The sequence below is a fragment of the Gordonia sp. CPCC 206044 genome, from assembly GCF_048537895.1.
Lineage (GTDB): Bacteria > Actinomycetota > Actinomycetes > Mycobacteriales > Mycobacteriaceae > Gordonia.
In genome coordinates, this window is the sequence record NZ_JBCLVL010000006.1 from 1 (window position 1) to 230,686 (window position 230,686).

Genomic DNA, 230,686 nt, shown 5'->3' on the forward strand with positions numbered 1-230,686 from the left:
CCATCACCCGAGGTCAGCCCCCGGAAATCCGGGGTTCCATACACACATTTTGGCCTTTAACCCCGTGTTCAGCAGGGAGACCGTGGCGGCGCAGGCAGTTCCTCCGAGGAACGCCGGGTAGAAGCCAGCCGCGATGTCGGCGCTCGACGCTACCGTCTCGGCATGGGGTGGAAGCGCACCTACACCGATGAACAACTCGTCAACGCAATCGCCCAGTCAACCTCTTGGCGTGGAGTGTTGCGTGAGTTGGGCTTGGCGGCGACGTCTGGCGGCGCTGTGAAATCGGTTCGCGTGCATGCCAACCGCCTGGGCATCGACTTCGGCCACTTCACGGGCCAGCGTCGATGGACCGATGCAAGCCTTGCTGCGGCGGTGACTGCCGCCGATTCATGGACAGATGTTGCCGTGCGGCTCAATCTCCATGATGTGAGCGCCGCTGATGTCATGAAGGGGCATGCGGCACGGCTCGGCCTGAACGTTGCCCATCTCGCGGAGCCCAAACCCGACGCGAAGGGCCGCGAATTGCAACCTTCCATCGACCGTCTCAATCGTGCCGGCTCACTGATGGCGGCCGCGTGGTTCACGTTGTGTGGATGTGAGATCTCGTGGCCACTCGAACCAAGCCGCTACGACCTGCTTGCCGCCTTCGACGGGATGATCCGCAGAGTACAGGTGAAGACGACCACGGTGCGGGTCGGCGATTCGTGGAAGGTCTATCTTTCGACTTCGCGTCGGAACAGAAGGACTTACGACCCCGACGAGGTCGATGATTTCTTCATCATCGACGGGGACCTCCAGTATTACCTGATCCCTCTCGCCGTGGTCGGTGGGCTTCATGCCATCCACCTCGGTGGGTACGGGGAGTACCGAGTGAGCCCGAACCCATTGATACACAAGAATTATGACTAGATGGACCGGTCGTGGTGGCAGGAGCGAGGTCGTCACGACGAAGGCACGTTGGGAGGATTTCCTGAAGACTCCATTTCCTTGCCGCGTTCCCATGCCTGACCAATTGGCGGGGAATAGCGATCGTGGCGTCGTCGTTGGCGAGGGCATGAGTGAGAACGCAGAACTGAGTCCCGAAGGCTGGGTACGGGCACAGACCGAGAAGATCTTGGAGCAGGGCACCACCGACGGCGTCCAGGTGGCCGACCGGCCGGTCGTGTTGTTCACCACCACCGGTGCGAAAACAGGCAAGCGGCGTTATGTGCCGCTGATGCGTGTCGAGGAGAACGGCCGCTACGCGATGGTCGCCTCGAAGGGCGGGGCGCCGGAGCATCCCGCCTGGTATCACAACGTCAAGGCAGTACCGCAGATCACCGTTCAGGACGGGGACGTCGTCAAGGAACTGACGGCCCGTGAGGTGAGTGGGGCAGAGCGCGACCATTGGTGGGACCTTGCCGTCGCGGCCTTTCCTCCGTACGCGGAGTACCAGGTCAACACCGACCGACAGATTCCGGTGTTCGTACTGGAGTGAGTCCGGACATTCGACCGCGCCTGGAGCCCTGTTCGCGAAGGGGTCCAGGCGCGGCCGATATCCGGCCCGGCCATCTAAACGACCAGCACGGGTCCATTTCTGTGGGCACGCAGCGAGAGGTCCAGGCGCGTCCAGTCATCCAGGTCGCGGAGGATCTGACGATCGTGGCTGGAGAGCACCACCGCTGCGTCGGTCGTGCACAGTGCGTCGGTCAGTTCGTCGACCAACGCGACGGACAGATGGTTCGTCGGCTCGTCCAGCAGAAGAACGTCGGGCCGTGCGGCCAACTTCATCGCCAGATCGAGCCGCCGCTGTTGACCCATCGACAACTCGCCGATCCGTTTGCCGGTCTCTCGTGGCCGCAACAGCCCGAGCGAGGACAAGCCGACGGCCTGACCCGCTGACAGTCGGCCTGCCGCGACGAGCTGATCGACGTGCGCTGCGTAGACACTGCTCGCACGACGATCCTGCGGTAGATCCGATTCCTGGCGGAGGAGCACGATTCGGGCGTTGGCGGCTCGGCGCACGAACCCGTCGGTGGGTCGCAACTCGCCGGCGAGAACGGCGAGGAGCGTTGATTTCCCCGAGCCGTTCGGACCGGTGACCAGCAGCCGCGACCTCCCGCTGACGGTCAGCGAGGCAGGTGAGTCCAGCCGGCCGTCGACAGTCACGTCCTCGGCCCTCACGAGACTTGCGCCCGCACGGGTCGAGAGCTCCGGAAAGCGTAGTGACTGCGGCGGTTCCGGCATCGTGACGGCGTGCGCGTCGAGCGCGGCCTGCCTGCGATGCACGCTCTGCACGAGCCCACCCGCACGGGTGGCGCGCTGGTGTTTGCCGGTGCCCTTGTCGGGACGCCAACCGGTGGTCAGGCGGTTTTGTGCCGCGCTGAGATCGTCCTGTAGTCGGGCACGTTCGGTTTGCTGACGAGCGAACTCGTGTTCCCAACGGTCGCGTTCGGCCCGTCGGCCGTCTCGGTATCCCGCGAAGCCTCCGCCGTACACGCGAGGCCGACCGTCGGGCGTCGGGTCCAGGTCGACAGTGGTGATCGCGATGTCCGACAGCAGCGCACGATCGTGGCTGACGACGACCACCGCGCCCGTCCGGGAACGGAGTTGTGCCGTCAAGAAATCGAGCCCGGCCCGATCGAGGTGGTTGGTCGGCTCGTCCAGCAGGAGGATGTCGTCGTCGCCACCGATGAGGCACGCCAAGCGCACCCGATAGCGCTGGCCGACCGACAACTCCGACAGACGCAACGACCAGTCGGACACCGCGTCGAGGGCTTCGAGGGCAACACGCACCCTCCGTTCCGCATCCCAGGCGTCGAGGGCTTCGGCACGTTCGAGCGCAGCATCGAATCGGTCGTCGGCGTTCTCGTCGCCCTCGGCGAGCGCGACGCTCGCGGCATCGAGTTCACGAAGTGCGGCGAGCGAATCGGCGACGGCATCTGCGACGACTTCGCCGACGGTTCGCCCATCGGCAGTGGTCATCTCCTGCTCGGCGATCCCGATCGTGCCGATTCGCGATACGTCGCCGTCGTCCGGAGACAGTGTTCCGGCGAGAACATGCAGGAGCGTCGATTTCCCACGGCCGTTCTCACCGACGATCGCGATTCGTGAGTTCGGCGTGACGGTGAGGTCGACGCCCTCGAGGACGGGAGTGGCGCCGAGCGTGATGGATACGTTCGACAGGACGATTTGCGCGCGCGAGCGCGCGGGTACACGTGTGGTGAGCACAGGGCTTCCTCATACAAGGCGTGCCAGGGGCCTCGGTGATGGACCGACGAGGCACGCGACGGTGACCCCCAAGGGGTCATGACGACATGACCCACGCGACTTCGGAGCGAACTCGACGAGCGCGACGGGCCCAGGCCACCGTCAGAGGAAATACAAATGCATACCGCCAGGCTACCAACCGGGTTGCCGAATGACCGGGAGTGTCTCGAACGTCACGTATCCCGGAGCATGCCGCCCGTCAGTTCGGCCGGGGAAGGAACTCGGGGTATTCGGCGATCCTCGAATCGATCTGTTCGCTGGTGAAGTCGCCGGACAACACGCCCACCAAGAACGCGGCGACGCCGTGTCGGTCGTACAGCCAGACATCCACGAGGTCGGTGACGAGGACCGGCCATCGCTGTGGATCGTCGCCGATCTGATGCCAGCATCCGAACCCACCGTCGCCGAGTGCGCCCCACCGACTGAAGTTCAGCGGATCGGGGCCGAGCACCTCAGTGCTTCCCCAGACACCGGATCCATCCGGACCGGACAGTTCGTTTGTGCCATCTGACCTGTATCGATGCTGTCCGGTGGCCGTTGCGTCCGGCGATTGGCGTGCCAACGTTGTGGTGCGCCGGAAAACACGGCGCACTCCACTGGAGTTCCACGTAGTAAAGGAATCGACATGCTCGACGGATTCACTCAGCTGTTCAACAACCTCTACCTCTTCGGCGGCGATCTGATTCACCTCGGACTCGCATTCGGCTGAGTCTCCCTCGTCCCGAGGCCCGCATGATCATCTCGATCATGTGGGCCTTTGGGCTTGACGGGATCGTGCGCCGTTCACGTCACGCGCCGGGGGACACGAGTGGTCAGTCGGCGCAGGCATGCGACAGTTCGTCGTCCCATCGTTGCCATTCCGGCGTCAGACCGGTGCCGCTGGTGGTGCTGCAGACGCGGCGGGCCGCGACGTGGACGTCGGTGGTCAGCCAGCGCAGGGCTGCGTCCTCGCCGGCGGCCGCGAGCATGCCCGAGGAATTGAACGCGACCCGCCACTGGACGGTGCCGGGCGGCACGAGCGAGGTGCCGATCGAGCGAGGTGATCGGAGATCGTCGACCGTCCACAGGCGGACGGTCTGGTCGTCGGAACCGCTGGCGAGGACCGCCGACGTCGGGTCGAACGCGACAGAGCGCACCGGACCCGAATGCCCCCGGATCTCTCCCACCTCGGTGGCCGTGTCACCGTCGCGCCGCAGCAGGCGGATCACTTGATCGTCGCCGCCGATCGCAATCGACGTCCCGTCGCGGCTCACGTCCACGGCGTTCAGGGCGCCGGGGTGCGAGGCCAGCACGGTGGATGTGGTGGGCCCGCCGCGTACGTTCCACTCGTGCAGCCTCCCCGCACTCGACACAGCGAACAGGTGCGACCCGTCGGGTGCGAACCGCAGGCCATTGATCCAGCCGCTGGGGCCGGTGAAGATGTCCGGGCGTCGGGTCGGGTGGTGCGGATCGTGAAGGTCCCACAACTGGACCGAGACGTCGTCGAACGCGGTCGCGAGCTGCATCGAGTCCGGCGTGAACGCGAGCGACGTCGAGTAGTTGGCATCCGGGATCGGCAACGTCGCCGACAACACGGGATCGTCCGGTGAGCTGACGTCGAACAGCAGCACGTCCTTGGTGCCCGACCGGGTGACCGCCACGGTACGGCCATCGCGAGCCAGGGCGACGTTCTCGATCCGGGGTCCGCTGCCATCGAGGGGCAGCAGGGTGGAGACCACGTGGGGCACCGCTCCGGAGGTGTCCCACAACAGCACCCGACCGTCCCACGATCCGGTCACCATGAGCTTCCCGTCGGCGTCGAACGCCGGCGCGACGATCAGGTCGGTGTGACCGGCGAGGACCCCGGGCGGCAGCGTCCACAGCTGGATCGTGCCCGATTGCCCGCCGGTCAGCACTCGACCGTCGTCGAGGAACAGGACGGCGCCCAGACCGCCGCTGCCGGAGTTCATCGGCATGCCCACCGGAACCGGGTGCCGTGGGTCGGCAAGGCTCCACAACGATGCGGCTCCGTCGCGGCCAGAGGTGACGAGGGTGCGGTTGTCGGGGGCGAAGGCCAGCGACCACACCGCGGCGGCGCGCGCCTGCACCGGCGGACCCGACGCCACGACGTGGTCGCGGTCGCGGATCGACCAGAGGCGGAAGGTCTGGTCGTCGCTGCCGGTCGCGAGCATCGTTCCGTCCGGGCTGACGGCGAGGGAGTGGATGCCGAGGGTCTGGCCCGTCAGCGGCGCACCGATCTCGTGCGCGGCAGCCGGCTCGGTGACGTCCCAGATGCGTGCCGTGCCGTCATCCCCGCCGCTGACCGCGGTGGTGCCGTCGGGTGTGAAGGTGACCGCACGGACCGGACCGGCATGTCCGGTCAGCGTCACGGTGTGTCCGGACATCAGGTCCTGCAACCGCACGGTGCCGTCGTCGCCTGCGGTCGCGACGATACGACCGTCACCCCGGACGGCGACGGAGTACACCGCTCCGCGGTGGCCGAGGTCGATGTCGTCGCCGCGGACCGCGTGCGCCGGGTCGGCGACGTTCCACCGTTGCACCACACCGGTTCCGGTGCCGGCGAACAACGTCTGGCCGTCGGGGGAGAACGCCACCGACGACACCCACGACGAGGTGGACAGCACGGACCCCACCGGGACGAGTCCACGCTCGGTGTCGGCACGCCACAGCTGCACGGCGTTGTCGTAGCCGCCGGTGGCGATCAGGCCGTTGCGGGAGCGGGCGGCACCGTAGATGGCGCCGACCTGGGCGCGGAAGGTGGCGGCCAGCGGCGCCGACTGCGATGCCAGCAGCAGGCCCTGCGCCTGCCGGTCGTCGGGTCGTTCGTCGTTCGCCACCAAGGCCAACTGTGCGGATTCGGTGGAGTCGGAGGACTGGTCGTGGCGGGCCGCGGCGATCAGCGCGGCGAATTGCGCGTCGGCGCTCTCCCGGTCGGCCCGTTCGCTCTGGCGCATGGAGACCACCGCGAGCAGAGAGGTCACCAGGGCGCCGACGACGAGGAAGGCGATCAGGCCGCGTTTCGCGTATGTGGTTCGCCGTAGCAATCGGGTTGCCGCATCGAGGAATTCGCCCGCTTGGCGGGTCACCGAACCGGCAATGGTCGAGCGCAGATCGTTCGCGACCGTCAGACGGGTGCCACGGTAGAGCAGTGAGCGGTCGCGGCCCGACGACACCCAGTCGTCGGCGTCGACCTGCAGCCTATGCCGGATGAGTGCGTTCTCGCGATCGTCGTCGACCCAGTGCGCCAGGCGTGGCCACACGGTGATGACGGTGTCGTGTGCCAGCGAGGTGCCATAGGCGTCCTGGGTGATGATGCGGGCATCGACGAGTGCGCCGAGCACACTCTCGGCCGAGGCCTGATCGGGACAACTGCCGATGAGGGTGTCGCGGTCCACGTGGCGGCCCACCGCCGATCCCTCACGCGTGGGGACGACCAACTGCAGCAGGATGATCCGGGCGATGTCCTGCTCCGACGACGAGAAACTCGCCCAGCACCGTTCGGCGCTGGCCGCAACGGCGCCGCGGACCCCGCCGGCCCGTTCGTAGGCGCGCACGCTCATGCCGTCGTCGTCGCGATACCGCCATGCACTGTGCAGGGCGTGCGCGAGCAGCGGAAAGGTCCCCGGCGGAATGGTGGCGTCGGCTCCCGAGCCGCGGACGTCGAGGTCGGTGAGGATCAACTCCACCAGGCCCTCGCCCACGCGCAGTCCCGCTCTGGCGGCGGGCTCGACGATCGCCGCGGTCAGCTCCTCGGCGCTCGGTGGGCCGAGGAGCATCTGGTTGGTCTCGAGCAGAGCCGCGAGCGCGGGATGCCTCGCGGCCTCGGTGTAGAAGTCGGCCCGCAACACCGCGACCACCCCGGTGCATCGACCCGGTCCGCCCCCGGACGCGGCCAGTTCACCGAGTACGTCGAGGTATCTGTCGACGGCAGCGGCGTCCGACGACGGTAGGAACAGTTCTTCGAGCTGTTCGACGGCGAGGATGAACGGCTTGTCCGGTGACGCGCGTTCGGTGGCCCACCGCACGAGTTCGTCGGCGGCCACGAGCCCCGGGGTCACCAGCAGGACGTCGAACTCGTCGCGCACCTGGGCTGCGAAGCCGGCTTGCAGCAGCGACGATTTCCCGACCCCCGAATCGCCGACCAGGATGAGTGGCTCGTGGGTGCCGCCGTCGCCGGTCAGTCTGACGCGCATCAGGTCGACGTGCTTGTCGCGTCCGGCGAAGAACTCGGCGTCGTCGATCGTCAGCGCGGCCAGCCCCGGATACGGGCAGACGTCCGGGGTGGCGGGCTGGTCCGACGGTTTCTTCTGTCCGGCGGCGGTCCACAACCGGTGCCAGCCGGGCATCGAGTACAGCGACGGGTCGGTGGGAGTCGCATCACGTTTGCGCGCGGCGGCGATGAGGACTCCGAGTACCGCCGACAGTCCGTCGAACTTGGCGGGCACGTTGCGCCCGAGTCGCCAGTCGGAGATGCGCTGGGCGCTGATCTCACGCCCGCGCGGATTGCGGGCGCGCAGTTCCCGGGTGGCGCGCGAGCCGACCGCCTTCAGCGGCGGTGCACCGGCCGCGGAGTACAGGGCGTCGAGGCGTTGTGCGAATTGTTCTCGGGCACTGCTCGTCACGACGTCGTTCTCCTGGTACCTCCCGCCCGGGAGGCGGTGTCACCAGCAATTTTATCGACGGATTCGCGGTAGCGGCCGCCCGCGAGGCGAACCCGACTACGTGAGCCGAGGGTGAGGCGCGTCTCGCTTGTGGTGACGGGTGTACTCAGCCGTCGTCGCGTGTACTCACCAACTCTTCCGGCGTCTCCTGCCGCAGACGTCGCGCGATCTCGTCGAGCATCTGATCGACGTCGGCCTCGTCACTGCCCGGATAGTCGGCGACGAACTCGCGCAGACGTTCGCGTTGGGCGTCGAGGAGCCGATCTGCCTCGGCTGCGCCCTCCGGTGTGATGGTGACCTGATCGTGGTCGATGACCACCATGCGTCGCTCGGCCAACGACCTGGCCGTCGATTCGACGACGTCCATCGGGGTCTCCGATGCGACCGACATCGCATGCATGTCCCTGGTGCCCTCCTCGGCCACCCGACTCACCATCCAGGCCTCGCCGCGGGAGAGTGAACTCTCCGCGGTGCTCACAACCATCTCCCAGATCCGCAACCGGTCCTCGCGGGCGAGCGTGCGCCAGACGGCCAGTCGCAGCTCCTCCAACGAGGTCCGGGCGGTGGGCATCCCGAACGACTCGCCCGGATCCGGTGTCTTGGTGACGGTGCGCAACTCCACCTCCGGCAGCAGCCACGCGAGTCCGAACGCGATGGCGCCGATCGGGATCGCGACGATGAACACGAGTTGGAACGCGTCGGTGAACCCGTCGAGGAACCAGTTCTGCACCGCAGGCGGGCACGACGGCAGCGTCAGCGTGGACGTCTCGAGTACCTCGGCCGAACATGGCCCCGCCGCGCCCGGCGGCGGACCACTCGACAGGTGGGAGTCGAGATTGCTATTGAACACCGCGCCGAACACGGCGACACCGACCGATGCGCCGATGGTCCGGAAGAACGTGGCCCCGCTGGTGCCCGCGCCGAGGTCGCGGTACTCGACGGCGTTCTGCACGGCCAGCACCAGTACCTGCATCACCATGCCGAGGCCGACACCGAGGACGAACAGGTAGATGCTGGTCAACGTGTCCGATGTGGTCCGGTCCATCGTCGACAACAGATAGAGCGCGACCGTGAAGATCGCACAGCCCACGATGGGATACATCTTGTAGCGACCGTTGCGGCTGATGAGTTGTCCGCTGACGATCGACGTGATCAACAGGCCGACCATCATCGGGATCATCCGCAGTCCCGAAGACGTGGCCGTGGCGCCCTGAACCGATTGCAGGAACAGCGGGATGAAGGTGATGGCACCGAACATCGCGAAGCCGACGACGAAGCCGATCGTCGACGCGGTGGCGAAGACTCGGTTGGTCAACAGCCGGACCGGCATCACCGGTTCGGGCGCCTTCGTCTCGGCCACCACGAAGGCGACGGCCGCGACCACGGCGAGTACCGCGAGGGCGATGATGCGGATCGAACCCCACCCCCACAGCGACCCGAAGCTGGTGACCAGCACGACGCAGGTCGCCGCCCCGGCCAGCAGGAAGATACCCAGATAGTCGATGGACGCCTTGGTTCTCGCCGCGGTCGACGGCAGCACGATGATGACCGCGATCAGGGCGACGACCCCGATGGGCAGGTTGATGTAGAACACCCACCGCCAGCTCAGGTTGTCGACGAAGAAACCACCCAGCAACGGTCCGGCCACGCTGGCGAGCCCGAAGACCGCACCGAACACGCCCTGGTAGCGGCCGCGTTCACGCGGTGGTACGACATCCCCGATGATGGCCTGGGCCAAGACCATCAGCCCGCCGGCCCCGACACCTTGCAGAGCCCGATAGCCGATCAGCTGGGCCATCGTGGTAGCCGTGCCGCACAGGGCCGAACCGACGAGGAAGATGACGACGCAGGCGATGAACAGGTGTCGGCGGCCGTAGAGATCGCCGAGTTTGCCCCACAGGGGTGTCGTCGCGGTGGTCGCCAACATGTACGCGGTGACCACCCAGGTGAGGTGTTCGGCGCCGCCGAGGTCGTTGACGATGGTCGGAAGGGCGGTGGAGACGATCGTCTGATCGAGGGCTGCGAGCAGCATCGCGAGCATCAGACCGCCGAAGATCGACCAGATCCTGCGCTTGTCGAGGGCTTCGCCCGGCGGGTCGGATGCTGTCGTGGAACCCTGTCCGCCCGTCATACGCTGCTCCTTCCGTACCGACCCGTGTCCTCAGTGTGGCAAGGGTGACGACGAAAGGGGGCGGTTTCGCAGTGCCGTCTCCGAGTGGACCCCCACGTCGGATTGCGCGCACGCCGGGTCGAATCTCCGAACATCCGACGGAATGTGCGGTGACCGATCGCATGTCGGGCACACTGGGGAACAGTCGGCCGCCGATCGGTACGAGGAGTCTGCATGCCACGCGAGGGCGAGTCCCTGCACAAACTCGGATTCCTGACGATCGGGCGCTTCGACGAGGCAGTGCCGCGAGCCGGTCACCTGGAGACACTGGCCGTCATCGAGCGTGCCGAGGAGCTGGGCTTCGACAGCGTGTGGTTGCGCGATCGTCATCTCCAGTACGGGATTTCGTCACCCGTGGCCGTGCTGGCGGCCGCCGCGGTCTCGACGACGCGGATCGAACTCGGTACCGCGGTCATCCCGCTCGGGCTCGAGAACCCGTTTCGTCTCGCGGAGGATCTCGCGACGGTCGACGTGCTCTCCGACGGCAGGCTCAATCCCGGTGTCTCGGTGGGCACCCCGATGCGGTACGACGATTACAAGCACGCCTTGTACCCACAGACCCACGACCTCGAGGACTTCTCCAAGGACCGCGTGCTCCGCCTGCTCGACCACCTCCGGGGACGTCCGGTCAGCTCATTCGGGGGAACGGTCGGCATCGAAAGCTATTCGACTCGCGTGCAACCGCATTCGCCTGGCCTGGCCGATCGGGTGTGGTACGGCGGCGGATTGTCGTCGGCGATCTGGACGGGACAGCAGGGGCTCAATTACCTCACGTCGTCGGTGGTGAGCATCGAGGGCACCGAATCACGCGACTTCGCGTCGATCCAGGCCGAACACATCGACGCCTATCGCGCGCATCATCCGGATCCGTCGCGGGCGCGGGTCTCCCAAGGGCTCGTGGTGATACCGACCGACACGGCCACGCCCGAACAGATTCGCAAATACGAGGCCTACCGCGATGCGCGGTTGCCGCGCACGACACAGCCCCAGGGGCCGCGCGGAATGCTGTTCTCGCCGGATTATGTCGGACCGTCCGAGCGTCTCGCCGAGGATCTGTTCGCGCACGCCGGTTTCCGGCGTGCGTCCGAGGTGACGTTCGCCCTGCCGTTCTCTTTCGACGCCCCTGACTACGAGCAGATCATCACCGACATGGCGACTCGGCTGGGGCCTGCGCTCGGCTGGCCACCGTCGTGAACCGATTTGCGATCGGACGGACCGACGGGTTCACTGCCGGAATGACCAAGAGCAGACTTCGGGGAGTCGTGGTGGGTGCCCTGGCCGGGTTGACCGGTGTCGCCCTCACGTGCGCCCCCGCCGCCGCGGAACCCGCGAAACCCTTGACCGCCAACGGAACCGAGCCCAGTGGAAAACACTGTGTGATCGAGCGCGACGACGCGCAGGCCACGGTCGACGCCCTGCAGCACCGGTGCACCAGCCAGCAGATCCTGGATCTCTTCCTCGCCGCGCCGGTGGGTTCGGCGCCGACCGGAACCAAGAAGATCGCGTTGCTGCCCGCATTCCAGGTCAGTGGGCGACTGCTGCCGTACGGGCAGGCCCGAGCGTTCACTTCCACGCAGAACGAATTCGGTGACTCCCTGACGTTCACCCGGCGCGGCGACACCGCGTGGGCGTACAAGAACTACGTCTGGGGTCGCGATGCAGGCGGGCCGTTGATCTCCGACTCGTCGCGGATCGACCACAAGCCGGTCCACGCCGCCGACTTCTCCCGGGACTTCGCCGGTGCGCCGATCAGTCTGCACGAGTACCGGCGCCTCACTCCGGGGGTGTGGATCGGCCGTGACATCGGTGGTAGCTCGAAGCCCTCGGACACGTCGGAGACGGAATCGAAGCCGACCGGCGGAGCCTTCGCCCTGAGCTGACACGGCCAACGGCACCGCCTCACCGGCGCTGTCGGGGGACTTCGGTAGGGTCCTGCGGGTGAATCCGAGCGTAGCTGTGAAGTCCGTGAACGCACGTATCGCCGAGGAGCTGTCCGTCGGTGAGGGACAGGTCGCGGCCGCCGTGAAACTCCTCGACGAGGGATCGACGGTGCCGTTCATCGCCAGGTATCGCAAGGAGGTCACCGGCAGTCTCGACGACGCCCAGCTGCGGACCCTCGACGAACGGCTGCGCTACCTGCGTGAGCTCGACGAACGTCGCGAGGCGGTGCTGGCCTCCATCGAGGAGCAGGGCAAGCTGACCGACGAGCTGCGATCGGCGTTGTTGACCGCGGAGACCAAGGCGCGGGTGGAAGACATCTACCTGCCCTACAAACCGAAGCGGCGCACCAAGGCGCAGATCGCCCGCGAGGCAGGCCTCGAGCCGCTCGCCCTGCGACTGCTCGGGGATCCGTCGTTGACCCCCGACGAGGTCGCGGGCGAGTTCCTGTCCGATGCGGTGGCCGACACGACCGCCGCGCTCGACGGTGCACGCCAGATCCTGATCGAGCGTGCCGCCGAGGACGCCGAGCTCGTCGGCAGCATCCGTGAGCGGTTCTGGGCCGACGGTGCGTTGCGCAGCGCGCCACGCACCGAGGCGGCCGCCTCGTCGGCGGCCGCGCAGAAGTTCCGCGACTACTTCGACTTCAGTGAGCCGCTGGACAAGATGCCCTCGCACCGCGTGCTCGCCGTGCTGCGCGGCGAGAAGGAGGAGGCGTTGAGCCTCACCCTCGACGGCGGTGACGACGAGGGGTACGAGGCGATGGTCTCGGCAACGCTGGGCATCGACGCGTCCGACCCCGGCCCGGCCACCCCGTGGCTGGTCACCACCGCGCGCTGGGCGTGGCGGACCAAACTGATGGTGTCGGCGTCGATCGAGGCCCGGGTGAAGCTGCGGCAGCGGGCCGAGGCCGATGCGGTTGCCGTCTTCGCGACCAACCTGAAGGATCTGTTGCTCGCGGCGCCGGCGGGGACCCGGGCCACCCTGGGCCTCGACCCGGGGTTCCGGACCGGTGTCAAGGTCGCGGTGGTCGACGCGACCGGCAAGGTTCTCGACACGTGCGCGATCTACCCCCACCAGCCGCAGAAGCAGTGGGATCAGGCCAAGGCGACACTCGGAGCGCTCGTCGCGCGACACGATGTCGAGCTGATCGCGATCGGTAACGGCACCGCGTCTCGCGAAACCGACGCTCTGGCAACGGAACTGATCTCCGACATCCGCGGGGCAGGCGGCACGGTGCCGGCCAAGGCGGTCGTCAGCGAGGCCGGTGCCTCGGTCTACTCGGCATCGGAGTACGCGTCGTCGGAGCTGCCGCAACTCGATGTGTCGTTGCGCGGTGCGGTGTCCATCGCACGGCGCCTACAGGATCCGCTGGCCGAACTCGTCAAGATCGATCCGAAGTCGATCGGCGTCGGCCAGTATCAGCATGATGTCACGCCGGGCACACTCGCGCGCAGTCTCGACGCCGTCGTCGAGGATGCCGTCAACGCGGTCGGCGTGGACCTGAACACCGCATCGGCGCCGCTGCTGTCGAGGGTCTCCGGCGTGACGCCGGGGCTCGCCGCAGCGATCGTCGCGCACCGCGACAACGTGGGACCGTTCCGGAACCGCGCAGGTCTGCTCGATGTCCCGCGCCTGGGCCCCAAGGCTTTCGAACAGTGTGCAGGCTTCTTGCGTATCCGCGGCGGCGACGACCCGTTGGACGCGTCGGGGGTGCACCCCGAGTCGTACCCGGTAGTGCGCCGGATCCTGGACCGTTCCGGGGTGGAGCTCGCCGAGATCATCGGTGACGAACGCACCCTGCGCGGTCTACGGCCCGCCGATTTCGCCGACGACCGGTTCGGCGTACCCACCGTCACCGACATCATCGCCGAGTTGGAGAAACCGGGCCGCGACCCCCGGCCGAAATTCGAGACGGCCACCTTCGCCGCAGGCGTGGAGAAGGTCGCCGATCTGACCCCCGGCATGGTGCTCGAGGGAGTCGTCACGAATGTGGCGGCCTTCGGCGCCTTCGTCGATGTGGGCGTGCACCAGGACGGTTTGGTGCACGTGTCGGCGATGTCGGATCGCTTCGTCTCGGACCCGCATGAGGTGGTGCGGTCGGGGCAGGTCGTGCGGGTCAAGGTGCTCGACGTGGACGTCGATCGCCAGCGCATCGGATTGTCGCTGCGGCTTGACGACGAGGTGGCCGGTGGTGGCCGTGGAACGACGAAACAGCCTGGCGGGCAGCGTCAGTCGAATCGCGGTGGGGGACGCGGAGGACCGAACGATCGCACCCAGAAGGGGTCGGCCCAGAAGGGGTCGGCCCAGAAGGGATCGGCACAGAAGGGGCGTTCTCAGAACCCGCGTCGCGACTCGGGCCGCAACAACCGGAGCCAGCCGAACGGCTCGATGGCGCAGGCGTTGCGCGACGCCGGTTTCGGCAAGTGAGTAGGGTCTGCGGCTGAGTCGGATCAGCGGCGTACCTTGCTGAGATCGGTGTGCAACAGCATGACGTTGTAGTCGCTCCAGCGGGATGCGTTGATGTAGAGGTCCTTGCCGGTGCCCGTGAGCGCGGGTGACTGGGGCAGCATCATCGGTCCGTAGAGCACCACCGCGCCCGGCCGCACCAGGGTGCGAGGCGCACTCCACGGACCCTGCGGATGATCGGCGGTGCGGAGCACGATCTCGTTGTCGCCGTCGACCATCACATATTTGCTCAGATAGGGGCTCCACGCGACCGACAGTTCGGTGACGGGTGCGGGCACCACTGCGGCCTCGAGGTCGCCCATGTTCGCGATGTCGTCGACCCAGGTCTTGCCGTTCCAGTATTCGTAGTCGGCGAGGTTCAGGACGTCGGCGGGCTTGAACCGGCAGAGGAACGCGGCGCCGAATCTGCCGTTGGGCGTGCCGAATTGGTAAACGTATTGCGCTTCGTCGGAGCCCGGCTTGCCGCGGACGTAGGCGTTCTGCTGGAACTTGCCGTTGTTGGCGGTGGCGGGCGGCAACCCGAACGGGAGTCCCACGGTGATCGGGGTGTTGGCGTTGACGAGGATCGTGTTCTGGTCGGTGGTCCAGGTCTGACCGTTGTTGTCGGAGTAGGCGATCGCGGAGAAGTTGGTCACCCAGTGGCCGGGCGCGCCCCATGAACGGACCGACATGTAGTTGATGAACTGACGGTGGCCTGCGCCCCACGGCAGCGACATGGCGGCAGTGGGGATGGTGGTGACCTCGACTTGTGAGATCCCCAGCGACGGGATCAGTTCCTGGGCGTAGTTCGGTTGTCCGCTCGCGATCACCGTTCCGGATGTGACATCGCCGGCAACGCCGTTCGGCACCCGTACACCGTTGCGGAGGTCGGTGTCGTCGGTGCGCAGCAGGACGTTGTGACGCCATTGTTGGCCGACCACATTGCAGTTCCCGAAGGTGTCGCCGAAGGCCATCAGCGTTTGACCCGACCCGTTGTCCCAGCTGATCCCGAGGTCGGTGCCGCTGATGCCGAATCGGCTGAAGGTTCGGTTGGGGCTACGCGGCCCGGTGACCCAGGAGACCGTGCGCGTGTTGGCGCCCAGGTAGATCGGCAGCGGACCCTGCGGGCCGAGGCCGGGGCGGTCCGAACTGCCCCAGCCCGACGACCCCGATGATCCGGCCGAGCCGCTGCCCAACGAGCCGGTGCTCAGCGATCCGGAATCGAGGAGGCTGGAGCCGGTTCCACCGTTGCTACACGGGGCCGCATCGGCCAACCCGGCACCGTGGGTCATGGCCAGCGCGGAGGCGCCGACGGCGAGCACACCGGCCAGAGCCAACCGCACTACGCGAGAACGTCGCCGCACCACCGACCTCCAGACACCATCGAGTTACTGATGTGATTAATGAGGTTAGTGTGGCGCATGTGGCTCACTAATCGGAGTCGGCGCGGTCACGATCAGGTGACGCGATGACGGCGCGCCCCACACCGAAACGTGCGCGGGCGGAGTGCGGGCCGGTCAGCTCGGGGCGATCACGGCGTCGTGCAGCGCCTGCAGATCGCGCTCGACAGCCGCGCAGTCGGCGTCGAACTGGTCATCGGTCAGGTCGCGCTGACGCACCGTGAACACGACCTCGGCGCCGTCCGGATGATCGATCACCCGCAGCGGGTTGGCGACCACCTCACCGTCGGGAAGCGTCACGTCGTGGTCGAGGATGCCGTAGGGATTGTCCGGGGCAAATCGGACCACGACCTCACCCATCGGGGAATCGGTGACCAGCACGTCGCCGTCGCGGCGGACACCAGCGGCCAGACCCGCCGCCCAGCGCGGCAGATTGTCCGGGTCTGCCGCATAGTCGTATACCTGCCGGGCAGAGGCGGGGATGACGATCGACACGTGTCGGCTGCGCATGGGCGTCATGATCGGCACGCTACTCGTGTCCTCCGACGGAAGACGGTGACCCGCTACGTTGGGGACATGCCCATCCTGAACAAGGACATGACCGTGTGCATCTCGCTGGCCGCGCGGCCGTCGAACATCGGCACCAGGTTTCACAACTTCCTCTACGACGAGCTGGGGCTGAACTTCGTCTACAAGGCGTTCACCACCGACGACATCGAAGGCGCCGTGCGGGGTGTGCGTGCTCTCGGTATTCGCGGGTGCTCGGTGTCGATGCCGTTCAAGGAGGCGGTGATCGCGCTCGTGGACACGATGGAGGAGTCGGCGTCGGCCATCGAATCGGTCAACACGATCGTCAACGACGACGGACATCTGTCGGCATCCAACACCGACTACGAGGCGGTCGCGCACCTGATCACCGCGCACGGGCTCGATCTGGCGTCGTCGGTGGCGGTCCGCGGATCGGGCGGTATGGCGAAGGCCGTGGTGGCGGCGTTTCGGGGTGCCGGATTCGACGATCTCACCGTCGTCGCCCGCAATGCGGACACCGGGGGAGCGCTGGCACAGAAGTACGGCTATCGGTTCACCTCCGATGACCCGGAGCCGGGCACGGCGATCCTGGTGAACGTGACCCCGATCGGAATGGCAGGCGCCGACGAGGATCGATTGTCGTTCGGCGAGCAGCAGATCGAGGCAGCCGACGTCGTCTTCGACGTGGTGGCGTTCCCGGCGGACACGCCATTGATCCGGGCCGGACGGTCGGCGGGGAGGCGGGTCATCACGGGTGCGGAGGTGATCGCATTGCAGGCGGCCCGGCAGTTCGAGCGCTACACAGGGGTCACGCTGAACGTCGATCAGGTCGCCCGCGCGTCGGAGTTCTCCCGAGCGACCTGAATCCCTGGCTGTGGCAAGCAGTCACACCGCTCGTCGCGCGCGGCCCCTGGTGCTCAGCTGTCGAGCACCTCGGCGACGCGGGCTTCGAGCCCGTCGATGCCGTCGATGTCGATACCGAATCGCTCGGTCAGAAGGGTGAGGACATCGCGAGCGGTGTCGAGGCGTCGCTTGTCGCCGCTGCCGTCGGCGCGATGAACGGCGAGGTTGCGGCCGCGCAGATTCCAGCGCGCGTCGTCGGCGATGATGCTGGCGGTCAAGCCGGTCTGGAAGTGGTGGCCGGGATGGGTAGAGACGAACCAGCTGCCCACCACACTGTCGATGTCGGGACGCGGGGTCGATCCGAACAGGTAGGTCGGCCGCCACCGGTCGCCGACCAACGACTCCATGCGCCAGAACCGAGCGTCGTCACCCGCGGTGATCCGGAACGGCTCCAGGTCGGTGGGTTGCTCCTCGTCGACCACGAAACGTAGTGCGGCACTGGGGGTCTGACCACCGAAACCGACATCGACGAGGTACTCCTGCGGATCGCCGGGGATGCGCACCGCGAGGAGTTGATGGGTTTCCGCCGGAAGCGCTCCGCCCGGCTCGTGCATCCAGACCACTCGGCCGGCGAGCAGGTCCACCTCGAAACCGACCGCCGTGAGCACATGGCGGAACAGGCCGTTCTGCTCGTAGCAGTACCCGCCGCGGCGTCGCTCCACGAGTTTGCGCTGCAGGCCGGCCGCGTCGAGATCGGTGACCGGAACGCCCATCAGCGGATCGATGTTCTCGAACGGGATGTGCCGCAGGTGCGCGGCGATCAGATCGTTGAGGGTGCTCAGAGTGGGGGTCGGATCGGCCCGGTGACCGATCCGGTCGAGGTAGGCGGACAGGTCGACGCCGGTCTCGGTGCTCATGGCGCCATTGTTGCACCGGGATCGGACGGCTCAATCGAACAGGCGGCGGAACAGATTGGTCTCGGCCAGATCCACCAGTTCGTCTCCGCGTCCGGACATCACCGTGCGCAGCGCGTAGAGGGTGAACCCCTTGGCCTGGGCGGCGGTGATGGCCGGCGGGATGGACAGCTCCTGGCGTGCGGTCACGACGTCGAGCAGGGCGGGCCCGGGATGGTCGAGGAACTCGTTCACGGCCGCGGGCAGATCATCCGGGGCGGTCACCCGGCGACCGTGGATCCCGACCGAACGGGCGAGCTCGGCGAAGTCCGGGTTGTCCAGTTGCGTCCCGTAGTTCACGAAGCCTGCGGCCTTCATCTCGACCTCGACGAAATTGAGCGAGGAGTTGTCGAACACGACGATCTTCACCGGCAGCTCGTTCTGGGTGATCGTGAGCAGCTCACCGAGGAGCATCGCGAGTCCGCCGTCGCCGGCCATCGCGATCACCTGCCGGTCGGGGAATGCCGACTGTGCACCCACGGCCTGCGACACCGCGTTGGCCATCGAACCGTGCGAGAACGACCCGATGAGTCGCCGTCGCCCGTTCATGCGCAGATACCGGGCCGCCCAGACCACCGGCGAGCCGACGTCGGGGATGAAGACCGCGTCGTCGGAGGCCGCATCGCTGAGGAGGCGGGCCAGATACTGCGGGTGGATCGGCTCCCGGTTGCGATCGTTGTCGGCCAGTTCGTCGAGGGAACGGCGGGCCTTCATGTAGTGCTCGCGCGCCGAACGCAGATGAGTCGAGTCCCGGTTGCGGTCGATCAGCGGGAGCAACGCCGGGATGGTGTCGGCGACACTGCCCACCAGCGGTAGGTCCACCGGGGTGCGGCGGCCGAGCTGTTCACCGCGGATGTCGAGTTGGATGATCGTCGCCTTGGACGGAAAGAACTGTTGATACGGGAAGTCGGTACCCAACATCAGCAGGGTGTCGCATCTCTCCATGGCCCGGTAGCCCGACGAGAACCCGAGCAGACCGGTCATGCCGACGTCGTAGGGGTTGTCGTATTCGACATGTTCCTTGCCGCGCAGGGCATGAACCACCGGAGCCTGCAGTGCTCCGGCCAGTTCCACCAGTTCGTCATGGGCGCCGGCCACGCCTGCACCGGCCAGGATGGTCACCGCCTCCGATCGGTTGAGGAGTTCCGCAGCCGCCGCCAGCTCACCGTCGGTCGGTCGTACGACCCGGTCGACCCGCCGGATCGGTGCACCAGCCCGGCGTCCGGTGGCCTTGGCCAGGAACGTCTCCCCGGGGATCACCAGCACCGCGACATCCGACGTCTCGACGGCGGTGCGGATCGCGATGTCCAGCAGGCGGGGGAGTTGCTCGGGGGTGCTGACCATCTCGCAGAACGCGCTGCACTCGACGAAGAGTCGCTCGGGATGGGTTTCCTGGAAGTAGCCGCTGCCGATCTCGGGCGCCGGGATGTGCGCGGCGATCGCGAGCACCGGAACCCGACTGCGATGCGCATCGAAGAGCCCGTTGATCAGGTGCAGGTTGCCCGGCCCGCAGCTGCCCGCGCAGACCGCGAGCTCGCCGGTCAACTCGGCATCGGCGGCGGCGGCGAACGCCGCGCCCTCCTCGTGACGCACGTGTTGCCAGGTGATCGAGCCGTCGCGGCGCAGGGCGTCGGTGAAGCCGTTCAACGAATCGCCGGGAATTCCGTAAACACGTTGCACACCAGAGTTTTTCAGATTCTCGATGATGTTGTCTGCCACCGTTGACGACACGGTAGGAGTCCTCTCTGCTGGCGGGCGATGGACGAGACGTGATGGGCAGGCGGCGTCAGGTCAGCGGAAAACGGAGACCACCGACCGCCGTGTCGTTCCAGATCAGGGCGGTGATCTCATCCGGCCGCACGGCGATCGCCTCGCCGCCGCGGTCGAGGACGGTGACCGCGAGGCGCGACAACAGGTCGTATCCATCGTCGGTGTAGGTGATCTCACCGGTCTCGTTGTCGAGGGTGCCCATGATGTCGAGGGTGAAGTTGTAGACGAGGGTGGAGATCGCCCCCGAGGTGGCCGCGCGCGCGATGTCCTCGAGTTCTGCCGCGACGAGGCCGCGCGCGGTCCCGTCGGCGATGTGGTCGACGCGTGCACTGTTGTGTTTGGCGTTGATGGCGGTCAGTTCGCGCCGGATGGCCGCGTCGATCTCGTCGGCGCGCAGATCGTCCGGACCCCCGGGCACCGGAACGATCGATCGGCCGTGATCGTGGGCGCGGTAGAGATCGAGCAGCGGATCGGTGGCGAACAGGAACAGCGGCCGTTCGGCGTTGGGGTCGGCGGGCCCCAACTCGCTCTTGACCGCTTCGGCCACCCGCTTGGCGTACGTCTCGAGTAGCACTTTCTTGCCCTCGTCACCGACGAGGCGGCGCACGTGGGCGCGGTCGCGGATGGTGGCCCTGTTGGTGGCGTCGGCCGCGTCGGATCCGTGGTCGCCGGACAAGTCCATCTCGGTGGCCAGCGTCGTCGGGGTGGCCTCCCACAGGTTCCAGCCGTTGGTCGACAGCGTCAGCGCGAACGCCGACTGTGGCGTCGTCACCGGCCGGACCAGCTGACCGACGTCGAAATAGGTGCCGACCTGCAGTTGGTTCTCGAGGTGATTGGGCAGGACGAACACCTCGGTCAGGTCGTCGGCGACGAAGATCGCCAGCGAACGGGACAGATGCTGCCAGATCTCGTCGTTGACGACGGTTTCCCATCGCTCCCGCAATGCTTGCTCGGTGCCGTGCCGGATGCCGGTGTCGCGCAGGTGGCGGATGGCACGGTCGAACGCACTCTTGGCGTTGAGGTGACTGGCTTCTCGCTCATCCGGTGCGGGTGAGGTCTGCGCGTAGATGGTGATGGCGTTCTCGTGCGGAGTTCCCAACGCGCGCAGGTCATCCAGGGTGGGGAGTGCGAAGCGAGCCATCGCCGTCCTCTTCTCGTCGGCCCCCGTCGGTCAACTCGTGTGCCCCTTGCCGATGCTACCGAGACAGCACCGGGTGGCAAGGGCCTTTCGCCGCCGACGGTTCTCAGACGTCTCCGGTGGCGGTGAACGACTCGAGGGCCGACGGGCCGATCACCTCCGCGCCGAGTGCCCCCACGCGTTGGCGCAGCTCGCGATCGGCGGTGACGACGACCCGACGTCGACCGGGGTGCTCGGCAACCGTCTCGACGATCCGGTCGTCGCCCGAGCCTGCGGCGGGCACGGTGGTGACCGTCGGTGAACTCGTCACACCGCGAGCCCTGCCCTCGACGATCATGACCACCTCGACGGGGCCGTTGAGGTCGGGGAGGCCTTGATCGGCGAGGGCTGCCAAGCGATCGCGGAGGCGCTCGGTGGCGCCGTGACGGTCGCGCCACCAGCCGTCGGGCCTCGAGCCCACCACGTTGGCCGCGTCGACGACGATCAGTGGCCGTGTCATGGTGACCAGGCTAGCGACGGCCCCGCGCCGCTCCTATCCCAACGCGACGCCGTGGCAGAACCGGTTGTCGGGATCGAGCGCGGCCTTGATCTCGCCGAGCCGCCGACGATTTGCGTCGCCGAATGCGCTGGCCGATCGCTGCGCCTTCTCGTCGCCCTCGACGAAGTTCAGATACGTGGCACCGGTGACATAGGGGGCCAATGCCTTTCGCGTCAGCCGCTGGTGTGACTCGATTGCCAGTCCGGTGTGCGGATCGGGCACCATCGAACCCATCTCGAGGAGATAGGTACCGGTACGACCGAGGTCGTTCGGCGAGGTGGCGGCGCCGCGCCCGATCGCGCCGTCGGCATGACGCAATTCGGCGAACAGGATGAGTGGTTGGGTGCCGGGGCTGGGCAACACACGCGAGGTCACGATGTCGATCACCTCGTCGGGCAGCTCGTTCAGCCATTCGGTGGTCACCATGGCCGGCATCGGGTCGGTCGGATCCATGCTGATGGCATCGGCCGCGCCGAAGGGGATCTCGGCCCACATGTCGAGTTCGGGGGTCTTCCACCTGCGCCATTCGTCGATCACCGATGCGCCTCGGCCGACATCGCCGGCCCAGCATCCGCGTACCAACGTGAAACTCTTGCCGCGCAACGGCTCCGGAACGATGTCGAGCGGCGGAAAGTTCATCAGGACCACCGACGAGGTGAGATCCTCGGACTGCTGTGGGGCCCAGGCGGCGAATCGCCGCATGATCTCCGGTGCATCCGATGCGGGATAGAAGAGGTTGCCGGCATACACGGTGGTCACCGGGAAGAGATCGATGACGATGTCGGTCACCACTCCGATGCTTCCGGCCCCACCACCCCGCAGCGCCCAGAAGATCTCGGGATACCGGTGTTCGCTGACCCGCAACGCCTCACCGGACGGCGTCACCAGGCCGAACGAACGGACGGCGTCCGAACACAGACCGTATCGGCGTCCGAGCCACCCGAATCCACCGCCGAGGGTGTATCCGACGACCCCAACGTCGGTGGTGGACCCGAGCAGCGGCGCCAGGCCGTGTTGTTGGGCCTGCTCGAGCACCGGAGCCCATTTTGCTCCCGCGCTGACCGTCGCGGTGCGTTCCACCGGATCGACGCTCACCTGTGTCATCGCCGACGTGTTGATGAGCAGCGCGCCGTCGGCCGCGGTTCCGGGTCCGTGCCCGGTCGCCTGGATCGCGACGCGCAGATCCTCGTCCGCGGCGAAGCGGACGCACTCGACGACGTCGAAGCGGTCGGCCGGGACCGCGATGACCGCAGGCCGGTGATCGGTCAGGAGGTTGAAACCGGCGCGTGCGGCGTCGTAGCCGGCATCGTCGGGGCCGAACACGTCGCCGACGAGGCGGTCGGCGAGTTCGGCGATCACGCTGGTGCGGAGTTCGGGGTGATGGACGGCAGAAGGGGAGTGGACGGTCATCGGGGCAGGTTCCTCACGTAGGGGCCGGGTGCTCGGCCTGATCTGTCGGTCCGGTGAACCGGATCTGGAGAAACCTTGGCCGGACGGCCTTGGGGCGGGCTTGGGATCGACTTGGACGCCTGCCCGATGCGTCGCGTGATGCGTCGGATCAGTGTGAGCGGGAGTACCCGTGATCGGCCGCGAAGTCGTCGATGCGCGTGACCAGCGTGGTCGACTCCTGCGCCATCGCGATGCGACCGGCTTCCCGCAGCGTATCCACCACCGCCGTGGCCGGATGACCTGCGGCGTGCTGGAACTCCGCGCAGACGAGTAGGCGGTGCGGATCGGGATATCGCTGGCCGGTCTGTTCGGCGACCGACTGCGCCTGCTCGAGCAGGGCCGGGACCCCGTCGAGTCGGTCGGCGACGATCAGCGCCTCGGCGTGCAGGGCGAGCCACAGGCCCAGTCCGGTTCGTTGCCGTGGGGCGACGGACTGCAGTCGTGTCAGATGTGCGAGCGCGTCCTCGGTGGCATCGTCGAGGGCGCGCGCCCACCAGTAGATGCGTTCACCGCCCTGTCGGAGGTACTCCAGCGGCAGGTGCTCGGAGACGCCCATCAACCGCTCCGCCGACTCGCGTGCCCAGTCGACGTCGCCGGCCAGGGCCGCGGCGGTGGCGGCGAAGACGGCGGCCCCGACATAGGCCATGGGCTCCTCCGGGCCGCGGTCGATCTGCTCGAACAGTCGTCGTCCGGCGTGCACGCCGAGATGCATCGTCGCGGCCAGCCCTCGGAACCCCTGTGCGATCAGGAGCTGGTCGCTCTGCAGTCCGTCGACGGGGGTGAGTGGGGCGTAGGTCTGCAGGATGCGGGCCGCTTCGCCGATGCGGCCGCGATCGAACGAGTCGATACCGGCCGCCTGCATGCCGAGATGGACGACCACCGCGTCGTCGGAGTCCTGGGCGCGCCGGTACAGATCGTCGGCGTAGCGGTGTGAGACACGCATATCGGCAAGCTGTGCGTGGGCGGCGAACCGTGCGTAGTCGAGATGGGCGAGCAGCGCCGCATCGCGGGTCGCCTCACCCAGCTCGCGCGCCCGGTCGAGGAGTTCTCGGTCGGCGGCGAAATAGCCGTTGCGAGCCACCTCGGCGGTCAGGCGCGTGCGGATGACCTCGAGTTCGAGGTGCGGGTCGCCTGCCGAGCGGGCGAGGGTCGCGGCGTCGGCGAGCTGTCGGTCGGCCGTGTCGAAACCGTACGTGCGTAGCGCGATCCGGCCGGCCGTGAGCAGTGCGCGGGCAGTACGGGACCGGTCCGCGAGCGGACCCGCCGCCCACAGATGTCCGGCGAGGCGGGCAGCGGCACCCGTCGACGAATCGGGATCGAGTCGGTCGGCGACCGCGAGATGGATATGGCAGGCGCGGGTCCGCGGAATCCGGTCGACGATGCTCTCGCGGACGAGGTCGTGGTCGAAGGTGATGGTGAACGGGTCGGCGGGATCGATGTCCACGACGGCCGCGGTGAACGCCGGATCGAGGGACTCCAAAACTTCGGACACAGACTGCGATGCCGCGTCGGCGAGCAGGGCGATGTCCACGCGGCTGCCGATCACCGCCGCCACCTCGAGGAGTTCGATCGTGCGTGGGGGTAGGGGCCGGATGCGACCGGCGACGACGCCGCGCACCCCGTCGGTCACCGCGTGGCCGTCGATGGAGCCGTGGTCGGCGAGGATGCGCGCCAGTTCGCGGACGAAGAAGGCATTGCCACCGGTCCGGCGATGGATCGTCTCGACGAGGTCCGGCGCGGGCTGTTCGTGGATCTCCCGTCGGAGGAGCTCGGTGACGTCCTCGGACGACAGTGCGCCGATCGAGAGGCGACGATGCTCGGGCAGTCGGGCCAGCGCGTCGAGGACGTCGGTGACCGCAGGGCGCAGCGGCGTGGCGCGCAGCGAAGCGAAGAACGCCACCCCGGGGGTGCGTCGCGCGGCCATGTGCGCCAACAGTTCCAGTGACGCGCCGTCGGCCCACTGCAGATCGTCGAGCACGATGACGAGCAAGCGGGTTTCGGCCACCCGGTCGAGCAGGTCGGCGGCCTGATCGTACAAACGGAATCGTGCTGCGGCGTCGGGCATCTCGCGGGGTGGCGGGATCACGGTGGCGCCCTGGGTGACCATCCGGCCCAGTTCGGTGTCGAGCATCCGGGAGCGGCCGGTGTCGTCGATCGTCGGTAGCACCCCGCCCAGCACCTGGACCCACGGCCACATCGACGGAGCGGCCATGTCCTCGGCGCATCGCCCCCACAGGACGGTGAGGTCGGCGGCGGATGCGGCCCGCCTCGTGGCCTCGTCGAGCAGGGCGGACTTGCCGGCACCCGGTTCGCCGTCCACCACGACGACGCCGCCGGGGCCGGACAGGGAGCCGAGAACGGCACGGTGCAGGACGGCCAGTTCGTCGGTCCGGCCGACGAGCGTGGCCGGCGGGCGCGGGCTCGAGGGCGATTCCGGCTGGGCTGCCGACGATCCGACGGTGACCGTGGACCCGCTCGGATCGAGCGACGGCGCGTGGTCGAGGATATCGCTCTCGAGTGCCCGCAGTCGGGGCCCGGGATCGACGCCGACCTCGTCGGCCAGGGTGCGGCGGGCTTCGGCGATCGCCGCGAGGGCGTCGGATTGCCGACCGAGGCGATACCGGGCGATGGCGAGCAGGACCCACAGACCCTCGTCGAGTGGCGAACGCCGCACCGCCTGTTCCAGTTCTGGCACCAGCGCACGGTGTTCACCGAGTTCCAGACGCACCTCGTAGGAGAACTCCTGTGCCTCGGCGACCGTCCGTTCGAGATGTGCTGCGGCGTCGTCGCGAAACGCCAGGCCCTCGAACTCCGGTAGCAGCGGCCGATAATCGGCCAGCGCGGTCTGCAACAGGGCGGCCGCAGCGGCTGGGTCCCCGCAGCGATGGCGGTCGTGTGCCGTGGTGATCCGGGCGAGGAGATGGCGGGCGTCGACCTGGTCGTCGTCGGTGCGAAGCGCATATCCGGCGCCGGCGGTGACCAGTACGGTCGCCGGTGACCGGGGTCGACGATCGGGTTCCAGTGCCTTGCGCAACCCGGAGATGTACGCCTGCACAGAGACACCGGCGCGGTCGGGTGCGCGTTCGCCCCAGATGTCGTCGATCAACCGATCGACGCTGACCGGGGCACCCGCGGCGAGGATCAGTTGGGCGAGGACCGCACGTTGCTTGCGCGTGCCGAGTTCGACGGTCTCGGAATCGATCTGTGCGCCGAGCCCGCCCAGGATCGAGAACACGAGCCGAGCCATCAGCGCGAGTGTAATCCCGGCCGCGGCATCGCACAGGGACTCCGGTATGCCGTTTGCCCGACCACTTACCCTGGCCGCGTGGGATTCACCCGAGAAGAGCTCCTGTCGTTCCGGGACACCGAGGTGCCCGATCTGATCGGCGACGACTGCCGGTTGTTGATCGTCGGCATCAATCCCGGTCTCTGGACCGCCGCTGTCGGTGCACATTTTGCCCGTCCGGGTAACCGCTTCTATCCGGCGCTGTACCGCGCCGGGATCGTGGACCGGCAGATCGATGCCTCGGCGGGGATGTCGGCCGCCGATCGGGACCTGTTGTGTGGGAGGAGAGTCGGCATCACCAATGTGGTGTCGCGGGCGACCGCGACGGCTGCCGAATTGTCCGCCGACGAGCTGCGCGCCGGTGGCCGACGGCTGCGTGAGACGGTACGGCTGGTGGCTCCACGGGTCGTGGCGGTCGCCGGGATCACCGCGTACCGCTCTGCGTTCGACGAGCGCCGTGCCGTGGCGGGGCCGCAAACCGAGACGTGGAACGGCGCCCAGGTGTGGGTGGTACCCAACCCCAGCGGACTCAACGCGCACGAGACCGTCGACACGCTCGCGGCGGCCTACGGCGCCGCGGCGCGGGCAGCGGGAATCCTGCCCGAGTCAGACGTCTGACGCGCTGATGATCCGCGTGCGCACCGAGAGCAGTTCCACCTCGGGACGGCCGGCGGCGAAGCGTTCCACGGCGTCGAGCACGTCCACGACATGTCCACGGTCGGCGGCGACGACCCCCACGCCGATCACCGCACGTCGGTGGGCGTCGAGGTGGGCGACCTCGGCCACCGAGACGCTGAAACGTTTACGGGTCTCGGCGATGATGGGCCGGATGACCGACCGCTTGTGCTTGAGCGAATGCACGTCGCCGAGGAGATAGTCGAACTCCGCGAAACCGATCCACATATCGAGTCGTCAGTACCGATTGTCGGGGTAGAGGCGTTGCGCCAGTGCTCTTTTCGCCGCAACGGCGTGATCGCGGTCTGCGGGGGAGAAGCCGCCTGCGGTGGGGCGTTCCGGGATGGCGTCCGGGTCGTCGACGACGGTCCAGCGTGATCCGCTGGCCACCAGCGACTGGTGTTTGGTGGCGTAGTAGTCGGGGCGTCCGATGACCGCGACACCGGAGTCACCGGCCGCGGCGGCGACCAGGTGCGGATGGAATCGGGTGCTGATCCACGCGTCGCCACGCCCGACCGGCAGGCCGCGACGCCAGACGTCGAAGAACGGGATCGTGGTCGATCCGTCGAGTCGGGCGCCGAGCCGCGTGGGGATCTCCAGGTCGATGCCGGGGATGCCTTCGACCACCGTGATCGCCTCCCCGGGCACCTCCCAGGCGTCCAGGGTCTTGCTGACGAACGCGGTGAGTGCTTCGCGTCCGGTCATGCCGAACGCCGCGAAGTCGTCGGTGAGGTCGGACTGGACACACAGCGTCACCCCGCCGGGGTGTCCCGGTTCGGGGGCGGTCGGGCGGTGCTCGTCGACGGCGAGCCATGCATCGTCGCCGGTGTGCCGCCGCGCGGCCACTCCGGCCAGCGCATCGGCCGAGGCGGAGTCACGGACATCGAACACGGTGAACTCCGCCGCGGACTCGGTGAAGGCCTTCCAGGACGGACCCTCCACCGTCGGGATCAGCCCCTGACCGGTGGCGTATGCCTGCGCGCCGGTGGTGCGGGCGAGTGCTGCGGCCGCGGCGACCAGCGAGATGTGGTGTGGCCACACCTGATTCAGATAGCCGCCACCGAGCAGATGGACCGACGATGCCTGCCGGAACAGGTCGACGCCCTCCGCGAGGCGGGGTGCGGGCCCGAACTCGGTGGCCGCTTCGGCCGCCCAGACCCACGGGATCGACGCGTCGGGGCCACTGGTTCGCGCGGTGTCGGCCGCGTACAGCGTCAGCTGCCACAAGGTGTCGGTGAACAGTACGTTCGGGTGGGCACCGCGCAACAGCAATGCGGCCTGGCCCGGTGTGTGGCAGTCGAGTACCACCGTCGCATGCGGGCGCGCCCGCGCGAGGTGACGCAGCCACGCCCGCGCGATCAGCTCGTCGCCGTAATTGGGGTACCCGGTCGGTGCGACGAGGTAGATGATCTCCGACCTGAGGCGGCGTCGGCGTTCGCGGACGCGGTCGAGTCCCGGCACATGCACCACCTGATGTTACCGGTGTGCCGCCGACATCACATCCGCCCGCTCACCCCGCATCGCCGAGCAGGTTCGCCACGTGATCGGGCACGTATTTCGACAGCGATCGCGGCGGTCGTCGGTAGTTGCCGGAGTCGATGGGCTTCTTCGGCAACCGCACGGTGGGCCGAGGTACGTCCTCGTAGTCGATGGTGGACAGCAGATGCGAGATCATGTTGAGCCGCGCGTGCCGTTTGATGTCCGATTCGACGACGTACCAGGGGCTGTTGGCGGTGTCGGTGTGCACCATCATCTCGTCCTTGGCTCGCGAGTAATCTTCCCAGCGGTACACCGCCTCCAGATCCATCGGACTCAGTTTCCATTGCCGCACAGGATCATCGAGTCGAGACCTGAAGCGCTTGAGCTGCTCGTCGTCGGAGACGGAGAACCAGTACTTGCGGAGCAGGATGCCGTCGTCGATGAGCATCTGCTCGAAGATCGGTGTCTGCCGCAGGAAGCGTGTGTGCTCCTCGGGAGTGCAGAACCCCATCACCTTCTCCACACCCGCCCGGTTGTACCAGGAGCGATCGAACAGCACGATCTCGCCGGGAGCAGGCAGCTGGGCCACATAGCGCTGGTAGTACCACTGGCCGCGTTCGCGGTCGGTCGGCGCGGGCAGTGCCGCGATCCGGCTGACCCGGGGGCTCAGGTACTCCGAGATCCGCTTGATCGTGCCGCCCTTACCCGCGGCATCGCGACCCTCGAAGATCACCACCACGCGGGCGCCGGTGGCGCGGACCCACTCCTGGAGCTTGACCAGCTCGGTCTGCAGGCGGAAGAGCTCGGCCTCGTACACCTTTTTCGGGATCTTTGCCGGTTGTGTCGCGCTCTTCGTCTTCTTGGCCATGGACAGAGCTTAGGGCATTGCACACGATTCGCATTGTGGGACTTGAGGGCTCATCGGTGGCCGCTCGTCTGTCCTGTCACGCCGGGAGGAGATCGCCGACCGCGGCGATCTCGTCGGCGAGCTCGGCCACCGAGGCGTCGATCCGCTGCCGGGAGAAATCATTGATCGCCAACCCCTCGACGATCTCCCACCTGCCGCCCACCGCCTGGACCGGGAAAGAGCACACCAGCCCTTCGGGCACACCGTAGGCGCCGGGGGAGGGCAGCGCGACAGAGGTCCAGTCGCCGTCCGGAGTGCCCAGCGCCCAGTCATGCATGTGGTCGATGGCAGCGCTGGCCGCCGACGCCGCCGACGACGACCCGCGGGCTTCGATGATCGCGGTGCCACGGGTGGCGACGGTCGGGATGAAATCGTCGACCAGCCAGTCCCGGTCCTCGGCGATCTCGGCGCCGCTGCGCCCACCGACCCGGGCGTGGAATATGTCCGGGTACTGGGTGGCGGAGTGATTGCCCCAGACCGTGACCCGGCTGATGTCGCGAGCCAGGGTGCCGGTGCGGTGACCGAGTTGTGCGATGGCGCGGTTGTGGTCGAGCCGGGTGAGCGCGGTGAAGCGGTCCGCAGGGATGTCCGGTGCGTGGGCGGATGCGATGGCGGCATTGGTGTTCGCCGGGTTGCCGACCACGAGGACCCGGATGTCTTCGGCGGCAACCTCGTTGAGGACCGCACCCTGCTCGGCGAAGATCGCGGCGTTGGCCTGCAGCAGGTCGGCGCGCTCCATGCCCTTGGTACGCGGGCGGGAGCCGATGAGCAGTGCGTGGTCGGCGCCGTCGAACGCTGCGCGGGCATCGTCGAAGATGTCCACCGACGCCAACTGCTCGAATGCGCCGTCGTCGAGTTCCATCGCGGTCCCCACGGCGGCCGACACCGACTGGGGCAGTTCGAGCAGCCGAAGCCGGACGGGTCGGTCGTGGCCGAGCATCGCTCCCGCGGCGATCCGGAAGAGCGCGGCGTAACCGATGTTGCCCGCGGCGCCGGTGACGGTCACCACGGCGGGGGTGAGCGAGGACATGGGAGCCTTTCGCGAGGAGGAGATCAGCGGGTGCGCGACTGTTGTTCGACGAGGATCACGGTGTGTCGTGGGCTCGACAGGCTCAACACCGGTCCCACCAGCCGCCAGTCGAGAGGCACCGAGGTGAAGGTGGTGAGCCATCGGTCGGCACCCGCGCGGGGCCCGGGGCAGGCCATCCTCGTCGCGGCCAGACGACCGACGATCAGCTGCCGGGGTGCCATCCGCGCGGTGCCGACGTGCTGGTTGCATCCTGCGTTCAGACCGACGCTGTGGCGCGGCCCGAAACTCACCCGCACGGGACCGCCGCCCGGCACCATGCCCCCGACGACGGCCACCGACGAATACGTCTTGCCGACCAGGAGGGCGAAGGGTTCGGAGGGGACCACCGGAGGGGCGGGCGCGGGTCGCATCGGAGCGGCGTCGGCCGAACCCGCGCCCGAGATCGCAGCGACCGTCATGATCATGCCGGCCAGCATCATCGTCAGACGTGCCCGGAAGCGCCGCAGGCCGGATCTCCCGACGCGATCGTGCCGGGGACCCGACATGGGATGATCGTTGCGGTCCGGCGCGAGTGGCTGCATGGACCCAAGTTAACCGAACCGAGGCGAGCCGGCGGTGGATGATGACTGAAGTACCCGTGTCGCCCGCGGCGGCAGCGCGAACCCGACGACGATCAGCGGCACGCCGACCGACAGCGCCACCCACCATGAGTTGAAGGCGTCGAAATCAAATCCCGCGCCGATCGCCAGACCTGCGACCAGCGCCAGGATGACCCGTCCCGCAGACCGATTCATCATCCTGAGCCGTCCTGGTGGCCGCCGGTGGCACCCGATCACGGTGGGTCGATCACAAGGGTGCGTGCCGACCTGCTCTCCGGGCACGCACCGACGCGTACCGTGGACGGCGTCCCAGAGCCGCGCGTCGGTTGCCTCCGATCTCCCGGGGGCGGCACCGGCTCTGCGAGAATGAGGCCCGCGACCAGTACGCATGCCGGCACGGCACGAGTCAGGAGAAGTGTTTTCGGTGGGAAAGCTGACCAACAGCATGTGGCGCCTTCTGGGCTCCCAGTCATCGCGCAACCAGTCGAAGTCGGTCGCGTTGATCGACGACGCGGACAAGCACACCGAGTGGGCGGCCGAGGTCGCCGACGACGGATTCGTTGCCGAGGCGGAGAAGCTCGACCTCGGGGCCGACCGCGCCGAGGTGACCAAGTTCCTGGCACTCGCCCGAGAGGCTGCCGATCGCACGCTCGGCCTGCGCGCCTTCGACGTGCAGCTGCAGGGCGCACTGCGCCTGCTCGAGGGTGACATCGTCGAGATGGCCACCGGTGAGGGCAAGACGCTCTCGGGTGCCATCGCGGCGATCGGTCACGTCCTCCAGGGCCACCGCGTGCACGTGATCTCTGTCAACGACTACCTCGCCGCCCGCGACGCGGAGTGGATGGCGCCGCTGTTCGAGGCGTTCGGCATGGTGGTCAAGTCGGTGACCGAGAACTCCGATCGTGCCGAGCGCAAGGAGGCATACGCCGCCGACGTCACGTATGCCTCGGTCAACGAGATCGGCTTCGACGTGCTGCGCGACCAGCTCGTGGTGTCGGCAGACGAGCTCGTCTCACCGAAGCCCGACATCGCGATCATCGACGAGGCCGACTCGGTCCTCGTCGACGAGGCGCTGGTGCCGCTGGTGCTGGCCGGCGCCGCCGAGGGTGAGGTACCCGACCAGGCGATCCACGATGTGGTCGCACGGATGAAGAACAAGCACTACGAGATCGACGCCGAAGGACGCAACGTGTCGCTCACCGACGAGGGCGCAGCCTTCGTCGAGGAGGAACTCGGCGGGATCAACCTCTACGACGAGGAACACGTCGGCACGACGCTGGTGCATGTGAACGTCGCGATGCACGCGCAGTATCTTCTCGAGCGCGACATCGACTACATCGTCCGCGACGGCGGCGTGCACCTGATCAACGCTTCTCGTGGCCGAGTCGCCCAGCTGCAGCGCTGGCCGGACGGCGTGCAGGCCGCTGTCGAGATCAAAGAAGGTCTGGCCCAATCGGATTCGGGCGAGGTCATCGACACCCTCACGGTGCAGGCACTGATCGGTCGGTACCCGACCGTGTGCGGTATGACCGGCACGGCGCTGGCCGCGGGTGAACAGTTCCGGCAGTTCTACGACCTGTTCGTCTCGCAGATCCCGCCGAACACGCCCAACATCCGCATCGACGAGGGCGACCGGGTCTACGACACGAAGGCCAACAAGGTCGAGGCGATCGTGGCCTACGTCAAGGAGGTCCACGAGACCGGACAGCCGATCCTGATCGGCACCCACGACGTCGCAGAGTCCGAGGAGCTCGCCTACTTCCTCGACAAGGCAGGCGTCACCTGTGTGGTGCTCAACGCCAAGAACGATGCCGAAGAGGCGAAGATCATCGCCGAAGCGGGCACCCGCGACGCCGTCACGGTGTCCACCCAGATGGCCGGTCGCGGTACCGACATCAAGCTCGGTGGCTCGTCGGGCGACGACGCCGCCCGCGACGAGATCGTCGAACTCGGCGGGCTGTGCGTGGTCGGCACCGGCCGCTACGACACCGAACGTCTCGACAGTCAGCTGCGTGGCCGCGCAGGACGCCAGGGTGATCCCGGACGGTCGGTGTTCTTCTCCAGCCTCGAGGACCCGGTCGTCACCAAGAACCTTGCCTTCAAACGTGACCCGGTGTCGCAGTCCGAGGACGGTTCGATGGGTGCCAAGGGCGTCGACCTGATCCAGCAGGCCCAACGTATCGCCGAGGGTGTCATGCTCGAGCTGCACTCCAACACGTGGCGGTACAACAAGCTGGTCAACCAGCAGCGCGACATCATCGTGAAGCGGCGTATGGAGGTCGTCACCACCGAGGTCGCGCTCGACGAACTGGCGGACAAGGAACCCGAACGCTACGCGGCCCTCACCGGCGCCTCGACCGAGAGCACCGAGAACACCGAGGGTGCGGCGCCGGCCGACCACGAGGGCGCGAAGACCGCGACCGACACCGCAGACAGTGGTGACACCGCAGACACCGATACCGCAGAGTCCGCGCCGACGACACCGACGGAGCCGGTGGACCGCGACGTCCTCGTGCAGGCCGCGCGGGAGATCGTGCTGTTCCATCTGGACCGGGCATGGGCCGATCATCTGGCGTTCGTCTCCGACGTCCGCTCCAGCATCCATCTGCGTGCGCTGGGGCGCGAGAGCCCGCTCGACGAGTTCCACAAACTGATCCTGGAAGCGTTCACCACGCTGCCGACCGAGGCGCTCGACAACGCCCGCACGACATTTCGGGAGGCCCGGATCACCAACGACGGCGTCGACCTGGGCGCCAGTGACCTACACCGGTCGACGACGACGTGGACGTACATGGTGCACGACAACCTCTTCTCGTCGGGCGGGGCGAAGACGCTCCAGGGCATCATCGGCATCTTCGGGTGACCCCCGAGCGCATGACCGACTCGTCGGAGGGCCAGGGACAGCGCGCCGACCCGGAACCGTCGGACCGGCTCCTGACACTGCCGAATGCGTTGAGCGTTCTGCGCCTGGCGTTGATCCCGGTCTTCGTGTGGGTGCTGCTGGTGGAGAAAACCGACGGGTGGGCCTTCGCGATCCTGATGTTCTCGGGCTTTTCCGATTGGGCAGACGGCAAACTCGCGCGATGGCTCAACCAGTCGTCGCGGATAGGCGCACTGCTCGATCCGGCGGCCGATCGCCTCTACATCGTGATCATCCCGATCGCGTTCGGGATCCGGGAGTTCTTGCCGTGGTGGTTGATCGGGGTGGTGATCGCTCGTGACGTGCTGTTGTTCGCGACCGCGCCGGTGCTGCGCGCGCGTGGGATCGTCGCGCTGCCGGTGCTCTACATCGGCAAGGCCGCGACGTTCGCGCTGATGAGCGCCTTCCCATGGCTCCTTGCCGGACAGCTGGATTCGATCATCGGTACGATCTGCTACCCGATCGGTTGGGCGTTCATGATCTGGGGCGTCGGACTGTATCTGTGGTCGTTCCTGCTGTACGCGTATCAGACGGTGCTGGTGATGCAGCGCATGCCGCGCGTCGGTGCTGCGACGTGAGTGCGGAGCGGGTCACCGCGGTGTTCGTGCACCGGTGTGGCGGGAGTGCCCGAACGACGCCCGCCCGCCGCATACCCTAGAGTCGCCTCGACAAGAAAGGTCCGACAGTGACAGAGACCAAAGTGCCGCCCGCGCTGCGCTATACGGCCGAACACGAATGGGTGGAGAAGACCGGGCCCGCCACGGTGCGGGTCGGTATCACCGATTTCGCGCAGGATGCGCTCGGCGACGTGGTGTTCGTACAGCTGCCGTCGGTCGATGACGCGGTGGACAAGGGCGAGTCGTTCGCCGAGGTCGAATCCACCAAGAGCGTGTCCGACATCTACGGCCCCCTCGACGGCACCGTGTCAGCGGTGAACGGTGACCTCGAATCCTCGCCGGAGCTGGTGAACTCGGACCCCTACGGCGCCGGCTGGTTGGTGGAGATCACCGTCGCCGACGCCGCGGCGCTCGACGCAGCGCTGGCCGAGACGCTCGACGCCGACGGGTACCGATCGGTCACCGAGTCCTGATCGACAGGGGCCGGCGCCCGGTGACTGGCGGAGTGTGATGCATCGGCCGATCGGCCTGCGGCGACTATGATCGTCGTTGGTCCGATCGACTCGAACGCCCGCGCCGGAGGCGGAACACGGTACGGTTTACTCAACAAGCAGGACCGGTCCGAACCGAGCCATTCGGTGGGCCGGATGTCCGACAATGATGCACCGACATCGGGGCCCGATCACACTGTGATGTGAACGTGCGGGTGGCGATCGGTGGGGGCGCCGGGGTTCGGCGGCCACCGAGACAGACGAAGGAGAAATGGTGAGCGATAACGACAAGGATCTCGAGGCTCCGGTGGAGACCACCTCGGTTTTCCGGGAGGAGTTCATCAACGAGCTCGATGCCGGTGCCACCACCTCGGGTGAACCCGCCGACACCGGGGTGGAGCGGCTCTCGCCCGGTACGGCGTTGCTTGTCGTCAAGCGTGGCCCCAACGCGGGTTCGCGATTCCTCCTCGACCAGCCGACCACCTCGGCCGGCAGGCACCCCGACAGCGACATCTTCCTCGACGACGTGACGGTGAGCCGTCGGCACGCGGAGTTCCGTCTCGGCGACGGCGAGTTCCAGGTCGTCGACGTCGGCAGCCTCAACGGTACGTATGTCAATCGTGAGCCGGTGGACACCGCGGCGTTGAGCAACGGCGACGAGGTCCAGATCGGCAAGTTCCGGCTGGTCTTCCTCAGCGGACCTCGCGACGGTCAAGCGGGCGCCTGACCTCGTGACTGCATCGTCGGCGGGTCAGCGCGCTGAGGGATCGATGTCGATCGGATCGGTCCTGGCGCTGCTGCGCGAGGATTTCCCGGATGTCACGATCTCCAAGATCCGGTTCCTGGAGTCCGAGGGGCTGATCACGCCCGAGCGGGCGCCCTCGGGGTACCGCCGGTTCAGCAGCGCCGACTGCGATCGACTGCGTTTCGTCCTGACCGCCCAGCGAGATCGATATCTCCCGCTGAAGGTCATCAAGGAGCAGCTCGACGCGATCGACGGCGGTGACGCGGGCTCGGGGCCCGGTGGAACGCGACTGCTGACCTCTGCGCGGGGTGCAGTGGCTCCGGCGACCGATTTCGGTTCGCGGGCGGGCCGGGTCTCGCGTGAGGCATTGATCGAGCGGACCGGGGTCGACTCGGCGTTCGTCACCGAGTTGCAGCGCAACGGACTCCTCACGCCGGGCCCGGCGGGCTTCTTCGACGAGGACGCGGTGCGCCTCGTGGAGGCGGCCGCCGCCCTGGCGAACTACGGGCTCGAAACCCGACATCTGCGGGCGTTCAAGGTGTCCGCCGATCGCGAGGCAGGGCTGGTCGCCCAGATCGCCAATCCGATCGCCAAGGGCAAGGGGACCGGGGCGCGTGATCGCGCCGAGGAATTGGTCCGTGAGATCGCCGCGTTGTCGGTCACACTGCACACCCAATTGGTGAAGGCCGCGGTCCGCGGCGCCCTGGACTGATCTGCACCTCGCGTGTCCGCCGCGACGGCGCGTCGCGGTGTAGCGTCGTGAACAACGGCAGGAGCCGGGAGCCGACGAGAAGTCCTGACCACGAGCGGGTGTCGGACATCCGGGCGAACTGAGGGAAAGCGGGTGCTAAATGGGCGAGATGCGAGTCGTGGGCATTCGGGTGGAACCGCCTCAGAGTCAGCCGGTGCTGTTGCTGCGTGAAGTGGAGGGGGAGCGGTACCTGCCGATCTGGATCGGGCAGAGTGAAGCCGCATCGATTGCCTTGCAACAGAAGGGAATCGAACCCCCGAGGCCGCTGACACACGATCTGATCGTGATCTTGATCGCGGAGTTCGGGCAGACCCTCCAGGAAGTCCGGATCGTGGACATGCAGGAGGGCACCTTCTACGCGGAACTGGTGTTCGCCGGCGACCTGCGAGTGTCGGCGCGGCCGTCGGACTCGATCGCGGTGGCGATGCGTATCGGGGTGCCGATCATCGCCGACGAAGAGGTTCTCGTCGAGGCCGGTCTGTTGATCCCGGACGAAGAGGGGGCCGACGGCGAGTCGTCGGAGACCAAGGAGGACGAGGTCGAGAAGTTCAAGGAGTTTCTCGACAACGTGTCGCCGGACGACTTCAAGGCCAGCGGCGGAGCGTGATGCGACGCGACCGCGACGCGGTGGCCGACCGTACCTCAGGTCACGGAACGGCTACCGTGAGGTCACCGTTTGTCTCTATCTCAACTTGAGGTTGAGGTGCATGGCGCGTCGCGTTGATTTGCCCAGTCGCGGCGACCTACCGTGCAACACGTCGCCTGCATTCTTCAGGTGACGGAGGATGATCGGCCTCAGGCGCGTACTGTTGAACCAGGCTTCTCGGATGGAGAACCCGGGGTGTCCGTCTGCCGAGCCGATCCAGGCGTTGCGAGGGAGTCTGCAGTGGGCGATCAGCCGTTCGACGACGATGTGACGTCACCGACGGAACCGGCACCGAACAGTGCCGCTGACGAGGTGACCGTGGCGCGTCCGGCCGCCAGGCAGGGCAGCCTCGACGACGTCGCCCCCGGTCTGTTCCCCAACGACACCGTGCCCGACGAACTGGTCGGCTACCGGGTGCCGAGCGCGTGTCAGATCGCCGGGATCACCTATCGCCAGCTCGACTACTGGGCCCGCACCTCGCTGGTCGTCCCGTCGATCCGCGGTGCCGCCGGGTCGGGCAGCCAGCGTCTCTATTCGTTCAAGGACATCCTGGTCCTCAAGATCGTCAAGCGTCTGCTCGACACCGGCATCTCGCTGCAGAACATCCGCGTGGCAGTCGACCATCTGCGTCAGCGTGGCGTGGAGGATCTGGCCCGGATCACGCTGTTCTCCGACGGCACCACGGTCTACGAGTGCACCTCGGCCGAGGAGGTCGTCGACCTCCTGCAGGGAGGACAGGGCGTGTTCGGTATCGCGGTCAGCGGAGCGATGCGCGAATTGACCGGCACCATTGCCGATTTCCCGGGAGAGCGCGCCGACGGCGGTATCACCGAGACCGCACCCGAGGACGAACTCGCGGCACGACGAAAGAACCGCACTCGTCGGACCGGATAGCGACACGGTTCGCCCACGGCCGGGTGGAGTCATCGAGACTTCCACCACAACCCCACCCATCGGTGGTCCACTACTGGCTGTCGGTGGACGTATACTGGGCGCGCGTCGCTGCGTCACGGGAGAGAGCCACCGATCGGGTTCGGATGGCCGCCGAAGGAGCAACACCTCCTCGTCAAACTCTCAGGCACCCGGACCGTGGTGTTGACGGCGTCTCTGGAAAGTGACCGGGGTGACCCGGTCCGCCCACGGTGAAAGGTCGCGCCCACCGCACGACCGAATCTCTCAGGCGTCCTCGGTCCGGTCTCCGGACTCTCGACATGACAGAGGGGGAGGGCCATCGATCGCCGAGAGGTTGACCTGATCATGCCCACCGTTCCCGAGTACGTCCCGGCCACCTTCGTCGACCGTCACGTCGGCCCGGACGCCGACGAGACCGAGCGCATCCTCGCGGCGATCGGCGTGTCGTCGCTCGACGATCTGGCCCGCCAGGTGGTGCCCGCGGTGATCGCCGACGAACCGGACGCGAACGGGTTGCAGTCGTTGCCCGATGCCGTCGACGAGCACGAGGTGCTGCGGCGGCTCTCGGCGCTGGCCGAGCGGAATGTGGTCGCACGGTCGATGATCGGGCTCGGGTACTACGACACCCACACCCCGCCGGTGATCCTGCGCAATGTGCTGGAGAACCCGGCCTGGTACACCGCCTACACGCCCTATCAGCCCGAGATCAGCCAGGGGCGCCTCGAAGCGCTGCTGAACTTCCAGACCATGGTCGCCGACCTGACCGCCATGGAGGTCGCCGGGGCATCCATGCTCGACGAGGCGACCGCTGCGGCCGAGGCGATGACACTGATGCGCCGGGCGGGTAGATCGAAGTCGAACCGACTGGTGGTCGACGCCGATCTGTTCGACCAGACGCGCGCCGTGATCGAGACGCGCGCCGAGCCGCTCGGCATCGAGGTGGTGGAGGCGTCCCTGCACCCGGACCTGCCGAACCGCGGTCTGCCCGAGGGTGATTTCTTCGGTGTGATCGTCCAGGTGCCGGGCGCGTCCGGTCGGATCGTGGACGCCGCGCCGATCATCGCGACGGCGCACGAGCGCGGCGCCCTAGGCGCGGTGGGCGCCGACCTGTTGGCCCTGACCCTGATCACGCCGCCCGGCGAGCAGGGCGCCGACGTGTGCTTCGGCACCACCCAGCGCTTCGGCGTCCCGATGGGCTTCGGCGGCCCACACGCCGGTTACCTCTCCGTCCACTCCGCGCACGCGCGCCAGCTGCCCGGCCGTCTGGTCGGGGTGTCCAAGGACGCCGACGGCAACCTCGCTTACCGGCTCGCCCTGCAGACCCGCGAACAACACATCCGCCGCGAGAAGGCCACGAGCAACATCTGCACGGCCCAGGTCCTGCTCGCGGTGATGGCCGCCATGTACGCGTCGTATCACGGCGCCGACGGGCTGCGTGCCATCGCGCGTCGCGTCCACGAGCACGCTGCGGAACTCGCCGATCGACTGACCGTGGCCGGCTACTCCGTCGCCCACGCGTCGTTCTTCGACACCATCGTGGTGCGTACGCCCGGCCAAGCCGACGCGGTGATCGCGAATGCCAAGCGCGACAACGTCAACCTGCGGCGGATCAGCGCCGACGCCGTCGGTATCTCCTGCGACGAGACGACCACCGCGGCCGACCTGGACGTGGTGTTGGGCGCGTTGAGCGCTGACGGTGTGCGCCGACAGTCGTTCGCGCAGCCGATCGAGAACCGCTCCAGCGAGTTCCTCACCCACCCTGCGTTTCGTCGGTACCGCACGGAGACCGCGATGCTGCGCTACCTGCGGTCGTTGTCGGACAAGGACATCGCGCTCGACCGCAGCATGATCCCGCTCGGTTCCTGCACCATGAAGCTCAACGCGGCAGCCGAGATGGAGGCGGTCACATGGCCCGGGTTCGCCCACCTGCATCCGTTCGCGCCCGTCGCCGACACCGAAGGCATCCGGGAACTGATCTCGACGCTCGAGGAATGGTTGGTCGCGATCACCGGGTACGACCGGGTCAGCCTGCAGCCCAACGCCGGCTCGCAAGGGGAGTTCGCGGGGTTGCTGGCGATCCGCGACTATCACCACGGTCGAGGCGACACCGACCGTGACATCTGTCTGATCCCGTCGAGCGCGCACGGCACCAACGCCGCCTCCGCGGTGATGGCGGGTATGCGGGTCGTGGTGGTGGGATGCCGCGACAACGGTGACGTCGACGTCGACGACCTGCGGGCCAAGATCGACGCGCACCGTGATGCGCTGGCGGCGATCATGATCACCTATCCGTCCACCCACGGGGTGTTCGAACACGACATCGAGGAGATCTGCGCAGCGGTCCACGACGCGGGCGGCCAGGTCTACGTCGACGGGGCGAATCTCAATGCACTGGTCGGCGTGGCGCGGCCGGGTCGCTTCGGCGGCGACGTCAGTCATCTGAACCTGCACAAGACGTTCTGCATCCCGCACGGGGGTGGCGGTCCGGGTGTCGGTCCGGTCGCCGTGCGCGAACATCTGGCCCCGTATCTGCCGGGCCATCCGCTCGCCGACGAGTTGCGCGATGCCGGCACGGTGGCGGCGGCACCGTACGGTTCGGCGTCGATCCTGCCGATCACCTTCGCCTACATCGCGATGATGGGCGCCGACGGTCTGCGTCGGGCCACGCTGACGGCGATCGCGTCGGCCAACTACGTCGCCCGACGTCTCGCCGACCACTTCCCGGTGCTCTACACCGGCGAACCGGGCACCACCGCGGCGTCGGCGGCAGGCTTCGTCGCACACGAATGCATCCTGGATCTGCGGCCGCTGACCAAGGCGACCGGCGTGACTGTGGACGACGTGGCAAAACGGCTGGCCGACTATGGTTTCCACGCGCCGACGATGAGTTTCCCGGTCGCCGGGACGCTGATGGTCGAGCCCACCGAAAGCGAGAATCTCGACGAGCTCGACGCCTTCTGTGAGGCGATGATCGCAATACGGGCCGAGATCGATCGCGTGGGGGCAGGCGAATGGCCTGCCGACGACAACCCGTTGCGCGGTGCACCGCATACGGCCGAGGCGCTCGTCGGGGAGTGGGAGCACGCGTACTCCCGCGAGCAGGCGGTCTATCCGCAGGGCCTGCCGTCGGCGGGGGCCAGGGCGAAGGTGTGGCCCGCGGTGCGTCGCATCGACGGAACCTTCGGCGATCGGAACCTCGTGTGCAGCTGCCCGCCGATCGAGGCGTTCGCCGACTGACCGTTCCCGAGATCAGGCCGCTGTGACGCCGACCCGCAAGATGTATGCGATTCGCATACAATGGCGTGGTGGATTCGACTCTCGAAGAGGCCATCAACGAATGGCATGCGGCAGTGAACTCCGGAGACCTGCGTCGTTGCGCGGCCGCGGTCGGTGATCCCCTCGTCGTTCTCGGGCCCAAAGGCGCGGGCCCCATCACGCCGGACGGTTTCGCCGACTGGGTGCAGCGTTCGGGGATTGGGCTGGTGGCGCGCTCGTGGCATCCGGTCAGCGAGCGGCTGATGGTGGTCGAGCAAGACGCCACGTGGCCCGAGAGTCGCAAGCCTATTCGTGTGGCGACGGTGTTCCGCGTCGCCGGCGCGACGGTCACGGCTGCGCTGAGGCTGCCGGACCTGAGGTCGGCGCTGGAGCTGGCATACATCTGTCGGGAACTGGCGGCGACCGAATGACCGCGGCGGGGCCGGGGCAGCTGCTGTTCGGTTTCGTGCGGCATTGGTCGCGTCGGGCCACCTCCGACGATGCCGGTGTCGCAGAGCAGGGGCGGCTGATCCTTGTCACCGAGGCAGTCGCGGCACTGATCGAGCGCGCCGAGCCCGCGACCGTGAACGCTGTCGCAGAGGAGGTCGGTGTCGATCAGAGCGGTGGGTCGCGTCTGATCAAGAGTGCGGTGCAGGCCGGCTATCTGACGATGATCACGGGCACCGCGGACGGCCGCCGGCGCGAGGCCGCCGTCACGGAGTCGGGACGCGTCGCCCTGCGGCACGCCCACGCATGGCAGGAGCGGATGTTCGACGAGATGACGGTCGGGTGGAGTCAGACCCGACGGGACGATTTCCGGGCCGCGATGGTCGATCTCATCGCGCGTTCTCACGAGATCGGGGCCTCGCGGACGGGCCGGTGAACTCGCGAATACGCGAGTCCCTGCTGAGTCGCTGTGGCGGTGACACCGGCGGACAGCCCAATCCGAGGGTTAGCCGCCCGACGAGTCGTCGGTGGTCGCGGCCGAGGGCCCGTCGGTGGTCGACGGCCCGCTGTTGGGTCCGAAGACCAGTCGGTTGATGGTGACCGTGGCGGCCGTCTCCGGGTTGGGCATCGGGTTCTGCGTGACCGGGAAATCGACGGTGGGTGTCGCAGGTGGCATCGGAGCAGCACCGCGGAAGCCGAGCGCGGTCAGCTTGCCGAGTTGTTCGGTCTTGCTGGCGAACTCGAAGAACTCCGCGATCGCGTCGGTCTGCTCCGTGCTGATCTGGGAACCGGCGAGATGCACGATCGGATAGTCGGCGATGGGGGTGGGTCCGCCGGGCACCACCTCGGCCAGGCGCGCCGACGAATCGTCGCGGGTCAGTTGATAGAGCTGTTGCTCGGTGATGGCAACCGCGTGGATCGACGCCGATGCCGCGTTCGGGGCCTCGGCGATCGCGCGGGCGGCGCCGACCGGGGTGCCGTCCGGTGAGTTCGGCGCCCCCTCTTGCATCGCGTCGATGCTGGAGGCCACGCGCGGTGAGTTCGCGTCGTCGGCGGTGAGCGTGCCGGTGGTGCGGGTGACCTGCATGGCCACCGCCTGCGACGCCAACGCGGTGGAGTCGGACTGTGCGCCCGTCGGCATCGCCAGGCGGATCGATCCCCAGCTGCCCAACCCATAGGCGGCGAGAGACGAGTTGCGGCGCTGCAGTGTCGGTAGTTGCTGCCATTCGACGGAGTCGGAGATCGCCTCGGCGAGCCGCGGCGCGGTGGCCAGTACGACGGGCGAGCTGATCAAGGAGCCGGGCGTGCCGTCCACGGCATCGGGTCGGGCGGCGGCCAGTTCGGCCGCCCACACCGACGACTGGGGAACCCACGCGGCGGGTCGCGCCCCGAGCGATTCGGTGTCCCACGTGCCGGCGAGTCCGTCGAGCGTCACCTTGGCATCGCCCGGTCGGACCTCGATGGTCACACAATGATCGCGGATGACCGGACGCGTCTTCGCGTAGTCCTGGGCGATGGCCCCGAGCGCACCGGCGATTCCGGGATCGGCGACGATCGGCACCGACGTCTTGCCCTCCACGCAGGTCGCGGCGGCCTGATCGCCCTGGCGGTCGATGTGGTCGCCGAGTTGAACCCAGAGCAGGACGAGTGCGCAGACGAGGACCAGGCCCAGCAGAGAGCCCACCAGACCGCGGCTGATGCCGCGATCGAGAAGGCCCGTGCGGTCGCCGGAACTTCGATGGTGTGCCAACCCCCCGCCTTTCTCCTCCGCGAGCCGTACTCACCCCCGTCGCGTGTGAACGCGAGTCACAACGGACGACGATAGCGGAGAACGGACGGTCTGCACCATCGCAGCCGTCGAGAGGGGTTGTTTCGGACGCCATCGTGGCGCGGGCCGGGGCCCGCGCCACGATCGTCGTCAGGCGTTCGCGGCCTTGTACTCGCGGCGCTTACGATGCAGGATCGGCTCGGTGTAGCCGCTCGGCTGCTTCGTGCCCTCGAGGATGAGTGCCTTGGCCGCTGCGAACGCGATGCTCGAGCCGAAGTCGGGCGCCATCGGGCGATACGTCGGGTCGCCCTCGTTCTGACGGTCCACGACCGGGGCCATCCGCTCCAGGGCGGCGACCACGTCGTCGGCGGTCACGATGCCGTGGTGAATCCAGTTCGCCAGCAACTGACTCGAGATGCGCAGGGTCGCGCGGTCTTCCATCAGGGCGACGTCATGGATGTCGGGCACCTTGGAGCAGCCGACGCCCTGGTCGATCCAGCGGACCACGTAGCCCAGGATCGACTGGCAGTTGTTGTCGAGCTCTTCGCGCTTCTCGGCGTCCGACCAGTCGGTCTTCGGGGCGAGCGGGATGGTCAGGATGTCGTCGACCGAGGCCGGATCCCGCTTGGCGATCTCGTCCTGACGCTTGAACACGTCCACCTGGTGGTAGTGCATGGCGTGCAAGGTGGCCGCGGTCGGCGACGGCACCCAGGCGGTGGTGGCGCCGGCCTGCGGCTGGCCGATCTTCTGCTCGACCATGTCGGCCATCAGGTCGGTCATGGCCCACATGCCCTTGCCGATCTGCGCCTTGTGCTGCAGCCCGGCATGCAAGCCGGTGTCGACGTTGAAGTCCTCGTAGGCCGCGATCCACTTCTGCTTCTTCATCTCGCCCTTGCGGATCATCGGGCCGGCCTCCATGGACGTGTGGATCTCGTCGCCGGTGCGGTCCAGGAAGCCGGTGTTGATGAACACCACACGGTCCTTCGCGGCGAGGATCGCGGCCTTCAGGTTCACCGTGGTGCGACGTTCCTCGTCCATGATGCCGACCTTGAGCGTGTTCTCGGGCAGGCCGAGGACCTGCTCGACACGACCGAACAGTTCGACCGTGAACGCGACCTCGTCGGGGCCGTGCATCTTCGGCTTGACGATGTAGATCGACCCGGTGCGCGAGTTCTGCACGCCACTCTCGGTGGACAGACCGTGAATACCTGCGGCCGAGGTCACCAGCGCATCGAGGATGCCCTCGGGCACCTCGTTGCCGTCGGCGTCGAGCACCGCCGGGTTGGTCATCAGGTGACCGACGTTGCGCACGAACAGCAGCGAGCGGCCGTGCAGATCGAATGCCGACCCGTCCGGCGCGGTGTACTCGCGGTTCTGGTTCAGCGTGCGGGTGAAGGTCTTGCCGCCCTTGCTGACATCCTCGGACAGGTCGCCCTTGTTCAGGCCGAGCCAGTTGCGGTAACCGAGCACCTTGTCGTCGGCGTCGACCGCGGCCACCGAGTCCTCGAAGTCCATGATCGTGGTGATCGCCGACTCCATGACGACATCCTTGATGCCGGCGGGATCGGTCTTGCCGATCGGCGACTCGGGGTCGATCTCGATGTCGAGGTGCAGACCGTTGTTGCGCAACAGGATCGACGTCGGCGCAGCCGGTTCACCGCGGTAGCCGGCAAAGGCGGACGGATCAGCTGCCGACGAGGTCTTGCCGTCGGCCAGCGTCACCTGCAACGCGCCGTCGACGACGGCGAGGCCGGTGACGTCGGTCCAGCTGCACTGCTCCAGCGGAACCGCCTTGTCCAGGAAGCTCTTGGCGTAGGCGATGACCTTGTCGCCGCGGACGCGGTTGTAGGAGCTGCCCTTCTCGGCGCCGTCGGTCTCGGGGATGACGTCGGTGCCGTAGAGCGCGTCGTAGAGCGATCCCCAGCGTGCGTTCGACGCGTTCAGCGCGAAGCGGGCGTTGAGGATCGGCACCACCAGCTGGGGCCCCGCGGTCTCGGCGATCTCGCGATCGACGTTCTCGGTGCCGATCTGGTAGTCGGCGGGCACGTCGACGAGGTAGCCGATCTCCTGCAGGAACGCCTTGTATTCGGCGAAGGCGTCGCCGGTGATGGGGCCGTCGGTCTTGTGATCGAGGTGCCACTTGTCGATCTTGGCCTGGAGGTCGTCGCGGACGCCGAGCAGTTCACGGTTACGCGGGGCCAGATCGTTGATCACCGATGCGGCACCGGTCCAGAAGGCGTCCGGGTCTACGCCGGTACCGGGCAACGCCTCGTTGTTGATGAAGTCGTACAGGACGGAAGCGACCTGCAGCCCGTTGACGGAGATCCGGTCAGACATGACAGCCTTTCTCGATCGGTGAATAACGGCCTCTATGCTACTCGCCGGTAATCAACGCCGACACGGCATCCCGGGCAGTCGACGAACGGGTCCGGCGCACCCACCCGATCCCGGGCCGCTCACCCATGCCGCTCACCCATTGTCGCAGCAGCTCAGGAGTTCGGTGCAGCGTTGCGCGACGGCGGCGCGCAGGACGGCCCCGTCGTCGGTGATGGCGGCTTGCTCGCGGGCGTATTGCGCCCGTCCGGCCGGGGTCTCGACGGGCACCGGCTCGTATCCGAGATCGCGCAGATCGTAGGGGCTCGCTCGCATGTCGAGTTCACGTGCCCGCAGGGCCAGTTCGAAGCAGTCCAGCGTCAGATCCGAGGGAATCAGCGGTGCGAGGGTGAAACAGGCGCGGTAGAGATCCATCGTCGCGTGCAGACATCCGGGTTGCTCGTGCGTGAGTTGATCGGCACGCGTCAGTTCGCTCTCGTTGAGCCCTCGCGCAGGCGGGGTGAAGAAGCGGAAGGCATCGAAATGGGTGCACCGCAACGGCATCTGCTCGACGACGGCATCGGTGCCTGCCGAGCCCAGGCGTAGCGGGATCTCGTGGCGCGTGTCGTCGGTGCGGTACACCATGGCCCATTCGTGAAGACCGAAACAGCCCAGCCGGGCGGGCCGGGATGCGGTCGCCCGCAGGAGCGCGGACGCGGCACCGACGGCGCCGGCCCGCCGTCGCAGATAGGACGGGTCCACGTCGACGCCGTCGTCCGTCCGGCGATAGCCGCGAAGCCCGAGGTACTCGTCGGCGTCGCGCAGCACCACGCCGAATCCGGGATGCCATCGACGGATGTGTGCGGGTCGCGACGAGTAGTAGGTGAACAGGAAGTCGATCACCGGGTGGCGTCGTCCCTCCCGGCGCGCGCGGAGATACGGCCCGATGAGGTCCTCGACGCGGGCGCGGTGCTGCTCACTGCGGGCCCGCCACCGAGACCTCGTCAACACCTCGGTGGCCGGATGGGCGTCCGAAGGCATCGTCTACACCCGGTGGGTCTCGTCGCGAACCGTGCCGACGAACTCCTCGACCAGATCGGCGAGCGCGACGACGCCGACGGTACGTCCGGTGTCGTCGACGACCGCACCGAGATGCGAACTGGTGCGCCGTAATGCACCGGTGGCCTCGTCGAGCGGCGTGGTGGAGGCGATCACCGGCAATGGACGGATCTTGTCGATGCCGATGATGGTGTCCGGTCCGATCCGTTCGTCGAGGATCTCGTCGAGCACGTCCTTCAGGTGGAGGTAACCGGTGAACGTACCGTCGGGGCCGCGGACCGGAAAGCGGGAGAACCCGGTGTCGCTCACGGCGCGTTCGACCGCGCCGAGCGTCGGGCCGGTGCCGCCGGTCGCGCGGTCGACCTCGACGTCGACACTGCGCATCCGCTCGAGCGGGATCATCACCTCGCTGACCGCGCGACCCACCGAGGTCAGTGCGCGCGTCAGACGTTCGTGTTCTTCGGCGTCGATCAGGCCTTCCTGCTTGGACTCGCTGAGCATCTGCGACAGTTCGCCTGCAGACACCGCGGTGTCCAACTCGTCCTTCGTCTGGACGCGTAGCAATCGCAGCGAGCCGTTCGCGAGCCAGTTGTAGAACGCGATGAGCGGGCGGGCCAGGCGGATGAACGCGAGATGTGCGGGCACCAACAGCATGGCCGAGGTCTCCGGCCCGGCCAGCGCGATGTTCTTGGGCACCATCTCGCCGATCAGGATGTGCAGCACCGACACCAGGCCGAGTGCGATCGCGAAGGCGATCGGATGCAGCAGGGAGTGCGGCACGTGGGCGAGATCCATCGGTGCCTCGATGAGATGCGCGACCGCGGGTTCGCCCACGCGACCGAGCAGGATCGAACAGATCGTGATGCCGAGTTGGGCGCCGGCCAGCATCAGCGACAGGTTCTCGCCCGCCCGGATGACGGTGCGGGCCCGCTTCTTACCGCTCTCCTCGAGCGCCTCGAGACGATCCCGACGAGCCGAGATGAGGGAGAACTCGGCACCCACGAAGAACGCGTTGCCGAGGAGCAACACCACGGTCAGGACGATCGCCCAGATGTCATTCATCGTCGGACCCGCGATCGGATTCGGTGCTGTCGCGGACCGGACGCAGCGCCACTACGTCCACGCGACGACCGTCCATCTGTGTCACGGTCGCACGCCAGCTCGGTTCGGTCCCGTCGGCGGACGCGTCGTCCGGCTCGTCGTCGTCCTCCGCCGACGCCAGCGACGGCAGGTCGACGACGTCGCCGACGTCGGGAATCCGACCGAGGCAGAACATGATCAGACCGCCGAGGGTGTCGTAGGACCCCTCGGGGGCGCGATAGCCGACGGCGTCGGCCACCTCGTCGAGTCGGAGCAGTCCCGAGCACAGGAAGCCGTCGCCGTCGGCGGCGACGTCGGCGCGCTCGTGGTCGTGTTCGTCGGTGACGTTGCCGAGGATCTCCTCGATCAGATCCTCGGTGGTCACGATCCCGGCGGTGCCGCCGTACTCGTCGATGACGACGCACAGTTCCATGCCGTCGGCCCGGATGCGTTCCATCAACGCGTCACCGTCGAGGCTGGCCGGCACGCGTGGAACGCCGCGGGCCATGGTGGCGACCGTCGTCTCGGTGAGGCGGTCGGGCGCCACGGTGAACGCCTGCTTGATGTGGACCACCCCGACGAGATCGTCGAGGTCGCCATCGATGACGACCGGGAACCGGGAGTGCCCGGTCCGGGAGGCCGCGATCACGAGATCGCGGATCGTGTCGTCGCGGTCGAGACATTCGACCGTGACGCGCGGTGTCATCAGGTCCTCGGCCGTGAGCTCTCCGAATCGCAACGATCGGTCGACGAGAGCGGCGGTGTCCTCGTCGATCGATCCCTGCCGGGCCGAGTTGCGGACCAGCGACACGAGTTCCTGCGGCGACCGCGCCGACCGCAGTTCCTCGGCCGGTTCGATGCCCATCCGACGCACCAGCCAGTTGGCCGATCCGTTGAGTCCGTTGATGGCCCAGCGGAAGACCGCCGAGAAGATGGTCAGCGGCCCGGACGTCGCGCGGGCGACGGCCAACGGTTTCGCGATCGCCAGATTCTTCGGGATCAGCTCGCCGAGCACCATCGACAACGAGGTCGCGATGACGAGCGCGGCGATCAGGGAGGTGAGGGAGGCGGCCGAGTCGCTCATCCCCAGACCGGTGAGCGCCGGGTCGAAGATGCGGGCCAGCACCGGTTCGGCGATGTAACCGGTGACGAGGGTGGTGATGGTGATACCGAGTTGGGCACCGGAAAGCTGGAAGGACAGCGTCGCGTGTGCCCGCTGGACCAGACGGGAGCGTCGGTCGCCGCGCGTCGCGACGTCGTTGGAGATGGTCGAGCGTTCCAGCGCGGTGAGTGAGAACTCGGCGGAGACGAACAACGCGGTGCCGAGTGTGAGCGCGACGAATCCGACGAGGCCGGCGACGATGACCAGGATCTCCACCGATCACCACCCGCCCGGCAGGGGGCGGCCCTCGGCGAACCCCGCTGCCGACTGGATGCCCAGCACCACCTTCTCGTGTAGCTCGGCCAATGTGCGTGCACCGGTGTAGGTCGCGGTGCTGCGCACTCCCGAACAGATGTGGTCGAGGAGGTCCTCGACGCTGGGTCGCTCCGGGTCGACCGGGATCCGCGACGTCGAGATGCCCTCTTCGAAGAGGGATTTGCGCGCCCGCTCGTAGGTGCTGTCACCGGCGGCGCGCGCGGCGACAGCGCGTTTGGACGCCATCCCGAAGCTGACCTTGTAGAGGCCGTCTGCGTCGGCCTGCAGGTCGCCGGGGGATTCGTGGGTACCGGCGAACCATGACCCGATCATCACGTTCGACGCGCCCGCCGCGATCGCCAGGGCGACGTCGCGTGGATGGCGGACGCCGCCGTCGGCCCACACGTGCCCACCGAGTTGCCGTGCCACCGCGGCACATTCGGCCACCGCGGAGAACTGCGGACGGCCCACCCCGGTCATCATCCTGGTGGTGCACATCGCGCCCGGTCCCACGCCGACCTTGACGATGGATGCGCCCGCCGCGATGAGATCCCGGGTACCTGCCGCCGACACGACGTTGCCTGCAGCGATCGGGACTCCGGGGTCGGTCGCGGCGACCGCCTCGAGGGTGGCGAGCATCTTGTCCTGATGCCCGTGGGCGGTGTCGATCACCAGGAGGTCCACCCCGGCCGCGACCAGGGCTTGCGCCTTGCCGACGACGTCGCCGTTGATGCCGACGGCCGCCGCGATCCGCAGCCGGCTGTCGGCATCGGTGTTGGGTCGATAGACGCCGTGTCGCAGCGCACCGACGCGGGTCAGCACACCGGCCAGACGTCCGTCGTCGTCGACCAGGACGGCCAGCCCGAGGTGTACGTCGACGAGTGCGTCGAACACCTCGCGGGGGTCGGTCGCGACCCCGAGGACCACCATGTCCGGGTCGAGCACCTCCGACACCCGAGCGAAGCGGTCCACATCTCGGCAGCGTTTCTCGGTGACCACCCCGAGCGGACGGCCCTCGTCGTCGACGACGACGGCGACACCGTGTGCTCGCTTGGGGATCAGCGCCAACGCATCGGTGACCGAATGCTGCGGACCGAGGGTGACCGGGGTGTCGGCGACGAGGTGCCGCGACTTGACGAAGTCGATGGATTCCGCCACCGCCGTGATCGGCAGATCCTGGGGGAGCACGACGAGACCGCCGCGGCGCGCGACGGTCTCGGCCATGCGTTTGCCCGCGACCGCGGTCATGTTGGCGGCCACGACCGGGATCGTCGTGCCACTGCCGTCCGTCGTAGACATGTCCACGTCGAACCGTGATGTGACGTCGGATCGGTTCGGGACGATGAACAGGTCGTCGTAGGTCAGGTCATGTGTGGGCTGATGGCCCTCGACGAATCGCACGGCTGGTGCTGAACCCCTTTACTCGGTGACCTCGGTCCGGTCGCCACTCCACAAGGTGTGGAACGTGCCCGGCTTGTCGACTCGCTGATAGGTGTGTGCGCCGAAGTAGTCGCGCAGCCCCTGGGTGAGGGCGGCGGGCAGCCGGTCGGCGCGCAGTCCGTCGTAGTAGGACAGCGACGACGCGAACGCGGGCACCGGGACGCCCATGGTGGTGGCGGTGGCCACCACGCGGCGCCAGCTGTCGATGCCGGCTTCCACTGCGTCGCGGAAGTACGGGGCCAGCAGCAGACTCGGCAACTGCGGGTTCTCCTGGTACGCCTCGCGGATTCGGTTGAGGAACTGTGCACGGATGATGCAGCCGCCACGCCAGATGGTGGCGAGTGCACCCCGGTCCACGTCCCAGCCGTATTCGGCACTGCCGGCGGCGATCTGGTCGAAGCCCTGCGCGTAGGCGACGACCTTGGAGGCGTACAGGGCGGTCTTGATGTCGGCGACGAACGCATCGCGATCGGTCGGTGCCGCGCCCAGCGTGCCCGATGCGAGTCCCTGTGCGGCCTTGCGCTGGTCGGTGGAACTCGACAGTGCGCGGGCGAACACGGCCTCGGCGATACCCGTGGTCGGGATGCCCAGATCGAGCGCCGACTTGACGGTCCAGCGACCCGTGCCCTTCTGTCCCGCGGCATCGACGATCACGTCGACCAGTGGCTTGCCGGTCTCGGCGTCGACCTGGCTGAGGACCTCGGCCGTGATCTCCACGAGGTAGCTCTCCAGCTCGGTCGTGTTCCAGTCGCGGAAGACGTCGGCGATCTCGGTGACCGGGAGGTCGAGGACCTTGCGCATCAGGTCGTAGGCCTCGCCGATGAGCTGCATGTCGGCGTACTCGATCCCGTTGTGGACCATCTTCACGAAGTGTCCGCTGCCGTCGGGACCGATGTGGGTGCAGCACGGTTCGCCGTCGACCTGCGCGGCGACGGATTCGAGCAGCGGGCCGAGCGACTTGTACGACTCGGCGGGCCCTCCGGGCATGATCGACGGGCCGTTGAGTGCGCCCTCCTCACCACCGGAGATGCCTGCGCCGACGAACAGCAGCCCGCGCTCGGCCAGGGCGCGTTCGCGGCGGATGGTGTCGGTGTAGAGGGCGTTGCCGCCGTCGATGATGATGTCGCCGGTCTCCATGGCGTCGGCGAGCTCGTCGATGACGGCGTCGGTCGCCGCGCCGGCCTTCACCATGATCAGCACTCGTCGCGGACGTTCCAGGGCGGCAACGAATTCGGCGACGGACTCGGTGCGGACGAAGGACCCCTCGGAGCCGTGCTCCTCGATGAGGGCGTCGGTCTTGGCGATGCTGCGGTTGTGCAGGGCCACGGTGTAACCATGGCGGGCGAAGTTGCGGGCGATGTTCGAACCCATGACGGCGAGACCGGTGACACCGATCTGGGCTTTGGTGGAGTCGGAACCGGACGGCGCGGCTTCTGTAGTCATGGCGCTAAGCCTATTGCCTGTCCGGTGGCACGACGACCGGGAGGGTGGCCTGCCTCACGCCGTCGAGATCAATCGGGACAGCTCGGTCAGCCACGGGATGGCGACGGCCAGGGTAGGAACCACCAGGATCGCGGCGGCCGCGCAATACGCACCGACCGCGAGCAGTCGGGTCGGGCGTTCGTGGCGCAGTCGGTGGATGCGGGCCAGCGTGGTGGGGCCGCCGACGGCCATGGCGCCCCGGGGTGCGACCGCGTCGGCGCAGGCGACGAGCGCGCGGCCCAGCGTGGTCGGCGCGGTGGCCCGGACCGCCTGATCGTCGGCGAGCGCCTCGACGAGCAACTCCACGGCGCCCAACGCCGAACGGCTTCGGACAAAACGTGGGAATGCCTCGTGGAAGGCGATGAACGCCTCGAGGACCAGATCGTGCCGGGCGCGTAGATGTGCACGTTCGTGCGCCAGCACCGCGGTCAGTTCCTCACGGGACAGGCGGGAGACGACGCCCTCGCTGATCACCACGCGCTGTCGGAGCCCCGGCAGGCAGTAGGCGAGCGGTTGCGAGACGTCGATCATGCGGACGTCGCGGGCGAACAACGGGTGAGAGCTGTCGCTGCGATCGCAGCGGTCCAGGATGTCGATGAGTTGCCGGTGGGCGTGTCGTCGGGCACGGGTCCGCACTCCGACGCGGATCACCGTGTACATCAGTCGCCCGCCGACCATCAGCGTGAGCATGAAGACGCCGACGAGTGTCAGCCACAGGGGCAGACCGAGTCGCTCGATCTCGTGGAGCGGATTGGTGGTCGGCGTTCCGTCGGGGCCGGGGGCGAGCAGGTTGGCGGCGATCGCCAGCCCGCAACTGAACGCCGACAGCACGCCGGCGAGCGCGATCGCCTGCCAGAGCGTCATCGCTGCCCGAGGTGCTTTGACCGGCCATGACGCACGAGACAATGCCTCTGCGGCAGGGCCGACCAGCACCAGGGTCAGGATGCCGAAGAGAAGCGCGGTCATCGTAGTCCTCGCGGTGGGCTGTGGGTCGCTGCTGGCTGTGAGCCGAATCTATCGGGTCTCACCCGTACCGCGGGCGGCTTCGAGCTCATCGAGAGCGTGTCGCAGCGCTGCGGCTTCCTCGGCGCCGACCCGCCCGACGAACGACACGAGCGCGGCGTGGCGGGAGCCGGGGGCATCCGCCTCGCTGAGCGCGTCGACCATCAGGCTGGCGACGAGATCTTCACGCGGGTGCGTGGGTACGTACTTGTGGGCCCGGTCGTCTCGGATCTGTGTGACCAGGTTCTTCTTGGCCAGTCGCTGGAGCACCGTCATGACGGTGGTGTACGCCAAGGACCGATCCTGCGACAGGGTCTCGTGGACCTGTCGCACCGTCTGCGGTTCCGAGCTCGCCCACAGGGTGTCCATGACGGCGCGCTCGAGGTCGCCCAGTCCGTTCATTCTTCGCATTCTACTTCCGCTTCTCCTGCTCGTTCATGCCGACCGATCTTGCCCTTTCGTGCCTGGTGACGCGCGGTGAACGCGACCCCCTTGACAACATTGGTAAGGCTATCCTATGTTGTTCTTACGTCGGACCGCGAGAGAGTCCTGAGGGCTGCAGAGACCCCCGGTCCACGCCGCGATAGGCCCCACGCTGCAAACGCAGTGTGGGGCCTATCGGTTCCCCGGGGTGCCCTGTCCGGCACCCTTCGTCTGGCCCGGTCTGCGACCTCGTGACAATCTCGTGGGTATGAGCGTGGACAGCGAACAATTGATCAAGAACACCTTCGGCCGGGGCTTCGACAGTGCCGCGCTGGGGCTGGTGCTCGACGAGGTCGGTGCCGATCGGGTGGTCGCGCATCTCGATCTGACCCCGCAGCATCATCAGCCCTTCGGCATCGTCCACGGCGGTGTCTACTGCGCGGTCGCCGAGAGCGTGGCCAGTTGCAGCGCGTTCACGTGGTTGCAGAGCGGCGACATCGGCGGCACCGCGGTCGGTGTCAACAACAACACCGACTTCATCCGCTCGGTCAGCACCGGTCGGGTCACCGTCATCTCCGAGCCGATCCATCGCGGCCGCCGCCAGCAGCTCTGGAAGGTGACCATGACCGACGACCGGGAGCGTCTGGTGGCGACCTCCCAGGTGCGGCTGCAGAACATCGAGCTCCCGGACGGGGTGGAGTTGCCGACGCGCGGTGACGCGTGACCCGATCGCCGCTGTCCCCGTCGGTGCGGGCGCGAATCGAGGACATCCTGCAGCCGGTCGACGACGACCTCGCTCTCGGCTATCCGGGAGACCGGGCGCAGATGCAACCGGCCCACACCGTCTACGTCGGCGCGGCAGACGTCGACGAACAGACGCCCACCTCTTGGGGTGAGCGAGCCGTCGGCATCGCCGACGCGGCCGGCGACGTACTGGGTGAACTCACCGGCGGCGCCGACGTCGTCGTGGACCTGATGCGTGAACGGTTGCGGGACAACCCGATCGAGGATCTCCGCATCGACCTCGAGGACGGCTACGGGTGGCGCGCCGACGATGTCGAGGATGCCCATGCCCGCCGTGCGGGCGAAATACTGGCGGCCTGGACGCGGCAGCGCCCACACGCACCGCGCAGTGCCGGGGTGCGGGCCAAGGGGCTCGGCGAGCAGGAACGGGCCCGAGGTCTGCGCACCCTGGAACTGGTCCTCGACGCAGCGGGCGGGGTGCCCGAGGGCTTCGTGTTCACCGTGCCGAAATTGCGTGACGTCCGGCAGGTGGACGCGGTGAACGTCCTGTGTGCCGAGTTCGAACGCGTCCACGGGCTCGCGGAGGGCCAGTTGCACTACGAGTTGCAGGTCGAGATACCGCAGGCGGTACTCGGGTCCGACGGGCGCGCGACCGTGGCACAGGCAATCCATCGTGGCCGCCCTAGGCTGACCGGATTGCATTACGGCACATACGATTACAGTGCCGCGTCGGGTATCGTGCCGGCGCAGCAGTCGTTGACGCACCCGGTCGCCGATCATGCCAAGGCGGTGATGGCCGCCGCCGCGGCGCAGACCGGGGTGTGGATCAGTGACGGGTCGACGCAGGTCGTCCCGACCGGCTCGGCCGAGCAGATCGCCTCGGCACTGCGCCGCCACCACGGGCTGGTCGTGCGGTCCCTCGAACACGGGCTGTATCAGGGCTGGGACATGCACCCGGGACATCTCGTGACGCGCTGGCTCGCGGTCATCGGCTTCTTCCGCGCGGCGATGCCCACCGCGGCGCAGCGCCTGCAGGCGTACTTCGACAGGCGTTCGGCCGACGTGGTCGACGAACCGGCGACGGCCATGGCGTTGTCGGCGGTGATCCTGCGCGGTGCGGCCGCCGCGGCCTTCACCGACGACGACGTGGTCGCCATCGCGCCGGCCTGCACGCCTGCACGTCTGGCCGACCTCCGCGCGGGTGGAGGCGGCCTTCCCGGCTGACGTTCACGCGATAGGCGGCGACCGTTCACCGCGCCGCCTGCGCACGGTCGTGGCAGGATGTCATCTACGCGGTGCCCGGAGCGCTCCCGACCTGTGTTGGGGCCCAGGCACAATCCCCGTCGACGAGGAGAGGACCAGGTGCGTCTGTCGCCGCATGAGCAGGAGCGTTTGCTCATCTCCTATGCCGCCGAACTGGCCCGTCGTCGGCAGGGACGGGGGTTGCGTCTGAACCATCCCGAGGCCGTGGCGATCATCACCGACCACGTGCTCGAAGGGGCCCGTGACGGGCGCTCCGTTGCCGAACTCATGACGTCCGGTCGCGAGGTGTTGCAGCGCACCGACGTGATGGACGGGGTACCCGAGATGTTGCACGACGTCCAGGTCGAGGCGACCTTTCCGGACGGGACCAAGCTGGTCACCGTGCACAACCCCATCGATTGAAACTGCTGAGAGGTCCGATGTCGCGAACAGGGTCGTCGGTGGTGCCCGGCGAGGTGATCCCCGCCGAGGGCACGATCGAGCTGAACGAAGGCGCCGCCACCATGTCACTGACGGTGGTCAACACCGGTGATCGTCCGGTCCAGGTGGGTAGCCACGTCCATTTCCCGCAATCCAACGCGGCGCTGCACTTCGACCGCGCCGCCGCGCGAGGTCGCCGTCTCGACATCCCGGCAGGCACCGCGGTGCGTTTCGAACCCGGTATCGAGATGACCGTGTCGCTGGTCGAACTCGGCGGCACCCGTGAGGTGTACGGCATCTCACTGGATGCGCCGGGACGGATCGACTGATGGCGAGTCTGGGACGCGACCGCTACGCGCAACTCTTCGGCCCCACCGTGGGAGACCGGATTCGGTTGGCCGACACCGATCTGCTCATCGAGGTCACCGAAGACCGGTGCGGCGGGCCGGGACTCGCAGGCGACGAGGCCGTGTTCGGTGGTGGCAAGGTGATCCGGGAGTCGATGGGGCTGAGCCGTGCCACCCGCGCCGACGGTGCGCCGGACACCGTGATCACCGGGGTCGTGATCCTGGATCACTGGGGGATCATCAAGGCCGACATCGGTATTCGCGACGGGCGGATCACCGCTATGGGCAAGGCCGGGAACCCCGACACGATGGACGGGGTGCACCCGGATCTGGTGATCGGTCCCTCCACGGAGATCATCGCGGGCAACGGGAAGATCCTCACCGCCGGTGGTATCGACTGCCACGTGCACTTCATCTGTCCGCAACTCATGGACGAAGCCCTCGGCAACGGCATCACGACACTGATCGGCGGAGGCACCGGTCCGGCCGAGGGCAGCAAGGCCACCACCGTGACCCCGGGGTCCTGGCATCTGCGGTCGATCCTCGCCGCCACCGACGGTTGGCCGATGAACATCGCGCTGCTGGGCAAGGGCAACACGGTCAGCGCTGCGGCCATGCACGAGCAGATCCGCGCCGGCGCATCGGGTTTCAAACTGCACGAGGACTGGGGGAGCACGCCGGCCGCCATCGACGCGTGTCTGCGGGTGGCCGACGAGACCGGCGTGCAGGTGGCGCTGCACTCGGACACCCTCAACGAGGCGGGCTTCGTCGAGCAGACCGTCGGTGCCATCGCGGGCCGCAGCATCCACGCCTACCACACCGAGGGTGCCGGTGGCGGGCACGCGCCCGACATCATCACCGTCGCCGCGTATCCCAACGTGCTGCCGAGTTCGACCAACCCGACCCGGCCGCACACCGTCAACACCCTCGACGAGCACCTGGACATGCTGATGGTCTGCCATCACCTGAACCCGACGGTGCCCGAGGATCTCGCGTTCGCGGAGAGTCGAATCCGGCCGTCCACCATCGCGGCCGAGGACCTGCTGCACGATCTCGGCGCGATCTCGATGATCGGTTCGGATTCGCAGGCGATGGGTCGGATCGGGGAGGTGGTGCTGCGAACGTGGCAGACCGCGCACGTGATGAAGCGCAAGCGTGGCTCCCTGGCGGGTGACGGTCGGGCCGACAACATCCGGGCGCGCCGCTACATCGCCAAGTACACGATCTGTCCGGCCATCGCCCACGGTTTCGACGGGGAGGTCGGGTCGGTGGAAACCGGCAAGCTCGCCGATCTGGTGCTGTGGGATCCGGCGTTCTTCGGTGTCCGACCAGATCTCGTGATCAAGGGTGGTGCGATCGCGTGGGCGGCGATGGGCGATGCGAATGCGAGCATCCCCACCCCGCAACCGGTCCTGCCCCGCCCGATGTTCGGTGCGGCGCCGAAGGTGGCGGCGGCCACCTCGGTGAGCTTCGTCGCGCCCGGCGCCGATCCCGACCTGGCCGAACGGATCGGCGTCGACCGTAGACTAGTCCCAGTCCGCAACACCCGCTCGGTCGGCAAGTCCGACATGCCGAACAACGACGCCTGCCCACGGATCGAGGTCGAGCCGGACACCTTCACGGTGCGCGTCGACGGCGAGGTCTGGGACTCCGAGCCCGTCTCGGAACTGCCCATGGCGCAACGCTACTTCCTGTTCTGAGCTCACCATGTCGTACGAGAACACGCCCACCGGTCCGGGTCGATACGCGCACTCGCCGCTGGCGATGATGTTGACTCTCGCGGATTCTCGGTTGCCGGTCGGCGGTCACGTGCACTCCGGCGGCGTGGAACAGGCGATCGCCGACGGTGCGGTCCGCAACGTCGACGATCTCGCCGACTACCTGCGCAGGCGTGTGCGCAGCAGTGGTCTCGTCGCCGCATCGATCGCTGCCGCCGTTGCCGACGGACATCTCGACGAGGCTGCGGCACAACGGGAGACGGACGCACGCACACCGTCGTCGGCGGCCCGCAAGGCCTCGCTGGCGCAGGGGAGGGGCATGCTCCGGTTGGCCAGGCGGATGTGGCCCGACCACGACTGGTCGCCGCACACCCCGACCACCCATCTCCCGGTGATCAGCGGTGCGATCGGTCGGGCGAGCGCTCTCTCCGGATTCCACACCGCATTGATCCTCGTCTACACCACGATGAGTGGATCGGCGACCGCGGGACAGCGGCTGCTCGCCCTCGATCCTGCCGACGTCGCGCTGATGATCGCCGACCTCGGCGCCGACTGTGAGCGACTCGCCGCCGAGGCCGCGGTCGAACCGGCCGACCTGTCCGATCCGATCCTCGACGTCTTCGCCGAACGCCATGAGCGCCAACCGATGCCATTGTTCATGTCCTGACGTGCGTGAGCGCGCCACCCCGATCCGACAGGAGACCGCACAACCCATGCCCCCACATCTCATCGACGGCCAGCCGCACAGCCACGATCACCGACGACCGCGGCGGCATCGCGAACCCGGCGAAGCCTTACGCATCGGGGTCGGCGGCCCGGTCGGCTCCGGCAAGACCGCGTTGGTGGCGGCGCTGTGCCGCCAACTGCGCGACCAACTGTCGGTCGCCGTGCTGACCAACGACATCTACACCACCGAGGACGCCGACTTCCTGCGCCGCCACGCCGTGCTGCCCGACGAGCGGATCACCGCCGTACAGACGGGCGGGTGCCCGCACACCGCGATCCGCGACGACATCACCGCCAACCTGGACGCGATCGACGACCTCGTCGCGGCGAACCCACCCCTGGACCTCATCCTCGTCGAATCCGGCGGCGACAACCTCACCGCCACGTTCTCCACCGGTCTCATCGACGTCCAGATCTTCGTCATCGACGTGGCAGGCGGCGACAAGGTTCCCCGCAAGGGCGGCCCGGGTGTCACCTATTCGGATCTGTTGGTGATCAACAAGACCGACCTCGCGGTGCAGGTCCACGCCGACCTCGAGGTCATGCGCACCGATGCCGAACGGGTGCGTGAGGGCAGGCCGACCGCGATGATCTCCCTGACCGACGATCCCGCCGCGAGCGACGTGCTGGCGTGGGTTCGCGAGCAACTCGCCGCCGTCGCCGTGGCGCACTGATCTGCGGTGCACACCGAGGTCGAGATCGTCGCGGTGCCCGGACGGTCGCCGCGCACTCGATCCATCGGGGGGTTGGCGGTTCGCCAGACCGGACCGGACACGGTGCATCTGATCGGCACCGCGGCGACCCCGCTCGGAGGTGACACCATCAGCGTCCGCGTGTCCGTGGCCGCCGGTGCGGCATTGACGATCCGTACCGTCGCGGCGACGATCGCGCTGCCCGCGCGCGAGCGCCTCGACTCACGCATGGACTGGCACATCGACGTCGGAGACGGTGCGCGGTTGCGGGTGGATCCCGAACCGACCATCGTCGCGGGCGGCGCACACCATCACACGGCGACCCACGTGACCGCCCACCCGGACGCGACCGTCGTCATCGCCGAACACGCACAACTCGGGCGCGCCGAGGAGACGCCCGAACATCTCACGCGGGCGCAGTGGGACGGTGCCCTGCACATCGACATCGGCGGCACACCGCTGCTGCGTCACCGTCTCGCGCTCGGCGGACCGGAGCGGACACACGGTGCGGTCGGCAGCGTGTTCCGCTACCCGGACACCCGACCCGCCGAGGTCTCGGCCACCGCCTACGCGACCCGGCTCGACCTCGCACGACCGGCCGGCGTCGCCGGTTCGACCCTCACCACCGCGCTCGCGGCGACGGCGGCCGCCGCCCGCGCGCTCTGCGACGAGATCGAGCTGACGAGTGTGAGCGTCGCTCCCTGAGAGGCGAGAGCGCTCAGCTGGCCTCGGCCTTCTTCTCGGGATCGTCGGCGCCCGACGTATCCGCCTCGACCTCGGGCACAGGTTTGTTCTCCATCTCGCTCAACGCGCCGAGAGCGGTGCGCGCGTACACCTGCTGCTCGGTGACCGCGAGCTGGGTGCGTCCGCGGGTACTGAACGCGAAGAACCAGTTCACCAAGGTGTTCAGGCGGTTGCGGAAGCCGACCAGATAGACCAGGTGCAGGGCCAACCAACCGAGCCAGGCGAAGTAGCCCTCGGTCTCGAACTTCTTCTTGGTACCCGGGATCGGCACCTGCATCACCGCGCTGAACCGCGACACGGTCGCCATCGACCCCTTGTCGTAGTAGCTGAACGGTTTGCGCTGCTCGGCGGTCTGCCCGTTGAGCCCGGCCTTGATCGCGTCGGCCGCATACCGGCCACCCTGGATCGCGCCTTGCGCCACGCCGGGGACGCCGTCGACGGCCATCATGTCGCCGACGACGAAGACGTACGGGTTGCCCGGGATCGACAGGTCGGGCAGCACCTTGACCCGACCCGCCCGGTCGAGTTCCACCCCGGACTGCTCGGCGAGCTGTTTGCCCAGCGGGCTGGCCTGCACACCGGCCGACCACACCTTGCACTGCGACTCGATGCGGCGTGTGGTGCCGTCCTTGTCCTTGACCACGAGGCCGTCGTAGTCGAGATCGACCACCATGGCCCCCAGCTGGACCTCGACGCCCATCTTCTCCAGGCGGGCGGCCGCCTTCTGGCCGAGCTTCTCGCCGAACGGCGGGAGCACCGCCGGTGCGGCGTCGAGGAGGATCACGCGCGCTTCGGTCGGGTCGATGTTGCGGAACGCGCCCTTGAGGGTCTTGTCGCTCATCTCCGCGATCTGCCCGGCCATCTCGACGCCGGTGGGTCCGGCGCCGACGACGACGAACGTCAGCAGCTTGGCGCGTTCCTCGGGATCGTCGGACAGTTCGGCCTGCTCGAAGGCGCCGAGGATACGTCCGCGCAGTTCGAGTGCATGGTCGATGGTCTTCATGCCGGGGGCGTACTCGGCGAAGTGGTCGTTGCCGAAGTAGGACTGGTCGGCGCCCGCGGCGATGATCAGACTGTCGAACGGCGTCACCGTGACCCGCTCGAGCAGACGCGAGGTGACCGTCTTGGCCTCCAGATCCACTTCGAAGACATCACCGAGCAGCGTCTTGGCGTTCTTCTGCTTGCGCAGCACCACACGGGTGGCCGGGGCGATCTCACCTTCGGCGATGATGCCGGTGGCCACCTGATAAAGCATCGGCTGGAACAGGTGGTGGGTTGTTCGGGCGATCAGCGTGACGTCCACGTCGGCCTTCGCCAACCGCTGAGCGGCGAAGAGACCACCGAAGCCGGAGCCGATGATGACGACATGGGGCCGGGTCGTGGAGGCAGTGGGGCTGCTCATCTGAAGAACATCTCCTGTCGATGGGAGGTCGGCTGCTACCGCACATCTCTAACGGTAGTCAATCATCGCCGACAGGTCTCGACGAGGACTTTGGCCGCGTCGTGACCTCCGGCCGGCGGTGTGTGCGGTCAGGCGGTCAGATCGGCGACGGCGTGTCGGCCGCCGGTCCAGGGGCGCGGATCGGGCTGTGACCAGGACATCGTCATCGTCTCCCAATGCGCGCGGAGCAGCTCGTATTCGACTTCACCACCTCCGGAACCGAAGACCACGTCGTCGGTCGACATCCGGATCGCCGACAGGCGCATGCCGATCTTCTCCATCACCCGACGTGACGGCATGTTCACCGCCATCGTGCTGGCGAACACCCGCTCCGCGCAGATCTGCTGGAACGACATCCGTAGCAGCGCCGCGGCCGCCTCGGTCGCCAGGCCATGGCCCCAGACGTGGCGGCAGAGGCGATAACTCAATTCGAGTTCGGCGCAGTTGCTGTGCCGAGGGGTGCGCAGGGCGAACCACCCCAGGAACCCGCCGGTGATCCGGTCGGTCGCGGTCCACATACCGGTGCGGTGGGCGCGATACTCCGCCTGCGCGCGTGGCACCACCCAGTCCTCGATGACCTCCCGTGGAGTGGGCGCTCCGCCGCTGACGAAGCGCATCACCGCGGGATCGCTGTCGAGGCGCACGAGGGCGTCGGTGTCCGACGACGCGACCGGACGCAGTCGTAGTCGCGCGGTCTCCAGGATCACGATGTCCCCCTCGCATGCTCGTGTGCCTCGGGTGAGTCTACGGTCTGCCAACCGCTTGTCGCGCGTACCCGCGCGCGTGTTCTGCCGAGGAGGTCATGACGGTGCGACCCGGGGCGGATCCGGCCGGTCGTCTGTCGGATCGAGCGATTAGGGTTTGCGAACGTGGCCGATCAACATCTCGAACTGTCCGTCCAGCTGCGCTGGGGAGACATGGACATCAACAACCACATCAACAACGTGCAGTTCGCGCGGATCTTCGAGGAGAGCCGTGTTCGGTCCTTCATGAACTGGTTGCCGGTACGCCCGGAGAACTACTCGATGGTCGTCGCCCGGCAGGACATCGTGTTCACCGCCGTGCTGGAGTACAGCCTCGAACCGGTGGTCGTGCGCACCTGCGTCAACCGCATCGGCACATCGTCGTTCACCATGGCGCTGACCCTGATCGATCCCGCGGGCACGGTGTGTGCCACGGCCGAGACCACCATGGTGGCCACCGATCCGCGTACCGGCCGGTCGCGCCCGATACCCGATGAGGTGCGCGAGATCCTCGACGCACACCTCGACGCCGACGCCGGACTCCCGGTCCGGGGGCTGACCTGAACCAACGGAAGCGTCAGGGCGACAGCATGTTCCACCTGCACCGGGCCGAGCGCACCGATGCGCTCGCCGACGCCCTCGCCGCGTTGCTGTCGGCGCCGACCACCGATCCGATGGCACCGGAGATCGTGTCGGTGCCCGCGCCGGGCGTGGAACGCTGGCTGCAGCAACGTCTCGCCGGACGTCTGGGCGCATCACCGGGCCTCGACGACGGCGTCGCCGCCAACATCGATTTCCTGTCGCCGGCCGCCCTCGCCGACCGTGTCCTGGACGACGCGGCACGCGCCGCGGGGATCCTCTCGGCACCGGTCCGATCGAGGCCTGGTGGGCCGTGGCGCCCGGCGGCGATGACCTGGCCGCTGCTCGGGGTGCTCGACGAACTGATCGACGACCCTGCCTTCCGGGTTCTCGCCAGACACATCGGTGCCGATGGCGACGCCGACCAGACCGAGCACCGACGCGGACGGCGGTTTGCGACCGCGCGTCAGATCGCGGACCTCTTCGACGGTTATGCCCGGATGCGTCCGGCCATGTTGGAGGCATGGGCGGTCGGAACCGATCACGACGGGACCGGCGCCCCGATCGAGAGCGATCTGGCGTGGCAGCCGCGGCTGTGGCGTGCGGTCCGTGACGCGATCGGAGAACCTCATCCGGCCGAGACCCTCGGGACCCTGTGTGCCGCACTGCGTGACGATCCGACGGTGACCGACCTGCCCGAGCGCCTGTCGGTCTTCGGATCGACCCGGATTCCGGACACGGTGTTGCAGGTGCTGGCAGCGCTCGCGCGCGGGCGGGACGTCCACGTGTTCACCCCGCACCCCAGTCCGGCCCTGTGGGCGGCGATCGAGGACGCCGGCCATCCGCGCGGCGCCGTGCGCCGCGCCGACTCGGTATCGCCGCGACTGGGACATCCGTTGCTCGCCAGCCTGTCCCGCGACGTACAGGAACTGCAGCTGCGACTGGCGCCGCTGGCCGATCACAGTTCTCACCACGGCCCGGTGCGTGAGACGCGATCGCGGTCGGTACTCGAGGCGTTGCAGGAAGGCATTCGCGACGATCAGCTCCGGACCGGTGTGGCCGAACCGGATTCGTCGGTCGAGATCCACGCGTGCCACGGAGCCGAACGCCAGGTGGAGGTGCTGCGTGATCGTCTGCTACACCTGTTCGCCGCCGATCCGACGCTGCAGCCGCGCGACGTGTTGGTGATGTGCCCCGACATCGAACGTTTCGCTCCACTGGTCCGCGGCGCCTTCGGGCAGCCGGGGCTCGGCCATCCGGCGTTCGAACTGCGGGTCCGGTTGGCGGATCGGGGGCTGCGGCACACCAACGGCGTGCTCGACGTGGTGGCGGCGGTGGTGGAGCTCGGCGCAGGGCGTGTGACCGCCGGCGACGTGCTCGATCTGCTCGCCCGGCCGCCGGTGCGCCAGCGGTTCGACCTCACCGACGACGACCTGGACGTGATCCGGGGATGGATGAGTGGCAGCAACATCCGGTGGGCGCTCGACGGGACTCAACGCTCGCGGTACGGGTTGGCGCAGTTCGGTCAGGGCACGTTCACCGCGGGACTCGATCGCATTCTGCTCGGCGCGGTCGCCGAGGAATCCGACGGGGAATGGCTCGACACCGCATTGCCGCTGTCGGGTGTCGAGAGTACCGAGATCGACCTCGCCGGCCGGTTCGCCGAGTTCGTCGCGCGCCTGTCGACGACGCTGGACGCGGTCACCGGCGCCCATCGGCCCGAGCGATGGCTGGACATCCTCACCGGTGTCGTCGAGTCCCTGACCGCCACCGATGCGGACTCGGAATGGCAACGTGCGCAGGCGCTTCGATCGCTGACCGGGGTGTTCGAGGGGTACCGGGGAGGTACCGGCGACGCGGCGCCGGTGGACCTGCGTCTCGGTGACATCCGCGATCTGATCGCGGTTCTCGTCGCCGCCACCCCCACCCGGGCGAACTTCCGGACCGGTGAGCTGACGGTCTGCTCGATGGTGCCGATGCGGTCGGTACCGCATCGGGTGATCGTGATGCTCGGCGTCGACGCAGATGCGTTCCCGCGCGCCCATCACCATGACGGCGACGACGTACTCGGCCGAGCGCCACTGCTCGGAGAACGCAATCCCCGCGACGAGGACCGGCAACTGTTCCTCGACGCCGTCTGCGCCGCCCAGGACAATCTCCTGGTCTTCTACACCGGGGCCGACCCGGTGTCGGGGCAGCGGGTCCCACCGGCGGTGGTCGTCAGCGAGCTCGTCGACTCACTGCGTGCGCTCACCGGGGGCGAATCCGACGGAATCCGTCACCACACCCTGCACGGGTTCGACGTCGGCAATTTCGTCGCCGGAGCGGTACCGGGGGTGGACGGTCCGTTCAGCTACGACCGTGCATTGTTGGCGGGCGCCCGGTCGATGCGGACCGATCCCGTTGCGGTGCCACTCATCCGGGATACCCGGATCGGCGAACCCGATGCCGACGACATCGACCTGGCCGCACTGATCACGTTCCTGACCAACCCCATCGAGGGCTTCGTGCGCCAGCGACTGGGGGCCCGGGTGCCCGACGACGAGCAGCCGCACCCCGATCAGCTCGACGTCGAGCTCGGCGCGCTGGACCGCTGGTCGGTCGGCGACCGATTCCTCACCCGGATGCTCGCCGGCGCCGACCTGGCTGCCTGCCAGGCCGCCGAGTTGCGGCGGGGGACCCTGCCGCCGTTCGCCTTCGGGACCAGGGAACTGCAGGCGATCTCGACCGATGTGCTCGCGCTCCACGATGCGGCGTCGGCGGCGCGCACAGTGCCTGCCGCCACCGTCGACGTCGTGGTCGGACTGCCCGACGGGCGCCGGATCTACGGCACCGTGGGCGACGTCTTCGGGTCGACGATGGTGACCGCCACCTACTCGAAGCTGCGGGCCAAGCAGCGGCTGACCATGTGGGTGCGGCTGCTCGCCCTGGCCGCGGCCGGGCACGCCGGCGGCGACTCGGTGCGCGGTGGTGTCGTGGTCGCGCGGCGTCCCGGTCGCGGCGGCGGGGTGGCGCGGTCGCTGTTCGCCGTCCCCGACGATCCGCTCGCCGTGCTGACCCAATTGGTCGGCCTGCGTGATCTCGGTGTGCGCCAGGTACTTCCGTTGCCGCTGGATCCTGCTGCGGAGTTCGCCGACCACCATCGCCGGGCGGGACGTGTGGATCGCGCCATGCCCGCGGCGCGGCGTGCTTTCGACGGAGACTTCGGCGCCGGGCGCGACCGCTATCTGCGTCTGGCGTACGGCGGAGACGTCACCGCGGCCGTGGCCTTCGACGATCTGCTCGCCGAAACCCTTGCGGTGCAGGGCCCCTGGAACGGTCTGCCGACCCCCGGCGAGCCCGACGACCCGGTGTTCGCCTGCCTCGCCCGTCTGGTGTGGGAGCCGCTGATGGATCACGAGACCCTGTCATGACCGACACGGACGCCTTCGACATCACCGCACCCCTGCCGCACGGCACCACCGTCCTGGAGGCCAGCGCCGGTACCGGCAAGACGTACGCGATCGTCGGTCTGGCCGCACGTTTCATCGCCGACGGCGTGCCCATCGACAAGTTGCTGCTCGTCACCTTCAGTCGGGCCGCGACCGCCGAACTGCGCGAACGGATGCGCGAACGCGTACGGGACCTGGTGGCCGCACTCGGCGCTGCGTCGGCACACGCGACCGACGATCCGCTGGTCCGGCATCTCGGTACCGGGACCGTCGAGGAGGTGTCGCGGCGTCGCGAGCGGCTCACGCGTGCGCTCTCCGACTTCGACGCATCGACGATCGCGACGACGCACACGTTCTGCAACCGCATGCTCGAGGCGTTGGGATTCCTCGGTGAGCGTGACCTGTTCTACGAGATCGTCGAGGACGTCGACGATCTCGTCGACGAGGCATCCCTCGATCTGTACCTGCGCGGGTACGCCGGTGTGGACGACCCGGACATCACACCCGCCGACGCGACAGCGATCGCCCGCGATGCGGTGCGCCAGCCGGCGGCGGTGCTCGCGCCGTCGAGCGGGCCAGACGGTGTCGCCGCCCGGGTGGCGCAGCGACGGGTTCGTTTCGCGAGCCGGGTGCGGGAGATCGTCGAGGAACGAAAACGGTTGTCACGCCTGCGGACCTACGACGATCTGCAGATGATCCTGTACCGGATCGTGACCGATCCGGCGATCGGCGAGGATGCGTGCGCACGCATCAGGGCGGCGTTCGAGGCCGTACTCGTCGACGAGTTCCAGGACACCGATCCGCAGCAGTGGGAGATCGTACGGCGGTGTTTTCACACGCACCGCACCCTTGTCCTCGTCGGTGACCCGAAACAGTCCATCTACGGCTTCCGCGGGGCCGAGGTGCTGAGTTATCTACAAGCCGTTGCGCACGCGGACGCGCTGCGGGTCCTCGGCATCAACCGGCGCTCCGACGGAGACCTGGTGAAGGCACTCGGGCGACTGTTCGACGGTGCGGAACTGGGCGACCCGAAGATCGTCGTCCACGACGTCGACGCCGCACGGCCCGGCTCCCGACTGAACGGATTGCCGCCGGTGCGGTTGCGCGCGTTTCCGCGGCGGGCCTTCCCGGTCACCGGCCGCAGTGGCTTCGCGACGGTCGGTGCCGTACGCGACCGCGTCATCGCCGACGTCGCCGCGGACATCGCCGGGTTACTCGGGTCGGGAACCCTCATCGAGACCGAGGCGGGCCAGCGGCCCGTCGAACCCGGTGACATCGCGATCCTGGTGACACTGAACAAGACCATCGAGCCGCTGCAGCGACACCTGCAACAGCACGGTGTCGCCGCGGTCATCGGTTCCGGGGCCAGCGTGTTCCAGACCGCTGCGGCCCGTCACTGGCTGGCGGTGCTGCGCGCCATCGAACAACCGGCCAGGACCGATCTGGTGCGCATGGCCGCGCTCAGCCCACTGATCGGGTGGACCCCGGAAAGGCTCGGCACCGACGACGGTTCGGACATCACGGAGCTCGCGGCGGCGCTCCAGGGTTTCGGCCGGGTGTTCGCCGACGGCGGGTTCGCCGCCATGTCACAGCGACTGATGAGCCGACTGTCGGTGGCCGAGCGAGTGCTGGCCACGCCGGACGGTGAGCGTGCCTTGACCGACCTGATCCAGGTGTCCGCGCTGTGCAACGCGGAGGTGATGACTTCCGACTGCGGTATGAGTTCACTCGGAGAATGGCTGGCCGACCGGATCGCCGGAGGCGCGCGTTCGCATCGGCACGAAGACCAGACCAGGCGGCTGGACAGGGACACCCAGGCCGTCCAGATCATGACGGTGCATCGCAGCAAGGGGCTGCAGTTCCCGATCGTCTATGTGCCGTTTGCATGGGATGGCACCCGCAACTCCAATCGCGCGACCTTCACCTATCACGACGACGGCAGGCGGTGTCTCGACGTGGGCGGCAAGGAGGCTCCGGGCTACCGCTCCCGCTGGTCTGTCTGCGAGAGCGAGTCCGCAGGAGAGGAACTGCGCCTGTTGTACGTCGCCCTGACGCGAGCACAGACCCAGGTGGTGTTGTGGTGGGCCCCTGCGTATCACACCCGCAACTCCGCAGTGCATCGACTGCTGTTCGGCCGCACCACGGGTTCCCCGGTTGTTCCGGAGACCTTCGACGTGCCCGACGACGACACCATCGCGAAGGTGCTGTGGGGACACGAGACCGCGGACGGACACGTTCGGGTGGAGCCGGCGGGCGACGCGCAGGGCGGCGAGGTCGCTCCGTCTGCCGCAGACGGCGGATACGGTCCGCTCGACGTCGCCCGTTTCGATCGTGTGATCGATCAGAGTTGGCGCCGCACATCCTATTCCGCGATCATCGCCGGCGCCGGGCACGGTCATACGCCGGTGCTGGCGACCGGCAGTGAGGTCGCCGAGGGGCTGGTCGCCGACGAACCGGTGGACGGCGACGCTACCGATGGTCCGGCCGTGGGGGAGGAGTCCGAGACGCTGCCGGGGACACCGTCGTTGATGAACGGGATGCCCTTCGGTGCCGCCTTCGGCACGCTGGTGCACGAAACGCTCGAGTACGTCGACACCGATGCGCCGGACATCACCGAGCATGTTCGCGAGCTGTGTCTGGAGTCGATCGGTCGACGCATGATCGACGTCGACGTCGATCGGTTGACCGCTGCGCTGGTCGCGGTGTTGACCACGCCCCTGGGATTCGGTGACCTGTGGGGAATCCCCCCTCGAGATCGTCTGGCGGAGATGGAGTTCGAGTTCCCGCTCGCCTCCTCCGGGTCAGGTGCGGCGGCGTCGGAGCGTGCGGTGACCATGGCGGCGGTCGCCGATCTCATGGACCGGCACCTGTCCGCCGACGATCCGCTGGCCGATTTCTCGGCCCGCCTGCGTGAGCTCCCGCCACAACGGTTCACCGGGTTCCTCACCGGCAGTATCGATTCGGTGCTGCGCACCCCGGATGGGCGGTTCGTGGTTGTCGACTACAAAACCAACCGCCTGCGCGCCGGTGACCTGAGTGCCGAGGACTTCGGTCCCGAGGCCATGGCGGGGGAGATGATGAGCGCCAACTACCCGCTCCAGGCGTTACTGTATTCGGTTGCGTTGCACCGGTATCTGCGCTGGCGGCTACCCGGCTACCAGGTGGCCGAGCACCTCGGTCCGGTGCAGTATCACTTCGTCCGCGGCATGGTCGGCCCCAGCACGCCACCGGGGTGCGGTGTCTTCGAATGGCCGATCCCGCCGGGGCTCGTCGAGGATCTGTCGGATCTGCTGGGGAAGGGGTCGTGATGGCCGCAGCACACGAGGATGCCGCCACCGGTCGTGCTCGGCCTCGATTCGACGCCCGATCGGTCTCCGACACCGACGATGCGCTCGCCACTCTCGATGCGGCCGGGATTCTCGACGCCGCCGATGTGCATGTGGCGCGGAGGTTGGTCCGACTGTCGGGGGCACCGGTGAGCGACGCCGCCCAGATCGGGGCGGCACTGGCGGTACGGGCGATCCGGGCGGGTTCGACATGTCTGGCCATCGCACGCGTTCCCGAACTCGTCGAGGGCACCGACCACGAGGTGGCGCTCCCGACGCCAGACGAACTGACCGGGGCATTGACCGACTGCGTGCTCGTGCGGGGTGGACCCAACGGACCGTTGCGTCCGCTGGTCCTCGCCGAATCGGCGGACGGGCCCCTGCTCTACCTGCGCAAGTATTTCGGGCAGGAACAACTGATCCGGTCGGTCCTCACCGCGCGGGCGTCCTCGCGTCCGGACGTCGACGTGGCCGCGGCGCGTCACGCGGTCGACGATGTCTTCGGTCCGGCGCGAACGGACACCGTCGACCTGCAGCGGGTGGCCGCGTCGATGGCGGCGGTGAGCGCGACGGTGGTGGTGGCCGGGGGGCCCGGCACCGGCAAGACCTACACGGTGGCAAGGATTCTGGCGGTGCTCGACCGGCTGTCCGGGGGTACCGCCCGGATCGGTCTGTGCGCACCGACCGGACGTGCGGCCGCCCAACTGCAGGCCGCGGTGTCCGCGGATCCCGCTGCGCCGTCGTCGGTGCGGGCGGTCACGGTGCACTCGCTGTTGGGTTGGCGGCCCGGTTCACAACCGCGATACGGGCGGGGAAACCGTCTGCCCTACGACGTCGTGGTCGTCGACGAGACGTCGATGCTGTCGATGACCGCGATGAGTCGACTGCTCGACGCGGTACGTCCGGACACCCGCGTGATCCTGGTCGGTGACCCTCATCAGCTCGCCTCGGTCGAGGCGGGTGCGGTCCTCGCAGACCTGGTGGAGCGCACCGACATCGACGCGCTTCCGATACCCGAGGGCATCATCGACGCAGATGCTCTCGGTGTTCGCGATCGCAGTCAGATCGAACGGGGTGTGGTGACCCTGACCCGACTACGCCGGTTCGGTGGCGGCATCGCTCGGGTCGCCGAGGCCATCAACCGCGGCGACGCCGCAGCGGTGTGCGAACTCGTCGGCGACCCCGACCTGCCCGAGGTGACCCTGGTGGCGCCGGACGATCTCGACGAGACACGAGCCGAACTCGTGGGATGGGGGCACGCACTCCGCGACGCGGCTCTCGCCGCAGATGCCGATGCGGCCCTCGACGCGCTGGAGGCCCACCGGGTGTTGTGCGCGCACCGCGAGGGCAGCTCGGGCGTGCAGGGCTGGTCGCGGCGCATCGTCGACTGGCTGGCCGAAGAACCGGGGCGCCACCATGTCTCGCTCGAGTCGACGACGCGCTATGCCGGCCAGCCGCTGCTCGTCACGGCCAACGACCGACAGACCGAGACGTTCAACGGCGACAGCGGAGTCGTCATCCACGCCGGTCCCACCGACGCCGACGATGCCGATCTGCGGGTCGTCTTTCGGCGCGGTGAGCGGGTTCGGGAATTGCATCCCACCCGGCTGGCCGACGTGGTGCCCCTCTACGCGATGACCATTCACCGCAGCCAGGGCAGCCAGTTCGACGGTGTCACCATCGTTCTCCCGCCGGAGGGTTCCGAGTTGCTGACCCGCGAACTGCTCTACACCGCCGTCACACGTGCGAAGAATCGGGTGCGGATCATCGGGACCCCGGAGGTCCTGGCTGCCGCGGTCGAACGACGCGTGCAGCGCGCCAGCGGCCTGCGTTCGCCGGTCCGGGTGGTCGAGGCGACCCGTCCGGCCTGACGTCTGCGGAGCAGACGTCAGGCACGCGGCGCCTAATCGAGGTCGACACCGCCGGGCACGAGATCGCGGCGCTGGTAGTACTCCGTGCTCAACAGACGATTGCGGCGGTCGTCGGGCAGCGCCATCAGCGCGCGCAGCGTTTGGCTCCGCTGCACCTCGGTGCGGTGCGCAGCGATCGCGGCGGCCTTGCGCTCCCGCCACTGCGAGACGTCGAGCACCAGATCGATCTCGTCGTCCGGGGTGCCCGGTAGGTACTTGCGCGGAGTCGCGGCCAGCATGTCGCTGTGCACGTCTTCGACCATCCAGTCGGCGATGGTGACGAAATACAGCGACCGCACCTGCCACGCGTCTCCCGCGGAGCGATAGAGCCGACCGGTTGCTGCGGCGTCCGCGGCGACTGCGGCCAGCCGGTGGGCGTGGATGTGGTCGGGATGTCCGTAGATCCCCACCGCGTCGTAGGTGACGATCGCGTCCGGCTGCAATCGACGGATGTGTCCGACGAGCGTCCGGACCGGTTCGTCGAGCGGTACCGTGCAGAAGCGTTCCCGCCCGGGAGCCGAGTCGGGGACGCGGTCGTCGGCGTATCCGAGCATGATCGGTTCGTCGTCGAATCCGAGTTCGTCGACCGCGTCGAGGAGTTCGGCGTGGCGCCAGGTGCCCTCCGCCCAGGTGCACATGACCAGATCGGCCTCGCCGCCGCGTGCGACGTGACGCGCGATCGCACCGCCGGTCCACAGCGACTCATCGTCGGGATGTGCATGCACGAACAACAGACGAGGGGGCATTCACCTGTCTTCCGGTGGCGGACGGTGGACCTGCGGGCGGTCATCGACGGTGGTTGAGGACAAACCCGTGCGCAACCGACCCACCTCAGGGTAGCCAATCGTGCCGCCGATAAAATGCGGCTCGAGTAGTTGGCTTATCGGTGGAGGTCGAACATGAGTGATTCCGAGGTATACGAGTTCCAGGCCGAGGCTCGGCAGTTGCTGGATCTGATGGTGCATTCCATCTACTCCAACAAGGACAGTTTCCTGCGCGAGCTGATCTCGAACTCGTCTGACGCGCTGGACAAACTGAGGCTCGAGTCGCTGCAGGACAAGTCGCTCGAGGTGGACACCTCGGATCTGCACATCGAACTGGTGCCCGACACCGAGGCGCGCACCCTCACGGTCCGCGACAACGGCATCGGTATGTCGCGCGAGCAGGTCATCGACCTGATCGGCACGCTGGCCCGCTCGGGTACGGGTGAATTGCGTCGCAAGCTCATCGAGGCCAAGGACGCCGCGGCGTCCGAGGATCTCATCGGCCAGTTCGGCATCGGCTTCTACTCGACGTTCATGGTGGCCGATCGGGTCACCCTGGTCACCCGGCACGCGGGCGAGAGCGCAGGCACCCGATGGGACTCGACCGGCGACGGCACCTACACCGTGGACGAGGTCGCCGACGCCCCGCAGGGCACCTCGGTGACCCTGACCCTCAAGCCCGTCGACACCGAGGATCACCTCTACGACTACACCGACGCGACCAAACTCCGGCAGCTGGTGAAGCGGTACTCCGACTTCATCGGCTGGCCGATCCGGATGGACGTCGAGAAGCCGGTGCCTGCCTCGGATGCGGAGACCTCCGACACCGCGGACGACGACGCCGACGACACGCCGAAGACCGAGACCGTCAGCGAGACGATCAACTCGCAGAAAGCGTTGTGGGCCAAGTCCTCCGACGAGGTGTCGAAGGAGGAGTACAGCGAGTTCTACCGGCACGTCAGCCATGGCTGGGACGAACCGCTCGAGGTCATCACGGTCAAGGCCGAAGGAACCTTCGAGTACCAGGCCCTCCTGTTCATCCCCACCCAGGCGCCGTTCGACCTGTTCATGCGGGAGCGGACGTCGGGTGTGCAGCTCTACGTGAAGCGTGTCTTCATCATGGACGACTGCGAGGAGCTGATCCCCGAGTACCTGCGGTTCGTGAAGGGTGTCGTCGACGCCGCAGACCTGTCGTTGAACGTCTCCCGCGAGATCCTGCAGCAGGACCGACAGATCCGGGCGATCCGTCGGCGACTCACCAAGCGTGTCATCTCCACGGTGTCGGATCTGCGTGACTCTCGTCCCGACGACTATCGGACCTTCTGGCAGAACTTCGGCCGGGTGTGGAAAGAGGGGTTGGTCAACGACTTCGACAATCGTGACGCGCTGCTGAAGGCATCGTCGTTCGAATCCACCCGATCGACCGAGGACACGACGACGCTCGCCGACTATGTCGGGCGTATGCGCAGCGGGCAGGACACGATCTACTACATGACCGGTGAAACCCGGCAGCAGATCGAGAACTCGCCGCACATCGAGGCGTTCCGGGCCAAGGGAGTCGAGGTCCTGTTGTTGACCGATCCGGTCGACGAGATGTGGGTCACCAGTGGGGTGGAGTTCGACGGCAAGTCGTTCACCTCCATCGCCAAGGGTGCCGTCGACCTCGACGATCTCGACGGAGACACCGACACCTCCGACGACAACGCCAAGGCGGACAAGGAGAAACAGGCCGAGGAGTTCACCGGCCTGCTCGGTTGGCTCGGCGAGACACTGACCGACGACGTGAACGAGGCGCGGCTGTCGTCGCGGCTCACCGAGTCTCCGGTCTGCCTCGTCGGCGACACGTTCTCGATGTCGCCGCAACTGGAGAAGCTGTACCGGGCCTCGGGCCAGGAGCTGCCGAAGACCAAACGCGCCCTGGAGATCAACGCCGAGCACCCGTTGATCGCGGGACTCAACAAGGCGTTCGCCGACGGCGGCGACGACCACGCCGACCTGGAGCCCACGGCGAAGCTCCTCTACGGGCTCGCAGTGATCGCCGAGGGTGGTGAACTCGACGACCCGGCGGAGTTCGCCAAATTGTTGGCGGGCACGTTGACCACGTCATTGGAGTCCTCGCCGAGCTGATCGGCGTCAGGCGCGACGGACCTGCTCGGCCAGCGGATGATCGGCGGGCAGGTCGAGGAGCAGTCCGACACCGTCGAGCGGATCGCCGTGCGGAGGCGCGACGACGACCTTGGGCACGGACTGTTCCACGAGGTCGACGAAGCGGGCGCGGATCGTCGTGCTGTGGCCCAGGACATTGCCCATCCAGCTGACTCGCGGGGCCGTGTCCGGTCCGTGCCCACTGCGCGCGAGTGCCGCGTCCACGGAGCCGGCGAGTTCGGTGGCCGCACGCTCGTCGATGTGCACGGCGACAGCATCCCCGGCGCGCGCGGCGTCGTCGACGATCCGGGCGAAGGCTGCGATCCGTGCCACTCGGTCGGCGGCGGCCTGCACCACCATGTAGAGCTCGGGGAGCGGACCGAACTCGGCGACGGCAGCCTGTTCGAGCACCGTGGCGGGGCCGCGACCGTCGAATGCCCGCAGGGCAGCGTCGAGACCTGCTCGTCCGATCCAGTACCCGCTACCGGCGTCCCCGACCATGTGGCCCCAGCCGTCCACTCGTGCGGTCCCTGCGGGGCCGACCCCGAGCGTGACCACTCCGGTTCCCGAAGCAGTCACCGCGCCGAGCTCGAAACGGTTGGCCGCGAGAAACGCACTGACCGAATCATGTGCCAGCGCAACGGTGTCGATGCCGAGGTCGGTGACGGCGGCCAGCAACTCGTCGGGTCTGGTCGCATCCGGCGTCAGACCGGATACCCCCACGGCCATCTGGGTCACCTGGACGTCGAGTGATCCCAGTGATTCGCGAGCCGCGGCGGCGATCTGCGGAACAACCGGACGATCGGTGTGGATCGGGTCGGCGAGGTGATCACGTGTCGTGCCACCCGTGATGCGTACCCGGGTCCCGGTCTGGCCTCCGTCGAGCAGAATGCGATGCGGCGTGACCATGGCTCCTCCCGGACAGCTGGGGCGGGCCCGACCTGCCAGGCCTCTTCGGTGCCAAGCTACTCGGCGCGGCCGGTGGTGCCAACGGTGTTCGCCGACGGGTCAGGCCACGGCATCACGGGCGATCGGCATCGCCACCAGATCGTCGTCGTTGGCCCGGTGCACCGGGAGCATCGCCACCCCGTGGCGGGCCGCGTCGCGATCGAGCAACGCCGCCCACTCTCGGTCCGCAGCGGTGACCCCGCCATGTCCCGGCCGGGTCAGGAGAAAGGCGACGGACACACCCGGCACCTGATCGAGGGTCTCGCGCATGTTGGCCATCAGCACGTCGGTGAGGAACTCGTCCGGACGGATGGGCAGGGGCAGTTGGGTGAGCGCAGGGACCAGACACTGCTCGGCGTCGACGAACGCGAACCAGAGCAGCGATTCGGAGAAACCCAACGGGCCCATCAACGCTCGCCAGCGTTGACGCAGATCGTCGGGGCAGCCGATCGGATCCTCGGCGGTGGTGATGTCGGGAATGGTGGTGTCGTCGTGTGTCATGCGGCGATCATTCATCGGATCCAGCACATCGCGATCGGGCCATCCACAGCCGAATCCGGTTGTGGAGACGGCATGGTCGACGGCGGCGATTCGGGTGTATGACGCGTCTGATGACGCCGATGCGAGACTGGGCGGGTGAACGTTCTACGACCTGTTGCGATCAAGATCGGCTCGATCGGTTGGATGCCGCGCTTCCTGCCGCAGATCGTCGCCTGCGACAACTTCGTTCAGCGCATCACCGGTCGCAGATTCAGCCTGCTCGATCTCGGCGGACTGCCGAACATCACGTTGCATGTCGTCGGTCGTCGCAGCGGGATCGCGCGCAGTACCCGGTTGCTGGCCGTTCCGTCTGGTGTGGACTGGCTCATCGCCGGATCGTATTTCGGCGGCCCGGACATGCCGCAATGGGTGTTCAACGTGCGAGCCGCGAACACCGTCGAGATCGATGTGCACGGACGTCGACGGACCATGACGTGGCGCGAACTCGACGGTGACGAACGTGCACGGGCGTGGGCTCAGATGGTGACCGTCTGGCCCAACTTCGATCTGTACGTCGCCCGCACCGAGCGGCAGATCCCGGTCTTTCTCCTGGAACCGGCCGACTCGGTGTGAACGATCAGATGATGGCGCTCAGGCCCCGCGGAACTGCGGCGGCCGCTTCTCGAAGACCGCGGTGACCGCTTCGGTGAGGTCTTCGCTGGGCAGGAAGGCAGAGTTCCACGCGGCGACGTAACGCAGACTGTCCTCCACGCTCGCGCGCCGGGTGTGATCGAGGACGGACTTGACGCCGTGCACCACCAGGGGCGGGTTCGCGGCGATCTGGGCTGCCGTCTCCCGTGCGGTGGCCAGGGCTGCGTCCCGATCGTCGAGCACGTCGTTGACCAGACCGATCTGGGCGGCGCGGCCGGCATCGATGTCCTTGCCGGTGAGCGCGAGTTCCCGCAGGTGACCGTCGCTGATGATCGCCGGGAGCCGTGCGAAGCTGCCGACGTCGGCGACCATCGCGACACGCACTTCCCGGACACTGAACTTGGCGTCGGCGCTCGCGTAACGGATGTCGGCGGCACTGATGAGGTCGACACCGCCGCCGATGCACCAGCCGGACACCGCGGCGATCACCGGTTTGCGGCAGTCGGCCACCGACGAGATGGCTGCCTGCAGTCGACGGATGTTGTCGTGGAAGTCGGTGCGGGCCCGAGCTTTTGCACCGTCGGCGAGCACACCGGCGAGGTCTCCGCCCATCGCGGCGAGGTCGAGTCCGTAGGAGAAGTGGGCACCGGATCCGGCGAGCACGATCGCGCGGACGTCATCGTCGCGGTCGAGGGCGGCGAAGATCTCGGGGAGCTCCTGCCAGAAATCGGGGCCCATCGCATTGCCCTTGCCCGGTCCGAGCAGGGTCACTTCTGCGATGAAGTCCGAGATCGAGACCTCGAACGCTTTCCACTGTTGATCGCTCATGGGTTCACAGGCTACCGGGCCCGACACCGTGTCAGAGCGTCAGGCGGCAGGCCTGACCCACATCGAGAACCCGCAGCGCCCGGCCCTGTCCGAGCCACAATGCGCACGACAGCGCCAGGTCGACGATGAGCTCGTCGGACAACGCTGCGTGGCATCGTTCCCAGAATTGCTCGTCCTCGCGCAATCCCACATGGTCGGTGGCGAAACGATGTGCGAACTCCGCCGCGATGCGTTCACCGTCGCGGTAGCCCGGCCATGTGGCCCAGTCGGCGACATGGCGGTAGAAGTCCTCGTCGAGCCCGCTCGTCTGTGCGCGGGTGTTGCGGCACACCTCGCACTCGTTGTGGCCCGCGATCACCATGCGCGCCAACTCACGGGTCCGCAGGTCCAGTCGACCGCGGTTGTACACGGCGTCGGCATAACCGCCCAATGCCGCGCCGAGCGTGGGGGACAGACCCAACCACCCCGCGATGTCATCGTCCGTGAACTCGCCGACGCGTGCCATGCGAACCACGCTAGCAAAACGAGAACATGTTCTCGTCAGATCTGTGCAGATCGGCGACCATGTGACCAGTCCGGCTGCGCTAGCGTGTCGGTGGCAGAGGCAGAGAGGTGGACGGTGTGAGCGGTTACTTCACCGAGGACATTCCGGCCGACGAGTTGACCCGGCAGATCGAGGTCGCGCGGTCGATCGGCGACAGTGCCAGGAGACTCGTCGCGGCGACCGTGGTGACCGACGTCGCCGAGGAGGAGGTCGAGGAGGCGCGTCGTCTCATCGACGCGGCAACCGCGATCCTCGACCGGCGCCACATCGACTCTTCGTTCGGGTTCCGCTTCAACAGCGATGGTCGAGAACGCAACTGGGGTAATGCGGTCGAAGGCATCCGCAACGCGATCGCGCCGCCCGCCGAGTTCATCGTCGACGGTGACCGCGTCTGGGCAGAGTTCGTACTCGGACCGCAGTACGAGGGTCCGGGCGGGCTCGTGCACGGCGGCGTGATCGCCCTGGTTCTCGATCAGGTGCTCGGCCGAGCCGCCGTGGCTGCAGGATCACCGGGGATGACGGGGACTCTGACCGTCCGTTACCGACAGGGCACCGCGCTGGGGCCGGTGCGGGTCGAGGCGTGGTTCGAACGTGCCGAGGGGCGCAAGGGATTCGCCAAGGGCACGCTGTCCACGGCGGCGGGGGTCTGCGCCGAGGGTGAAGGGATCTTCATCATGCCGCGCAAGGTGCACGGTGCCGGCCCCGACGGTCGCTCGGGGATCGGCGACGCCTAGCACGGCGTGGCCTGCTGGCCGTATCGAGACCGTGGCGACGTCTGATCGTGCTGGGGTAGAAAGGGTTTCGCTTTCTGGTCGCGTGTAGTCGCGCCCATACTGTCGGTCGAGTAGGTGCCGAGGCGCCAGCCGAGGGGCCGTATCGAGACCTGCGTTCTGGCAGGGGATCTCGATACGCGGCCTCGCTAGCGCTCGGACGCTACTCGATCAGCAGGCAGCAGGCCCAACCTCGCTAGCGCTCGGACGCTACTCGATCAGCAGGCAGCAGGCCCACCTCGCTAGCGCTCGGACGCTACTCGATCAGCAAGTGCAGGGCCTACCCCTGTGCAACAACAGGACTCACCACCCCGAACCTGTCGGAGGGTGCCTCTACAATTACAATGAGATGACGACTGTGGTGGTGAAAGATATTGCGGCTCAGTCCAATAACTGTGGATGAACTCTTTCCTCCGAACGCATGTTCGACTACAATCGAGTCATGCCGTTGGACACCCTGATACCCCTGCTGCGTGAGGTGACGATCGACGCCGATGCGTCCGGTCGCCACGTCTTCGACACCACGAAGACCTTGATGGACGTGCGTAACCTGGTCGATCATCAGTTGGCGGTGCATGTGGCGGCGATGGACAGATTGGGGGTGGCGCAGCGTTCCGGTGGTCGCACCCGGCGACTGCTGATCGAGATGGGGGCTGCTCCGGCGGTCGCCGACCGCTGGCTACGCATCGGGGCCGCCCTGGACCGGCTGGAACGGGTGGCCGCGTATTCCGCGGACGGGGTGTTCTCCGGTGAGCATGTGGATGCGTTGGTGCGGGGGATGGCCCATATCGACCAACGCGCGCCGGAACCCCTGTCTGCGGGGTCGGTGATCGAACATGAACTCGCCCTCATCGCCCAAGCGTTCTCCGGCGCCACCCCACGCGAAGTACTGGCGACGGCGCGCTCACGCGGCAATCAGATCGCCGACGACCAAGGTGGGGTACCGGCCGCCGAAGACCGGACGATCAACGACCTATCGACCACCCCGACTGCCGATGGCCGGTTGGAGGTATTCGCCAACCTCGACATCGTCACCGGCGAAAAACTCGTCTCCGCGGTCGAATCCCTCGCACACAAGCGGCCCGAACCCGATGGCTCGCCCGACACTCGGTCGGCCGGGCAACGTCGCGCCGATGCACTCGAGATGATCCTCGACGCCGCGGCCAAAGCCACCAGAACAGGGGACGCCGACATGGTGGTCGCCCCGAAAACACAGGTGAATCTGACCGTGCCAGCCGACCACCCGGATCGGGCGTCTCTGGAATGGTTGGGCCCGGTCTCCCAAACCACCGCACATTTGCTGGCGTGTGATGCCGCCGTCACCGTGATCGACCTCGACGAGCACGGCGCACCCCTCGGCGTGAGCAGCGCAGCGAGGCTGTTCACCGTCCAGCAGCGTAAAGCACTGATCGTGCGCGACCAATGCTGTGTGAAATGCGGAGCCGCCGCCGGGTATACGCAGTGCCACCACATCATCTACTGGTCACACGGGGGCGCCACCGTCATCGACAACGGCTGCCTGCTGTGCACCGCCTGCCACGCCCAAATCCACGCGTCCGACTGGGAGATCATCATGGGTGCCGACCGACATCCCTGGCTGATCCCACCCGCCGACGTCGATCCCACCCGCACACCGCTGCCGGCCTACAACAGGCGCACCATGACTCTCGCCGCCTGACCTCGTCACCCTGGCACCGACAGTCGAACTCCGAAACCAGCTGAGCGCGAACATCCTTCATCACAACTGATCGGCAACCCGGCGTATCCCGGGTTGTGCACGACCCTTGACAACTCCACAGTGTGAAATGGGAAACCCCTTTCGGGTGCCCGCCGACCGGTGATGCGGCGGGCACCCGCAAGTGGGACTACCCGAGATGCTCGCTACCTCCCGACATCCGTGATCGGAACCGTCGACGTCACTGCGCGGCGCGCGGACCGACCACTCGGTATCGGGCGCACATGAACGCGCGGTTGCGTTCCACGTCGATGAGTTCGAAATCGAACGGGCGGGGGAACAACGGACGCCCCGCGCCGAGTGTCACCGGCGCGATCGACACGATCATCTCGTCGAGCATGTGGTCCTCGGCGAACTGCGCCGCGAGATCGCCGCCACCCACCACCCACACATCCGAACCTGCTGCCGCCGCGAGGATCTCGGTGCGATGCTCGCTGGGTTTGCCGGCCACGACACGGATCGACTCGTCTACCGGGCTCACGCCGCGATGCGTGAACAGGAACGTCGGCTGGGTGTACGGCCACGGTTTTCCGTCGCTCAGCTCGTGGTCGAGCAGCCACTGATAGGTGGTGGCGCCCATGGCGATGGCACCGATGTCGGCGATGAAGTCCTCGTAGTTCATCGCGCCTTCCTCATCGATCGGTTGGCTCAACAGCCACTCGAGGGAGTCGTGCTCGTCGGCGAGGAAACCGTCGAGAGTTGTTGCCGTGTAGTAGCGCACGTGCTGAGTGGTGCTCATAGATAACCTCCGGATTGGTGCCGATGCCACATGATCGGATCAGGGTCGAGATGGTCGTTCGGGATTCCCGCTTCGGTCAACATCCATCGGGCCAACTGTCGACGATGGGCTGAGAAGGTCAACACGTGTGCCCAGATCTGCGACAACACAAACGATTCCGGAGGGTCGCAGATGGCGTCGACGATGCTGTCGTGCCACGCGCCCCGACGATCGATGTCGCGTGTCAGCGCCAGCCATCGTGGAGCCGTGTCTGCATGCACCTCGATCAGGGTGGACACGTCGTCGGCGTCGCCGAACTCGGGGGTGTCGGCGCCCTCGATGGTGGCCAACCAGGGACGCTTCTCGTGCACGAGATGATTCAGCACCGCCGCCAGCGTCTCCTCCGGTCCGCTCCAGGCGAGCGAGGCATGGCCGGGCAGTCGGGTGCGCCGGTAGGCCCCCTCGTCGATGCCCTTGGCTGCTTCGAGCAACGCGGCGATGTCGTCGAGATCGTGGCGCACCATGAGCGCCACGACGTCACCCGCCGACTCCTCGGCCGGGTCGCCACTGTCCACGTAGAGCACGGTCGGGGAATGGAAGTGGATGCCGTTGGGTGCGGGAAGCCAGTGCCCGCGGTCGGCCTGTGATCCGAGGCGGCTCGGCGGATGGCCGAACGCCCGGCTGAACGCGCGGGCGAAACCGTCCACAGAGTCGTAGCCTGCCGCAAATGCGGTGTCGGTCACGGTTTCTCCGTGTTGCAGTTGCCACGCGGCGCGTTCGAGCATGACACGACGACGCAACGCCACCGGCGATTCCCCTGTGTGCCGCGTCAGCTGACGGCTGAAATGAAACGGCGAGACATGCGCGTGGGCGGCCATGTCGTCGAGGTCGCGGTGGTCGTCACCCAGAACGGCGTCGAGTAGTTCGCGGATCCGGTCGCGCCCGGTGTCGGTCATGATGTCCAGTATCCGACGTTGCGGGGCCGATGCGCCCGACCGTTCTTGCTCAGTTCGGCGCCCAGGACGGACGGAACAGACCAGGTCGGGTGTACAGAACCCAGAAAATGTCTACTTTTCGTTGACACGGGTCATCCGGACTGCCTCTAATGGTCGAGTGATCTACGACACAATCATCCGGGGTGGCCTCTGGTTCGACGGCACCGGCGCACCCCCTGCGACTCGCTCGATCGGTATCCGCGACGGCCATGTCGCAGCGATCTCGGCCGATCCGCTCGACGAAACCGGTTGTCCCGAGGTCATCGATGCCCGAGGCCACTGGGTGATGCCGGGAATGATCGACGTCCACACCCACTACGACGTGGAGGTGCTCGCGCAACCATCCCTGTCGGAGTCGTTGCGCCACGGCGTCACCACGGTGCTGCTCGGTTCGTGTTCGTTGTCGACGATCCATGTCGACGGTACCGATGCCGGCGATCTGTTCGGGCGGGTCGAGGCTATCCCGCGTGATCACGTGATCGACACCGTGGATCGCCACAAATCCTGGTCGAGCGCGGAGGAGTACATCGATGCGCTCGAAGACCGCCCGCTCGGCCCCAACGTCGCGGCATTCGTCGGACATTCGGACATGCGCACCGCCGTCATGGGTCTCGACCGGGCGACCCAGAAGTCGGTGCGTCCCACCCGGTCCGAACAGGCACAGATGGAGCAGTGGCTGACGCAGGCCCTCGACGCGGGCTTCGTGGGCATGTCGTCGCAGCAACTCCTGTTCGACAAGCTCGACGGAGACGTGTGCCGGTCGCGAACCCTCCCGTCGACCTACGCGCGGGCCCGCGAGCTCAGGCGACTGAAGTCGTTGCTCCGCAAGACCGGACGAATCCTGCAGGCCGGACCCGACATCACCAATCCGACCAACGTCGCCTCTCAGGTGTTCACGTCGCTCGGTTTCCTGCGGCCGACCCTGAAGACGAGCCTGCTGTCGGCGGCCGACATCAAGGCCAATCCGTACGCGATCAAGATGATGGGTCCGCTGGCCGGGATGGTGAACCGCCTCGGCGGCGACTTCCGCTGGCAGCACCTTCCGGTGCCGTTCGAGGTCTACGCCGACGGTATCGATCTGGTGATCTTCGAGGAGTTCGGCTCCGGTGCCGCCGCACTGCATCTGAAAGAGGAACTCGCACGCGACGAGCTGCTGCGCGACGAGTCCTACCGCCGACGCTTCCGCAAGGACTACGACGCCAAGTTCGGGATGCGGGTGTGGCACCGCGACTTCTTCGACGCCGAGATCGTGGCCTGCCCCGACGAATCGGTGATCGGCAAGTCCTTCGGCCAGGTCGGCGAAGACCGTGGCGGAATCCATCCCGTCGACGCGTTTCTCGATCTGGTCCTCGACCACGGCACCGAGCTGCGGTGGCGTACCACGATCTCCAACCACCGCCCCGAGGTCCTCAAGAAGATGGCGGTCGAGCCCGGCATCCAGATCGGGTTCTCCGATGCCGGTGCGCATCTGCGCAACATGGCCTTCTACAACTTCGGTCTGCGTTTGCTCCGCCACGTCTACTCCGCCCAGCAGGCCGGGACGCCGTTCATGGACGTCGCGGAAGTCGTGCACCGACTCACCGGCGAACTCGCCGACTGGTACGGGATCGATGCCGGTCATCTGCGGCGCGGTGACCGTGCGGATCTCATGATCGTGAATCCCGAGCGGCTCGACGAAACCCTCGACGCCTACGCCGAAGCACCGGTCGCGGCCTACGACGGCCTGGAGCGCATGGTCAACCGCAACGACGACACGGTCACCGCGGTTTTCGTCAGCGGCCGCAAGGTCTTCGACCATGGCACACCCACGGACCTCGTCGAGTCGTCGAGGACCGGTCAGTTCCTGCGTGCAGGTGGCCGCGGCGCTCCGGTCCTCGACGAAACGGCCACCGACACCCCACGAAAGGACTTCGCCGATGCGCGCTGACCCGATCGAACCGACGACCTCCACCGCCGCCACCCCGCAGGCGGTGGTGCGTGGCCTGTGGGCGGCGCTCGCTCAACGGGATTGGGAGGCGGTCCAACCGTTTCTCGACGACAGCTGCATCTACCTCGACGTGCCCTACGGGCCGGCCTTGGCCGCTCGCGGACCCGCCGACATCGTCAAACGCATCAAGGTGGGCTTCGAACCGCTGGCGTCGTACACCAATCACGACGGTCTTCTCGTCGCCGACGGCGAGCACGTCATCTACGAGCACTCGGAGCGCTGGGAATGGCCCAGTGGTGAGGTCGCCGTGCTGCCCTTCGTCACGGTGCACACCGTGGTGGACGGCAAAGTGACGCTGTGGAAGGACTATTGGGACTCGGCCACCCTGGTCGGCAGCGCACCGGCCACCTGGATGGAGGAGCTGGCTGCGGCCGACACGAGCTGGGTGTACGACGCCACCGGTGTCGTCTGACGCACCATCGCCCTCACGCGGACCTTCCGTGCAGAACTGTGTGAAGCTTCATCGGGTTCTGCGTGGAGGGTCCGCGTCTGTGTGGAGAGGACGACGTGTCGGCGGCGTGCCACTCAGTCGCGCGAGAGTCGGGGGAGCAGCGCCTGGGTCTTGGCCTCGGTCCAGCCGGGTGGCGTCAGTATCTGTGCCCACGCGGCCGGTATCGCCGACATGTAGTCGTGGCCGTGTCCGTCCGGCACATTCGTCGACACCGCCATGTCGGCGGACACCTGGAGGAAGGTGACGAACGGTATCCAGCGCGTCGACGAGAGCACGTCACGGCCGCGTGACTCCGACAACCAGTCCGGTTCGTTGAGGATCAGCTCCGGATTCCACCAGGCGATCGGATCGCTGGCGTGCTGGAGGTACACGATCCGGGAGAACTTCCACGGGGCGTCCGGACGGCCGAGATCACCCTCGTCGGCGATGAAGCGCACCTGGGAGCCCTCGTCGTAGATGGGCAGCCACTCCGGCGATCCGGCGTCGCGGTCGCGGGTCGTGTCCTTCCACAGCGCGTTGTTGAACGTCGGGCCGCTGAACAACGCGCCGTCGGTACGAGCGGCAACGGTGGGGATGGTGCCGAACGCGGCCTCTCCGGCGAACGATCCCAGGCTCTCACCGAAGACCACGAGTTTCGGTCGATTCGCCTCGGGGAGCGCGCGGACCCGTTCGGACACGGCCTCGAACAATGCGCGCCCGGCCTGGCGTGCTCTCTCCTTGTCGACCAGGAACGACAGCCAGCTCGGCAGGAACGAATATTGCATGCTGACCGTGGCGGTGTCGCCGTTGTACATGTACTCCAGCGAGTCCACGGTGGCCTTGTTGACCCAGCCGCTGCCCGTGGTGGATGCGACCGCCACCAGCTTGCGTTGCAGACCACCGGTGCGTTCGAGCTCGTCGGCGGCGAGTTCGGCTGCGTCCCGAATGGAGTCGGCGGAGTCCAGACCCGCGTACACCCGGATGGGCTCGGTTGCCGGTGCGCCGTTGAACTGGGTCAACGCGCCGACGTCGGGGCCCCGCGAGATGAACACACGGCCCTCGCGACCCAGCGACTCCCAGCTCACCAACGAACCCGGCCCGCCGGAGCGCAGCGACGATGTCGGTGGTGCGGAGTCGGGTTTGGTCTCCTGATTGGCTGCCGCGAAGCTCGAGTTGAGCCACTGCATCGAGTAGTTCGCGACGACGCCGTTGAGGATGAAGATCGTCAACGCGACCACCAGTCCGGCCCCGACCACCGCCGAGATACGGGGCGGTGCAATCCGATTCAGCTGCCGAACGGACCACCGCACCGCGGTGGCGAACAGTTGGCCGAGGCTCATCAACACGAAGAACACGACCAGGGCGACCGCTGCGATCGTCGGATAGGCGTTCCATCGCAGGTGGTCGACACCCATCAGGTCGCGGATCTCGCTCTGCCACTGGGAGAACCAGAACAGCATGAGCGTGGTCCCGACGACGGCGACGATCGCCAGACCCAGCCACGCCCACCGGGTCGGGCTGCGCCACGGCCTGTCGCGCGAGATCATGAAGCGGACCAACCAGGTGACGAAGACCCCGATGCAATAGCCGACCGCGGCCGACGCACCGCTGACGACGCCCTGGAACAGCGCATCACGCGGCAGGAGCGAGGGGGTCATCGAGAACCAGAGGAAGACCAGCGCCACGGACATGCCGGCAAACGCATATCGGTGACGCTGTCTGTTCCACCAGCCGGGCCGTGCGGCGGGATCGGCCGCGTCGTCTGTCGTGGCGGTCGGCGCCGCGGCGTCGGTGTCCGGTGTGGGTGCGGTGGAACCCGGTGCGGCGTCGTCGGCTGTCACGATGCTCCTAGGTGGTCGGAGCGTTCACGGTATCAGCCGACACCGCGCCATCGGTGGTGCTCAGGGCAGCCGCTCGCCGGTGTCGGGATCGAACAGGTGCACCGCGCGGTCCGCTTGGCGCAGGCGGATGCCCTCGCCGAGTTTGGCCGGTGAACGTTGCGTCGACCGCGCCACCAGCATGACCCGTTCGCCGTCGAGGGTGGAGATCGACGGATCCTCAACGCCGGCATACACATAGGTCTCGCTGCCGAGTTCCTCGAGCAGGGCGACGTCGGCGTTGATCCCCTGGTCGGTGTCGGCGATCGCCAGGTGTTCGGGCCGGATGCCGACGATCACCCGGGACAAACCGGAGCGGCGCAGCCGCCCCTCGGTGTCCGCATCGAGGTCGACGGTGGATCCCGCGATCGAGATACCTCCGTCGGAGACCGGCGCGGTGAACAGATTCATCGACGGTGATCCGATGAACCCTGCGACGAACGCATTCGTCGGATTGTCGTAGAGATCGGTCGGGGTGGCGAACTGTTGGAGCACACCGTGGCGCAGCACCGCGACGCGGTCGCCCATGGTCATCGCCTCCACCTGATCGTGGGTCACATAGACGGTGGTGGTGCCGAGACGTCGTTGCAGCGCGGCGATCTGGGTGCGGGTCTGCACCCGCAGCTTCGCATCGAGATTGGACAGGGGCTCGTCCATGCAGAACACCTGCGGTTCCCGGACGATGGCGCGCCCCATCGCCACACGCTGGCGTTGCCCACCGGAGAGCTTCGCCGGTTTGCGATCCAGGAACTCGGTGAGGTCCAGCAGTTCGGCGGCCTCGGCGACCTTGCGTTTGCGTTCGTCGGCCGGGATCCCGCGCATCTTGAGGGCGAAGCCCATGTTCTCGCCGACCGTCTTGTTCGGGTACAGCGCATAGTTCTGGAAGACCATGGCGATGTCACGGTCTTTGGGTGCCACCCCGACCATGTTCTGGCCGCCGATGCGGATCTGGCCGGAGTCGATCTCCTCGAGCCCGGCCAACATGCGCAGTGCGGTGGACTTCCCCGAACCCGACGGTCCGACGAGCACCACGAACTCGCCGTCGGCGATGTCGAGGTCGAGGCGGTCGACGGCCAGTTTGTCGGCGCCGGGGTAGACGCAGCAGGCGGCGTCGTAAGTGATGGAAGCCATTGCGGTTCTCCTGTTTCCGTAGGTCGAGTGGCTACTTGATCGCGCCGAACGAGAGGCCGCGGACCAGTTTGTTCTGGGCGATCCATCCGCAGATCACCACGGGAAGAGCGGCGAGCACCGACGCCGCGGACAGTTGCGCCCAGTACAGTCCCTGCCCCGACATGAACCCGGTGAGGAACACCGGCATGGTCTGTGCGTTCACCGCGGTCATGTTGACGGCGAAGAAGAACTCATTCCACGAGAAGATCACGCAGATCAACGCGGTGGCGGCAATCCCGGGGGAGATGAGCGGCAAGATCACCTCGCGCACCGACGTCCACAGACTCGCACCGTCGATGCTGGCGGCCTCCAACAGTTCTGCCGGCACCTCCAGGAAGAACGAGCGCATCATCCAGACGGCGATCGGGAGGTTCATCGCGGTGTAGAGGATCACCAGCGTCCAGATGTTGTCGAGCATCCCGATGTTTCCGACGATGACGTACAGCGGGATGATGGCCGCGACGATGGGCAGCATCTTGGTGCTGATGAAGAAGAACAGGGCGTCCTGGGTCTTGCGCACCGGACGCAGCGACAACGCGAACGCTGCGGGTACGCCCAACGCCAGCACCAGCAGTGTGGAGACGACCGTGGCGAACAGCGAGTTCAGCAGCGGAGCACCGATTCCGGCGTCGAAGACCTCCCGGAACTGATCGAGCGTCGGGGCGAATACGAATGTCGGCGGATCGGTGGCCGCCTGGCTCTCCTTCTTGAAGGCGGTCAGGACCATCCAGAGGACCGGAAAGAAGAAGCCCAGCGCCAGGATCCAGGTGATCACGGTGAGCAGCGCCTGGCGGGGACGGCGTCGACGGCGGACCTGTAGGTCGGCGGCGGACGCGGCGTGCGGTGCCGGTGCGGTGGGGGTGGCGGTACTCATCAGGCTGCCTCCTCGGTTCCACTGAAGCTCTTGAAGATCAGGCGTAGGGCAAGCGAAGCGACGACGATGGTGCCGATCACCGTGACCACGCCCATGGCGGCCGCCTGGCCGATGTCGAAGCCGAGGAAGGCTCGCTGATAGATGTAGAACGGCAGGTTCGAACTGGCCACGCCGGGACCGCCTGAGGTCATCATGTAGACCGAATCGAACGTGTTGACCAGGTAGATGGCGCCGAGGACCGTGCCGAGTTCGATGAACCGGCGCAGATGGGGGAGCGTGAGTTCACGGAACAGCCGGAAACTGGTTGCGCCGTCCACGCGGGCCGCCTCCTGGATGTCCTGCGGCATCGACTGTAATCCGGCGAGGATGAGCAACATCATGAACGGCGTCCACTGCCAGACCAGTTCGGCGATGACACTCATCAGCGGGTATTGGCTGAGCCAGTCGGTGTGCACGCCGAACGGGCTCAGCGCCCAGTTGACGAGGCCGTTGGTCGGCGACAACAGGCTCGTCTTCCACAGCAGTGCCGCCGCGACCGGTGTGACGAGGAACGGCGTGATGAGCAGGGTGCGCACCACGCTGCGCCCGACGAACTTGCGGTCGAGCAGCAGGGCGAAGATCAGCCCGAGGATCACCGAGACGAGCACCGTCCCGACGATGAGCACGATCGTGTTCAGTGCGACCCGCCAGAACTGGCTGTCGGTGAACACTGCCACATAGTTGTTGAGCCAATTGAACTCTCGCGAACCGGGACGGACGAGATTCCAGGACTGGGTGGAGTAGTAGAGGGTGAACAGGAACGGGATCTGGGTGACCACGAGCATGAACACCAGTGCGGGGAGCAACGGCCCGCGTCGGCGCCAGGCCTCCGCGCGGGAGATGTGGTCGCGCCGTGAAGTGATCGGGCGGCCCGATGAAGGCGCCGGTCGGGCACCGGGGTCGACAAGTGTGGTGGCCACGCTCTGTCACCTCTCGTTCTGGTAGGTCTCACCGACGGTTTCGGCGTACTTCTGACTCTGTTCGAGGGCCGCGTCCACGCTGATCTGGCCGGCGATCGCCGCGGAGATCTGCTGGCTGACCCGGGTACCGAGATCCTGGAACTCGGGGATCGACAAGAACTGGATTCCGGTGTAGGGCACTGGCTTCAGTGTCGGCTTCAGTTGGTTGGCGGCGGTCATCGACGAGAGCGTCGGCTCGGCGAACGACTGGGAGATCGCCTGATAGGCGGGCAGTTGATAGGTCGACAACCGGCTGCCCGGCGGGACGTGCGTGGCGCCGAGGGTGTCGGCGACATGCTCGATGTAGTCCCGGTTGGTCATCCAGTCGATGAACTTCCACGCCTCGTCGCGCTTGGAACTGCTGGTGGGGATACCCAGCGACCAGGTGTAGAGCCACCCGTTGTCGCCCTTGGCCATGCTGGGCGCCGGTAGATAGCCGATGTCGCCGGCGACCGTCGAGGTGTCCGGACTCTCCAGCACCGATACCGCCGACGTCGCGTCGTACCACATCGCGGTTTGCCCCTGGGACAACAGGTTTCCGCATTCCTGGAATCCCGACGAGGCGGCGCCCGGCTCGCCGTACTTGCGAACCGTGTCGACGTAGAACCGGACGGCTGCCTTGACCTCAGGGCTGGTCAGCTGCGCGTTCCAGTTCTCGTCGTACCAGCGGCCGCCGTAGGCGTTGATGACCGTGTTCAACGGTGCGAGTAGTTCGCCCCATCCGGGTTTGCCGCGCAGACAGATCCCGGAGACGTTGCCCCGGTTCAGCTTAGCCGCCGCCTCGCCGACCTGCGGCCATGTCGGATTCGCCGGCAGGCTCACGCCGGCGTCGGCGAACATCTTCTTGTTGTACATCAGGAACGAGGATTCACCGTAGAACGGAGCCGAGTACATCGAACCCTGGTAGGAGAGAGCATCTTTGAGTGACGGGATGAAGTCTGACGCATCATACGCGGGGTCTGCGTCCATGTAGGGCGTGAGGTTGACCAACCAACCGTTCTTCGCCCACATCGGTGTCTCGTAGTTGCTGATCATCACCACGTCGAACTCGCCGCCACCCGTCGACACCGATGCGGTGATCTTGGCGCGCGCCTCGTTCTCCGAGAGGGTCACGAACTTGAGTTTGATCCCGGGGTTCTGTTTTTCGAACTGCCCGGACAACTTGACGGCGTCTTCCATCTGGGAGTTGGACACCATCGCGACGGTGACCGCATCGCCACCTCCGTCGGTCAGGGAGCCGGCGCCGGCACAACCGGCCGCGACGAGCGTGACGGTGGCGCCGATCGCGAGGGCGGCCAGTGACCGGCCCCGTCTCATGATTCGCCTCAGGCGGCGTCCGCCGGACTGGTCGACAGCCATCAGTGATCACCTTTCTGTTGGGCGACAAGCCATTCGGACGTTGCGACGTCGGTGACGAGGATCGTCGCGTAGCCGCCGCGCAAGGCGCCGAGGATCGATGCGCGACGATGTTCGCCACCGGAGATGAGGATGGATGTCGGGCAGGCGCGAATGGAGTCGAGCGGAACCGAGACGGTGCGATCCACCAGCGACGACGTGACGGGCTGTCCGTCGATGTCGTAGAACCGGCCGCCGATCTCGCCGACCGCGCCGAGCTCTTCGAGTTCGTCGAGCACGATGGCATCGATGAAGGCGCCCTCGAACAGGGTCGTCGACGTCGACACCGAACCCACCCCGAAGAGCATCACGTCGGCGGCGCGAGCGGCCGAGAGTGATTGCGAGAGGATGGAATCACGCTGTAGCGCGGTCACCGTTTCCGGGTCGGCGTAGAGCGGCGCGACCAACCGCATCGGCTTGGCGTGCAAACGGTCGGAGAATCGGGCGAGGGCGTGATCGACACCGGTGTGGTATTCGACCGAGGTCATCGAGCCGTCCATCTGCACCACCTGACGACACGACGAACTCGCCGACATGGCGTCGGCGACCGCGATCTGCTCAGGGCCCCAGGTGAAGCCGAGGACGTCCGTCGCCTGGACGCGTCGGCTCAGTACCGAGGCCCCTGCGCGGCCCAGTGCCGCGTTACCCGAAGCCGTGCCGTCGGCGACCTCATCGATGACGAGCACCTCGTCGAGTCCGAACGCGGTCTCGACGCCACGCTCCACCTCGGTGTGGATCGAGACGTTCAAGTGATCCGGTGCACGCACCGTCACCTGCACCAGTCCCTGCGCCCGGGCCCGCGCGACGAGGCGCCCCGCAGTGGGGCGTGACACCCCCAGGCGAGACGCGATCTCCGCCTGGGTCAGGCCCTCGAGGTGGTACATGGTTGCCGCGCGGACGAGAAGGCGCAGGTCATGCCCGGTGTCCGGGCTGGTCTTGCTGGGGGATGTCATTCGTCGACCGCCATCATCTGGTGAGCATCTGCTCACTGGCCATGAACATGCTCAGTACGCTAACATCACGATTGTGATGTACGCAACAACCAGACCGTCGGGTGACCTGCCATCCACCATGAGGGCGAGCGTGCTTCGACCGGATCTCTCGTTGACGGTCGAGACGCGCCCCGTACCGCAGCCGGCAGCCGGCGAGGTCCTCGTGCGTGTCTCCGCGGTCGGGGTGTGTGGGTCGGATGCCCACTACCTGCGCCACGGGCGAATCGGTGATCACGTCGTCACGGGTCCACTGGTCCTCGGTCACGAGGCATCCGGGGTGGTGGTGGGTGTCGGTGACGGCGTCGATTCGTCACGGATCGGGCAACGGGTCTCCATCGAGCCGCAGCAACCCGACCCCACGAGTGCCGAGAGCAGACGCGGCCGCTACAACCTGTGTCCACACATGCGTTTCTTTGCGACTCCGCCCGTCGACGGTGCGTTGTGTGAGTTCGTGACCATCGGCGCGGCGTTTGCGCATCCGGTACCCGACGAGGTCAGCGACGAGGCCGCCGCATTGTTCGAACCGCTCTCGGTGGCGATCGCAGCGGTCGCCAAAGCACGCGTCGGGCTCGGCGATTCTGTCCTCGTCTCCGGTGCGGGACCGATCGGCCTGCTCTGCACCCAGGTTGCCAGGGCGGCGGGTGTCGATCGGGTGGTGGTCAGCGAACCGAACTCGCAACGACGCGCGCACGCACGACGTTTCGGCGCAGACGTCGTGGTCGCGCCTGGCCAACGTGTAGATCCGGTGACCGCGTTCGTCGACGCGAGCGGGGCGGAATCGGCTGTGGTGGCGGGGATTCGCGCACTCTCGCCCGGCGGTCGGGCGGTGCTGGTCGGCATGGGCGCCGACACGATGTCCCTGCCCGTTTCGCTGATCCAGAATCGGGAGATCGAGCTCACCGGGGTGTTCCGGTACGCGAACACCTGGCCGATCGCGCTGTCGTTGGTGACCACCGGTCGTGTGGAACTCGATGCTCTGGTGACCGGACGGTTCGGCCTCGACGACACGCGCGACGCCTTGGAGGCCGACCGCGTCGCCGGCAGCATCAAGGCCGTCATCCGGCCGACCCAGATCAGGAAGGCGAACCACAGTGAGTGACACCATCGGCCTGCGCGATTCGGCCCTGCCGCGTATCACGGAGGCCACGGTCCCGGCATATGACCGATCCGAACTGCGTTCCGGCATCGTGCATTTCGGTGTCGGCGGCTTCCATCGCGCTCATCAGGCCATGTACCTGGATCGACTCGCGTCGGCCGGGGCGACGGATTGGGGGATCTGCGGCGTGGGAGTGCGGCCTGCCGATGCGGCGATGCGGGATGCCCTGGTGCCGCAGGATGGTCTCTACACACTGACGCTCAAGCATCCGGACGGCCGGGTGGAGACCGCGGTGCTCGGTGCGATCCGCGAGTACCTGTTCGCCCCCGACGACCCGGAGCGGGTGATCGAGAAACTGGCGGACCCCGAGACCCGGGTGGTGTCGTTGACGATCACCGAGGGCGGGTACAACTTCTCTCCCGCCACAGGACAATTCGACTTCACCACACCAGACGTGGCCGCTGATCTCGAGGTCGGTGCGGTCCCGACGACGGTCTTCGGCCTGGTCACCGAGGCGTTGCGCAGACGAAGGGAACGCGGGATCCCGTCGTTCACCATCATGTCCTGCGACAACATCGCAGGCAACGGCGAGATGGCGCATGCCACGTTCTCGGCGTTCGCCCATCGTCGCGATGCCGATCTCGGCGATTGGATCGACACGCACACAAGATTCCCGAACTCGATGGTCGACCGCATCACGCCTGCGACGCCGCCGGGGCTACGCGCCGAGGTGGACGAACGCACGGGCGTCGACGACCTGTGGCCGGTGGTTGCCGAACCGTTCACCCAGTGGGTCCTCGAGGATTCGTTCTCCATGGGGCGGCCTCCGCTCGAGGACGTGGGTGTCCAGGTCGTCGACGACGTCGCACCGTACGAACTGATGAAGCTGCGGCTGCTCAACGCCGGACACCAGGCGTTGTGCTACTTCGGATATCTGCTCGGGTATCGCTACGTGCACGACGCCACGGACGATCCGCTGATCCGGACTCTGCTGCGGCGCTACATGAACGATGAGGGGCGTCCCACGTTGCAGCCGGTGCCCGGGGTCGATCTGGATGTCTACACCGAGACCCTGATCGACCGGTTCGCCAACCCGGCCATCGGCGACACGATCGCACGACTGTGTCAGGATTCGTCGGATCGGATTCCGAAGTGGCTGGTGCCGGTGATCGTCGACCGACTCGCGGCGGGCGGTGACGTGGCATTGTCGGCGGCGGTGGTGGCCGCCTGGACACGCTACGCGGAGGGCGTCGACGAGCACGGCGGGACGATCGAGGTGGTGGACCCGTTGGCCGCGACCCTGGTGCCGCGGGCGCGTCGATCACGAACCGAGCCACTGGCATTCGTCGCCGACCCGGATCTGTTCGGCGGCCTTGCCGACGACGAGCACTTCACCGCGCCCTATCTGCGCGCATTGGATTCGCTGCGGTCCGAGGGAGCCCGGGCAACGCTCGCCGAGTTGCTGTCATGACGCTGGTCGCGGGTGTCGACTCCTCGACGCAGTCGTGCAAGGTGGTGATCTGTGACGCCGCCGACGGGACCGTCGTGCGGTCGGGGAGTGCGCCGCATCCGCCGGGAACCGAGGTGAATCCCGACCGGTGGTGGACGGCACTACAGTCTGCTGTCGAGCAGGCCGGTGGCGTCGACGACGCGGCGGCGATGTCGGTGGCCGGACAGCAGCACGGACTGATCTGCCTCGATGCCGACGGCACGGTCCTGCGTGATGCGTTGCTGTGGAACGACACCCGGTCGGCGAGCAGCGCCGTCGATCTCGTCACCGACCTCGGCGGTGCAGACCGCTGGGCGACCGAGGTCGGCGTGGTGCCGGTGGCGTCGATCACGGCAGCCAAACTGCGGTGGGTGTCCGACCACGAACCCGAAGTCGCCGACCGCACCGCCGCGGTGTGCCTGCCGCATGACTGGCTGACCTGGCGGTTGCTCGGGGCGGACGGGATCGGCGCCCTGACCACCGACCGTAGCGACGCATCCGGCACCGGATACTTCTCGGCCGAGACCGGTGAGCACCGGCCCGATCTGCTCCGCCTCGCCTTCGGTGGACGGACGCCTACGGTACCCCGGGTCGTTGCGCCGGGGCAATCCGCCGGCCGCACCGCCGACGGCAAGGTGGTGGCCGCGGGACTCGGTGACAATGCCGCTGCCGCACTGGGTTTGGGCGCCGATGCGGGCGACTGCGTGGTATCGCTGGGAACGTCTGCGGTGGTGAGCGCGGTGACCGGGACCGCACCGCGCGATCCGAGCGGTCTCGTGGCCGGATTCGCCGACGGCACAGGCAAACACCTGCCATTGGTGTGCACGTTGAACGGTGCACCGGTTCTGGCCGCCACCGCGGCGACCCTCGGTGTCGATCTCGACGAGTTCGGTCGACTGGCCCTCGGTGCACCGTCAGGGGCCGACGGGCTGGTGATGGTGCCCTACCTGGCCGGTGAGCGGTCGCCGAACATCCCGGAGGCCACCGGATCGCTGATCGGACTCACCACCCACAACTGGACGCCGGCACATCTGGCGCGGGCGTCTGTCGAAGGACTCCTCTGTTCGTTGGCCTACTGCATGGACCTCATCATCGACCAGGGCATCGGCGTCGACCGGATCTTGTTGACCGGTGGCGGCAGTCGATCACCGGCAGTGTCTGCGCTGGCGCCGGCGATCTTCGGTCGTCCGGTATTCGTGCCGGATCCGGCCGAATACGTTGCGCTCGGCGCCGCGCGCCAGGCGGCCTGGGCGTTGTCCGGTGAGATGCCGCGCTGGCGACTCGGCGGACACGACGTCGACGCACCGGCCACACCGGAGGTGTACCGCCGCTACCGGGAGTCCAGCGGACTCATCCGCCGCCGTTGAGCCGAGATGCGACGCGTCAGACGGCGAAGTTCCCGGCGCCGGTGATCAACGGCAGATCGAGTGTCGTGCAGATCCCCGACGGCCCGTCGACGACGGCCGGGATCGCGTTCACGATCCGTCCGGCAGCCGCCACGATCGCGGCGTGGTTGTGGTCACCGTTGCGGCTCGTCGGGCAGATGTCCACCCGGTAGGAGGGCTCTCCGACGATCTCGACCCGATAGCAGCCGCCGTCCTGGGCGGGCTGTGCCCAGTCGGGCGCCAGACCGGGTTGCAGGCGGGTCACGTGCTCGATGACGATGGCCGGCCTGCCGGCCACCATGCCGATGATCTCGAAGCGGACCGCGGCACGGGTTCCCTTCGCGACGTGTCCGGAGGCGATCTCGATGTCCTCGGGCGCCGGGAGTTCCTCGTACTGTTCGACGATCTCGTCCACGGTGACGCCCATGCCGACTGCCAACTGGCGAATCGTTGTGCCCCAAGCCAATCCGAGGATGCCCGGGAGGAACAGCATCGGCGTCTCGTCCATGGGCTTACCGAACCCCATCACGTCGAACATCACGGTGGCGCCGTCGTAGGTGGCGTAGTCGGCGATCTCCATGCAGCGGATCTGCTCGACCTCCTGGCAGGTGCCCGCGAACGCGAAGGGGATGAGGTCGTTGGCGAAGCCGGGGTCGACTCCGGTGATGAAGATGCTGGCGTCGTTCTTGTCGGCCATGGTCTGCAGTTTCGTGATCGCCTTCTCCGGCATCACTCCCCACGGGTACTGCAGCGAACCGGGCGCCGAGCCGACCACGTCGATGCCTGCGGACAGCAGACGCAAACAGTCGTCGAACGCCTCGACCGGACGGGTGTCGCCCATCGCGCAGTAGACGACGCAGTCGGGGTTCGCGGCGATGATGTCGTCGAGTTCCGACGTGGCCAGGATCCCGGTCGGCTCGGCGTCGATCCCGGCGAGTTCCACCGCATCCTTGCCCACCTTCTCCGGGGTGGACACGCACACGCCGACGAGGTCGAATCGCGCGTTGTCGATGAGCTGTCGCAACGCCAGACGCCCGACGTTGCCGGTGCCGACATGAGCCACTCGAATGGCCATGGATGAGTCTCCTCGCTGGTCAGGTGAACAATTGTCCGGACTGCTGTCCATATCAGTAGAACATGTGACCAGGTTTGGCGGTAGAACCTGTTCTCATACGCCGCGTGACCAGGTAGCCTCACTCGCCATGGGACGTGTAGATGACAAGGTCGCGGTGATCAGTGGGGGTTCGCGGGGCATGGGCGCATCGCATGCGCGCATGCTCGTCGACGAAGGGGCGAAGGTCGTCATCGGCGACATCCTCGACGACGAAGGCAAGGCGCTCGCCGACGAACTCGGTGCCGCTGCACGCTACGTGCACCTCGACGTGACCTCGCCGGACGACTGGGCGGCCGCGGTCGCGACCGCGGTCGACGATTTCGGCAAACTCAACGTGCTGGTGAACAACGCGGGCATCGTCAACGGTGCCGCGATCGAGAAGTTCCGCCTCGACAAGTGGAAGCAGATCCTCGACGTCAACCTGACCGGTACCTTCCTGGGAATCCAGAGCGTCGTGGACCCGATGAAGGCGGCCGGAGGAGGCTCGATCATCAACGTCTCCTCGGTCGAGGGGCTCAAGGGCAGCCCGTGGGCGCATGGCTACGTCGCCTCGAAATGGGGTGTCCGCGGCCTCGCGAAATCGGCTGCGCTGGAACTCGCACCACACAACATCCGGGTGAACTCGATTCACCCGGGTCTCATCAAGACGCCGATGACCGAGGGGCTTCCCGAAGACATGGTTCGCGTTCCGCTGGGGCGGGCCGCGGAGTCGAGTGAGGTGTCCACCTTCATCGTGTTCCTCGCCAGCGACGAATCCTCCTATGCCACCGCATCCGAGTTCGTCATGGACGGTGGACTCAGCGAGGACGGGCCGCACGGCTGAGCCGCACGGTGGATCATGGCCGGGAGCGGCCCACTCGCCTGAACACGGCGACCAGGACCACCATGCCCACGATCTCGACGAGCGTCTGGGTGATCACCACCGAGCCGGCCAGGTCGTAGGCCGCCGGGAGCGAGAGGGCCAGCGGCAGCACGACGAGGGAATTGCGGGTGGCCCCGGAGAACGCGACCGCCCGTCGTTGTGCCGGACCGAGCCTCAGCAGTCTGGCCACCGACACCCCGACGATGGGCATCACCACCAGAAACGCGCCATAGACGGGTACGACCGCGGCGACGTCGCGGACGTACCCGTCGAGTGTGTGAATCTGCGACGCCGTCACCACGACGAGCACGATCACCATCAGCGGGACCATCGTGAGGTCGGCACCCGTACGGACGCGCTGCACTCTCGGTAGGCGATCGGCGGCCCACTGGGTGAGCCATGCCGATGCCAGTGGGATCGCGATCAGTACCACGAAAGCCGTGACGAACGGGCCCACGTCCACGACGGCGGCGAGGTCGCCGCCGACGAACACGCTGAGGTAGACCGGTAGCAGAGCCATCTGGGCGATGAGCAGGATCGGGGTGGCCGCCAGAAGACGTCGGTGATCGGCGCCGGCGAGGCGGCTGAACACGATGACGTAGTCGACGCACGGACACAGCAGCACCAACAACACGCCGATGCGGATCGCGTCGTCGTTCGGCAACAACGGGAACATCACCGCGACCAGCAACGGCACGGCGACGAAGTTGACGGTCAGCACGGCGGCCATGAACCGGGTGTCGCGCAGGGCCTCGGTCAACGATCGCACGGGCACCTGGAGGAAGGTCACGTAGAGCAGCACGGCGATCGCAGGATTGATCGCGACGTCGAGCCCCGATGTGGTGCCGGGTGCCGCGAGACCGATCACCGTTCCGACGACGATGGCGCCGAGGTAGATCGCCACCTGATGCCGTTCCATCGTGGCCGCGACGTCCCGGTGGTGAGCCATGCACGACATTCTCGGTCATGGCGTCCGCCATGGTTCTCGCGGCACCCGCCGGGATGGCGTGGCAGAGTACGGACGTGCCGTCGAGAACCCGCTCGCTGTTGCTGTTGGGTGCGGTGGTGGCGATGTTGGTCGTCACCAATGTGCTCGCACACTTCGCCGGCCACTGGGTCGGGATCGTCGTGGTGCCGGTGGCGGCCGTGTTGTTGGTCGGTGGAAGTCGGCTCGCCGGTATGCGATGGCGTGAGATGGGGTTGAGCCCGAAGGAGTTACGAGCCGGTGTGCCGTACGCACTGGCAGCGGTGGTGGCGGTGTTCGCTGTCGTATCGGTTGCGGTGGCCATCCCGGCGACTCGGCAGTTCTTTCTCTCGGACCGTTATGACAGCGCATCCGAGGCGTTGCTGGCCGGTCTCGTCGTCATCCCGTTGCAGACGGTGTTGCCAGAAGAACTGATGTTCCGTGGTGTCCTGCAGGGCGCACTGGGCCGCGTGTTCGGTGTGCGATGGATGCTCGGGCTCGGGGCGCTGGCGTTCGGACTCTGGCACATCAGTTCGTCGTTGGGTCTCACCGAGGGCAACGAAGGGCTGAGCGATCTGCTCGGGTCGGGCACTTTCGGTCAGATCGTCGGCATCCTCGGCGCGGTGGTGGCCACGTCGGTTGCCGGTCTGGTGCTCGGATGGCTGCGCCTGCGCACCACCAGTCTGCTCGCGCCGATCTCGTTGCACTGGGCGCTCAATGCAGTCGGTGCACTCGGCGCCGCCGTCGCCTGGCATCTGCCATCGTGAAGTGCGTGGCCACCGAGCGGCCAACCGGCCCGGTGCGTCGGCGCCCGGGGCGCGACGTCATCATGGTTGGTTGGATGAGCCGGGATCGAAAGAGGTGTGCTGGTGGATGTCTACGAGTCGATCGGTGCGCGCCGCGATGTCCGCAACGAGTTCACCGGGGAGATCGTCGACGAGGTGCGTTTGAACCGCGTACTCGGGGCCGCACACGCCGCGCCCAGCGTCGGAAACACCCAGCCTTGGGATTTCGTCGTGGTCCAGAATCCGTCGACGCTCGCCCGGTTCGCCGGACACGTCGCCGAGTGTCGTGAGGATTTCGCGCGTACGCTCCCGCCGGATCGGGCCGCCACCTTCGGCCCGATCGTGGTGGAGGGCATCGAACGGTCGGGGACCGGGGTGGTGGTGACGTTCGATCCCAGCCGGGGCGGCCGACACATCCTGGGGCGTCACACCATCGACGAGACGGGACGGCTGTCTGTCGGGCTGGCCATCGAGAATCTGTGGCTCGCGGCCACGGCGGAGTGCCTCGGGGTGGGCTGGGTGTCGTTCTACCGGGAGCCGTTTCTGCGTGAGCTGGTCGGGATTCCCGCGCCCGTCGAGGTGGTGGCCTGGTTGTGCCTCGGTCCGGTGACCGCGTTGCAGGCCGTGCCCGATCTGGAGCGGTTCGGTTGGCGCGGTCGCCGCCCGCTCGCCGACGTCGTGCATCGAGAATCGTTCGGCAGCGATGATTTTCCGGTCGAGGACCGGTCTACATTGCGACGACAATGAACGACAGGAGCCCGACAATGATCGCAGTACACGAGTTCATCTCGCTCGACGGTGTCTACGAGAACCCGACATGGACGATGCCGTTCGGATTCGATCCGGCGATGGGCGAGACGATCGGCGCGATCTGCGCCCGATCGACCCGAATCATGTTGGGAAGAAAGACCTTCGAGGCGTTTGCGCCGGCCTGGTCGACGAGGACCGCGGAGGACGATCCGGGTGCCCCGTTCTTCAACGAGACCGAGAAGCTCGTCGTCGCGGGCACCGAGCCCGCCGTCGAATGGCAGAACTCCACTGTCGTGGGCCCGTACGATCCTGCGACGATCCGTCGCATCAAGGACGAGACCGACGGCGACATCTACATCTCCGGCAGCGGCACCCTGGTGCGTGCGCTGCTCGCCGACGGACTCGTGGACGAACTGCATCTGTTCGTCTATCCGATCGCGTTGGGGTCCGGAGAGCGTTTCTGGTCCGATTCCGGCGAGCTGACCTTGCGGTTGCAGGCCAGCAACATCTACGACAACGGGGTGGTCCACCTCAACTACGGGCCGGCCTAGCGACACCTCCTGTCGCGCGCCCCGGGCCAGACGACGGTGCCCCCTTCCCGAGCGGGAAGGGGGCACCGTCGTGACAGGAGAACTCAGGCCAGATCGAAACGGTCGAGGTTCATCACCTTGTCCCATGCGGAGACGAAGTCCTTGACGAACTTGTCCTTCGCATCGTCCTCGGCGTAGACCTCTGCGTAGGAACGCAGTTCGGAGTTGGACCCGAACACGAGATCGGCACGCGTGCCGGTCCAGCGATCTGCACCGCTGGTCCGGTCCTTGCCGATGTAGGTGCCGTCATCGGCCGGCGAGGCCTTCCACTCGGTGCCCATGTCCAGGATGTTGACGAAGAAGTCGTTCGTCAGCTGTCCCGGCTTGTCGGTGAGCACCCCGTGCGTGGAGCCCTGGTGATTGGCACCGAGCACTCGCAGTCCGCCGACGAGGACGGTCAACTCGGGGGCCGAGAGGGTCAACAGATTCGCCTTGTCGACGAGCAGGTACTCCGCCGACAGCGGAAGGCCCTTGCCCTCGAAGTTGCGGAACCCGTCGGCCCGCGGTTCCAGATATGCGAACGACTCGACATCGACGGAATCCTGTGTCACATCCGTGCGGCTCGGGGTGAACGGCACCGAAACCTCGGAACCGGCGTCCTTGGCGGCCTTTTCGATGGCTGCGACACCACCGAGGACCACCAGGTCGGCAAACGAGACCTGGGCGCCCGGCTCGGCGTTGAAGGACTCCTGGATCTTCTCGAGGGTGCTGATCACCTGGGCGAAGTCATCGGACTTGTTCGCCTCCCACGACACCTGCGGTTCCAGGCGGATCCGACCGCCGTTCGCGCCGCCGCGGAAGTCGCTGCCACGGAACGTCGATGCGGCCTTCCATGCGGTCGAGACCAGCTGGGGCACAGTCAGTCCCGACGCCAGGATCTGCGACTTTAGCGAATCGATGTCCGCGTCGGAGATCACCGCGCCGTCCTGAGCGGGTACATTGTCCTGCCAGCCATAGGTCTCCGACGGAGCCAGCGGGCCACGGTAGCGGATGGCCGGACCCAAGTCGCGGTGCAGCAACTTGAACCATGCCTTCGCGAACTCCTCGGCGAGCTCCTCCGGGTGATCGAGCCAGCGTCGGGTGATCTTGCCGTACTCGGGATCGAACCGCATGGTGAGGTCGGTGGTCAGCATCGACGGATGGGTCTTGCCCTCGCCGAATGCATCGGGCACCGAGTTGGCCCAGCCGCCGTCCTTGGGCTGCCACTGGTTGGCACCGGCAGGACTCTTGGTGAGTTCCCATTCGTTGCCGTAGAGGATCTCCAGGAAGCTGTTGTCCCACTTGGTCGGCGTGTGCGTCCAGGTGACCTCGATGCCGCTGGTGATGGCGTCCGCCCCGACGCCACTGCCCTGCGGATTACGCCAGCCGAGACCCATCTCTTCGAGCGGGGCGGCCTCGGGCTCGGGGCCGACGAGGTCGGCGTCACCGTTGCCGTGCGTCTTGCCGAAGGTGTGTCCACCGACGATGAGCGCCGCGGTCTCGACGTCGTTCATCGCCATCCGGCCGAACGTGTCGCGGATGTCCTGTGCGGCCGCCAAGTAGTCCGGATTGCCCTCGGGCCCTTCGGGGTTGACATAGATCAGGCCCATGGTCGTCGCGGCGAGCGGGTTCTCGAGTTTGCGCTCGCCCGAGTAACGCAGGTTGGTGCCCAACCACTCGGCCTCGGCGCCCCAGTAGACCTCTTCCGGCTCCCACTCGTCGACACGGCCGAAGGCGAATCCCTTGGTCTTGAATCCCATGTCCTCGAGGGCGACGTTGCCGGCGAGGACCAGGAGGTCGGCCCACGAGAGGGCCTTGCCGTACTTCTTCTTGACCGGCCACAGAAGACGGCGCGCCTTGTCGAGGCTGACGTTGTCGGGCCAACTGTTCAGCGGCGCGAAGCGCTGCATCCCGGTACCCGCACCACCACGGCCGTCTTCCACGCGGTAAGTGCCCGCGGCGTGCCACGACATACGGATGAACAACGGGCCGTAGTGGCCGAAATCGGCGGGCCACCAGGGCTGCGAGTCCTTCATCACTGCTTTGAGGTCGGCGACCAATCCGTCGACGTCGAGGCCCTCGAGCGCCTTGTCGTAGTCGTAGCCGGGGTCCTGCGGATTGATGACGTCGGGGTTGTGGGCGAGGATCTTCAGATTCAGGTGCTCCGGCCACCAGTCACGGTTGCCGCCGCCCTCGGTGGGGGACTTGATCCGGAAGGGGCAGCCGCCTTCCCCCGGTTCGGTGTTCGCCTCGGCGATCGGGGGATGCTCAGATGCCTGGGCGGGGTTTTCCTCGGTCACGACATTCCTTTCGGGAGTGGGTGATTCGGGCTGTGATCACGGATGTGATCCCGAAGCGGGAGAGGTCGCGCAGTCTGCGCACAGACCCCAATAGATGACCTCGGCCTCATCGAGGACGAAGCCGTTGTGTTCCGACGGCGTGAGGCATGGCGCCTGTCCGACGGCACAGTCGACGTCGGCGATGATCCCGCAGGACCGGCAGACGACGTGATGGTGATTGTCGCCGACACGTGACTCGTAGCGAGCCACGTGACCGGACGGTTGGATGCGCCGCACCAGACCAGCAGTTGTCAAGGCGCGCAACACATCATAAACCGCCTGGCGCGAGACGTCGGGCAGTCCGGAACGGACCTGCCCGACAATCGTCTCGGTATCGGCGTGGGGGTTCGTGCTCACGGCTTCCAGTACCGCGACACGCGGGCGGGTGACCCGGAGGTCGGCCCCGCGCAACTTGTCGGCGTACTCGCTGTGTGACGGCACCCACCCAATATGGGCCGTTTTCTGGACTCAGTCAAGTCTTTGCCGCGAATTGGGTCGAACGTCGGTGCGGATCAGTCGATCGAGTCGCTCGGTTCGATCCGGAATCCGACCTTGAGGGTCACCTGAGTGTGGGCGACGGTGCCGTCGACGACATGACCGCGGGTTCCGACGACCTCGAACCATTCGACGTTTCGGGTGGTCTGGGCGACGCGCGCAATGGCATTGGCGATGGCAGCGTCGGTTCCGTCGGGGGAGGAGCCGACGACCTCGATGACTCGATATGTGTGCTCGCTCATGGCCCGATCCTTCCACGCTGACCACCGGCGTCGGGCCGATTTGCCCAGACCTGGGTGAGGCATATGGGTATCGTCGGTCAGGTGCGGTGGAAGAGGCCGTCGTCGGTACCGATCACCTGACCATGCCGGATGAGCCTGCGCAGATGCAGCTCGGCCGTACGGGTCTCCACCTGATCGACGAATCCGAGGTCGACGTGGGGGCGGTAGACGAGTCGATGGGCGACGATGTCCGCGATCGTTCGTGGCCGGTCGAGCAATGCCAGCAGTCGTTCGTCGCGACGGTGTATCACCGCGGCGTAATCGTCGAGACGGCGGCGCAGTTCACCGGCGCCAGCGATCACACCCTTCTGATGAAAGGTTCCGTACCACCGGGCATCGACTTCCCGGACCCGGTCGATGGAGGTCAGATAGTCGTCGAGGCTGCTGCCCACATCGCCGTACATCGGTCCGAACGAGGTGAGGTCGATGTCGGCGATGTAGAAGAAACCGGTCGGCTCCACCAGGACGCCGCAGTGGCCGGCCGTGTGGCCCGGCAGGTGGACGACGGTCGCCGTCACGTCGCCGAGGTCGAAGACGTGGTCGGCGTCGACACCGATCGCGTCGGGGAAGCCGTCGGGCAGGTCGAATTGGTTGCCGATCTCGGACTCGACGAGGGCTCGATCGTCGCGGCTGAGGCCGTACCCGTCGATCAGCACCTCCAGGGACCGGACCGCCGCGACGTCCGCGGTGTGGGTGTGGATCGGCGCGTGGAAATGTTTCACACCGGCGATGTGATCCTCGTGGGCGTGACTGATCATCACTCCGTCGGCGCCGATCGGATCGTGATCGACCTCGGTGGACGGGTCGATCACCAACGACGCCGACGACCCGTTCACCACGACGGTGTTGCCGTACGGGAACGCGCCGCCGTGCTCGGAGGCCAGAACCGTCACGTGTTCGTAGTTCTCTGCCCGAAGACCCGACACGACGTCACACCGCCAGATCGCGGACCGCGGGCGCCGACGTGATCTGTCCGCGACGCAGCACGTTGCGGTCACGTGGTGGATTCGTGTCGGCGGCGTTCGGGCCCACGAACGCGCGCGAGGTACGGGCGGACATGTACCAGAGGTTAGGTCATGGCCGGCTCGCCCGCGGAGACCGCGTCAGGTCGCCGAACCGGAGATCGATGACCGGGTTGCGCCTAGGCTGACCGAAGGAATGCTCGGCGGACGTGTCAGGAGGACCACGATGGCCGGATGGCCGCGGGCGGCGATCGGTGCGACCTGCGCGCTCGACCCCCGCGCGGGCGGCTGAGCGATGGCCGATCTCGACGATGTCGCCGACGAACTCTACGGACTGGCTCCGTCGGACTTCGTGGCGCGCCGTAACGCGGCGGCGCGACAGGCGCGCAGCGACGGCGCCCGTGACCTCGCCGCGGCGATCACGGCATTGCGACGTCCGACGCAGTCGGCGTGGGCGATCAACCAGTGGGTCCGTCGTCATCCCGACGAACTCGACGAACTCCTCGATCTTGGTTCGGAACTCGTTGCTGCGCAGCGGAAATCCTCGTCGGAGCGACTTCGCGAACTGGCCGGTCACAGACAGCAGGTGGTGACGGCGGCGGTGGCATCGGTCCGCGGTGAGGCCGCCGACCGTGGGATTCGACTGTCGGACTCTGCGTTGCGGGATGTCACCCAGACCTTGCGTGCCGTTCTGGCCGACGAGGAGGTCTCCGCGCAGGTGCGCAGTGGACGGCTCGTCGCCCCGACCGAGTACAGCGGTTTCGGACCAGCCGGTGTCTTCGTGGTCCCTGAGCCGGTCGACGCAGAAGAGGCCGACGCAGAAGAGGGGGACGCAGAAGAGGTGGACGCAGAACGGGTCGACTCCGACCGGGCGGCCGTTGCCGATGACGGCGCCGACGGTGACGACCTGCAGGACAGCAGGGCCGCCGACGCAGCGTCTGTCGAGGCCGCGCGTGCCGAACTCGCGGCGGCGCAGGCGGCCGTCCCGGCCGCGGAATCCGGTGCGGAGGGGGCCGCCGAGTCGGTGAGCAACGCGCTTGCCCGCGTCGACGAACTGAGCGTCGACGCCGACCGCCTGCGGGCCGAACTCGCACGCAGCGAACATGCCCTTCGTTTCGCGCGTAAGCAGGTTGCGACCGCCGAAGACGAACATCGGGCCGCGCAAGAGCGACTGGAAGCGGCACGATCGGCGGTCCTCGAGGCGCGTCGGCGCCTGGAGGCGCTCGCACCCGGCACACATGGGCGTCAGCGTCGCTGAGGTTCGCCGAGTTCGCCGGGATCAATTGACCCGGACAGGTAGTGGTCGATGACCGGTCCCACCCGCCGCGCCAGATCGTCGAGATCGGCCGCTGCCATGTCGGGCTGGACGAGGACGTGCCGCATCATGGCGAGGCCCAACATTTGTCCCGCGACCAATGCGAGCCGTAGATCTCGATCGTCGCCCCCGACGAGGTCACCGAGCGCGGTCTGGGCGAGGCCGAGATAGAACGCGCGCATCCGTTCGGCGATCTCGTTGTGGGTCATCGCAATACGCAGGAGCGCGACGGCACGATCACGCCGCGGTCCGTCGTCTTCCCAGACATGAAGGGCCCGCCTGGCGAACTCCGTGCCGGGGTGTGGGCCGTGGTCGGCGAGGCCGGCGAAGATGGTTGCCGGGTCGATGTCGGGCCGCAGCGCCTCGACGACCAGCGCGTCCTTCGTGCCGAAATAATGGTGGATCAGCGCGGTGTCGACGCCGACGCGGCCGGCGATCGCCCGCATCGTCGTCCGTTCGAATCCGCTCTCGGCGAAGAGTTCTCGCGCCGCGTCGAGGATGCGGTCGCGATTCGCGGCGCTCGCCCCGAGCCGGGGTCGCCCGCGGGCGCGGGCCGTCACGTCCCGGTCGCCTGCTTGGCGAGAACGAGCATACGTTCCTCGATGGTCGCAGGCACCGGTGTGACCGTTGCGGGGATGTGTGCCTCGGCCAGGATGCGCTCGAGTTTGCCGGGCGCGGTGTCGGCCACCCGGATTGCGCGGCCGGACAGGATGACCGGTACGCCTGCCGCGTTGAGCGCCGCGAAGGCCGACGCCCAGTCGTCGGTGTGCACGGCGACGGCCTCGGTGTCACCGATGATGTCGGATTCGCTGCCGTGACCGACGAGCCGTCCCGCCGCCATGAGCAGCAGACGATCGCATTCCTGGGCCTCCTCCATGTAGTGCGTGGTCACCAGCACGCCGGCCCCGCGATCGGCCTCACCGCGGATGGTGTCCCAGAGACGCGCTCGTGACAATGCGTCGACACCGGACGTCGGTTCGTCGAGTACCAGCGCGGCGGGACTGTGGCACAGCGCCGCCAAGAAGGCCACCCGCCGCTGGGCCCCCAGGGGCAACTCGCCGACCAACGTGTCCGCCTGCGGCATCAGGTCGGACGGGAGGTTCGGTGCCGCAACGCGATAGGTGCCTGCGGTGAATCCCAGATTCTCGGCGACGGTGAGGTCGCGGTACAGACCCAGGTTCTGTGGGACGTAGCCGAGCCGGGCGCGGCGGCTGCGGTCCGGCGGGCCGTCGAACAGGGTGACCGCTCCCTTGGTCGGCGTGAGCAGGCCGAGGAGCATTCGGATGAGGGTGGTCTTGCCCGCGCCGTTCGCGCCGAGAAGACCCACGACCTCGCCGGCGCCCACGTCCATCGTGACATCGTCGACCGCGGTGAACTCCCCGAAGCGTCGCGTCACCCGGTCGGCGCGAATCACTCCGGCGCTCACCGGTCGGCCCCGGTGGTCAGTTGCCTCCGCAGCGACAGCGCGATCACGATGTCCTCCAAGTCCGGCGCACCGATGGCTTGCACGTTCTGATCCGGTTGCGATCCGGGTGGCCAGTATTCGTGGCGCTCGCGACCGCGACGCCACGACCATTCGGCTCGGACCGGATCGGGTCCGTGGGTCACGGTGCCGTCGAAGCCGTCGCGTACATCGTCGAACGATCCCTGGGTCAATATGTGACCGTCGTCGAGGATCACCAGGTGTGCGGCCCGTTCGGCCTCGTCGAGGTAGGTTGTCGACATGATGACCGCCGCACCGTCCGCGGCCGTCTCGGAGATCATGCGCCACAGATCGATTCGGCTGACCGGATCGACACCGGTGCTCGGTTCGTCGAGGATCAGCAGGGTGGGGCGGTGGATCATCGCCATCGCCGCGGCGAGCTTACGCCGCATGCCGCCGGACAGCGCGGCCGCGACGCGATCGGCCGCGATCGCGAGACCGGCGCGCTCGATCATCGCCTCACGTCGTTCGGTGAGTTCGGGGCCCGAGAGACCATAGATGCCGGCGACGAAGTCGAGATTCTCCCGGACGGTCAGGGCGGCCCAGCTGCCCGGACCTGCGGGCAGGTAACCGATATCGGATTTGGACGGCGAACGCAGAATGCCGGAATCGAGTGCGACCTCACGTGCCAGCGCGCGCAACATGGTGGACTTGCCTGCGCCGTCGCCGCCCACGACCGCGACGATGCGGCCGTCCGGGATGTCGACGGTGACGTCGGCGAGGGCGACGGTGTCGCCGAATCGTACTGTGGCCGAACGGATCGACGCGCTCATGCCGGGTCGCTGACGTCGTCGGTGGTGGTGGTCGAGCGCGGCGCGTTGGGTGCCAGATCGTGTCGGAAACGCATGGTCGCACCGGTGAAGACCACGACCGCCATCGCCGCGAGCACCACGAGTGGCAGCCACAACGACGAGATCGGTGCCGCACGCAGCATCACGCCCTGGGAGATCATCGTGAAATAGGTCAGCGGCAGGAGATATCCGATCCATCTGACCCCGGCAGCCATCGCATCGAGCGGGAAGATCATGCCGGACAACAGGATCTGCGGCAACAGGAAGAAGAACGCGGTCTGGATCGCTTGGCCGACCGTCTGCGAGATGGTCGAGATGAGGACTCCGAGACCCAACACTACGAACAGGAATAGTGCTGCACCCAAGGCGAACACGAGGACGTTGCCGGTGAACGGCACCCCGAACAGCAGCATGCCCAGAACGGTCACCACGATCATGTCGACGGCAGCCAACAGGAAATACGGCGCGATTTTGCCGAGGATGACCTGACTGGGCTTGATGGGCATCACCGCGAGTTGTTCGAGGGTGCCTGCTTCGCGTTCACGGACCAGTCCGATGCTCGTGACGATGGTGCCGATGAACGTCAGGATCAGGCCGATGATCGCCGGCACCATGACCCACGACGTCTTGAGGTCGGGGTTGAACATCACATCGGTGTTGACGTCGCCTCCGGCCTTGTTGAGGACCGACACCGTCGACTGCGCGGCGAAGAGGTTCGAGCCGTCGACGAGCGCTTCCACAGGTGCGGGTCCGGACTCGCCGGTCACCAGGACGACATCAACGGTGTTCTCGCGCAGCAGCATCTCACCGTCTGCGCGGTTCTGCGCGGCGTCGGTGTGGGTCACGTCGAAATAGTCGGGCAGCCCGGCCGCGATCTGCGCGGCCTGCGGACCGATCACCGCCGTCTTGGTCGACGACACATAGAAGTTCGCTGCGTACCCGAAGACGACGAGCAACAGCAGAGGCAGAACCACCAGCAGTGCGAGGGTTCGGCGGTCGCGCCGAAGCTCGCGGAATTCCTTGATGATCATCGCGCGCATGCCGGCAGGGTAGCCCCGCGGCGGATGCGAATTTCATCGTTTGATGAATTACGGTCGAGCGGGATTTCCCCTCGCAGGCTCACCGTCGGGGGCGACATGTCCCGGGTCGAGCATCGGAACCAGGAATTGCCTTGCCACGCAAGCCAGTTGGTCTTCATCGGAAAGGTCGACGAGCTGGCTGGGGATGGTCAGGAACGACGCGGAGATCCGCACCATCATCTCGGCGACCAGATCGACATCGAGGTCGGGGGAGACGTTTCCGGCGTGCTGCTCACTGCGGAGTTGTCCGGCGACGAACTGTCGAACGGTCGCCACCATGCCGCCGTTCTCGTCGATCAGTGAACCGACGAACAAGGACAGGTCCGACTCGAGCAGCCCGGCGATCAGCGGATTCTGCGATATGACCCGCAGTGAACTCACGAATCCCACGACCACTCGATCGGCCGCGGTGGTAGCCGGACGGACGTCGTCGAGGAACTGCGTGAAATAGCGCCGGAATTCCCGGACGACGAGTTGTTCGACGAGTGCGTCCTTGGTGTCGAACTTGCGGTACAGCGTGATCCGTGAAAGGCCTGCGCGCCGGGCGACCTCTTCCATCGACGTCCGTTGGATGCCTGATCGGCAGAACAGGTCGAAGGCGGCGTCGAGAAGGCGTGCGCGGGTCTCGTCGGCGTCGTCGGTGGACTCCAGCGCATCGATGTAAGCCCGTTCGAGCAGGGATCTGCCGGTGGGCGTGGGTGATGCGGGATTCATCGACACCTCCTGAAGCTATCCGATCCTGTCGCGGCGTCAATGCCGCATTCTTTCGCCGAACTGCTTGTGAGGGCCGTCACAACGTGATAGGCATGATGCAATGAAACAAAATCTGTTTCATTGCATCAATACTAGCGGAGATGGTCGGGAGCAGCGGAAATGGAAGACGTCAGTAGGCGGGGGTTACTGAAGGCGAGTGGGGTCGTCGGTGCGGCGGGCGCGGCGGCGCTGGTGGCGCCGGCGACCCCGTGGACATGGTCGCCAGCCCAGTCGGTGCCGGGTTACGGGAGCGGCACGAATCCGCGCGAGGTCTGGGACGAGGAGGCCGACCCGGTCATCGCACGTCTGCTCGACCGTGGGGAGATCCCGAAGGTCAACAGTCTCCTGCGGGGGTGGACAAAGAACGGTCAGCCGTTGCCTGCCGGGCTGCCCACCGAATTGCGTGACTTCATGGAGCATGCGCGTCGACTTCCGGCCTGGACCGATCAGGACAAGCTCGGTGCGGCCGTGAAGTTCAATCAGAAGCGCGGCACGTACCTCGGTGTCCTGTACGGCTTTGCCAGCGGCATGATGAGCACCGTCATCCCCAAGGAGGCGCGAGCCGTCTACTACTCGCAGGGTGGCGCGGACATGAAGGACCGCATCACCAAGACGGCAAAGCTCGGTTACGACATCGGCTCGCTGAACGCGTATGCACCTGACGGCGAGATGATCGTCACCTGCCTCAAAACGCGAATGGCCCATGCAGCTGTTCGGCACATCCTCCCCGGGTCGCCGTGGTGGAAGCACTCGGCAACCGAAGAGGTGCCGATCAGTCAGGCCGACATCATGGTCACCTGGCACAGCCTGCCGACGACGGTCATGCGCAATCTCCAGAAGTGGAAGGTGCCCATCGCGCCCGACGAGTCCGCGGGCTTCCTGCACTCGTGGCAGGTCACCGCGCACATGCTCGGAGTGGAGGACCAATACATCCCGAAGTCCTGGGATGCTGCCGATGGGCAGGCGCAGCAGGTGCTCGACCCGATCCTGGCGCCCACCACCGAGGGCAAGAAGCTCGCCGACATCTTGCTCGATCTCGGCATGAACCTCGACCTGTCGTTGCTCAGCAGGCCGGTGTTGGGTGCGCTCACGCGGTTCATGCTCGGAGATCGCATCGCCGACTGGTTGGCGATCCCGCGCGAGCCGGTGTGGACGCCACTCCTGGAGACGGCATGGGGCCCGTATGTGGCGGTCCGCGAAGGGCTGCTGAACGTCGGGATGCCGAAGGAGGCGTACTGGCTCTTCGACGAGTTCCTCCGCCAGTTCGTGCTCTTCTACATGTCCGAGCTGCGGATGCCGATCAACATCACCATCCCGGCGATGAACAATCCGCACTACAGCTGATCGTCCGAAACCGCCGAATGCGGACCCTGATGGTCCTCGATCCGTGCCATCGTGAGGCATGGCTGCAGAAATTCAGGTGACATTCGATTGTGCTGACCCGGCAGGGTTGTCGGCCTTCTGGGCCGACACCCTCGGGTACCGACTGCAAGACCCGCCGCCCGGCTTCGATTCCTGGGATGCTGCGCTCGACGCGATGGGGATCGCGCCGGAGCGGCGGAATGATGCGTCGGCGATCATCGATCCCGACGGGGCCGGGCCACGGCTGTTCTTTCAGCGCGTGCCCGAGGGCAAGACCGCGAAAAACCGTGTCCACCTTGATGTGCGGGCGGCACCAGGCCTGCAGGGCGCCGACCGCATGTCCGCGTTGGAAACCGAGTGCGAACGGTTGGTCGGTCGGGGGGCCACGCGGCTGCGGCGCTTCGATCCGGATCTGCCACTGCAACTCGGCACCATCGTGATGACGGACCCGGAGGGCAACGAGTTCTGTCTCGACTGATCAGCGTTTCCACCCGAGAATGGTCGGCTCACAGCCATTCCCGGGTGTACACGTCTTGCCAGCGCACCGAGATGTTCCGGCGCGCTGCTGCGCTCGCGTTCTCGCCGACGGTGTCGAACAGCACCGTGTCGACCACGTCGCGAACACGGTCGGACATCTCGCGCAGATCGTCGGCGTAGCGGGCGATGAGCCCCACCCGGACCCCGTCGATGTCCTCGCCCTCACCGTCGACCGACGCGAACACCGCGAGCCGGCCCAGCTCGCGACGTATCCGGATCGCGATCAGCTGTTTGACGATGCGGTCGGTGACCCGGATGCCGGGGGAGTCGGTGGCCAGGGCGCGCGCCGGCCTGCGGGTACGGCCCAGGCCCGCGGAAATGGAGCTGATAAGCCGCTCGACGTCGCTGTCGGGTTCGTCGATCTGCCGTCCGGCCTCGACCAGCCAGGCGTCCGTGTCGTCGGCGGCGTCATCGACGTAGATGTCGTTCATGCCCGTCCTCCTCTCGCGGCTGTGGTCTGCGGTTCCCCGATCGGCGTGTCGCCGGCAGCCGCCGGTGGCGCAGAGCCGCTCCCGGGCCGCCACGGGGACAGCCGAGTCGACAGGAACTTGCGGCTGCGCTGCAGATGCCCGCGTACCGAGCCGGTGCTGATCTGCAGGATCCGCGAGATCTCCTCGAGCGAGAGGCCCTCCACTTCCTTCAGCCACCACGCCGCACGCGAGGTGGGCGGCAGATTGCCGAGTTCCGAGCGGAGCGCCTCGATCAGCGTCGACCGCTCGACCTCCTCAGCCGGTAGGGGGCCGGGATGGGCGAGGTCGGCGAACTGCTCGTCGTCGGCGGGCACGTCTCGCCGTTTGCGCCAGTGGTCGACGGTCTTGCGGTGCGCGATGGTGAACATCCACGTGCGGAACGAACTCCGGAAACCGAAATCGGGCAGACCTTTCCAGGCGTGCAGAAGCGTCTCCTGCGCCAGGTCCTCGGCAATCTGCGGATCGGCGACCATGCGGCGCAGATAACGCAGCAGAACCGGCGACATCCGGTGGACGAGAACGCCGAACGCCTCTTCATCACCTACCGCCGCGGCAGCCGCCAGATGGTCGTCGGTCAGTTCGCCGAGCGACAATCCGGTGCTGTGACCGGGATTACGCGAATCGCCGCGTGCACTTTCGCTGTCCACTACGACTGACTCTATACACGGCCCGCGTGATCCGGCGATGAGTTCGCCGGGAGACCGGTCCGTGACCGTCGTCAGTAGAACTAGGGAGTTCACATGTCCGATACCGCTACCACGACCACGGGCCCGAGCGAGGCAGTGTCGAGCACGGTCGGCGCGGACACCACCGGTACCGGGCGTGCGCTCGCCCGACGCGACCGCGCCGACGGCGCGGGCGAGCGCGGCCGCACCTCGATCGCCGACACGGTCGTCGCCAAGATCGCGGGTATCGCGACTCGCGAGATCGATGGTGTGCACGACGTGGGTGGTACCACCGAGCGTGCCGTCGGCAAGGTCCGAGACGTATTACCCGGTGCGTCGGCCAACACCACCCAGGGCATCGATGTGGAGGTCGGGGAACGGCAGGCCGCCGTGGACGTGTCCGTGGTCGCCGACTACGGGGTTGCTATTCACCAGCTCGCCGCGGCCATCCGACGCAACGTGATCACCGCCATCGAGCAGATGACCGGACTGGAGGTCACCGAGGTCAACGTCACCGTGCACGACATCAACTTCGGCGACGACGACAACGGTTCCGACACCCCGCGCGTGCAGTGATGACCGAACAGTCGCCGGTCTCGTCGGCCGCCGATCCCGACGCCGGTCAAGGTAGTCGCTCGCTGGCCGAGCAGGTTGCTGACGCTGTGCTCGCGGTGCCCGGTGTGACCGGATTGCACGGCGGGCTGTTCGGGGAGGTCGCGACCTATCTGCCCGGCGGCCGCGTCAGTGGCGTCGCACTGTCGGACGACCACGGCGAGGTTCACCTCGTGGTGGGTCTCGACCAGGATCTCCGGTCGGTCGCCGAGGACGCGCGGGACGCGGCAGAGCGGCTCACCGGATCTCCGGTCAGTGTCACGATCGAGGACATCAGTACTGGCGGAAACGATTCCGCCGACGCGGGGGATGACGAACCGGAGGAGAGAAACCATGAGTAGCAACGCGGCCCTCGGGCTCATCGCCGGCATCCTGCTGGCCATCGCGGGCATTGCCGGTGGTTTCGGCGGCTTCGTGCTCGCCATCCTGCTCGGCATCGTCGGACTGGCACTGGGCCTGCAGCGCGACGGTGCCATCGACTTCGGCGCATTGCTGCGGAGCAAGAACCGTGGCTGAATCGGCTACTGTCGCCCGAGGCGTCGGATCCGTCGATCCGGGCCCGACCGGGACCGTCGTGGCGTCGTCGGATGGACCGGCCGGTGCGTTGGTGATCGCCGATCGGGTCGGGGAGAAGATCGCCGCCCGTGCCGCCCTCGACATCGACGGAGTCGTCGAGTATCAGGGGTCGATCGGTTCCTTGCTCGGCGGCTCGACTCCGGGACGGGCATTGGTCGGCGGAGACTATCCGAACGCGAAGGTCGCGATGTCCGAGTCCGCACCGCGGGTGTCGGTGAACATCGCACTGTCGTGGCCGTGCGCGGTCGCCGAGGTGTGTCAACAGGTTCGCGCTCACGTGGCGGGCGAACTCGCCCGGCTGGCCGGCATACGGCCTTCGCGAGTGGATGTCGCTGTGTCCCAGATTGTTCCGCGTGCGCAGGCGGCTCGGCGGAACAAGGGTTTCATCGAGATCGCCGGACCCGATGGTGAACCGGGAGAGGAATCATGAGTCAGACAGTCGCGGGCCGGGCGCAACGCCCGTCCGCCACCGACGAGACGGTGGCCACCGGGACCGCCGACACCACCTCGGGAAAGGTCTTCGCGCCTGCGGCCAATCCGGGTGCGGCGATCGTCGGCACGGTGCTCGGTATGGCCTTCGCGGCCCTCGCCGTGATCGCGGTGCGCGACCTCATCGTGCGGGCGGGCTGGCTGGGCGGCGAGGGGTGGCTGGCCGCTGCGGCCCGGTGGGTCGCGGACCTACGCTGGTGGGCCTGGATGTGGCCTGCGGCGATCGCCGCCGTGATCGTGGGATCGATGTTTCTGTGGCTTGCGGTCGCCCCGCGCAAGCGCACCCACCTGAGCCTTGCCGGCCACCAGGTGATGTGGACTCGACGTGGCGACGTGGCCCGGCGATGCAGCGCAGTGGTTTCCGAACTCCCGGGGGTTGAACACGCCACGACCGTCGTTGGCCGTCGAACGGTGAAGGTGACCGTCGCCGCGCGTGCCGAGGTAGGCGAGCCGACCGCCGTACGCGCCACCGTCGACGACGTCGTCTCCATCCTCGAGAAGCCCTTGCGCTCCAAGGTCAAGATCGTCGATCGACACGGAGGAGGCGTCCGATGAACCACGGACCAGCGGCCGTGCACCGGATCACGGTGGGACTCATCGGAGTCATGCTCCTCGTGGTCGGGGCCGGCGCCATCGCCTGGCGTGCCGGGGCCGAGCCGATCGTCGGCTGGATCGATCGGGTCGACGGGGATGCGATCGTCCGCTTTGCCGACGGGCCGTGGTGGCCGGTGGTACTCGTCGCGATCGTGGTCGTCGCCCTCGTGTGGGGCACGCGGCTCGTCACCGCGTCCATCGCGCCCGGCAGTGTCGACGACCTGATCCTCGATGGCAGCGGCGCCGACGGCGCCCTGACTGTGCCGCCGAAGCTGATAGCCGGTGCCGTCGCCGAAGATCTCAAGGGGCACACCATGTTCGACCGGGTGGCGGTGAAGGCGCTCGACGATCGGAACCGCAAGATCATCCGGCTGACGGTGACCACACGGCCCACTCGCTCCTATGCCGAGATCGCGAAGGTCGTCGGTGACGCCACCGATGCCGTCCGTACCGCAGTCGACGGTTCCGACATCCATGTGCAGGCGCTCGTGCACCTGGAGAATCCCAAACGCTGACAACGCATCCAGCGGGGCAGCGTCAATCCGAAACAGCGCGCCGGTGCAACCTGCGCCGATGCGTCCTCACAAAGAAAGAGAAGGTGGCGAGAATGGGACTCGACGACAAGATCTCGAACAAATCCGAAGATCTGAAGGGCAAGGCCAAGGAAGCCGCAGGCAGTGCGACCGGTGACGACCAGCTCGAGGGCGAGGGCAAGGCCGATCAGGCATCGTCGGCGCTCAAGGACGGTGTCGAGGATGTCAAGGACGCCGCGACCAAGATCAAAGACAAGCTGACCGGCAACTGATCGCCGGTGGCGAGAAGGGTGCGGTCCGGGCGTGTGCCCGGGCCGCACTGTTTCGCCGCGCCGACCCGAACCGGTTGACTTTCCTGCTTGGAAAGTTCACCATTACTTTCCAACTAGGAAAGTGAGGTGGATCGTGATGGCAGACATGACTCCGGATCAGGCTCGCGAGGCGCTGGCGGCCGCCGACGGGGCACGTCAACGCGTTGCCGACGAGGTCGGCTTGCCGCGCACGTACTGGTGGGTGATGGCCGCCGCGTGGGTGATCCTCGGTGTCCTCGGAGACCTGGGTCCCGCCTGGCTGGCGACGGTCGCCACCATTGTCTTCGCGGTGGGTCATTCGGCCGCGGCGGCGCGACTGCTCAACGGCCGACGACGCACCCCTCGTCTGCAGGTGCGTGCCGACGTCGCCGGTCGGCGTGTGCCGGCTGTGGTGATCGGCATGCTCATCGCCCTGGTCGCCTTGACGATCGGAGCGGCGCTGCTACTCGCCGCCGACGGTGCGGAGCACGCGGCGATCTGGGCGGCGGTCATCGTTGCCGCGATCGTCGGTTTCGGTGGCCCGGAGATCTTCCGCACGTTGTGCCGGTGGGCGCGGATATGACCGTCGAGGGCTTCGACGAACTGATCCATCCGAGCACCCGCCTGTCGCTGGTCGCCACGCTCGCCGCCGTGGACTGGGCTGAGTTCGGTTATCTCAAAGAACAATTGACGCTCTCGGATTCGGCGCTGTCCAAGCAGCTCTCGACGCTGGAACAGGCCGGCTACCTGGTCACCGAACGCCGCCTCACCGGTCGTCGGCGCACCGTACGCGCCCGGCTGACCGCGACCGGGCGTGAGGCATTCACGGCGCACATCGCGGCGTTGCAGGCGATCGTCGCGAAGTCGGTGCCCGACGACTCTGTCCGCGACGAGACATGAACGATCTCGCACCGGAATGACGTCGGAGCCCGTGGGGTTGGCATGGTCATGACTGACACCGACTACGACCCACGCACCCTCATCGCCGACAGCACGATCGGCGTCCTGGCCACCATCAAGGCAAACGGACTCCCACAGCTCTCACCGGTCACCGTCGTGTACGACCGCGACGCCGACGCGATCTTGGTGTCGATGACGCAGGGACGGGCGAAGACCGCGAACCTCCGGCGCGACCCGCGGGCAGCGATCGAGTTCACCAGCCCGGACGGATACACCTGGGCGACCGCGGAAGGATCGGTGACCCTGACCGGGCCGGGGACCGATCCAGACGGGCCCGAGGTGGATGCGCTCGTCGAGTACTACCGGCGTGGGGCCGGGGAGCATCCGGACTGGGTCGAGTACCGCCAGGTCATGGTCGACGACCGGCGGGTGCTGATGACTCTCGACATCAGCCGTGTCTACGGCGCCAAGCTGCGCTGACCGGACCGGTCAGCCGCAGACGGCACCCCGCGACGCCGACGTCACCAGCTTCGAGTACTTGGCCAACACCCCGCGCGTGTAGCGCGGCGGCAACGGGGTGAATCCGGTTGCGCGTCGAGACAATTCGTCGTCGTCGACGAGGAGGTCGAGTGTTCCCGACGCGACGTCGAGACGGATCCGGTCACCGTCGCGGACGTGAGCGATCGGCCCACCGTCGACGGCCTCGGGCGCGATGTGTCCGACACACAGTCCGGTGGTGCCACCGGAGAACCGACCATCGGTCATCAGCAGGACGTCCTTGCCGAGCCCGGCGCCCTTGATGGCGCCGGTGATGGCCAACATCTCTCGCATGCCGGGGCCTCCCTTCGGGCCTTCATAGCGGATCACCACGACGTCGCCCGCGGTGATGGTCCCGTCCTCGAGCGCGTCCATTGCGGCGCGCTCTCGGTCGAAGACCCGGGCGACACCCTCGAACACATCGGAGTCGAAACCCGCCGACTTCACCACGGCGCCCTCGGGTGCGAGCGATCCCCGGAGGATGGTGATCCCGCCGGTGGGGTGGATCGGGGAGGAGATCGCGCGCAGGACGCGCCCATCAGGATCGGGTGGTGCGATGTCGGACAGATTCTCGCCCACCGTCTTTCCCGTCACGGTCAGACAATCGCCGTGGAGGAGGCCGGCGTCGAGCAGAGCCTTCATGACGACCGGCACGCCGCCGATCCGGTCGACATCGGTCATCACGTGGCTGCCGAACGGTTTGACGTCGGCCAGATGCGGCACCCGCGACCCGATGCGGGAGAAGTCTTCCAGGGACAGTTCGACGTCGGCTTCATGTGCGATGGCCAACAGGTGCAGCACCGCGTTGGTGGAGCCCCCGAACGCCATCACCACGGCGATTGCGTTCTCGAACGCTTCCTTGGTCATGATGTCGCGGGCGGTGATGCCCCGCCGCAGCAGGCCGACGACGGCCTCCCCGCTTTCGCGGGCATAACGATCGCGTCGACGGTCGGGTGCCGGAGGGGCGGCACTTCCGGGGACGGACATACCGAGAGCCTCGGCCGCGCTCGCCATCGTGTTCGCCGTGTACATGCCACCGCAGGCCCCCTCGCCCGGGCAGATCGCGCGTTCGATGGTGTCGACATCCTCGCGGCTCATCAGGCCACGAGCACACGCACCGACGGCCTCGAAGGCGTCGATGATGGTGACCTGGCGTTCGCTCCCATCCGACAGAGTGGCAAAGCCGGGCAGCGTCGAGCCCGCATAGAGGAAGACGTTGGCGAGGTCGAGGCGTGCGGCAGCCATCAGCATGCCCGGCAACGACTTGTCGCAACCGGCCAGGAGTACCGAGCCGTCGAGGCGTTCGGCACTCATCACGGTTTCCACGCTGTCGGCGATCACCTCACGCGAGACGAGTGAGAAATGCATTCCCTCGTGGCCCATGGAGATTCCGTCGGACACCGAGATCGTGCCGAACTGCAACGGATAGCCGCCGGCAGCGAAGACTCCCTCCTTGACCGCTGTCGCGAGGCGATCCAATGAGAGGTTGCACGGGGTGATCTCGTTCCACGACGATCCGATGCCGATCTGGGGTTTCGCCCAATCGTCGTCGCCCATGCCGACCGCGCGGAGCATGCCGCGTGCTGCCGTCTTCTCCAGACCGTCGGTGACGTCGCGGCTGCGGGGTTTGATGTCGGCGCCTGACCGCGCGTCACCGGTGAGGGTGTCATCGGCGAGGGTGTCATCGGTGGAGCCGGGGCTGTCCGCTCGTGTTCCCATGTTGGCCACGATAGAACGATCGGAACCGTTTCGGGCCGATCCACCCCTCCGGTGTACGCGGACCGGAACGCTCAGACCCCCATCGGACGGGCCACCGTCCGCGGGAAGGCCGGCCGGTGCAGGCGCGGCCGAACGTGGCGACGCACCGCGACGTCGGTGTGCGTACGGCCGTTGGTGGCCACCATGCCCACACCGTCGGGCAAGGCACGGGCAATGCGTCGGGTCTGGCGGCTAGGACGGTCGCCACTCATGCCCACGACGGCCACGGACGCGTGATGGTCGGCGACAGCGCTCGCGAGGGCACGCACCGGGTCGGCCTCGATCGCGATCACCTCGACGTCGGGTATGTGCGCCGCACGGGCGCACTCCTTGGCCCGGCGCATGAGCTCGGACAGCTCGGCGCCCTCGGAGAGCAGGTAGGCCTCGCTCTTGAGGGTGTCGTGCATGAACGTCGACTTGTCGGGGGCATGCACCTTGTTGACGGCACACACGATGACGACGCCGTGGTGGGGATTCACGATCCCGCGTCCCACGGCCTCGATCGCCAGCCGGGACGCCGGGGTGCCGCTGTATCCGATGATCACCTCCGCGTGCGGCGATGACGGTGCCTTTGTCGATGTCGTTGCCGTTGTCGATTCCCGCCGTGATCGATGGATGCGGGTCAGCTGTCCTGATGTCATGGTCCTCGCCTCGCTCCGATGGTTGATCGATCCCGTGACATCGACGCTATGGGCGGGCGCGGCCGCGATCTCCAAGCCGCAGAACGAGCCGATCTCCACCCACGGTTGGAGGCAGGTCTCCGCCCGGGACATGATGCGATCGGCGCAAGTCGGCCTATCCTTGTGTCGGTGAGATCGCTCGCGAGGATCGTGAAACGCCGGCTTGAACGGGTCGGCGGAGGGTACCCGCCGCTCTATCCCGCGGTCATCTTGTCGGCGATGGTGGCGGTGACGGTTGCGAGTGTCGCCCAGCGCCTTCCGATCGAACCACCGTGGTGGGCACTGTTCGGCTTGGCGGTCGCCGTCATGTCGCTGGCGACCGATCTGTGGTGGGCGCCCAGTCGGGTGCCCTGCACGCTGTTCGCGATGGTGGCAACCGGTTTGATGCTGATGGACCCGGTGCCGGCAGACGTGGCGCCCTTGCTGTTGGTCCTGACGACCGCCACCGTCGCCGCAATGGAACGGCTCGCGGTGGGGCTCACCCTGGGCGCCATGTCGATGGCGCTGGTGATCGTCGCCGGCTATGCGGGGCACCTGCCGACCGCGGGGGTGTACGCACTCGCGATCGCGTGCGGGTGGCTCCTCGGATACATGGTGTTGAACCAGAAGCTGTTGGCGGAGAACGCGGTCCGCGCCCAGCGGGAGCGGGCCGACCGCGCCGCCGCCGAAGAGCGGCGCCGTATCGCGCGCGAGATCCACGACGTCATCGCACACTCGCTGTCCATCACGATGCTCAACGTGACCGGTGCACGGCGAGCACTGCAGGAGGGGGCGACGGACGAGGCGGCCGACGCGCTCGGCGACGCCGAACAACTCGGTCGGCAGGCGATGACCGAGATCCGCTACATCGTCAAGATCCTCGGCTCGCAAGACGAGCCCGCCGCACCCACACCCGGGGCCACCGACATCGATCGCCTGGTGGCCGACTATCGCAAGGCGGGGGTTGCAGTGTCACTCGAGGTCGACGGCGACATGACCGTGATCCCCGGTCCGGTCGGCTCGGCGCTGTACCGGATCACCCAGGAGTCACTGGCCAACGTGGTCAAACACTCCCGTCAGCAGTGTGCGTCGGTGCGGTTGTCGACCGGAAGCGACATCGTGTTGTGCGTGCAGAATCCGATAGCGCAGCCCGTGGGGCGGCCCGGCGACGACGGCTCGGGGGTCGAGGGCATGAAGCAGCGGGCGCAGTTGCTCGGTGGCGTGGTGGATGCAGGCGGCGGGTCGGGGTCGTGGACTGTGCGAGCGGTGTTCCCCGCCGGTGTGCTGAGCGAACAGCGGGCTGGCTGATGTCGACGACACGGCCCGTGGGGGCGACCGCGACGCCGATCCGCGTGCTGCTCGTCGACGACCAGGAACTGGTGCGGACCGGGCTGCGGCGCATCCTCCGGCCTCGCGACGGCTTCGACATCGTGGGCGAATGCGGTGATGGCAGTGAGGTTCTCGACGGCGTCGCAACCTCGGCGCCGGACATCATCCTCATGGATCTGCGGATGCGTAACGTCGACGGCATCACCGCCACCGCGAGTGTGCGGACCCTCACGCAGCCACCACCGGTCCTCGTCCTGACGACCTTCGACGACGACCAACTCCTCTCGGCGGCCCTGCGGGCCGGCGCTGCCGGATTCATCCTCAAGGACTCGCCCGCCGAAGCGTTGATCTGGGCGGTGCGGGCAGTGGTGACCGACGGTGCTTTCCTCGATCCTGCGGTGACCGAACGTGTGTTGACCGGGTTTCGCCGGTCGGTACCCGAACCTCGCGAAGCCGGTGCCAACACGCTCACCGAACGCGAATCCGACGTGCTGCGGTTGATCGCCAAAGGACTCACGAACATCGAGATCGGTGCCTCGCTGCACATCTCGGAGGTGACGGTGAAGAGTCACGTCAACCACATCTTCACCAAACTGGACCTGCGGGATCGAGCGGCAGCAGTGATCTACGCCTTCGATCACGCACTCGTCCAGCCCTCGACGCGGCCACACGAGTTTCGATGAGCCTCGTCGGCGACGGCGACAATTCCACGGGCGACACATCCACGACGAGACATCCACGACGACAGGAGAACCGAGATGGCATCAGACGGGACCGCCAAGGTCGGCGCGAAGCCAGACTGGTTGGTGGCAACCGGAGCGTGGCTCCTGGAGAACGGGCACCGCCTGCTGCTCACGGTGACCGGTGGGCGATTTCCCACATCGATGCTCGGCATGCAGGTGGTCGAGCTGGAGACCATCGGCCGCAAGTCCGGCCTTCCGCGAAAGACGTTGCTGTCGAGCCCGATCAACGACGCGGGACGGGTCGTGGTGATCGCATCGAAGGGCGGATACCAGGACGATCCGCAGTGGTACAAGAATCTGGTGGCCAATCCCGAGGTCAAGATCCACCTCGACGGTGAGGTCCTCGACATGCGAGCGCGCACGGCGACCGGCGAGGAACGTCGTGCGTTGTGGCAGCAGGCCGTCGCCACCTACCGGGGATACGCGGGTTATCAGAAGAACACGAACCGCGAGATCCCGGTCGTCGTCTGTGAGCGGACCAACTGAACCGCTCCAATCCCGCGTTCTCAATTTCGGAGAGTGTGATTTCCGAAAATGATCACAAGGCCGGGCCGCGGCGGGCATGCTGGAGCCGACGCCGTCCGTCCGCGGCGTCCTGTGCCACGAGCGGGAGGGGAACCGGTGGAGAATCTGCGTGTCATCCAGTGGACCACGGGCAAGGTCGGCAAGCTGAGTCTGCGCGGGATTCTCGACGATCCGCGACTCGAACTGGCGGGGGTCTACGCGTACTCGGCCGACAAGAACGGCGTCGACGCGGGGGAGTTGTGTGGACGGCCCGACACCGGTGTGGCGGCCACCGACGACATCGACGCGCTGATCGCAACCAATGCCGACATCGTGCTCTACACGCCCTTCATGGCTGACCTCGACCATGCGGTCCGCTTGCTGGAGAGCGGCCTCGACGTGATCAGCACCAACCTGTTTCTCAACGTCGGCGGCATCCAGGGTGAAACCCGGTCGCGACTGGCCGCCGCATGCGAGCGCGGCAACAGTTCGCTCTACATCACCGGGATCAATCCGGGGTGGATCAACCAGATGGTGACCGCGATGACCGCGGTCTGCCGTGACGTCCAGAAGGTGTCGATCTTCGAATCGGCGGACGTCTCGGTCTACGAGTCCGCCGAGACATGGCAGGCGCTCGGTTTCACCCTGCCCGAGGCTTCTCCCGAGGTGATCGAGATGGCGAAGCTGTGGCTGAGCACCTTCCGCGACTCGGTGCAGCGCATGGGCGTCGCGTTGGGTTTCGAACTCGACGACATGGAGTTCTTCATCGAGCATCAGACCGCTTCGGAGAACGTGGATCTGGGATGGCTACAGATCGAGAAGGACACCATCGCCGCCATGCGCGCGGGATGGAACGGAATGGTCGGCGGAAAGACCGTGCTGCAGTCGAACGTCGCGTGGTACCTGACCACAAAACTCAACGGGGACTGGACATTCGACGACGACCACTATCACATCGTGATCGACGGAGAGCCCGAGGTGCAGACGCGCATCCGGTTCGTCCCTCCCGACCACTGGGGCAACCACGAATGGGACATCATGACCGCGATGCCTGCGGTCAGTGCCGCCTTCGCGGTGTCGTCCGCGCCTGCCGGAATCCTCACCCTGAAGGACGTGGGCCTGCCCAGCGCACCCGCCGGGGTGTGGTCGACCGACCGTCGCGTGCCCGCCTGATCGGCCGCGCCATGTCCGGGCAGTCGTGATCCTCCCGCGCGAGCGTGATCCGCGACTGGTCACCATTCGTCGTGGTGGCACGTTGACCGACGCCGATCACCATCGCCTCGCGCTGTGGGCGGCCGACTGTGCGGAGCACGTGCTCTACCTGTTCGAACGTGAACAGCCGCATGATCGGCGGCCGCGGGAGGCGATCGAGTACATCCGGGCGTGGGTGCGCGCAGACGTGACGATGACGCAGTCGCGCGCCGCCGGAGGACATGCGATGGGTGCCGGTCGGCCTTTGCGCGGTGCACCACGACACGCCGCATACGCCGCGGGCCAGGCTGGAGCGGTCGCGCATGTCGCCGCCCACGATCTCGGTGCCGCGGCCTACGCGATCAAGGCTGCCGTCGCCGCCGCACCGCTGGGACAGGGAGAGCAGGCGCGAAGACGAGAATGCCGGTGGCAGCGAGCCCGGCTCCCCGTGGAGATTCGCGCGTTGGTGCTCGATGATCAGCGAGCACGCAACGACATCTGCTGGTCGGTGTTCGACGTCGACGAGTGAGAGCGCGACGATCGGCGCCGTGGTCGGCACCGGCCTGGATCACCCGCGCAACTCCTGAGTGACCGCGGTGGTGAACCCGGCGACGGTGGTGGGGTCGAACAACGCCGCGGCGTAGAGGACGTCGATGACGCCGTCGCGCTCCCCAGTGGGAGGGGACACGGACACGTGTAGATCGCATTTGGCGAGGTCCACAGGTAACGGGGTCACCCGCACGGCGTCGCCGATGACTCCGCCGACGAACGCGTCGGCCGAGTCGTCCATGCTGAGCATCACCTGGAACAGCGGATGGGCATCGGTCCGATGGGCACCCAGGGCGTCGACGAGCTCCGGCAGGGCGAGACCCCCATGTGCGAAGGCGCGGCGCTCTGCGGCCGCGACCGCGACGATCGTGTCGTCGGCCGACGGCGACACCGGGCACACCACCGGCACCGTCGTGACGAACATGCCGACGGTGTCCGTAAACCGGGAATCGTCGCGTCCGGAGACGAGAGCCCCGATAAGAATCGTCGATTGTGCTGTGAGAGCGGACAGTTGACGGGCGAGGGCCGCCCGCACGACGGTCAGGGGTGACACACGGTTGCGGTGGGCCCGAGTGGTCACATCCGACCACTCGGGTGCGGTCAACGGGGTTCGATGACGGCCTGCGGTGGGATCCCACGTCGCCGCCCGCTCGCGGTCGGTGTGTCCGCGCAGGACGTGTGGTCGGCCGAGTTCGGTGCGCCAGAAATCGATCCGACCCTCCTGGTCGTCGTGTCCCTGGAGCGTGGACCGTCGACAGTACTCGGCGTAGGGGAGTGGCACCGTCGTCGGAGCGCTGCCGGCGATGGATCGTGCGAGCAGCCTCAGCGAGTGGCCGTCGACGGCGATGTGATGGAAGGCAACTGCCATATGGGTTTCGGTTGCGGTGTGCGCGACGCCGATCCGGATCGGATAGTGCCGAGCGAGGTCGATCGGCCGATGCAAATACCTTGTCGCCCAGTCCGGCTCGCTGTCATCGATGTCGTCGACGTGCCACCGTTGCGGATTCGGGGTGGCGTCGACCGTCATCGTCGCGGAGTCGTACGTCGAGCGCAGTGTGTCATGGCGGTCGAGTAGCGGACCGAACAGGCTGCGGATCGACGCAGTGTCGAGGTGCCCATCCACCGACAACCGAAAGGGGATGAGATTGCCGATGCCGTCGTCTGGGACAGGGATGGTGCGCTGTGCGGGCGAGAGGGGCACGCGGACCGTTCCCCGAACCTGTTCGTGGTCGGTCACGTCGGTGCCGAGACCCTCGGCGGAGGCCGGGGTGCAGTCGAGTCTGGCCGCGAGCGCGCGAGGCGTGGCCGACTCGAAGACGTCTCGAACCTGCAGATGATGTCCGGTGCGTGCGTTCAGATCGGCAATGATCGTGGTGGCGACGAGTGAGTCGCCACCGAGGTCGAAGAAATCGGCGGTCGCACTCACCGGTTCGGTGAGGTATAGCGCGTCTCGGAACGACTGTGTCACAAGATGTTCGGTGTCGGTGTCCGGCGGATCGTAAGGAAGATCCAGGGGTCGATGTGGTGTGGGGAGGCGCGCGGGGTCCACCTTGTTGTGGACGGTCATCGGTAGCTCGTCGACGACCGTGATCGTCGATGGCACGAGAGAACGCGGGGCGGCGTCGATGAGCGCGGACCGGACAGTCGCGACGTCGACATCGGGCTGCCGGGGCACGATGAAGGCGTGCAGCCGATTTCGGTCCCCGCCCGCAATGGCGATCGTGGCGGCGGCGGTGACCAGACCGGTCGAGAGCAGCGCCGCGTCGACGTCACCGAGTTCGACCCGGACCCCGTGCACCTTGACCTGTCGGTCGGCGCGGCCACGGAAGTGTAACTGTCCGGCCGCCGTCACCCGGACCCGATCGCCGGTGCGATACATCCGTCGCCCGCCCGGTGTGAAGGGATCTGCAACGAAACGTGCTGCGGTTTCCCCGGTCCGGTGCAGATACCCCATCGCCACGCTCGGGCCCGCGATGTAGAGCTCGCCGTCGGAGCCCACCGGGACCGGCATGAGTCGCCGGTCGAGCACCCATGCGTGTACGCCGCTCATCGGCATGCCGAGCGGCACCACCGCGCCGAGATGTTCGGGGTCGATCACGTCGGTCAGCAGGACACTGCACGTGGTCTCGGTCGGACCGTAGGCGCACCGCACGGTCGTCGAGCGAGACCACGTGCGGATCAACGGTGCCGGGCATCGGTCGCCCCCGACGACGACGTGCGTCAGATCGGGGAGAAGCGACGGCGAGACGGTGGCGAGCAACGCAGGCGTGATGAACAGATGGGTGACCCGCGCCGCCGCGAGATGACGGGCGAGTGGTGTGCCGCTCTGGACGTCGACGGGGACCACATCGAGCCGTGCGCGCCGATGCGCGGCGGCCAGCATCTCCACGATCGCGGTGTCGAACCCCGGCGATGCGAGGTGCGCCACAACGCTCGACGACATCAGTCCGTAGGAACGGTCGATCTCGGCGATCAGATCTGCGACCCCCGACTGCGTCACCACCACTCCCTTGGGAGTGCCGGTGGAGCCGGACGTGTACATGATGAAAGCCGCTGCATCGGAGCGGCATTCGACTGGCCGTCGGTCGTTGTCCGTGTTCGGGTCGATGGTGGTGATGTCGACAAGGACCTCGGCGGGAACATCCGGTGGCGGATGCCCGTGATGGATCACCAAGCGCGGACGAGCATCGGCCAGGATGCCCTGTCTGCGCGCGGACGGTAGGCCGGGGTCGACCGGGACCGCGCACCCGCCGGCCCATACAACGCCCCAGAAGGCGATCACACTGTGCCGACTTCGGGGTATCGCGATCGCGATGGCATCGCCCGGGCGTGCACCGGCGTCACGCAGGTGCACGCCCACGGCCGCTGCATGATCGGCGAGCTCACGATATGTGAGGGTGTCGGCGTCCGCCGACAGCGCCGGCGTCGACTCGAGCGCGCCACGAAAGAGGATGTCCGAGAGGATCGTCGACGCGCCGATGGCAGAGCGATGGATGGCGGGGTGCGGCCGGGGTGATCTCAGTTCGAGGAGCCGGCGGGTGGGGTGCAGCGCTGTCAGATCGTCGAGGCACTCCATGAGTGCACCGAGCAATCGCTGCGTGCTCTCCGCGGTGTAAGCGTTCGGATTCGCTTCGAGTTCCAGCCGGACCCGTCCCGGCTCGGACGGGTACACGTTGATGTTGACGTCGGTCACCGGGCCCGTGGAGATGACCTGATAGCGGGTGAGCAGATGCGGGCCGAGATCGGTCGGTGCAAACGGTGCCATGTTGACGATGGGACCTCGATGCCGGAGGACGGCGTGACCATCGGAACAGTCGCGAGCCATGTCTTCGTATCGAAAGAGCTGGTGGCGCAGGGCCGATGCCGCCATCGCTGCCGTGTCGTGGAGGAACTCGCCGATCGAATCGCGCGCCCGGACCGGCACGGTGACCGGTAGGAGATTGGACACCGTGCCGCCGGCGTCGCGCACCGCCGGTGTCGTGCGCGCCGACGTCGCGATCGTCAGTGGAACGTCGGTGAGGTCGCGCAGACGCCCGACACACCACGCGATCGAGGCCAGCAGCACGGCCGAGGCGGGTAGCCCCGAGGCGCGGGCCAACGACTCCACGGCGTCGCTGCGCCGATCATCGAGATCGACCCCTGCCCGGTGTCGGCGTGCGGAGACAGGACCGCCGTCGGATCCGAGCATGACCGGGTCGGGACCGTCGGTGAGGGCGGTTGCCCAGTACTCGAGATCGCGCTCGTATCGCGCGGAGTGCTGGTACCGGTGCTCGGCGTCGAGCACCGCGCGCCACCGTTGCGCGATCGGGGGAGTGTCCGTGTCGAGCAGCGACGGATCACGGTACAGCTGGGCGACAAGGCGGATCGATGTCATCGCCGTGTAGCCGTCGACGGCGAGGTGATGCGCGCACGAGTAGAACAACCACCGATCGTCGGCGACGTGAAGCAGCGCCGACGACACCAACGGTTCGGACGGGGTGAGATGCCACGGCCGGGCGGCGTCATCGTCCATCCATCCCAGCGCGGAGGCCACGGGATCGGGGTGTTCGCGGAAATCGAGTCGGAGGATCTCGGCCGGTGGCACCCGGGCATCGAGGACCAGAGCCGGCTCGCCGTTCACGACGCGCACACGAGCGATGTCGAGTCCACTCATCGACTGCACATGTCGCGCAGCGCGACACAGGCGCTCGACGTCGAGATCGCCGGTGAGGTCGACGTAATGGGCGATGGTCAGAGGGATGTCGTCGCCGATGGCCTGCTGAGCGAACCACAGTGCCCGCTGTGCCCGATCGAGGGGCAACGTGGGCACGGTCGGAGGCTGTGGATCATCGGTGACATCTGCTCGCAGCGTCAGTGGACCTCCTCGTTCCTGCCGACCCCCTGGCTCCGAGCGGGCGAGTGTGCCCGTCGTTCATTATCAGTCTGTGCGCGACGTCGTCGGTTGTCCAGGAAGAACCCTACGAAGCGAGTCGAGAGCGCGCTCGGCGTCGGCGATTTCGTCTGATATGTCGTTTTCGTCGCGAAAAGACGTGAGGGCGTTGCGCCAGTCGTCGATGCGTTGCGCCAAGACGTGGCGGTTACTCGGGGCCGCCGACGGCGAGTTGAGCGTGGTGGCGAACTGCATCACGCGGTAGGGCCAGTGCGTCGTGGTGTTCCATTGCGATACAGCGAGATCGATGCCACTGGGCACGTCGAGTTCGGAACCGGGCATGATGTAGCCGCCGTATGCCTGGGCCACTCGGCCGGCCGGATGGTCTTCGCTTGGCCAGTCGGTGATCTCGGCGATCGCGGGCGTCTTGACACGTCCGCGCAGACCATCGGTCGGGCCGTCGAGTACGCGATAGGACAGGGCGTGGTCGGAGATGCAGAAGCCGCCGAGCACCCAGCCGGGACGTTGCGCACCGGGCACGCGACGAAGCGTTGTCTCACGCCAGATCTCGTCCGGCGGTGTGATCACCGTCGGTGCATTTCCCCATGCCCAGGTGCCATTGCGGTGCCCCCAGGTGAGGTAGGCGTCGCGGTTGCCGATGTCGGCAGGTCGCACGGCGCGCAAGATCATGCCCGAGCCGGACTGGAATGCCGTGGAGATCACGTAGACCCAGCCGCTGTCCGGATCGAAGTCCCACGTCCAGGATTGGGCCAATCCGTCGTGGAGGTCGGCGGCGAAAGTGGCTTGCGGTCCCATGTGGCCCCACGTGACACCACCGTCCGACGAACGCCAGATCTCGGTCCAGTGCACCCGTGGAAACCCTCGGACGACGATGACGTGCAGGTAGAGTTCGTCGCCGACGCGCAGGATGTCGCTGGGAATGACGGTGGAGAAGCCGCCACGATTCCATGGCGGAGCGTCGTGGATGTAGGGCCACAGCTGACGCGCATACTCGGGATCGGTACCACCGGCGCGGGTCCAGATCACGTGCCCGTCGTCGTCACGCTCGCCGATCAGGATCACCGGCGACCGCCAGTCCGCCGACCCGGCCCGTGCCTCGCGATAGGTGTCGCCGAAAACCGCGATGATCTCGCCGTCCGGGCCCTCCACCATCGCGCCGAGATCGGCCGCACCGACGCCGAATCGGGTGGACAGCCCTGGTCCGGTGAGGTCGCCGATCTTCATTCCGCCGGTCGTCGCGTCCCCGGCTGTCTCGGTCCGTTGTCGCCATCGCATCGTGTCGCCTCGTGTGCAGTCAGCGTGTCCGTCGGGTCCTGGGCACCAGCGTACGCGGAGGGATCGCGGTCACCGCTGGCATCGAGTGCCGGAAAAGTTCACGGCCGTCTCAGACGGGGGCGGCGTCGCGCGGGGCGCGCCGTCCGGTCAGCCGCCCCGCGATCCATGCCTCGATGTCGGCGCGTGCCGTGGCGGCGATGGCGGTCGGGTGCGACGTGAAGCCATGCGGCGACACCGGATAGATCCGGAGGCCGATGTCGTTGCCCGCGGCCGCAAGACGCGCCGCCATGACCAGATTGTCTTCGAGGAGGATGTCGTGTTCGCCGACGACGAGCAGCGTCGCGGGTAGGTTGTGGAGATCGGCGAAGACGGGGGAGATGTCGCCGACCGCGCGGTCGGCGACGTGGCCGACATACGCCTCGAGGAAGTACTCGTCGGCGATGAGCTTACCCGCCGGGGTCGTGGCGCTCAGATCGTACGTACCGAATTGTAGTGCAGCACCGGCGAATTCAGTGGACATCCCGCGGTCGCGCAGCCGCAGCAGGGTGGTCATCGCAAGTGTTGCGCCCGCGGACGCCCCACCGATGACAAGTCGCGTTGTACCGAACAGCTTTTCGGCTTCGTCGACGAGCCAGCGGGCGGCGGTCTCGCAGTCGTCCGGTGCGGCAGGCCACGGGTTCTCGGGGGCGAGGCGGTAGTCCACGCTGACGACGGAGACACCGAGCGAGTCGGCGATTTCGCGATTGCGGGAGTCCGAACGGACCGCCGAATCCATGTAGAAGCCGCCGCCGTGGATGTCGAGGTACACACCGACGGGGTGCGAGCCGGTCGGACGTAGAACTCGGACCGGGACCTCGCGACCGGCGGCTTCGGCAATCATGGGCACGGCCGCCGGGTCGGCGGCGGGTGCATCCCCATGCCGTCTGGAACGGGCGGTCCTCACCTCGTCAAACGACTGCGGCCCGCGCATCGGAGCCTTTGCGGCGTAGTGGTCACGCGCTTCGGCGACGTGTGACGCGAACTGGCTGCCGATCAAATGAGGCACACCGAAATCCATTGCAGTCTCACCCTTCCACCTGGTCCCCGACAATGTCCGCGAGTCTAGGCCTGCTGAATGCGTAGGTTGCCCCCGACGCGCCTTGACACGCCAAGACCGTAAGTGAATACTTACCGTTCGTGACGGATGACCAAGATGCCGGTGGTGCTTGGGACGTGCTGGCCGACCGCTCCCGCCGCGAGATCCTGACTGCGCTCGCGCAGTCTCCATCGGCGGTGGGGGAGTTGGCTGATCGGTTGCCGATCAGCCGTCCCGCGGTGTCGCAGCACCTGAAGGTCCTGAAAGAGATCGGCGTGGTGCGGGACGAGGAACGTGGCACGCGGCGCATCTATTCGGTCGATGAACTAGCCCTGATCGCCCTCAGAGATCAACTCGACACGTTCTGGGGACGAACCCTGTCGGGATTCGCCGCCGCCGTCCGCGACGCATCCGACGACGAATTGCCAAGTGGAGGACCATGATGAGCGAGAGCAACACGACCGTGCGGAAGTCGATTTCCGTGCCGGTCCCGCAGGCGGCGGCATTCGCACTGTTCACCGAACGTCTGGGCGATTTCAAACCGGCCGAGCACAACCTGTTGTCGGTGCCGATTGCGGAGACCGTCCTCGAGCCACGCGTTGGCGGCGCGATCGTCGACCGCGGCACCGACGGTTCCGAATGCCGGTGGGCGAGAGTGCTTGTGTTCGATCGTCCGGACCGGATCATCTTCAGTTGGGATATCAGTCCGACGTGGCGCATCGAGACCGATCCGGAGCACACGAGTGAGGTGGAGATCCGCTTCATCGTCGACGGGGACTCGTCCACACGCGTCGAACTGGAACACCGCCATCTCGATCGGCATGGTCCGGGATGGGAATCGGTGCGCGACGGTGTCGGCGGTGACGGCGGCTGGCCCGTCTACCTGGAGCGCTACCGCGAACTGGTCGGTTCTGTCGACGTGTCGTCCTGACCGGGTCTCGGGAGTCGACCGTCGTTGCCGTCGCCGCGATGCCGCGATCAGTGGCCACCGTGATCGTGGCTGGGAACGATCGTCACCCGTTCCCGCACCGCGTAGAGGCGATGCTGCGTCTCCCATGCGACGGCCCGGTCGGCATCGGCAAGGAGGCCCGGGTAGGACGCCTTTTGGCGGAACCGGTCGATCTGGACGTGGCTCCAGACGGCATCACCGGCGAGCAGCATTGGACCAGAGGTTGTTTGAACGAGAAGGCCGATGCTCGCCGGAGTGTGCCCGGGTAGAGGGACGAGGATGACCGATCGGTCGCCGAACACGTCGCGGCTGCGCGGGAACGTCAGTATCGGCGGTCCGTCGAGGTCATAGAGTGTCACCGGTCGATCCAGCAGTGACGGGCGCACGCCACCCTGCGGTGCGATTCGGTCCTGCATCATCCAGGTGTACTCGGGTCGATGAAGGTGGACGGGGAGCGCGGGCAGATCGAGCAGCCCGGCGACGTGGTCCCAATGCAAATGGGTGGGCAGTGCGAAGTCGAGGTCGGTGGCGTCGATGCCTGCGAGGTCGAGAGCTCGGCGGATGTCGACGACGTCACGCGGCGGCGACACTGCGACCCGCAGAATCCATGGCAGCTCCGCCACCGCACGGGAGTGCACGTCGACGCAGACGCCCGGATCGACAACGAACGTCGCCTGCGGGTGGCGGATGACGAACGCGTTCACCCGGTTGGGGGAGCGCACGGGCCGCCACACACCTTCAGCGACGCCCGGGGTCGGCACCATCCGGGTTCGCTGCGGCAGGGTGATCACATCGACTGTCGTTGCGCTGGTGGGTAACCCGTGGTCGGTGAGCGACGCGAGGAAGCGCGAGTCGGGACGCCTCGGACGGACGACGCCGACCGGTAGGCCTACCAATGCCTGGCAGCATGTCACCAGACTCGGCCGGGCGACCTCGACGGCATCAGCGGACGTGCTCGCTCTACCGGATGTACCGGTCATGGTGCCCCTTTTGTGGTTTCGCGCCGTACGCTCGGCGAGACTCGACCGCATCGGACTCACCGACGATGACACGTCAGGGACGGCAATGCAACCTCACTGGCAACATTCTTGCCACATGGGCGATAGGGGTGGGTACAGTGATGGCCGTGGCAGGGCAGCAACAGCATGACGACAGCTGGATCGGCCGGAGGGTCGGCGAGTTTCGCCGTGACCGGAACTGGACGCTCGGCATCCTCGCCGACAAGGTGGGTTTGTCGACCACACAGCTGTCCCGCATCGAGTCGGGCACCAGGCAGCCATCGGTCGGGACGCTCATCGAGATCGCGCACTCCTTCGGTGTCTCGCTGAGCCGGCTCGTCGACGACCAGTACAGCGCGCCTTACCATCTCACGCGCGCGACCGACCGGGAGGCGCAGACGGAGTCCGGCGGACTCGCCCTGCTCAGCGGCGATTTTCCGGGGTTGCAGGCGGTCCGTCTGGTGGTGCCCGCGTCGTCGGAGGCCCCGGAAGCCAGTCATGGCGGTGAGGAATGGCTGTACGTGCTCACCGGGGCCATCGGTATCCGGATCGGTACCGCGGACATCATGCTGGCCGTGGGGGACACGATTCACTTCCCGTCGCACACCACACATCGCGTTCACAACCCGGGCGACACATCCGCGGAAGTGCTCCTCGTGTCCACCTCCGGACGCGGATGACGCGCTTCGGACGCATCTGATGCGATGACGGCGATTGGTCGACGCTTGCGATGCCGTGAGAATGGACGGGTGGACGATGGTGAGCGCGCGTTGATCTCCGACGGTGTCGATCCGATCGGCATCGCCGAGTTGCGGTGGCTGTGGGCACAGGAAGCCGATCCAGACGTGGGTCCTTGGCGCGCCGACCGCGACTTCCTCGGTTCCGTCGCGAGGTGGATGGCCGACCCGTCGCGAACCGTCTGGCACGCGTCGGTGCAGGAGCGTGCGGTGGGGATGGTGTGCCTGACCGAATACCAGCGGATGCCCAGCCCCAGAACCCGGGCGTCCGGCTCGTGGGGCTACCTCGGCCATCTGTATGTGTGTGCAGATCAACGGCTTTCCGGTATCGGCACCCAACTCGTGGCCGAAGTCGTCCGCGCCGCGGAGCGTCGTGGGTACAGCAAGATCGTGTTGTCGCCGAGTGTCGAGTCGATTCGCCTGTATGAACGTCACGGATTCACCCAGGGCAACGGGCTGATGGTGCGCCGGACGGCGGGAGCTACGTGAGCCGGCGCTTTGCGTGTTCTGCTGGAGACTGCTGATCCGCTCGTCGAGCGCGCAAGGAGGCATGAGCACGAGCATCCGCGGTCAGACCGCTGGCTTCTCCTCGCGAACTCTTGACGCTCAAAGATGATCGTGTCCCTGACGTCTCTCGCCCTATCGGGATGGCGCCTCGCGCGCGAGTGTCTTCAGTCGCCGATAGAGTCGGACGGGGATGTCCGGTTCCGTATCGAATGGGCGGGCCGGTTCGGTGTCGAAGAAATCGAAAGGAACACATGAGGCAGATCGCTGCGCTGCGCGTCAGTTGCGTCGCCGGATTGTTTGCAATTGCCCTGACCGCCGTTGCATGCGGCAGTGACGATTCGAAAGACGCTGCCGCGTCGCAGGTCTCGATGGCCACGGCTACGGCGACGGAGTCGTCGGCAGAGCCCAGCGAGGATTCGACCTCACACACGGCCGCTGCGGCGACATCCGAGGCCGAAGCCGCTCAGGTGACGATCACGGGGGAGGCCGACGTCGCGGTGACGATGAGCGGTCCGATCGCCGCCAAGTACGCCTCGGCCACCGACGCTCAGAAGGATGCTCTCGGCAAAGCGCTGACCGGCGACCGCAACGCAGGGACCCGTGACAGTGGCGTGGTGTTTCAGCAGTTCCAGGGCGGTGTGATCATCGCGAAAAACACCGACTCCGGGACGGCCGCGTATGTCATCACCTCGGGCGGAATTCGGGACGCATGGAACACCGAGCGTGCTGCGGACGGCACTCCATCGCCCACCGGCAAGAACGGGTCGCCCGGACCTCTCGGAGTGCCCACCAGCGACGTCACCACCGACGGCGACGTGCAGCAGGCGAGTTTTGAGCACGGCAAGGTCATCGAGAACACGCGGACCGGCGAGGTCACCGTCACGGTCAACGGCAAGACCGTGCCATCTGGACTGACGTAGACGCGGCTTGGTCCGCCTGGACTCCAGGCCGTGGTGACCGCTGAACGAGTGTGGAGCAGTTCTTGCTTCGGCCGCGAGCCTGGCTTCTGGATCCCGTCGTGTGACCGACTGCGCGAGCAGAGACTCCGGACGGTGGCGGGTCCGCGCGCAGCAGTGTTCCCCGAAGTCGACACGACTCAGAGCTCGGAGTCACGAGCGACTCTGTTGACCACCGCTGATGCGACGACAGCGGTCGACACCGCGATCGCGAATGGGACCGCAGTGAGGAAAAGCTCGAAGTCGGGCATGCACAGCTCGACGTCGCAGCGGTAGTGGCCGCCGTACTCGCGGACCTGGGACACGGAGTAGGCGAGCGCGATGGCCCAGGTGATGGCGAAGGGGACCGTGGCGGCCAAGCTGCGCCCGGAGAACCGCAGCAGCACCGTACTCAACAGCAAGACAGCTGCGGCGGTCGCCGCCCCGGTGTGGAAGTTGGCAACAAGTTGGGCGTCTTGCGTGATCGTCTGGGTGTCCGATCCCATGTAGTAGGCAGCCAGCGCCCATGGAATTCCGAGAGCTGCCACCACGTGCGTCGCGTGCCACATTCGGCGGGGCGTCACAGCGGGATGCGGGCGGAAGCCGTGGCTACGGGCACACTGCACAGTCGGTCTCTCCATGCCGCGTGCTCGGGTGGGAGTCCGGGGTCGGTCACGGTGGGCGAGTTGCATGAGTTGGCTGCGGTCGCGGTCATCGCGGGGGCCTCGACGTTCGGGTCATTCGGGGGAGTCGTTGTCGCGGTGTGTATCTCGCAGGCGTTGCCAGTGGCGGAGTCGTTCGGAGATGTTCTGCTCGTAGCCGTTTCGGGTGGGTTCGTAGAAGCGGGTGCGCTCGACGCCCTCGGGAAAGTAGTTCTGTCCGGAGAACCCGTCGGTGGTGTCGGGGTCGTATCGGTAGCCGTCGCCGTAGCCGAGTTGTTTCATCAGTGCGGTGGGCGCGTTGAGGATGTGGGCGGGCGGCATGAGGGACCCGGTTGTTTTCGCCTCTCGCATGGCCCGGTTCAGTCCCCGGTACACGGCGATCGATTTGGGGGCGGTCGCGAGGTAGACGACCGCTTGGGCGATCGCGAGCTCACCTTCCGGGGAGCCGAGGCGCTCATAGACGTCCCAGGCGGCGAGGGCTTGGTGAATGGCATGGGGATCGGCGATTGCGATGTCCTCGTTCGCGAACCGCACCAGGCGACGCGCGATGTAGAGGGGATCTTCGCCGCCGTCGAGCATCCGGGCGAGCCAGTACAGGGCCGCGTCCGGGTCGGAGCCGCGCATCGCTTTGTGAAGAGCGGAGATGAGGTTGTAATGCGACTCTTGTGCCTTGTCGTACACCGGCGCCCGCTTCTGTACCAGCGTTGCCAAGCCGACCGTGTCCAAAGGGGCGGCGTCGTCGGGCAGGGTGAGGATCTGCTCGACGAGGTTGAGCAGGTACCGGCCGTCGCCGTCGGCCAAAGCAACCACCGCATCGGTCGCGGCGGCATCTAACGGCAAGGTGCGACCGGTGAGTTGTTCGGCGCGAACGATGAGCGTTCGCAGCGCCGCGTCGTCGAGCCGGCGCAACACGAACACCTGACAGCGGGACAGGAGAGCCCCATTGAGCTCGAAGCTGGGATTCTCCGTCGTTGCTCCGACGAGAACAATGGTGCCGTCTTCGACGTAGGGCAAGAAGCTGTCCTGCTGCGCGCGGTTGAAGCGGTGGATCTCGTCGACGAACAGTAGTGTGCCCCGGCCGATCTCGCGACGCTTGGTGGCCGTGGCGAAGATCTTCCGCAGGTCGGCAACCCCGGAAAACGTCGCCGACAGCGGCTCGAACTCGAGCCCGGTCCGGTTCGCGAGGAGCCGCGCAATCGTGGTCTTCCCGCACCCGGGCGGTCCCCACAAGATCAGGGACACCAGCCGGCCCTGGCCGACCATCCGGCCCACCGGCGCCTCGGATGCGAGCAGGTGATCTTGCCCGACGACCTCCTCGAGGGTCTGGGGACGGAGGCGATCTGCAAGGGGGCGAGAATCATCATCGATCTCGAACAACGACGTCGGTTCGGGCGGCACGGTTACCCCCTGCCGCTCAACTGGTGTACGCCGCCCGACGTGAGACGGTCGCGCTCGCCGCGAGCGAGGTTATCGACGACGAGGTCGTAGGAGTCCTGCACCAACTCCTCGACCAGGGCCCGGGTGATGTTCTTGCCTGCCCCGATCGACAGCCAGTGGTGTTTGTCGAGGTAGCGGCCGGGCTGGACGCTGGGATGATCACGCACGAGCGCATCCACGTGGGGAGGCTCGCTCTTGACGGTGATCACGTGGTCGTCGGTGTCGTCGGTAACGATCAAGAACACCCGGGCGCGGACTTTGAAGACCAGCAGTCCTGGGCTGAACGGATACCCCTCAGTGACCTCCGGTAGCGACCGTGCGGTCTCGACCGCGGTGCGACGCAGGGCCGTGCTGTCGACGGTCATCACGGCCGCCCGAACGCGGTCGGGTCGACAGGCCGTTGCGACTTCGGCACGCTGGGCTCCATCACCTGCGGGTACGACTCGCTGACGAGCTGCTCGGTCTGGTCGGCGTCGAGCCTCCCGCCGGGCCTCCCGTCCGGTCGCGTCGTGGCGCATCTGCGGCGCCGTCTCGTTCATCGTGTCCTCCATCCCGGTCTAGGTACAAAGGTACGCACGTGGTCTGACATGAGACGGAGGCTTACTGCGCGCAAGGGAGATCAGGTGGCGTACGCCTCCGGGGTGCCACGGCGAGAATCGCGGTACGCCTTCACTCCGAGATGGAATGCCGCGATAGCCATTGCGGCCACGGTCATCGGGGCGCCACCGACCATCAATAGCCCCCAGAAACCGGTCCAATGCGCCACCCCGTAGACCGTCAGCGCCGCCAGTGCGACGACTGCCAGCCAGGACACCCAGAACCGCATCACCAGCGCAGCGACAACTGGTGCGGCACTGAGTAAAGCGGCGACAGTGACGGGCGGCCATGTGCCATACGCCGACCAGACCGGATCATCGCAGGTCGCGTCGGCACGAACACCAGGCTCGTCCAACTCGCCAGTCTTGCCGCACGACATCGACGACCACCCAGCAGGTTCAAAGGCGTTCCACACCGCAAACGCGACGCCGAGCACACCCAGGACCAACCACGCCACCCGCACCCACCTCACACGGCGGACGCTACTCCGTCAAGGCGCGATCTTTCGATTCAACTCTGTCGGTGGGTGTTGCGCCGATGACGAGTCGGCTTGTCGATGCGCCGTTGTTGCGGATTCGTATCCCAGGAAACCCTGATGCGATCTCGGGTCTCGAGCAGGACAGCGACGTGATGGTTGACAAACTGACTGCGGTCCGGCGGTCGAATGTTCTGACGCGCATTGGCCGTCTGACCTCCGAGCAGCTCGTGGAATTCGAACGCTCGTTGATGGCGTTCCCGGGACTCGCGCGATGACATGTGGGCAAGTAGGGCTCGGCGGCCGGCGAATTACATCGCCGCCGACCATCGATATCGAAGGGTGCTAAATGTGTTGCGGCGTAGCACAAGATGCAGTGGGTTACTGGTAACCCTGCATATTCGATCGCTGCATAATGCGGTTGCACGTCTCGTGAGGCATTGAGAATCTTGTCGTGTGGAAGCTGTCGCGTCGAAAGAAAAGAATCAGCCGGCACCACCGCACGTGGTCTTCGATGACCTCGTGAGCCCAAATCGGCAGCCTTCCCGCCCCTGGCTTCACCTTCTGGACGATGAGGTTACTCCCACTGTCCTCGAGTCCGATCGACCCACGCGAGTGGTGTGGTCGTCGTTGTGGACGAAGAGGTCAGACGCTCGGGTCGAATTCGATCTGAGCGGCGGGCGCAGTGGTACCGATTTGCGGTGGACGCTGCTCACCGAGCAGCCCTACCCGGACGACCGCCAACCCGTCATCTGTGCCAACGCATCGGCAATCTGATCAACGCCAACCTGCGATACACCTACGGGCAGTAGTCAGAATCCGCGACGTTCATCCATCCTCGGCTCAGTGGGGTTAGTCGTAGAACGGCTGGCGGCCGTATCGGTTTGCGGTCACGACATCGATGTCGTTTCGGGATGTCAGGGCGCGGATGGTGGCTGTGTCCGCCCCGATCCCGGCCCAGTGAGGATCTGTGTCGCTTGCTAGGCACCAGGCATGGTCGGCGGGAAATACGAAGGCCGGCGGGTTGTGGAGTAGCGCAGGCGTTTCGTGGGTCAATGGCTCCTCCCACTCCTTGATGTCGGACAGTGTGCCGGCGTAGAGGTGGTAGTCGCGGTTCGGGATGTGCATTCGAGGCTTACCCGGTAGGGGAGACACGACACCTGACTAGCCGGCCCAGATCGCGAAGTAGCAGTCGTCGGAGCTGCGTGTCGTCGCAGCCAAGGCCATGCACGTCCTGGCGACGATCGCGTGCTCATAGCCGTCATAGGCGGGCTCTGTGAAGTCTTCGCTTGGATACCTCTGGTGAGGGCAGTCCGGATCCGGTATGAAACGGACCCGCGCATTCGCCTCGAACTCGGGAGGCCCGAACAGCGCAAGGGACTTCCACGCGTCCCGGCTTCGCGTGATCCAGTCCGCGGGTGACACATCGGCACAGAAACGCAGCATGCAATGACTATGCGCTCATCTGATGCAGGAGTTCACTGGTAAACCTGCATATTCGATTGCCGCATATTCAGCCAGAGCACGGGTGTATCACCGGTGATACACTCGTGCTGTGGCTGAAGTGGTGAGTGTCAGGGACTTGCGCAACAACGGTGGGGAGGTGTTGCGCAGAGTTGAGCGCGGGGAGCGGATCGTGGTCACGCGTGATGGCGAGCCAGTGGCCGAACTCCGTGCTTTGCCCAGGAAGAGTGTGAGCGCAACGGAGTTGATCCGCCGACGCGCGCATCTTCCACGGGTCGACCCGGACGTCCTGCGGTCTGACGTTGATAGCGTGTTGGACTCGTCCTTATGACAGAACCGGTCGCCACAAGGCGGGGGATGCTTGACACGTCAACCGTGATTCTGCTTGGGAGGCTGGCTGATCCCGACGAGCTGCCTGAGGAATCGGTGATTAGCGCAATCACCCTTGCGGAGCTTTCGGTCGGCCCGCATGTCGCGCGGACCGATCGCGAGCGAAGTGCCCGGCAACAGCATGTGCAGCAGGCGGAGGCGGATTTCGAGGTGCTGACATTCGATGCCGAAAGTGCGCGAGCTTTCGGCGGCGTCGCGGCCGCGTTGCGATCATCGGGGCGGAAACCTGGTGCGCGCGCATATGACGCATTGATCGCTGCCAGCGCCATCGCGAACGGTATTCCACTGTTTACGTGCAATCCGAGCGATTTTGTTGGCATACCCCAACTGGATCTACGGGCGGTGACGCATCCAGGCGCTGCTGGTTCTTTGTGAGAAGTTGCAGGGAGAGTGTGAAGTTCCAAGTGCGTTGTCGTCATCATCCGGCACATGAAAGCAATTCCAGCACAGGGTATTACGCAGAGGTCTACTGGTAACGCTGCATATTCAATTGCTGCATATTCCAATCACTCGAACCAGGGCGCGCGGTCTGGCTAACTGGTAGCTTCGCGCAGGAGCGAGCCTAGGCGTCGGAAGTGGTGCGGCGTGGCGAATGAACGAGCGGGGTGCTGACCGGTCAGGTAGGCCGCTTCGCTGTGCCGTACGACTCCGGTTCGCAGGAATCTGCCGCGTGACTCTTGGCCAACTCCATGCGACCAAGGTCAACTATAGTTGTGTTACTCTAATTTTAGTTGCAATCTCAGGAGGTGTCGGGCGTGCAATTGAACAAACCATTTGCCACGGTAACGCCGACCCTGGACGGAGACGTACTCGCCGTGTTGGCGTCCGCAGACGCTACGTTCACGATCAGCCAGGTCCATCGCATTCTCACCACGGCGTCGGCTGAGGGCATCCGCAAGGTCCTCAACCGACTCGCCATTCAGGGCGTGGTGTTGCACGACCAGGTGGGTAGGACGAATACCTATCGACTCAACACTGAACACCTCGCCGCTGAGCCGATCATGGCGTTGGCACGTCTGAACTCCGCGTTTCTGAACCGTCTCGAAGAGCACCTCCGAGAGTGGGGTAAGACGCTTCGGTACGCTGCGGTTTTCGGGTCGGCGGCGACGGGGCATATGCGGCGAGACAGCGACATTGACCTGATCCTGGTGCGCGCCGGGGACTGGGGCCGCGAAGGTGACGACGTGTGGGGGCATCGGGTGACAGAGGTTGCCCGGCTCATCACAGCGTGGACCGGCAACGACGGCCGCATAGTCGAGTACGCTGCGGACGAATTCCGCGCCGCGGCTGCCGCGGGTGAACCTCTGCTTCGTGACGTGGCGAAGCAAGGCCTCACCGTTGCGGGTACGCGGTCCTGGTTCAACGCGCAGCTGCGCCCCGCGTCGGGGAGGTTCTGATGGCGTCGCAGCGCGACTGTGACTCCGCGGTCATCGCAGGGCGGATGTCGAAGGCGAACGAGTTTTTGGATGCCGCTGACCATCTCGGGAAGGAGATGCCCAACGCCGCTGGGGACTTGTACGTCGACGCTGGCATCGCAGCCTCAGACGTTATCTGCTGTGTTCGCCTTGGTGTGCACTCCAATACCGGCAACCACGCCGAGGCTGCAGCCCTCCTGAAGCGTGCGGACAGCGGATCCGAGCGACACCTGAACACGCTGTTGAACCTGAAGAACAAGGCTGCGTACACGCATCAGGACCTAACCTCCGCGGAGCTAAAGCGGATGATCCGCGCAGCGCAGCACTTGGTTGAGTCGGCCAAACTGGCAGTAGCCGCTCGCGGATAGCGCACACGCCGGCTCATTGAGTTCGGAGTCTCGGATCTGTGCCATCGAGTCTCAACTTGGGTGTCAAAGTCTCATCTACCTTGTCATTCGACACTGAATAGTGTTGCGGGGCAGCATGATGTGCAGGCGTTTTCCGGTAACCCTGCATATTCGATTCCTGCATAATCATCGCGGGGCTGTGCAGCCTGGCCAGTCCGGAGCGTTACATGTAACATGTGGGCATGGCAGTGAAGGACAGAGTTGGCGAGTACAGGCGCCGGATGCGTGAGCGCGGTTTGCGACCGTTGCAGGTCTGGGTTCCTGACGTACGAACGCCAGAGTTTGCCGCGCAAGCCCACAAGCAGTCAGTTCTCGTGGCAGAGGCCGACGGAGATGAGCAGGATTTCGTCGAGGCTGTCGCCGCGTCTTGGGACGACGAGGCGTGATTCGCGGCGAAATCTGGACCGTTGCGGGTGGTGTGTATGCGTCCAAGCCGCGGCCAGCGGTCATCGTGCAGGATGACCTTTTCGATTCAACTCTGTCGGTGGTAGTTGCGCCGATGACGAGCCAGCTTGTCGATGCGCCCTTGTTGCGGATCCGTATCCCGAGTGATCGCAACGCGATCTCGGGCCTCGAACGGGACAGTGACGTGATGGTGGACAAGCTAACCGCGGTACGACGGTCGAATGTTCTGACGCGTGTTGGCCGTCTGACATCCGAACAGCTCATCGAAGTCGAACGCTCGTTGATGGCTTTTCTGGGACTGGCGCGATGACGTCATGCGCAGTGTCGTACGGCGTGGGTTGGGGTGGTGGAGCGCTTGTTCGAGTTCCGTTGCTGTGCAATGCAATATGCGACGCTTTACCTGTAAATCTGCATTCTCGATTCCTCCATGATGATCGCGGGGGCTGTGCGCCCTGGCCAGCCCGGAGCGTTACATGTAACACTTGGGCGTGGCAGTGAAGGCCTTGCTGTCGCGCCACACCAGGTAGCTGAGCACTTGGTCAGTTGTTTCCTGGACGGTCCTGGGACCGCGCCAGATCGTCGGCTCGCCGATGAATACGTTCCGGCTGTCGTGCCGTACGAGGATGTCGGTCTTGCCGGCGCCGTTGAAGAAGTCACCGCCGCCAGCCCCCTGCCTACTACGGCCAGACCTCCCTGAAGGTCTGGGCGTCGCGGTAGATGAGGCCGACGTCGTAGAGCCACAGAAGGCGCAGGACCGGGTCGCTGGGTCGGCCGGGCAGGAGGACGGCGACACGGGTGTCGGGGGGGGGGGGGGGGGGGAGAGAGAGAGAGATCGTCGAGTGACCGGTAGTAGAGGGCCTGGCCCATGCCGTGGGCGACCATGACGTCGTCGCGGTGACTCGCCTTGGCCTCGATGATCAGATTGTTCGCGCGGTCGTACAGGTCGGCTTCGCGTCCGTTCGTGAACAGGTGTTTGCGGACGTCTGTTCGGCCGAGCCAGGTGATGTATGCGTCGACGAGGTCCTGCTCCAGCTCGCGCTCGAGCTCGACCTGGTCCTCGACGGTGCGCGTCCGGTCGGCGAGGACCGCGTCGACGTCTTTCAGCAGCATCCAGTTGCGGCGCACCACGCGCAGCCTGCTGTCTTTCAGGTACTTGTGCATCGCCCAATAGACGTCGCAGTGGCGGTATCGGCTGTTGAGCGCCAGGAAGCACTCGTGGATGGTCCTGCTGGGCTTGTGCCCGGGGTTGGGCCAGCCGAGTGACCAGACTGCGTCGGCCACCGAGCGGAGCGCGTCGGGAGCGACCGGTATCGGGTCATCCGCTTCTCCCGGGCGGCGGAAGTGCATCTTCGGGTCAAGCAGCAGTATCTCAACTAGTCTGCCATCCGGCAGGGTTGGGTTGGTGGAGCTTGCTTGAGTTTCGTTTCTGCGCAATTCAATATGCGGTGGTTTATTGGTAACCGTCAATATCGAATCGACCATATTCTCGGGTTGGAGATTCGAGGAGGAGGATAGATACGTTCGGAGTCCCTCCGAACACCCACACCTGGAGTAGGGGGCGCTGGCTCCCTTGCTGGGTCAGCGCCGCATGTACACCTTAAATTCGCTGACTAACAATCGGGGCTCGCTATAGGAACTCACTCGGTCGAGACGTTTCAGTGCGTCCAGTAGCGCTTCCGTTCCCTCCCTTTCCTTGAGGCGAGGAACGTGATGTCCGGTGGATGTGAGGCGTTGGTACTCGCCACCTAGCGCATCAAGAATCGAATCGAGCGTATCGAGAGTGATTGAAGGAAGATGCGGTTCAAGCAAGACGAGGATCTTCTCGGCTGGTGCTTTGGCTCTACAGAGCTCCAGAAGCAGCGCAGTCGAGACGTCGTTACCCATGAGCGCCCAATTGCAGATTGTAATTGCGTTACTTCGCGAGATCCGTCCGGCGACGAAGACGGCATCGTTGGCGATCTTTGCCTTGACGGAACGCGGGACATCCGCGTTCTTCATGATCTCGTTGAGGTCGTCGGCTGTTAATTCCAGATCGGTGACATAGGAGACAAGGCCTTCCGACAGTTCAAAGTAGCGCGTGCGAGATGATATTGGCTGATCGGACAAGCAGGCAAACGTTTCGGCATCGTCTGACACATGCCCTGCCGCGACCAGTTCGGGCAGCAGCGTGAGCCCAGTGCTAAGCCTGGACGGATCCAAGTAGTCAGACTTTTCCAACTCGCCGATCAGGGAGACGCGGTCCGGAACACCGAGCGTCTCAGCTTCAATCAGCGCATACGCTAGGTCCGTCTTCATTTGTTCATCGACCGCATCAACCTCTGCAAGGCTCTGCTCTACAAGGACCCCAGCGAGCTCCGAGGTGACGCCGTACTCTTGCACATACAGGATGACGTTGGATACAGAGGTAACAAAGCGGTGCGCAGCAACCACAGGTGGCCAAGCCGCCCTGTCGACATCGGCAAGATTGCCTATGGTACACGACGCCGATGCCCGTTCCGCGACGGTCTGTATGAGATTCGCTGGCAGACCAGAAATATCGCTAATCACATCCACGAATGATTCTGACTCCGCGACGGTGAATTCATCAGTAGACAGCGCGTCGAGATAGTCGGGCAGATTTCGGACTAGGTGTGAGTATACAACCGAATTACGACTCTTGACGTCGTCCAGCGCTAGTGAAATATGTTCGCCTACCTGACTATCAGCGGAATCATCGCGTTCTCTTCGCGATAGTGCGGTATGAAGATTTGCCCTAGTGACCGGATAGAGGCCAGTGGCCACGAGGGCGTCGAGCTGAGCTTCTCCGACCAAGCTCAGGTCGCGAATATTAACATCAAGTGACAACAGCAAATTCGCCAATGACTCAGCATTCTCGGTGGGCATCGCATCCTTGAAGATGGTCATCTGCGAATAATGTTCTTGGACGAAATTGATGACTTGGTCAGAAGTCTGATAGTTTACGTTGTTTGAGGCACTTCGGATTATTGTGTCCAAGAACTCGACTCGAGGACCGGCCGACTGGCCAGCGACGGTATGGGTGAAAATTTCCGGCCAGAGCGGCGCGATTTGCTTCAATAGTTCGTGCTTCGTCCGTGTAGCTGCTACCGTCTCGTCCTCAAGATAGAGGTCAACGAATGATGTATCCCCAGTCGACGCGCGCACGGCGATGCGGTCGAATGCGCTTGCGAGACAAGAGTGGTCATTCGTGAGATAATGGTTAAACACCTCCAGGTTGAAAACGCTTTCCCCTCCGAGGAAGCGCTCGCCCATCTCAGCTCTGACGCTGTCGATCGACTGGGGGGCATCGAATCGGAACAGCGGGTCCGCCCGATCAACTTGAACGCAGTGCAGAATGAAGTTCATCGCGCTGACGCTGATTGCCACGCCCTGATAGTCCGAGCAATAGAGCGTGAAGTTCTCGTCGATGAACCCTTGAGCTAGCAAGTTGCGTGCGAGCGGACTAACTAGTTCTGCGACGATCTCGTCGAGATTTCGCTTCTCGCTGGCGCCAAACGGCATCGTCAGATCAGCGCGAGCCATGAGTTCAGGCATCGAGGCTTTGGCCACAAAGTCCTTAGTCTCGCGCGCCTCGAGTGAGATGCGACGAAGCTCCTTGAGGTCCATCTCGACGTGGCTCTTCATCGCATGGCCCTGCTCACCCGCCAGCATCAGTAACTCGTCAAACGACAACCTAGTTGGCTGGTAGCCCTGGATTCCGATGTCGATCGAGCCTCCGCTCTCAAACAGCTCTGCCCAGAATTTTCCCGACGTGAGTTCACTCATTTGGAAGCGACCAGCCGTAGTGGTGATCTCTGGTTCGGCGCCGCCGCGTTGACGGTTTGCTCGATGCAGAACCGGGAGCACTCGTTGAAGCGTCTCACCTGCATGCCTCGCGCGTTCGTCCCATGGCTCGGCCCGTCGGATGCCCCTCAGAGCCGCCCAGCGTCGCTTTGCCTGATAACTCACCTGGTATTCGACCATCTGCCGATATGCCCGGTGGGCAGCGTCGATCCGGCTCGTCCCTAGCCGGATTGCCTCGAAATCCTCCAAGTGCGTGTTCTTGTAGACCATCATCGCGAAGAGCCGGTCTTCACTGAGCCCCTGAAGGCCCTTGTCGCTCAGGACCGATGCGCGGTACATCTCGAACTCATTTCGGATGTTGCGGATAAGCCGCATGTCCGCCAGCGCTCGATCCGCTCCAACTAGGCTAACCACAGTTGGAGAGGGTTTTTGCGACGATGTCTTGAACTCCTCCGCAAGCAAGTCGCGTGCTGAGCGATGGGTTAAGAACGGGACCATCGGCACGACTAGGTCGAAGAATTTCGTCCTGTTCGACGAAGGCGCGGATTCCAGTAGAGACGCTCGCGGAGTTGCCGGATCCGGGGTGACAGATCCGTCGGGAGTCACAGGCGATTGGTCACCGTCAGGCGCGTCCGCATCGGTCGAGCCAAGGCTCGCTGGGTGATCAACTTCTGCATCTAGCTGTTCGAAGATGCTGTCGCGCACCGCGTATACAAACTTGACGGGGCGGGCTCGGACCTGTTCCGAGTGATTCAGGACGGTGTTAAGCTCGCGCAGCGTCTCGAAGATGTGGGGATCTTTGAACCGGTCGAGGTCCTCGAAGATCGCGATCCGGGTTCTAGTTTGCTGGAAGAAGTACACGATCTCGTCGAGGTACTCGTCGAAATATGAGTTCTCCTTGGCGCGCAGTGTTACGGCGGCTCCGCCAGCCGACACACTTTCGACCTTCAGCGGGTTTTGGAGCCCACGCAGTGTCAGGAAGCAGATGACGCCGGTGAAGACTCCAAGAACGCCGACTACACCCCAAGGGGCCCATCCCGGTCCTTCCGCAATCCAGGTGGGAGCCACCTCCTTGACCCTCGTGACTAGTCCGAGCAGCACAGCGATTGCAAAAAATCCTAAGGCCACCGCGGCAGACCACTGCCATGCTCGTGAAGCGTTGAACGAGTCAATTCGGAAGTAGCGGGACCCGGGCATATCCTTCGGCGCTTTGCGGTACAGGAGTTGTTTGACAATCTCTTTCTGGATTAAGTTTGTCAGCGGTGCTACCGACCCGTCTTCCTGCACTCGGGCGCGTTTCGTGTTGTCGACGCCGAGGCTGGAAAGGGACAGATTGACCCATGGGATCTTCTTGCTGTCGAGTCCCTTCTGCACGCCGAGAAGCACACTGCTTTTTCCGCTGCCGTAGTGGCCTGCGAGCGCGATGTTCCTAGGGGCGTTTGCCGACCGGTCCGCTAGAACCTTTAGCAGTGCCCTCGCATGCCGGCCATGGAGATTCTCGTCATACTCAGGGCCGAGGCTTCGCAAAACGGGGACGTCGGTCCTATGTGAGTCGGCTTCGTTCTGGGGCGACGGCATGCAACAACACTAGAGGTGACCCCCGACAGTCGATGCAGGTTGCTCACACTGCCGACAGGCTGGAGTTTTGAGCCGTTGACGACGAAACGCGTATTCCGCGGGCGTCATTGGCGCGAAGAATCTCGGACAGGCTCCCAACGCAACGAAGCCTCGGTCAGTTGAGCGATGCGATCGTGTGGGAGAGGGTGTGGGCGTAGCGAGCGTACGTGGTTGCGGCGAGTGCAGCATGGCGTTCGGTGACTCGGTAGCTGAAGCCGAGCATGTCGGCCACGATGGGCGGTGGCGCGAGTTGTACGAGGTTAGCTAGCGCGCTATTGCGGCTGCCGCGCAGGTCAATGCCGAGGCGCCGAAGCGTGTGCATCACCTGCTGCGAGCCAATATGTCGGCCCGGGCGATAGCCCGGGAAAAGGTACATGGTGTCCGCACCGGTTGTCTGCAGATTTGGCCTGTGTTCAAGCAACTCATAGATCAGCACTGCAAATGGTTCCGGCAGGGCAAGAGAGTTCGACTGCATCTGCTGCAACATTACCGCTTGTACTTGACATAATGTATCTTATCGGCGCGAAGTAGGGACGAGTGCGAAAGCAGGTGAGAGAACTCTGTGAACGGCCACCGAGATTGGCGAGTTTTCGCCAATTTGGCGAATCTGGTGGCCGTTCTGGCGAGGTTTGACAACGCTTCGGCTCTGAGTGTCCGCGACGTCGAGTGCTTGCGCATGATCCATAGGACATCAATGTCGAGGATCGTCCATGTTTGGCGGGAACTCAGCTCCCGCGCGATACACCTGAGTCTTGCCGACCTCCCGCCGACCACTGCCCACGGTCGACGATCAATCTGTCACAGTGACGATTCTCCTGGTGCGGGGCCCGGATTCTGTTCGTCCACAAAATGTAAATGTATAGGCCATCACGCTCCCTCCGGATGATCAAGAACGGTGGTCCGACTCGCCCTAGCCGAGCTAGGTTGCAATCGTTCCGGCAACCGCACAAACCAGCTGAGACTGCGTCATGCCGGCGCGCCGACATCGTTTAATTGACTTCGTGGCAACCCTCGCGAGAGATGTACCTCTGTTGGTAGTCCGTTCCAGCTGTTGGATCCGACCGCGGTTTTGATATCAGATCGCTGGTGTGCGATCACCCCCGATTTCGGTGTGAAAAGCTTTGTGTCGTAGGCTATTCACCCGTGCCTAACCTCGCTGCCCGTGCTTCCGTGACCGACACCACGATGCGGAAATGTGTGTGGTGCTCGTCCGACGAGGAGGTTGTTGACCTCCGTGATGAACCGCGGTGCGGGCGCTGCCGCGCCGCGGAGCAGACTATCGCCGAGGCCCGTGAGTTCATCGCGTTCTATGGTCTTCGCCCATTGGGCGGGTCCCTGGAGTCTGACGATGATGAGGAGCGTGAGCATCGGGTCGCAGCTCGTGAGGCGAGTGCGGAGCTGACCAATACTCGTACTCACACTCCGCCGCGTCGCACGTCTCAGACGGGGCGCAGTGCCGCCGTAACCCGACCCGCAGCTACCGGCGCAAGAGCAGATGCGCGGGGCGCGGCTGCAGCAGTACGGTCCGCCAAGCCGGACGCCGCTCGACGCCCAGCCGCTTCCCCGCCCGACCAGGCCGAACTCGCGAGCCGAGCCGAGGGCTTGCTTACACGACTCGCCGAGCTCGAGGAACGCCTCGCTGTCGCGAAACTTGACTCCGGTCTCAGCGGCAAGGCCAAGGTGTCGGATCTGACCGCGAAACGCGAGTCCGTGTTGCGGACGCTGGCCGCATTGGAGAAGGCCAAGCGGGCACTGGAGCCTCACGATTGATCAATTCAATAGACGCCCGCTCCCCCGCACCACCACTGAACTGGCATCTCACCAGCTAGAGTGCCCTGACGCTGCTCGCCGAGGCCTGGCTAGTGGGCTATCCCGCACGCGTCAGCCAGCTCGGACTGCGTCATGCCGGCACGCTCTCGTCGCTTCCTGAACTGTACGCTGGCCACTTGCCTTGTCTACCTTCAGATTTCGAATGAGGGCTGTCAGGGCGATGAATCTCTGACGACGACCGTGTGGTCCTCGAGCCGTTCGTCACGGTCGGTCAGCTTGCGGTGCTGTTCATCGCCAGCGCCGAGTCTCCCGCCGCGTAGACATCGGGTGCGGGGTTACGCTCGCACCATGCCAGCACCGTCCGACTCTCCCACCCGCACAAGCTCGGTGATCACCGGTGTCGAGAGTACGTTTGCCGATCGGTTATCGCCGCTGACCGTGCCGTGGCGAGGAGCCGACGTACCCGAGCCGAAGCTGCTCGTCGTCAATGAGGATCTCGCTACGCAGTTGGGGCTCGATGTTGTGGCGCTGCGGTCGGCCGACGGCGTTGCGATTCTGTCCGGCGCGGCGGCGCCCACCGACGCGACACCCGTTGCCACCGCATACGCCGGACACCAGTTCGGCGGGTACGCACCGCTGCTGGGCGACGGTCGGGCGCTACTGCTGGGTGAACTGATCGACGTCGACCGACGCCGAGTTGACTTACAGCTGAAAGGTTCTGGTTCGACCCCATTTTCCCGAGGTGGTGATGGCTTCGCGGTGGTGGGTCCGATGCTGCGTGAGTACCTCGTGAGCGAGGCCATGTATGCGTTGGGTGTCCCAACAACGCGTTCGCTGTCGGTCGTGGCCACCGGACGAGGTATCCATCGCACCGGAATCGAGCCTGGCGCGGTGCTCGCCCGGGTCGCCGCCAGCCATCTGCGTGTCGGGACCTTTGAGTACGCGGCCCGCCGGCCCGAACTCCTCCGGCCACTCGCCGACTATGCGATCACTCGGCACTTTCCCGAGATCGTCGAACTCCCCGAAGGCGGCGATCGGTACATCGCGTTCCTGGAAGCGGTGCTCGATCGGCAGGCGGCCCTGGTCGCGAAGTGGATGCTCGTGGGATTCGTCCATGGAGTCATGAACACCGACAACACCACGATCTCCGGCGAGACCATCGACTACGGCCCCTGCGCCTTCATCGATGCTTTCGATCCGTCCGCGGTGTTCAGTTCGATCGATCGCGGTGGTCGCTACGCATTCGGCAATCAGCCTGCCGTCTTGAAATGGAATCTCGCACGCTTTGCGGAGACGCTGCTGACCCTCATCGGTGCGGAACCGGACGAGGCGATCGACGCCGCGACCGCGGTTCTCAGCACCTTCGACGATCGCTACAACCGATACATGGCCGAGGGTCTGCTGGCGAAGATCGGACTGGCCGGCGCAGTCGGCGAGAACGACCTGGTCGATGATCTGCTGATCGTGATGAAGGATGACCGTGCCGATTGGACTGGAACCTTCCGTGCTCTCGCCGACGAACTGCGTGGCCAGCACTCCCCTTTGACCGCTCTGATACCGAGTGCCCACCGTGAGCCATGGCTGCACCGATGGCACGCTGCGCTCGACCGTTTGGGTCGTGACCCTCATCGGACCGCGGACGCGATGGACCGCGTCAACCCGCTCTACATTCCACGCAACCACAATCTCGACGCCGCGCTTCGCTCGGCCACAGCTGGGGACATGACTCCGTTCAAGCAACTCCTGGCGGCGGTGACCCACCCCTTCGAGGACCGGGCCGGATGGGAGCATTACGCGGCGGCGGCCCCCGAGACGTTCACCGGAACATTCCAGACGTTCTGCGGAACATGACACCGGTCCCTGCGGCGGTAGCGTGGTCGTGTGAACACGGTGGGTCAGGCTGGCGACGAGTTGGCCAAGCGGAGGGCGATCGAGCTCGGCGACGGGTCTGACAGTGGCATCTGACGGCAACAGTGTCCCCCGGCGCGTCGCCTGGGGGGCTCAAGGGCCGCCCGAAGATCCGCGGGATCACATCGTCGAAGCCGCGATCCGTTCGCTGGCGCAACACGGTCTGGAACGCACGTCACTCACCGTGATCGCGCGCGAGGCGCAGGTGTCGCGGCAAACGGTCTACAAGTACTTCTCGACGAAGGAAGAGATCGTTGAGATCGCCATCGAGAAGGAAGCGTCGGAGGCAAGTCGCCGACTGACGGAGGCAGCCCTCGCTAACAGCACTGCCGCCGGATTTGTGGTCGACCTCTGCTTGACCGCGCTGGACGAGTTCAATAAGAACCCTGCCATCTCACCGATGGTCACAGTCCTCGGGCAGCCGGACGCACGTGGTCGACTACTCACCCCCGACGTGATGGCGCTCGTCCAAGGGTTCCTGCAGCCGCTGGAGACCTACCGCCCCGATCGTGTCGAGTACATGGACGAAATGACCGAGACCTTTCTCCGCTTCGTCGTGTCGCTCATGACCTTTCGTGGCCCCTCGGCGCAGAGCAACGAGAGTCTTCGCGGGTACGTCACGCGGGTGCTCGTACCGGCGATGGGGCTGAGCGAGTAGCTGCCCCGGCGGGGTTGATTGACAACAAAGACTATGAGTGTCAATCATGTCTGTAGCCGCACGCCGCGACCACAGCCCAAGCCCCTGCGAGGTGACCGATGACCGCACTGCCCATGCGCCGGATTCCTTTCGATTTCGACGACGACCTTCCCTTTGTGTGGAATCCACGCAACCCGTCGTTCTCGACGTTCATGAACATTGTGTCGGTGTTTGCCGTCGCATTCGAGAAGATGCTGGTGGCCGCCGTTCGTGAAGCGCTGCCCTCGATCACCGATCCTGCGGTTGCCGAGGAAGCGACCGATTTCCTCCGTCAGGAGGGGCAGCATGCAACGTGCCATCGTCGGCATCTCAAGTCCCTCGTTGCGCACTACCCGGGCCTGCAAGAGACGTTCGACGAGGTGATCGCGTCCTACGACGAACTCACCGCAACTAAGTCGGTCAACTATCGGCTTGCCTATATCGCTGATCTCGAGGCCACGTTCACCCCCTTCTTCAAACTCCTGCTCGACAACGAGGAAGTGCTGTTCCGCCCTGGTGACGACCGGGTCGCGTCGTTGCTCATGTGGCACTTCGTCGAGGAGGTCGAACACCGCAGCTCGGCTCTGGTCGTCTACGACGCCGTGGTCGACAATGACTGGTACCGGGTTCGGGTGCTCCCGTCCGTGGTCAAGCACCTGTACGCGGCGGCGCGGATCGTTGCCGACGGCATGAACGAACATGTGCCGTTCGCAGAACGGGGCATGGATGCCAACAACATCAAACCTGCGCTCAGCCTGCGCAACGCGATGATCGCGCGGATCCCCTGGCTCAGGTCGGATGAACCTGTGCCCATGCCGGCTCTCGGCGAAGTGCCGTGGAGCCAGAAGATCACCAGCGCCGCGCGGGTGTTGCTGAGCCAGACACCGTTTCACGATCCGGCCAAGGAGCCGCTTCCCGAGTTCGCAGACGACTGGTTCAAGCGTTACGAACGAGGCGACGATGTCGCCCACTGGTACAGCTCGACGCCGACTGCGGCGAGCTGATCGACGATGGCAGGTCCCTGCTCCCCCGCCTTCGCCGAACTTGCACGGCAACTCGCCTTCACGTGCGCCGACACCCGGCCGTTCATCAACCTTCGCAATCCACTGGACCTCGCCAACGCGACGCTACCGGTAGTCGAAGTGCTCTTCGTTCTGCTGGCGATCCTCGCTCTCCTCCACGCCGTGCGCCGACTGCGCGGTTTCGGCGATCCGACAGCGCTGTGCCTGTGGATCGGTTCGATCATCTATCTACTGGTGATCGAACCGCCGGTCTATTTCCCAGAGCAATTCGGAATAGCCGACCAACTGCCAGTCGTGTTCGCTCACAACACTTTCACGGTCGAGTTCCTCTTCGACCGACTACCGCTCTACATCGTCACCCTCTACCCCGCCCTGACAGTTCTGGCCTACGAGGCGGTGCGAAGTCTCGGTGTATTCCGACGACGCGGACTGCTCATCGGTGCACTGTGTGCGTCGGTTTCGTTCATCAGTGCTTCTACGAGGTGTTCGACCACCTCGGCCCACACAACGCCTGGTGGGTGTGGAACCCAGACTCCGATCCCAACCAGCCGTCCATCGCGGCGGTACCGATCAACAGCATCTATCTGTTCGCCACTCTCGGTCCCTTCGTACTGACCTGGCTGGTGAAGACCTTGGCATGTAACGCAGGAGCGAGCTCATCGCGAATCGTCGGTGGAACCGTCCTCGCTGGTCTCCTGACACCGCTCGTCCTGGTCGTCGCGAGTGCGCCGTCGGCTGTTGCCGGCATGCTCGCCGGGGACGCCAAGACCACCGCGCAGGGGATCGTGATGATGACCGTGGTCGCAGTATTCGCGGTGGTCGCACTCACCGTGCTCCCCGCCGAATGGCGCCGGAACCGGACATCCGGCACCGCGGACGACCGATCCTCACGAAACTTCGTGATGTTGGGCGGAAGTACCTTCTGCGCAGTGTTTCTCGGGCTGTGGATTGCTGCCCTGCCGGACCTCTTAACGAACGATGCGACACGTCATCCTGGAAGCGTGCTCTACGCCGGCGTGTGCTTCATCCTTGCCGCGCTCATCGTGGCCGCCGTGGCGACAGGAACACCCAGAGCATTCGATCGCGAGCCTCAATCCGCATCAACATCGTCGGCAGACGACGCGCAGGAGAAACCGCAACCACACGTCGAGCCGGCGGGATAGGGCAGTCTGCGAGGCGAAAGTGATCACCTCGAGTTGCCGGCGAAACCGGCCATCCGGTGGTGCGGTCAAACCTGCGGCATGGTTCTGACCTGTACAGACCACAACGTCGAGGGTACTCCAGATTTACCAACGGTATCAGCTACAGTTGATGCGACTGTGTGGTCGTGGGGCTTGCTGCGGTCGCCGGAGTCCGCTCACGTGCCCAGTAGCTCGACAGGAGGAGGGGTTGATGCCCGTCACCCCGACCGTGTGCGCCATCGACCGCGACGACCTCACGCTCGTCGCCGACTGTTACGGCGAAAGTCGACGCGGAGCGGCTGTCCTTCTTCACGGCGGAGGCCAGACACGTCAGTCCTGGCGCGCGACGGCCCAAGCAATAGCCGATCACGGACGAACAGCCGTGTCGATGGATCTCCGCGGACACGGGGACAGCGGTTGGTCTGCCTCAGGCGACTACTCACTGGACGCGCTCGTGGAAGATGTTGCAGCACTGTCCCAAGCGTTTCCCAACCCGGTGTTGGTGGGTGCGTCCCTGGGGGGCCTGATGTCGTTGACGGCAATTGGGGAAAGACACATATCCGCGCAGGGGTTGGTCCTTGTCGACGTCGGCTTGCACATCAACAACGCCGGCAGTGCCCGAGTCATTGAGTTCATGCGACGGCACGCCGACGACGGCTTCGCCAGTCTCGACGAGGTCGCAGATGCCGTGGCGGCGTACAACCCTCACCGACCGCGTCCACGCAACCTCGAGGGACTACGCAGGAATGTCCGGCTGCGCGACAACGGCCGCTGGTACTGGCACTGGGACCCGACCTTCATGTGCGTCGAACCAGGCGCTGCTGCGCGCTTCGCAGACGGTGAGCGATTGGCCGCCGCGGCGCAAGCGCTGTCGGTCCCGGTGCTGCTCGTGCGAGGCCGAGAATCCGACGTGCTCACCGAAGAGGCGGCAGCGGAGTTCCTGGACCTGGTACCCGGCGCGCAACTCGTCGATGTCGGTGGAGCAGGGCACATGGTCGCCGGAGACGTGAACGATGCCTTCACCCAAGCCGTTCTGGGATTCATCGACGCACTGTGACGCGTGTGCGGCCGAGTGTGTTCACGCTCAGAAAGAGAAGGCCGACAGGTGAAGTGGTCGTCGCAGGGCTGGCCTGGCGGGCCAGCTTGACCGCGGCCACTCGGGCTGCTGGCCGAGTGGTGACCGATTGTGTTCAGCGTCAGCCTGGGCGTAGTTAGATCCGGCCGCCGCCTCGTCACGATCCTCAAGGCGTATTCGACCAGGTGCCCGACGACCGCACAATTCCGCTGCCGTTGGCCTTACCGGAAGATATATTACTACCGTGAGTAAGACACTGAGCATTCCGCGTTCCCCGTCCGAGGTCACCAGCGCATGGCTTTCAGATGTCCTCAGTAAAAATGGTGTGCCGGTCGCAGTTTCCGATGTTCGGGTGAGTCCAATCGGCACCGGTCAAACGGGCGCGACCTATCGGATTCTCGCCAGCTACCCGGCCACGCAGCCGGGGCTGCCTGACAGTTTCGTGCTGAAGATGGCCGCCCAGGACGACTCCATCCGGGAGCGGGTGATCCCCGGATACCGCAGCGAATGTGCATTCTATGAATCGGTGGCGTCTCGGGTCCTCATCCCGACACCCGAGTGCTACCACAGCGACATCAGCGCCGACGGAACCCAATTCGCACTCTTGCTCGCCGACCGGTTGTCGGCCGTGCAAGGTGACCAGATCGGTGGTTGCGGTGCCGAGCAGGCCGCCCAGGCTGCCCGCGCACTCGCCAAGCTGCACGGCCCCACGTGGTGCGATCCGGTTTGGCGCGACTTTCCCGCCCTGTCCATGACAATGACAGACATGGCTGCAGTCGACATGCTCGGCGAGGTCGCAGTCATGAGTGCGGGAATGGTGATCGACAAAATCGGACCACGACTCAGCGCCGAAGACCAGGACACGCTGACCACGGCAATGGGACTGGTCAAGCCGTGGCTTCTGGACACGCCAGAGAGATTCGCTCTCATGCACGGTGACTATCGCCTGGACAACATGCTCTTCGATGAGGAAAGCGGCCGGATGACGGTCGTGGACTGGCAGACCCTCGGCGTCGGACTGCCCGCCCGCGATCTTGCGTACTTCATCGGCACCAGCCTGGTCCCAGAACTACGCGCAAGCATCGAAGGGCAACTCGTCGATGCCTACCATCGGGTGCTGCTGGAGTACGGGATATCAGGCTTCTCCCGCGAAAGCTGCTGGCGTGATTACCGACTGGGCATGCTCCAGGCACTGTTGATCCCGTCGCTGGGGTGCGCCTTCGCAGTCGACACCGAGCGAGGTGACGACATGTTCATCGTGATGTTGCAACGTGGCTGCCGGGCGATACGAGAACTGAAGAGCCTCGACCTCCTCGAGACGCCGGCGTCTCAGCGGAGTTCATGAAGCGACCATCTCCTCCCAAGACAAACTGCAGCGGCCAACCGACCCACCCCCCGACATCACGCCTTCCGAAATGACGCTCGGCGACTCCCGTCAGCACAATTTCACCTTCACCGGCCGACTGAGTCGGCCCCATGACGATTGCAGTACTGCTCGAACAAACCCTCGCCGCTGCCACGACCCGAACACCGGACGAGACTCGGCGATGCTCAGCCCGACTTCGCCATTTTGTCGACGGCGATGTCGTAGGACCATCCGTTGACTGCGTTGCGGGGTGGGTCGAACAGGGTGGTCAGGTTGTGGACGGCGGAGGTGGCGGCGACGCTGTTGCGGTCGGTGAACAGCGGTATGGCGACCGATTGATCGAGGATGTGCTGTGTCACTTTGTCGAACAGGGCTTTTCGTGTGTCTGGGTTGGTGGCGCGGGTGGCGTCGAGGAGCCAGCGGTCGACTTGGGGGTTGGCGAGTTTGGAGCCACCGACGATCGATCCGAGAGTGATGCCGTCGATTTGGCCGTAGGTGAGGTCTGGTTGTGTGGAACCGAAGGCGCGGTTGAGTTGCAGGGAGAGGTCGAGTCCGCCCACTTGCCTGGGGAAGGCTTCGTAGTCGTTCTGCGCCAACAGGTCATAGACTTGTGCGTTCTCCACGTACTTCAGTTCGACGTCGATTCCGAGGTTCTGGCGGAGTTCGCCTTGCCAAGCCTTGAGGACGTCGTCGAGGGGGTAGGTCGGCACGGTTGCGAGTAGTCGCACCGTCAACTGCTGGCCGGTGTGGTCGGTGCGGATGCCGCCGTCGTCGCCGGTTGCTTTCCATCCGGCTTCGTCAAGTAGCGCTCGTGCTTGATCGAGGTTGGCGGGTGCGGCGTTGTCGTATTTGGGGTTGAAGTATTTGCTGTCCGGTGAGATCAGACTCCACGCCTGCTGTTGGGTGCCTTTGGTGACGGCCTCGACGACGGCGCCTATGTCGACGCCGCGGGCGATGGCCTTACGCACCCGGGGGTCGCGCGTGGGGCCGTTGGTGAGGTTGAGCATGATGACCGTCGTCGAAGCCGGCGATCCGGTCTGTTGGTACTGGAATCCTGATACTGCGTCGAACAGGGGGATGTCTGTCGCTTTGACTGTTCCGATGGCGTCAACTTCACCGCTGCGTAGGAGGCCTGCTCGCGTGGAGGCTTCGGGGACGTATTTGACGGTGACGTTGTCGAGGTATGCGGGGCCATGGTGCTTGGCGGTGGCCGGGCCCCATCGGTAGTCGAGGTTCTTGCGGAAGTGGATCTCTTGTCCTTGGACCGCTTGTTGAAGGATGAATGGTCCGGACCCGACCATCTTGGCTCCGCTGGTCAAGGTGGCATTATCGGCGTGCAGGGTGCCGGGCGCGACAATGGCGCCGCTCAGGCCGGAGAGAGTGGACAGGAAGTCGGCTCGGGGTTGGGACAGGTTGATCTGTACGGTCAGCGGGTCGATCACCTGGGTTCCGGTGACGCTCGAGTACTGCAGCAGCCCATTTGTTGTCCACGCCGGGTACTTGGGGTCCGAGAGTGCGTCGATGTTGGCTTTGACCGCCTGTGCGTCGAGTTTCTCACCGTTGTGGAAGGTGACGTCGTTACGCAGGTGGAATCGGTAGGTGCGGCCGTCAGGTGAGACGGTCCACGAAGTGGCCAGCCACGGGTGAAAGTTCTCTTGGGCGTCCTCCGACAGCAGGCTGTCGTAGGAGTTTCGCAGTACTTGTGAGGCGTCGAATGCAGATCCATAGTGGGGGTTGAGGCCACGCTCGGGGTACTGGTCGAGGGCGATGGTGAAAGTGCCTCCCGCCGTGGGTGTCCCGGCTGGCGCTCCTCCCCCGCTGCCCGGTTCGGGATCAGCGACGCAGGCGCCGAGGACAACGGCCAGCAACAGAGCCAGCAGCAGCGTCAGAGAGCGGGTGATGGTGGTTCGCACAGGATTGTTGCTTTCTCGTGGACGGGTGGGCGGAATCCCTGGGCTGTGGGATGTCGGGGGCTAGAGCGTTGGGATCGCGTCGAGCAGTGAGCGGGTGTAGGGCGATCGGGGCTGCTCGAACACATCGCGGGTAGGTCCGTGTTCGACGATGCGGCCGTGGTGGACAACAGCGACCCGGTGACACAACTGGCGAACAACCGCCAGGTCATGGGAGATGAAAATCAGTGCGAGATCGGTGTTATCGGTGAGTTCCTCGAGCAGATCGAGGATCTGCGCTTGCACCGAGATGTCGAGGGCTGACACCGGTTCGTCGCAGACGATCAGGTGCGGGCGCGAGGCGAGCGCTCGTGCGATGTTGACCCGTTGACGCTGACCACCGGAGAGCTCGCGCGGATGACGGTGCGCGAGGGCTCGCGGCAAGTGCACCGTTTCGAGGAGTCGGTGTGTTTCGACCACACGCTGGTGCCTGTTGGGCATCACGGCCGCGACGGCCTCTCCGATGATCTCGTCAACGGTGTAGCGCGGATCGAATGAGGACGCAGAGTCTTGGGCCACAAGGCCGATGTCGCCTGCCCGGCGGGTTCTCGACGGATGCGGGTGGCCCAGGAACTCCATCTCACCGCCGTCTGGTGTGGTCAGCCCGGTGACGATACGGGCGATCGTCGATTTTCCCGAACCGGATTCGCCGACGATGCCCACTGCTTCTCCACGGGCGACGGTGAATGACACATCGTCGACAGCAACGAGCGGTTGTCCCTGTACCCGATAGGTTTTCGTGAGTTGTCGGGCCTCTATGACGGATTCTGGCGTGGTGAGGGTGGTGTGTCCAGGAGCATTGACCAGTGGTGGGCGTGGTCTGGCGCCGGGCACGGCCGCCAGGAGTGAGCGGGTGTAAGGGGCGACAGGGTCGTCGATGACGCGGCGGACCGGGCCCTCCTCAACGATCCTGCCGTCGTGCATCACCAGCACCCGGTCGGCGACCGCGGACACGACCGCCAGGTCGTGGCTGACCAGGATCACCGCACGCCCCGACCGCGCTTGGCCGACGATGAGGTCAAGGATCTGCGCCTGCACGGTGACATCGAGCGCGGTTGTTGGTTCATCGGCGATCAAGAGGTCGGGATCACCAGCGAGTGCTGCGGCGATCAGTGCGCGTTGTCGTTGCCCGCCGGACAGTTGGAAGGACCGTTGGCGGCGCTTGGTCTCGGCGTCATCGATACCGGCCGACCGCAGCAGCGCTTCCACTCGGGCTGTTCGGTCGCGCCGCCCGACGTCGGGCAGGGCCTCGGAAATTTCCTGGTTGATTGTTCGCAGTGGGTCGAGTGCGGTGAGCGCGTCCTGCAAGATCAGGCCGATTCGGTCGCGGCGAAGTCGGCGCCAGTCTCGGTTGCCGAACGAGCGGGCGTCGCTGCCGAAGAGGTCGAATCGATCGGCCTGCAAACGATGTCGGTGACCGGCGAGTCCGGCCAGGCTGCGGGTGGTGACCGACTTTCCCGATCCTGATTCACCGACGATCGCGAGTACCTCGCCGCGGCGGACCTCGAACCCGACACCACAGACCACGTCCTTGTCGTCACCGAATCCGATGCGAAGATTCTCGACTCGCAGCAGCGTCTCGGTCGCCGTGGTGTCCTCCGGCGTACTGGCCGCAAGTGTGGTCATGGGGTCCTCCTGCGCTCAAATCTGTGTTGTACCTCGCGGCCCACCACCGTGGTCGCGATGACTGTTGCGGTGATGGCCAGACCCGGGAACAACACCGTCCACCACGCGATGCGCAGGTCGTCGCGCGCCTCAGACAGGATCGCTCCCCATTCGGGTGTCGGCGGTTGCGGACCGAACCCCAGGAAACTCAGCGCCGCGGCACCCAGGATGGAGGTGCCCAGACCGAGTGTGATCAGCACCGGCAGAGCACCGATGGCGTTGGGCAGTGTGTGCCGCAAGACAATCCGCCATCGCGAGCGGGTCAACAGCCGTGCCTGCGCAACATAGTCAGAGCGGTGGATCACGCGGGTTTCGGCACGCATCACCCGCGCGAACCGGGGGGCCGACGCGACGCCAATGGCCATGATCAGGTTAGCGGTGCCCGGTCCGGTGATCGCGATCAGCACCAGGGCGAGCAGGATTTCCGGGAACGCCCCGAGAAGGTCGAACAGCCTCGACAGAGCAGCGTCGAGGTACCGGTTGCCCAATCCGGCGGCCAAACCCAGAGGGACGCCGATGGCGACGGCGACCGCGGTGGCCGCGACCCCGATGAACAGCGACAACCGCGTCCCGTGCACCACACGGGTCCAGACGTCGCGGCCCAGTTGATCGGTGCCGAACAGATGCGCCGTCGACGGCGCCTGGTGGGCGTGGGTCAAGTCAGTGTGCAACGGGTCGCCGGGCGCAAACACCGCCGGCCAGGCCAGCGCGATCGTGATCAACAACAGCGCGGCTACCGATATCCACACTCCCGGTGATCGGGTCGCGACCGGTGTCCACAATCGTCGGGGCACCGCGAGGCTGGTCATCGGCTGGTCTCCTTCAGTCTCGGATCGATCCACACGTAAGCGATTTCGACGAGCATGGTCACTGCCAGATAGATGACGGCGGTGAGCAATGCAACGCCCAACACCACTGGTAGGTCCTTGTAGGTGACCGCCTGAACAGTGACGGTTCCCAATCCGGCGCGGCCAAAGACTTCTTCGACGACGACCGTGCCTGTGAGCAGTCCGCTGACTGCCCATCCGGCCAATGTGGCCGCCGGCAACATCGAGTGGCGCAATCCGTGACGCAGCCGAATCGACGTCTCCCCGCTGCCGCGGGAGCGGGCGGTCACGACGAACGGCTGCTCGAGCGCCTTCTCGATCCCGCCACGCATCACCTGGGCGAGAACCGCCGCGATCGGCAGCGCCAGCGTCAATCCCGGCAGAATCAGACGCTGGAGTTCATTTCCGGAGGTCACCGGCAGCACTCGAAGAGTGAACGCGAAGATCCAGATCAAGATCAGGCCGATCCAGAATGTCGGTGCGGAGGCGAAAGACAGTTCTATGCCGCTGACCGTGCGCGCCAGCCAGTTGCGGTGACCGGCAGTCAGCACCGCGAGAATCGGCGCGATCACCACCACGAACACCAGCGCCACGCCCGCCAGCCGTGCAGTCGCACTGAGCTGATCGCCAAATAGGATGTGGGTCACGGGTTCTCCCCGCACATAGGAGTAGCCCATATCGCCGTGGGCAAGGTCGGTAAGGTAATGCAGGTACTGCACACCCAGCGGTCGGTCCAGTCCCCAATCGTGCTCGACCTGGGCACGCAAATCTGGGTTGCTCGATTCCCCCATCACCGCGGTGACCGCGTCGCCGGGTGCGAGATGAATGGCCAGAAACGTCAACGTGATCGCAGCCCACGCCATCAGCAACGCCGATAACAGCAACGTCGCTACTCGCCGTAGCAGGGGCCACCGACGTGACAAGACGATCATCGCTCGATCGGGGTGCCGACGATGCTGCCCCACTCCGTCCACGAGCCGTCGTAGACGCGCACGCGGGGGTCCCCGAGCACATCGGTGAAGATGAGCCAGCCGAGTGCAGCGCGATGCGATAACCGGCAGTAGAACACCAGCTCCGAGACTTCCTCGGCATCGAGGCCCGAGATACGTTCCTGCAGAGCAGAAGTCGGAAGTATCCGTCCGTGCTCGTCGAGCAGTTCACGCACATGCAAGGGCCGAGCTCCGGGAATGCGCCCGTGGCGCTGCGCACCGTGATCGATCGGTTCGGTCGCCGGTGCGACGCGGACACCGGCGAACTCCTCTGGCGAGCGCAAGTCGACGATGACCGTCTCGGAGTTGATCCTCTCGCGCACGCCGTTGCGATCGATCACCTGACCGAGGTCGGGATCGGTGACCGCCAACGCGGCCAGCGCCGCCTGGTGATCGCGGATCGGTTGCGGTGCGTTCGGTGGGTCTGCGTGAGCATGTCGCCACGCGTCCAGACCGCCATCGAGGTAGTGCAGTGTTCCCGCAATTCCGGCGACTCTGCTCACCCATATTGCGTAAGCGGCGAACTGAGTGGGCTCTCCAGCGAATACAACGATGCTGCCTCGCCCGGCGCCGAGTGCAAGAAGTCGATCGGAAAGTTCGGTGGCCGAGACGAGTTCGCGTCGGCTCTGATGCCACAGCAGATGCTTCCAGTACACGGCCGTCGCGCCGGGAATGGTTCCTCGCTCATCAATATGAGACGGATCATCCGTGATCTCGACAACGGCAAGCAAAGGATTGTGCAGGTGTTCTTCCAGCCATTGCGTGCTGACGACCGTAGCGTCACCACGTTTGGTCTCTGTGATTGTCGGGGCCACGCAATCCTCCTGATGTCGGGCCGCGGCTGATCGCACCGGGCAATCTCGGGCGGGTCGGGTTGGAACGTATGCGCCGACTTCCCTGCTGGGCGAGTACAAAAATCAGCCGGGTTCCAATTATGTTTTCACAATTCGTGTACACATAAGGTCGTCGAGACGTCTCCCCCCGCCACAAGTGAAGGAGCACGCCCGATGACCGGCTTTGACGGCGACCATTTCTGCACTGCCCGAGCCTTGCTGGACACCCAGCAATCCGACCTTGTTCTGCTCGACGTGCGCGTCGACGACCACGGCCGCGCCGATCGTGCGGAGTACACCCGCGGTCACCTACCGCACGCTCATTTCGTCGATATCGACCACGATCTGGCCGGACCTGCCACTGCTCGGTCGGGCATCCGACCGCTGCCACACCCACGAGCACTCGCACAGTCGGTGCGGCGCTGGGGTATCACGTCCGCAAGCCAGGTCGTGGTCTACGACTCGTCACGTTCTGCGCCCGCAGCGCGCGCCTGGTGGCTGCTGCGCTGGGCCGGCATAACCGATGTTCGCGTCCTCGATGGTGGGCTGTGCGCGTGGACCTCAGTCGGCGGCGTTCTCGAATCGGGCACTGAACCCGACAGCGACGGCGACGACATCGACCTCCGTCCTGGCGCCTTGCCGGTCGCCGACAGCGATGCCATCGCCCGCATCGCGCACTCGGGTCTGCTCCTCGACGCACGACCGACCCAGGACCATCTCGGTCGCAACGGGTCTGGCGGACACATCCCGGGCAGTGTGAGCGCCTCGGTGTTCGATGACTTCGACCAGCACGGGCACATCCTCGATGCAGACATCCTCGTCGACCGATATGAAGCGCTCGGAGCGCTTGACCCAGACGTCGAGACCGCCACCTACTGCGGCAGCGGTGTGGCCGCCGCGCTACAGGTATTGGTGTTGGCCAGCATCGGCGTCACCACCGCTCTGTATCCTGGCTCGTTGTCACAGTGGTTGTCCGATCCCGCCCGGCCGGTCACGCAGAACCACCTCGCCGGCACCGGCACCGGCACCGGCACCGGCGAGTAGCACATGAACGGCACACGCGCACAAGAGATCATCCTCAACGCAAACCTCATCCCCGGAGGGGTGATCGGTAGCCCATGGCGCAGATCACCCACCGATGGCGCTCACTTTGTCACCATCGAGCACTACATCGACGTTGCTCGCACGGCCGAACGGGGACTACTCGACGCGGTCTTTCTCGCCGATGCTCCCGACATCCACGCCAAGGACTGGAACGCGCCCAGTCGCCTCCTTGACCCCTTCATCGCCCAATCGGTGCTGGCCGCACACACCGAGCAGATCGGGCTGGTTGTCACGGCCACCACGTCCTACAACGACCCCTACAACCTGGCACGGCAATTTGCCTCGCTGGCTGCGATATCTCACGGACGAGTCGGCTGGAACCTGGTGGTCACCGGCGGCGACGCAGCGGCACAGAACTATTCCCGCGATGCCGCGCTACCCAAACCCGTACGCTACGAACGTGCCTGCGAGTTTCTCGACGTAGTGACCGCGCTCTGGGACTCCTGGCAGACTGATGCGATCCTGGCCGACACCACCACCGGCCGCTACCTCGACCCCGCACGCATCCGACCGATCTCCCACGTTGGCAAACACTTCCGCGTAGCCGGACCACTCAAAGCGCCTCCACTGACACATGGTCGACCGGTTGTGATCCAGGCCGGCGCCTCGACCCACGGTGTCGAACTCGGCGCACAGACCGCCGACGCCATTTACACCGCACACGCCGACATCGACTCCGCCAGACAGCGACGCACCGAGGTGCGCACTCTCGCCGCGGCAGCTGGGCGCGATCCCAACAGCGTCAAACTCCTGCCCGGACTCATCGTCATCCTCGCCGACACCGAGCAAGCCGCACGCCAGCGCCAACGCGACCTCACCGACCTGATCCCCGACCACATTCAAGTTGCGAATCTCGCTGCGCGACTGGGCATGAACACCACCGATCTCGACCTCGACGCCCCCATCCCCTGGGACAAGGTACCTGCCGAAGACACCGCCGACGGTGCCCGCGGCCAACGCGCAGTGTTCCTCCAGTTCGTCCGCGAGCGCGCTCTCGACACCCGCGGCGCCGCACGGCTGCTGGCCGCCGCAGGTGTGCACACAACCGTGGTCGGCGCACCCGAACAGGTCGCCGACCATATCGAAACCTGGTTTCGCACCGGCGCCTGCGATGGATTCAACATCATGATGGACGAACTGCCCTCAGGCCTCGAACGATTCGTCGACACCGTGGTCCCGATCCTCCAGCGACGCGGACTTTTTCGTACCGAGTACACCCACCGCACGCTGCGAGGACATTACGGCCTGTGACCATCGCCGAGCACCGCACCGCACACCACCACACCAACCGTCCACCGGCCGCGGCTCCGTCCCTGTTTGTCCAGGTCCGGACCGGCCCCGCCCCTGCGGAGATCTACCGCCGAGCCATCGACATCGCGAGCGAGGCCGAACGGCTCGGGTTCGCCGCGATCTGGTTCGCCACCCGACACTTCGGGGCCCATCACGCTGCACTGTCGACAGTCTTCCCACTCCTGGCGGCCGCAGGTCAACACACCTCCCGCATCCGGCTCGGCAGCGGCGTCGTCGCGTTGCCGTTCGAGAATCCTGTCCGGCTCGTCGAGGACGCCGCGGTCACCGACCACCTGTGCGGCGGCCGGCTCGAACTCGGAGTCGGCAAAGGCCTCGGCTTTGGGCTATCGGCCACCACCTATGCCGGGTTCGGTCTCGCACACGCTGACCGCGAACAGCTCTACACGTCTCGATTGAGCGCGCTGCACGCATTACTCGACAGCGGCGTCGTCGCCCCGGGAGTCGCACTCCACCCCGACCCCACACCGTTGCGAGGCCGTGTATGGCAATCCACCGGCAGCCTCGACACGGCACGCCAGGTCGCCGCAGCCGGCGATGGCCTGCTCGCCCACACCAACTCCGAGGCTCTGGCGGGCCACGATGCACACGAACTCGTCGACACCTACCTGCTGGCCCTCGACGGGGCAGATGCGCGCATCGGCACCACGATGACCGTCGTGCCGGGAAAAGACACAGATGACGCGACGGCCATCTTCGAAGCCGACATCCGTCACAGCCGCGACTACTACGCGGGAAAACTCAACGGTCGCGACGCCGGCACCTTCCGCAGCGACCTCGCCATCCATTGCGGCTCAAGCGATCAGCTCGTCGAGGCGATCCTCGCTACACACATTCCCGCAGCAACCACCGACTGGCTCTTTCACGTGCCGCTGGCATTGCATCACGACCGGTACTTGGAGTGCCTCGAACGAATCGCATGCGACATCGCACCCTACGTGTGTGGCACTGAGTACTGATCACTCAACACTCGGCGCTCGGGTGATCACCCGAGAAACTCTCGGTGAACCGACCCAGCCGCCGCTGCGACCGAGTCAGCCAACTCGTCTATGGCTTGCGGCGAGTCGAGCAGTTGCGGCACCGCAATCCGCACCAATCCCGGCTCCGCATGTTTCACGTACGACCGTTGCCCAGAACCCACATTGATTCCGTTGCGCGCCAGGTCGATCAGCGCGCCGGTCTCATCGGCGACCTCTGCCCAGACGACCAGACTGTTGGGCCCCGCCCGCGCAGGCACACCGCGGTCGATGAGCGCGGCCAGCAGCGCCGACCGCCGACGCCGGTAGCGCGAACGTGCGACGTCGACCATGGCCGCAGCGTCTGTGTCGATGATCAGGTGTGCCAGTGCGTTCTGCAGAATCCGGCTGTTGGCGGCAATCCCGTGTACGCGTAATCGAATAGCGCGGTCGATGAGCGTGTCGCTGCCCCCGATCACGCAGGTCTTGATGTCCATGCCGAACGCTTTGCAGTAGCTGCGGACTCGGACCGTCTGGTGCGGGTACCACTGCCCAAGCGACGGCGCCTGCGCATCCGCCAGCGGTCCCACGGCGTCATCCTCGACGATCCACGGTTGCCGCTGCGTCGTGGCCAACACCGCAGCAAGCTCGGCTGCTCGCCGGTCGCTGAGGCTGCCCGCACAGGAATAACCGCCTTCGGGTTGCAGCACCAGCACGCTCGGGGCGGCATCGAGAACCTCGGCCAGTGAGTCAGCACGCGCGCCGTGCTCGTCGGCTGCGATGCCGATCACTTGGTATCCGGCATCGGCGAGCGTGTCGAGGAAGCCCGGCATCACCGGCTCCTCGACGGCGATGAGGGTTCCAGCGGGTGCAGCGGCTTCCACAGCCAGCAGCAGCCCCTCCGAGCCGCCGCTGGCGGCCATGTAGGCCTCGGCCTGAAATGGCCATGCCTCGGTGACAGCGCCCCGAAGCCGATCGGTGATGTACTCGCGGCCTGGGTGATTGAGATGTTCAGAGTGCAGTCCTGCTGTGAGTGCAGCAGCGAGATCTGGTTGTAGATCGTAGTCAGGGCTGCCGGTCAGAAGGTCGCGCTCTGCCCAGCTCGGGGTCTGGCTGCGCGGATCGATCACGATGGTGCCACCCCGGCGGTTGGTTTCGATCAGTCCCCATCGGCGCAACGCGCTCCACGCGGACACGATCGCCCGCGTGCTCAGCCCCGAGCGCCGGCTCAGCTCCCGGATCGGTGGCAGTCGTGTGCCCACCGCCAGCGAACCGGCCCGAATCAGCTCAGCTGTGACGTCACGAACTTCATCAGCCGATCGCGAGTTGGATTCCACAAGCGACGCCACGAGCACCGACGCGCCGTCTGTGCCAGTCATCGGCACACCGTCGTACTCATAGGAGCCAGTATGGCAACTATGCGACCACTACACCAACCGTTTGTTCTCGCCATGAGCGAAAACACCGATTCTTCCGCACGACGCGGCCTGCTGCTTCGCCCCGGGACGTCCGCCGCATTCGGACCTCGCTCGACCTAAGCCTCAGATGGCCCCTACCGGGAAGATGCACAACGTCAGGTCAGGAATGCCCTCCCACGGCTGGGAGGCGGTAGGCGCAGGCGCTGGACAGCGTCCGTTGAGCACGTCGGCAGGAAGAGGTGGGCGGACCGTCGACAGCCAGGCGACCACCCGATTGGTCGGTGCGTGCACCAACGCAGGCGCGATGCCTCCGGTCATCGCGGTGGTATCGGTGACTCGCCGGGCGATGAGTTCGGCGTCGTCCCAGGAGAGGCGTTCAGGCAGTTCGACAGACACCACGAGCATCCGCGGACCGTCGAATGTGGCGATACACCGGTATATGTAGCGATGCACTGTGCCTTGCAGGTCGATCCATTCGCCTGTCCCACGTAATCCGATCTCGGCGGTGCGCAGGTCGACTGCCACGCGCGCAGCGTCGGCCGGACGCGCGAACTCGGAGAGCCACTGGGTCATTGTCGTGATGTGTGTGGCGCGACGGTCGGGAACCAGGCGCGGCGAGACCCGGTCGTCGAGTTCCCATTCCCACGCTCGGGCAACCGGCTCGGCCGGCGGTGTACGTGTCGGCTCGCCGATCCACATCAGAATGCCGTGCACTTGTCGTGACGTCCCCAACACCGGGGATGCCACGGCCAGGCGAGGTCCGGCGAGATCGATCAGCACTTGCGACTGCTTGAGATTGTTCAGGACGGTATCCACCAGGCGCAACACGGTCTTGTGGACCGAGCCGCGAAAGACATTCGACAAGGGGCGCCACTGTTTCGATCGCGCGCCGATCAACAGGACCGCTGGCATATCGCCGACGGTGTCCACGAGAAACCAGCCGTCTGTCATGGGCCGAGTATCGCCTACTGCACCATCTCCGAGACAGGTTGTGGGCACCGGAGTCCGAAGTAGGTGGCCAGCGCGCTCACCATGGCCGCCGTATCCGTGCTCTCTCCGGCCCAGGCGACATATCCGTCGGGGCGTACGACGATCACCTCCGGATAGTCTGCTGGCAGGCCCTCGTCAACCGAGACCACCGCCGTGAACGGCAGGGAGTCGGTGGCAGCGAGAGAACCGGGGACAGCCGAGCGTGCCAACACGAGGAACTGCCCGGCGCGCAGCAGTTCGGAGACCGAACTATGTTGCCCGCCAGCCAGAGTCAGCTCGTGATCGGGCAGAAAAACGCCGTCCAGTCGTGCGTCTCCTGATCCGGTCTCATGGCGCAGCGCAGTTCCGTTGATCCGGTCGGCGAGCCAGTCGTGGGCCTCTGGCGAGCACAGCATCTGGGCGAACACGCTACGCAACGGATCGTTGTCCACGTCGGGGTTCATGAGTTTCGACTGCAGCCTCGTGTTGTCGATGATCCACTGCCCCACCGGTTGTCGCTCGCTGCCATACGTGTCGAGTAGCGACTCGTCGGCTGCGCCACTGATCACTGCGCTGAGCTTCCAGCCCAGGTTGACCCCGTCAACGATGCCGGTGTTGAGCCCTTGCCCGCCCAACGGATAGTGAATGTGTGCGGCATCGCCGGCAAGAAACAGACTCCGATCCCGATAGGCGCCGGCGACGCGGCTGAAGTCGCTGAAGCGATTCAGGTAGTGCGGGTCGGTCAGTTCCACATGCGATCCCACCACTCTGTCGACGGCGGCGCAGAACTCCTCTGGACTCACCGGGGCCGCCCGATCCTCGGCAGGACCGTCGAATTCGAAGACGATCACCCGGCTTTCGCCATACCGGTTGAGGTTCAGCAACGTCCACCCGCGCGGTGTATGACTCCACCCGACCGGGATCTGTTCGGGTTTCTCCACCGTCGCCAACCCCAAGATCGCCCGCATGGTCGGCGGATACTCACGCACATCGAAGGCACCGCAGGTGCGCACCACACTGCGCCCACCATCGGCGCCCACCACGTAGCGAGCCCGGAAATGTCGCTCGCGGCCGCGGCGATCTCTGGCCACCACGTGCACTCCGGTGTCGTCCTGGGCCACCTCGATCACGGTGTGATCGCGCAGAACCCGGGCACCGGACTGTTCTGCGTGCACGGCGATCGCGCGCTCGAGGTCGGCCTGGGCGATTCCGAGCATCACAGGCCCGTCGATGGTGCGGCCCCGCATCGTCAGCCACGGAAATCCGGCGAACTGGAACGGTTCGCTGGACACCGCTCGGTGATCGTTGGTGCGGCGCGGTACTGCCACAATGCCCCGGCGTGCGAGCGTTGCGATGGCGCGCGCGTGGTAGGTCCCAGCCTTCGGATACTCGCTGACGCCGCTGCGTTGCTCCAATACCAGCGGCGCTGCCCCGTGCAGTGCCAGTTCATTGGCGACGAGCAGTCCTACCGGGCCTCCGCCGACCACGATCACATCGTGACTCTCAGCGGACACCATGCTCACCGACCTCGGACGCATTCAGGTCACGGCAGCCCAGGTCGACTGGCAACGCGCGGGGCCGCCGCAGACCGATACCCAGGTCCCACTCGAGCTGCTCTGGTTCGACAGCCAGTCGCAGCTCTGGAAAACGTGCGACGACGCATTGCAGGACCGTGATCAGTTCGATCTGAGACAACGCCGATCCCATGCAGCGGTGCATGCCGTAACCGTATTGCAGATGCTTGTGACCGGGCCGGTCGGGATCGATGCGCAAGGGGTCTGGGAACACGTCCGGGTCTCGGTTGGCCGCGTTGATGTGTGGGTACACGATCGACCCGGCTGCCAGCTCGATCCCCTCGACCACGAGCGGGCGGGTCAGCTCCCTGGGGAAGGAGCCCGGGGTACCCAACGGCATCAGTCTCAAGATCTCTTCCACCAGATCGGCAACAGCGACCGTGCCGGCGGTCATACCGGCGTACAACGCGGGTGCGGCCAGGGCGGCATACGCCGTCTTCGTCAGCATCGTGGCGACGTTGTTGTCCCCGCCGAGCACAATCCCCATCACGGTGCCGGCGATCAACGCATCATCGACGGCCGCGAACTCCGGCCGTGTAGCGCGCTGCCGGTAGATCGCGATCAGTCCGTCCTCGTCGGCCGGTTCCTCACCGGAAACCAAACGCTGCACCCAGCCGTACAATTCGACCCAGGAGCGTTCGATCAGTTCGATGTTGTCACGCGGTGCCAGCTGGATACGGCGGCCCAGTTCGTTCATCCATCCGGCGTAGGTGACACTGACGCCCAACAGGCGGCAGACGACTTGTCCGGGCACGACACGAAAGACCTGGGCGACCAGGTCCGGGGCACTTGATTGTTCCAGTGAATCCAATGCCGCAGAGGTCAGTTCGCTGATCATCGGCACCAGATCGTTCATTGCCCGCGCACTGAATTCGTGGGAGACGAACTCCCGCACCACTCCGTGAACGGGAGCGTCAAGATTGATGAGCACCTCCGGCGCCCAGTTGGTGGGCATGAACGATGGCCCACCGTCGACGTTGCACAACGTGCGGCTTGCGGTGCGGTCCAGCATGAGCGTCTTGACATGCTCGTAATTCGTCAGCGAGACCGCTTCGTGACCGCTGGGCAGCTCGATCCGGGTCAACCCGTCCTCGCCGATCCACTCGCGTCGGTAGGGCGCAGGGGTATCCAGGAGCGGGATGTCGGTCACCAGCGGGTTGAGTGATGAGGTGGCTGTCGTGGTCGCGATCGTCATGAATCGAACCTTTCGATCGTGGTGGAGTACTGAACCGGCTGTTGTTGGCGGTTTTCGTCGGGGCGGGGGTTTGAGTCCTGCTCGGCCAAGTCCGGTGCAGACGCCGATGCGTCATCGGCGACCTCCGGCGCTCGCCGTACAAGCAACGCGATGATGACTGCGGCGAGGACCGCACTGACGACGGTGAGCGCCCACAACAGAGGCACCATCCCGTCTGCGAATGCCGTACGCACTGCGTCGACGCTGACCGCGGGGTCGAGGTGACCGGTCTCCCCGGTCACCACGCGGTCAACGATCTCGCGTTGCTGGTCGGAAGCCATCGATGCCGGCAGAATGTGGCGCACACTGGCACCCACGCCTGCGGTCAGCGCTCCGGCAAACACGGCGACCACGACAGCCTCGCTGCCCAGACGCACAGTCGAGACCAGCCCGGAGACCATTCCGGACTTCTCTTCTGGGACCGAACCGATGGCTTGCCCGTCGACGAGTCCGACACCGAGACCAAAACCTAAGCCCAGCAATGCAAACGGCACCACCAGCCCTGCCACGTTGACGGTGGTTCCCATTCGCGTCAGCAACGCCGCACCAATCACGAATAAGACGACGCTGCCGCCCAGAATCACCCACTCCGGTACACCACGATTGTGCAAAGCGCCAGCGACGAGGGGTCCCACGATCACCGGCACCGTCATGATCAGCATCACCGCACCGACGGCCCCCGAACCCAGTTCCCAGACAGTCGACAGAAATGTCGGGTAATACGTGAGCAGGGTGACAAACCCGACGGCACCGGCAACCGGCACCATCAGCAGCCCCACAAGACGAGGCGAACGCAATAGTCGCAGATCCAACAGCGGGTTCGTGGTGTGCAGCTGCAACCATCCAAAGACACCCAACAGCACGATCCCTGCCGCGATCATCACGGCTGTCCCCGGCGCGGACCACCCCCATGTATTGCTTTGTGCAACACCAGCAATGATCAAAGTCAGAGATGCAGCGAAGACCGCCGCGCCGCGATAGTCCAGTCGTCCGGATTCTGAGGCCGGGCTGTCATGCACACGGGAAGCGATGACCAGGGCCAACGACACGGCGATGACCACAGCGTTGAACCAGAAGATTCCAGACCACCCGACGAGCGCGATCGCCGCCGAAGAGATACTGGGCCCGAGGCCGAGTCCTACCCCGGCGGCGGTGCCGAACAGGGCAAAGGCGCGGGTGGCTTGTTTGCCGGAGAACGTGATCGCCAGCAACGCCCCAGAGCACGCGAAGATGATCGCGGCACCAACACCCGCCAGGGCCCGGGCCACATCGAGCACCAGCAGACTTGGTGCCAACGCGCTCACAACCGCGGCGATAGCAAACACTGCACCGCCCAAGAGCAGGCCGCGCCGTCGTCCGACATGATCGGCTATGGACCCGGCAACCAAACTGAACATTGCAAACGTCAGATTGAAGGCATTGACCACCCACTGCAGAGAAGCTGGTTGTGACCCCAGGTCGCCGGCAATATGCGGCAGCGCCACACCAGTGCCCGACACACCAGTCGGCACGACAACGACAGCCAGCAGAATCGCCGCGAGAAGGATCGATGGCCTGGCTGTGGGCCCCGCGCCTGCACCATGAGTTGACGATGGACCGACAGTCTCCGTCATTGCAGCCGACCTCCATCGGTGATCGACTGCTCAAGCAACCTGCCAAGATCTGTGTGGAGGGTGCGGTTGTCAACGAACTGCACCGCGCCCCAGCCGGCCGAACGTGCGGCAGCGCAGTTCTCTGCGAGATCATCGATCAGCACCGCTGACGATGGCCCCACACCGATGCGTTCCGCCGCGAGATCGAATATCGCCGAATCCGGTTTGCGTACACCGACATCGTAGGAATCAACGATGACATCCACGTGGTCGTCGAGTGCGACCATGGCGCGCCAATACGGCTCCCACTCACGCACGTTGTTGGTCAGAATGCCGACCCGGTAGCCCGCCTCCCGCACCCTGAATACGAGATCACGTACAGCGCGATTGACCACATGACCGGCAAACCATTGTCGACCGAACTCGAGCTCTGAGCGTGACACATCGATATCGCGCGCCAGCAGCCATGCATGAAGGCGACGAACCCACTCCGCCTCGCTGAGCAGCCCCAGCTCCACCGGAGCAAGCACCGCCACCCCGAGTTGATCGGCGACGCCGGCCATCGCCGCTTTCAGGTCGTCCGGAGCAATTCCGGTCTTACGTTCGTACTCGACGAACAGGTCATCGATCGGCGGCGACAGCACGCCACCGAAGTCGAAAAACACTGCGGAATAGCGGGATTGATCAGAACACTGGGAAATGCTGAAGCGGGACTCAACGGCCGTCATCGTCCACCTCCCGCCACGCGCCGGTGCGCCGCGCAGTTCGTGAACCACACTTGCCCTGAGGCGATGACCTCGCCCTCCTGGAGCAATTCCACGTCGAAGCCGTGGTTGGCGCCATGCTCGGTGTCAACGACCCGAGCACGCGCAACGGTGTGCAGATCGAGCTCGCCAAACCTGGTGAAGTCCGCACTCAGAGACGTCACCAACAAGCTCCGCGCACTAAGACCGTAAACTTCGTGGGCGGCAAGGATTCCTGTTTGCCGAATCGCCTCGAACAAGACAGCCCCGGGAATGTGATCGAGGGGATGATCGAACAAACTGGGGTGTCGTTGGTCAACCAGTACATCAACCTCTAGGCCGTCCTCAGTGACCGCGGCACCCCCGAGAACGATGTTGCGATCGATGCGACGGCCCAACGTCTCCGGCGCGTGAACGCCGCGGGTTCCGCGCGGTTCACGACCAGCTTGCGGAGCAATCCCCGCACGGTATTCAGGCAAGCCAAGTTTCGCGCGACCTTTGGTACGCACTCTGGCCCACACGTCGCGCGGCATCCACTGAATACTCATCGTCATCGACGCCACTCGCTCACCTGCCAGCGCACACAACATCTCCAGCGTGATGCCGATTACCTCACTGCCACGGGTCTTCTCATCGACAATGACCGCACTCAGCTCGCCATTGCCTGGCGCTTCGGTGAGCGCCATCCCATCACCAGAAACGACTTGCAGCCTGCCCGTATTGAAGATGAAGGACTGATCGAACCCGACATCAACGTGCCGATGGGCGATCAGAATCGACGTCTGCCGAAAGCACTCCAGCAACAACAGCGGATCAAACCGCCCCTCGGACAACCCGATGTGATCGTTGTAGTAACTGTGAGACTTCGGAAGATGCACGCCCACACGAAAATTGGGGTACCTGTCGCAGATGATGTCGGTGAGGTACACCTCCGAGAGCGCATCTCTGTGCACATGCTCCCGCGGCACCAACGTCGAATGCGACAGGCCAGAAACAGCAATGGATGTCAAAACGCTCAGCCCCTTGCGTTGTCGGTAGCAGGCGGTTTGTCGGTACTCGCACCACGCGGCCAACAACCACACTGCGGAAACGCCGGAATGAGGTCATGGGCTCTGCAGCAAGGGGCTCAAGAGCGACTCCCAACCCGACACTCCAAACACTAACCTTGGCGCACAGTACCCTCAGCATTCGCAACCACCGTGATCAAAAGTACAAACTGTGAATCGTCCCGTTTCGGCAGCTCACACACCGCACACCCGCAACGGTGACCATCGTCACGAGCCGACTCGGTGACCAAAGGCGAGGACTAGGGCGGCTGCCAACTTCTGTACGAGACTGACGAGGATGCTGGCAGAATGACTCGCGTTCGAGGCCAAGCGGCGTGAGTCGCCGTCGGTGCAGGACGCCAACCGTCGTACAGCTAGATGTTCACGTCACCTCGTCCAGCTTGGCGGTGGACGGCAAATCGTATGTTTGCCAGGCATTGAGCAGGATGACAAGCATCTGTAACGGTGCACGGATGCTCTCGTCGTCGCGGATCCGCGGGTTGGTGCGTGTGAGGGTCGTGCCTTCCTTGCCCAGTTGAGTCGCGATGCGCGCCGGGATGCCCAGGAGCCAGTCCAGTCCCCCGAGCCCCAGACCGAGCAGGAGGTGCTCGCGGAGATCGTTGGGATCGATGGCCGGGCCACTGGACTCGGCGAGGACATCGGTGAAGTGTTCGAGAAGGTCATCAAGGTGCTCGTTCCACAGACTGGTCTCGGCGGCCATGAGGGCACCACCAACCGCGGCGGCCACACTCATCGGGCCCACCGAACCCCAATCCAGAAGTCCGCACTGCAGATCACCGGAGGAATCGCGCCAGAACCAGGCATTGTCGACATTTGCGTTCCAATGGCACAGGGCGATGAACTCGGGCCGGCCGCCCAACCGCTCGCGAATGGCCGTCGAGGCGACCTGTAGCCGTGGTGCTTCGACGGCGATACGGGCAAGGAACTTCGGGTCACCGACGTTGTCCGGCAACAGATTGGGATAGGTGCGCGCGAAGTCGGCGAGCTCATCCAGCTGCCGTCTGAGTCGCTCGTCTTCTCGGGGGCCGGGTGCGGGCCTGGCCATCGACGTCGATTTGTTGGCCAGCCGCCCAACGAGGTCGTTCGGACGCCTGCCGGCGCGATGCGCGCCTGCGAGTCGGGCGAGGGCGGTGAAGATTGCCCGGTAGTGCTCGACCGGGTCAGGAATCTCGTAGTCGCAGCACTTCGCGTACTGCGGCTCGATTCCGTGAGAGCCGAACGCTATGCGCTCGGTGATCAGGATTCCTGTCCCACTCTCGGCGTGGTAGTCGGCGAACAGGGTTTCGGGAACCACGATCGGAAACTCGGGTGTCCGCGACAATTCGGCGAAGCTCACCTCAGGCTTCATCTGGGACCGGCCGCGGTCGCGAAACGCATCGTCGAAGTCGCGGGAGAACTTGACGAAAAGCTCGGTGGGCAGCGAGGATACGGGGCTGCGGTACGTGATCGAAAAGGTGGCTTTCCGGCCGGTACTTCCGGCGGTGACATCACACCAGTCAACGACTTCCTCCACGGCATTGCCAGGGCCGAGGACGCCGCTGTGCCGGAAAGCGGTTGTGAGGAACTCGATGCCGCGTCCGTGGAGGGCTTCGGGCGTGGCGGGGATATGAAGAGATGAGTGGTCGCCCCTGATCCATTCGAGGCGCGGAACGGAATCTGTGGCAGTCAAGGATTCTCACCAGACCTACTCGGTGGCATGTACGGAAAAGCATTGCGAATTAACGACATTCGAGGCCGTATCCGCAGCCTGGCGATGTCACTTACATGTGGCCGACGCTACACAGACGGCCGGTGGCGCGGTCCCGAGAGTCCACTCATCGAGATGGAACGACGAAATCGGGTGTGGACGTGAGATCGGCGTCGGGCAGCCGACCCGAATCGGCCAGCACAGTGCCGAGATGGTGGTTACCCCGCTTGAGCCGGTGGTCGGCGCGCCCACTGCCCGGCGCTGAGCGATCAAACCGTCACGCGACAGGGCGGGACGCTTGAACGCGGACATGTGTGTGTTCGCCGCGGACTCATCTCTGCTGATGGCGCCGCCGTTGGATCTCCTGGATCTGCGCGTCGGTGAGTGCGGGCACCGAGAACTCCGATCGCTGACCTGCCCGCATTCCGTCGAGGATCAACTCGAAAAAGCGCCGCCACGCATCCGGGGCCGTCGGCCGGGTCGTCTCCGCCACCGCTGACAGCATGGTGAGGACTCCGAAGAAGTCGGTGTGGGCGAAGTCGGGGCGCAACACGCCGGCATCGCTCGCGCGGTCGTAGACCTTCCGGAGTTGTTCTATGAGAACTGCTTTCGCCGCCTTGATCTCGGGTTGCTCGTGGTCGATCCACATCACCAGCGCGGCCAGGCCACGGTCGGTTGCCATCGATGTCGTCACAAGTGTGAGAACGTCGACAACCGCTTGCCAAGGGTCGGGATCACCAAGTGCGGCGCGGGTCTGGTCTGCAACGTGGGCCAGGTGTTCGGCCAGCACGCCGACGACGAGCTCGTCGCGATTCGCGAACCGTCGATATACCGTGCCGACCCCCACGCCGGCGCGGGCCGCGACGTCATCGAGCGTGACCTCGAGACCTCGTTCGGCGAAAATCTCGCGCGCTGCCTCGATGATGCGCAGCCTGTTGCGCTCGGCGTCCGCACGTAGTTTGCGGGGCACCGCGTCGGCGACGGGTCCGGTGTCCATGCTCACACCATATCAAGTGGAGGAATAGTCTCCGGTTGACCTAGGTTGGTACAACCGGCAACTGGAGGATCTCCCTCCGCCTAATACTCGGAGGCTTGGATGACCACTACTCACCCAGATCTCGACAGGGCTCCTGCCGAGGTCGAGACGGAGGCCGCGCGCCATCACCGGCTGCGTTGGGTCGTGCTGGGTGTGCTCGCACTCGCACAGCTGATGGTCGTGCTCGACGCGACCATCGTGAACATCGCACTGCCGCATGCGCAGGAATCGCTGGGGTTCGGTAACGACGACCGGCAGTGGATCGTCACCGCATATGCGCTGTCGTTCGGCAGCCTGTTGTTGCTCGGCGGTCGCCTGTCGGACCTGTGGGGCCGTAAAACCACATTCATCGTCGGGCTCGTCGGGTTCGCGGTGATGTCGGCCGTCGGCGGCGCGGCAGTGAACTTCGAGATGCTCGTCGCCGCACGCGCAGGTCAGGGCATCTTCGGCGCGCTGCTGGCGCCTTCGGCTCTCTCGCTGCTGACCACCACGTTCACCGATCCGAACGAACGCGGAAAGGCATTCGGCATCTTCGGTGCGATCGCCGGTGGTGGCGGCGCGCTCGGCATGCTCCTCGGCGGAACACTCACCGAGTGGGCCAGCTGGCGCTGGTGCCTGTATGTCAACCTCGTGATCGCCGCCATCGCACTCATCGGCGCCTTGCTGTTCCTCGGCTCGTCCAGGTCCGAGCATCATCCGAAGTTGGACCTGCCGGGCGTCGTAGTCGTGTCAGTTGGACTCTTCTCGATCGTCTATGGCTTCTCGAACGCCGAGACCAACGGTTGGGCCGACTGGGCGACCATCACCTGGCTGGCCGCCGGCGCGGTTCTGTTGGCCGCCTTCATCTGGTGGCAGTCTCGTGCCGAGCATGCACTGCTGCCACTGCGCGTCATCAAGGACCGTACGCGAGGCGGGTCCTACCTGGTGGTGTTCATCGCCGGCATCGGCATGTTCGGCATCTTCCTGTTCCTCACCTACTACCTGCAGCAGAATCTGGGATTCAGCCCGATACGCACCGGGCTGGCCTTCCTTCCGATGATCGGCATGCTGGTGGTCACGGCGACCACGTCGACCTCGGTGATCCTCCCCCGGTTCGGTCCGCGCTGGCTGATGACCTGCGGGATGTTCATCGCCGCGGGTGGCATGGTGCTACTCACGCAGATCAGCGAAACCAGTTCGTACGCAACCAATGTCCTGCCCGCATTGATGATCATGGGTGTCGGTATCGGCGCCTCGATGGCGCCGGCCATGCAGGGTGCCATCTCGGGCGTCTCGCCTGAGGATGCCGGTGTGGCCTCGGCAACGGTCAACACGATGCAGCAGGTCGGCGGTTCGGTGGGCACGGCGCTACTCAGCACCATCGCGGCCAGTGCGGCGAGCTCGTACATGACCGACAACGCCTCAGCCGTCTCGAACCCGAACGAGCTGGCGCAATTGGCTGCGGTGCACTCCTACGGGACCGCATTCGCGGTGGCCGCAGGAGTGTTCGCGATCGGCGGACTCCTCGCGGGGCTACTCGTGCGGAGCGGCAAGCTGCCAACGGGGGCCGTGAGCGAGGTCGGATCGGCCATCGATGAGGCCGGATCGCCGGCAGCCGATCCAAGCGTCGTCGATGAGCCGAAACCGCAAGCGACCCAGCGGCTCATTGCACATGAGGCCGGTGCGCCTGTGGTCCGTCCACGCATCGCCGGGAGCATCACCACCAGCGACGGCACACCTCTGGACACTGCTGCGATCACAGTCACCGACGTGCACGGCCGGCAGGCCGGTACCTCGGCAGTCCATGACGGCTTCTACACCGTCGACAACATCGCCGACGGCACGTACACCGTGATCGCCACCGCCCCCGGCCGGTCGCCCAAGGCTGTGACGGTCTCCGTCGTCGGCGCCGCGGTGTCGCATCGCGACTTCGCACTCGCTGGTGGCTCTGTGCTGCGAGGTCGAGTCCGCGACCGACACCGTGCCCTTGCTGCGACCCTGATCGTCACCGATCAGTCCGGTGCCGTGGTGACACAGGCGCAAGCTGATTCCGACGGGCATTTCGCAATCCCCGGGTTGTCCGACGGCGACATCGTGGCAATCACCGCATCAGCACCCGGCTACCAGCCGGCCAGCCAACTGGTCAACGTCGACACCGCCGTCGGCCGGACCGCCGACACCATCGATATTCGGTTGATCGCCACCAGCGGCGTCACCGGTTCGGTACGCACAGTGATCGGCGGCTCCCCGCTCGAAGGTGCGACGGTGTCCGCGATCGGACCGGACCAGACCATCGTTGCGTCGGCGACCACCGACGCCGATGGGAGTTATCGCATCGACGGACTCACTGACGGCCGGTTCACCATCGTGGCCAGCATGTACGAACCAGCCGCCCGCTCGGTCGACGTCGTTGCCGGACAACGCAACATCGCCGACATCAGCTTGGATTCCAGAAAGAATCCTGCGGTGTCGTGACCATGTAGGCCTGAGCACGATCGCGCGGCGTGAGCCCGACACAACGGTGGCCCGTTGTTCCCTCGGGAACGACGGGTCACCGTGCTCGGCGATGCCAGAAGACCAGGTATCCGGAAGCCTGTTTCCGCGGTGCGGTCTGATCCAAGAACGACTTTCCTGGCGGTAAGTCCGGCTCCAGCAACTCCCGGTCTCCACCCGCGGCGACTCGAGGGCCTCGCCGAGGGCCGCTGGGTAATGGGATTCACCCCGAACGGGGCCGAGTACTACTACATCGCTCGGCGGTTGAAATTCCTCCACTCCCTGTCTCACGCGCAGCACTTCGGCGAAACAACGCTCGGCTGTCTCGAAATCTGAACCAGCACACAGCAGGCGAGCGCCGATGCCGCCCGCACCACGTGCCCTCGAATGATGCGCCTTCATTTTTAGAGCAATGCTCTGTTACGCTCCGGTGACTAGCTCGGTCTCGTTCGTACTGCGGGTTCGGCAGCACACCTGATATACGGCGCGCTCTCCTGCGGGAGCAGCTCAGGCAACACCGAAGGAGTTCAACATGGCGGCAATCTCCAGTGACGGATCGATCTGGACACTGGATCTCGGCAACGATGAGAATCGCTTTTCGCCGGACTGGCTCGGTGACGTCGAGGCTGCGCTCGACGAGCTCGAGGCGTCGACCGGCCCGGCCGCCTTGGTCACGATCGGTGCCGGCAAGTTCTATTCGAACGGGCTCGACCTGGACTGGCTCGGCGCACACCTGGACCAGCACGAAGCGTACGTGGAACGTGTGCAGGCGCTGTTCGCCCGCGTGCTCACGCTGCCGGTGCCGACGGTCGCCGCGCTGAACGGACACGCGTTCGGGGCGGGTGCGATGCTGGCCATCGCACACGACTATCGCGTTATGCGAACCGACCGCGGATACTTCTGCTTTCCCGAGGTCGACATCCACATTCCGTTCACGCCGGGGATGACCGCTCTGATCGCCTCTAAGCTCACCCCGCGGACGGCTCTGCAGGCGATGACCAGTGGGCGCCGCTACACCGCTGTCGCAGCAGAGGCCGCGGGCATCCTGGACGCGACCGCGATGCTTGAGAATCTGGGCGACGCTGCGATGGGGATCGTCCGCGACTTGGCAGGCAAAGACCGCGCCACTCTGGGCAAGATCAAGTCGGGCCTGTACTCGGACGCCGTCGCTGCCCTGACGGCCGCCGACGTTGTCGGTGGCACGGAGTAGGCGCGGTGGGACGCCCCCGTCGCTACGACATCGACGAGCTCCTCGACCACGCCCGGCGCCTCTGGTTGGCCGGCGGCGTCACCGACGTGACGATCCGCGCATTGAGCGCGGCGTCGGGTGCATCGAACGGCGCCGTCTATCACGCCTTCGGGTCGCGCGACGGACTGCTGGCCCGTGTGTGGGCACGAGAGGCCCAGGGGTTCCTCGCATTTCAACGCGACCAGGTGACGCATGCATTGAATGAGGGCGGTCCTGAGTGCGCGTTCGTCGCAGCTTCGCTCGCACCAGCCACCTACGCCGAGAACGACGCACAAGGCGCCCGCGTGTTGCTCAGCGCGCATCTCGATGACTTCATCACCTCCGAACTCGACGATGAGACGCGACATCGTCTGCGACGGCTCCGCGCCGATCTTGGAGAGCTTCTCGTCGAACTGTCCTCAGCGCTATGGGACCGGACAGACCGGACCGCTGTCGCCGCAGTTCAATACGGCGTCGTGAACCTGCCGGGGACGCTGCTACTCAACGGCAAGGACGTCGCAGACCCGGTCGCACGGCACGTGCTCGAACAAGCGGTGCGCGGAATCGCCGCCGCCCCTCCCCCGAGCCGCATCACCTGATCCAACGGCCGGCTGCGTCTTGTACGAATCCACCACCGTGGTTGAAGTAGGTGACGCGTACAACCCGAATCACGGGCCCATGCCAACCGCACCCGGAGGGCTACTACGTTGCGTAGTATCAAGGTTCGTGAGGATTGGAATCGTTGGTGGCGGGTTCGCGGGTCTCGCTGCGGCGATCGCGTTCCGAAGCCAGGGCCATGACGTCACGGTGTTTGAGAAAACGACGGCGCCGTCGACCGGCGGTGGTGCTATTTCGTTGTCCCACAACGCGTTGACGTGCCTGTCGATGCTTGGAGTGCGGAAACACATCTCCACCAGCCGCTGGGCGACAGTACCTGCGACGGTGCGCAACGCCGCCGGCCAGGTGCTGGTCAGCAGTACTCTGCCGAAGCTCACCGGTGGCACCGAGTATGCGACGGTGACGCGAAGGCAGCTACTCGGGTGGCTGAGGCAAAGTTTGCCGACGGACTGTCTTCACTATGCGAGCACCGTGACTCATGTCGATCCGGACGGAACCGTGCAACTCACGAAACACGTCGCCAAATTCGACCTGGTGGTCGGCGCCGACGGTGCACGCGGAATTGTCCGGACCACGGTGTGGCCCACAGCTCCGCCCGCACGGCTTGTCAGCGGCACCAACTGGGCGTGGTTTGTCGACCAAGACCTGCACGAAGGGTTCGGAACGATCTGGGGTCGAACAAGCCAGTTCGGAGTTCTACCCCTCGACGATGGACGTGTCTACATCTATGGAGGTAGTCGGCAGCAGGGTGCTGACCTGTCCTCGTTTCGCGAGTGGCCGACCCCGCTACCGGAACTCATTGCGGCGGCGACGGCCGAAGACATCCTGAACCCACACATTGTCGAGGCCAGGCCACCACACAAACTGGTGCGCGGCAAAGTGGTTCTGATCGGCGATGCCGCGCACGCCATGCAACCGACGTTCGGCCAAGGGGCTGCCCTGGCAATGGAAGACGCTCTGACACTTGCGTACCGCGGAACCGCCGCATTATCACGGCGGCTTCCCCGAATGCTCAGCCTCTACGCAATGTCGAAAGGCGGTGCGCAATTCGCCGCACCGCAGTTCGCGGCGCTGGAAAGAACTCGAGACATCGCGCTACGGCTCACCCCCAACCCCGTGTTCAATGTCATGGCCGGGTCAGCGAGTCGTTGGCGGCCCCCGCCGAACCCGTGAGCCGCCCACTGCGGTTTTCGCCACGAAGGATCTGCGGACGGAGCGAGCTGCGGCGTACGTCGTCAGACGCGGACGACGACCTTGCCGCGCACGTGGCCGGACTGACTGCGCTCGTGGGCAGTTGCTGCGTCGGCCAGCTCGAACACTTCGGCTATCTCCGGCGTCAGGTGCCCGGCCTCCCCGAGCCGGCCGAGCTCGGCGAGGTCCGTGGAGTCGGGGCGCACCCAGACGTACTGTCCACCGAACTCGTCTCGGGCCCGCGCATCGGTGATCGAGGCGACCGTGCCCCCGTCACGTAGAACGTCAGGCACCGAGTCGAGTGCGTCACCGCCCACGTAGTCGAGAACAACGTGAACGCCCGCAGGCTCGAGAGTGCGCACCCGATCGATCAGACCATCTCCATACGTGATGGGTTCGGCACCCAACGTTCTGAGGTAGTCGTGATTGGCTTCCGACGCAGTGCCGATCACGCGTGCACCGAGAGATCGTGCGATCTGAACAGCAAATGATCCGACACCACCCGCAGCGGCATGGACCAGAACCGTGTGACCCGACTGCACGCCCGCCCGGCGAATCGTCTGGTAGGCCGTCAGACCGGCGAGCGGAACGGCCGCCGCCTCCTCGAACGACCATCCAGAAGGCTTGTGCGCGAGTGTGCGCACCGGGGCGGCGACAAACTCGGCCAACGTACCGCCGGCCACCTGTCCACCGACGACGTCTTTGCGTACATAGCCGAACACCTCGTCGCCGACCTGGAACTCGGGCGTGTCCAAACCGGCCTGCTCCACCACACCCGCGACATCCCATCCCGGGACCACCGGGAACACGGTGTCGAGGATCTCGGCGAGATACCCCTCCCGGACCTTCCAGTCCACCGGGTTGACGCTCGACGCGCGAACCCGCACCAGTACTGAGTCGGGACCGACCTTGGGCATGGGTAGCTCGGTGAGCGCAAGGACATCGGAGCCGCCGAAGCGGTCGTAGGTGATTGCTCGCATGCCGGCACCAACAGGTTGAGCGAGCTATTGATTCCAGCGGGGCTCAGCGCCGAGCGATCTGACCAGTCTCCGACACACCAGTGGTATCCGGCAAGAGCGACGGCTCTCCTGGTCATGGCGTCATCAATTGCCACGAAATCTGACGTCGCCCGGGCCCCGCCCTGAATGGCGAGCAGCTGACTGGCGCGTCGGTACCGGGCGGGCTACTCCCTACCTGCGCCCGGTGTACAGAAGCCTTACCGAAACCGATCTCGCCTGATGGGGCGTGGCACAATCTCATCCTCCGCCACGTGTTCGGTCGGTCCCGGACAACGCAGGTGACTACGGAAGGCGGGTCGGTCAGCGTGGGTGAGGGTGGCGGGCGTAGAAGGCGAGGTGAGAGCGGGCGGCGGCGTCCCAGGTGAGCGACCGTGACAGAGCGCTTCCCCGGGTGCGGCGAGCGTGGTCGGGCGTCCGGGCGGCGAGGAGTGCCCCGGCGAGTGAGTCCACGTCGTCGGCGTAGATGACGCTGTCGCCGAACACTTCTCGCAGGATCGGCAGTTCCCGTGCGACGACTGGACGTTCGGCAGCGAGTGCTTCCATTGCGGCCAGACCGAAGCCTTCCTTCGTCGACGGGAACGCGAACACGTCGCAGGCGGCGACCAGCGACGGGAGGTCATCGTCGGCGACGGGGCCGAGCACGATCGGCTCGATGCCGAGAGTGTCGCGGCGCCGGTCGAACTCGGTCCGATACTCCCGATAGTCGAACAACGTCTCCCCGCCGGCGAACACCAGGGACAGTTCGGGTGCGTCGACGCGCATCCGGCCGAAGGCCTCGAGCAGATCGATGCTGCCCTTGCGCGGTTCGATGCCTCCGACGGCGAGCACATACGGCCCGAGCCTCTCGCGCCACCGTCGTCGAGCCGTCACGGCATCATCGGCATCCGACGCCGCTGACGCAAACCGTTGGTGATCAACGCCGTTCGGGATCACATCCGGTTGCAGATCCCATCCGTCGACCACCTCGGCGGCCACCGCTCGGGAGACGCAGATGCGCGCGTACGGGTTCACCACAGCCTTCTCGTGGCACTCCACCAGGATCGGTGTCGTGAACTGGTCGAGGTGATGGATCGTCCGAATACAGGTGCCGACGGCGTTCGCGCTGATGCAGTCCTGTGCGTGGACGATGTCGTAGGCGCTCGGGTCGAATGCCGATCCCAGCGCATCGATGGACCGCACGATGCGCCCGGTGATGGTCTCGTTGGCGAGATCGTCGAACGGCACGAGGCGAAGAGCGACAGCCGCGTCGACATCTCGGAAGAATCCCTCGTCGCCGTCACGCGCGAGACTCCACACGGTGACGTCCGCTCCCGCCCGCGCAAGGGCCTCGGCAAGGTTCAGCGTGTGCACGACACCGCCACGCGGTTTCGTCGAATAGGTCAGCAGCGCGATACGCATCGGCTCACCCACCTGCGGCCGGGTTCTCCCGGACCAATTCCGGTTGCCCTCGGCGCGCATCGGCTTGCTTTCGGCGCGGGTGGTAGGTGTCGTGACGGAGTTCGGCGAGGTGATCGAGAACCCTTCGGGCACGACTGATCTCGGCGTCCACATCGACGATGGCCTTCGCCAGACCGCCCTTGGATCGGGTCGTCGCCAGGATGTCGCCGCCGGGTCCGACGACCTTGGCCTGTCCGAGGAACCTCAACGATCCGGTGACGCCGGTGAGGTTCGACGACACGACGAACACCTGGTTCTCGGCGGCCCGGGCGCAGTCGTAGAGGTCGAAGAGTCGTGATTGGCGGTCCGCCGGGAGGCGGGCGGCCCGATCGGTGACACTGGCCGGCCACGCCGACAGCGCGGCGATGATGCGGGCGCCATCGAGCGCCAGCGTGCGCGCCGATTCGGGAAAGGTCTTGTCGTAGTCGATGAGCATCCCGATCCGGCCGACCGGCGTGTCGAAGGCGTCGAAGGAATCGCCGGCCGCGTAGGCCATCGACTCACCCGCTGGTTGATGGACCTTGCGGTGGGTGCCGAGTACTCCATCGCCGGACAGACATACGGCGGTGTTGTATCGCTCGCCCTGCGCCGCTTCGGTGTAACCGATGCAGACGGTCATGTGCCCGGCGGCGGCGCCGATGGCCGCCAGCTCAGGACCGTGTGGATCCAGGGTCGGCGGCAACTCGGTCGGATCGGGTTTGCGAAGGTCGCCGATGTATCCGCCGATGGACGCGTCCGGGAACACCAGCAGGTCCACACCATCGCGGGACGCGGCCTCGACGATGCCCACGGCCTTGGACACACCTCGTTCCACATCCCGTCCGAAATGCGCTGCGAGAGCTCCGATAGTGACCGCGGTCATGTCATCGAACTCTACTCACCGGGAGCGCCCTCACGCCGCTCCCAAGCCGGTGACGTTCGAGGTCACGGCGACGGTCAGCTCACCGTCCGGCCAACGCAGGCGCACACCCGGTTCGGCCGTCAGCCGGCCACAGGCCGCCGAGGTCGTCGGGCCCGGCACGTTGCCGACGGCCCGCCGATCGGCCATGAGCATCGCGTAGCCGGGAAAACATGTCAGCCACGACCCCATCGCGGCGTCGCACGGGCGTGGGATCGCGGCCACGTCGAGTTCGGCCCCGGTACCCGAGGCCTCGGCGAGCATGCCGAGCGTCCCCGCGATGCCGGCCATGCTGACATCCTTGGCTGCGGCCGGTCGCAGTTCGGCCGGTAACCGTGCCATGCGGGCCAGTTCGTCGGCCGTGCGCGAACTGGTGCTATCCCATTGCCGTCCGTGATATCCCGGTCGCCACGAGCCGCCCAGGTCGGCGATCAGCGACACAGTGTCGCCGACGGCCCCCGCCCCGGCGGGGATCGCGCGTTCGGCATGGCCGAAGGCCGTCACCGACAACGAGGGATGGACCCCGACCTGGGTGTGTCCACCGAGGACCGGGGTATGCCACGCCTGCGCGGCCGACGCGATGCCCCGAACGATGCGGGTGAGGTGCGAGCGGGTGGGGGCGCCGACGGCGTCGAGTACCCCGACGGGACGGGCGCCCATGGCGGTCAGATCATTCATGTTCACCAGGATCGAACACCAGCCGGCCCATTCCGGGTCTCGCTCGACCATCGTCGGGATGATGGCGTCGCAGGCCGCGATCAGCTCTGTTCCCGGGATCGGCACTCCATCGTCACCGCGGAACCCGCTCGGCCCGAGCCCTCCCGGCTGCTCCGAAAATGGGGAGAGAACCTCGGCCAGAATCGATTTCGTAGAGTCGGCGACGCGCTGTATCTGCCTGATCGGCCACAGCATCCGGCGATGATCACGGCCGCGGAGTGTGGGGCCCGCGCCGCGGTCCTGCCAGCCGAGCGATCGGAACATCGGCGCGTAGCGATCCTGGACGGTGGCATCGAACCGGACCACTCCAGCCGATTCGACGTGAGCACACGCCGCGCGCACCAAGGCCGCACCGACGCCCGCGGCGTGCGCCGGGTCGGCCACTACCAGACGGCTCCCCGCCCACCACCCGATGTCGTCGGCGGTGCGGGGCGCCACCCGGACACCTCCGATCACAGTGCCGTCGGGCATGGTCGCCACCAGGACGACGGTGCGCGGATCATCGTCGGTGTCGTCGCGGTCGGTGTGATCGAAAAGCCGCTGTCGTTCGACGAATTCGCCGACCCGTAGGGATCGGTAGGCCGCGAGGAGTTCGTCGTCGTCGGCGATCCGGATGAGGAAGCGCGCCGGCGTGCTCGCCGGGCGCGCCCCAGCGAGGATCGACAGGTCGGTACGGGCAGCACGCAGCTGGTGGACGGGTGTGGTCGTGCCGTCGAGCATCGCCTCAGCCTCCCACGTTCTGCAGGACGCTGCAGGCCCCGCAGGCCGCGCATCCGGCGCGCTGGTCGGAACCGGTCATGCCGATCAGTTGCAGGTGTGTGGCAACCTCCCTGCTGATCTTCTCGACGATGTCGGGCTCGGGCGCCGACGCCCGGTCCACGTCGACAGCGAGTGTCCCCGCATGCGGTCGGAACGGGACGATGAACGGATACACACCCATGTCGGCGAGTTCTCTTGCGCCCCGAATCATCTCGTCGGGGTCCTGGCCGAGTCCGACCAGCAGGTAGGTGGAGACCTGATTGCGTCCGAAGACGCGGACCGACTCTGTCCACGCTGCGCGGTACTCCTCGAGGGGCACCGAGGACTTGCCCGGCATCCATCGGTGACGTACTTCGTCGTCGAGGGACTCGACGTGGATGCCGATCGCTTCGGCGCCGGCGGCGCGGAGCTCGGTGATGGTGGACAGATCGGCCGGCGGTTCGCACTGCACCTGAACGGGCAGCTCCGGGACGGCTTGTTTGACGGCGCGTACGCAACGCGCGAGATGCCGTGCACCGCGGTCCTTACCGGCGGACGTGCCGGTCGTCATCACCATCTGGGTGACGCCATCGAGGTCGACGGCGGCACGGGCGACAGCAGCGAGGTCGTCGGGCTTCTTCACCGCGACCGTCGACCCGGATCGCAACGACTCTTCGATGGAGCAGAATCGGCATCGCTGATCCTCGGCATAGCGGATGCAGGTCTGCAGCACTGTGGTGGCGAGCACGTTCGCGCCGTGTAACTTCGCGATCTTCTCGAATGGGATGCCGTCGTCGGTGGTCAGATCATAGAAGTGCGGTCGACCGATCGTCTCGATCCGGACTCCGGCGTCGATGCCGCCGTAGAGGACACGATCACCGTCGAACACGAAGGGGCTGTCCGGATTTTGCGGGACGGCGGCGTTCAGTCCGTCGATCAGGAGGTGGCCGTCGTCGGTAGGCCCGGCGCCACCGGTCCGATGGACGGGCGGTGTGCCGCGGATGCCGAGGAGGGCGAGGTCGACTCTGGTTGACACACTCACGCGGGAACTCCGTTCGTTCGGATGGTGCGGTGGCCGCGCCCGGCCACCACACGTCGGCGGATCTTGCCCGCACCATTACGGGGAGGACGGCGGGTGACGCAGATGCGATCGGCGATGACCGCGGAGATCGGTCGGTGTGCCATGTCGTGGTCCTCGTCAGTGCCCGGTGGCGAGTGGCAGGTGGGTCTCGCCCAGCGCGGCGACAACGCTGTCGGCGACATGACGGGCATCTCTGTCGATACCGAGGAATCGGCCCGAGCCCCAGGTGTGCATCCACGGCAGTCCGACGAAGCTGAGTCCAGGAACCTGGGTGACGCCGCGTGTCTGCATGGGTCGGCCCGCTCCGTCGAATGCGCTCGCCTCGATCCATCGGTAGTCCGGCCGGAAGCCGATCGCCCACACGATGCTGGTGATGCCCGCTGCGTTGAGATCGAGTTCGGTGGGGTCTGAGTTCGGTTCCCACACCGGCTCGTATCGGCTCGACGGCGGGGCGTCGATGTCGTGCGCCTCGATGTATTCGTCGATGTCGGCGCAGATCGAGTTGTACACCGAGTCCGCCTTGTCGAGCGACGCGGTCAGGGTCGGCGCGAACCGCAGCTTCGAGTCCTTGCCGTCGACGAGTGCGCCGAACAGAGACATGCCCTCGGCGGCGAACTGGCGCAGGTCCACGTCGCGGCCACCGTCGCGGCCCGTGACGTAGTGATTCGTCTTCTCCTGCGCTGCTGTGCCTCCCGGGTACTCCTGCCTCGGTGTGTCATAGACACCCATGTCGGCCAACCAGGTCATGCAGTCGCGCCCGCGGTAGAACCGGGCGACGCGGGGTGCATTGCCGATTGCGAGGTGGACGTCGCGGCCGGCGAGGTGGAGATCCTCGGCGATCTGTGCGCCGGATTGTCCTGACCCGACCACCAGGACTGCGCCGTCGGGAAGCTGGTCGGCGTTGACGTATTGCTCGGAGTGAATCTGCGTGACAGCCGGATCCAGCGACGATGCATATGGCGGGATGATCGGTAGCGGGTAGCCGCCAGTGGCGATGACCACGTGGTCACAGGTGATGGTCTCGATGCCATCCGCACTGTTGAGGGTCAGCGCGAATCCGTTGTCGCCGGTCTGTCGTAGGTTGGTGACGGTGGTGTGTTCGCGGACGGGTGCGGTGAAACTGTCGAGCCAGCCGGCCAGCCACGCGACGACCTCGTCGCGGGTCATGAATCCGTCGGGGTCCGGCCCGTCGTAGGTGTAGCCGGGTAGTCGGCAGTGCCAGTTGGGGGTCACCAGAGTGAAGTTGTCCCACCGGGAGTCGGCCCAGGCGTGGGTCGGTGTCTTCGACTCGATCACGAGGTGGTCGACGCCGGCGTGGCCGAGATACCAGCTGACGCAGAGTCCGGCCTGACCGCCGCCGACGATGACAACCGGATGACGGGTGGGAGTAGGGGTGGCGCTCATGATGTCTCCGGAGCGGTGGAAGGTGTGGGGGCAGGCAGGGATGGATGCATGTCGAGGATCTCGACGATGGAATCGGCTTTGTATCGGGCGGCGGTGTCGGTGATCTCGTCGGCGGTGGCGGCGGCCGATGTGCAGGCGAACCCGAACTTGGTGCGCACACGTTCGGCGGCCTCGTCGAGGGCTGTCGTTGCACGCGAGCGGAAGTCGTCGACCGTGTACCGTCCACCGACGTCGAGGTGATCGTGCATGACCAGGCTGGGCGAGTAATAGTTCTGTACCAGGCCGTCGGGCCACCGCACGGTGAAGGTCATCTCAGGCATGGGACAGGTCTCGCCATGGCGCGGTGTCGGTTGCGGCGAGTTCGGTGAGCACGCCGTACGCGTCGGGCCGTCGGTCGCGGAGGTGGAACATCCCGCCGCGCATCGTGCGGAAGGTGCCCTCGACGTCGACGTCGGCAACGGCCATCCCGCTGTCGAGCAGGGTTGTGTCGAGGATGTTGCCGCCGGGGTCGACGACCTTGGCGTTGCCGACGTACCGAAGTGAACCGAACGTGCCGGATTGATTGGCCGCGACCCAGAAGACCTGGTTGTCGAGTGCGCGTGCGGTGTCGAATAGGTTGAACCGGTACGTCCAGCGGTCATCCTGGAGGTCGTCCGCGGTCGCGGTGCGGGCGGCCGGCCACGCCGACAGACTCGCGATGATCTCTGCGCCGTTCAGCGCCATCACGCGGGCAGCCTCCGGAAACGCCTTGTCGTAACAGATCTGGAGCCCGACCCGTCCGACTGGGGTGTCGAACACGCCATAATCCGAGCCCGACGAGTACGACATGTTTTCGCCTAGTGGCTGATGAACCTTGCGGTAGCTCCCGTAGATGTGGGTGCCGTCGAGCACCGCGGCCGCGTTGTAGCGGGTCTCGCCATCGTCGGCGAGCTCGCAGAATCCGATCGCGATCACCAGGTCACCGATGATCGACTGCACGCGTTGGATTTCCGGACCGTCGAGCCGGATGGCAGGCGGCAAGGATCTCGTCGTGTTCTTGACCGTGTCCCCGTGGTTGCCCAGCGACGACAGATAGCCGCCGATGGCGGCTTCCGGGAAGACCAGGAAGTCCACGCCGCGCCGCCGGGCCTGATCGACGTAGTCGGCGATGGTCTCGTAGTTTTGCTCGAGATCGCGGGTGAAGTTGGCCGCAACCGCAGCGATGGTGGTCATATGGGTCCTCGAGGGGTGTCGGGGTCGGTCACACCATGTAGGTGGAGTTGATGATCGCGCCCTTGCGTGAGTAGTGGATGATCGCGTCCTGCACGTCCAAGGGGTGAGCCGGGATCACACCCTCGATGAGGTCCTCTTCCCTTCCGCCATGCAGAGCGAGGCCGAAGCGGCAGCAGAACACCGTGCCGCCCTCGGAGATGAAGGTCTCCAGCGAGTCGTTGATGTTCTGCTCCCCGGGGAATCCCGAGTCGCCGGTCTTCGGAAACCCTCGGGTGGCAAGACAATTGATGGCGCCTGGCCCGTAGAAGTAGATGGCGGACTCGAATCCCTTTCGCAGAGCCCGTGTCGCTTGAAGAACGGCGACGAACGACACCGATGACTCGTGCGCGATCCCGTGCACCAGGGTGAAATAGGTTTCGCCGTTCTCTGCCTGGTAATCCGGGAAGATCTTGGTCCCGCCGTAGATGTTCGATCCCTTCGGAAGCGAGGGATGCGGGATCTCGGCGAGCGATGCGGCAATGTTGTCGGTGATGGTCTCGTCGAATGAGGACACGTGGTCTCCTGTAATGTCTGCGACGGGTCGAATCCGTCAGCACAGATCAGATGGATGAGGCGACGCTGCCTCAGACAGTGGAGCAGATCTCGGAAGATGTCAGAGAGTAGCCCTGCCCGGCTACGACATTCAGTTCACTCCCGTTGTATTGCACGGTGGTTACCAGCGGAATAATTGAGCGACGGAGCTGGTTAACATGGCCCCGCCCGGACTGCTTGCGCGCGATCATCTGAATAAGCGGACGCCAGCAGAAACGTAGCTCCGGTCGCGATGACCGACACCCGGACGGGTCCAAGGTCGCCGGGCGTTACGCCGAACGGGGCCGCCGCCAGCAGACCAAATCTGCAACAAGCCGCTATCCCGCAACAGTTCGCCAGTCCATCGACGCGATCTGTCTGCGGCGCGTCACCCGATCTGGCGGAGCAATCGAGTTCGGTTGTGGGTCCGGAACTCGCCGATCAGTTCGGTGCGAGCGGTCTGGTCGAACTCGCGGTAGGCCACGGGAGGGCGGCCGACCCACTGCAGGATCCGCTCGTCGGTGCTCCAGCCCTCTTCGCGCAGTTGGGTTTTGATGATCTTGTTGGAACCGGTCATCGGCAGTCCGGCGGAGATGCGGACTAGTCGTGGCGCACCCTTTCGTCCGAGGTCGGCTTGCGCGTTGATGAACTCCGCGAACTCGGCGGCGTCAAAACGCTCGGGATCCGCCACCTCGATGGCGGCCATCAACATGTCGCCCGACCGGGCATCGGGCTGCCCGAATGCCGCTGCCGCGAGTACCTGCGGGTGTCGGCGCAGCACCCGTTCGGTGACGAGTGTCGACGTGTTCTCGCCGTCCACCCTGACCCAATCGCCACGGCGCCCAGCGAAGTACAGGTAACCGGCTTCGTCGATGTATCCGAGGTCGCCGGACCAGTACCAGCCGTTGCGCACCCGCTCGGCGTCGGCGGCCTCGTCCTTGTAGTAGCCCTCGAATTTGGCAGACGCGTACTTGTCCACCATCTCGCCGATCGCCTCCTCGGCGTTGAGTACCAGACCGGTGGCATCCAGCCGGGCGACCGCGCGGTCCTGCATCGTGGTCGGATCGACGATCGCCACGCCCGGGTTGGGCCGGCCGAGTGCACCTTCTGGCGCATCCGCGGCCTTGCCGGCCATCACTCCCCCTTCGCTGGAACCGTAACCTTCGGACAGTGTGGCGCCGAAGCGTTCGGCGAACCGCGCCTGGTCCTCGGGTGACGCCTCGGTACCGAACGCGCGCACGAGAGTGTTGTCGGCGTCGTCGGGGGCTTCGGGGGTGGCGAGGATGTGTGCCACAGCCTTGCCGACGTAGGTGAAAAAGGTGGCGCCGAAGAACCGGATGTCGTCGAGGAATCCGGATGCCGAGAACTTCGGCGTCTGGCAGATCGTCGCACCGTTGGCCAGAGCCGGGAACCACAGGGCCATCAGGGCGTTGCCGTGGAACATCGGCATGCAGCAGTAGTCGACATCGTCGGGCCGATGGCCGAACTTGTCGATCGCCGCGTACGAGACCATCGCCAGCCGGCGCTGACTGCAAATGACCGCCTTGGAGCGTCCGGTGGTGCCCGACGTGAACAAGAGCAGATACAGCGACGACCCGAGCTCGCCACTGGCCGTGGCCAGTTCGCGTGGATCGACGTGCTCGGGCAATGACCGCTGATACGTGGGGTCGTCGATGTTGAGGATGTTGGTCTGCGCGACTCCGGTGTCGAGTGCCGCGACACGCGCCGCCCCGACGGTGTCGGTGACGATGACCTGGCAATCGGTGTGCGCGATCTCCTCGGCCATCGTCGCGTCGTCGCGGGTCGGGTTGATGCCGACGATGGTCGCACCGGTCAACGCGGCCCCGCCGAGCCAGAACGCGAACTCCGGAACGTTGTCGAGCAGGACACCGATATGCGCAGGGCCGTCGGTGAGAAGGGTTTTGCCGAGCGCGCCACGCCGCGCCGCCTCGCGGACGACCTCGTCCCAGGTCCACTGGGCGTCACGAGTGCGCAGTCCGGGCTTCTCATCGCCGAGGCGGTCGAGGAACATCGATGCGATGTCGGCGCGGCGTTGCGAAACATCCAGGGTATCAACGGGTTTCATTCATCATCTCCACATGGGATCGCAGTGCTGTATCCGGGACGTTACCTGAGCAACCGCCGTCTCAGCCGACGCCTCGCATCATCTCGACGTACTGCTGCGGAAGCTGGCCTTCGGTGAGCTTCTCGATGCGCGACGGACCCTGACCGCGTGCGCTGAGGACAATTGGGGCCGGGTGGAGACCGCCAGCACCTGCAGAGGTCGTTCGGTGCCCGACGCCGACGAGCGGTCGAGCCGGTCGAGCCGGTCGAGCCGGTCGAAGAAGCGCACCACCGCCAGCGCGGATTCTGTCACCGCGGAATGAGTGTCGGGCAGTTCGGTCAGCCGCATGGTGCTACTTCGCTTTGGCGGGCAGGGATCGAGTGAACTCTGTGCCGCGGGCCACCCAGTCGGACAACTGTTTGTTGGTGTGGATACCGTCGCAGCCGATGTGTAGCCAGCCGGTCATTTCCCGGCCGCCCATCACCATCGGCTCGGCATGTGTGCGCGAGACCAGCCTCGTGCCGGCGTCGGTGCCGACGCGCACCATCAGCCCGCCGCGACCGCTGGCGGCGACCGCCATGTTCCCGTTGATCAGAAATGCCAGTCCGCCGAACATCTTCTTCTCGGTGATCCCCCGCTGACCACTGAGGCACTCGCGAATACGATCGGCCAGATCCTCGTCGTATGCCATGGCCCTGATTATGCGCCGGAGGGCAGCCGTCGAGGGCCGATCCGCCGTCGCCTGCACGCGGTAATGTCCCGACGGTCGGTGAGTCGTCAACCTCGCGAACGGAGCCGCATATGTCAGGCCGCGGCGAGGATCTCCTTGAGCACGCGCTCCTGGAAACTCCGGGATTGTCGACCCGAGGGAGCGGGCCCGCCGGATCGTGCGGCAATGGACTGTTCGATGATCTCGAACGGCCGATAGTCGGTTTCGAGTATCCAGGTGTGAATCAGCGGCACCCGGCTGACCTCGACGACGCGACGGAAGTCCACAAACGATCGTTGACGAGGCGTGACCTCAGCGATACGATGACATATCTGACAACGTACGTATCCAGAACTGGAGGGTGAAGCTCCTGCATGTTCGGGAGTACGCGTCCGGCCTCCTCGAAGGGCCGTCACTACGGGATGACGAGATGGGATCGCAACGGAGAGCACGCTTCACTCGAACACGCTGTGGCGCTCCATCGCCGGGTTGGCATGCATCGATGGATCGCCGCTAACGAACCGCGGGCCGAAATGTCCGACGTCACGAGCAATTCCAACACGGGGTTGAAGTCCCTCTACAGCATTGGAGCGTCCACATGAATCAGGCACTGGCAGCGAGCCAAGACGGCGCAAGTCCTTCGTCGGATCTGGTCGTCAGCGGGTTGACGGAATTGGCATTCGGCGCACTCACCGGGTGGGTGTATGCAGCGGTCAAGCAGCAGCCGGACGCCGTGCGCAACCTCGGCGTCCGCGCACCTGATCGAATCCGTCAGTGGCATCTGGAATTGATGATGGCCGGGGCTTTCAACGTAGCGTGTGGAATGGCGGTGCCCAACGTTCACCCCAACGCGGCCAAGGCGCTCATCATCGGCTCGTGGATCAATCCGAGTGCCTTTCTGCCGTTGGCATTTCGCCCGGGCATCCGAGACCGACTCACATACCAACTACCTGTCGTAGCTGCACTTGTGGCAACTTCGGTGGGGTACACGAGCATTGCGACCACCGCCCTCCGGAACCGTTTCCCTCGTTCGTGCACGCTGACCCGGGACAGCATGGGATGACTGGATCGATTGGCGCCCAAGGTAGCCCGCAGGCCCTCACGATCCGAACGGAATCGCCGGCTTCGGTGCGGGCTTGACTGCTCGCCAGGTGATCGTCCACTTGGCGAGTTGCTCGCCGAGGGGCGCCTCGTAGATCAACGCCGAAGGACGAGCTCCATGCACGGCAAATGCGACTGCGCCTCTCACCTTCTCCCCAGCCGGGAGATCGCCCGAATGTAGCGTCGTGTTGCCATCGACATAGGTTGGGTCGAATGTGGTGCCGTCCGCGGTTTTTGCAATGAAATACAGGGGGTTGACCGGCATCTCGCCCTTGGTGGCCTCAACAGTGACAGTGACCGTCATCGTTGTGGAGGTCAGGGTGGCGCAGTTCAGAGTGTTGGAGCTGTGAACCGCAGACACGGGCCTGCACGCGATAGTCACCTCGTGCTGGGTGCCGTCGATGGGTCTGAGTGCCGATCGACAGACCCAACATGACGCATCAGACCACAACCCCGCGGGCGCACATGCGGCCAACGGGGTTATGGGCTGACAATGTGCCTTGGGCAGAGGTCTAGCCGGTGCGAAGTGCGGCGGCCTCCCGGTCGGCGGCGCGCTGGAACTCCAGATCGTCGGACGCACACGCGAGGCAGATCGGCTGGTGATCGGCCGAGGGGTCGCGGTCCATCTCGTAGGCGATGTAGCTATCGCCGCAACGGTGGCAGCGCACCCGTGCCTCCCACATGTCGTCGACCTCGTCACGCGGATCGTGGGGGCGATCCATCGTGAACCATCCGTCTCGCCGGAACCTCAGGGCGACACAGTAGATGGCGCCCGCGAGAACGAATGACACCGGGGGCGCCCACACGGCGCCCACCGAACCGCCGGCCGCGACCATTACGATCCCGACCACCGAGGCCACACCCCAGGCGCCGACCCCGGCCGGGTTGAAGGTCGGCACGCGTCCGGGACGGAACTCCAGCGAGTCCGACGGCATCTTGCGCAGCCGCATCCATCCGATGTGTGCCAGCGCGATAGCGACCCATCCGACGATCAACACTCCCTGGTATTGCAGCGACGTGGTGATCCACGAAAGCACATTGGTCAGCATCATCAGATAGACCAGCACCGCGACCACAGCAACCCAGAACGTGCGCGGCATCGAGAACTTGAGTGTGCGAGCAAAGAAATTCTGGAAGTTGGTCGACGACAGGTAGAAGTTTCCGCTGTTGACCCGAGTCTGACTGACGAACACCCACAGGAGTCCCCAGAAACCCATCATGCCGATCACCCCGAGGATCGCGGACTCCTCGGAAAGCGGGCCTGCGATGGCGATCGTCTGCGCCAGGAACATACCGACGGCGGCGTTGATCAGCAGCGTGACAATGTAGAACGGAGTGCCGAAACTGACCTGTGCGTTGAACTTTGCGTCCTGCGGACGGCCGAAGCGGGCATAATCCCAAGCCATCATCGTCACGACCCACACCCCCATGTAGATGACGAACGCGTACCACCATCCCGGTACCCCAAGATCGGCTGCGGATGCCGGTGCGTGGGTGAGCCAGTCATTGCTGTAGCCGTACTTCACGATCGCCCACACGACCGATCCGATCAGCCCGACGACGTAGAGCGGCAGCAGAAGCCCGTTCAGGCGGTCCAACCAGGTGGTCACGCCGCGCCACGCCAGCGGGGCTTGATACGCCACCACGACGAACGACCAGAATGCCATGGGTAACGACCCGAAGTAGGCATGCAGGGCGGAGGCCACGATCGACCCTTCCGCGACCACGTAGTAGGCGATCGTGATGCCGAACAGTGCTGCGGCGAAGGCAGATCCGGCTCGGCCGAACAGCACCCGTGAGAACAGCGAGACACTCGTACCGGTCTCGTTGGCGAACTTGGCGACGATGGCGTTGATCACGCCGTAGACAATCACCGAGAGTCCGATGCCGATCAGCGAGTCGATGGTGCCGACCGCCAGCGCTACCGTGGCGCCGACCACGACGAAGAACATCGCACTCATCAGACCGAACCAGGCCATCGACACCGACGTCCGGGACGAGCGCCAGGACCGCGGCACGATGTGCAGTGAGTAGTCCTCGGCAGCGGCGCGGGCCAGGACGTGCGGGTCGTCGGTAAAGGTGACGTCGAGCGATGGAATCCCACTCGCTCTGGTTGATTGGGCTTCTATGGTCATTACTGTCTCTCTGTGGGTATGAACGCCCAGCGGCGGGCCGATGGCATTCCTGCCACGACCCGCCGCTGGGTTGATTGCTGGTGGTGCTGGGATATCGGTTGGTGGTCGGGTGATCTCGATACGGCGCCTCGCTGCGCTCGGTGCCCACTCGATCAGCAGTAGTAGTGGACGGTGTGCCTGCTCGATCAGCAGTTGCAATGGGGCGGAGTGCCTACTCGATCAGACCGCCGCCGGCTCCGAAGCGCTCAGCGTGCCGGGGACGAAGTCGATGGTCGGGTCATCGGTCCAGTGGATGATGGTGCGCCGCGCAAGCATTGAGCGGAACTGCTGCGTGGTGTCGGTGAGGACGTCGCCGCTGCCCCAATCGAGGATGACGCCGAATCGACGGACGCAATCCATTTCGTTGACCAGACCGGACTTGTACTCCTCGGCAACTTCCCGCGGATCGCGCGCCATCCACGACCGTCGGTTGTCCCGGATGTACTCGCGGGTGCGGACGGTCGCGTCCACGTCGATCTCGTACTCGAAGACCTCGGGATCGATCTCTTTGATGACGACGCCGTAGTCCTTCTCGGCGCGGCCGATCGTCACGTACCCGTCGATGACATCCTCGAGTACCGCGTCGACGTCACGTTGGAGTGGGTCGCCGAGACCGCCGCCACCCGCCGACGGTCGGGTGAACTCATCGCCCGACTTGATCGGTACCGCCGCGAAGATCGAGCCGAGATACTGTTCGTCGTCGGTGCCCTTGTTGAGCCACACACCGTGTGGGATGGACGGCAGGCCGCCCCACAGTCCCCAGGTGACCGACCGTTCACGATCGCAGCAGTAGGACATGACGGTGTTGTCACTGGCCCACAATCGGCCGCCCTTCTCCGCGCCCAGTCCACCGCGTGACTTTCCTGGGCCACCCGAATCGGGCACCAGATCATGGCAGGTGGTCAGCACTGGAGCCAGACGTTCCTGGCCTTCGAAAGGCTGTGTGCCGTACTGGACTCCGAAGATCGGCGCGGACGCGTTGTAGCCGTCGGCGCCGTTGCGGGCACCCCAGCCGCCCATCATCCAGTCGTACCACATGAAATTCGGGCTGCCCTCTTCGCGCTGATCACGCCCACCGACCAGGAGATACTCGAGGTTGAACGCGCAGGCCATGGCCCGCTCGGGCTGGATATCGGACCAGATCTCGAACACCGAGTTCATGATCTTCTCGAAAGGCCCCGAACAGAATCCGGCACATGGTCGCGGCCACTCCGCATTCACCACCGTGCCAATCGGGCCGAGGTCGGCGGTCACCACGCGGTAGAAACCCGAGTTCAGCGGGATGTCGGGGAACTGCATCTTGGTACCTGCGACGATGCCGGCGAACGATCCGCCGAACCCGGCGTTGAGCATCGACGAGATGGACGCATGCGAATCACTCAGGTCGTAGTGGACGGTGTCACCCTCGATCGTCATCCGCATGGTGATGGGGATGAGCCCCTCGCCGAGCGCCGGATCCTGGTCGATGTAATCCTCTGTGTACCAGACACCGTCGGGCAGTTCGGCGATCTTGGCACGCGTGAGATCCTCCACGTAGTCCTGGACTTCGGCCATCGCGGTCTTGATGGTTTCCACACCGTACTTGTCGCAGAGACGTTGGACCTCCCGCTCGGCCACCCGCGTCGCCTCGGCCTGGGCCTGCATGTCGCCGATGATGTCTCGCGGATTGCGGGTGTTCTTCGCGATCAGATAGGCGACGTCCTCCAGGAACTCGTCCTTGCTCCAGAGCCGGGTTGGAGGGATACGCAGCCCCTCCCCCATGTGGTCGAGTGCCTTGACGTTGAACGAACCCGGCGTTGCCCCGCCGACATCCGCCCAGTGTCCGTTGGCCTGGGCGTAGCCGAGGAGTTCGCCGTTGTAGTAGATGGGTCGGATGATGCGCGTGTCGTTGAAGTGGCTGCCACCTTCGTAAACGTCGTTGATGACGAAGACGTCGCCGGGGTGGATGTCTCCCTCGAACTGTCGGATCACTGCCTTCGCCGTGTAGTGCAGCGTGCCGACATGTGCCGCGATGTCGCCGGTCCCCTGCATCACCGTGTTGCCCTCGGTATCGCAGAGTGCCGACGAGAAGTCGCGTGAGTAGATGACGAACGAGTAGCACGTGCGCAGGATCTGCTCGGCCATCTGGTCGACGGTGTTGACGAATGCATTCTTGAGGACCTCGAAGGTCACCGGGTCCAAAGATGTTGCCATGGTGTTTACCTCGTATGTGTCGGGTGGAGTGGTTCGGTCATTCGGCGGTCGTCAGGATGAGGTTTCCCCATTCGTCGACGGTCGCGGTTGTCTGTGGGGGCACCACCGTGGTGGAGTCGAGTTGATCGACGATGCACGGTCCGGTGAGCACCGCGCCGGCCGGGATCGTGGATCGGTCGTACACCGGGGTCTGTAGGCGGGCCACCTCGTCCGGGAACAAGACCGACCGCACCTCGACAGGAGACGGTGTGAAGTCGGCGGGATCGACGAGCGCAGCCGGTGCCATGTCGGCCCGCGGTGTCAAACCGATGGCGCGCACCGAGATCCGGTAGATTTCGACGCCGGTGTCGCCGGCGGAGAAGTTGTGCTCCTTGAGGTGCGTGGCGTGGAAGGTGGCCACCACATCGTCGAGGCTCGTCAGCGGCATGGCCACCGGCACCGCGATTGCCCGCCACTGCCCTTGGTAGCGCATGTCGAGGTAGTATTCGAACGCCATGTCCTCCGGCGCGACATGCTCGGCGGTCAGACGTACACGACCTTCTTCCTGCAGATCTTTGAACGATTCGGCGAGATGGGACAGGTCGGCCTCCGCGCTGTCGGCGAGGTACATCTTGGTGATGTCGTGCTGGATGTCGACGAGCATGCAGCCCATCGCCGACGTCACGCCGGGATGCGGCGGGACGATGACGGTCGGGATGCCGAGATCCTTGGCCAGATAGGCGACGTGGAGTGGGCCGGCACCGCCGAAGCCGACTAGAGCGAAATCGCGCGGGTCGTGGCCCTTACGGATCGAGATCAGACGAATTGCGTCGGCCATGTTCGCATTCGCGACCTTGATGATCGATTGAGCAGCCGTCTCCACATCGAGACCCAGCGGTGCGGCGACCTTTTCGATCGCGGCGTGGGCCAGTGACTCATCGAGCTGCTTCACCCCGCCTGCCAGCTTCTTGCCGACCGTGCCCAGAACCAGGTTCGCGTCGGTGTTGGTCGCGAGGTCGCCGGATGCGCCGTAGCACGCCGGCCCGGGCTCTGAGCCCGCCGACTGCGGGCCGTTGCGCAACGATCCCGCCTCGTCGAGCCAGGCGATCGATCCGCCGCCCGCGCCGATGGTGAGTACCTCGATGCTCGGGAAACAGATCGGATAGCCGAACTCGACGCTCCACGTGTTGGTCGTCCCGAGGACCCCGTTGTCGGTGAGGGATACGTCCGTCGACGTGCCGCCCATGTCGAAACCGATCGAGTTCTCGTAGCCACACTGACGAGCGATGTGGCGGCTGGCGATCGCCCCGGCAGCGATGCCCGATGCCGCCAGGCGGGCGCCGTACTTTTCGGCCATCGTCGGGGTCATCACGCCACCGCCGGAGTGCAGCAACAGGACATCGTTGTCGTAACCCGCCTCGGCGAGCCGGCCTTCGAGGGTGCGTGCGTAGGGGCCGATGATTGGCACCAGCGCCGCATTGGCGACGGTGGTCGAGAAGCGCTCATATTCGAAGATCTCGGGAAGTACGTCGCTTGACGTCGTGATCGCGACGCCCGGCAGCTCCTCACTGAGGATCTCCGCCATCCGGACCTCATGGGCGGGATTGGTGAAAGAGTTGATGAAACATACTGCAACCGTTTCGATCTCGCGTCGACGGAGAATTCGTGCGACCTCCCGCGCACCTTCCTCGTCCAGCGGCTCCAGAACGGCGCCGTCGTATCCGATCCGCTCGGCGACGGTCAAGCGGTGCCGACGGGGCACGAACGGCGGGGCGACTTCCTGATACGGGTCCCAGGATTCCCGGTCACCGCGGCGGATCTCAATGACGTCGCGGAAGCCCTCGGTGGTAACCAGCGCGATCTTCGGGAAGTTGCGGGTGATGAGCGCGTTGGTCGCGATTGTGGTGCCGTGCGAAAAGAACTCCACGTTTTCCCAATCGACCCCGGCCTGCTGCATGCCGGCCAGTACACCCTCGATGGGATTGACCTGCGTCGGATACTTGGCAGTGACGATCTCGCCGTTGCCTCGCTGGACGAACACATCGGTGAATGTTCCGCCGATGTCGACGGCGGTGCGGACCTTGTCCGTCCGGATGATGGCTTCGGTCATGTCGTGTTCCTCAGGTTCTCGTGTGGCGTGGACGAGAGCTACAGAACCGCGTGCCGACCGTGCCGACAATTGGCTCATCAACCAACATCGAGCAGTCACTCACTGGACGTTGACACACGCTCACCGGCGCCAGACCGCCGCTACCTGCACCGACGTGGCGTACGACCGCGTAACGACAAGGTTTCCGACATCGGCGCGAAACGCGCTGTCACGTAGTCGAAACAAGGAATTGGCCGACGCCGATGTGGCCTTTGCGCGATGCGAGTCGGGCAGGATCGTCTGGCAGAGGAGATAATCGATCGGGGTGATCGGGTCCTTGATGGCGGAGAGGGGGGCGAATGGCCACGGTGGGCGAAGTCGTCGACCGCGCAGGCCTGCTCTCCCTGACCCCGGGGCCCGCCGACAAGGTACATCGACATCTGGTCAACGACCTCTTGGAGCTGACTCCGTCGCGTCCGCTTGACGTTGCAACCGGCAGTGTCGTCTATCTGCCCACCGTGGTCTGGGCGTCTCTCACATCTCCCGAGGAGATCCCCGGAGACCTTCGTTCGGCGGGTGCCGTCGCCGTCGTCATCGACACCGACGACGGAAATCTCCTGCCGGAGTTCGTCGCCGCGTGTGTCTCGCACTCATTGCCGATCTACATGCTGCCGCGGTCGAGCGATGTCACTGATCTTCGGTCCATCATCACTAAACCGGCACAAGTCCGAGACATCGACGGTTCGACCTCAGATCTTCTCCGACCACTGACTGCGACGTTGGATGCGTTCGCGAGCGAGTCCGGTCTGTCGGTGTGTCTCGTCATGGACGGATGCCTTCTCGCGAGTACGCCTGTCATGGACAGCGGCCTGCTGACGAAGACACTCGCGCTTGCACCGACACCCCTGGAGGCGGTGTCGACCAAATCCGGAGCGCTCCACCTCCAGCTACGCGATGCAAGATACGCACTGGCACTAGTTAATTCGCGACGACGACCCATCGACCGCGCGAAGTTGCACAATGCTGTGAGGCAAATCGACGCACAGGTGCAAACCATCTCGGTCCAACGAGCCACACGTCGTGGTCTGGAGGACGCGTTGATCCGGGAACTGATCGAGGCGCAAGCGCCATCAGCGGCTCTCGATCCGTGGGTCGCGTCCTTCGGCCTCTCGCCCGGAGACCGGGTCCGTGCGCTCGCGGTGGTCTTCGAAACGGACTCGCCCGATCTCCACGTACACGTCGTGGCCGGGCTCCATGACCTCGGATTGGTCAGCGGAAGTTCGTGTGTCGCATCTACGCACCACGGCATTGCGTACGCGCTGATCAAGTCCGGCGTCGACGAGGTCCGAAATCCTCTCGCGAACAACACTTTCGACACTCATCTGAAAGAGTTCACCGATCTCTTCGCACGTCGGCACGACGTCGACCTCGCCGTCGGTGTCAGCTCCTATGTGGTCCGCAGCAGCGACGACCTAATGCGTGGACTGATCAATGCTCGGCAACTGTCCGAACGTCAGGCGCGTTCGGTCCTCACCGAAGTCCCCGAGATCCCGCTGCCCGCACCACTCGCGGCAACGCTGCTGGCTGACGAGCCTGGACTGTCCGACGTCCTCGAGCGCGCCCTACTGCAGCCTGTGCTCGACTACGACGCAGAAAAGGGAACCAGCTACGTCCAGACCCTGCGTACCTTCCTGGCGCTGGACGGACATTGGGGTGCAACGGCAAACGAGCTCGGCATCCACAGCAACACCCTCCGGTATCGGTTGTCGAGGGTCGAGCACCTCACCGGTCGTGGACTGCAATCAACGGCGGATCGGTCGGATTACTATCTCGCGCTCTGCCTGCGAGAATCAGCCGGTCACGATCAGGGACCGGCTGCCTGACCACCACGGCTCAGGCGGCCGGGACGGGAACTCGCCGATCACTCGGTATCTACCGCCGACGGCTCGGCCGACGTAGGACGGGTGCGCGCTGTAATGGTTGGCACGAAAGTAGAAGGGCAGCCCTTCGGGGTTGCCGTCGAACCGCACGCCGATCAGCGCCCGCGACAGGTCGTCGACGCCGTTCGACCGGGACTGAGCGCCCGCGAGCGCCAGTGCGTGAACTGCGTTGTAGGCGCCGATCTGCGCGGAATGGCTCCATTGTTGGCCGCGCACGTCGAACAGTGCCTTTCGGTAGGCGCTGTTTACCTCGGAGTCGAGATTCGAGAAGTACGTTGCCACCATCACGTGGCCCTCCCCGACCTCGGCGGGCATGTGAGCGAGATCGATCTCGGTTGTGACGGTGGCAGCGATCGGGAGTGTCTCGGCGTCGAATCCCGCACGGTGGTACTGGGTGTAGAACTCGGTTGTCGAATCCAGACCCACCAGATTGGAGATGATGACCGACGGTTCGGTGCGACGGATGTCGGCTAGCACGGCGTCGAAGGTGGTCTCGCCCAATGGGGCGTACCAGGTGCCGACAGTCTCGACCTCGAGGTGATCGCCCAGCCTGCGGATTGCCTCGGCCAGGACCCGAGGATAGATGTAGTCCGATCCCACCACGTAGACCCGCCGTCCGAGGTTGTCGGCGATCCACGCCAGATAGTCGGCGATGTATTGATTCGGTGCGGCGCCACAGTAGAAGACGCGAGGATCTGTCTCCTCACCTTCGAAGTACGTCGGGTACATCAGCAAGGTGTGGTTCTGGTGGACCGCCGGTATCAGCGCCTGCCGGGTGGCCGAGGTGTAGCCACCGACGATGACGTCCACGTCTTCCACCCGGCACAGATGATCTACACCGCGGGCGGTCGACGAGACCTCGGAATGGTCGTCGTAGATGGCCACTTCCAGCTCAGCGCCACCGACACCACCGCCGGAGTTGATCTCGTGGACGGCGAGCATTGCACCGTCGAGGATTGATTGCTCCATCTGCGCTTGCGCGCCAGTTAGCGAGTAGAGCATACCGAGTTTCACTGCGTGCTCTCCTTTCCCGCCGTGGGCCAGTCCACGTGCGGTCAACTATGCCACCGCGTGCGGGATCCCGGGCACCTCAGTGGGTGCCGTGGGCGGAGAGCGGTCCAGTAGACCGGGATCTCCGCGCAGTCGTCCTGACCAACGGAGCGCCGGGACCGCCGGTCAGCCCGCAGGCCCTCACGATCCGAACGGAATCGCCGGCTTCGTTGCGGGCTTGACTGCTCGCCAGGTGATCGTCCACTTGGCGAGTTGCTCGCCCAGGGGCGCCTCGTAGATCAACGCCGAAGGCCGAGCCCCATGCACGGCAAAGGCGACTGCGCCTCTCACCTTCTCCCCAGCCGGGAGATCGCCCGAATGTAGCGTCGTGTTGCCATCGACATAGGTTGGGTCGAATGTGGTGCCGTCCGCGGTTTTTGCAATGAAATACAGGGGGTTGACCGGCATCTCGCCCTTGGTGGCCTCAACAGTGACAGTGACCGTCATCGTTGTGGAGGTCAGGGTGGCCGAGTTCAGAGTGACGTATCCGGCCCAATTATTGTGCGCCACCAACTGACTGGTGACAGACCGTGGTGCTGCATGGGCCACTGTTGCGGAAGCGAGAAGGGCCAGGACGCTCACGAGGGTGAGGATGACACGTTTCATGAGAATTCTCTGTCGTGATGGCCGGAAACCGGCAGCGGAAATATTGGCGGGTCCGTTTTAAAGATCGCATTACCGGGGCGGGTTGACCGGAATAAATTGATGATAACGACGACATCAGATCATTGCTATTCGATTCGCTAACGAATCAGTCAATTGGTGTAATGGCATGCCCGAACGGGAGGCCCTGATCGATCGTGGGAAATGCCCCGGCGCTGTGCGTGCCGTACCCGGCATATCGGGGCGTTGCTCCTCCGCCCAGGTGGGCGTTGTCAGCAGTGGGAGGCCCGGGGAAGGCTAGGCCTCCCCTATCGCGGCACGCTCTACGAACCCGCATCATTCCGAATTTCGGATATCGCTGCGCTGCACCATATTCGGGTGATTGCGTTCCGCGACCTTCTGCGATGTCGCCGCCTGCCCTACCCGGTCGGCTGTGGCTCGGTCGCGTAGGCCGCCATGAACATGTCGAGAAGCCCGTCTATCGCTGCGTCATCGACGGGGCGCGGCGTCAGCAGCGGGCGGTAGTACAGAGTTCCGCTCAGAACCTCGGCTGCAAACGTCAGATCGGCGTCGGGGTTCAGCTCGCCGGTGCGCTGGGCCCGCTCAATCCGGTCGAGCGTTCGTTGCTCGACGGTGGCCAGGAACCGTTCGTAGAGCGCCGCGCGCAGGGTGGGGTCCGACTGAGCCTCGGCGATGACTGCTCTGTAGACCGGGCCGATCGGCGGCGTGGACAACGCCTTGCTGGACCGCAGGAACTGTTCGCGCAGGTCCTGCCGAATGGATCCATCGGTGCGATAGTCCAGGTCGCTGATCCATACGCGACTCAGTGCATCGAGCAGCAGCTCCGCGATGTTCGACCATCGACGATAGATCGTGTGCTTGCCGACGCCGGCGCGACGCGCGACTGCTTCGATCGACAGTCCCTTGTAGCCGGACTCCTCTGCCAAGGCGAGTGTCGTTTCGAGAAGCTCCCTGGTCCGTTCGACACCACGACGCCGGGGCGCGGTCGACTCTGCATCCATGCACCCAAGGTTACCGGCACGCATCGTGCCGTTGACAACGGTTCACGCGCGGTGCACGATACTCACATCGGCACGGTGCGTGTCGATATGGTGGTTGGGGTTTCGAACAGCCACCGTCGACTCCGGCGATCACGAACACAACGAGGAGAAGCGTGATGAAGAGCATGACCTGTGAGCAACTGGGAGGACCGTGTCAGTACACGCTGCGCGGAGAGACAGCCGACGAGATCATCAAGGCGCAAGACCGCCATCTGCGTGAGGCGGCTCGCGGCGGCGATGCCGAGCACCAACCCGCTCACGAGGATATGAAGGCCCGGTGGAGGCACCCCGTCAAAGCGATGGGCTGGTACCGGGCGACCAAGAAAGCCTTCGCTGAACTTCCATGACGATCGGTGCCGATCCGGACATGATTCTGCTCAGTGCGAACGGTTCGTTCCGTCGGCGGGCAGGGTCAGTCCACCGTCACGCTCCGGCGACGGCTCGTGGTGCTGTCACTGCAGCTTGACCAAGTCGTCGTGGCGCCAGGTCTGGGCGTAGATCGCCACCTCGTTTCCGAAAAGCCAGTTGCCGCCATTGATCTGATTTACCAGCGGCGAGGTGGTGCCCAGTTCGCTGTACCGGTCTTCGTTCGGGGTCTGACGTCCCGGGTACTCTCGGACTTCGACAGACGGGAGACCTCCGGTGGCGGAACATCATGGATATCCGGCGGAATGGTCGCTGATGGCCCGAGACATCGCGGCGGCAACCGACCGGGGTATTACAGCGGCGCGCAGCCATGACTCGGAGGATCTCGACGACGCCGTCGCGCAACTCGAGAAGCACGGTGACGCAGCCCGCGGAATGCAGGCACACATGGTTCGTGAGCTACTCGAGACGTCGTATCAAGACGGCTTGAGCGGCGACGACGTGTCCGATGTGCTCACCCGCACCATCGCCGCCGCAGCGCGTTGGGTCGCGTCGGTCGATCCCAACGCCGTCGCCGCGGTACTCACAGGTGCCCTGGGCGTCGCCGAACGTCCAGGCGACAGCGACATTGCCGCACAACCGATTCCCATCGCGAAGATCATCGGCGCGGCCCTCCTGGTGCTCGCCGACCTGGCGGCAGATGCCGAGGTCGATCACAACCCCTACCTGGTGCGCGCCGTCGAGGAGATCCGCCGCGAGCAGACCATCGAGATCCCGTGACCCACAACGCTTCTCGTAGAAGGGTACGCGTCGTCGGCGACTCGCTCCGCACCACGGTCAGACATCAAGACTCGCCCACGAGTGGGCCCGGACATGAGACGGCAGGCATTTCATGAGTGTGCTCGTGTGTTTCCACGCCCATCCGGACGACGAGGTCTTCAGTACCGGCGGCACCATGCGGTCAGCCGCCGACGCTGGCCACCGCGTCGTGCTGGTCACCGCCACCGACGGTGCGCTCGGTGAATACCCCGACGGCTTGCTCGCTGCCGGTGAGTCGCTGACGTCGCGCCGCCGCGACGAACTCGAGACTTCTGCTGAACTGTTGGGTGCGCATCGGCTCGTGATGCTGGGTTATCCGGATTCGGGCATGGCAGGTACCCCGGAGAACCAGAATCCGTCCGCGTTCGCGAACGTGTCCGTCGATCACGTGGCGCAGCGGCTCGCCGAGATCCTCGTCGACGAGGGCGCCGACGTGATGACCATCTACGACAGCAACGGTGGTTACGGGCACCCCGACCACATTCAGGTTCACCACGTCGGCCGACGTGCCGCCGAGATCGCCGGCACCGCACATGTTTTCGAGAGCGTGGTGAATCGTGACCACATGCGCAAGCTGATCGAGGCGCGTCCGGATTGGGACGGTGAGGACTCGTCGGTCGACATCGATTCGTTTGGGGTCCCGGCCGACCAGATCACGGTCGCACTCGACGTCGGTGACCAGATCGAGGTCAAGCGCGCCGCGATGGTCGCACACGCGTCGCAGATCGGCGATTTCGGTCCGTTCCTCGAGATGCCCACCGATGAGCTGCGGATGGCCTTCGGTGTGGAGTGGTACAGCCGTGTCGGTAGCGCGCCGACCGAACTCATGGAGACCGGCCTCCCGCTCTGACGCCGACGGCGCATGAGCTGCCGCCAGGCTCAACTTCACCGTCTGTGCTCAGCGGAGCGCCAACAGTTGATCGACCGAGACGAACCGGTAGCCGTCGGCCTTCAATGTGCGCACCACGGGCCCAATCGACGCGCGCACGGATTGGCTGTTCCACGGATGTAGCAGCACGATCGAACCGGGGCGTACCTCATCCTTGACGTACTCGGTGATGGCCTGCGGTGTTGACGCACCGACGTCGAGCGGGTCGACATCCCACATCACCGCGGTCATGTCTCGGCTCGACAATGCTCTCGGGAGCCCGATGAGCTTCTTGCCGTAGGGAGGTCGGAACCGTAGCGGGCGCTGGTAGCCGATGCTCCGCAGGGCTTCATTTGTGCGGTCGATCTCGTCCGCATACCAGCCGGGTGTATGAAACCACATGCGTTGATGCGTGAATGAGTGATTGCCGAGCTGGTGGCCGGCCGTTGCAAGGGCCTGTGCGGATGCCGGATGTTCGACGACGTTCGCGCCGATCAGGAAGAACGTCGCGATGACGCCTTCGTTCCGCAAGGTGGACAGGAGCTCCTCGGCGACAGTCGGTGATGGGCCGTCGTCAAAGGTCAGGGCGACGACACGCTCGTCCGTATCCACGCGAGCGACGAGATCACCCGCGACCATGACCGTGCGTGAGTTGGCGAGCTTGTACGTGCCCAAGGCTGCGCCGACCAACAGGGCAACGACTGCGAGGACTACGACGGTTCTTCGACGGTTCATGGCGATCGACTGTAAATGGGTGCCGATCGATCTCCATCGCAGGCAGCTGGATCACCGGGCAGACGCCTCCGGACGGCCGCCGCTCGGTTCTCGCGGATGAACGGTCAGGTGCGCCACGCGCAAGGCGCCCCGGCGGGAACCGCATGTGTGGCCTCGCGCACAGTCGGTGTTCTCGGTTTGCATCCCTACCCTCCCGTAAGGGTAGGGTTCGTCGTGTTGCGCCGCTCCCCTGCGGTTCCGGCATGCTGTCGATGGTCGCCGCCATTGCTCGGATGACGCCCGGTGAGCTTGCGCGACAGCAACTTTGATGCGTGGTGTCGATGCCCCGATGCCGTGTCTGCGTGCCTGGGCGCGTCCCGACCTCAGCCTGAAAGTGACATGTGCCGATGACAACCGAGGTGCCCTCTCCTGATCAACAACAGTCGGTGTGGTCGGCGTTGCGTTCGCCGCGACGGCTCCGCACCGAGATCCTGGCGGGTCTGGTGGTCGCGCTCGCGCTGATCCCCGAAGCTATTTCGTTCTCGATCATTGCCGGGGTCGATCCGCGAGTCGGGTTGTTCGCGTCATTCACGATGGCGGTCACGATCGCGATCGTCGGTGGACGGCCGGCAATGATCTCCGCGGCGACCGGCGCGGTGGCGCTGGTGGTTGCGCCCCTGGTCAAGAGCCATGGCCTGGACTATCTGGTGGCCACGGTGATTCTCGCCGGCGTGTTCCAAATGGCTCTCGGCGGCCTCGGTATCGCCAAACTGATGCGCTTCATCCCCCGCAGCGTCATGGTCGGATTCGTCAACGCCTTGGCCATCCTCATCTTCACCGCGCAACTCCCGCACCTGCTCGGTGTGCCCTGGCTCGTCTATCCGTTGGTGGCGATCGGAATCGCGATCATCGTGCTCTTGCCGAAACTGACCAAGGTGATCCCCTCGCCGCTCGTCGCGATCGTGCTGCTCACCGCGGCGACCGTGGCTGCCGGATTTTCCGTGCCCAACGTCGGGGACGAGGGCAAACTGCCCGACAGCCTGCCAAGCCTGTTCGTCCCCGACATTCCGCTGAACTGGGAAACCCTGACCATCATCGCGCCCTATGCCTTCACCATGGCGCTCGTGGGGCTCCTCGAGTCACTGATGACCGCGAAGTTCGTCGATGACCTCACCGACACGCATTCCAACAAGACCCGCGAGTCCATGGGGCAGGGAATCGCGAATGTCGTCACCGGCATCTTCGGCGGCATGGGTGGGTGCGCCATGATCGGGCAGACGATGATCAACGTCAAAGAATCTCGCGCCCGTACCAGGATCTCGACGTTCCTCGCCGGCGTATTCCTGCTCATCCTGGTGGTCGGACTCGGCGACATCGTTGCCCTGATACCGATGGCCGCTCTGGTCGCCGTCATGATCATGGTGTCGGTGGGCACCATGGACTGGCACAGCCTCAACCCGAAAACGTTGCGACGCATGCCCAAGAGCGAAACTGCCGTCATGCTCGCCACCGTCGTCGTCACGGTGGTCACGCACAACCTCGCCTACGGAGTCGTCGTCGGGGTCCTGACCGCTATGGTGCTCTTCGCCCGCCGCGTCGCGCACTTCACCGAGGTCGTCGACATCGCCGATCCCGATCCCGACACCCGCGTCTACGCCGTCCAGGGAGAACTGTTCTTCGCATCGAGCAACGACCTGATCTATCAGTTCGACTACGCCGGTGACCCGCCCAACGTGATCATCGACATGAGTGGCTCCCACATCTGGGATGCCTCCACCGTCGCGACACTGGACGCGATCACCACCAAGTACAAAGAAAAAGGCAAGAGCGCCACCATCATCGGACTCAATGACAACAGCGCCGAACGCCATCAACGTCTCAGCGGGCACCTCGACGGCGCGCACTGATCACGAAAGGACGCCAGTGACCGCCGACGAGCCCGACGCGATCGAGACCGAACACCTGCAGATCGGTGAAGTTGCCGCTGCCACCGAATTGTCGATCAAGACCATCCGCCACTACGACGAGGTCGGCCTGGTGGCGCCGTCTGCTCGCTCTGCAGGAGGCTTTCGGCTCTATACCCGCACTGACATCGACAGACTCCTGGCCATTCGTCGCATGAAACCCCTCGGCTTCACCCTCGAGGACATGCGTGCGCTACTCGACGCACAGGACGCGCTCGAGCTCCCGGACACAAGCGAGCGCGAGCGCGATGCTGCACTGACGGCCCTTCAGGACTTCCACACGCGTGCCGAGCACGCCTGCCACAAGCTCGAGCGCCAACTCGCCTACGCCCGTGAACTGACCTCACAGCTGGCCCACCAACTGGGTGTGGAGAGGGCGACGGGTTCGGGCCGTTGACCTGCATCCTGAGCCCGGCTGCCGTAGCCGACCCCGACTCACGCGGTACTGCAGGCGATGAGCACGCCAGAAGGCCGTCATGAACCACCGAGGTGGCAGCGACTTCGCACCCGTGATGCATCGTCTCGACCGGCGCCCTCATGTGCGCACCGTTGGGGAGCGCTACGGGCCTCCGGTGCCCAGGACAGTCGCTTGTGTCCCGTCGACGGTCGCCTGCACTCACGCAGACATGTTTTAACAGGCGTCTGGTCGCATATTCAGTCGCCATCCCAGTCCGGTAGGAACTTCGTGACGTCAACGTCCTGGAATGGTGCGCGGATGAAGCGGTCACGCAGGTTCCACGGGACGGTGCAGTCGAATATCACCTTTGTCGAGATCCCGTGGTCGGCGTTGGTCCAGAGGAATTCGGGGTCGGCGGATGGATCGAGCGGGTGACAGCGGACGCCCGGGATGGGTATCACGGAGCGTTCGGCCTGGAAGCGGGTGGTCATCGCCCACAGCACGTCGTCGGTGTCGAAGATGTCGACGTCGTCGTCGACGAGGATGATGTGCTTCATTTCCGGGAATGCGCCGAACGCCACGATCGCCGCCTGGCGTTCACGCCCCTGATCATTGTGGTCGCGTTTGTGGACCGCCAGGATTCCGACGTACTTCCCGCCGCCCGCCGAGTGTGCGTACACGTTGGTGACCAGGCCGGGCAGTGCGTCTTCGAGTGCCTGGGTCAGGGAGCCTTCGGTCGGGATACCCGCAAGACTCACGTGCTCCTCGCCAGGGCCGACGAGGGTCTGCAGGATCGGATTCGTGCGGGTGGTGACGGCCTTGACTTTGATGATCGGTAACGATGGGTTGGCAACACCGTCGTACCCCGGAAATTCGGGCATGGCGAATCCGGTGTGGGTGTGCTGATCCTCGGCCACCCGGATCTTCGGCTGGATCTCTCCCTCGATCACGATCTCGGCAGACGCCAGCGCCGCCTCGTCGACGGATACGCCCTTGATCAGTTCGACCGGCGCACCCTTGAGTCCACCGGCGAACTCGAGCTCGTCGAAACCATAAGGTGTGGAGGGCGGTTCGAAGGAGATGGCCATGTATTCGACCGGAGAGATGCCCATCGAGATGGTGATCGGCATGGGCTTGTCCATCGCGTCGTACTTCTCGTACATGAACCCGATGTGACGGCCGGTCTGCATGAACACCGAGATCTCGTCGCGCCCCTGCACGCAGAGCCGGTGGATCGTCACATCGTGCTTGCCGGTTTCCGGGTCGGTGCCGCGCAGGACCGCCATGCAGAAGTACGGGCCGGCATCCTCAGGTGTATTCGTCGGCGCCGGAAGCAGAGTGCGAAGGTCGAAGTCGGGGTCGTCGGCGCGGTGGATGACCTCCTGACATGGTGCGGTGTCGACAAGGACAGGGTCCTTCGCATGCTGCATGGCCGACAACATGTGTTGTCCGAGGCGCCGCTCGTCGGCGCCGAGGAAGGTTGCGATCCGCTTGCGGGAAGCGAGTACTCCGACGATGACCGGGATGTCGTAGCCTTTGACATTCTCGAAGAGCATCGCCGGACCGACTCGCGTGGGCCGCGATACAGTGCCGCCAGCACCGACCTTCTTGTAGACACCCGCCAACTCAGCTTGTGGGTCCACCTCCACGGCGGTGGAAACAAATTGCCCCGGTTGCTGTTTGAGTAGCTCGATGCCCTCCCGCAGATCTCTGATGGGCGCCTCCGGTGCGGGTGTGGTCATCAGTTGTCCCCCCCGCCCATGGTGCCGGCACGCACCGCTTCCCGCAGATCGTCGTCCCATCGGGGAAAGACGTCGGTGTGGATGCCGAACTGGTCGAGGGCCCGACCCACCGAGTGATCGACGATGTCTTCGATAGTGGTGGGACGTGCGTAGAAGGCGGGTACTGGCGGGAACACCGTTGCACCCGCTTCGGTGACCGTGGTCATGTTGCGTAAGTGGATGAGATTGAGCGGAGTCTCCCGGACCATCAGGACCAGCGGCCGGCGCTCCTTCAACGTGACGTCGGCCGCGCGGGAGACCAGCGACGATGTGACACCCGAGGCGATCTCGCCGAGGGTGCGCATGGAGGTCGGCGCGATCAACATGCCACGGGTTTGGAAGGAACCCGATGACAGCGCCGCACCCACATCGGTGTGCTGGTAGACGACGTCGGCGAGTGCCGCCAGGTCGTCCTTGGTCAGATCTGTCTCGTATTCTCGGGTCAACTGGGCCGAACGGGTGACCACCAGATGGGATTCAATATTCAGCTCGCGCAACACATTCAATGCACGCACTGCGTAGACGACACCGGTGGCCCCAGTGACTCCGACGATCAGCCTGTCGGGAACCTCGGATTGTCTGACCATCAATCACTCCTGATCGTGAACGCACTCCTGCCCGGACACCATGCGACGGTAGTCGGCGACAGTGGACGGCATGCGCGTTTCACCGGACCCGGTCGGATTCGCTGGTAGACCGGCGACCGACGGGTACGACATTCGCCCGTCCAGCGAGTCAGAGGACGATCTGGTTCCCACCGTCTGTAACTGTCCGTGTGTCGGGGTCAGGCCGGGGTCTGACCCGATCGCAAGTGCCCGAACATGTCGACGAGCGGTGCCAATTCGGGCACGGTGGCAGCATCTTTGAGCGCATCTTGGAGTGCATCGTCATACGCTGGGCGGGCCTGTGTCAGTAACCGCAGCCCCGCCGGGGTCAGCTCGGTGTAGATACCACGACGGTCGTCGACGCAGATGAATCGAGCGAGGAGGCCTCGCGTCTCCAGCCGATTCACGAGTCGTGTTGTGGCGCTGGTCGACAGCGCTGTCGCGCGAGCAAGCTGATACATGCGCATGTGCAGCACGCTGTCCTGTCGGCTGAGCACATCGAGAACGCTGTACTCGACGACCGACAGGTCGGCGGCTGCCTGCAGGGCGGCCTCGAGTTTGTCTTCCACCAGATGGTGAAAGGCGGTCACCGTGCGCCAACCCTGTGCGCGTACTTCCACCGCGTCATCAGAGAACGCCATACGCTCCGCCTTTCGGACCCGGAACCGTCGTGGTCGGTCCCGTGGCCGGCCACTTGTCACATGCTGTTATACCTCGCTGAGTACGGGGTAATCCGTGTACCCCGTGGCGCCGCCCCCGTAAAAGGTCGACGGGTCGGGAGTGTTGAACGGAATCCCGGTGGCCAACCTCTCCGGCAAGTCCGGAGTCGCGATGAAGTCCCGCCCGAAGGCCACGGCATCGGCCGTCCCCTCGCGCAGCAATCGCTGCGCGTCATGCGGCGACATCTCCTCGTTGGCGAAGACCGGCCCGCCGAAGACCTGCTTGAGATGCGCGAGAAGGCTGTCCCGCGCCTCGATCTCGCGGATGAACAGAAAGCCCACTCCTCGTCGGCGCAATTGGTCGGCCACGTGGCCGAACAATGCACGCGGATCGCTGTCGCCCATGTCGTGTTCCTCGCCGCGCGGGCGCAGGTGAACGCCTACGTTGGCGGACCCCCACACCGAGGCGGTGGCATCGACGATCTCGAGCAGAAAACGGCTCCGATTCTCGATGCTGCCTCCGTATCGATCCGTTCGCCGGTTCGTGCTGTCCTGCAGGAACTGGTCGATCAGGTATCCGTTGGCCGCGTGAATCTCGACGCCGTCGAAACCGGCAGCCTTTGCATTGACGGCTCCACTGCGGAAATCCTCCACGATCCCGGAAACCTCAGATGTGTCCAGTGCGCGAGGTGTCGAGTACGGCCGATGCGGCCGCAATTGCCGAACGCGTCCGGCCGCGGCGATTGCGCTCGGTGCCACCGGGAGGTCACCTCCGAGCAGCTCAGGGTCGGAGATTCGCCCAACATGCCACAGCTGCAAAAAGATTCGCCCTCCGGCGGTGTGAACGGCATCGGTCACCTGGCGCCATCCATCGACCTGTTCGTCGGACCAGATCCCGGGAGTGTTCGGGTAACCCACGCCCTGTGCGCTGACCACTGTCGCTTCGCTGATGATGAGACCCGCGCTCGCGCGCTGTGCGTAGTAGGTCGCCATCAGTTCCGTGGGTACGCGGCCCTCCCCCGCACGGCAGCGCGTCAACGGGGACATGACGACACGGTTGGGCATGGTCGTATCACCGATCGTCAGAGGCGCAAACATGGACGACATCGCTCGAACTCCTACTTCTCACTCGACAGACGAGAGGCTGTGCATGGCGGATTTAGTTGCACACGCCCCCTATATGGTTGCACAACGAAATATGAGGCGCAAGCAACTATCTCTCGAGGGGCTGGTAATGCTGGTGGGACGGTTCTCGACGACGCCGGCGACCTCGGTGTCGGGATCGATCAATAGGCTCGAAGTCGGCCGAAGGCCGACCATGGCATGGACTCCGCAACCACAAAGGACCGTTACTCACGATGCCCCGCGCTCCCCGGATCGAGAACCCGAAACTCCCTGCAGATCTCGGCGAGGAGGATCCGGCAACGCTGCTTCCGGACGCCGTCATCGAGCAGGCCAGGTTTGCCGATGTCGACCTCACAGAGCGATCACTGGCAGGGTTGACTCTGTCCGAATGTGCGCTGTCGTCGGTCGGGCTGGACGGCGCAGAACTGACCGGGGCGCGCGTGTTCGACTGCCGACTGGACAACTTGCAGGTTCCCCGCCTGCAGATGCCGCGCGGGTTTCTCCGCAGTGTCCACATCCGTAACAGCAGGCTCGGGGCACTCGATCTCTTCGAGACCAAGATCCGCTCGCTGGTGATCGAAGACGCCAAGTTGGGCCTGGTGAACTTCCGCGGCAGCGATGTACGCGACGTGATATTCCGTGGGTGCATCATCGAAGACCTCGACCTCACCGAGGCGTCCGTGACCCGAATGGCCTTCGACGACAGCAGTATTGCGGCACTCGACCTGTATCAGGCGCGTCTGACCGACGTGGACTTCCGCAATCTCGAGATCGGGACGATCCGCCATCTCGACGGAATGCGCGGCGCCACCATCAGTTCGAATCAGGCAGTCGGTCTGGTCGGCCATTTTGCCGCCCACCTCGGTGTCAGCGTCGACTGACCGGGCTTGCCTCGGTGGAGTCGGTGGAGTCGGTGGAGTCGGTGGACGAGGCCTGCCGTGCCACGGTGGCTGATCGCGCTCATCCGGACAATTAATCGGATGACGCTCCCCTGCCGGAGTTGGTAGGCTGCTTGCCGACGCGGCAACGAGCTGCGCTGCGAGACCGAAGGAGGTGAGTTGATGACTGTGGCGATCACTGCTGTCTGCAGTGCCCGGATCATCCTCACTTCCCGGCCTTCGATCTGACCGACACGTACTCACTTCACCTCCGCGGGTGATCTGTGCGTAGCTGTCGTCAGGCGAGGCCCCTTTCAAAGGTCTCCACATTGTTTGAATCACCTGACACATCAGGTCACTCCTCGGCACGCCCCCTCACCCTGGCCGACTACGGCTGGGACGCCGACCGTGAGTACACATTTCGGTCGCGGCCAGACGGACTGGTACCGGCCCGCGTGGTGCGGGCGGAACGAGGCCAGTGTGACGTTGTCGCCGAGAGCGGTTCTGTCCGTGCGATTGTCGCGCAATCTACGGTCGACGGCGATGGCCGGCCGATACCGTGCACCGGCGACTGGGTCGCACTCCGGCCTGCCGAGGCCGCTTCCTCCCCCACCGTCGTCGAGGTGTTGGAGCGCCGGACCGTCCTGGTCCGTTCCAATGCCTCGCGTACGTCACGGTCCCAGGTGCTGGCGGCGAACGTCGACACCGTCGCGGTGATCGTCTCGCTGGCAGACAGAATCCGCCGCGGGCGGATCGAGCGGATGCTCGCGCTGGCCTGGGAGAGCGGGGCCACTCCCGTGGTGGTGCTCACCAAGGCCGACCGGTGCACCGATCCGTGGTCGGCGCACGCGGAGGTGTCTGCGGTCGCCCCAGGTGCAGCCGTTCTCGTGACCAGCGCCGCCACCGGCGATGGCATGGACGCACTCGTCTCTGTCCTGGCCGGCACGGTCGTTCTGGTCGGGCCCTCCGGCGCAGGGAAATCCAGCCTCGGTAACCGACTTCTGGGCGAAGATCTCCTGTCCGTCGGCGCGGTTCGCGGAAACGACGGCAAAGGGCGGCACACCACCGCCTGGCGCGAACTGCTGCCGTTGTCGGGCGGCAGGGTCCTGATCGACACCCCGGGCTTGCGTGGCGTCGGATTGACCGAGGTCGATGACGGCCTGGATCAGACCTTCTCCGAGATCGCCGAACTGGCGGCCGATTGTCGTTTCGCGGACTGCGCGCATGTCACCGAGCCGGGATGCGCCGTGCGCTCGGCCATCGAGTCGGGGGAACTCACCCAGCGGCGGCTCGACAGTTATCACCGATTGCAGCGCGAGAACACCTACGCCGCGTCCCGCACCGATGCACGACTGCGTGCCGAGCTGGAGCGCCGCGACAAACAGGGTGCGCGCCTGCGACGTGCCATCAAACAATCCCCGAACTTCAAGGCATGACAGAAAGGAACACCATCATGGACCTGCCCCGTATCTTCACCATCCGCGAGAGCTCGCACCGCATCCACAACCCGCTGACCGCGAACAAGTATGCAGCCCTGGGTGAGTCGCTCCGGCTCTCCCCGGGCACGCGGGTGCTCGACCTGGCCAGTGGATCGGGTGAGATGCTGTGCACCTGGGCGCGTGACCTGGGCTTCACCGGCACCGGAGTGGACATCAGCACGATGTTCACCCAGCAGGCCCGGGACCGCGCAATCGAACTCGGTGTCGTTGATCGAGTCGAGTTCATCCACGGCGATGCCGCCGGGTACGTCGCCAAGCAGCGAGTCGACGTGGCCGCGTGCATTGGCGCCACCTGGATCGGAGACGGCGTCCCGGGGGCGATCGAGTTGCTCGATCGAAGCCTGCGTCCCGGAGGGATGATGCTGATCGGCGAACCCTACTGGCGGCGGACCCCGCCGGATGAGCAAACGGCCGAAGATTTCAGCGCCTCCGCCTTCGCCGATCTCCTGGGCCTCCCCGATTTGCTTGGGCAATTCCAGGATCTCGGGTACGACGTGGTCGAAATGATGCTGGCCGACCAGGACAGCTGGGATCGCTATACCGCTGCCCAGTGGCTCACCATGCGCCGCTGGCTCGATGAGAACCCTGACGACGAACTGGCGCCACAGGTGCGGGAGGAACTGGCAACCGAGCCTGTCCGATATGTGCGTGGAATACGTGAATACCTTGGATGGGGTGTCTTCGCGCTGATGAAGCGGTGACCTCTGGCCGTGCGGGGCCAGGCGACAACGTCTGGCCCCGCACGGCCGGCCATATCGCAATCCGGCGTCGGCGCCAGACATCGGATCTTCGATGGCTCCGGACGTGAAGGTGCCCGGCGTGCACGGTGAAGTGCAGTTTCAGTTGAAAATTGTACCGTCGGGACGGTATAGTTGCCGATGGACGTCGCACCGGACGTCTGCAAACCGAGCAAGGACGAGTGCATGGCACGTACCGCCGGCCGCGATGCAGCCGATACACGCCGACTGATTGTGGACGCCGCTGCGCGCTTGATCGTGCGGCGCGGCACCACGGTGCCCGTATCGGATGTCGCAGACGCTGCCGGGGTCTCCAAAGGTGGTCTGCTCTACCATTTTCCGAACAAGGAGGCATTACTCGTCGGTGTCGCCACGGATCTCATCGCTCGGTTCCGGAAGGATGTCGAACACGCCGCCGCCGCTGAGGACGGCGATGATCCTGGCCGGCTCGCCCGGGCGTACATCCGGGTGAGTTTCGCCGACGCCGGCGATGCCACCGGGCTGCGTGACTACATCGCGCTGGCCGCGCACCTGATGTTCGAACCCGAACTCGAGGAGCTCACCCAGCGAGACGCCGAGCGGTGGCGAACGGAACTCCACGCTGACGGTCTGGCCCCGGCTGTGGTGCGCATGGTGGTCGCCGCTGCCGACGGGAGCAGCAGCGGTCCACTCTGGGGAGCCGTCCTCACCGACTCCGACCGTACTCAACTCGAAGAAGACCTGATCGCCCTCACCTACCGCGGCGATCCACCCGCTGCAGCCACAGACAGCTGACAGCTCTGAAAGGAAACACCATGACTGCTGTCATGACCGATGTCGTCTACCGGCCGTACGCTGCCACCGACACCGAGGACATCAAGCGAATCATCAACGAGTCGTTCTACATTCACCGCTATGTGAAGGGTGACCGGTTGCTCGACAGCGTGCTGGAGATCTACCTGCGCGAGCGCCTGCTGGCCAGCACCTGGGCCCGGGTCGCCGTGCGCGACGGCCACGTCGTCGGCATCATCATGGGGCAGGTCGACGGCGAGCACAAACTGTCGGGCGGCCCCAGGAATCGCATCCAGATGTGGGCTCATATGGCGCGAGCTGGCCTCTTGGGGTTGCGTCAGTGGCGATCGATGAGGCAATTCTTCGCGATCAGCGATGTGTACCGCGAACTGCGCGCACGGACCAGCGCGCCGCTGACCGACGAGCTGACGTTGTTCGCGGTCGCTGCCTCCACCAGAGGGCTTGGTGTCGGCAAGCGGCTCTACGGTGACTACCTCGACCATGTGCGTACTCGTGGCCGCAGTGACTACTTCCTCTACACAGACTCGCTGTGCACGTTCGAGTTCTACGAAAGGCAAGGCATGGTCCGTGCCGCCTCCGGGGACATGACGGTCTATCTCGACGGTCAGGCGGAGACTCTCGACGTCTATCTCTACACGGGCAGTATCTGACAGCCGCGTTTTGCGAGCGGGTCGTCCCAGCGGCGTATGACCGAACCACGTTTGCGGTAATCCCGCGTCCATGAAAACACTCTGGTGGAACGAGAGTGATCGGCTGCGGCAAGCTCTCGTTGCTGCAGGCGCCGCCCCGATCAGGCGTGACGACCGTGCCGAGTTCACAGTCGGCACACTCGATCCCCCGGCGGCAGCCTGAGATCGATCAGATACTCGGCGACGATGCGGTTCACACAGGAGTTGCTGCCTGCCTGGGCAACGGTGTGGCGTTCCCCCTCGGCCGTCAGCATGGTGGCGCCGAGGTCTGCGGCGAGGCTCTTGCCGGATTCATAGGGTGTCACCGGGTCCCCGGTCACCGAGATCACCAGTGTCGGCGGTAGCGAAGCGGTGTCGACCTCCTGAGCATAAGGAATCCCCAATGTCGGTGGTGCAGGCCAGTTCTCGCAGGCATCCCGACTGGCGCCATCGACGGCCTGGCCTGGGTCCATGAACGGGCTGGCATGGAACACCTGTCGCCGCAGAGAGGCTTCTTGTGCGGGGGTGCGTCGCTGTTCGTCGTTACAGTTGATGGCGAAGTTCGCGTCGAGCTGGTTGTTCCATTGCCCGTCCGGTCCGCGGACACCGAGTGCGTCGTTGAGCGCGAGGAGCTTGTCGCCTCGGCCGGAGTGCTTCAACTCGGCGATCCCGGCGATGATCGCGGGCCACTGTTCGGAGTAGTACAGGCCGGTCGTCACTCCGCCGGTGGCTTGGTTGAAGCCGAGTTCTCGTCCGTGCCCGGCAGGCGCGGGCTTGGTGAGGAGCGGTCGGACGAGCTGCTGGAACACCGTGGTGGCAGCGGCCGGGTCTGTCCCCAGCGGACACCGTGCGTCCTGGGCGCAGGACGCCGCCATGAGGTCGAACGACCGTTGGAACCCGCGGTGCAGACTGATCCGCCGTTGTGCGGTGCCAAGCCGCGGATCGATGGCACCGTCGAGAACCATTGCGCGCACATTGTTCGGGAACATCTCGGCGTAGCCCGCACCGAGTCGAGTGCCGTAGCTCTGGCCGGAGAACGTCAGCTTGTCCTCGCCCAGGGCAGCACGGAGGATGTCGAGGTCGCGGGCGGTGTTGCGCGTACCGACGGTCGACAGTGCGCGCCGACCGCCGGACCCCCGGGCGCAGTCGTCGACGAGATCGCGCGTGTCGTCGGCGGTCCACATTCCTGCCGTCCCCAACGAGGTGACCCGATCATCCCCATGATCGCGCTGTGCGTCGGTGAAGCAGTCGATGCTCGGCGTGGACGCGCCGACGCCGCGCGGGTCGAATCCGACCACGTCGAACCTCTGTGGGATCTCGGTGTGCCGGAGGTTGACCGAGGCGATGGCGGCCTGGGTCATCCCGGATCCCCCGGGTCCGCCGGGGTTGAGCACCAACGAACCGATCCGGTGGCTGCTCTTGGCCTTGAGACGCATCACCCCTATCGTGGCGGTCTGAGTCGACGGCTCTCGATAGTCGAGGGGAACCATCAGTCGAGCGCATTCGAACGGGGCAACGTAGTAAGGCTTTTCGACGCTGGTGGTCGCATAGCTCTCGCACGATCCCCACGAAAGATGTTGAGCGTAGAACTTGGCGAGCTGTGGGTGTTCTGCTGCAGTCGAGTTCGTGTGATCATCGGGTGAAGCGCAACCTGCCGCGATCAGGCCAACAGCCACCGTGATCACGCCTGCCATCGCATATCGCCTTGTCCTGGCGCGTTCTCGATGCCGCTCCCGCGCGGTGGGTCGCGGGCGCGCGTCGACGGAACGGCGGGCGTGCGTGGCTCGGAGGTTTCGGTTGCGTTCGAAAGTCATCGACAGGTCGCTCCTCATGAGTGGGCGGTGACCGGCGTGCGATCGGGGAAATCCGTGCACTAGTACACTGTGCTAGTGCACAGTAACACACTGTACTAGTAGTGTGTGGTGACGGCGAAAGACGATGATCGGAGACGCGTATGACCACTTCGCGGGAGAAAATTCTCGCGGCGGCGGCTGAGATGATCGAGGAAGATGTCGCGGCCAGCCTCAGCGTGCGTGCGGTGGCCACCCGTGCCGGCGTGAGCGTTGGTTCGCTGCGATTTCACTTCCCCACCCAGCGTGAACTGCAGGATGCGGTGCTGGCGCGGGTGTATGAGTCGATCGTTCCCGACGATCCCGTGCATGACCGTCGGCGCCCTGCGCGTGATCGCCTCGTCGATTGCCTTCGGCAGATCTTGACCCCCGCAGGGGTCGGCGCCGATGCGCGGCGAACGTGGAAGATGATCTACGAGAAGTTCATCGAGCCCGAACCCACCGCCGATGCGCAAAAGACCTACCTCGGGTACGAACGCGAATCCATGCGCCGCGTCCAATACTGGCTGAGTGTGCTGGCCGATGAAGGTGTGGCGATCGTGCACGATCGGACGACCTCGGCCCGATTCCTGCTGACGGTCCTCAATGGTTTGTCTGTCGAGCGGGCTATGCCGACCGGCGAATCACGGCTGAAGAACGAGACGGAAACCCTGTACACCGCAGTCGACTTCGTGCTCGGTCATGACCGTTGACGGGCGTCTACCCCTTCGCTGCGGAGGTAGCTGGACAACACCGAAAGTAGGAGGTGATGAGTTGACCCGGCTTGGCCTTGCGTGACCTACTTTGGCTGCCCTTGGTGCAGATCGAGGTCGAGGGCTGACCGTCATCGTTTGTCTTCCTCGATGCGGATGCCCCCTCAGGGGGTCCTTACCGGTGCGCACCAGAGCCCGGTCATCGCGTCGATCAACCCGCCTGCCACTTCGTCCCAATTCGTTCGTGGGGAGTCGCGTCCGTAATCGAATGCGGCCTCGTACTCTGCGCATCCCTGGACGAGTAGAAGCGTCGAGAACCTTGACCGTTCGGCTGTCACGTGCGCGGGAAGGTCGGGGAGACAACGGCTTATACCGCTGAGGACGTCGTGCAGTGGCGGTGAGGTCAGTGCGCTGGACGTCATGATCTCTGCATAGGTGGGCACGATTGTGACCTGGACGCAGAACCGGGCGTACCAGGAAGGTGTTCCGAGCGAGGCCAGATGCTCAGTGAAAGGGCGAACCAGGCAGGCGACCCAATCTGCCAGGTCGTCGGAATCGCCGACCGCGGCTGCTCGTTGGGTGAGTAGCTGGTCGATATGCTCTGCGTGTCGACGTTCGATTGCCCGCACCAAGTCGGCTGTCGACCCGAAATGATAGGCAATCGCACCGGTGTTGGCCTGGCCCGCCGCTTCCACGATGCGGCGTTGAGGAACATTGCCGACACCGTGGATGGCGAACAACTCCTCCGCCGCCGTGAGTACGGCCTCCCGAGTGGCTTCGCCACGATCCGAACGTCGCTCACGGATCGTCGTCATCGGCCTGTCCTTGTCTGCCATCGGCTCAGCGTTGCACCGTCAGGGGCCAGTCAACAAGTTCCGGCGAATTAAAGCAAGCACTTTAGTTAATCTGCTACGGTCTGGTTCACCTAGATAGACAACTGATCGCGAGGAGTGCGCATGACAGCTACCGCCACCGGCGAAATCCATTACGATCCTTACGATGTCGACCTGAACACGGACCCATTCCCCATGTTTCGGCGGCTTCGTGAAGAAATGCCGCTGTACTACAACGCCGAGCATGACTTCTACGCGTTGAGTCGGCTCGACGACGTTCGCACTATCTTGATGGACCAGGAGACGTTCATCTCCGGTCGGGGCGCGATTCTGGAGATCATCAAAGCGGACATGCCGATCCCGTCCGGGATTCTCGTGTTCGAAGACCCGCCGATCCACGACATCCACCGCAAGTTGCTGGCGCGGATGTTCACCCCTCAACGGATTCGTGCACTCGAGCCGCAAGTCCGCGCCGAGTGCGTGCGGATACTCGACGACGTGCAGCAGCGAGGAGACTTCGATTTCGTCGCAGACTTAGGTCTTCTGCTACCGATGCGGGTCGTCGGCAGATTGATCGGCATACCCGAGGGCGAACAGTCCGAGATGTTCGAGAACGGCCTGGACCTTCTCCACAGCGAACCCGGCCAACCGCTCGCAGGAGTGTCCAGCGGCGAGGCTTTCAGCGATTTCGTCGACTGGCGCGCCGAGCACCCCTCCGACGATCTGGTCACCGAACTGAGGACGGTCGAGTTCGAAGACGAACACGGTACGGTGCGGCAGCTGACCCGCGAAGAGCTGCTCCTCTACCTGACCGTGGTGGCCACCGCCGGCGCCGACACCACGACCCGGTTGATCGGTGCCATGGGCAAACTGCTCGCCGAGCATCCCGATCAGCGCCGCCAACTCGCCGACGATCGGTCACTGCTGGGCAATGCGATCGAAGAGATCGTTCGCTACGAACCACCCGCGACGCACCTGGCTCGTTACGTGACTCGCGACGCCTCCTTCAACGGTCAGACAGTGCCGGCCGGCAGTGTGGTTCTCGCTCTGCTCGCCGCCGCCAACCGCGACGAGGCGCATTTCCCTAACGGTGACACGTTCGATGTTCACCGCAAAGTGCGCGCTCACTTGAGTTTTGGAAACGGCACCCACTATTGCCTCGGCAACGCGCTTGCTCGGCTGGAAGGCCGGATAGCACTTGACGAAGTGCTCACCCGATGGCCCGACTGGGAGATCGACATGACCCGGGCACGATACGTGACGACATCGCTGGCGCGCGGTTGGGCATCTCTCCCAATGGTCATCTGACCGTGACGCGCGCACCGCGCGTGATCTGGTTTATTTGCCAATCCCGACACCAACCCGACCGTTGTCGGGTGGAGGATTCGAAATGTCTTTGGACCACCAGTCCCCCATCATTGCTGAGCTGCATGCCAAGCAGGCGATCACGGAAGTCCTGTACCGGTACTGCCGAGGCATGGATCGGATGGATCGCGAGATCGCCGAGACTGTCTGGCATCCTGGCGGCACCGCCGACTACGGACCCGCCACCGGCACGTCGACAGCTACCGAGTTTCTCGATTTCGTCTTCGGTTACCACGCCTCGATGCAGGCGCATTCTCATACGATCTCGAACCTTCTGATCAATGTCGATGAAGGCGGCGGCGAGGCACGAAGCGAAGCCTACGTGTCGATCTGGTTGCGTACCTTGCCCACGGACGGAAAGGTCACCGACTTATTCCACCGGGGTCGCTATCTCGACAGATTCACACGCCGCGAGGGTGATTGGCGAATCGACCACCGCATATTTGTCGGCGACTTGTATCGCGAGGTGGAGGTGCCTGCCCCGGATCCGGTGCCCCCGTGGGGACGCCGAGATCCCGACGACGCCTCCTATCGCGTATTGGGGAACTGTTCCGACGCTGGATAGTTCGAGGATGTCGGTTCGGAAAGCTCAGTTCGACTGTGCAGTCGCGAGCAGGAGCTTGGCCCGATCTCATGTAAAGGGGAATGATGACAGACAGGCAGGCTTGCGGAACACGCATCGACTCGATCGGTGATCTCGAGCCTCTGGTCGGATCCGTGCTGGGGTGCAGTTCATGGTTGACCGTGGAGCGTCAGCGGATCGCCAAGTTCGCGGACGCCGCGGAGAATCCCGCGGTCGCGGACGTCGGTCTGAGAAGTGCGCAGAGTGCGGAAGCTTTCGGACAGTCCTATGCCCCAGGGGGCCTTATTCTTTCGCTGATCGTACCGACCTTGCGTGAGATCCTGGCCATCCGAAGTCTGACGATGGGCGTCAACTATGGGCTCGACAAGGTGCGTTTCATCGCCCTGGTGCCGGCCGGCAGCCGAATCCGTTTGCTCGCCACGCTGCTCGACGTGGAGTACGTCTCCCCACGTGGCGTCCAAGTCGTCATCGATGCCTCGTTCGAATGCCAAGGTGGTGTCCGTCCGGTGGCAACCGCCGAGGCTGTGTACCGGTACTTCGAATGACAGGTGTCCGGGATTCGTCGTGGCCCCGCATACCGGACGGTGCAAAGGGGTAACCCAATCGGAGGACACTGACACGATCGGACCGCTGTCCGTCATGAGGATTGAACTGGCCTCAGAGTGCCCGGCAGACCAACCCGATCCGCTGGGTCGCGCGTATTGCGGCTGGCGCGACGGACTCAGTCCAGCGGAGGCTTGGGATCGCGGACGTGGCGTCTGGGCGGCGAGAGCGGCTGATGTCATGGGTAATTCCCTCTTGCTCATCACATTTGCCGGTGAGGTCAAGATGGTCGGCACCATTGATTCGGTCACGAGATACAACGGCCGAGTGGCAGTGACCGGTTGCCCACTTCCGAACCATCCGCTGATCGGCCAACCCGATCCACTGGCCGACTACGATTCGGATGAGCCAATCGTGTTCGGCACGGTCGTCGATCGCGGCAGTTGACTGGCAGATGCCCGTCACCACCGATCGAGGCCGGTCTGCGTGGTCTTCTTTGCCACTCACCGGCTACCGCTCGACGACGCTCCGCACGCATACGACATCTTCCAGCGCAAGGCCGATGGTGCGGTCAAGATGGTCCTGGAGCCGTGACATCGCCGCTGACGGCTGTTCCGCCGGCTGCTCACCAATGCACGCTCGAATCCACGGTGCTTTGTTGAGCGTTGCTGGTTTGGCCCTGGCTCGGTCGGGTACTCGACGGAAGTTGTGGTCGTACACACACTGAGAGGAGCCCGCGATCATGGACGTTCAGATCGAGGCCGGCAACGAAGTGGTACTGCCCGGTTCCAACGGCATGCCGGTGTCGTACCGGGTCACCGCCGTGCGCCATTACCCGGTGGATTTCGTGGAACTCGTCGCCCGCGACGGCACGACCAAGCGGACGATGCGGATCTCGGAGTTCCGGCCGCCGACCGTGCCCGGATCGCCCGACAGCGCGATACCGCTGATCAAGTCTGATCACTGACATGTCGAACACCGTTGCGGATGTGGTGCTGTCACGCCTGCGCGAGTGGGGCGTGCAGCAGATCTTCGGGTATCCCGGCGACGGGATCAACGGGCTGCTCGCCGCGTGGGGCAAGGTCGACGGCGACCCACAATTCGTGCAAGCCCGGCACGAAGAGATGAGTGCCTTCGAGGCCGTGGGTTTCGCCAAGTTCTCCGGCGAGGCGGGGGTCTGTGTCGCCACCAGTGGACCGGGCGGAGTGCATCTACTCAACGGTCTGTACGACGCCAAACTCGATCACGTCCCGGTGGTCGCGCTCGTCGGCCAGACCGAACGGTCGGCCATGGGCGGCTCATATCAGCAAGAGATCGACATGCTGTCGCTGTACAAAGACGTCTGCAGTGACTTTGTGCAGATGTGCACTGTGCCGCAACAGATTCCGAACCTCATCGACCGAGCGTTCCGGGTGGCCAAGACCGAACACGCGCCGACTGCACTGATCTTCCCGTCCGACGTGTTCGAACTCGAGTACGAACCCCCGGTTCACGAGTTCAAACAGGTACCATCGAGCCTCGGCTTCAACCCTGCGGTTGCCGACCCCGATCCCGCCGGGGTGACCCGGGCGGCCGAGGTGCTCAACGCAGGCGAGCGCGTCGCCATGCTCGTCGGTCAGGGCGCTCGCGGCTGCATCGAAGAGCTGACCCAGGTTGCGGACAAACTCGGTGCCGGCTGCGCCAAGGCATTGCTGGGCCGGGATGTACTACCCGACACGCTGCCCTGGGTGACCGGTGCCATCGGTTTGCTGGGGACCACGGCCAGCTATCGGCTGATGCGCGATTGCGACACTCTCCTCACCGTCGGATCGAACTTTCCGTACACCCAGTTCCTCCCCCAGCTCGATCAGGCACGCGGCGTGCAGATCGACCGGTCCGGCAAGTGGATCGGGATGCGGTACCCGAACGAGGTGAACCTCGTCGGTGACTCGCGTACGACGCTGCGCCAGCTCCTGCCGCTGCTCGATCACAAGCCGGATCGGTCGTGGCGCGAGTCGGTGGAACACGATGTGGCGCAATGGCACGAAACAGCCCAACGTCAGGCGATGACCGATGCCGATCCGGTCAATCCGATGCGGATCTTCCACGAGTTCTCCGAACGTGCGCCTGCCAACGCGATCATCACCGCCGACTCCGGGAGTTCGGCGAATTGGTATGCCCGGCACATCGTTTTCCGCGATCAGATGCGCGGCTCGTTGTCCGGGACCCTCGCGACCATGGGTGCCGGTGTGCCGTACGCGATCGGTGCCAAGTGGGCCCACCCTGGCCGACCCGCCATCGTGTTCGAGGGTGACGGCGCGATGCAGATGAACGGTCTCGCCGAGATGCTGACCGTCGCACGGTATTGGCAGCAGTGGCAAGACCCCCGGCTGATCGTCGCGGTCTTGCACAACAACGACCTCAACCAGGTCACCTGGGAACAGCGTGCGATGTCGAGTTCGCCGAAGTTCGCAGCCTCCCAGGTTCTTCCCGAGATCGACTATGCCGCTTTCGCTCTGCGAATCGGACTCGGTGGCATCAACGTCTTCGAGACCGACCAGCTCGGCGATGCGTGGGATCAGGCGCTGTCGGCGGACAAACCCGTGCTGTTGGACGTTCGATGCGATCCCGATATCGCACCGATTCCACCACATGCCACGCTCGACCAGGTGAAGTCGTTGGGCACCGCGATCCTCAAGGGCGACGATGATGCCTGGGGCGTCATCCGGCAGGGTGTCAAACAGAAAGCACAGCAGTATCTTCCCGGGACCAAACGAGAGGGTTCGTGACGGCGGCTGACGTAGTCGCGCCGAGATTGGTGTCACGCGAGCGCAGACGCGGACCCTACGAGTAAATCTGGGCGTAGCTTCACACAGTTTGCGTAGAAGGTCCGCGTTTGCGCCGATGTGAC

At 65.7% G+C, this 230,686-nt stretch carries 216 protein-coding genes, 2 pseudogenes and 1 riboswitch; of the genes and pseudogenes, 107 read left to right on the forward strand and 111 right to left on the reverse strand.

Annotated elements, in window-relative coordinates:
* Nucleotides 1–162: 162 nt before the first annotated feature.
* Both AAFP35_RS10745 and AAFP35_RS10750 read left to right on the forward strand, forming a co-directional pair.
* Nucleotides 163–909 carry a group I intron-associated PD-(D/E)XK endonuclease gene (locus tag AAFP35_RS10745; protein ID WP_419221576.1) on the forward strand — a complete coding sequence of 249 codons (747 nt, stop codon included), beginning with the start codon at nt 163–165 and terminating at the stop codon, nt 907–909.
* Between the two features lie 145 nt (nt 910–1,054).
* Nucleotides 1,055–1,477 carry a nitroreductase family deazaflavin-dependent oxidoreductase gene (locus AAFP35_RS10750; protein WP_419221577.1) on the forward strand — a complete coding sequence of 141 codons (423 nt, stop codon included), beginning with the start codon at nt 1,055–1,057 and terminating at the stop codon, nt 1,475–1,477.
* 74 nt (nt 1,478–1,551) lie between these two features.
* Here AAFP35_RS10750 and AAFP35_RS10755 read toward each other — a convergent pair whose 3' ends face one another.
* The 4 genes from AAFP35_RS10755 to AAFP35_RS10770 all read right to left on the reverse strand — a co-directional run bounded on the left by AAFP35_RS10755 (nt 1,552) and on the right by AAFP35_RS10770 (nt 10,041).
* The gene (locus AAFP35_RS10755) at nt 1,552–3,210 is read right to left on the reverse strand and encodes an ABC-F family ATP-binding cassette domain-containing protein (protein ID WP_419221578.1); all 1,659 of its coding nucleotides are present in this window, start codon (nt 3,208–3,210) and stop codon (nt 1,552–1,554) included.
* Between the two features lie 238 nt (nt 3,211–3,448).
* Nucleotides 3,449–3,700, reverse strand: a complete 252-nt coding sequence (locus AAFP35_RS10760; RefSeq protein ID WP_419221579.1) for a hypothetical protein — start codon at nt 3,698–3,700, stop codon at nt 3,449–3,451.
* Nucleotides 3,701–4,061: 361 nt separating this feature from the next.
* A complete protein-coding gene (locus tag AAFP35_RS10765; protein WP_419221580.1) occupies nt 4,062–7,871 on the reverse strand; it encodes a hypothetical protein in 3,810 nt (1,269 codons plus the stop codon).
* A gap of 145 nt (nt 7,872–8,016) precedes the next feature.
* Nucleotides 8,017–10,041, reverse strand: coding sequence for an MDR family MFS transporter (locus AAFP35_RS10770; protein ID WP_419221581.1), 2,025 nt, complete (start codon nt 10,039–10,041; stop codon nt 8,017–8,019).
* Nucleotides 10,042–10,254: 213 nt separating this feature from the next.
* On the opposite strand from AAFP35_RS10770, the gene AAFP35_RS10775 reads away from it, so the two are divergent.
* Genes AAFP35_RS10775 through AAFP35_RS10785 form a run of 3 tightly spaced genes read left to right on the forward strand, consistent with a single transcriptional unit; the run spans nt 10,255 to nt 14,448 of the window.
* Nucleotides 10,255–11,274 carry an LLM class flavin-dependent oxidoreductase gene (locus AAFP35_RS10775; RefSeq protein WP_419221582.1) on the forward strand — a complete coding sequence of 340 codons (1,020 nt, stop codon included), beginning with the start codon at nt 10,255–10,257 and terminating at the stop codon, nt 11,272–11,274.
* 41 nt (nt 11,275–11,315) lie between these two features.
* Nucleotides 11,316–11,960, forward strand: coding sequence for a hypothetical protein (locus tag AAFP35_RS10780; protein ID WP_419221583.1), 645 nt, complete (start codon nt 11,316–11,318; stop codon nt 11,958–11,960).
* Between the two features lie 58 nt (nt 11,961–12,018).
* Complete coding sequence (locus AAFP35_RS10785; RefSeq protein WP_419221584.1) at nt 12,019–14,448, forward strand: Tex family protein; 2,430 nt, start codon at nt 12,019–12,021, stop codon at nt 14,446–14,448.
* Between the two features lie 23 nt (nt 14,449–14,471).
* Here AAFP35_RS10785 and AAFP35_RS10790 read toward each other — a convergent pair whose 3' ends face one another.
* Both AAFP35_RS10790 and AAFP35_RS10795 read right to left on the reverse strand, forming a co-directional pair.
* Nucleotides 14,472–15,833, reverse strand: coding sequence for a DUF4185 domain-containing protein (locus tag AAFP35_RS10790; protein WP_419221585.1), 1,362 nt, complete (start codon nt 15,831–15,833; stop codon nt 14,472–14,474).
* Nucleotides 15,834–15,983: 150 nt separating this feature from the next.
* Nucleotides 15,984–16,385, reverse strand: a complete 402-nt coding sequence (locus AAFP35_RS10795; protein WP_419221586.1) for an SRPBCC family protein — start codon at nt 16,383–16,385, stop codon at nt 15,984–15,986.
* 57 nt (nt 16,386–16,442) lie between these two features.
* Here AAFP35_RS10795 and AAFP35_RS10800 point away from each other — a divergent pair, with 57 nt between their 5' ends.
* On the forward strand, nt 16,443–17,258 hold the full coding sequence (locus AAFP35_RS10800) for a shikimate 5-dehydrogenase (protein ID WP_419221587.1): 816 nt from the start codon (nt 16,443–16,445) through the stop codon (nt 17,256–17,258).
* Between the two features lie 53 nt (nt 17,259–17,311).
* On the opposite strand, the gene AAFP35_RS10805 is transcribed toward AAFP35_RS10800, so the two are convergent.
* The 6 genes from AAFP35_RS10805 to AAFP35_RS10830 form a co-directional block, all read right to left on the reverse strand.
* Nucleotides 17,312–18,154, reverse strand: a complete 843-nt coding sequence (locus tag AAFP35_RS10805) for an arylamine N-acetyltransferase family protein (RefSeq protein ID WP_419221588.1) — start codon at nt 18,152–18,154, stop codon at nt 17,312–17,314.
* 30 nt (nt 18,155–18,184) lie between these two features.
* Nucleotides 18,185–19,921 (reverse strand): ubiquinone-dependent pyruvate dehydrogenase, encoded by a 1,737-nt coding sequence (gene poxB, locus AAFP35_RS10810; RefSeq protein ID WP_419221589.1) that lies wholly within the window; start codon nt 19,919–19,921, stop codon nt 18,185–18,187.
* Nucleotides 19,922–19,976: 55 nt separating this feature from the next.
* Entirely contained in the window at nt 19,977–21,101 is a 1,125-nt protein-coding gene (locus AAFP35_RS10815) for a hypothetical protein (protein ID WP_419221590.1), read from the reverse strand.
* Between the two features lie 103 nt (nt 21,102–21,204).
* Complete coding sequence (locus AAFP35_RS10820) at nt 21,205–21,597, reverse strand: hypothetical protein (RefSeq protein ID WP_419221591.1); 393 nt, start codon at nt 21,595–21,597, stop codon at nt 21,205–21,207.
* Nucleotides 21,598–21,630: 33 nt separating this feature from the next.
* On the reverse strand, nt 21,631–23,046 hold the full coding sequence (locus AAFP35_RS10825; protein WP_419221592.1) for an FAD-binding protein: 1,416 nt from the start codon (nt 23,044–23,046) through the stop codon (nt 21,631–21,633).
* Between the two features lie 148 nt (nt 23,047–23,194).
* Entirely contained in the window at nt 23,195–26,332 is a 3,138-nt protein-coding gene (locus tag AAFP35_RS10830; RefSeq protein ID WP_419221593.1) for a BTAD domain-containing putative transcriptional regulator, read from the reverse strand.
* Nucleotides 26,333–26,410: 78 nt separating this feature from the next.
* Between AAFP35_RS10830 and AAFP35_RS10835 the strand changes: the two genes are divergently transcribed.
* The gene (locus AAFP35_RS10835) at nt 26,411–26,989 is read left to right on the forward strand and encodes a mismatch-specific DNA-glycosylase (protein ID WP_419221594.1); all 579 of its coding nucleotides are present in this window, start codon (nt 26,411–26,413) and stop codon (nt 26,987–26,989) included.
* On the opposite strand, the gene AAFP35_RS10840 is transcribed toward AAFP35_RS10835, so the two are convergent.
* The 6 genes from AAFP35_RS10840 to AAFP35_RS10865 all read right to left on the reverse strand — a co-directional run bounded on the left by AAFP35_RS10840 (nt 26,978) and on the right by AAFP35_RS10865 (nt 31,259).
* Nucleotides 26,978–27,274 carry a DUF503 domain-containing protein gene (locus tag AAFP35_RS10840; RefSeq protein ID WP_419221595.1) on the reverse strand — a complete coding sequence of 99 codons (297 nt, stop codon included), beginning with the start codon at nt 27,272–27,274 and terminating at the stop codon, nt 26,978–26,980. The genes AAFP35_RS10835 and AAFP35_RS10840 overlap by 12 nt on opposite strands.
* 9 nt (nt 27,275–27,283) lie before the next feature.
* On the reverse strand, nt 27,284–28,513 hold the full coding sequence (locus AAFP35_RS10845) for a polysaccharide pyruvyl transferase family protein (RefSeq protein ID WP_419221596.1): 1,230 nt from the start codon (nt 28,511–28,513) through the stop codon (nt 27,284–27,286).
* A 43-nt stretch (nt 28,514–28,556) separates the two neighbouring features.
* The gene (ppk2, locus tag AAFP35_RS10850; protein WP_419221597.1) at nt 28,557–29,393 is read right to left on the reverse strand and encodes a polyphosphate kinase 2; all 837 of its coding nucleotides are present in this window, start codon (nt 29,391–29,393) and stop codon (nt 28,557–28,559) included.
* Between the two features lie 76 nt (nt 29,394–29,469).
* Nucleotides 29,470–30,462, reverse strand: a complete 993-nt coding sequence (locus AAFP35_RS10855; protein WP_419221598.1) for a malate dehydrogenase — start codon at nt 30,460–30,462, stop codon at nt 29,470–29,472.
* 23 nt (nt 30,463–30,485) lie between these two features.
* Nucleotides 30,486–31,043: an META domain-containing protein gene (locus AAFP35_RS10860; protein ID WP_419221599.1), complete on the reverse strand. Its 558-nt coding sequence runs from the start codon at nt 31,041–31,043 to the stop codon at nt 30,486–30,488.
* A gap of 9 nt (nt 31,044–31,052) precedes the next feature.
* Nucleotides 31,053–31,259 (reverse strand): hypothetical protein, encoded by a 207-nt coding sequence (locus AAFP35_RS10865; RefSeq protein WP_419221600.1) that lies wholly within the window; start codon nt 31,257–31,259, stop codon nt 31,053–31,055.
* 226 nt (nt 31,260–31,485) lie between these two features.
* Between AAFP35_RS10865 and secA2 the strand changes: the two genes are divergently transcribed.
* From secA2 to AAFP35_RS10915, 10 genes are all read left to right on the forward strand, one after another.
* Entirely contained in the window at nt 31,486–33,924 is a 2,439-nt protein-coding gene (gene secA2 / locus AAFP35_RS10870; RefSeq protein WP_419221601.1) for an accessory Sec system translocase SecA2, read from the forward strand.
* 11 nt (nt 33,925–33,935) lie between these two features.
* Complete coding sequence (locus tag AAFP35_RS10875) at nt 33,936–34,559, forward strand: CDP-alcohol phosphatidyltransferase family protein (protein ID WP_419221602.1); 624 nt, start codon at nt 33,936–33,938, stop codon at nt 34,557–34,559.
* Nucleotides 34,560–34,666: 107 nt separating this feature from the next.
* Nucleotides 34,667–35,071 carry a glycine cleavage system protein GcvH gene (gene gcvH / locus AAFP35_RS10880; RefSeq protein WP_419221603.1) on the forward strand — a complete coding sequence of 135 codons (405 nt, stop codon included), beginning with the start codon at nt 34,667–34,669 and terminating at the stop codon, nt 35,069–35,071.
* 289 nt (nt 35,072–35,360) lie between these two features.
* The gene (gene garA, locus AAFP35_RS10885; protein WP_419221604.1) at nt 35,361–35,816 is read left to right on the forward strand and encodes a glycogen accumulation regulator GarA; all 456 of its coding nucleotides are present in this window, start codon (nt 35,361–35,363) and stop codon (nt 35,814–35,816) included.
* 43 nt (nt 35,817–35,859) lie between these two features.
* Complete coding sequence (locus AAFP35_RS10890) at nt 35,860–36,546, forward strand: MerR family transcriptional regulator (protein ID WP_419221605.1); 687 nt, start codon at nt 35,860–35,862, stop codon at nt 36,544–36,546.
* 139 nt (nt 36,547–36,685) lie between these two features.
* The gene (locus tag AAFP35_RS10895) at nt 36,686–37,192 is read left to right on the forward strand and encodes a bifunctional nuclease family protein (RefSeq protein ID WP_419221606.1); all 507 of its coding nucleotides are present in this window, start codon (nt 36,686–36,688) and stop codon (nt 37,190–37,192) included.
* Between the two features lie 279 nt (nt 37,193–37,471).
* Complete coding sequence (locus AAFP35_RS10900; protein ID WP_419221607.1) at nt 37,472–38,125, forward strand: MerR family transcriptional regulator; 654 nt, start codon at nt 37,472–37,474, stop codon at nt 38,123–38,125.
* A 106-nt stretch (nt 38,126–38,231) separates the two neighbouring features.
* Nucleotides 38,232–38,331: riboswitch (glycine riboswitch) on the forward strand.
* Nucleotides 38,332–38,488: 157 nt separating this feature from the next.
* The gene (gcvP, locus tag AAFP35_RS10905) at nt 38,489–41,380 is read left to right on the forward strand and encodes an aminomethyl-transferring glycine dehydrogenase (RefSeq protein WP_419221608.1); all 2,892 of its coding nucleotides are present in this window, start codon (nt 38,489–38,491) and stop codon (nt 41,378–41,380) included.
* A 68-nt stretch (nt 41,381–41,448) separates the two neighbouring features.
* On the forward strand, nt 41,449–41,829 hold the full coding sequence (locus AAFP35_RS10910) for a hypothetical protein (RefSeq protein ID WP_419221609.1): 381 nt from the start codon (nt 41,449–41,451) through the stop codon (nt 41,827–41,829).
* Complete coding sequence (locus AAFP35_RS10915; RefSeq protein ID WP_419221610.1) at nt 41,826–42,281, forward strand: MarR family winged helix-turn-helix transcriptional regulator; 456 nt, start codon at nt 41,826–41,828, stop codon at nt 42,279–42,281. The genes AAFP35_RS10910 and AAFP35_RS10915 overlap by 4 nt, the downstream gene beginning before the upstream one ends.
* Nucleotides 42,282–42,350: 69 nt before the next feature.
* On the opposite strand, the gene AAFP35_RS10920 is transcribed toward AAFP35_RS10915, so the two are convergent.
* From AAFP35_RS10920 to AAFP35_RS10960, 9 genes are all read right to left on the reverse strand, one after another.
* A complete protein-coding gene (locus tag AAFP35_RS10920) occupies nt 42,351–43,595 on the reverse strand; it encodes a hypothetical protein (protein ID WP_419221611.1) in 1,245 nt (414 codons plus the stop codon).
* A gap of 168 nt (nt 43,596–43,763) precedes the next feature.
* Nucleotides 43,764–45,950 (reverse strand): malate synthase G, encoded by a 2,187-nt coding sequence (locus tag AAFP35_RS10925; RefSeq protein ID WP_419221612.1) that lies wholly within the window; start codon nt 45,948–45,950, stop codon nt 43,764–43,766.
* A 132-nt stretch (nt 45,951–46,082) separates the two neighbouring features.
* Complete coding sequence (locus tag AAFP35_RS10930) at nt 46,083–46,967, reverse strand: 3-methyladenine DNA glycosylase (protein ID WP_419221613.1); 885 nt, start codon at nt 46,965–46,967, stop codon at nt 46,083–46,085.
* Between the two features lie 3 nt (nt 46,968–46,970).
* Nucleotides 46,971–48,047 carry a hemolysin family protein gene (locus tag AAFP35_RS10935; protein WP_419221614.1) on the reverse strand — a complete coding sequence of 359 codons (1,077 nt, stop codon included), beginning with the start codon at nt 48,045–48,047 and terminating at the stop codon, nt 46,971–46,973.
* On the reverse strand, nt 48,040–49,443 hold the full coding sequence (locus AAFP35_RS10940) for a hemolysin family protein (RefSeq protein ID WP_419221615.1): 1,404 nt from the start codon (nt 49,441–49,443) through the stop codon (nt 48,040–48,042). The genes AAFP35_RS10935 and AAFP35_RS10940 overlap by 8 nt, the downstream gene beginning before the upstream one ends.
* Nucleotides 49,444–49,446: 3 nt before the next feature.
* Entirely contained in the window at nt 49,447–50,883 is a 1,437-nt protein-coding gene (locus tag AAFP35_RS10945) for a GuaB1 family IMP dehydrogenase-related protein (RefSeq protein ID WP_419221616.1), read from the reverse strand.
* 18 nt (nt 50,884–50,901) lie between these two features.
* Nucleotides 50,902–52,365, reverse strand: a complete 1,464-nt coding sequence (gene gndA / locus AAFP35_RS10950; RefSeq protein WP_419221617.1) for an NADP-dependent phosphogluconate dehydrogenase — start codon at nt 52,363–52,365, stop codon at nt 50,902–50,904.
* 54 nt (nt 52,366–52,419) lie between these two features.
* Nucleotides 52,420–53,370, reverse strand: a complete 951-nt coding sequence (locus tag AAFP35_RS10955) for a M56 family metallopeptidase (RefSeq protein ID WP_419221618.1) — start codon at nt 53,368–53,370, stop codon at nt 52,420–52,422.
* 48 nt (nt 53,371–53,418) lie between these two features.
* Nucleotides 53,419–53,817, reverse strand: coding sequence for a BlaI/MecI/CopY family transcriptional regulator (locus AAFP35_RS10960; protein WP_419221619.1), 399 nt, complete (start codon nt 53,815–53,817; stop codon nt 53,419–53,421).
* A 280-nt stretch (nt 53,818–54,097) separates the two neighbouring features.
* On the opposite strand from AAFP35_RS10960, the gene AAFP35_RS10965 reads away from it, so the two are divergent.
* From AAFP35_RS10965 to AAFP35_RS11000, 8 genes are all read left to right on the forward strand, one after another.
* Nucleotides 54,098–54,553, forward strand: coding sequence for a PaaI family thioesterase (locus AAFP35_RS10965; RefSeq protein WP_419221620.1), 456 nt, complete (start codon nt 54,098–54,100; stop codon nt 54,551–54,553).
* Nucleotides 54,550–55,797 carry a DUF6986 family protein gene (locus tag AAFP35_RS10970; protein WP_419221621.1) on the forward strand — a complete coding sequence of 416 codons (1,248 nt, stop codon included), beginning with the start codon at nt 54,550–54,552 and terminating at the stop codon, nt 55,795–55,797. Before AAFP35_RS10965 ends, AAFP35_RS10970 begins: the two co-directional genes overlap by 4 nt.
* A gap of 138 nt (nt 55,798–55,935) precedes the next feature.
* Nucleotides 55,936–56,238 (forward strand): urease subunit gamma, encoded by a 303-nt coding sequence (locus AAFP35_RS10975; RefSeq protein WP_419221622.1) that lies wholly within the window; start codon nt 55,936–55,938, stop codon nt 56,236–56,238.
* A 17-nt stretch (nt 56,239–56,255) separates the two neighbouring features.
* A complete protein-coding gene (locus AAFP35_RS10980; RefSeq protein WP_419221623.1) occupies nt 56,256–56,585 on the forward strand; it encodes an urease subunit beta in 330 nt (109 codons plus the stop codon).
* Nucleotides 56,585–58,303 carry an urease subunit alpha gene (locus AAFP35_RS10985; RefSeq protein WP_419221624.1) on the forward strand — a complete coding sequence of 573 codons (1,719 nt, stop codon included), beginning with the start codon at nt 56,585–56,587 and terminating at the stop codon, nt 58,301–58,303. Before AAFP35_RS10980 ends, AAFP35_RS10985 begins: the two co-directional genes overlap by 1 nt.
* A gap of 7 nt (nt 58,304–58,310) precedes the next feature.
* On the forward strand, nt 58,311–58,988 hold the full coding sequence (locus AAFP35_RS10990) for an urease accessory protein UreF (protein WP_419221625.1): 678 nt from the start codon (nt 58,311–58,313) through the stop codon (nt 58,986–58,988).
* A 46-nt stretch (nt 58,989–59,034) separates the two neighbouring features.
* On the forward strand, nt 59,035–59,721 hold the full coding sequence (ureG, locus tag AAFP35_RS10995; RefSeq protein WP_419221930.1) for an urease accessory protein UreG: 687 nt from the start codon (nt 59,035–59,037) through the stop codon (nt 59,719–59,721).
* 6 nt (nt 59,722–59,727) lie between these two features.
* On the forward strand, nt 59,728–60,444 hold the full coding sequence (locus AAFP35_RS11000) for an urease accessory protein UreD (RefSeq protein ID WP_419221626.1): 717 nt from the start codon (nt 59,728–59,730) through the stop codon (nt 60,442–60,444).
* 13 nt (nt 60,445–60,457) lie between these two features.
* Here AAFP35_RS11000 and AAFP35_RS11005 read toward each other — a convergent pair whose 3' ends face one another.
* Both AAFP35_RS11005 and AAFP35_RS11010 read right to left on the reverse strand, forming a co-directional pair.
* Entirely contained in the window at nt 60,458–61,885 is a 1,428-nt protein-coding gene (locus AAFP35_RS11005) for an NAD(P)/FAD-dependent oxidoreductase (RefSeq protein ID WP_419221627.1), read from the reverse strand.
* A 128-nt stretch (nt 61,886–62,013) separates the two neighbouring features.
* Nucleotides 62,014–62,631 (reverse strand): GNAT family N-acetyltransferase, encoded by a 618-nt coding sequence (locus tag AAFP35_RS11010; protein WP_419221628.1) that lies wholly within the window; start codon nt 62,629–62,631, stop codon nt 62,014–62,016.
* Nucleotides 62,632–62,793: 162 nt separating this feature from the next.
* Here AAFP35_RS11010 and AAFP35_RS11015 point away from each other — a divergent pair, with 162 nt between their 5' ends.
* The 4 genes from AAFP35_RS11015 to recD are packed head-to-tail and all read left to right on the forward strand — an operon-like array spanning nt 62,794 to nt 71,874.
* Nucleotides 62,794–63,231: an acyl-CoA thioesterase gene (locus AAFP35_RS11015; RefSeq protein WP_419221629.1), complete on the forward strand. Its 438-nt coding sequence runs from the start codon at nt 62,794–62,796 to the stop codon at nt 63,229–63,231.
* A 26-nt stretch (nt 63,232–63,257) separates the two neighbouring features.
* Nucleotides 63,258–66,659 (forward strand): exodeoxyribonuclease V subunit gamma, encoded by a 3,402-nt coding sequence (recC, locus tag AAFP35_RS11020; protein ID WP_419221630.1) that lies wholly within the window; start codon nt 63,258–63,260, stop codon nt 66,657–66,659.
* On the forward strand, nt 66,656–69,985 hold the full coding sequence (locus AAFP35_RS11025; RefSeq protein WP_419221631.1) for a UvrD-helicase domain-containing protein: 3,330 nt from the start codon (nt 66,656–66,658) through the stop codon (nt 69,983–69,985). Before recC ends, AAFP35_RS11025 begins: the two co-directional genes overlap by 4 nt.
* Complete coding sequence (gene recD, locus AAFP35_RS11030) at nt 69,985–71,874, forward strand: exodeoxyribonuclease V subunit alpha (RefSeq protein ID WP_419221632.1); 1,890 nt, start codon at nt 69,985–69,987, stop codon at nt 71,872–71,874. Before AAFP35_RS11025 ends, recD begins: the two co-directional genes overlap by 1 nt.
* Before the next feature lie 32 nt (nt 71,875–71,906).
* On the opposite strand, the gene AAFP35_RS11035 is transcribed toward recD, so the two are convergent.
* Nucleotides 71,907–72,659 carry a PIG-L family deacetylase gene (locus AAFP35_RS11035; RefSeq protein WP_419221633.1) on the reverse strand — a complete coding sequence of 251 codons (753 nt, stop codon included), beginning with the start codon at nt 72,657–72,659 and terminating at the stop codon, nt 71,907–71,909.
* Nucleotides 72,660–72,812: 153 nt separating this feature from the next.
* Between AAFP35_RS11035 and htpG the strand changes: the two genes are divergently transcribed.
* The gene (gene htpG, locus AAFP35_RS11040; RefSeq protein ID WP_419221634.1) at nt 72,813–74,804 is read left to right on the forward strand and encodes a molecular chaperone HtpG; all 1,992 of its coding nucleotides are present in this window, start codon (nt 72,813–72,815) and stop codon (nt 74,802–74,804) included.
* Between the two features lie 6 nt (nt 74,805–74,810).
* Here the strand turns inward: htpG and AAFP35_RS11045 are convergent, their stop codons facing one another.
* Nucleotides 74,811–75,731: an N-acetylglucosamine kinase gene (locus tag AAFP35_RS11045; RefSeq protein WP_419221635.1), complete on the reverse strand. Its 921-nt coding sequence runs from the start codon at nt 75,729–75,731 to the stop codon at nt 74,811–74,813.
* A gap of 99 nt (nt 75,732–75,830) precedes the next feature.
* Entirely contained in the window at nt 75,831–76,271 is a 441-nt protein-coding gene (locus AAFP35_RS11050; RefSeq protein WP_419221636.1) for a hypothetical protein, read from the reverse strand.
* Nucleotides 76,272–76,406: 135 nt separating this feature from the next.
* Here AAFP35_RS11050 and AAFP35_RS11055 point away from each other — a divergent pair, with 135 nt between their 5' ends.
* Nucleotides 76,407–76,883 carry a nitroreductase family deazaflavin-dependent oxidoreductase gene (locus AAFP35_RS11055; RefSeq protein WP_419221637.1) on the forward strand — a complete coding sequence of 159 codons (477 nt, stop codon included), beginning with the start codon at nt 76,407–76,409 and terminating at the stop codon, nt 76,881–76,883.
* A gap of 18 nt (nt 76,884–76,901) precedes the next feature.
* On the opposite strand, the gene AAFP35_RS11060 is transcribed toward AAFP35_RS11055, so the two are convergent.
* Together AAFP35_RS11060 and AAFP35_RS11065 are read right to left on the reverse strand one after the other, a co-directional pair.
* Nucleotides 76,902–77,729 (reverse strand): crotonase/enoyl-CoA hydratase family protein, encoded by an 828-nt coding sequence (locus AAFP35_RS11060; protein ID WP_419221638.1) that lies wholly within the window; start codon nt 77,727–77,729, stop codon nt 76,902–76,904.
* 31 nt (nt 77,730–77,760) lie between these two features.
* Nucleotides 77,761–78,234, reverse strand: a complete 474-nt coding sequence (locus AAFP35_RS11065; RefSeq protein ID WP_419221639.1) for a carboxymuconolactone decarboxylase family protein — start codon at nt 78,232–78,234, stop codon at nt 77,761–77,763.
* Between the two features lie 116 nt (nt 78,235–78,350).
* Between AAFP35_RS11065 and AAFP35_RS11070 the strand changes: the two genes are divergently transcribed.
* Nucleotides 78,351–79,007 (forward strand): PaaI family thioesterase, encoded by a 657-nt coding sequence (locus tag AAFP35_RS11070; RefSeq protein WP_419221640.1) that lies wholly within the window; start codon nt 78,351–78,353, stop codon nt 79,005–79,007.
* Between the two features lie 457 nt (nt 79,008–79,464).
* A complete protein-coding gene (locus AAFP35_RS11075; protein WP_419221641.1) occupies nt 79,465–80,721 on the forward strand; it encodes a DUF222 domain-containing protein in 1,257 nt (418 codons plus the stop codon).
* A 238-nt stretch (nt 80,722–80,959) separates the two neighbouring features.
* Here the strand turns inward: AAFP35_RS11075 and AAFP35_RS11080 are convergent, their stop codons facing one another.
* Nucleotides 80,960–81,517, reverse strand: a complete 558-nt coding sequence (locus tag AAFP35_RS11080; RefSeq protein ID WP_419221642.1) for a dihydrofolate reductase family protein — start codon at nt 81,515–81,517, stop codon at nt 80,960–80,962.
* Nucleotides 81,514–82,452: a helix-turn-helix transcriptional regulator gene (locus AAFP35_RS11085; RefSeq protein ID WP_419221643.1), complete on the reverse strand. Its 939-nt coding sequence runs from the start codon at nt 82,450–82,452 to the stop codon at nt 81,514–81,516. The genes AAFP35_RS11080 and AAFP35_RS11085 overlap by 4 nt, the downstream gene beginning before the upstream one ends.
* Before the next feature lie 157 nt (nt 82,453–82,609).
* Between AAFP35_RS11085 and AAFP35_RS11090 the strand changes: the two genes are divergently transcribed.
* Together AAFP35_RS11090 and AAFP35_RS11095 are read left to right on the forward strand one after the other, a co-directional pair.
* Nucleotides 82,610–84,418, forward strand: coding sequence for an N-acyl-D-amino-acid deacylase family protein (locus tag AAFP35_RS11090; RefSeq protein WP_419221644.1), 1,809 nt, complete (start codon nt 82,610–82,612; stop codon nt 84,416–84,418).
* A complete protein-coding gene (locus AAFP35_RS11095; protein WP_419221645.1) occupies nt 84,408–84,890 on the forward strand; it encodes a nuclear transport factor 2 family protein in 483 nt (160 codons plus the stop codon). The genes AAFP35_RS11090 and AAFP35_RS11095 overlap by 11 nt, the downstream gene beginning before the upstream one ends.
* 113 nt (nt 84,891–85,003) lie before the next feature.
* Here AAFP35_RS11095 and AAFP35_RS11100 read toward each other — a convergent pair whose 3' ends face one another.
* Genes AAFP35_RS11100 through AAFP35_RS11125 form a run of 6 tightly spaced genes read right to left on the reverse strand, consistent with a single transcriptional unit; the run spans nt 85,004 to nt 92,175 of the window.
* The gene (locus tag AAFP35_RS11100; protein WP_419221646.1) at nt 85,004–86,749 is read right to left on the reverse strand and encodes an alpha/beta hydrolase; all 1,746 of its coding nucleotides are present in this window, start codon (nt 86,747–86,749) and stop codon (nt 85,004–85,006) included.
* A 60-nt stretch (nt 86,750–86,809) separates the two neighbouring features.
* On the reverse strand, nt 86,810–87,916 hold the full coding sequence (locus AAFP35_RS11105) for an ABC transporter ATP-binding protein (protein ID WP_419221647.1): 1,107 nt from the start codon (nt 87,914–87,916) through the stop codon (nt 86,810–86,812).
* A gap of 31 nt (nt 87,917–87,947) precedes the next feature.
* Entirely contained in the window at nt 87,948–88,829 is an 882-nt protein-coding gene (locus AAFP35_RS11110; protein ID WP_419221648.1) for a carbohydrate ABC transporter permease, read from the reverse strand.
* Complete coding sequence (locus AAFP35_RS11115) at nt 88,829–89,788, reverse strand: carbohydrate ABC transporter permease (protein ID WP_419221649.1); 960 nt, start codon at nt 89,786–89,788, stop codon at nt 88,829–88,831. Before AAFP35_RS11115 ends, AAFP35_RS11110 begins: the two co-directional genes overlap by 1 nt.
* A 6-nt stretch (nt 89,789–89,794) precedes the next feature.
* The gene (locus AAFP35_RS11120) at nt 89,795–91,144 is read right to left on the reverse strand and encodes an ABC transporter substrate-binding protein (RefSeq protein WP_419221931.1); all 1,350 of its coding nucleotides are present in this window, start codon (nt 91,142–91,144) and stop codon (nt 89,795–89,797) included.
* Nucleotides 91,145–91,185: 41 nt separating this feature from the next.
* Nucleotides 91,186–92,175 carry a sugar-binding transcriptional regulator gene (locus AAFP35_RS11125; protein WP_419221650.1) on the reverse strand — a complete coding sequence of 330 codons (990 nt, stop codon included), beginning with the start codon at nt 92,173–92,175 and terminating at the stop codon, nt 91,186–91,188.
* A gap of 118 nt (nt 92,176–92,293) precedes the next feature.
* Between AAFP35_RS11125 and AAFP35_RS11130 the strand changes: the two genes are divergently transcribed.
* From AAFP35_RS11130 to AAFP35_RS11140, 3 genes are read left to right on the forward strand one after another with little or no spacing between them, the layout of a single operon-like run.
* Nucleotides 92,294–93,313 carry an NAD(P)-dependent alcohol dehydrogenase gene (locus AAFP35_RS11130; RefSeq protein ID WP_419221651.1) on the forward strand — a complete coding sequence of 340 codons (1,020 nt, stop codon included), beginning with the start codon at nt 92,294–92,296 and terminating at the stop codon, nt 93,311–93,313.
* 25 nt (nt 93,314–93,338) lie between these two features.
* Nucleotides 93,339–94,781, forward strand: coding sequence for a mannitol dehydrogenase family protein (locus AAFP35_RS11135; protein ID WP_419221933.1), 1,443 nt, complete (start codon nt 93,339–93,341; stop codon nt 94,779–94,781).
* A complete protein-coding gene (locus tag AAFP35_RS11140) occupies nt 94,778–96,166 on the forward strand; it encodes a xylulokinase (RefSeq protein WP_419221652.1) in 1,389 nt (462 codons plus the stop codon). The genes AAFP35_RS11135 and AAFP35_RS11140 overlap by 4 nt, the downstream gene beginning before the upstream one ends.
* Nucleotides 96,167–96,182: 16 nt before the next feature.
* On the opposite strand, the gene AAFP35_RS11145 is transcribed toward AAFP35_RS11140, so the two are convergent.
* The gene (locus AAFP35_RS11145) at nt 96,183–97,259 is read right to left on the reverse strand and encodes a diacylglycerol kinase (protein WP_419221653.1); all 1,077 of its coding nucleotides are present in this window, start codon (nt 97,257–97,259) and stop codon (nt 96,183–96,185) included.
* Nucleotides 97,260–97,386: 127 nt separating this feature from the next.
* On the opposite strand from AAFP35_RS11145, the gene AAFP35_RS11150 reads away from it, so the two are divergent.
* Nucleotides 97,387–98,121, forward strand: coding sequence for a glucose 1-dehydrogenase (locus AAFP35_RS11150; RefSeq protein ID WP_419221654.1), 735 nt, complete (start codon nt 97,387–97,389; stop codon nt 98,119–98,121).
* Nucleotides 98,122–98,134: 13 nt separating this feature from the next.
* Here the strand turns inward: AAFP35_RS11150 and AAFP35_RS11155 are convergent, their stop codons facing one another.
* Complete coding sequence (locus tag AAFP35_RS11155) at nt 98,135–99,109, reverse strand: arsenic resistance protein (RefSeq protein WP_419221655.1); 975 nt, start codon at nt 99,107–99,109, stop codon at nt 98,135–98,137.
* Nucleotides 99,110–99,126: 17 nt separating this feature from the next.
* Between AAFP35_RS11155 and AAFP35_RS11160 the strand changes: the two genes are divergently transcribed.
* The 3 genes from AAFP35_RS11160 to AAFP35_RS11170 all read left to right on the forward strand — a co-directional run bounded on the left by AAFP35_RS11160 (nt 99,127) and on the right by AAFP35_RS11170 (nt 101,210).
* Entirely contained in the window at nt 99,127–99,891 is a 765-nt protein-coding gene (locus tag AAFP35_RS11160; protein WP_419221656.1) for a CPBP family intramembrane glutamic endopeptidase, read from the forward strand.
* Nucleotides 99,892–99,993: 102 nt separating this feature from the next.
* Entirely contained in the window at nt 99,994–100,656 is a 663-nt protein-coding gene (bluB, locus tag AAFP35_RS11165; RefSeq protein ID WP_419221657.1) for a 5,6-dimethylbenzimidazole synthase, read from the forward strand.
* A gap of 17 nt (nt 100,657–100,673) precedes the next feature.
* On the forward strand, nt 100,674–101,210 hold the full coding sequence (locus tag AAFP35_RS11170) for a dihydrofolate reductase family protein (protein ID WP_419221658.1): 537 nt from the start codon (nt 100,674–100,676) through the stop codon (nt 101,208–101,210).
* A gap of 83 nt (nt 101,211–101,293) precedes the next feature.
* Here the strand turns inward: AAFP35_RS11170 and katG are convergent, their stop codons facing one another.
* From katG to AAFP35_RS11195, 5 genes are all read right to left on the reverse strand, one after another.
* A complete protein-coding gene (gene katG / locus AAFP35_RS11175; RefSeq protein WP_419221659.1) occupies nt 101,294–103,528 on the reverse strand; it encodes a catalase/peroxidase HPI in 2,235 nt (744 codons plus the stop codon).
* 36 nt (nt 103,529–103,564) lie between these two features.
* On the reverse strand, nt 103,565–104,008 hold the full coding sequence (locus AAFP35_RS11180; protein WP_419221660.1) for a Fur family transcriptional regulator: 444 nt from the start codon (nt 104,006–104,008) through the stop codon (nt 103,565–103,567).
* Between the two features lie 71 nt (nt 104,009–104,079).
* The gene (locus AAFP35_RS11185) at nt 104,080–104,304 is read right to left on the reverse strand and encodes a dodecin (protein WP_419221661.1); all 225 of its coding nucleotides are present in this window, start codon (nt 104,302–104,304) and stop codon (nt 104,080–104,082) included.
* A gap of 77 nt (nt 104,305–104,381) precedes the next feature.
* Nucleotides 104,382–105,269 (reverse strand): MBL fold metallo-hydrolase, encoded by an 888-nt coding sequence (locus tag AAFP35_RS11190; RefSeq protein WP_419221662.1) that lies wholly within the window; start codon nt 105,267–105,269, stop codon nt 104,382–104,384.
* Nucleotides 105,270–105,273: 4 nt separating this feature from the next.
* The gene (locus AAFP35_RS11195) at nt 105,274–105,402 is read right to left on the reverse strand and encodes a hypothetical protein (RefSeq protein WP_419221663.1); all 129 of its coding nucleotides are present in this window, start codon (nt 105,400–105,402) and stop codon (nt 105,274–105,276) included.
* A 198-nt stretch (nt 105,403–105,600) separates the two neighbouring features.
* On the opposite strand from AAFP35_RS11195, the gene AAFP35_RS11200 reads away from it, so the two are divergent.
* Complete coding sequence (locus AAFP35_RS11200) at nt 105,601–106,563, forward strand: hypothetical protein (RefSeq protein WP_419221664.1); 963 nt, start codon at nt 105,601–105,603, stop codon at nt 106,561–106,563.
* On the opposite strand, the gene AAFP35_RS11205 is transcribed toward AAFP35_RS11200, so the two are convergent.
* Genes AAFP35_RS11205 through AAFP35_RS11225 form a run of 5 tightly spaced genes read right to left on the reverse strand, consistent with a single transcriptional unit; the run spans nt 106,551 to nt 110,687 of the window.
* Nucleotides 106,551–107,180 carry a TetR family transcriptional regulator gene (locus AAFP35_RS11205; RefSeq protein ID WP_419221665.1) on the reverse strand — a complete coding sequence of 210 codons (630 nt, stop codon included), beginning with the start codon at nt 107,178–107,180 and terminating at the stop codon, nt 106,551–106,553. The genes AAFP35_RS11200 and AAFP35_RS11205 overlap by 13 nt on opposite strands.
* Nucleotides 107,177–108,046 (reverse strand): ABC transporter ATP-binding protein, encoded by an 870-nt coding sequence (locus AAFP35_RS11210; RefSeq protein ID WP_419221666.1) that lies wholly within the window; start codon nt 108,044–108,046, stop codon nt 107,177–107,179. Before AAFP35_RS11210 ends, AAFP35_RS11205 begins: the two co-directional genes overlap by 4 nt.
* A complete protein-coding gene (locus tag AAFP35_RS11215) occupies nt 108,043–108,876 on the reverse strand; it encodes an ABC transporter ATP-binding protein (RefSeq protein WP_419221667.1) in 834 nt (277 codons plus the stop codon). The genes AAFP35_RS11210 and AAFP35_RS11215 overlap by 4 nt, the downstream gene beginning before the upstream one ends.
* Nucleotides 108,873–109,934 (reverse strand): ABC transporter permease, encoded by a 1,062-nt coding sequence (locus AAFP35_RS11220; RefSeq protein WP_419221668.1) that lies wholly within the window; start codon nt 109,932–109,934, stop codon nt 108,873–108,875. The genes AAFP35_RS11215 and AAFP35_RS11220 overlap by 4 nt, the downstream gene beginning before the upstream one ends.
* Before the next feature lie 48 nt (nt 109,935–109,982).
* Nucleotides 109,983–110,687, reverse strand: a complete 705-nt coding sequence (locus AAFP35_RS11225; RefSeq protein ID WP_419221669.1) for a TetR/AcrR family transcriptional regulator — start codon at nt 110,685–110,687, stop codon at nt 109,983–109,985.
* A 159-nt stretch (nt 110,688–110,846) separates the two neighbouring features.
* Here AAFP35_RS11225 and AAFP35_RS11230 point away from each other — a divergent pair, with 159 nt between their 5' ends.
* Both AAFP35_RS11230 and AAFP35_RS11235 read left to right on the forward strand, forming a co-directional pair.
* Entirely contained in the window at nt 110,847–112,070 is a 1,224-nt protein-coding gene (locus AAFP35_RS11230; RefSeq protein ID WP_419221671.1) for an oxygenase MpaB family protein, read from the forward strand.
* Nucleotides 112,071–112,128: 58 nt separating this feature from the next.
* On the forward strand, nt 112,129–112,566 hold the full coding sequence (locus AAFP35_RS11235; RefSeq protein ID WP_419221672.1) for a VOC family protein: 438 nt from the start codon (nt 112,129–112,131) through the stop codon (nt 112,564–112,566).
* A gap of 28 nt (nt 112,567–112,594) precedes the next feature.
* On the opposite strand, the gene AAFP35_RS11240 is transcribed toward AAFP35_RS11235, so the two are convergent.
* Together AAFP35_RS11240 and AAFP35_RS11245 are read right to left on the reverse strand one after the other, a co-directional pair.
* Complete coding sequence (locus AAFP35_RS11240) at nt 112,595–113,056, reverse strand: hypothetical protein (protein WP_419221673.1); 462 nt, start codon at nt 113,054–113,056, stop codon at nt 112,595–112,597.
* Nucleotides 113,053–113,742, reverse strand: a complete 690-nt coding sequence (locus tag AAFP35_RS11245; RefSeq protein WP_419221674.1) for an RNA polymerase sigma factor — start codon at nt 113,740–113,742, stop codon at nt 113,053–113,055. Before AAFP35_RS11245 ends, AAFP35_RS11240 begins: the two co-directional genes overlap by 4 nt.
* A gap of 93 nt (nt 113,743–113,835) precedes the next feature.
* Here AAFP35_RS11245 and AAFP35_RS11250 point away from each other — a divergent pair, with 93 nt between their 5' ends.
* The 10 genes from AAFP35_RS11250 (at nt 113,836) to AAFP35_RS11295 (ending at nt 118,234) form a co-directional block, all read left to right on the forward strand.
* Nucleotides 113,836–114,336 carry an Asp23/Gls24 family envelope stress response protein gene (locus AAFP35_RS11250; RefSeq protein ID WP_419221675.1) on the forward strand — a complete coding sequence of 167 codons (501 nt, stop codon included), beginning with the start codon at nt 113,836–113,838 and terminating at the stop codon, nt 114,334–114,336.
* On the forward strand, nt 114,336–114,713 hold the full coding sequence (locus tag AAFP35_RS11255; RefSeq protein WP_419221676.1) for a hypothetical protein: 378 nt from the start codon (nt 114,336–114,338) through the stop codon (nt 114,711–114,713). The genes AAFP35_RS11250 and AAFP35_RS11255 overlap by 1 nt, the downstream gene beginning before the upstream one ends.
* Nucleotides 114,706–114,888, forward strand: coding sequence for a DUF2273 domain-containing protein (locus AAFP35_RS11260; RefSeq protein WP_419221677.1), 183 nt, complete (start codon nt 114,706–114,708; stop codon nt 114,886–114,888). Before AAFP35_RS11255 ends, AAFP35_RS11260 begins: the two co-directional genes overlap by 8 nt.
* Complete coding sequence (locus AAFP35_RS11265; protein WP_419221678.1) at nt 114,881–115,378, forward strand: Asp23/Gls24 family envelope stress response protein; 498 nt, start codon at nt 114,881–114,883, stop codon at nt 115,376–115,378. Before AAFP35_RS11260 ends, AAFP35_RS11265 begins: the two co-directional genes overlap by 8 nt.
* A complete protein-coding gene (locus AAFP35_RS11270) occupies nt 115,375–115,992 on the forward strand; it encodes a DUF6286 domain-containing protein (protein ID WP_419221679.1) in 618 nt (205 codons plus the stop codon). The genes AAFP35_RS11265 and AAFP35_RS11270 overlap by 4 nt, the downstream gene beginning before the upstream one ends.
* The gene (locus AAFP35_RS11275; protein WP_419221680.1) at nt 115,989–116,546 is read left to right on the forward strand and encodes a hypothetical protein; all 558 of its coding nucleotides are present in this window, start codon (nt 115,989–115,991) and stop codon (nt 116,544–116,546) included. The genes AAFP35_RS11270 and AAFP35_RS11275 overlap by 4 nt, the downstream gene beginning before the upstream one ends.
* Nucleotides 116,547–116,638: 92 nt before the next feature.
* Entirely contained in the window at nt 116,639–116,836 is a 198-nt protein-coding gene (locus AAFP35_RS11280) for a CsbD family protein (RefSeq protein WP_419221682.1), read from the forward strand.
* A gap of 136 nt (nt 116,837–116,972) precedes the next feature.
* Nucleotides 116,973–117,437, forward strand: a complete 465-nt coding sequence (locus AAFP35_RS11285; RefSeq protein WP_419221683.1) for a hypothetical protein — start codon at nt 116,973–116,975, stop codon at nt 117,435–117,437.
* Nucleotides 117,434–117,754, forward strand: a complete 321-nt coding sequence (locus AAFP35_RS11290) for a transcriptional regulator (protein ID WP_419221934.1) — start codon at nt 117,434–117,436, stop codon at nt 117,752–117,754. Before AAFP35_RS11285 ends, AAFP35_RS11290 begins: the two co-directional genes overlap by 4 nt.
* 48 nt (nt 117,755–117,802) lie before the next feature.
* Nucleotides 117,803–118,234, forward strand: a complete 432-nt coding sequence (locus AAFP35_RS11295; protein WP_419221684.1) for a PPOX class F420-dependent oxidoreductase — start codon at nt 117,803–117,805, stop codon at nt 118,232–118,234.
* Nucleotides 118,235–118,243: 9 nt separating this feature from the next.
* On the opposite strand, the gene ilvD is transcribed toward AAFP35_RS11295, so the two are convergent.
* Together ilvD and AAFP35_RS11305 are read right to left on the reverse strand one after the other, a co-directional pair.
* Nucleotides 118,244–120,010: a dihydroxy-acid dehydratase gene (gene ilvD / locus AAFP35_RS11300; RefSeq protein WP_419221685.1), complete on the reverse strand. Its 1,767-nt coding sequence runs from the start codon at nt 120,008–120,010 to the stop codon at nt 118,244–118,246.
* A 71-nt stretch (nt 120,011–120,081) separates the two neighbouring features.
* On the reverse strand, nt 120,082–120,690 hold the full coding sequence (locus tag AAFP35_RS11305) for a universal stress protein (protein WP_419221686.1): 609 nt from the start codon (nt 120,688–120,690) through the stop codon (nt 120,082–120,084).
* Nucleotides 120,691–120,858: 168 nt separating this feature from the next.
* Here AAFP35_RS11305 and AAFP35_RS11310 point away from each other — a divergent pair, with 168 nt between their 5' ends.
* The 5 genes from AAFP35_RS11310 (at nt 120,859) to AAFP35_RS11330 (ending at nt 125,004) form a co-directional block, all read left to right on the forward strand.
* On the forward strand, nt 120,859–122,016 hold the full coding sequence (locus AAFP35_RS11310; RefSeq protein ID WP_419221687.1) for a sensor histidine kinase: 1,158 nt from the start codon (nt 120,859–120,861) through the stop codon (nt 122,014–122,016).
* Nucleotides 122,016–122,720 carry a response regulator gene (locus AAFP35_RS11315; RefSeq protein ID WP_419221688.1) on the forward strand — a complete coding sequence of 235 codons (705 nt, stop codon included), beginning with the start codon at nt 122,016–122,018 and terminating at the stop codon, nt 122,718–122,720. Before AAFP35_RS11310 ends, AAFP35_RS11315 begins: the two co-directional genes overlap by 1 nt.
* A gap of 75 nt (nt 122,721–122,795) precedes the next feature.
* The gene (locus AAFP35_RS11320; RefSeq protein WP_419221689.1) at nt 122,796–123,266 is read left to right on the forward strand and encodes a nitroreductase/quinone reductase family protein; all 471 of its coding nucleotides are present in this window, start codon (nt 122,796–122,798) and stop codon (nt 123,264–123,266) included.
* Nucleotides 123,267–123,401: 135 nt separating this feature from the next.
* Nucleotides 123,402–124,457, forward strand: coding sequence for a hypothetical protein (locus AAFP35_RS11325; protein ID WP_419221690.1), 1,056 nt, complete (start codon nt 123,402–123,404; stop codon nt 124,455–124,457).
* Nucleotides 124,458–124,482: 25 nt separating this feature from the next.
* Entirely contained in the window at nt 124,483–125,004 is a 522-nt protein-coding gene (locus AAFP35_RS11330; protein WP_419221691.1) for a putative immunity protein, read from the forward strand.
* Between the two features lie 39 nt (nt 125,005–125,043).
* On the opposite strand, the gene AAFP35_RS11335 is transcribed toward AAFP35_RS11330, so the two are convergent.
* The 3 genes from AAFP35_RS11335 to AAFP35_RS11345 form a co-directional block, all read right to left on the reverse strand.
* A complete protein-coding gene (locus AAFP35_RS11335; RefSeq protein WP_419221692.1) occupies nt 125,044–129,333 on the reverse strand; it encodes a non-ribosomal peptide synthetase in 4,290 nt (1,429 codons plus the stop codon).
* A 108-nt stretch (nt 129,334–129,441) separates the two neighbouring features.
* Nucleotides 129,442–130,689, reverse strand: coding sequence for a DUF4185 domain-containing protein (locus AAFP35_RS11340; RefSeq protein WP_419221693.1), 1,248 nt, complete (start codon nt 130,687–130,689; stop codon nt 129,442–129,444).
* Between the two features lie 109 nt (nt 130,690–130,798).
* The gene (locus tag AAFP35_RS11345) at nt 130,799–131,746 is read right to left on the reverse strand and encodes an alpha/beta hydrolase (RefSeq protein ID WP_419221694.1); all 948 of its coding nucleotides are present in this window, start codon (nt 131,744–131,746) and stop codon (nt 130,799–130,801) included.
* Between the two features lie 119 nt (nt 131,747–131,865).
* Here AAFP35_RS11345 and AAFP35_RS11350 point away from each other — a divergent pair, with 119 nt between their 5' ends.
* On the forward strand, nt 131,866–132,207 hold the full coding sequence (locus AAFP35_RS11350; protein WP_419221695.1) for an ArsR/SmtB family transcription factor: 342 nt from the start codon (nt 131,866–131,868) through the stop codon (nt 132,205–132,207).
* Nucleotides 132,204–132,695 (forward strand): SRPBCC family protein, encoded by a 492-nt coding sequence (locus AAFP35_RS11355; protein WP_419221696.1) that lies wholly within the window; start codon nt 132,204–132,206, stop codon nt 132,693–132,695. Before AAFP35_RS11350 ends, AAFP35_RS11355 begins: the two co-directional genes overlap by 4 nt.
* Before the next feature lie 47 nt (nt 132,696–132,742).
* Here AAFP35_RS11355 and AAFP35_RS11360 read toward each other — a convergent pair whose 3' ends face one another.
* A complete protein-coding gene (locus AAFP35_RS11360) occupies nt 132,743–133,693 on the reverse strand; it encodes an MBL fold metallo-hydrolase (protein WP_419221698.1) in 951 nt (316 codons plus the stop codon).
* Nucleotides 133,694–133,839: 146 nt separating this feature from the next.
* Here AAFP35_RS11360 and AAFP35_RS11365 point away from each other — a divergent pair, with 146 nt between their 5' ends.
* From AAFP35_RS11365 to AAFP35_RS11375, 3 genes are all read left to right on the forward strand, one after another.
* Entirely contained in the window at nt 133,840–134,391 is a 552-nt protein-coding gene (locus AAFP35_RS11365; protein WP_419221699.1) for a helix-turn-helix domain-containing protein, read from the forward strand.
* Nucleotides 134,392–134,460: 69 nt separating this feature from the next.
* The gene (locus AAFP35_RS11370; RefSeq protein WP_419221700.1) at nt 134,461–134,937 is read left to right on the forward strand and encodes a GNAT family N-acetyltransferase; all 477 of its coding nucleotides are present in this window, start codon (nt 134,461–134,463) and stop codon (nt 134,935–134,937) included.
* 269 nt (nt 134,938–135,206) lie between these two features.
* Entirely contained in the window at nt 135,207–135,875 is a 669-nt protein-coding gene (locus AAFP35_RS11375; RefSeq protein ID WP_419221701.1) for an LGFP repeat-containing protein, read from the forward strand.
* 176 nt (nt 135,876–136,051) lie between these two features.
* On the opposite strand, the gene AAFP35_RS11380 is transcribed toward AAFP35_RS11375, so the two are convergent.
* The 4 genes from AAFP35_RS11380 to AAFP35_RS11395 form a co-directional block, all read right to left on the reverse strand.
* Nucleotides 136,052–136,531: a hypothetical protein gene (locus AAFP35_RS11380; RefSeq protein ID WP_419221702.1), complete on the reverse strand. Its 480-nt coding sequence runs from the start codon at nt 136,529–136,531 to the stop codon at nt 136,052–136,054.
* 96 nt (nt 136,532–136,627) lie between these two features.
* Nucleotides 136,628–137,950, reverse strand: a complete 1,323-nt coding sequence (locus AAFP35_RS11385) for a replication-associated recombination protein A (RefSeq protein ID WP_419221703.1) — start codon at nt 137,948–137,950, stop codon at nt 136,628–136,630.
* A gap of 2 nt (nt 137,951–137,952) precedes the next feature.
* Complete coding sequence (locus tag AAFP35_RS11390) at nt 137,953–138,354, reverse strand: MmcQ/YjbR family DNA-binding protein (protein ID WP_419221704.1); 402 nt, start codon at nt 138,352–138,354, stop codon at nt 137,953–137,955.
* A gap of 254 nt (nt 138,355–138,608) precedes the next feature.
* Nucleotides 138,609–139,043 carry a hypothetical protein gene (locus AAFP35_RS11395; protein WP_419221944.1) on the reverse strand — a complete coding sequence of 145 codons (435 nt, stop codon included), beginning with the start codon at nt 139,041–139,043 and terminating at the stop codon, nt 138,609–138,611.
* Between the two features lie 56 nt (nt 139,044–139,099).
* On the opposite strand from AAFP35_RS11395, the pseudogene AAFP35_RS11400 reads away from it, so the two are divergent.
* The 8 genes and pseudogenes from AAFP35_RS11400 to AAFP35_RS11435 form a co-directional block, all read left to right on the forward strand.
* A pseudogene (locus tag AAFP35_RS11400) lies at nt 139,100–139,339 on the forward strand (type II toxin-antitoxin system PemK/MazF family toxin); the annotation flags it as partial.
* Nucleotides 139,340–140,628: 1,289 nt separating this feature from the next.
* Complete coding sequence (locus AAFP35_RS11405; protein WP_419221935.1) at nt 140,629–140,856, forward strand: type II toxin-antitoxin system Phd/YefM family antitoxin; 228 nt, start codon at nt 140,629–140,631, stop codon at nt 140,854–140,856.
* A gap of 26 nt (nt 140,857–140,882) precedes the next feature.
* Nucleotides 140,883–141,290, forward strand: coding sequence for a type II toxin-antitoxin system VapC family toxin (locus AAFP35_RS11410; protein WP_419221706.1), 408 nt, complete (start codon nt 140,883–140,885; stop codon nt 141,288–141,290).
* Nucleotides 141,291–141,670: 380 nt separating this feature from the next.
* Nucleotides 141,671–142,312, forward strand: coding sequence for a nucleotidyltransferase domain-containing protein (locus AAFP35_RS11415; RefSeq protein ID WP_160904325.1), 642 nt, complete (start codon nt 141,671–141,673; stop codon nt 142,310–142,312).
* Complete coding sequence (locus AAFP35_RS11420; RefSeq protein WP_419221707.1) at nt 142,312–142,698, forward strand: hypothetical protein; 387 nt, start codon at nt 142,312–142,314, stop codon at nt 142,696–142,698. Before AAFP35_RS11415 ends, AAFP35_RS11420 begins: the two co-directional genes overlap by 1 nt.
* Nucleotides 142,699–142,919: 221 nt before the next feature.
* Nucleotides 142,920–143,123, forward strand: coding sequence for an antitoxin MazE-like protein (locus tag AAFP35_RS11425; protein ID WP_419221708.1), 204 nt, complete (start codon nt 142,920–142,922; stop codon nt 143,121–143,123).
* Nucleotides 143,120–143,452: a type II toxin-antitoxin system PemK/MazF family toxin gene (locus AAFP35_RS11430; RefSeq protein WP_419221709.1), complete on the forward strand. Its 333-nt coding sequence runs from the start codon at nt 143,120–143,122 to the stop codon at nt 143,450–143,452. Before AAFP35_RS11425 ends, AAFP35_RS11430 begins: the two co-directional genes overlap by 4 nt.
* Nucleotides 143,453–144,012: 560 nt before the next feature.
* Entirely contained in the window at nt 144,013–144,405 is a 393-nt protein-coding gene (locus tag AAFP35_RS11435) for a hypothetical protein (protein WP_419221710.1), read from the forward strand.
* 315 nt (nt 144,406–144,720) lie between these two features.
* Here the strand turns inward: AAFP35_RS11435 and AAFP35_RS11440 are convergent, their stop codons facing one another.
* Together AAFP35_RS11440 and AAFP35_RS11445 are read right to left on the reverse strand one after the other, a co-directional pair.
* Nucleotides 144,721–148,521 carry a hypothetical protein gene (locus AAFP35_RS11440; protein WP_419221712.1) on the reverse strand — a complete coding sequence of 1,267 codons (3,801 nt, stop codon included), beginning with the start codon at nt 148,519–148,521 and terminating at the stop codon, nt 144,721–144,723.
* Between the two features lie 154 nt (nt 148,522–148,675).
* Nucleotides 148,676–149,047: a hypothetical protein gene (locus tag AAFP35_RS11445; protein ID WP_419221713.1), complete on the reverse strand. Its 372-nt coding sequence runs from the start codon at nt 149,045–149,047 to the stop codon at nt 148,676–148,678.
* Between the two features lie 698 nt (nt 149,048–149,745).
* Between AAFP35_RS11445 and AAFP35_RS11450 the strand changes: the two genes are divergently transcribed.
* Nucleotides 149,746–150,330 carry a hypothetical protein gene (locus tag AAFP35_RS11450; protein ID WP_419221936.1) on the forward strand — a complete coding sequence of 195 codons (585 nt, stop codon included), beginning with the start codon at nt 149,746–149,748 and terminating at the stop codon, nt 150,328–150,330.
* 89 nt (nt 150,331–150,419) lie between these two features.
* Here AAFP35_RS11450 and AAFP35_RS11455 read toward each other — a convergent pair whose 3' ends face one another.
* On the reverse strand, nt 150,420–150,506 hold the full coding sequence (locus AAFP35_RS11455) for a helix-turn-helix domain-containing protein (protein WP_419221937.1): 87 nt from the start codon (nt 150,504–150,506) through the stop codon (nt 150,420–150,422).
* A 172-nt stretch (nt 150,507–150,678) separates the two neighbouring features.
* On the opposite strand from AAFP35_RS11455, the gene AAFP35_RS11460 reads away from it, so the two are divergent.
* The 6 genes from AAFP35_RS11460 to AAFP35_RS11485 all read left to right on the forward strand — a co-directional run bounded on the left by AAFP35_RS11460 (nt 150,679) and on the right by AAFP35_RS11485 (nt 157,537).
* Entirely contained in the window at nt 150,679–152,181 is a 1,503-nt protein-coding gene (locus AAFP35_RS11460) for a protein adenylyltransferase SelO (RefSeq protein WP_419221714.1), read from the forward strand.
* 103 nt (nt 152,182–152,284) lie between these two features.
* Nucleotides 152,285–152,896 (forward strand): TetR/AcrR family transcriptional regulator, encoded by a 612-nt coding sequence (locus AAFP35_RS11465; protein WP_419221715.1) that lies wholly within the window; start codon nt 152,285–152,287, stop codon nt 152,894–152,896.
* A gap of 98 nt (nt 152,897–152,994) precedes the next feature.
* Entirely contained in the window at nt 152,995–153,918 is a 924-nt protein-coding gene (locus AAFP35_RS11470) for a metal-dependent hydrolase (protein ID WP_419221716.1), read from the forward strand.
* Nucleotides 153,919–154,382: 464 nt separating this feature from the next.
* Nucleotides 154,383–155,099, forward strand: coding sequence for a hypothetical protein (locus AAFP35_RS11475; protein WP_419221717.1), 717 nt, complete (start codon nt 154,383–154,385; stop codon nt 155,097–155,099).
* 229 nt (nt 155,100–155,328) lie between these two features.
* Entirely contained in the window at nt 155,329–156,174 is an 846-nt protein-coding gene (locus AAFP35_RS11480) for an alpha/beta fold hydrolase (RefSeq protein ID WP_419221718.1), read from the forward strand.
* A 262-nt stretch (nt 156,175–156,436) separates the two neighbouring features.
* Entirely contained in the window at nt 156,437–157,537 is a 1,101-nt protein-coding gene (locus AAFP35_RS11485) for a phosphotransferase family protein (protein ID WP_419221719.1), read from the forward strand.
* 206 nt (nt 157,538–157,743) lie between these two features.
* Here AAFP35_RS11485 and AAFP35_RS11490 read toward each other — a convergent pair whose 3' ends face one another.
* Genes AAFP35_RS11490 through AAFP35_RS11510 form a run of 5 tightly spaced genes read right to left on the reverse strand, consistent with a single transcriptional unit; the run spans nt 157,744 to nt 163,839 of the window.
* Nucleotides 157,744–159,471, reverse strand: a complete 1,728-nt coding sequence (locus tag AAFP35_RS11490) for an ABC transporter substrate-binding protein (protein WP_419221720.1) — start codon at nt 159,469–159,471, stop codon at nt 157,744–157,746.
* 60 nt (nt 159,472–159,531) lie between these two features.
* The gene (locus tag AAFP35_RS11495; RefSeq protein ID WP_419221721.1) at nt 159,532–161,133 is read right to left on the reverse strand and encodes an ATP-binding cassette domain-containing protein; all 1,602 of its coding nucleotides are present in this window, start codon (nt 161,131–161,133) and stop codon (nt 159,532–159,534) included.
* Nucleotides 161,130–161,981, reverse strand: coding sequence for an ABC transporter permease (locus tag AAFP35_RS11500; protein WP_419221722.1), 852 nt, complete (start codon nt 161,979–161,981; stop codon nt 161,130–161,132). Before AAFP35_RS11500 ends, AAFP35_RS11495 begins: the two co-directional genes overlap by 4 nt.
* Nucleotides 161,978–162,931, reverse strand: a complete 954-nt coding sequence (locus tag AAFP35_RS11505) for an ABC transporter permease (RefSeq protein ID WP_419221723.1) — start codon at nt 162,929–162,931, stop codon at nt 161,978–161,980. The genes AAFP35_RS11500 and AAFP35_RS11505 overlap by 4 nt, the downstream gene beginning before the upstream one ends.
* Nucleotides 162,928–163,839, reverse strand: a complete 912-nt coding sequence (locus AAFP35_RS11510) for a sulfurtransferase (protein ID WP_419221724.1) — start codon at nt 163,837–163,839, stop codon at nt 162,928–162,930. Before AAFP35_RS11510 ends, AAFP35_RS11505 begins: the two co-directional genes overlap by 4 nt.
* Nucleotides 163,840–163,995: 156 nt before the next feature.
* Here AAFP35_RS11510 and AAFP35_RS11515 point away from each other — a divergent pair, with 156 nt between their 5' ends.
* From AAFP35_RS11515 to AAFP35_RS11525, 3 genes are read left to right on the forward strand one after another with little or no spacing between them, the layout of a single operon-like run.
* The gene (locus AAFP35_RS11515; protein WP_419221725.1) at nt 163,996–164,865 is read left to right on the forward strand and encodes a sulfurtransferase; all 870 of its coding nucleotides are present in this window, start codon (nt 163,996–163,998) and stop codon (nt 164,863–164,865) included.
* Between the two features lie 3 nt (nt 164,866–164,868).
* Nucleotides 164,869–166,176 carry an NtaA/DmoA family FMN-dependent monooxygenase gene (locus AAFP35_RS11520; protein WP_419221726.1) on the forward strand — a complete coding sequence of 436 codons (1,308 nt, stop codon included), beginning with the start codon at nt 164,869–164,871 and terminating at the stop codon, nt 166,174–166,176.
* Entirely contained in the window at nt 166,173–167,192 is a 1,020-nt protein-coding gene (locus AAFP35_RS11525; protein ID WP_419221727.1) for an LLM class flavin-dependent oxidoreductase, read from the forward strand. Before AAFP35_RS11520 ends, AAFP35_RS11525 begins: the two co-directional genes overlap by 4 nt.
* 26 nt (nt 167,193–167,218) lie before the next feature.
* Here AAFP35_RS11525 and AAFP35_RS11530 read toward each other — a convergent pair whose 3' ends face one another.
* From AAFP35_RS11530 to AAFP35_RS11570, 9 genes are all read right to left on the reverse strand, one after another.
* On the reverse strand, nt 167,219–168,568 hold the full coding sequence (locus AAFP35_RS11530; RefSeq protein ID WP_419221728.1) for an aminotransferase class I/II-fold pyridoxal phosphate-dependent enzyme: 1,350 nt from the start codon (nt 168,566–168,568) through the stop codon (nt 167,219–167,221).
* A 162-nt stretch (nt 168,569–168,730) separates the two neighbouring features.
* Entirely contained in the window at nt 168,731–169,558 is an 828-nt protein-coding gene (locus tag AAFP35_RS11535; RefSeq protein ID WP_419221729.1) for a GAF domain-containing protein, read from the reverse strand.
* A gap of 14 nt (nt 169,559–169,572) precedes the next feature.
* Nucleotides 169,573–171,093 (reverse strand): FAD-dependent monooxygenase, encoded by a 1,521-nt coding sequence (locus tag AAFP35_RS11540; protein WP_419221730.1) that lies wholly within the window; start codon nt 171,091–171,093, stop codon nt 169,573–169,575.
* Entirely contained in the window at nt 171,080–172,345 is a 1,266-nt protein-coding gene (locus AAFP35_RS11545; protein WP_419221731.1) for a cytochrome P450, read from the reverse strand. Before AAFP35_RS11545 ends, AAFP35_RS11540 begins: the two co-directional genes overlap by 14 nt.
* Complete coding sequence (locus AAFP35_RS11550) at nt 172,342–173,997, reverse strand: MFS transporter (protein WP_419221732.1); 1,656 nt, start codon at nt 173,995–173,997, stop codon at nt 172,342–172,344. The genes AAFP35_RS11545 and AAFP35_RS11550 overlap by 4 nt, the downstream gene beginning before the upstream one ends.
* Nucleotides 173,994–174,704, reverse strand: a complete 711-nt coding sequence (locus AAFP35_RS11555; RefSeq protein WP_419221733.1) for an HAD family hydrolase — start codon at nt 174,702–174,704, stop codon at nt 173,994–173,996. Before AAFP35_RS11555 ends, AAFP35_RS11550 begins: the two co-directional genes overlap by 4 nt.
* A complete protein-coding gene (locus AAFP35_RS11560; RefSeq protein WP_419221734.1) occupies nt 174,701–175,801 on the reverse strand; it encodes an AfsA-related hotdog domain-containing protein in 1,101 nt (366 codons plus the stop codon). Before AAFP35_RS11560 ends, AAFP35_RS11555 begins: the two co-directional genes overlap by 4 nt.
* Nucleotides 175,802–176,147: 346 nt before the next feature.
* Nucleotides 176,148–177,455, reverse strand: a complete 1,308-nt coding sequence (locus AAFP35_RS11565; RefSeq protein WP_419221735.1) for a hypothetical protein — start codon at nt 177,453–177,455, stop codon at nt 176,148–176,150.
* Between the two features lie 349 nt (nt 177,456–177,804).
* Entirely contained in the window at nt 177,805–178,470 is a 666-nt protein-coding gene (locus AAFP35_RS11570) for a TetR/AcrR family transcriptional regulator (RefSeq protein ID WP_419221736.1), read from the reverse strand.
* Nucleotides 178,471–178,569: 99 nt separating this feature from the next.
* Here AAFP35_RS11570 and AAFP35_RS11575 point away from each other — a divergent pair.
* The 5 genes and pseudogenes from AAFP35_RS11575 to AAFP35_RS11595 form a co-directional block, all read left to right on the forward strand.
* Nucleotides 178,570–180,066, forward strand: a pseudogene (locus AAFP35_RS11575) (MFS transporter); the annotation flags it as partial.
* Nucleotides 180,067–180,177: 111 nt separating this feature from the next.
* Nucleotides 180,178–180,963, forward strand: coding sequence for an MSCRAMM family protein (locus AAFP35_RS11580; protein ID WP_419221938.1), 786 nt, complete (start codon nt 180,178–180,180; stop codon nt 180,961–180,963).
* A 550-nt stretch (nt 180,964–181,513) separates the two neighbouring features.
* Entirely contained in the window at nt 181,514–182,191 is a 678-nt protein-coding gene (locus tag AAFP35_RS11585; protein ID WP_419221737.1) for an enoyl-CoA hydratase-related protein, read from the forward strand.
* A gap of 5 nt (nt 182,192–182,196) precedes the next feature.
* A complete protein-coding gene (locus AAFP35_RS11590; protein ID WP_419221738.1) occupies nt 182,197–182,808 on the forward strand; it encodes a TetR/AcrR family transcriptional regulator in 612 nt (203 codons plus the stop codon).
* A gap of 127 nt (nt 182,809–182,935) precedes the next feature.
* Entirely contained in the window at nt 182,936–184,000 is a 1,065-nt protein-coding gene (locus AAFP35_RS11595) for an FAD-dependent monooxygenase (protein WP_419221739.1), read from the forward strand.
* A gap of 62 nt (nt 184,001–184,062) precedes the next feature.
* Here AAFP35_RS11595 and AAFP35_RS11600 read toward each other — a convergent pair whose 3' ends face one another.
* The 14 genes from AAFP35_RS11600 to AAFP35_RS11665 form a co-directional block, all read right to left on the reverse strand.
* Entirely contained in the window at nt 184,063–184,998 is a 936-nt protein-coding gene (locus tag AAFP35_RS11600; protein WP_419221740.1) for an NADP-dependent oxidoreductase, read from the reverse strand.
* Between the two features lie 339 nt (nt 184,999–185,337).
* Nucleotides 185,338–186,435 carry an MSMEG_0565 family glycosyltransferase gene (locus AAFP35_RS11605; RefSeq protein ID WP_419221742.1) on the reverse strand — a complete coding sequence of 366 codons (1,098 nt, stop codon included), beginning with the start codon at nt 186,433–186,435 and terminating at the stop codon, nt 185,338–185,340.
* A 4-nt stretch (nt 186,436–186,439) separates the two neighbouring features.
* Nucleotides 186,440–187,336 (reverse strand): carbon-nitrogen hydrolase family protein, encoded by an 897-nt coding sequence (locus tag AAFP35_RS11610; protein ID WP_419221743.1) that lies wholly within the window; start codon nt 187,334–187,336, stop codon nt 186,440–186,442.
* Nucleotides 187,337–187,366: 30 nt separating this feature from the next.
* Complete coding sequence (locus AAFP35_RS11615) at nt 187,367–188,809, reverse strand: MSMEG_0567/sll0787 family protein (protein WP_419221744.1); 1,443 nt, start codon at nt 188,807–188,809, stop codon at nt 187,367–187,369.
* Between the two features lie 4 nt (nt 188,810–188,813).
* A complete protein-coding gene (locus AAFP35_RS11620) occupies nt 188,814–189,869 on the reverse strand; it encodes an MSMEG_0568 family radical SAM protein (RefSeq protein WP_419221745.1) in 1,056 nt (351 codons plus the stop codon).
* Complete coding sequence (locus tag AAFP35_RS11625; RefSeq protein ID WP_419221746.1) at nt 189,866–190,012, reverse strand: hypothetical protein; 147 nt, start codon at nt 190,010–190,012, stop codon at nt 189,866–189,868. Before AAFP35_RS11625 ends, AAFP35_RS11620 begins: the two co-directional genes overlap by 4 nt.
* 13 nt (nt 190,013–190,025) lie before the next feature.
* Nucleotides 190,026–191,312, reverse strand: coding sequence for an MSMEG_0569 family flavin-dependent oxidoreductase (locus AAFP35_RS11630; RefSeq protein WP_419221747.1), 1,287 nt, complete (start codon nt 191,310–191,312; stop codon nt 190,026–190,028).
* Entirely contained in the window at nt 191,309–191,632 is a 324-nt protein-coding gene (locus tag AAFP35_RS11635) for an MSMEG_0570 family nitrogen starvation response protein (RefSeq protein WP_419221748.1), read from the reverse strand. Before AAFP35_RS11635 ends, AAFP35_RS11630 begins: the two co-directional genes overlap by 4 nt.
* On the reverse strand, nt 191,625–192,524 hold the full coding sequence (locus AAFP35_RS11640; RefSeq protein ID WP_419221749.1) for a carbon-nitrogen hydrolase family protein: 900 nt from the start codon (nt 192,522–192,524) through the stop codon (nt 191,625–191,627). Before AAFP35_RS11640 ends, AAFP35_RS11635 begins: the two co-directional genes overlap by 8 nt.
* 28 nt (nt 192,525–192,552) lie before the next feature.
* Nucleotides 192,553–193,077, reverse strand: coding sequence for an MSMEG_0572/Sll0783 family nitrogen starvation response protein (locus AAFP35_RS11645; RefSeq protein WP_419221750.1), 525 nt, complete (start codon nt 193,075–193,077; stop codon nt 192,553–192,555).
* Nucleotides 193,078–193,482: 405 nt separating this feature from the next.
* Nucleotides 193,483–195,180 (reverse strand): AMP-binding protein, encoded by a 1,698-nt coding sequence (locus tag AAFP35_RS11650; protein ID WP_419221751.1) that lies wholly within the window; start codon nt 195,178–195,180, stop codon nt 193,483–193,485.
* A gap of 78 nt (nt 195,181–195,258) precedes the next feature.
* Nucleotides 195,259–195,507: a hypothetical protein gene (locus tag AAFP35_RS11655; protein ID WP_419221752.1), complete on the reverse strand. Its 249-nt coding sequence runs from the start codon at nt 195,505–195,507 to the stop codon at nt 195,259–195,261.
* A gap of 4 nt (nt 195,508–195,511) precedes the next feature.
* A complete protein-coding gene (locus AAFP35_RS11660) occupies nt 195,512–195,850 on the reverse strand; it encodes a TfoX/Sxy family protein (RefSeq protein ID WP_419221753.1) in 339 nt (112 codons plus the stop codon).
* A 113-nt stretch (nt 195,851–195,963) separates the two neighbouring features.
* Entirely contained in the window at nt 195,964–196,155 is a 192-nt protein-coding gene (locus tag AAFP35_RS11665) for a hypothetical protein (RefSeq protein WP_419221754.1), read from the reverse strand.
* A gap of 311 nt (nt 196,156–196,466) precedes the next feature.
* Between AAFP35_RS11665 and AAFP35_RS11670 the strand changes: the two genes are divergently transcribed.
* Nucleotides 196,467–196,931, forward strand: coding sequence for a hypothetical protein (locus AAFP35_RS11670; RefSeq protein WP_419221755.1), 465 nt, complete (start codon nt 196,467–196,469; stop codon nt 196,929–196,931).
* Between the two features lie 36 nt (nt 196,932–196,967).
* On the opposite strand, the gene AAFP35_RS11675 is transcribed toward AAFP35_RS11670, so the two are convergent.
* The 4 genes from AAFP35_RS11675 to AAFP35_RS11690 form a co-directional block, all read right to left on the reverse strand.
* Nucleotides 196,968–197,549 carry a DUF1942 domain-containing protein gene (locus AAFP35_RS11675; RefSeq protein ID WP_419221756.1) on the reverse strand — a complete coding sequence of 194 codons (582 nt, stop codon included), beginning with the start codon at nt 197,547–197,549 and terminating at the stop codon, nt 196,968–196,970.
* Nucleotides 197,482–199,104, reverse strand: a complete 1,623-nt coding sequence (locus AAFP35_RS11680; protein WP_419221757.1) for a purine-cytosine permease family protein — start codon at nt 199,102–199,104, stop codon at nt 197,482–197,484. The genes AAFP35_RS11675 and AAFP35_RS11680 overlap by 68 nt, the downstream gene beginning before the upstream one ends.
* A 219-nt stretch (nt 199,105–199,323) precedes the next feature.
* Nucleotides 199,324–201,336 (reverse strand): hydantoinase B/oxoprolinase family protein, encoded by a 2,013-nt coding sequence (locus AAFP35_RS11685; RefSeq protein WP_419221758.1) that lies wholly within the window; start codon nt 201,334–201,336, stop codon nt 199,324–199,326.
* A 37-nt stretch (nt 201,337–201,373) separates the two neighbouring features.
* Nucleotides 201,374–203,425, reverse strand: coding sequence for a hydantoinase/oxoprolinase family protein (locus AAFP35_RS11690; protein ID WP_419221759.1), 2,052 nt, complete (start codon nt 203,423–203,425; stop codon nt 201,374–201,376).
* A 338-nt stretch (nt 203,426–203,763) separates the two neighbouring features.
* Between AAFP35_RS11690 and AAFP35_RS11695 the strand changes: the two genes are divergently transcribed.
* Complete coding sequence (locus tag AAFP35_RS11695) at nt 203,764–205,287, forward strand: PucR family transcriptional regulator (RefSeq protein ID WP_419221760.1); 1,524 nt, start codon at nt 203,764–203,766, stop codon at nt 205,285–205,287.
* Here AAFP35_RS11695 and AAFP35_RS11700 read toward each other — a convergent pair.
* The 3 genes from AAFP35_RS11700 to AAFP35_RS11710 all read right to left on the reverse strand — a co-directional run bounded on the left by AAFP35_RS11700 (nt 205,255) and on the right by AAFP35_RS11710 (nt 208,019).
* Nucleotides 205,255–206,346: a transporter substrate-binding protein gene (locus tag AAFP35_RS11700; RefSeq protein ID WP_419221940.1), complete on the reverse strand. Its 1,092-nt coding sequence runs from the start codon at nt 206,344–206,346 to the stop codon at nt 205,255–205,257. The genes AAFP35_RS11695 and AAFP35_RS11700 overlap by 33 nt on opposite strands.
* Nucleotides 206,347–206,535: 189 nt before the next feature.
* The gene (locus AAFP35_RS11705) at nt 206,536–207,000 is read right to left on the reverse strand and encodes a DUF1942 domain-containing protein (protein ID WP_419221761.1); all 465 of its coding nucleotides are present in this window, start codon (nt 206,998–207,000) and stop codon (nt 206,536–206,538) included.
* A 416-nt stretch (nt 207,001–207,416) separates the two neighbouring features.
* Nucleotides 207,417–208,019 (reverse strand): TetR/AcrR family transcriptional regulator, encoded by a 603-nt coding sequence (locus AAFP35_RS11710; RefSeq protein WP_419221762.1) that lies wholly within the window; start codon nt 208,017–208,019, stop codon nt 207,417–207,419.
* A 155-nt stretch (nt 208,020–208,174) separates the two neighbouring features.
* Here AAFP35_RS11710 and AAFP35_RS11715 point away from each other — a divergent pair, with 155 nt between their 5' ends.
* The 3 genes from AAFP35_RS11715 to AAFP35_RS11725 all read left to right on the forward strand — a co-directional run bounded on the left by AAFP35_RS11715 (nt 208,175) and on the right by AAFP35_RS11725 (nt 210,093).
* Nucleotides 208,175–208,405: a DUF1059 domain-containing protein gene (locus tag AAFP35_RS11715; protein ID WP_419221763.1), complete on the forward strand. Its 231-nt coding sequence runs from the start codon at nt 208,175–208,177 to the stop codon at nt 208,403–208,405.
* Nucleotides 208,406–208,700: 295 nt separating this feature from the next.
* Nucleotides 208,701–209,204, forward strand: a complete 504-nt coding sequence (locus AAFP35_RS11720) for a hypothetical protein (RefSeq protein WP_419221764.1) — start codon at nt 208,701–208,703, stop codon at nt 209,202–209,204.
* Nucleotides 209,205–209,316: 112 nt separating this feature from the next.
* Entirely contained in the window at nt 209,317–210,093 is a 777-nt protein-coding gene (locus AAFP35_RS11725) for a PIG-L deacetylase family protein (RefSeq protein ID WP_419221765.1), read from the forward strand.
* Between the two features lie 48 nt (nt 210,094–210,141).
* Here AAFP35_RS11725 and AAFP35_RS11730 read toward each other — a convergent pair whose 3' ends face one another.
* The gene (locus AAFP35_RS11730; protein ID WP_419221766.1) at nt 210,142–210,846 is read right to left on the reverse strand and encodes a polysaccharide deacetylase family protein; all 705 of its coding nucleotides are present in this window, start codon (nt 210,844–210,846) and stop codon (nt 210,142–210,144) included.
* Between the two features lie 386 nt (nt 210,847–211,232).
* On the opposite strand from AAFP35_RS11730, the gene AAFP35_RS11735 reads away from it, so the two are divergent.
* The gene (locus tag AAFP35_RS11735; RefSeq protein ID WP_419221767.1) at nt 211,233–212,732 is read left to right on the forward strand and encodes a SulP family inorganic anion transporter; all 1,500 of its coding nucleotides are present in this window, start codon (nt 211,233–211,235) and stop codon (nt 212,730–212,732) included.
* A 16-nt stretch (nt 212,733–212,748) separates the two neighbouring features.
* Nucleotides 212,749–213,186, forward strand: a complete 438-nt coding sequence (locus AAFP35_RS11740) for a MerR family transcriptional regulator (RefSeq protein ID WP_419221768.1) — start codon at nt 212,749–212,751, stop codon at nt 213,184–213,186.
* 257 nt (nt 213,187–213,443) lie between these two features.
* On the opposite strand, the gene AAFP35_RS11745 is transcribed toward AAFP35_RS11740, so the two are convergent.
* The 4 genes from AAFP35_RS11745 to AAFP35_RS11760 all read right to left on the reverse strand — a co-directional run bounded on the left by AAFP35_RS11745 (nt 213,444) and on the right by AAFP35_RS11760 (nt 217,338).
* A complete protein-coding gene (locus tag AAFP35_RS11745) occupies nt 213,444–214,928 on the reverse strand; it encodes a UbiD family decarboxylase (RefSeq protein ID WP_419221770.1) in 1,485 nt (494 codons plus the stop codon).
* Nucleotides 214,928–215,554: a UbiX family flavin prenyltransferase gene (locus AAFP35_RS11750; RefSeq protein ID WP_419221771.1), complete on the reverse strand. Its 627-nt coding sequence runs from the start codon at nt 215,552–215,554 to the stop codon at nt 214,928–214,930. Before AAFP35_RS11750 ends, AAFP35_RS11745 begins: the two co-directional genes overlap by 1 nt.
* A gap of 197 nt (nt 215,555–215,751) precedes the next feature.
* Entirely contained in the window at nt 215,752–216,213 is a 462-nt protein-coding gene (locus tag AAFP35_RS11755; protein ID WP_419221772.1) for a MarR family winged helix-turn-helix transcriptional regulator, read from the reverse strand.
* 66 nt (nt 216,214–216,279) lie between these two features.
* Nucleotides 216,280–217,338, reverse strand: a complete 1,059-nt coding sequence (locus tag AAFP35_RS11760) for an alkene reductase (RefSeq protein ID WP_419221773.1) — start codon at nt 217,336–217,338, stop codon at nt 216,280–216,282.
* 251 nt (nt 217,339–217,589) lie between these two features.
* On the opposite strand from AAFP35_RS11760, the gene AAFP35_RS11765 reads away from it, so the two are divergent.
* From AAFP35_RS11765 to AAFP35_RS11785, 5 genes are all read left to right on the forward strand, one after another.
* Nucleotides 217,590–218,237 carry a pentapeptide repeat-containing protein gene (locus tag AAFP35_RS11765; protein ID WP_419221774.1) on the forward strand — a complete coding sequence of 216 codons (648 nt, stop codon included), beginning with the start codon at nt 217,590–217,592 and terminating at the stop codon, nt 218,235–218,237.
* Between the two features lie 326 nt (nt 218,238–218,563).
* On the forward strand, nt 218,564–219,670 hold the full coding sequence (gene rsgA / locus AAFP35_RS11770; protein WP_419221775.1) for a ribosome small subunit-dependent GTPase A: 1,107 nt from the start codon (nt 218,564–218,566) through the stop codon (nt 219,668–219,670).
* Between the two features lie 17 nt (nt 219,671–219,687).
* On the forward strand, nt 219,688–220,434 hold the full coding sequence (locus AAFP35_RS11775) for an SAM-dependent methyltransferase (RefSeq protein WP_419221776.1): 747 nt from the start codon (nt 219,688–219,690) through the stop codon (nt 220,432–220,434).
* 222 nt (nt 220,435–220,656) lie between these two features.
* On the forward strand, nt 220,657–221,244 hold the full coding sequence (locus tag AAFP35_RS11780; RefSeq protein ID WP_419221777.1) for a TetR/AcrR family transcriptional regulator: 588 nt from the start codon (nt 220,657–220,659) through the stop codon (nt 221,242–221,244).
* A gap of 20 nt (nt 221,245–221,264) precedes the next feature.
* On the forward strand, nt 221,265–221,912 hold the full coding sequence (locus AAFP35_RS11785) for a GNAT family N-acetyltransferase (RefSeq protein WP_419221778.1): 648 nt from the start codon (nt 221,265–221,267) through the stop codon (nt 221,910–221,912).
* A gap of 164 nt (nt 221,913–222,076) precedes the next feature.
* Here the strand turns inward: AAFP35_RS11785 and AAFP35_RS11790 are convergent, their stop codons facing one another.
* Nucleotides 222,077–223,366, reverse strand: coding sequence for an alpha/beta hydrolase (locus AAFP35_RS11790; RefSeq protein WP_419221779.1), 1,290 nt, complete (start codon nt 223,364–223,366; stop codon nt 222,077–222,079).
* Nucleotides 223,367–223,884: 518 nt separating this feature from the next.
* On the opposite strand from AAFP35_RS11790, the gene AAFP35_RS11795 reads away from it, so the two are divergent.
* On the forward strand, nt 223,885–224,472 hold the full coding sequence (locus tag AAFP35_RS11795) for a TetR/AcrR family transcriptional regulator (RefSeq protein WP_419221780.1): 588 nt from the start codon (nt 223,885–223,887) through the stop codon (nt 224,470–224,472).
* 164 nt (nt 224,473–224,636) lie between these two features.
* Here AAFP35_RS11795 and AAFP35_RS11800 read toward each other — a convergent pair whose 3' ends face one another.
* Nucleotides 224,637–225,308 carry a TetR/AcrR family transcriptional regulator gene (locus AAFP35_RS11800; protein WP_419221781.1) on the reverse strand — a complete coding sequence of 224 codons (672 nt, stop codon included), beginning with the start codon at nt 225,306–225,308 and terminating at the stop codon, nt 224,637–224,639.
* 120 nt (nt 225,309–225,428) lie between these two features.
* On the opposite strand from AAFP35_RS11800, the gene AAFP35_RS11805 reads away from it, so the two are divergent.
* From AAFP35_RS11805 to AAFP35_RS11830, 6 genes are all read left to right on the forward strand, one after another.
* The gene (locus tag AAFP35_RS11805; protein WP_419221782.1) at nt 225,429–226,613 is read left to right on the forward strand and encodes a cytochrome P450; all 1,185 of its coding nucleotides are present in this window, start codon (nt 225,429–225,431) and stop codon (nt 226,611–226,613) included.
* A gap of 82 nt (nt 226,614–226,695) precedes the next feature.
* Nucleotides 226,696–227,235, forward strand: a complete 540-nt coding sequence (locus tag AAFP35_RS11810; protein WP_419221783.1) for a nuclear transport factor 2 family protein — start codon at nt 226,696–226,698, stop codon at nt 227,233–227,235.
* Between the two features lie 83 nt (nt 227,236–227,318).
* The gene (locus AAFP35_RS11815; RefSeq protein WP_419221784.1) at nt 227,319–227,798 is read left to right on the forward strand and encodes a dehydratase; all 480 of its coding nucleotides are present in this window, start codon (nt 227,319–227,321) and stop codon (nt 227,796–227,798) included.
* A gap of 94 nt (nt 227,799–227,892) precedes the next feature.
* Nucleotides 227,893–228,243, forward strand: a complete 351-nt coding sequence (locus tag AAFP35_RS11820; RefSeq protein WP_419221785.1) for a hypothetical protein — start codon at nt 227,893–227,895, stop codon at nt 228,241–228,243.
* A gap of 295 nt (nt 228,244–228,538) precedes the next feature.
* Complete coding sequence (locus tag AAFP35_RS11825; protein ID WP_419221786.1) at nt 228,539–228,763, forward strand: hypothetical protein; 225 nt, start codon at nt 228,539–228,541, stop codon at nt 228,761–228,763.
* 1 nt (nt 228,764) lies between these two features.
* Nucleotides 228,765–230,564 carry a thiamine pyrophosphate-requiring protein gene (locus AAFP35_RS11830; RefSeq protein ID WP_419221787.1) on the forward strand — a complete coding sequence of 600 codons (1,800 nt, stop codon included), beginning with the start codon at nt 228,765–228,767 and terminating at the stop codon, nt 230,562–230,564.
* Nucleotides 230,565–230,686: the final 122 nt, after the last annotated feature.

Excerpts from the sequence above, each read along its gene's own strand:
- AAFP35_RS10745 (WP_419221576.1), top strand. The coding sequence starts at position 163 with ATGGGGTGGAAGCGCACCTACACCGATGAACAACTCGTCAACGCAATC.
- AAFP35_RS10750 (WP_419221577.1), top strand. The coding sequence starts at position 1,055 with ATGAGTGAGAACGCAGAACTGAGTCCCGAAGGCTGGGTACGGGCACAG.
- AAFP35_RS10770 (WP_419221581.1), bottom strand. The coding sequence starts at position 10,041 with ATGACGGGCGGACAGGGTTCCACGACAGCATCCGACCCGCCGGGCGAA.
- AAFP35_RS10775 (WP_419221582.1), top strand. The coding sequence starts at position 10,255 with ATGCCACGCGAGGGCGAGTCCCTGCACAAACTCGGATTCCTGACGATC.
- AAFP35_RS10780 (WP_419221583.1), top strand. The coding sequence starts at position 11,316 with ATGACCAAGAGCAGACTTCGGGGAGTCGTGGTGGGTGCCCTGGCCGGG.
- AAFP35_RS10795 (WP_419221586.1), bottom strand. The coding sequence starts at position 16,385 with ATGACGCCCATGCGCAGCCGACACGTGTCGATCGTCATCCCCGCCTCT.
- AAFP35_RS10800 (WP_419221587.1), top strand. The coding sequence starts at position 16,443 with ATGCCCATCCTGAACAAGGACATGACCGTGTGCATCTCGCTGGCCGCG.
- AAFP35_RS10805 (WP_419221588.1), bottom strand. The coding sequence starts at position 18,154 with ATGAGCACCGAGACCGGCGTCGACCTGTCCGCCTACCTCGACCGGATC.
- AAFP35_RS10815 (WP_419221590.1), bottom strand. The coding sequence starts at position 21,101 with ATGGCTCGCTTCGCACTCCCCACCCTGGATGACCTGCGCGCGTTGGGA.
- AAFP35_RS10820 (WP_419221591.1), bottom strand. The coding sequence starts at position 21,597 with ATGACACGGCCACTGATCGTCGTCGACGCGGCCAACGTGGTGGGCTCG.
- AAFP35_RS10825 (WP_419221592.1), bottom strand. The coding sequence starts at position 23,046 with ATGACCGTCCACTCCCCTTCTGCCGTCCATCACCCCGAACTCCGCACC.
- AAFP35_RS10830 (WP_419221593.1), bottom strand. The coding sequence starts at position 26,332 with ATGGCTCGGCTCGTGTTCTCGATCCTGGGCGGGCTCGGCGCACAGATC.
- AAFP35_RS10840 (WP_419221595.1), bottom strand. The coding sequence starts at position 27,274 with ATGTGGATCGGTTTCGCGGAGTTCGACTATCTCCTCGGCGACGTGCAT.
- ppk2 (WP_419221597.1), bottom strand. The coding sequence starts at position 29,393 with ATGGCCAAGAAGACGAAGAGCGCGACACAACCGGCAAAGATCCCGAAA.
- AAFP35_RS10855 (WP_419221598.1), bottom strand. The coding sequence starts at position 30,462 with ATGTCCTCGCTCACCCCCGCCGTGGTGACCGTCACCGGCGCCGCGGGC.
- AAFP35_RS10860 (WP_419221599.1), bottom strand. The coding sequence starts at position 31,043 with ATGCAGCCACTCGCGCCGGACCGCAACGATCATCCCATGTCGGGTCCC.
- AAFP35_RS10865 (WP_419221600.1), bottom strand. The coding sequence starts at position 31,259 with ATGATGAATCGGTCTGCGGGACGGGTCATCCTGGCGCTGGTCGCAGGT.
- AAFP35_RS10875 (WP_419221602.1), top strand. The coding sequence starts at position 33,936 with ATGACCGACTCGTCGGAGGGCCAGGGACAGCGCGCCGACCCGGAACCG.
- garA (WP_419221604.1), top strand. The coding sequence starts at position 35,361 with ATGGTGAGCGATAACGACAAGGATCTCGAGGCTCCGGTGGAGACCACC.
- AAFP35_RS10890 (WP_419221605.1), top strand. The coding sequence starts at position 35,860 with ATGTCGATCGGATCGGTCCTGGCGCTGCTGCGCGAGGATTTCCCGGAT.
- AAFP35_RS10895 (WP_419221606.1), top strand. The coding sequence starts at position 36,686 with ATGGGCGAGATGCGAGTCGTGGGCATTCGGGTGGAACCGCCTCAGAGT.
- gcvP (WP_419221608.1), top strand. The coding sequence starts at position 38,489 with ATGCCCACCGTTCCCGAGTACGTCCCGGCCACCTTCGTCGACCGTCAC.
- AAFP35_RS10915 (WP_419221610.1), top strand. The coding sequence starts at position 41,826 with ATGACCGCGGCGGGGCCGGGGCAGCTGCTGTTCGGTTTCGTGCGGCAT.
- AAFP35_RS10925 (WP_419221612.1), bottom strand. The coding sequence starts at position 45,950 with ATGTCTGACCGGATCTCCGTCAACGGGCTGCAGGTCGCTTCCGTCCTG.
- AAFP35_RS10930 (WP_419221613.1), bottom strand. The coding sequence starts at position 46,967 with ATGCCTTCGGACGCCCATCCGGCCACCGAGGTGTTGACGAGGTCTCGG.
- AAFP35_RS10935 (WP_419221614.1), bottom strand. The coding sequence starts at position 48,047 with ATGAATGACATCTGGGCGATCGTCCTGACCGTGGTGTTGCTCCTCGGC.
- gndA (WP_419221617.1), bottom strand. The coding sequence starts at position 52,365 with ATGACTACAGAAGCCGCGCCGTCCGGTTCCGACTCCACCAAAGCCCAG.
- AAFP35_RS10955 (WP_419221618.1), bottom strand. The coding sequence starts at position 53,370 with ATGACCGCGCTTCTCTTCGGCATCCTGACCCTGGTGCTGGTCGGCCCT.
- AAFP35_RS10960 (WP_419221619.1), bottom strand. The coding sequence starts at position 53,817 with ATGCGAAGAATGAACGGACTGGGCGACCTCGAGCGCGCCGTCATGGAC.
- AAFP35_RS10965 (WP_419221620.1), top strand. The coding sequence starts at position 54,098 with ATGAGCGTGGACAGCGAACAATTGATCAAGAACACCTTCGGCCGGGGC.
- AAFP35_RS10980 (WP_419221623.1), top strand. The coding sequence starts at position 56,256 with ATGTCGCGAACAGGGTCGTCGGTGGTGCCCGGCGAGGTGATCCCCGCC.
- AAFP35_RS10985 (WP_419221624.1), top strand. The coding sequence starts at position 56,585 with ATGGCGAGTCTGGGACGCGACCGCTACGCGCAACTCTTCGGCCCCACC.
- AAFP35_RS10990 (WP_419221625.1), top strand. The coding sequence starts at position 58,311 with ATGTCGTACGAGAACACGCCCACCGGTCCGGGTCGATACGCGCACTCG.
- ureG (WP_419221930.1), top strand. The coding sequence starts at position 59,035 with ATGCCCCCACATCTCATCGACGGCCAGCCGCACAGCCACGATCACCGA.
- AAFP35_RS11005 (WP_419221627.1), bottom strand. The coding sequence starts at position 61,885 with ATGAGCAGCCCCACTGCCTCCACGACCCGGCCCCATGTCGTCATCATC.
- recC (WP_419221630.1), top strand. The coding sequence starts at position 63,258 with ATGTTCCACCTGCACCGGGCCGAGCGCACCGATGCGCTCGCCGACGCC.
- AAFP35_RS11025 (WP_419221631.1), top strand. The coding sequence starts at position 66,656 with ATGACCGACACGGACGCCTTCGACATCACCGCACCCCTGCCGCACGGC.
- recD (WP_419221632.1), top strand. The coding sequence starts at position 69,985 with ATGGCCGCAGCACACGAGGATGCCGCCACCGGTCGTGCTCGGCCTCGA.
- AAFP35_RS11035 (WP_419221633.1), bottom strand. The coding sequence starts at position 72,659 with ATGCCCCCTCGTCTGTTGTTCGTGCATGCACATCCCGACGATGAGTCG.
- htpG (WP_419221634.1), top strand. The coding sequence starts at position 72,813 with ATGAGTGATTCCGAGGTATACGAGTTCCAGGCCGAGGCTCGGCAGTTG.
- AAFP35_RS11045 (WP_419221635.1), bottom strand. The coding sequence starts at position 75,731 with ATGGTCACGCCGCATCGCATTCTGCTCGACGGAGGCCAGACCGGGACC.
- AAFP35_RS11050 (WP_419221636.1), bottom strand. The coding sequence starts at position 76,271 with ATGACACACGACGACACCACCATTCCCGACATCACCACCGCCGAGGAT.
- AAFP35_RS11060 (WP_419221638.1), bottom strand. The coding sequence starts at position 77,729 with ATGAGCGATCAACAGTGGAAAGCGTTCGAGGTCTCGATCTCGGACTTC.
- AAFP35_RS11065 (WP_419221639.1), bottom strand. The coding sequence starts at position 78,234 with ATGGCACGCGTCGGCGAGTTCACGGACGATGACATCGCGGGGTGGTTG.
- AAFP35_RS11075 (WP_419221641.1), top strand. The coding sequence starts at position 79,465 with ATGTTCGACTACAATCGAGTCATGCCGTTGGACACCCTGATACCCCTG.
- AAFP35_RS11080 (WP_419221642.1), bottom strand. The coding sequence starts at position 81,517 with ATGAGCACCACTCAGCACGTGCGCTACTACACGGCAACAACTCTCGAC.
- AAFP35_RS11085 (WP_419221643.1), bottom strand. The coding sequence starts at position 82,452 with ATGACCGACACCGGGCGCGACCGGATCCGCGAACTACTCGACGCCGTT.
- AAFP35_RS11095 (WP_419221645.1), top strand. The coding sequence starts at position 84,408 with ATGCGCGCTGACCCGATCGAACCGACGACCTCCACCGCCGCCACCCCG.
- AAFP35_RS11105 (WP_419221647.1), bottom strand. The coding sequence starts at position 87,916 with ATGGCTTCCATCACTTACGACGCCGCCTGCTGCGTCTACCCCGGCGCC.
- AAFP35_RS11110 (WP_419221648.1), bottom strand. The coding sequence starts at position 88,829 with ATGAGTACCGCCACCCCCACCGCACCGGCACCGCACGCCGCGTCCGCC.
- AAFP35_RS11120 (WP_419221931.1), bottom strand. The coding sequence starts at position 91,144 with ATGAGACGGGGCCGGTCACTGGCCGCCCTCGCGATCGGCGCCACCGTC.
- AAFP35_RS11125 (WP_419221650.1), bottom strand. The coding sequence starts at position 92,175 with ATGACATCCCCCAGCAAGACCAGCCCGGACACCGGGCATGACCTGCGC.
- AAFP35_RS11130 (WP_419221651.1), top strand. The coding sequence starts at position 92,294 with ATGAGGGCGAGCGTGCTTCGACCGGATCTCTCGTTGACGGTCGAGACG.
- AAFP35_RS11140 (WP_419221652.1), top strand. The coding sequence starts at position 94,778 with ATGACGCTGGTCGCGGGTGTCGACTCCTCGACGCAGTCGTGCAAGGTG.
- AAFP35_RS11145 (WP_419221653.1), bottom strand. The coding sequence starts at position 97,259 with ATGGCCATTCGAGTGGCTCATGTCGGCACCGGCAACGTCGGGCGTCTG.
- AAFP35_RS11150 (WP_419221654.1), top strand. The coding sequence starts at position 97,387 with ATGGGACGTGTAGATGACAAGGTCGCGGTGATCAGTGGGGGTTCGCGG.
- AAFP35_RS11155 (WP_419221655.1), bottom strand. The coding sequence starts at position 99,109 with ATGGCTCACCACCGGGACGTCGCGGCCACGATGGAACGGCATCAGGTG.
- AAFP35_RS11160 (WP_419221656.1), top strand. The coding sequence starts at position 99,127 with ATGGCGTCCGCCATGGTTCTCGCGGCACCCGCCGGGATGGCGTGGCAG.
- AAFP35_RS11170 (WP_419221658.1), top strand. The coding sequence starts at position 100,674 with ATGATCGCAGTACACGAGTTCATCTCGCTCGACGGTGTCTACGAGAAC.
- AAFP35_RS11185 (WP_419221661.1), bottom strand. The coding sequence starts at position 104,304 with ATGAGCGAGCACACATATCGAGTCATCGAGGTCGTCGGCTCCTCCCCC.
- AAFP35_RS11195 (WP_419221663.1), bottom strand. The coding sequence starts at position 105,402 with ATGTCCGCCCGTACCTCGCGCGCGTTCGTGGGCCCGAACGCCGCCGAC.
- AAFP35_RS11200 (WP_419221664.1), top strand. The coding sequence starts at position 105,601 with ATGGCCGATCTCGACGATGTCGCCGACGAACTCTACGGACTGGCTCCG.
- AAFP35_RS11215 (WP_419221667.1), bottom strand. The coding sequence starts at position 108,876 with ATGAGCGCGTCGATCCGTTCGGCCACAGTACGATTCGGCGACACCGTC.
- AAFP35_RS11220 (WP_419221668.1), bottom strand. The coding sequence starts at position 109,934 with ATGCGCGCGATGATCATCAAGGAATTCCGCGAGCTTCGGCGCGACCGC.
- AAFP35_RS11225 (WP_419221669.1), bottom strand. The coding sequence starts at position 110,687 with ATGAATCCCGCATCACCCACGCCCACCGGCAGATCCCTGCTCGAACGG.
- AAFP35_RS11230 (WP_419221671.1), top strand. The coding sequence starts at position 110,847 with ATGGAAGACGTCAGTAGGCGGGGGTTACTGAAGGCGAGTGGGGTCGTC.
- AAFP35_RS11235 (WP_419221672.1), top strand. The coding sequence starts at position 112,129 with ATGGCTGCAGAAATTCAGGTGACATTCGATTGTGCTGACCCGGCAGGG.
- AAFP35_RS11240 (WP_419221673.1), bottom strand. The coding sequence starts at position 113,056 with ATGAACGACATCTACGTCGATGACGCCGCCGACGACACGGACGCCTGG.
- AAFP35_RS11250 (WP_419221675.1), top strand. The coding sequence starts at position 113,836 with ATGTCCGATACCGCTACCACGACCACGGGCCCGAGCGAGGCAGTGTCG.
- AAFP35_RS11255 (WP_419221676.1), top strand. The coding sequence starts at position 114,336 with ATGACCGAACAGTCGCCGGTCTCGTCGGCCGCCGATCCCGACGCCGGT.
- AAFP35_RS11260 (WP_419221677.1), top strand. The coding sequence starts at position 114,706 with ATGAGTAGCAACGCGGCCCTCGGGCTCATCGCCGGCATCCTGCTGGCC.
- AAFP35_RS11270 (WP_419221679.1), top strand. The coding sequence starts at position 115,375 with ATGAGTCAGACAGTCGCGGGCCGGGCGCAACGCCCGTCCGCCACCGAC.
- AAFP35_RS11275 (WP_419221680.1), top strand. The coding sequence starts at position 115,989 with ATGAACCACGGACCAGCGGCCGTGCACCGGATCACGGTGGGACTCATC.
- AAFP35_RS11280 (WP_419221682.1), top strand. The coding sequence starts at position 116,639 with ATGGGACTCGACGACAAGATCTCGAACAAATCCGAAGATCTGAAGGGC.
- AAFP35_RS11285 (WP_419221683.1), top strand. The coding sequence starts at position 116,973 with ATGGCAGACATGACTCCGGATCAGGCTCGCGAGGCGCTGGCGGCCGCC.
- AAFP35_RS11290 (WP_419221934.1), top strand. The coding sequence starts at position 117,434 with ATGACCGTCGAGGGCTTCGACGAACTGATCCATCCGAGCACCCGCCTG.
- AAFP35_RS11295 (WP_419221684.1), top strand. The coding sequence starts at position 117,803 with ATGACTGACACCGACTACGACCCACGCACCCTCATCGCCGACAGCACG.
- ilvD (WP_419221685.1), bottom strand. The coding sequence starts at position 120,010 with ATGGGAACACGAGCGGACAGCCCCGGCTCCACCGATGACACCCTCGCC.
- AAFP35_RS11305 (WP_419221686.1), bottom strand. The coding sequence starts at position 120,690 with ATGACATCAGGACAGCTGACCCGCATCCATCGATCACGGCGGGAATCG.
- AAFP35_RS11315 (WP_419221688.1), top strand. The coding sequence starts at position 122,016 with ATGTCGACGACACGGCCCGTGGGGGCGACCGCGACGCCGATCCGCGTG.
- AAFP35_RS11320 (WP_419221689.1), top strand. The coding sequence starts at position 122,796 with ATGGCATCAGACGGGACCGCCAAGGTCGGCGCGAAGCCAGACTGGTTG.
- AAFP35_RS11340 (WP_419221693.1), bottom strand. The coding sequence starts at position 130,689 with ATGCGATGGCGACAACGGACCGAGACAGCCGGGGACGCGACGACCGGC.
- AAFP35_RS11345 (WP_419221694.1), bottom strand. The coding sequence starts at position 131,746 with ATGGATTTCGGTGTGCCTCATTTGATCGGCAGCCAGTTCGCGTCACAC.
- AAFP35_RS11355 (WP_419221696.1), top strand. The coding sequence starts at position 132,204 with ATGATGAGCGAGAGCAACACGACCGTGCGGAAGTCGATTTCCGTGCCG.
- AAFP35_RS11360 (WP_419221698.1), bottom strand. The coding sequence starts at position 133,693 with ATGACCGGTACATCCGGTAGAGCGAGCACGTCCGCTGATGCCGTCGAG.
- AAFP35_RS11375 (WP_419221701.1), top strand. The coding sequence starts at position 135,207 with ATGAGGCAGATCGCTGCGCTGCGCGTCAGTTGCGTCGCCGGATTGTTT.
- AAFP35_RS11380 (WP_419221702.1), bottom strand. The coding sequence starts at position 136,531 with ATGGAGAGACCGACTGTGCAGTGTGCCCGTAGCCACGGCTTCCGCCCG.
- AAFP35_RS11390 (WP_419221704.1), bottom strand. The coding sequence starts at position 138,354 with ATGACCGTCGACAGCACGGCCCTGCGTCGCACCGCGGTCGAGACCGCA.
- AAFP35_RS11410 (WP_419221706.1), top strand. The coding sequence starts at position 140,883 with ATGCTTGACACGTCAACCGTGATTCTGCTTGGGAGGCTGGCTGATCCC.
- AAFP35_RS11420 (WP_419221707.1), top strand. The coding sequence starts at position 142,312 with ATGGCGTCGCAGCGCGACTGTGACTCCGCGGTCATCGCAGGGCGGATG.
- AAFP35_RS11425 (WP_419221708.1), top strand. The coding sequence starts at position 142,920 with ATGGCAGTGAAGGACAGAGTTGGCGAGTACAGGCGCCGGATGCGTGAG.
- AAFP35_RS11440 (WP_419221712.1), bottom strand. The coding sequence starts at position 148,521 with ATGCCGTCGCCCCAGAACGAAGCCGACTCACATAGGACCGACGTCCCC.
- AAFP35_RS11445 (WP_419221713.1), bottom strand. The coding sequence starts at position 149,047 with ATGTTGCAGCAGATGCAGTCGAACTCTCTTGCCCTGCCGGAACCATTT.
- AAFP35_RS11450 (WP_419221936.1), top strand. The coding sequence starts at position 149,746 with ATGCGGAAATGTGTGTGGTGCTCGTCCGACGAGGAGGTTGTTGACCTC.
- AAFP35_RS11460 (WP_419221714.1), top strand. The coding sequence starts at position 150,679 with ATGCCAGCACCGTCCGACTCTCCCACCCGCACAAGCTCGGTGATCACC.
- AAFP35_RS11470 (WP_419221716.1), top strand. The coding sequence starts at position 152,995 with ATGACCGCACTGCCCATGCGCCGGATTCCTTTCGATTTCGACGACGAC.
- AAFP35_RS11480 (WP_419221718.1), top strand. The coding sequence starts at position 155,329 with ATGCCCGTCACCCCGACCGTGTGCGCCATCGACCGCGACGACCTCACG.
- AAFP35_RS11495 (WP_419221721.1), bottom strand. The coding sequence starts at position 161,133 with ATGACCACACTTGCGGCCAGTACGCCGGAGGACACCACGGCGACCGAG.
- AAFP35_RS11500 (WP_419221722.1), bottom strand. The coding sequence starts at position 161,981 with ATGACCAGCCTCGCGGTGCCCCGACGATTGTGGACACCGGTCGCGACC.
- AAFP35_RS11505 (WP_419221723.1), bottom strand. The coding sequence starts at position 162,931 with ATGATCGTCTTGTCACGTCGGTGGCCCCTGCTACGGCGAGTAGCGACG.
- AAFP35_RS11515 (WP_419221725.1), top strand. The coding sequence starts at position 163,996 with ATGACCGGCTTTGACGGCGACCATTTCTGCACTGCCCGAGCCTTGCTG.
- AAFP35_RS11520 (WP_419221726.1), top strand. The coding sequence starts at position 164,869 with ATGAACGGCACACGCGCACAAGAGATCATCCTCAACGCAAACCTCATC.
- AAFP35_RS11530 (WP_419221728.1), bottom strand. The coding sequence starts at position 168,568 with ATGACTGGCACAGACGGCGCGTCGGTGCTCGTGGCGTCGCTTGTGGAA.
- AAFP35_RS11535 (WP_419221729.1), bottom strand. The coding sequence starts at position 169,558 with ATGACAGACGGCTGGTTTCTCGTGGACACCGTCGGCGATATGCCAGCG.
- AAFP35_RS11540 (WP_419221730.1), bottom strand. The coding sequence starts at position 171,093 with ATGGTGTCCGCTGAGAGTCACGATGTGATCGTGGTCGGCGGAGGCCCG.
- AAFP35_RS11545 (WP_419221731.1), bottom strand. The coding sequence starts at position 172,345 with ATGACGATCGCGACCACGACAGCCACCTCATCACTCAACCCGCTGGTG.
- AAFP35_RS11550 (WP_419221732.1), bottom strand. The coding sequence starts at position 173,997 with ATGACGGAGACTGTCGGTCCATCGTCAACTCATGGTGCAGGCGCGGGG.
- AAFP35_RS11555 (WP_419221733.1), bottom strand. The coding sequence starts at position 174,704 with ATGACGGCCGTTGAGTCCCGCTTCAGCATTTCCCAGTGTTCTGATCAA.
- AAFP35_RS11570 (WP_419221736.1), bottom strand. The coding sequence starts at position 178,470 with ATGGACACCGGACCCGTCGCCGACGCGGTGCCCCGCAAACTACGTGCG.
- AAFP35_RS11585 (WP_419221737.1), top strand. The coding sequence starts at position 181,514 with ATGGCGGCAATCTCCAGTGACGGATCGATCTGGACACTGGATCTCGGC.
- AAFP35_RS11600 (WP_419221740.1), bottom strand. The coding sequence starts at position 184,998 with ATGCGAGCAATCACCTACGACCGCTTCGGCGGCTCCGATGTCCTTGCG.
- AAFP35_RS11605 (WP_419221742.1), bottom strand. The coding sequence starts at position 186,435 with ATGCGTATCGCGCTGCTGACCTATTCGACGAAACCGCGTGGCGGTGTC.
- AAFP35_RS11610 (WP_419221743.1), bottom strand. The coding sequence starts at position 187,336 with ATGACCGCGGTCACTATCGGAGCTCTCGCAGCGCATTTCGGACGGGAT.
- AAFP35_RS11615 (WP_419221744.1), bottom strand. The coding sequence starts at position 188,809 with ATGCTCGACGGCACGACCACACCCGTCCACCAGCTGCGTGCTGCCCGT.
- AAFP35_RS11625 (WP_419221746.1), bottom strand. The coding sequence starts at position 190,012 with ATGGCACACCGACCGATCTCCGCGGTCATCGCCGATCGCATCTGCGTC.
- AAFP35_RS11630 (WP_419221747.1), bottom strand. The coding sequence starts at position 191,312 with ATGAGCGCCACCCCTACTCCCACCCGTCATCCGGTTGTCATCGTCGGC.
- AAFP35_RS11635 (WP_419221748.1), bottom strand. The coding sequence starts at position 191,632 with ATGCCTGAGATGACCTTCACCGTGCGGTGGCCCGACGGCCTGGTACAG.
- AAFP35_RS11640 (WP_419221749.1), bottom strand. The coding sequence starts at position 192,524 with ATGACCACCATCGCTGCGGTTGCGGCCAACTTCACCCGCGATCTCGAG.
- AAFP35_RS11650 (WP_419221751.1), bottom strand. The coding sequence starts at position 195,180 with ATGAAACCCGTTGATACCCTGGATGTTTCGCAACGCCGCGCCGACATC.
- AAFP35_RS11655 (WP_419221752.1), bottom strand. The coding sequence starts at position 195,507 with ATGCGGCTGACCGAACTGCCCGACACTCATTCCGCGGTGACAGAATCC.
- AAFP35_RS11660 (WP_419221753.1), bottom strand. The coding sequence starts at position 195,850 with ATGGCATACGACGAGGATCTGGCCGATCGTATTCGCGAGTGCCTCAGT.
- AAFP35_RS11670 (WP_419221755.1), top strand. The coding sequence starts at position 196,467 with ATGAATCAGGCACTGGCAGCGAGCCAAGACGGCGCAAGTCCTTCGTCG.
- AAFP35_RS11680 (WP_419221757.1), bottom strand. The coding sequence starts at position 199,104 with ATGACCATAGAAGCCCAATCAACCAGAGCGAGTGGGATTCCATCGCTC.
- AAFP35_RS11685 (WP_419221758.1), bottom strand. The coding sequence starts at position 201,336 with ATGGCAACATCTTTGGACCCGGTGACCTTCGAGGTCCTCAAGAATGCA.
- AAFP35_RS11690 (WP_419221759.1), bottom strand. The coding sequence starts at position 203,425 with ATGACCGAAGCCATCATCCGGACGGACAAGGTCCGCACCGCCGTCGAC.
- AAFP35_RS11695 (WP_419221760.1), top strand. The coding sequence starts at position 203,764 with ATGGCCACGGTGGGCGAAGTCGTCGACCGCGCAGGCCTGCTCTCCCTG.
- AAFP35_RS11700 (WP_419221940.1), bottom strand. The coding sequence starts at position 206,346 with ATGCTCTACTCGCTAACTGGCGCGCAAGCGCAGATGGAGCAATCAATC.
- AAFP35_RS11705 (WP_419221761.1), bottom strand. The coding sequence starts at position 207,000 with ATGAAACGTGTCATCCTCACCCTCGTGAGCGTCCTGGCCCTTCTCGCT.
- AAFP35_RS11710 (WP_419221762.1), bottom strand. The coding sequence starts at position 208,019 with ATGGATGCAGAGTCGACCGCGCCCCGGCGTCGTGGTGTCGAACGGACC.
- AAFP35_RS11715 (WP_419221763.1), top strand. The coding sequence starts at position 208,175 with ATGAAGAGCATGACCTGTGAGCAACTGGGAGGACCGTGTCAGTACACG.
- AAFP35_RS11725 (WP_419221765.1), top strand. The coding sequence starts at position 209,317 with ATGAGTGTGCTCGTGTGTTTCCACGCCCATCCGGACGACGAGGTCTTC.
- AAFP35_RS11730 (WP_419221766.1), bottom strand. The coding sequence starts at position 210,846 with ATGAACCGTCGAAGAACCGTCGTAGTCCTCGCAGTCGTTGCCCTGTTG.
- AAFP35_RS11735 (WP_419221767.1), top strand. The coding sequence starts at position 211,233 with ATGACAACCGAGGTGCCCTCTCCTGATCAACAACAGTCGGTGTGGTCG.
- AAFP35_RS11745 (WP_419221770.1), bottom strand. The coding sequence starts at position 214,928 with ATGACCACACCCGCACCGGAGGCGCCCATCAGAGATCTGCGGGAGGGC.
- AAFP35_RS11750 (WP_419221771.1), bottom strand. The coding sequence starts at position 215,554 with ATGGTCAGACAATCCGAGGTTCCCGACAGGCTGATCGTCGGAGTCACT.
- AAFP35_RS11755 (WP_419221772.1), bottom strand. The coding sequence starts at position 216,213 with ATGGCGTTCTCTGATGACGCGGTGGAAGTACGCGCACAGGGTTGGCGC.
- AAFP35_RS11760 (WP_419221773.1), bottom strand. The coding sequence starts at position 217,338 with ATGTCGTCCATGTTTGCGCCTCTGACGATCGGTGATACGACCATGCCC.
- AAFP35_RS11765 (WP_419221774.1), top strand. The coding sequence starts at position 217,590 with ATGCCCCGCGCTCCCCGGATCGAGAACCCGAAACTCCCTGCAGATCTC.
- AAFP35_RS11775 (WP_419221776.1), top strand. The coding sequence starts at position 219,688 with ATGGACCTGCCCCGTATCTTCACCATCCGCGAGAGCTCGCACCGCATC.
- AAFP35_RS11780 (WP_419221777.1), top strand. The coding sequence starts at position 220,657 with ATGGCACGTACCGCCGGCCGCGATGCAGCCGATACACGCCGACTGATT.
- AAFP35_RS11785 (WP_419221778.1), top strand. The coding sequence starts at position 221,265 with ATGACTGCTGTCATGACCGATGTCGTCTACCGGCCGTACGCTGCCACC.
- AAFP35_RS11790 (WP_419221779.1), bottom strand. The coding sequence starts at position 223,366 with ATGCGTCTCAAGGCCAAGAGCAGCCACCGGATCGGTTCGTTGGTGCTC.
- AAFP35_RS11795 (WP_419221780.1), top strand. The coding sequence starts at position 223,885 with ATGACCACTTCGCGGGAGAAAATTCTCGCGGCGGCGGCTGAGATGATC.
- AAFP35_RS11800 (WP_419221781.1), bottom strand. The coding sequence starts at position 225,308 with ATGGCAGACAAGGACAGGCCGATGACGACGATCCGTGAGCGACGTTCG.
- AAFP35_RS11805 (WP_419221782.1), top strand. The coding sequence starts at position 225,429 with ATGACAGCTACCGCCACCGGCGAAATCCATTACGATCCTTACGATGTC.
- AAFP35_RS11810 (WP_419221783.1), top strand. The coding sequence starts at position 226,696 with ATGTCTTTGGACCACCAGTCCCCCATCATTGCTGAGCTGCATGCCAAG.
- AAFP35_RS11815 (WP_419221784.1), top strand. The coding sequence starts at position 227,319 with ATGACAGACAGGCAGGCTTGCGGAACACGCATCGACTCGATCGGTGAT.
- AAFP35_RS11820 (WP_419221785.1), top strand. The coding sequence starts at position 227,893 with ATGAGGATTGAACTGGCCTCAGAGTGCCCGGCAGACCAACCCGATCCG.
- AAFP35_RS11825 (WP_419221786.1), top strand. The coding sequence starts at position 228,539 with ATGGACGTTCAGATCGAGGCCGGCAACGAAGTGGTACTGCCCGGTTCC.
- AAFP35_RS11830 (WP_419221787.1), top strand. The coding sequence starts at position 228,765 with ATGTCGAACACCGTTGCGGATGTGGTGCTGTCACGCCTGCGCGAGTGG.